Here is a 230,686-nt window from a genome sequence, read left to right on the forward strand (position 1 = left end):
CACGGGCGCAACGACGCGACACACGGGCGCAACGACGCGACACACGGGCGCAACGCCCTCGCAGCATCAGCGCGGTGATGGCGTTGCTGGTCGTCGTGTTCGTCACGCTCGGATCGCTCATCGGTGCAGACATGGCTCGAGCAGATCCCGCTCTCGACGAGGCGCTCAGCATCGTCGACGACGCGATCTTCGCGATCGACATGCAAGACGAGTTTGCGCTGCAGGACGCGATGACCCGGGCGACCACGACGCTGACCTGGTTGCCGACGATCACCGTCGAGTCGATCCAATCGGGCGATCGTGACGCACTCGTCCTCATCTGGCTCGGCATGTATCTGCCGAGCGGTGAAGCGTTCCTCGTGGCGTCCGACGTCGTCGAGATGGAACGAGGCGCGCGGCAGTGGGGGTTGCCCGGAGACCCGGAGAGCGACGCGGCGATCGACGAACTCGACCGCCATGCCTCGGCACTGTTGGAGATCTTCGATCATCGCGGTCTGCCCCTCACGGGAGCGTCGCGCACCGTGATGGCCCGAAACTCGACCACGCCGGAATTCGAGGCGTTCGACACCGCGATCGCGGACCTGCGGGCGCAGGCAGAACTCGACCTTCCCGACGACAACTGGGTGCCTCCGCCCCTGAGTGTCCCCGACGACAACCTCGCCACCCCGACGACCGTGCCGGCCACCGTCGTGCCGACAACCGTCGCGCCGACGACTGTCGCGGTCTCGACGCCGCCTGCCACTGCACCGCCCGCTACCGCGCCGCCCATCACTGCGCCGCCGCTCGCCGCGCCAGCACCTCCGCCCGCGACGGCCGTTGCTGCGCCGCCAGCGGCTACACCGGCGACCCCACCAGCCGACGCGAGCGTGGCGGATGTGAGCGCCACGGCATCAGACGACGGCGCCGATGCGGACATCACCGGGTCCGGCCGGCAGCAGCGCGTCGACGTGCCACCCGAGAACTTCGACGACGTCGCTGAGATCCGACGAGCGGACACCGTTTCGAACGACGCATCCGACGAGACCGGTCGTCCAGCCGACGCCGTCGTCGTGGCGGACACGGCAAACGACGTTCGCGACGACCTGACGGAGACAGCCGACGCCGCACCGAATGACACGCCGAACGACACGCTGAACGAAGACGGGTCCGGCGGTTCTTCCGTGCCCGGTCCCGCGATGCTCGCCTTCGCCAGCATCGCGGTGCTGGCCGTGATCATGTCCTCGATCAGCATGGTGCGCAGCCGACGCCACGCCGACCTGTCCACGATCGCGTACAGCGACGCGCTGACCGGGCTGAACAATCGACGCCGCTTCGACGCCGACGTGAGCACGATGTCGGCACGAGGTTCGACGCCGACCGCGATGCTCATGCTCGACGTCGACCACTTCAAACAGTTCAACGACACCTTCGGCCACGCCGTCGGCGACGACGTGCTCCGCCAGGTCGGCGATGTCTTCTCGAGAACAGTGCGGGCGAACGACGTCGCGTACCGATACGGAGGCGAGGAGTTCTGCGCGCTCCTGCCGGACACGACGGAGGCGGACGCAATGGCGATCGCCGAACGAGTTCGACGAGCGATCGAAGCCATCGAGATGCACCTCGACGACGGCGCGACGGTGTCGGTCACCGCGTCGGTCGGCGTGTCGTGCGGCCCGGCCGAACAACTCGCGGGTCTCGTCCGACGAGCCGACGAAGCGGTCTATCGGGCTAAAGACGACGGGCGCAACCGCGTCGCTGCTGGCTGACCCACCGACAACGGTCAGCCGCGGTGGACCATGCCTCGGTAGCCGTCGGCGAAGCCTGCTGACCGAAGCAGTTCGACGAACCCACCCGGGGCACCGGTGATCGGACCGCCGTCGACCTTGCGGATCTCGATCGACGGTGCGCGACCTTGTGCGACGAGACCCATCAGCGCCGCGGTCCACGACGTGTCCACCAGCGTGTCGGGGAACGTGACCACATGGTGTCCTCGCCGGTCGAACCACGCAAGCAGCCGTCCCGCTCGCAGCACCACCAGCGACGTCGCGCTACGCGCCGGACGACCGCGGGTCTCGGGCCACGCGAGCGTCGCTCCGTAGGGGTTGGCCGGGTCGGTCGCCGCGAGGACGACCGGATCAGGGACGTCGTCGGGATGGAATCGTGGGTCGGGCGTCTCGCGAGCCGAGCGGAGTCGATCGACGGCGCCTGGCACCGCAAACTGCGCGGCGCCGAGTCCGTCGACGAAGTACCCGCGCCGAACCTGCCCGCGTTCTTCGAGCACCTTCAGCACGCCGTAGACGTTGCTGAATCCTCCGGTGATGCCCTCGGCGAGCACCCCCTCTCGTGTCACGATGCCGTACCGTTCGACCAGTTGCAGCGCCTGTGCGTGGGCCGCCTCGGTCGGATGCGGCACCGGTTCGAGCAGCGGGGCGACCAGGCTCCACCTGCCTTGACCGGCGGGCGGGCCGATGCGGTTGAGTCGACCGGGACGCGGTCGGCCCCCGACGCGGCCCGCTCGTGGGCGAGATCCGCTGGGCTTGGCACCTGCGACGACCGCCCGCAGCGGTGCCAACGAGTCGTTGGTGACCTCGCCGGCCCACACCAGATCCCAGAGCGCCGCGAGGAGTTCGTTGTCGAGGGCGCCGGGCGCCGCCGCGCGCAGTTGATTCCAGAAACTCGCGCCGCGCTCGGCGAGCAGCGTTCGGATCGCGTCGTGCAGGGCGCCGTCGGGACGCTCTCGCTCCTCCCACCCCGGAGCAAGTGAGGCGAGTTGATCGGCGAAGACGAGCCGGACACGACCGTCACGGGTACCGACACCGCCCGCGCCGACCCAGATCAGATCCCCCGACGTGCACAACTCGTCGAGCATCGAGGGCCGATACCCGAGGACGCGAACCGCCAGCAGGTCGGTCTCGATCGTGGACGCGACGAGCGCCGCGCCCGAGAGCACCGTCAGCGACTCGACGAGCGCTTCCATGCCGCGTCGCTGCGCCGGAATCTCGTGCCACGCCGGGAGGAACCGAGCCAGCGCCTCCTGCTCGACCGGTTCGACCTCGCGCCGCAACGCCGCGAGCGACCGACGACGGAGCTGCCGGAGCACGTCGACCTCGCAGAACTCTCGCGCGACGCCATCGGGACGGAACTCGCCGACGACGATGCGTTCCTCGGCCCCGAGTGCAGAGAGCGCGCCGGCGATCCGATCATGCGGGGCATCGAATCGGCCGGCGACATCGGCGGTGACGAACGGCCCATGCGTCCGAGCGAAGCGACCGACCAGCTCCTCGAGCGGGCGTGGCACCGGCTCGGTGAACGCCATCGGTAGCCCGACGGGAATCGCGCAGCCGAGCGCGTCGCGATAGCGGGCAGCGTCGTCCGCCGCGATGAAGCGGGTCTCACCGCCGATGCCGACCTCGATCGCTCGCTTCTCGGCCAGCAGGCGAGCGATGGCCTCAGCGGCGTCGAGCTCGTCGCCACAGCGCAGATCGAGCTCGACGGCGGTGAGGTCGCCGACCTTGCGGAGCACGTCGTGGAGTTCGTCGACCGAGCGAGCTCGACGATGCTGCGCCACACACTGCAACTCGAGCTCGACGTCGACGAGGACGTCGGGATCGAGCAGGTCTCGGAGCTCCTCGGCCCCGAGCAGGTCGCGGAGGAGATCACGGTCGAGCGCGAGTGCCGCGGCCCGGCGCTCGGCGAGCGGCGCATCACCTTCGTACATGTACGCCGCGATCCAGTTGAACAGCAGGCTCGACGCCATCGGGCTCGCCTTGCCGGTGTCGACGCTCACCACCCGGATCGAGCGCGACCGCAACTGGCTCAGCACCTCACGCAACGCCGGTACGTCGAACACGTCCTGGAGACACTCCCGCGACGCTTCGAGCAGGATCGGAAACGTCGGATACTTCGCCGCGACCGAGAGCAGATCGGCGGCGCGCTGGCGCTGCTGCCACAGCGGCGTGCGGCGATCGGGGCGACGGCGCGGCAACAGCAACGCACGGCCCGCGCACTCCCGGAACCGCGCCGAGAACAGCGCTGTCTGCGGCAGCGTCGCCACCACGAGTTCGTCGATGTCGTCCGGGTCGACCATCAGCGAGTCGACCGGCAACTCGTCGGCCGACTCCGGGAGGCGCACGACGATCCCGTCGTCACCCCACATCGTCTCGACGGGGATGTCGTAGCGATCCATGAGTTGCCGCTCGATCGCCATCGCCCACGGCGCGTGGACCGGCGTGCCGAACGGCGTGAGGATGCACACCCGCCAGTCACCGATCTCATCGCGGAAACGCTCGATGACCACCGTCCGGTCGTCGGGCACCGCGCCGGTCGCCTCCACCTGTTCGTCCAGGTACTGCACCAGGTTCGACGCCGCGAACGCATCGAGCGAGTAGTGACCCATCAACCGCTCGACCGCCGCGACGCTCACACCGCGACGAGGCGCGCGCGGCGCGTCGACGGTGGACTCGGTGGCGAGTACCGGGCCCGGCTCGGAGGTGCTCAGCTCACGGATCTCGCGCACGAACGTACCGAGCGCTCGCCCGAGCTCCAGCGGACGGCCCGGGCGGTCGCCATGCCAGAACGGCATCTTGCCCGGCTGGCCCGGCGCCGGCGTGACGGTGACGCGCTCGAAGGTGATGTCGTCGATCCGCCACGTCGACGCGCCCAGGACGAACGTTTCGCCCGGCCGCGACTCGTAGACCATCTCCTCGTCGAGCTCACCGACGCGGGTGCCGTCGGGCAGGAACACACCGAACAGTCCGCGATCGGGAATCGTGCCGCCGGAGGTGACCGCGAGGCGCTTCGACCCGTCACGAGCGCGCACCGTGTCGTTGATCCGATCCCACACGATGCGCGGCCGGAGCTCGGAGAACTCCTCGCTCGGATACCGGCCGGCGAGCAGGTCGAGCACGTTGTGGAGCAGCTCGTCGGAGATCTCCGCGTAACTCGCACAACGCCGAACCAGCTCCGCGATCTCGCTGATCGAGCACTCCTCCACGATCGCGACGTGTGCCACGATCTGCTGCGCGAGCACGTCGAGCGGGTTGCGCAGGAAACGACTCGACTCGATCTGACCGTCGATCATGCGACGGGTGACGATCGCTGCTTCGAGCAGATCGCCGCGATGCTTCGGAAAGATCGACCCGCGCGACGGCTCCCCGACCTGGTGTCCGGCTCGACCGATCCGCTGCATCCCACGGCTGACCGCGCCCGGCGACTCGACCTGGATGACGAGGTCGACGGCGCCCATGTCGATACCGAGCTCCAACGACGACGTGGCGACGATCGCACGCAACTCACCTCGCTTCAGTTGATCTTCGATCACGACGCGTTGCTCGCGGGCAAGCGAGCCGTGATGTGCCTTGACGAGTTCGTCGACCATCGCGCCGGTCTCCGGATCGACGATGCCCGGGACGCCTTCGTCGACGGCGAGTTCGTTGAGCTTCGCTGCCAGGCGTTCGGCGGCGCGGCGCGCGTTGCAGAAGATGATCGTCGTGCGGTTGGCGAGGATGCGCGACAGGATCTCGGGGTAGATGCTCGGCCAGATCGAGGTCCGACGCTCGGTGAGCGCTGCGGTGGCCGGACCCGAGACCAACTCGGTGCGGACCTGGCCGATCGTCGACATGTCCTCCATCGGCACGACGACCTCGACGTCGAGTTCCTTGCGGATGCCGGCGTCGACGATCTGCACCGAGCGTTTCGTGCCCGCCTGACCGTCGGCACCTGCTGTGGCATACCCGCCGAGGAACTCGGCGATCTCCTCGAGCGGCCGCTGCGTCGCCGACAACCCGATGCGCTGGAACGTCGTCGGGCGCAGCGGTGCGTCGCTCGCCACGACGTCACCGGTCCGAGCTCGAGCGTCGAGTTGGAGCTGCTCCAGGCGTTCGAGGCTCAGCGCGAGATGCGCACCGCGCTTGGTCGTCGCCATCGCGTGGATCTCGTCGATGATCACCGTCTCGACGCCCAGCAGCGTCTCACGCGCCTTCGAGGTCAGCATCAGATACAACGACTCGGGCGTCGTGATCAACAAGTCGGGTGGTCGGCGGACCAGCTTCTGGCGGTCGTTGGATGCGGTGTCGCCGGTCCGCATGCCGACCTCGGGAGCGACGAAGGACTCGCCCAGGCGTTCGGCGGCGAGCTCGATGCCTTTGAGCGGCGCCCGCAGGTTCTTCTCGATGTCGAAGGCGAGCGCTCGAAGCGGCGAGATGTAGAGCACACGAGTGCGGTGCGACCGATCCTCCGGTCGCGGCGTCGTCGTGAGCCGGTCGATCGACGCGAGAAACGAGGTGAGGGTCTTGCCGGAGCCGGTCGGCGCACAGATCAGCGTGTGCTCACCGGCGACGATGTGGGGCCACCCGAGTACCTGAGGCGGGGTGGGTTGCGGGAACGACGACGCGAACCAGGCTCGAACGGCCGGCGAGAACGCAGCGAGTACCGGATGATCAGCGATCCGGCCAGGCTATCCAACGACGGGAACGCCCGTTCGAGGCCAGCTCGAGATCAGACCGGCGCGAGCTCGAGATCGGCGACTGGCTCAGCGAGGCGGTGGGCCGACGAAGCGGAGGTGCGAGTCGTAGGTCGACGTACCGAACGCGATCCACGCATCGTCGTCGGAGGCATCGGTCACGGCGATGCGCACCTCGATGCGGTCACCGAAGTGCAGTGCCGTAGCCACGTCGTCGAAGTGCAGCGTCTTCTTCCTGAAGTCGTTCGCGTTGCGGAACTCGACCGTGTCGGAGTCGAGGAGCGCACACGGTTGCAGCACCCGGCAGCGGTACAGGCCGGCCTCGATCGTGATGTCCTTGCGCTCGAAGTCCTTCGCGGCGGCGTAGAGCTCGAGATGTGCGTGGCCGGTGATGTCGGCCGATCGCCACGCCGTGAACACGACGACCTTGTCGGGGTGCGATCCGCCGATGCCGGCGGCGTCCTTCTGGACCAAGCGACCTGGCGCATCGTCTTTGTCGATGTCGTAGTTGGGTAGGCCCACCGACGGCGGCGTGCCGCCCGAGAGCAGGAGCACCGCCTGCTGGACCGAGTTGATGCCCAGCAAGGCCCCGAGATACACCCGAGCGCTCTCGACGTAGGCGGGTTCCGTCGTCGTGGTCGTCTGTGGCACGGTCGTGGTCGTCTGTGGCACGGTCGTGGTCGTCTGTGGCACGGTCGTGGTCGTCTGTGGCACGGTCGTGGTCGTCTGTGGCACGGTCGTGGTCGTCTGTGGCACGGTCGTGGTCGTCGTCGTGGTCGTCGCCTCGGGGACCGTCGTGCTCGGGCTGGGTACCGTCGTCGACGGGGTGACGGTCGTGGTGACCGGTGCGACCGTGGTGCCCGGAGTCGACGGCGCAGTGCTCGGCGGAACCGACGACTCGTCGTTCACCGGTTCTGTCGATGGCGTCGAGGTGTCATCGCCTCCTCCAGCCTGGTCCGCGGTCCCCGCCGTCGTGTCATCGGAGGCATCGCCGGAGGAACCATCGATGCCCGCAGCGTCATCGGGAGCGTCATCGGTTTCGGCCTCTGACGAGCCGTCTGGATCGGCGACCTCATCGGTCGAGAGCGACAAGCTCTTCGACAGCAACTCACCATCGGTGGTCGAGTCGATCGTCGCGCCCGTCGAGCCGTCGTCGGCCGCCGCGTTCGGAGTTCCCTCGGCGTTGGACGCCAGTACGCGGCGGAGCATGCCCGTGGCCGGATCGATCTCCATCGACGAGGGGTCATCGAGGTCGACCACGTTCACGACCTCATCGGCCGCGATCTCGGTCTCGGCGAACTCGACCGGAGCCGGAGGTTCGGCGACGGCGAACCCGGCCGCACCGGCCGCGACACCGACGGCAACCGCTGCGGTCGATGCAGCGAACCCGGAAGCGCCGACGGCACCCGCGGTCGCAGCACCGGACGACGCCGTCGCGCCCACGGCGATGCCGCTCTTCGCCGCCACTGCGGACACGCCCGTGGAGGCACTCGTCGCTGCGACGCTGGAGCCGGCACTCCCCGCAACACTGGCGCCACCGGAGGTCGTGCTCGTCGTCACCTGACCAGCGTGCACGACACCGGTCGGCTCGAAGAGCGCCAACTGCGCGACCCAAGCGACGGGTCCGGTCATCAGACGGAGCCGGCCGAGCGAGATGTTGAGAAACGCCCGAACCACGATCGGGTCGAACTGCGACCCGGAGTTCGCGGCCAGTTCGGCGCGAGCGGCCGTCGCCGACATCGCCTTCTTGTACGAACGCGCCGATGTCATGACGTCATAGGCGTCGGCGACCGACACGATGCGCGCAGCGATCGAGATCTCGGTGCCCGCCAGGCCTTGCGGGTAGCCACGCCCATCGAAGCGCTCGTGATGTTCCCACACGGCACGAAGCGACTCGCCCAGCCAGTCGGCGAGCGGAGCCACCAGTTCACGGCCGGCCATCGGGTGCTGCTTGATCTGCTCGAACTCGTCGTCGGTCAGCCGGCCCGGTTTGTTGAGGATCTCGGTCGCGACCGCCGTCTTGCCGACATCGTGCAGCAATCCAGCCCAGCGAATCTTGTCGAGTTCGGTCTCGGTGAGACCCATCTCTTCTCCCACGAGGTGGGTGTACGCGCGCACTCGCTCCGAATGGCCGCGGGTGAGCCGATCGTGCTGGCTGAGTAGACCGACGAGTTCGAGCAGACGCTCTGCTGCCTGTGACGGCGTCTCGTCGAGCGCCGACGTCTGCGCGGCTTCGAGCTTCTGGCGCAACTGCTTGGTCGTGCCCGTGCGCATCGCGACGCGAAATCGAGAGGGCGCCTGATCCGGAAAGAGCAAGGTCAAGTTGAGCAGCGTGGACAGCGGCAGCAGGCGTCGGCCGAGCCGGTCGACGATCGTCATCGCAATGGTCGACAACGCGATGATGACGATCCACCGAGCTGCGCCCATCGGCGTCGAGCCCGCCAACGGCAATCGGGATGACAGCACGAACGCCACGCTCATCGCCGTGACGAACGGGATGACGACCACCGCCACTCGCACGAGCCGCGACAGCACGGGGTGCGCCTGCCACTTGTTGTCGATCGTGTCCGCCATGATGTGGTGCGCTTTCTGCTGTCCGGGACCTTCCCGGAGCGAGTGGGCTCGTCGGGCCCGCGTGTGACCTGCTGTGAGGTTGACCTCCAGCAAGGTACTGACGCTGGATTCTCACGTACAGTGAAAGACCGAACTCTTGAGGTGAAATTGCGAGTCGGCAGATGCCATGTCAGAAGTTCGCCGCCCCCGGTGACGAACCGCTGCGTTCGGTGACCGACGCCGAACCTGCTCAGCGCTCGCGCAGCACGCCCGCATCGAGCTCCCAGGTCCGCGTCAGGCGGACCCGTTCGAGCATCGATCGGTCGTGCGTGACGAGCAGCACCGTGCCCGAGAACGCCTCCAGCGCGATCTCGAGTTGTTCGATCGCCTCCAGATCGAGGTGGTTCGTCGGCTCGTCGAGCACGAGCAGGTTGGCCCCGTTCGCCATGAGCACCGCCATCGACGCTCGGGTGCGCTCGCCGGGCGACAGCGTGCGACCCGGTCGGTCGAGCTGTTCGGGTCCGAGACGGAACTTGGCCAGCAATCGACGAGCGTCGGCGACCAGGAGTCCGGTGGTCGCCGTGAACGCGTCGAGCAGCCCGGCCTCACCGACGAGTTGGGTGCGTGCCTGCTCCACCTCGCCGACCACCACGCTCGGTCCCAACCCCGCGACGCCCTCGCTCGGCGCGATCCGACCGAGCAGCAACCCGACGAGGGTCGACTTGCCCGCGCCATTGGGCCCGAGCAGCGCGATCCGGTCACCCCACCCGATCTCGACGTCGACCGGACCGAGTACGAAGCCGCCGCGCGTGACCCGTGCGCCGCAGGCCGACGCCACGGTGTCACCGCTGCGGTCCGTCGTGGGGATCGAGTAGCGCAGTTGCCACGGGGTGCGCGGCTCCTCGACCGCCTCGTTGCGGTCGAGACGTTCGATGGCCCGATCGGTACGCGCGGCACGCCCGGCCAACTGCTCGGTCTGATTCAGCTGATGGTGACGGATGAACTTGTCGGCCTCGCCGGAGCGTTTCGCCCGTGCTCGCCCTTTCGTCGACCATTCTCGCTCTCGCTGACCGCGATCGAGCAGCGCTCGACGCTTCCCGGAGTACTCGTCGAAGCGATCCTGCGCACGCTGCGCCGCAAGCTCGCGTTCGGCGAGGAACGCTGCCCACCCGCCGTTGAACCGGGTCGCCCGGTGGCTGTGGTGATCGATCTCCACGACCCCGGTGATCGTCCGCTCGAGGAACGTCCGGTCGTGACTCACGAGCGCCACCGGCGCTTCGAGGTGCGTCACCCAGCGCTCCAGACGTTCCAGGCTCGCCAGGTCGAGATCGTTCGTCGGCTCGTCGAGCAGCACGACGTCGAAGCGAGACAGCAACAGCGACGCCAGCGACGCTCGTGCCGCCTCTCCGCCCGACAGCGAACGCATCGACTGTCCGAGCAGTCGCTCGTCGAGCCCGAGTTCGTCCCAGACTTCGCCGATCCGCGCCTCGACATCGGCGGCGCCGAGCGACAACCAGCGCTCGAGCGCATCGCTGTAGCGATCGGCGGCGTCGGGCGTCCCGGCGGCGAGCGCTGCGGTCGACGCATCGAGTTCGGCTTGTGCATCACCGACCCCCGTGCGGCGCCGCAGGAACTCGACCACGGACTCGGCCGGGTGTCGATCAGCCTCCTGGGGGAGGTAGCCGACGGTCGCCGTGGACGGGACCCGTTCGACCGTTCCGACCGTTCGACCGTCGTGACCGGGGGCGATCGCTCCCGCCAACGCCAGGAGCAGCGTCGACTTCCCGATGCCGTTGGGGCCGACGACGCCGACTCGATCGCCGGGCGCAAGCGTGAGGTCGACCTGGTCGAGGACGACGAGCGGCCCTCGGTGGATGGTGAGGTCGCGAGCGATGATGGTGGCAGGCATGGTGGACTCCAGGGGTCGAAGATCGCGGCGGATCCGGGACGAACGGTGGACGTCACTGCTGCTTCATCGTCTTCGACAGTAGTCTCGATCACCCTCCGACGCGCGCCGAGTTCGCAATGCGATCGCCCCCAAACGTCCCCGCAACGCAACACAACGCACGCCCTCTCCCGCCTCACCCTCACCTTCCACCTCTCCCCTCGTGTCGACGATCACCCTTCGCCCGTGGCAACGCGCCGCGTTCGATCTGTTCATGAACGGGGCCCGTTCTCCCGCCGACGCCGTGCGAGCCGATGGCAGCGCCGACGTCGCCCCCGACTTCTTGGCGGTCGCGACCCCGGGCGCCGGCAAGACCACGTTCGCGCTCACCTGTGCACGGGCGGTGCTGGCCGAGAGAAACCGGCCGTTGGTCATCGTCGCGCCGACGAGCCACCTCAAGATCCAGTGGGCGCAGGCAGCGCACCGGCTCGGGCTCGAAGTCGACCCCTTCTGGTCACCGAGCGACGGCATCGCTGCCGACGTCCACGGACTCGTGACGACGTACCAGCAGATCGCCACGGGTACGGCGGCCAAGAAGCTCGCCACGTTGGCGTCGGACGGGTTCGTCATCCTCGACGAGGTGCACCACGCCGGCACCGACAAAGCCTGGGGTGACAGCATCCGCGTCGCGTTCACGACGGCGTACCGCCGCCTGTCGTTGTCGGGCACGCCCTTCCGCAGCGACGCGGCGCAGATCCCGTTCGTGCGCTACGACGCGACGGGCGAAGGCGACCTCGCGCACGCCGACTTCACCTACGGCTACGCCGACGCGCTGCGCGACGGCGGGGTCGTCCGACCGGTCTACTTTCCCCGCGTCGACGGCGAGATGGAGTGGACCAACGCGTCGGGCGACGTGATGTCGGCGACGTTCCAGGACGAACTGACGAAGGATCAGGCCTCGATGCGGCTCCGAACGGCGCTCAGCCTCGAAGGCGAATGGATGCCCGCCGTGTTGTCCAAGGCCGTCGACCAGTTGCGAGCGATCCGCCGGGCCCCGGTCGCCGACGGGGGGCAACCCGATGCGGGCGGCCTCGTCATCGCCATGGATCAGGATCACGCACAGGGCATCGCACGACTGCTGCGCGACCGGTTCGGCGTTCCGGCCGACGTCGTGGTCTCCGACGACCCGGGCGCCTCGAAGAAGATCGAGCAGTTCGGCGGCAACGACCGCCCGTGGCTGGTGTCGGTGCGCATGGTGTCGGAGGGCGTCGACATCCCTCGTTTGCGCGTCGGCGTGTTCTCCAGCACGACGTCGACCGAGTTGTTCTTCCGCCAGGCGATCGGCCGCTTCGTGCGCTGGCAGGCCGGGCGCGCCAGCCAGAAGGCGTACGTCTACATTCCCGACGACCCTCGACTGCGAGCGCACGCGTTCTCGATCGCCGAAGCTCGCCGTCACGTGCTGCGACCGCCCGGCCACGACGACGACACCGACGACTTCCGCGAAGACGGCGGCCTCGACGAGCAGGTCCACCCCGACGACGAGCACGAACAACTCGCGCTGTTCACCGTCGTCGGCGCCTACGCGACCGGCATCGAGATGCACACGGTCACCGCGGACGGCGGTGTGCTCGCCAGCGACGGCGATGCGACGTTCGTACCGACGTTCGAGCTCGACCCGCCCCGCTACGACGACGAGCCGGATCCACCCGCACCGTTCTTCTCCGACGACGCGACGCTCGGCGTCGACCTGCCGGAGATCCCGACCGCGGCGGGCCTCGTGCCGTCCGGCTCGATGAGCGTCGGCGAGCGCAAGGACGAACTCCGCACCCGCAACGCCCTCGTCGCGAAACGCCTCGTCGACGTGACCGGATGGAGCCACGCTCGCGTGCAGGCAGAGATGAACCGCCTCGTCGGCGTGTCACGCGTCGCGACCGCGACGAACGAACAACTCGCTCGCCGACTCCGCTACAGCGAGTCGTGGCTGCGACGGCTGCAACGCTGAGCCAGCGATGCAGCGACGCGAGCGGGTCCTTGCCCGACCGCGGCGCTGCGCTTCCCACCTCTGCGCCGCCCACGTAGAATGAGGCCATGCCGGCCGCTGGAGAGCACCATCCCGCCTTCGAGGAGTACTGCGAGTGCATCTTCGAACTGCGTGAAGACGATCTCGACGTGATCCAAGCTCGTATCGCCGAACGACTCCAGGTGAGCCGACCCGCGGTGAGCGAGATGATGAAGCGCCTCGAGGCCGAAGGGCTCATCACGTCCGACGACGGCATCCAGCTCACCGAGGCCGGCCGACGGCTCGGCGAGTCGGTGGTGAGGCGGCATCGTCTCGCAGAGGTGTTCCTCACCGATGTCCTCAAGCTGTCGTGGGCCGAGGCCCACCACGAAGCCGGCAAGTGGGAGCACATCATCAGCGACAGCGTCGAAAAGGCGATGGTCGACTTGCTCGGTGATCCCACGACGTGTCCCCACGGCAACCCGATCCCCGGGAGCGCCTATGTCGCTCCCGACTCGGCGCCGCTCGCCGAGGTACCCGTCGGCCAGTCGTTCACCGTGCGGCGCATCACCGAAGAGCTCGAGTTCGCACCGGGCCTGCTCGACTTCCTCGAAGCTTCCTCGATTCAGCCGGGTGAACGCGGCACGGTCACGGCGGCCTCCCCCGACGGCACCTTGACGATCGCGATCGACGGACGACACGTCGGCGTCGGATCCTTCGCCAGCGAGCGGATCCTCGTCACAGCCTGATCGTCACAGCCTGATCGCCCGCACGCCTCGTGACGCCTTCGAGACCACCGAACCGGGCAGAATCAACTCGATGACTTCGTTCGCCACCCTCGGTCCGCTTCGCATCGCCGCGGTGGTCGCCGCCTGTGCCGTCTCGTTCGGCGCCTGTGCGACCACCGTCAACGACGACTCGGGTCTGAGCGAAGCCGACCTGACCGGCGGCGAGGGTCGCGAGTTGGCCGACGACGACGTCACACCGCTCGACCCTGATGTGATCGTCGATCCCACCTCGCCCACCACCACGATGCCGATCGAAGGCACAGCGGGAGAACTGCTTCCCGAGATCGGGATCGACATGAGCCGCCTGAGTGCCGAGATCGGCGGTGACGGCGACGAGGACGCAACGATCGCGCGGATCGAGGGCGCCTGGGATGCCATCCGCGACGAGGTCGCCGCGACTCGTCCGGAACTCGTCAATTCCATCGGTGTGGCGATCGAGCTCGCACGCAACGCGGTCGACACCAACCGGCCCGCCGACGCCAACAAAGCGTTCTCGCTGATCAACGACCTCGTCGACGCCTTCACTGGCGACTCCTGACCCGGCAGCGACACGGCGCCGGGTGGGTGCCGCCACCCGACGCCGGTGATGCGCCAGACTCAGTCGATGCCAGGCCGACGACTCATCGCTGCCCTGGCCGGCTGTCTCGCACTCTCGGTCATGACCGCGACCCCACCCGGCGTCGGCGCCGAGACGCCAGAGACGTCGGGGACACCAGAAACCCCAGGAATCGCGGCGATCGCAGGCAGCCACGAGGTCCCGCTCACCCGAGATCGTCCGTACGGCATCGAAGGCATCGAAGTGGCCGAGGCACCGCTGCTGGCGGGAAGCATCTGCCTGCCCGATGCGTCGCCCGCATCGCTCGCCACGCTCTTCGACACCGAACCGGCTCGCATCATCGGGGCCGACTACCCGCGAACCCTTGCCCTCCCGACCGGCGAGGTGCTGTGGACGTTCCAGGACGCCAAGATGCGTCTTGCTGACGGCTCGATCCGCATCTTGCACAACATCGGCATGGTGCAGCGTGACAACTGCTTCGACCTGCTGCGCAGCGGCACCGTCTCGGAGCCGGGTCCGTGGTTGTTCCCCGACGACACCGCCGAGCGATTCCGTTGGTTCTGGCCGCTCGACGCGGAGATCGGCAGCGACGGCGACATCTATGTGTTCGCCGCCGACATGCGCGAGCTCGGCGAGGAGTACCTGAGCCACACGGTCCCGGTCGCCACGTTCGTCGCACGAGTCGATCCGACGACCTGGAACGTCGAGTGGTACGGATCACCCCCGGACGCGAGCGGCGACCTGTACGGCTGGTCGATCGCGTCCGACCGCGAGTGGACCTACCTCTTCGCACAGTGCCACCGCCAGTTCGGATTCGACCCGTACATCTTCGTCCTCGCCCACGACCGCTCGTGCACCGACCGCGTGACCGTCGCACGCGTGCCGAAGGGTCGGCTGTTCGACCGCCCCCACTATTGGCACGGGAGCGGCTGGACGACGCAGTCGACGCGGGCGGTTCCGATCATCGACCAGTCGGATCGCTTCGCGAGCCCGACGCAGGTCCTGTTCCGCAACAACCACTGGGTCGCGGTGACCAAACTCGACGACTGGTGGGGCGACGAGGTGGTGGTGGAACGCGCCCTTCGACCGACCGGTCCGTACCTCGAGATCAACCGGTTCGTGGTCACGCCCAAGTGCGCACTCGACTGCAATACCTACTTCTCGTCGTTCGTCGAACCGGCGGCCGGCTCCTCGCCCGACGAGCCGCTGATGCTCTCGCTGTCGCACAATCGATGGGACGGCGTGGTGTCGTCGTTCTACCGCCCGACGTTCTTCACCATCGACGCACCGCCGAACGTGCCCGCCGCGGCGGCGCGCTGCAGCCTCGATCACTGCACCTGACGAACACTCGCGAGCACGTCCGTCATGGCGGGCCGGCCGCGTCGACGGACTCGCCTCGCGTCAACGCATCGCGTCGGGCAGTTCGGCCGCGTGGACGACCGTGAGGCGCTGCGTCGAGCGTGTGAGAGCGACGTACAACGCCCGCAGCCCTTGCTCGGTGTCGGACACGATCCGCGCCGGCTCGACCACGACGACGCCGTCCAGTTCGAGCCCCTTCACCACGCTGACCGGCACCAGCGTGACACCCGAGTCGAGCCCGGTCCGAGTCGCCGTGCCGTGATTGACCCCCGCCGCGGTCAGCGCTTCGGAAATCTCGGGCAGCATCGAATCCGGCGCGACGATGCCGAGCGAGGCGCCCGGGATCGCGTCGCGCATCGACACGACCTCTTCACACACCGTCGTCGGCAGTGCATCATGCGACGGCGCCCGCACGATCGAGGGGCCGACCTCACCGACGCGTACCGACTCCGGTGCGCGCAGCCCCGGCGTGGCGACCGCCATGACCTTGTTCGCCAACTCCATGATCTGGCCGGGGATGCGGTAGCCGACCGACAACCCGATCACGCGGGCCGGACGACGGTCGGGCAAGTGAGCGAGCACGTCGTCCCAGCCCGTCGGAGCGAGTGGGCCGGTGGCCTGTGCGATGTCGCCGACGATCGTCATCGAGCCGTTCAAAGATCGCCGAGCGGCCATCTTCAATTGCATCGGCGTGAGGTCCTGGACCTCGTCGATCACGATGTGCCCGTAGGTTCGGATCTCGTCGGATTCCTCCAGCTTGCCGCCCTTACCCGGTTTGGGACCGAGCACGTCGAAGGCATCGTCGAGGAGGGCCACGTCGGCGGCCGTCCAGCGCACATCGTGCACCGATTCCGATCGCGGGCGGAACAGTGCCAGCGCATCGGGCTCGTCCATCACGCCACGCGCCGCCAGCTTGAGCAGGGCCTTCGAGCCGAAGAGGTCGTGGAGGAGTTGCGCCGGGGTGAGCACCGGCCACATGCGGTCGAGGATCTCGCGCATCTGGATGGTGCCACGGAACGCGTCCTTCACCTGACGCGGTCCGATCTCTTCGTCTCGCGAGGTCGCCGCCAGCGCCGCATAGACCTCGTTCTCGACGAATCGGCGACCGGCATTGTGGCGCTTGAAGCGGCGACGGGCGTTCTTGACGATGCGCGCCGACTCCGCAGCACGGAGTCGGAGGTACTCGGTGCCGAGCGGCAAGACGACGTCGTCGTTGAGCGGCCGCTTGCGATCGGCGACCGCGTGGTCGATCAGGTCGGACATGCGGTCTTCGCCCTTGATCCGAGCAGCCGTGGGCGTGTCGTCGCCCGGCTCTCCCGGGCGCAGATACGTCACGCCGCGCACGAGGTCGGCGAGCACGACCTGTTGCACACCGGCCTCACCCAGCGATGGCAGCACCCGCTCGATGTAGCGAAGAAAGACCCGGTTCGGTCCGATCACCAAGACGCCCTGGTCTTCGAGCGGGAAACGGTGCGTGTAGAGGAGGTAGGCGGCTCGGTGCAGCGCAACCACCGTCTTGCCGGTGCCGGGACCACCCTGCACCACGAGCACGCCCTGCTGCGGCGAGCGGATGATCTCGTCCTGTTCGGCCTGGATCGTGGCGACGATGTCGCCGAGCGTTCCCGTGCGCCCTCGCTCGAGCGAAGCCAGCAGCGTGGAGTAGCCGCGAAGTCCGGTCTCGGCGGCGACCACGCCACCCAGGCCGTCGTCTTGCCCGACGCCGAGATGCCCTGCCCCGAACAATTCGTCTTCGATCCCGAGCAGGGTGCGGCCTTCGATCGAGAAGTGCCGACGGCGGGCGATCCCCATCGGGTCGCGGCCGGTCGCGCGGTAGAACGGCTCGGCGACCGGCGCCCGCCAGTCGATGACGACGGGTTCGCGCTCGTCGTCGGCGACGGCGAGTCGACCGATGTGGAAGGTCTCGAACTCGTCAGGCGACTCGGCAACTCGATCGATTCGGCCGAAGACGAGCGACGCGTCGCCGAGGTGCAGATCTTCGAGTCGCTTGACGAGGGCCCCGTCGAAGGCGTTTCGTTCGAATCGAGCCTGGAACGTGCCTCCCATGTCGGCTTCGTTCATGTCGCGAATCCGGAACGCGGCGACGCGACTGCTCTCGAGACAGTCGTACGCATGGTCGATGTACGACTGTTCGTCGTCGAAGTCGGGATGTCGCTGTGTCATACGGGGCGCGTCAAGGCTATCGGGACACGCCACCGAGATGGTTTCGAGCCGGTATCAGGCCGGTATCGAGCGGGCAACACGACGGATGGTGAATGTCAATAGCTATTGCTACGGCGGTTTCGTGTCGATAGGGTCGAGCGGCATGATCGACGAGCGCGACATGCCCGCGATGAGCGGCCTCCAACTCCTCGACGAGGACTGGGAACGCCAGCGACGCCGTGGCGCCCGACGTGGCGTCGACGGTTCGCACCGTGACCCGTCGATCGATCCGACGGCCACGTCCACTTCGCAACTCCTGGCGTCCATCGTTGCACCCGGCGCCGCCGCTCTGCGGCGGGTTCCCTTCGTCGCCGTGGCATTGCTGCTCTTCGGCGTGGTGTTGCCATGTGCGATCGCCGCGATCGTCGTCCTCAACCGCGACGAGATCATCGGGTTGGCGCTCGACCCGACGTTCCTGCTGGCGGCGATCGCCATCGGTGGTCTCGCCGTGGTCGCTCGCTTCGCCGCCATCGCCGAAGTCGCCCTCGCCTTTCGACACAGCGCCGGCAATGCCATGCGGACCACGATCGCCGTGGCCGCCGTCGTCGTCCTGGCATCTCCCGTGGTGTGGGGCGTCACACAGGCCGCCGGTGCCCGCAGTGCCGTGAGCGACGTGTTCGCCTCCGGCGGCAGCGATCCGCTCTTCGACCCGGCGAACGACGGCACGCTCGATCCGTCGACGGTGACGACGCCAGACGGCGTCACGAACATCTTGATCTTCGGCGGCGACGCCGGCCCCGGACGTTGGGGCATGCGAACCGACACGATGATGCTCGTCACGATCGACCAAGCGTCGGGACGCACCGGACTGATCTCGATCCCCCGCAATCTCATGCGACTGCAGTTCCCACCCGGCACGCCGCTCGCCGATGAGTTCCCGAACGGGTTCGACGACCTCGCGAACGCCGTCTTCACGCACGTGAACACCAACCCCGAACTCGCCGCTCACTACGGCAGCGACGGGCTCCAGCCCGAAGCCGTGGCCCTGTCTGAGGCGCTCGGGTACTCGCTCGGCGTGCGAGTCGACGATTTCGCGCTCGTCAACATGCAGGGATTCACCGAGGTGATCGACGCCGTCGGCGGCGTCACGCTCGAACTCGGGCAGAGCGTGCCGCTCCCGCCGAGCCTTCCGGGCGAACGCCCGCTTCCCCCGTCGATCGGACCAGGCCTCGTCGACATGGACGGAGCGCTCGCCATCGCCTACGCACGTTCTCGGTCGGCCGACTCCGACTACCAGCGGATGGGACGCCAGCGACAGTTGTTGTCGGCGCTCGGCTCGCAGGTGTCGACCAGCGAGGCGTTGCGAGCGTTCACCACGGTCACCGGCGTGCTCGACGACTCGATGCGCACCTCGCTGTCCGCGGGCGAGTTCAGCGACCTGCTCGACCGACTCGGCGACAACTCTGCGATTCGCGAGTCGGTCGGGCTCGCTCCGCCCCTCATCACCCCCGGCTCACCGGACTACACCCAGATCCGCTCGATCGTCGCCGCCGTCCAGACGGCCATCGTCACCGACCAGCCATCCGGCTACGCGAGCTGACCCGGCCGTCACGCTCCCGCCGACCGACGACCATCCCGACGACGGCAGCACGGCACGACGACGACGGCTCGGTCACCGCTCAGATCCCGGGCAAGGCCCAGCGTCCGGAGCTGAGCCCAGCCACCGCCGACGAGAGCCCGGTCACGAGGCGGCGCAGATAGGTTCGACGGAGATGGACGATGCCCCGCCCGACACCCGGCCCGACGCGGCGACCCCGGTCGTCGCCGCGTCCGGCGACGACGACCTCAGCGTCGCGTTCCTCGATGCTGCGCAAGGACGCCGCGGGAGCCACACGCCCGTCTGGTTCATGCGCCAAGCCGGACGCTCGTTGCCCGAATACCAGGCCGTTCGCGGCGAGGGCTCGATCCTCCACGCGATCAAGCAACCCGACGTCGCCGCCGAGATCACCCTCCAGCCGGTTCGCCGCTACGGGGTCGACGCGGCCGTCCTCTACAGCGACATCGTCGTGCCGCCGCACGCAGTCGGGTTCGGCATCGACGTCGCTCCCGGTACTGGCCCGGTCGCCGAGGTGCCGTTGCGCAGCCGTGACGACCTCGCTCGGCTCCGTCCGCTCGAGGTCGACGATGTCGGCTACGTCGTCGACACGGTGCGGATCTTGGTCGACGAGTTGCCTCCTCAGGTCCCGTTGCTCGCGTTCGCCGGCGCGCCGTTCACTGTCGGGAGCTACCTGATCGAGGGGCGGCCGAGCAAGGACTACCGCTTCACCAAGTCGATGATGTACGCCGACGAAGCGCTCTTCCACGACGTGATGGACCGCCTCGCCACCTCGGCGATCACGTTCATCAGCGCGCAGTTGTCGGCGGGTGCGAGAGCATTCCAGCTGTTCGACTCCTGGGCTGGCTCCCTCACCCGACGCGACTACGACCGCTTCGTCGGTCCTCATTCGGCGCGCGTGTTCGCCGAGTTGCATGACCGCCATCCGGACGCAGCTTTCATCCACTTCGGGATCGGCTGCGACCATCTCCTCGAATCGATGCACGCGGCGATGCCCACATCTGGCGATCGCGTGCTCGGCCTCGACTGGCGCACGCCGATCAACGACGCGCGCACCCGTCTCGGCGACGATCTCGTCGTGCAGGGCAACCTCGATCCGGCGTTGGTACTCGCTGGTCACGACGCCGCGCTCGTCGGCACCGAGCGGGTGCTCGCCGACAACCGACTCGCCGACGGCACCCCGCACCCGGGCCACATCTTCAACCTCGGCCACGGAGTCAACCCCGACACCGATCCCGACGTCCTCCACGCGATCGTCGACCACGTCCAGACCACCACCCGAACCTGACGTTCTCGGGTCCGTAGCGATGAGCATCATCCGCTCGCTACCGGATCATCCTCATCGGTCCGGCAATAGCCTGGGGGCATGTCGGTAGCGGTGATCGGGGCGGGAGCAACCGGAGCAGCAGCAGCGTTGTATGCCGGACGCACCGACACCGGACCGGTCTCCTTGTACGAAGCAGCGGATCGTGTGGGCGGCAAGCTGCTCGATACGCCCTTCGCTGGCCTCGACACCGTCGAAGCGGGTGCCGATGCCTTCCTCGCCCGTGTGCCTGATGCGATGACGTTGGCGAGCGACGTCGGGCTCGGCGACGACCTCGTCCACCCCGAATCGATCGGCGCCGCCGTCTGGCACGACGGCCTCCACGACATCCCGGCCGGGCTCGTCCTCGGCGTCCCGGGCAACCCGTTCGCCCTGGCACGCACCGGACTCCTCAGCTGGCGGGGCAAAGCACGTGCAGCGCTCGAACCGTTGCTGCCGCGCACCTCGACCGAGTCCGACAGCATCGGTGAGTTCATCCGTCGACGGTTCGGCGACGAGGTCCACGAACGGCTCGTCGACTCGCTCGTCGGCAGCATCTATGCCACCGACACCGACCGCTTCAGCCTCGCCGAGATGCCACAACTCGCGTCGCTGACCACCGGACGCAGCGTCTTGCTGGCCGCGCGCTCCCTGCCGCGCCCGTCGACGTCGACGCCGATCTTCGCTGCGCCGGCGGGGGGCATCTCACGGCTCACCAGCGCCGCGGTCGGAGCATTCCGAGCCGAAGGCGGCGACGTCCACACGGGCGCTGCGGCGACGGTCGAAGCCGACGGCAGCCGCTGGCGGGTCAACGGCGACCCCACCGACGCCGTCGTATTCGCCACACCCGCCGCGGCGATCAGCGCCGCGATCGAGCTCGACGACGCACTCGCGACGGCATTCGATCGCCTCGAGACCGCCGACGTGGTGATGGTGACCCTGCACGTCGATGCCAACGAGTGGCCGGAACGGCTCCACGGTCGAAGCGGCTATCTGGTTCCCAAGCCGGTGCAGCGGTCGGTGACCGCCGCATCGTTCGCGAGCCAGAAGTGGAGACACTGGGCCCCTCCGGCGGGCGGTCAGATTCTCCGAGTGTCGCTGGGCCGCGACGGCGCGCCGGTCATGCACCTCGACGACGATGAGATCGTCGAGCGCACGCTCGCTGACCTGCGCCACCATCTCGGCGTGTCGTTCACCCCGATCGAGGTCCGCATCACGCGCTGGCCGGCCGCCTTCGCGCAATACCGGCCTCATCATCGAGCGTGGGTCGACTCCGTGCGATCGATGCTGCCGGCCGGGATCTTCGTCGCCGGTGCCTCCTTCGATGGCATGGGCGTGCCGGCCTGCGTGCGCAGCGGCAGAACAAACGGTGAACGCGCCGCCGAATTCGTGCGATCTCTGCCATCATGAACCCAACCAGCGAGCTCGTGCTCTCCGCACGGCATGATTCCGAGGTCCGCGTGCACCCCCGGGCACACGTCCTCGATCCCGGACCTCATGTCGGCGCCGCGAGCCGCCGATGCTGGAATGAGCCAGGAATGAAGCGCCGGAAATGATGCGACCGTGAGCAAATTGAGGACGAAGACCGAACCGACCGGATCCTCCGCTGCCTCCACTACTTCCACGCGTCTGCGAATCGGCCTCGCCGCTGCCGCCGGAGTGCTCGCACTCGGTGGAGTCGCTTGGAGCCTGCAGCCGTCTGGCGACCGCGTTGCCTCGACCGACGCTGCCGTCAGCGCCACGACGACCTCGACGCCCCCGACCACGGAACCGATCGACGACCCGACGCTGTTCAGCGAGGCGACCGTCACGTCCTCTGCGCTACCGACGACGACGGCTCCAGCGACGACGACGACGACGACCACGGCCCCAGCGCCGACGACCGCGCCGGCTACCGTTGCCGAGACCCTTCCGGCGCAACCTCCCGAGCCGATCGCCCCGCCGCCCGACCCTCGCGGGTTCGAAGAGCAGATTCGCCTCGGCGACATCGCGATTCCGAAACTGGGTGTTGCCGAGCCGCTGCTGTCGGGGATCCGCCTGACGACCCTCGACAACGGGCCCGGACACTGGCCGGGTACGGCGATGCCGGGCCAGATCGGCAACGTCGTCGTCGCTGCCCACCGAACGAGCCACGGCGGACCGTTCCGCAACATCGATCAACTCGTCGCCGGCGACGTGGTCGAGTTCACGATCGATGGCGACGTCATCGAGTACATCGTGACCGGCACAGAGATCGTCAACCCCGATGCCATCTGGATCGTGGATCAGACCGACACGCCCACAGCGACGCTCTTCGCCTGCCATCCGCCCGGATCGGTCGCACAGCGCATCGTGGTGCACCTCGAACTCTCCGTCTAGCCACGAGATCGTCACGACCTTGCCCCTCGCTCCCCTCGCGCGTCCGGCGCTCGCTCTCGGTGCCGGCGCCACCGTCGCTCTCGCCCTACCTCCTTGGGGGTTCTGGCCGCTGTCGATCGTCGGCGTGGTGCTGTTCGGGATCGCGCTCGGATCGGCCCCGTCACCGCGTGACTGCGCCAGGCTCGGTTGGCTGTTCGGTGCCGGGTGGATGTATCTCGGCATGGGTTGGATGGTCCAACTGACCGTCCCCGGCTACCTCATCGCCGCCGCGATTTTTGCCGGATTCCACGCCGCGGCGGCCGCCGTGTCACCGTCGGGGCCATGGAGCGCGATCGGCCGGCCGGCCGCGCACGCCGCTGTCGAGGCAGTGCGGTTCTCGTTTCCGTTCGGCGGTGTGCCGCTTGCGTCGATGGGGATCGCGCAGGTGTCCGGTCCGCTCGCTGGTGTTGCCCGAGTCGGTGGCGTGATCGTGTTGACCTGGCTCGTGTTCCAACTCGGCTTCGCGATCGCCGCACTCGTCGACCGCCGAGCAGCACCGGCGCCGTGGCAGCGCGAGGCCCCAGCCGTGGCCGGTCTGGTCGCCGTCGCGTTCGTGATCGGCGTGTCGACGGTGGCGCCGACGGGAACTCCGACTGGCGACACGCTGCGCATCGCCGCTGTGCAAGGTGGCGGTCAGCAGGGAACGTCCGCGCTCGACGTCCCCTCGTCGGTGGTGACCGAACGTCATCTGGAGGCAACGGCAACGATCGCTGCCGACCCCGATCTCGATCTGGTCTTCTGGCCGGAGAACACCATGGATGTCGACCGGTTCGAAGGCTCCCAGCCCGCCGCACTCATCACGGAGCAAGCCGCTCGCCTCGGTGTCCCGATCTCCGTCGGCCTCACCGAAGACGTCATCACCGACGACGGGAGCCGACGCTTCACCAACGCGCAGGTCGTCGTCACGCCCGACGGCGAGATCACCAGCCGCTACGACAAGGTGCGTCGGGTCCCGTTCGGCGAGTACGTGCCGTTTCGCGGCGTCATCGAGCGAATCACCTCGGCCGTCGACCGGGTGGGCGAGGCGGTCGCCGGCACCGACCCGGCGGTCATCGAATTGCCGACCGGCGAGCGCCTGGCGACGGTCATCTCGTGGGAGGTCTTCTTCGGTGGACGCGCGCGGGAAGGGGTGAAGCTCGGTGCTGAAGCGATCATCAACCCGACCAACGGAGCGAGCTACACCGGCACGATCGTGCAGACGCAGCAGGTCGCGTCGAGCCGATTGCGAGCGATCGAGACCGGTCGTTGGCTGGTGCAGGCAGCGCCAACCGGCTTCACCGCGTTCGTGTCACCGGACGGAGAGGTCGCGCAACGCTCCAGCCAACGCGACCAGATCGTGATCACCCGCACCATCGAGTTACGCACCGGCAACACCTGGTACACGAGCCTCGGCGACGGTCCGTTCATCGTTGCCTTGCTGGCGCTGCTCGCGATCGCGATCTGGCGCGGTCGCCCGCCGGGCGACGTCAGGTTTCGACGAGGACCGTGACCGGCCCGTCGTTGACCAGTTCGACCTGCATCTCGGTGCGAAAACGCCCGGTGCCGACCGTGGCACCGAGTTCGCGGAGCCCCTCCACGACCCGATCGACGAGCGGTTCGGCGACCTCGGGCGGCGCCGCATCGACCCAACTCGGTCGTCGCCCTTTCGACGTGTTGCCGTACAGCGTGAACTGACTCACGACGAGCACCTCGGCGCCGGCGTCGGACGACGACACGTTCATCACGCCGGCGTCGTCGTCGAAGACGCGCAGTCCCCACAGCTTCGACGCCATCTTGTCGGCGGACGCTCCGTCGTCGGTATGGGTGACGCCGAGCAACACCACGAGTCCTGCGGCGATCGACCCGACCTCGACGAACTCGCCGTCGGTCGATGCCCGGCTCGTGACTCGGGCACCGGTGACTCGTTGGACCAGCGCGCGCATCGCCTCAGTGTGCCGCCGCCAACCGTGGACGGCGACCCGGCGCCGACCCCGGACCCCGTCAGGCGGATTCGGGAATCGTCAGGCGGATTCGGACAACGGCATCGCAGCGGTGTCGGCTCGAGCCTGACGGGCACGGATCCCGATCGGTGCACTCACGTGGAAACCGAGCAGATGTCGATCCTCCTCGGACTCGCCAGCCCAGAACCCGTACTCGCGATTGCTCCGAGCGAACTCGCGGCACTCGGACGTGACCTCGCACGACGAGCACAACTTGTTCGCCTTCGCTTCTCGTCGCGCTCGCGCTTGCGGGCGTTCGGCCTTCTTGGCAAAGAACAAGTGGAGTTGCCCTTTGCACGCTGCATCGTCACGCCAATCTGGTCGGGAGAGAGCCATGGATGAGATATTAGCGTGCTTTAACATCAATTAGCACGCTTACGCATTATTTCTCGGTGTGGGTAGTATCGCCGCTCATGTCGGGAACCACTGATGCGGCACTCGACCTGCAGCACGTCGCCGACGAGCTCGGCGTGCACTACCAAACCGCGTACCGCTGGGTGCGCACTGGCAAGTTGCCGGCGCGGCTCGTCAACGGCAAGTACCAGGTCAGACTGGACGACATCGACCGGTTCCGAACCAGTCGGGTCGTCGAGCATCCTCCTGCGCCCCCGAGCCCGCAACGTCTCCATCGTCACGCCGACTCGATGCACACGGCACTCGTGAACGGCGACGAAGCCGACGTCCGCCACATCGCTCGATCGCTCGTCGGCGAGGGCACCCCCGTCATCGAACTCATCCAGACGGTGCTCGTGCCACCGCTGCGACGCATCGGCCAGTCATGGCACGACGGCGAGATCAGCATCTGGGTCGAGCATCGAGCGTCGGCGATCGTCGAACGCCTGCTCGGCGAGATCGCGACGAACCCGCGAGGACGACGGAAGGGCTCGGTGCTGGTCGCCGCTGTCGCCGGTGACCGACATTCCCTTCCGACGGCGATGGCCGCCCTCACCCTGCGCGACGCGAACTGGGATGTTCACCACCTCGGCGCGGACATGCCCCCCGAGGAGCTCTACTCGTTCTGCGACGCAAACGACGTCGACGTGGCAGTCATCTCCTCGACCAACAGCGACGCCGCCGAGCTCGCGGCCGAGACCGCGGCGGCGTTGACGGCGCGAGGAACACCGGCGATCCTCGGAGGGCCCGGCTCGACGCTGGAGAGCCTGCTCGAACGGTGCGAAGCTGCTCGCAGCTGATGAGCCTCGACCCGCTTCCGCCCACCATCACCCTCTCCCACGGCGCACCACGTGGCCAGACACGACGTGACGGTGCTCCCTCCACCGTCGCCGGAGTCGAGGTGGATGTCTCCCTCGCCGCCGGAGGGCGCATCCGCCAGATCCGCCTCCACGACGACAGCGGATCGGATCCGGTGGAGGTCTTTGCCGAAGCGCCACTCGACGCGCCGGCGTGGTCCACGGGGTGGGGGTCGTTTCCGATGGCGCCGTGGGCCGGCCGCGTGCGACAGGGTCGACTGCACGTGTTCGACCGAACGACGCAACTCCATCTGAATCACGAAGACGGCGACGGCGACGGTGGCGGCCCGCTGCACCCGCCCGTGCCGGGACCCGACGACTCGCCTCGGAGGCACGCCATCCACGGCACCGTGTTCGACCGAGCCTGGTCGGTCGACCTCCTCGAGACCTCAGCCGTCGAGATGCACTGCCGCATCGACACGGCGCTGGGCTGGCCATTCCCAGGCATCGCTCGCCAGCGCATCGAGGTGACAGCGACACAGGTCGCGCTCGCACTCGTGGTCGAGTCGGTCGACGGCGCCGTGTTCCCCGCCTCGATCGGTTGGCATCCATGGTTCGCCAAACCCACGCAACTCCACCTCGATGCGCTCGCAATGTACGAACTCGACGAGACCGGGCTCCCCACCGGCGCGCTCGTCGAGCCGTCGAGCGGCCCCTGGGACGATTGTTTCGTCGCCCGCTGGCCGATCGAGCTCGACTACGACCGGGCGATCGCATCGACGATCACCGTGTCGTCCGACTGTGATCACGTCGTGATCTTCGACAAGCCGCCCCATGCCACGTGCGTCGAGCCGCAGTCGGGTCCTCCCGACGCGCTCGCCCGCCGACCTCAACTCGTCGCCCCCGGGATGCCACTTGTGCGTACGATGGCGATCGGGTGGTCACCGCGACGCGGTCGGCCCACCTCGGACTGAACATCGCTGGACGATTCGCACCCATGAGACGAGTGGTGCGACACGATTGGGGGCTGCGCACTGTTCGTTCCGCAATCGACCCGCCCGATCACCGTGATCACGTCTCGGATCACGCTTCGGTGATCAAAGTGCAACACAAAGTGTAAGGCGGCCGCATCTCCCTGCTCTGGACAGGCAAGGAGGCGGCCGATGGCTCATGACGATCGACAGCGATGCACAACTGGTAGCGAGCCATCTTGCTGGCGACTCAGCCGCGCTCGCCGCCATCTACGACCGATACGGGAACTCGCTGCACGACACCGCTGCGGCGATGCTCAACGACCGCGTCGAGTCGGCGGACGTGTTGCAAGACGTCATTCTCATCGCCGCCGAACGGCTCGGGCAGCTGCGCGATCCCGAGCGCCTCAAGCCCTGGTTGTTCGCGATCTTGCGCAACGAGGTCTACCGACGGACCAAGAAACGACGGCGAACCATCGCTACCGACTTCTCGGGCGCGGACGACGGGTACGACATGGCTGACGATCGCGACCTCGATCCCGGTGATGCGACGGTCGACGACATGGCTGGCGAGGAGATGGCCTCGCTGGTGCGCCACGCCGCCCGCGGCCTCGACGAGCGCGACCAGCTCGTCCTCGAGCTGTCGGTGCGCCAAGGACTCGAAGGCCAGGACCTCGCCGACGCACTCGGCGTGAGCGCCAACCAGAGCTACACGCTCGTCCACCGAATGCGCGAACGCATCGAACGCAGCCTGGCCGCGTTCGTCGTCGCCAGGGCCGGCCGTCAGGATTGCGGCGACCTCGACAAGCTGTTGGGCGCGTGGGACGGCGAGTTCACCGTGCTCATCCGCAAGCGCGTCGCACGGCACATCGACAACTGCGAGGTCTGCGAGCAGCGCCGAGTGCGGGCAGCGCCGCTCGTGCTCTTCGGTGCCGCCCCGGTGCTGGCTGCGCCGCCGGCGCTACGCGACCGGATTCTGGGCGCCGCCGCGACCAAGGCCGCTGCGCCGTCGACACCGTACGGCTTCACCGCGGACGGCGGATTCCCGCAGGTGGTTCGCGCCGCGCGACGCGTCGCCGCGTGGGTCGCGCCGACCGCGGCGGCCTCGCTCATCCTGGTCGTGTCGACGATCGGGTTCTTGTGGCTCGACCGCACGAACTCCGACGACGCCCTGCGCGGTGCGACCGTCGCCATCACCAGCGGTGCCGAGTCGACGACGACCACGGAGCCGGCGACCACCGCCAGCGAGCCGGACTCGACCACCACCACGAGCACCACGACGCCGACGACCACCACGACGAGCACCACGGCGCCGAGTACCACCGCGCCGAGCACCACCGTGCCGAGCACCACGACGGCTCCGGTCGTCGCTGCTCCCACGACCGCCCCTGCGCCGGCCTCGACCTCGGCCACCCCACCGGCGCCACCCGTGCCGCCACCGGCGCCCACGTCACCACCGACCACGGCGGCCGCCACGACGACGACCACGACCACCACCACGACCACGACGACCACCACCACGACCGTGGCGCCGAGTCCGGGGCGGCTCAGCGTGTCCGGTGGGCTGATCGATCTCGGATCGAGCGCCTCGAGCGGGTCGATCACCGTGACGAACACCGGCGACCTGCCGGTCACGTTCACGATCACCGGCTCGGCCGCCCCGTTCAGCGTTTCACCGACGTCGGGCACCCTGGCCGCCGGCCAGTCGCAGCAGGTCACCGCGACCATCGACCGGGGCGGTGTCCCCGAAGGCCAGACGCAGACTCGCTCGCTCCAGATCTCCGGAGGGGGTGACACCTTCTCGCTCGAACTCCGTGGCTCCGCCGAGCGCCCACCGGTGATCTCCGGGCCGAGCGGGACCTTCCAGTGCGTGCGCTTCACCTTCGGCGCCACGTTCCAGGACGGGCTGCAGGCCGATGGCTACGCGATCATCACCGACGAGTCGCCTCCGATCTCGGCGACGTTCTCGATCAGCGGACCCGCGGGCTCGAGCGGCTCGACGTCGATGAGCGGCTCGAGCGCATTCATCGGGCAGGTGCCGCTCGCCGGGCCCGCTGGCGTCTCGTTGTCGGGAACCTGGAACTGGACGATCAGCGCCACCGATGCCCGTGGAAACGCCGCGTCGACGTCGGGCTCGGTCAACGTCACCTGCAGTTGAGTCCGGCCCGAACACCGTCCCCGACACGCCATCGCAGTGCTACCGGTTGGTAACCCCGGGCGATAGCCTCCCTCGAATGGCATCGCAAGGGTCGGGGAACATGCTGGATCCGGATGCGCCACTCAAGATCGCGTACCTCACGTATCGCGGCAAGCCACACGTCGGCGGCCAGGGTGTGTACACCCGGCACCTCACCAAAGCGCTCGCCGACCTCGGCCACACGATCGAAGTGTTCGGAGGCCAGCCGTACCCCGTCCTCGACGACCGAATCACGCTGCACGAACTCCCGAGCCTCGACACGTTCAACGACCACTTTCCCGGCCGTCTGCCCGGCTATTGGGAGATCAAGAACCGTTACGACCTGCTCGAGATGGCCCAGTTCCTCACCGGCACCTTCCCGGAACCGCTGGCGTTCTCGGCCCGCGCCGCCAACGAACTCAAGCAGCGGACCCGCGACTTCGATCTCGTCCACGACAACCAGTGCCTCGGCTACGGCATCTTGAAGATCGAGGAGCAGATCCCGACGATCGTCACGCTGCACCACCCGATCACCAAGGATCGCGAGCTCGAGATGAGCCACGCGAAGAGCCGGTACAAGCGGTGGTCGGTCGGACGCTGGTACTCGTTCGTGAAGATGCAGGGCAAGGTCGCGTCGAAGATGCCGCGGATCGTCGTGGTCAGCCAGAACTCGATCGACGACATCCACACCGACATGGGGGTCAGCAAGGATCGGATGCGCCTCGTCCCCGTGGGCGTCGACCCCGAGCTGTTCAAGCCCCTCGACCACGTCGAGCGCACCCCGGGCCGTCTGATCACGACCGCGTCGGCCGACGTCGCCCTGAAGGGCCTGTCGTATCTGCTCGAAGCCATGGCGAAGCTGCGAACCGAACGCGACGTCACGCTCACGATCATCGGCAAGCCCAAGCCGGGCAAGTCGATGCGTCTGATCGAAGAGCTCGGTCTGCGACCCCATATCGACTTCGTGTCGGGCGTGACCGACGAGCGCATCGTCGAGCTGTACTCCGAAGCCGAACTCGCCGTCGTCCCGAGCCTCTACGAGGGATTCAGCCTCCCCGCCATCGAGGCGATGTGCTCCGGCACGCCGCTCGTCGCCACCGACGGTGGCGCCCTTCCCGAGGTCACCGGTACCGACGGCGAGACGGTGCTGCAGTGCCCGGCCGGCGACGCCAACGCGCTCGCCGCGGCGATCGCCCGGGGGCTCGACAGCAAGGAACTGCGCGACAAGATCGGAGCGGCCGGTCGCCAGCGCGTGCTCGAGCGGTGGACCTGGAAGCGGTGCGCTGAGCTCACCGTCGAGCAGTATCGAGAGGTGTTGGCGATGCCGGCCAACGTCGAGAAGCTCCGCCGCAACGGCCGCATCTGAACTGACGAGGAAACCGTTCCATGTTGACCATCCGCTTCGACCGCCTCGGCTTGCGCCCCGGTGATCGCGTCCTCGACGTCGGTGCCGGATTCGGCCGCCACGTCTTCGAGTGCGCACGGCGCGGCGCCGACGTCGTGGCACTCGACTACGCCGAGAACGAGGTCGTGGAGACCCGAGCGACGCTGGGCGCGATGGTCGCAGCCGGCGAGATCGAACTCGACCGCTTCAAGGGGGTGCTACGCGGCGACGCCACCTGCCTGCCATTCGCCGACGACTCCTTCGACATCGTCATCACCTCAGAGGTCCTCGAACACATCCAGCACGACGTCGCCGCGATCGACGAGATGGTGCGGGTGCTCAAGCCGGGCGGGATGTTCGCTGCGACCGTCCCGGCGTGGATGCCCGAGAAGATCAACTGGATGCTGTCCGACGAGTATCACGCCCCCAAGGCAGACGGCGGCCACGTGCGGATCTACTCCAAGACCGAACTCGCCGCGAAGCTGCGCTCGGCCGGGCTCGATCTGCGCGGCACCCATCGAGCCCACGCGCTCCATTCGCCGTATTGGTGGCTCAAGTGTGCGGTCGGCCCGCGCAACGACGACCACGCCCTCGTCGCGAAGTACCGGTCGTTCCTCGAATGGGACATCGTCGAGCAGCCGACGTCGACGCGACTCGCCGAGCGCGTGTTGTCACCGGCGCTCGGCAAGAGCATCGTCTTCTATGGCCACAAGCCGGTTACTCAACCGGCTGTTCGGCCCGCTGGTGAACCGGCTGTCGAGGCACCTTCGGTCGCATGAGCTCGGTCCCCGAACTCGACGGCGTGATGTCGGCCGGTGAGTTGCAGCTCACCGCCGACCACCTCGCGTCGCTCCAGCTCGACTCGGGGATGATCCCCTGGTTCCCGGGCGGCCACTGCGATCCGTGGAACCACGTCGAGACGGCGATGGCACTCGACATCGCCGGGCTGCACCTCGAAGCCGAGCGCGCCTACGAGTGGCTCGCCGACATCCAGCGGCCCGATGGCAGCTGGCACAACTACTACGCCAACGACGGCTCGGTCGAGGATCCGAAGCTCGACACCAACGTCTGCGCGTACGTCGCGACCGGCGTGTGGCATCACTGGCGTAGCACGTGGGATCGTGGGTTCGCCGAGAATCTCTGGCCGACGGTGGTCAAGGCGCTCGACTTCGTGTTGGCGCTGCGCCGCGACGACGGATTGGCCCTCTGGGCGATCGAGCCCGACGACCGACCATGGTCGTACGCATTGATGACCGGCACGTCGAGCATCGCGCACGCCCTGCGCTGCGGCGCGCATCTCGCCGACGCACTCAACGATCCGCGGCCCGCATGGCGTCGAGCCGCCGACGAGATGATGCTCGCCGTACGCACCAAGCCCGAGGCGTTCGAGCCCAAGACGCGCTGGGCGATGGACTGGTACTACCCGGTCCTCACCGGGGCGATGGTCGGCGAGGAGGCCAAGGCCCGCATGGCCGACGGCTGGGACACGTTCGTGATGGACGGCCTCGGAATCCGGTGCGTCAGCGACGAACCGTGGGTCACGGCATCGGAAACCGCGGAGTGTGCAATCGCCTTCGCAGCGATGGGCGACACGTCGACGGCGTGCGATCTCCTGCGTTGGACCCGAACGCACCGACGCGACGACGGTTCGTACTGGACGGGCGTCGTGTATCCCGAACAGGTGCTGTTCCCCTTCGACGAACACACGAGCTACACCGCCGCCGCCGTGATCCTCGCCGTCGACGCCATCACCGGGACCACCCCGGCCAGCAACCTCTTCGTCCACTGACGCTCGCCCTGCCTCCGGCTCGTGCCGGCTGGTCGGGCACGAACCCGACCGAAACGGGAAATGGGGGGTCGCCGTACACTCGATCCGATGCAGTCGAACATGGTGCGGAAAGTGTTGTCGGTCTGGAGTTGGTTCGTCCTCGGGCTGTCCGTTCTGCTCTGGTTGCCGATGGTCGCGGTCGTCCGGCTGGTCACCTACCCGTTCGACAAGGGCGCGTACGCCGCCGGGTACCTGTTCCGCAAGGTGGTGATGCCGAACAGTTGGCTCAACCCACTCTGGAAGTTCACGACGTCTGGCGAGCTCCCCGACGACATGCGCAAGCCCTACGTCGTCGTCGCCAACCACGAGAGCTTCGTCGACATGCTCTTGCTGTCGCACTTGCCGACCGAGATGAAGTATCTGTCGAAGATCGAGATCATGAAGATCCCGGTTCTCGGTCAGTTGATGCGACTCGCGCGTGACATCCCACTCGTTCGCGGTGACGCGAAGTCGGGCGTCGCCGCCTTGGCGGTCGCTCGTGAACGCCTCGAGCAGCGGACCTCGGTGCTGGTCTTCCCTGAAGGAACCCGCTCCAAGACCGACGACCTCCGCGAGTTCAGTGCCGGCGCGTTCAAGCTCGCCATCGAAGGCGGCTACGACATCTTGCCGCTCGCGATCCACGGCACGCGCAGCTGTTTGCAGAAGGACTCGTGGGTCCAGGGGAGGGCGGCAGCTGAGGTGCGGGTGCTGGCACCGATCTCGACCGAGGGCTTGACCAAGTCCGATCTCTCGGAGTTGCGCGATCGCGTCCGCAACACGATCGTGGACGCGCGCGAGCAACTGCGTGCCGAGTACGGCTACGTCGCGTCGCCGTCAGCGTCGCCTGTCGACAACTGATGCTGCAGGTCCCTGCCCGTCTGTTCCTGTCGTGGCGCGTCTCCGTTGCGCCAGCCCTGCTGGTGGCGCTCGGTGCGAGCACGTTCGTGTTCGCAGCGACACCGTTGATGCTCAGCCCGCTCGCAGCGGAGTTCGGTGTCACCGTCGGCGCCGTCGGTCTCATGTCGACGGCGCAACTGGGTGGCTTCGTGCTCTCGTCATGGTTCGCCGGCAGGTTCCTGCGCCCGCTGCGCAAGCTCTTCGTGATCATGTGTCTGCTCGGCGTCGCGGGAAACCTGATGTCGGTGATCGCACCGAATCTCGCAGTGCTGTGCGTCTCGAGGGCCGTGAGCGGCGTTTCGCTGGGACTGGCGGCGTGGTTCGGCTGGCAGGCGGCGTTCGGCGACCCCGACAAGACCGGCGACGTCGCGGTGGTCGGCCCGCTCGTCGGCGCAGCGGGGTCACCGATCATCGCGATCGTGGTCGACTCGCTCGGCGTCGACGCCGTCTTCATCATGCTCGCGGCGATGATGTCCATCCCGCTCGTCCTCGTCCACCAAGTCGACATCGGCGACGGTCGCCGACGGCGACCGACCCGACGTCATCCGTCGACACGAGCAGCGCAGGCGATCCTGGTCGCGCTCGGCATGATCACCTTGAGCGGGTCGGCCGTGTTCGTCTTCGCGGCGTCGATCGGCATCGAACGCAACGGCTTGTCGCCGTTCGTCGTGTCACTGCTGTATGCCGGCAACGCGCTCGCCGGCATTCCGACGGCGCGGCACAAAGGCCGCCGCGGGCCGGCCGGGCTCTGGTTCGGCATCATCTCGGTCCTTGCGTTCCTCATCGCTGGCGTCGACTCGGTGTTCGTGTTCTCGTTTGCGCTCATCGCCTGGGGACTGCTCTTCTTCATGGGGCTTCCCGCCGCGTTCAACCTGTTGGCGTCGCGATCGAACTATCCCGAGGAACGTGCCGGCGACGCGCAGGCGATCATGGCGTTCGGGCGCGTGTTCGGACCCCTGCTCGGTGGGGCGATCGTCGCGAACGGCGACTTGCTCACCCTGGGCATCGTCGCCGGCGGCATCATGCTCGCCGGCTCGATCTTGTTGAGCTACGTCGACCGGCAACGCTTCGTCGTCAACGGCACCGCCGCGCTCAACTACTTCCGTCACTGACCGCGACACTGACCGCGTCACTGACCGCGACCCTGCAGACGGTCAGGGTTCGCGACGCAGGACGCGGAGGCTGCCGGTCACCGAGACCTCGACGAACTGGCCGGACTCGATCGCCGGGCGGTAGATCTGTTCGTAAGGAGGTCGCCCTCCGTCGGCAGGATCGGCAAACACGTCGTGGATGGCGAGGATGCCACCCGCAGCGACGTGCGGGGTCCAGCGTTCGTAGTCGAGGCGAGCCGGCTCCTCGCCGTGCCCGCCGTCGATGAAGAGCAACGACAACGGCGTGGTCCATGCGGCACCCATCTCCGCCGAGCGCCCGACCATCGCGACCACGGTGGCTTCGAGTTCGGCGTCGTGGATGGTCGCCCGGAAGAACGGCAACGTGTCCATCTTTCCCACACGGGGATCGACCACCTCGGGATCGTGGTACTCCCAACCCGCCTGATTCTCCTCCGAACCACGATGGTGGTCGACGGCGAACAGCAAGCGTCCCGACCGTTCGGCAGCATCGCCGAGCCAGACCGTCGAACGTCCGCAGTACGAACCGACCTCCACCATCGGTGCGTCGGCGACGCGAGACGCCCCGTCGACGGCCGCGGCCCAGAGCGCTTCCCCCTCGTCGGCGGGCATGAACCCCTTCGCAGCGAGCGCCACCGACAACCGTGACGGCGCGACGTGGCTCACGAGGTTGCTCCGCTACAGGAGCGGACGTCGGATCGGGTCACCAGCCGTTCCAGTGGATGATCGATTCGGGATCCGGGCGCATCGCCGGCTTGAAGTCGGTACCGATCGTGTACGCCAGCGGGCTGAGGCAGGCCTGCTGCACCTCGTCGAACGGGATGTCGAGGATCTCGGCGACCTGCTGCTCCATCATCATGTGCACGGTGGTCCACGCGGTGCCGAGGCCGTGCGAACGCGCGGCGAGCATGAAGCTCCACATCGCTGGCAGCACGTTGGCCATCATCGACGCCGCCATCATCCCGGGCACCCCGTCGACGCGCCCGGCCGACGAGCACGCAAGGATCAACGCCGGCGCCTTGCCCATGTGCTCGCCGAGATAGTCGGCCGAGGTCGCCACTCGATCCTGCTGCGCTTGCTCTTCGGCGGTCTCTTTCTTGATCGACCCGGCGTAGACACCGTCCATACCCTTGTACATCTCGTAGCACTGGCGATACACCTCACCGACCGCGGCACGCTTCTCGGCGTCGGTCACCACGACGAACTGCATCGTCATCGCGTTCGATCCCGACGGCGACTGCATCGCCACGCGGACGCACTCGCGGATGAGATCGTCGTCGACGGGCCGATCGAAGTCGAGCCGCTTGCGTACCGCCCGCGTCGTGGTGAGGAGTTGCTCGTTGGTCAGATCCAGTTGGCCCATGCCGAGACCATAGATGGGGATCGGAGACCGGGACGACGCCGAGACCGTCGAGCGTGGCAACATAGCCACGACATGGATGCTCCGATACCAGCCCCCACGACACCCGCCAGCACGACACCCGCGATCCCGACGGCCGAACAGAACCAACAGGCACTCGACGACCTCGTCAACCTCCTCGACCTCGAAGCGATCGAGGTCAACCTCTTCCGAGGCGCGTCGACCGACGAGGAGCGAGTTCGCGTGTTCGGCGGCCAGGTCGCCGGACAGGCGCTGATCGCAGCGAGTCGCACCGTCGACGAACCAGGGCGCCACGTCCACTCGCTGCACGCCTACTTCCTGCGACCGGGCGACCCGAAGCGGCCCATCCTGTATGAAGTCGATCGCATCCGTGACGGCCGAAGCTTCTCCACGCGCCGAGTCGTCGCCGTCCAGCACGGCAAGGCCATCTTCAACCTCCAAGCGAGCTTTCACGACGAAGAGGCGGGCGGACCGAATCACCAACTCGAGATGGACGACGGGATGACTCCGCCGGAGGAACTCCCCGATTTCCACACTCGGATGGCTCCGCACGCGGAACGCATCGGCGCGTGGTACCACCGACCGCGGCCGATCGATCTGCGCTACGTCGATGGCGACCCGATGAGCCGACAGGGCGAGTCGAACACCGGACAACACGTGTGGTTACGTGCCAACGGCGTGCTGCCTGACGATCCGGTGCTACAGGCGTGCGTCCTCACGTATGCGAGTGACATGACCCTGCTCGACACCACGCTGTTGCCGTTCGGTCTCGCCTTCGACCACCCCGGTCTCCAGATGGCGAGCCTCGACCATGCGATGTGGTTCCATCGCCCGTTCCAGGTCGACGAATGGCTGCTCTATCAGCAGCAGGCGATCTCGACCGGTGGCGCCCGGGGCCTCGCTGGCGGCGCGATCTTCACCGCCGACGGGCAACTCGCGGTCAGCGTCGTCCAAGAAGGTCTGGCGAGGTTCACGCAGTGACCCGGCGCGCTGTGATCAGCTCCGTGCTCGTCGCCGGCACGATCGTGCTCGCGGCATGCGCATCCGACGACTCCGCAGGCCCGCCGTCGGCCGACACCGCGGCCGATGTCGAGCAAGGCGCTCCCGATGCGAGTACCACGACCAGCCCGCTCGACGACCTCACGGCCGAACCATCGACCGAACCGACGACCGCCGGTGGCCCGACCACCACCCTGGTGCCGGCCGCCGACGCCGACCTCCCGACCGCGCGCCCCGGCGACGAATCCGGTCCGCCGACCACTGCGCCCGGCCCGCTCGCTCGGCCCGAGGTCTCCTTCGTCGAGCTCGGCTCGTACGACGAACCGGTCGACGCGGCCACACGCGAGCTCGACACGCGACTGTTCGTCGTCCAACAAGGCGGCCAGATCGTCGCGTTCGACGACGAGTCCGACACCGTCGTGCTCGACATGACCGACGTCGACGCCGTCGATCTGCGCAGCGGTGGTGAGCAAGGGTTGCTCGGCCTCGCGTTCCATCCGATGGAGGACCTCGCCTACGTCAACTTCACCAACGACGCCGGCACGACCGTCGTCGCCGAGTTCGCCGTCGACGAGCTGAGCGGCCGATTCGATCCGGCGTCGTATCGCGAGGTGCTCACGATCGAGCAGCCATTCCCCAACCACAACGGCGGCGACCTCGAGTTCGGCCCCGACGGCTACCTCTACATCGCCACCGGTGACGGCGGATCGGGCGGCGACCCGGAACGCTTCGCGCTCGACCTCACCAGTCGACTCGGCAAGCTCTTGCGCATCGACCCGCGTGCGACCGACGACGCCGCGTTCCGTGTCCCCTCCGACAACCCGTACCTCGGTGCCGACGATGCAGATCCGACGATCTGGTCATCCGGGCTCCGCAACCCGTGGAAGTTCTCGTTCGATCCCGTGACCAACGACCTGTGGGTCGCCGACGTCGGCCAGAACCAACTCGAAGAAGTCAGCGTCGCGCCGGCCGTCGACGGGGTCGACGCGGGCCGCGCCGTGAGCTTCGGTTGGAGTGCGTTCGAAGGCGATCAGGTGTTCAACGCCGACGAACCCGCCGATGGACATCTTCCGCCCGTCCACGTGTACCCACATGACAACGGTGACTGCTCGATCAGTGGCGGTGTCGTGGCCCGCAACTCGTCGTATCGCGACCTGAACGGCTGGTACGTCTTCGGCGACTTCTGTTCCGGTCGTCTGTGGGCACTCGACACCACGTCGGTCGGGATCAGCGACAGCACGGTCGTCGGCGAGGCGAGGGTCGTGGAAATCGGCACCGTTCCGGCGCTCGCAGCCGTCGTCGAAGGGGCCGACGACGACATCTACGCGCTCAGCCGCAACGGGCAACTCGTGCGCATCGCTCCCGCCTGACACCCCGTACGGATCGGGGCCCCGATCGCCGACGCTGCGGTCAGCCAGGCCGAGGCGCGGACGAACCTCGTTCGGGTCAGCCCACTCGTTCGAACTCGACGCGGCGCTCGACGACGTCGACCGCTCGGAGCTTCACGATGATCTCGTCGCCGGGATCGACACGCCGCGCGACCGTTCGGGCGACCACGGCCGGTTCGCAGATCTGGATCCGGACGCCTCGGTCATCCTCGTCGGTGACCACCGCGTCGAACACTTCGCCCTCACGCCCCTGCAACAAGATCGCCTCGGCGAGATCGAGCGCTGCTCGATCCACCTGGTTCGCCCGAGCGTCACCACGGCGCATCGCCGCCGGCAGCTCGGCGAACGCCGACTCGATCTCGTCGGGCACGTCGCGTCCGTTGCCGATCGCCAGTGCTGCTTCGATCACGTAGCGATCGACGAGTCTGCGCAGCGGCGCCGTCGCATGGGTGTAGGTGGCGGCGAGCGCAGCGTGCCAGGGCCGCCCCTCGTGGATCCCGCCGTCACCCGGGCCGTCTTCGGTCTCGAACTCGGAATAGGGCGTGTACGAGGCTCCACCTGCGGCTCGTCGGACGGCGAGTTGGAACGCCGAGGTTCGCGGATCATCCACCGGCAACGACGTCGCGAACGCTCCGAGGGCGACGTCGTTGCCCCAGTCGAGCCCGAACGCTCTCGCCGTGTGCCGCAGCCGGGCGGTGTGGCGTTCGTCGAGCGGCGGCATCGTCCTGAACACACCGGTGCCGGCATCGAAGAGCGCATCAGCAACGGCCATGTTGGTCGCCAGCGACATCGCCGCGTTCTGGCGCTCGGCTTCGACCCGTGGGCGGAAGCGCAGATCGAACGCATGCCCGGCATCGGCCGGCGCGCGAACGACCTCCTGCTCGGGCCATTGGATCCGATCGGCACCGCGGGCGCGCTCGGACGCTTCGAAGCGGCGAGAGAGCTCCGCGAACGCGTCGGGGAGATCCGGGGCAGTCACCGTCGAGTAGGCCAGCTTCGCCCGGTTGCGCACCATCGCCCGCTCGACCCCGTCGAGTCGGACGTCGCCGTCGTGGCCGACGCGCACGAGGAAGACGATGGCGGGCTTCGGCGATCCCGGGAGCAGACTCCCCGCGTCCTCCGCGATCCGCTCAGGGTGCAGCCCGCTGCGACTGTCGGGCATGTACACCGTCACGCCGCGGCGCCACGCTTCCCGATCGATCGGGTCGCCCGGACGCACGAACCAGCCGACATCAGCGATGGCATAGCGCAGCAGCACGTCATCGCCCGCCATCTCGACCGCGAACGCTTGATCGAGATCGGTGCTGGTCGCCGGGTCGAGCGTCAAGAACTCGACGTCGGTGCGGTCGACGTGCTGCCATCTTCCCGGTGCCCCGGTGCCAGGCACGATGACCTCGAAGGGGCGAGCGGCGGCTTCTTGCGCTGCTGCGAGCACCTCGGGTGGATGCGGGCCCGGTACGTCGAAGTCCGCACGCAACCGCTCGAAGCCCCGGCGGAACTCGTCGGCGATGCCGGACTCCCCGGAGTCGGCGACGTTCGATGCGTCGGTGAGGTCAACCGGCAACCGCATGCTTCCGGTCCTCAGCGCCGCGCTCCCATGAACATGCCCTTGAGCGCCTCATAGTGCTCGATCACGTGACCCGCACCGAGCACGACCGCTTCGAGCGGCACGTTGGACATGCGCACGGGCACCTGCGTTTCACGTTCGATGCGCTCGGCAAGACCCCGAAGGAGTCCGCCGCCGCCGACGAGGTACATGCCGCGCACGAGGAAGTCCTGCGAGAGCTCCGGGGGCGCCTTCGAGAGACACCGAATGACCGACGCGACGATCGACGACACCACGTCTTCGATCGCGAAGCGAACCTCTTCAGGGGTCAACAGCACGGTCTTGGGAAGCCCCGTCATGAGGTCGCGACCGCGCACCTCGGCCTGGTTCTCGTCATGGGTCGGATCGGCCGAGCCGATCGCCACCTTGATCTCCTCTGCCGTGCGCTCTCCGATCGCGATGCCGTGCTCACGGCGCACGTGATTCTGGATCGCCGCGTCGATGTCGAACGAGCCGACGCGCACCGCTTCGAGCGACACGATTCCGCCGAGCGAGATCACCGCTGTCTCGCTGGTGCCGCCGCCGATGTCGATCACCATGTTGCCGACCGGTTCGTCGATCGGCAGGTCGGCGCCGATCGCTGCCGCCATCGGCTGTTCGATCAGGTTGGCGTCGGCGGCGCCCGCTCGACGCGCTGCATCGGTCACCGCACGCCGCTCGACCTCGGTGATCGCCGACGGCACGCAGATGACGACCTTGGGCCTCGTGAACCGGCTCACGCCCACTCGCTGGAGCAGCAGTCGGATCATTCGCTCGGTGATCTCGAAGTCGGTGATCGCCCCACCGCGCAGCGGTCGGACCGCGACGATGTAGCCAGGCGTCCGGCCGATCATCTGCCACGCTTCTCGTCCGGTCGCGAGCACCTCGCCGGTCTGGCGGTTCAAGGCGATGACCGACGGCTCGTTGAGGACGATGCCGCGGCCCTTCATGTAGACGAGCGTGTTGGCGGTACCCAGGTCGATGGCGAGGTCACGCGCCATGATCCGCCTCGACACCGACAGGAACGCAGAATCCGATCAGCGCGGGTTGCGCGCCCATCGGTGGTGGAGAATTCAGGTCACGACCCATTGTCCTCAGTCTCGCCGGAATCTTCCTCGACGCGGCGGACCTGATCGATCGTGGGCCGACGAGCTTCGGGCCCGAGAGCGTCGATCTGACGGCGGAACGAGTCGACCGGGTCTTGTCGTCCGCGCACGCGAATGGCCAACGCGGTGACCAACACCAAGGCCACGATGATGATCGCGATGACGACGATCGACACTCAGCCGCTCCCGACGGACCGAGGGTCGACGGCGTCGTGGGCATCGGTGCCCCAGTCTTCGCCGTCGGCCCAGACTTCGTGTTTCCAGATCGGCGCCGACTCCTTGAGCGCGTCGATCGCGTACCGCGCTGCCTCGAACGCCTCGGGGCGATGGGGCGCCGACACCACGGCCAGCACCGACGATTCGCCGAGCCCGAGCCGCCCGGTTCGATGCAGGAGGGCGACACGGCCGGTCTCGGGCCAGCGCCGGCGCACTTCGGCACCGATGCGCTCGAAGACCGGCACCACGTGCTCGTCGTAGGCCTCGTACGTCAGATGCTGGACGTCGTCACGGTCGGCAGCGTGATCACGAACGGTTCCGCTGAACAACACGACCGCTCCGCATCGGGGCAGCACGGCCCACTCGTAGGCGCCGCCGATCGGCAGTTCCTGATCGGTGAGAGCGAACCAGTCGTCGCTGTTCTCGGGGCCACGCACGATCGGGAGGTTAGTCGTCGGCTCTCTTCGCCATGGCCGCGCGCATCGAACTCGGCAGGAAATTCGTCAGACCGCAACGAACGCCGGATGCAAACGCCCCCGATCCGATCGCGAACCGGCTGCGAACTGTCGCGAACATGGCGACGGCGTGGACAAAGCAGCCCCGCGCGGGCATCGCCGATATCGCCGTGGCTACGATCGGCAGCCGTGGATGACGCCGTGGTTCCCCCTCACGAACGAACGTGGCGCCATCCGTCCGAACTCGGCCCGACAGCACTCGACGTGCCGGCCGGCGGTGGGCGTCTTCTCGCGTTCTCGACCGGTGCGGTCACCGCAGTGCTCGTCGCGGTGCTCGTCGTCTCGTTCAGTCCGAAGCGCAGCGCTGCGCCGAGTGCGATCAGCGCCACCACCGTGCCGGCAGCGTCGGTGCAGTTGCGGGCCAACACGGCACCCATCGGGGTCAGCACGAATGCCGATGGTCTCGTCCGCTTCGAGGCGAGTTCGGTGTCGCGCGATCAGGCGCTCACGATGGTCGGCGCACCGAACGCGATCTCGTCCGCGCCGCTCGTCCCCGGCCGAGACCTCGACCGTTCGGCCAGCGGTTCGGTCCACGACGACATCCCGGACGACATCTCCGACGGCATCCACGACGGCATCCGCGTTGCGTCGGCCCTTCCGGATCCGGACGAGCGCGTCCTGCTGCTGACCATCTCGCACACCTACGACGTGGCGTGGGGCGATCTCGATCGTCTCGACGCTCCCGACGGTTCGATCGTGATCACCCGCGACGGGCGTCTGCTCGCGACCTTCGTCGATGGCGACGTCCGGTCGCTGATCGAGTGACGAGACTGACCAGCACCGCGGCGTTCAACGGCTGAACGTTCGACGGCGACGACGCCACCAACGGCGGCCGACCACCGCGGCGACGGCGACGACGACGAGGGTCGCCAGCGCCCCGAGCCCGAGCGTCAGTTCCTGTCGACGCTTCGGCGACACCATCGTCCACCATGGGGCGTCGGTCGCCTCGACATAGGCCTGCTCGTTCGTGATGGTCGGTTCCCAACCGGCGCTGCGCAGGCGACCGTTGGAGACGATCCACGGCTCGCGTGTGTACGGGCCGAGACCGGGGGGAATCGGCCCGCGCAGCAGACGCCAGCGCAGCGACCCCGTCACCTCTGCGAGACGCTCCGGCATCGGGAACCGAGGTCGCTCCCCCGACAACGCACGCACGCGCTCACCAGCGATCCACCCATCGGGCGCCACGTTGAACACCCCGTCGAGGCGGGAACGGATCGCCAGTGCCACCGCGTCTGCGAGGTCGTCGAGGTGGAGGAACTGGCTCGGCGGGTCCGCCTGTGCGACGCGTCGGCCGAGGCCCGAGACGAGCGCTGCGGCAAGCCGGGAGTTGTCACCGGCTGCCAGCGCCACCGCCGGCCGCAACACCGACGTGACACGTCCGCTGCGAGCAAGTCGCCACTGTTCGACGAGTTCTTCAGCTGACGCCAATTGCCTGGCGAACACGAACTCGACGTCGGGGCGCACCACGGCGTCCTCGGTCAGCGGCTTCGGATTGTTCGGCGCCGCGCCATAGACGAGCGCGGACGAGACGAACACGACGTGGTCGGCCGACAGTTGGTCCGCCGCGCTCAGTGTCTCGGCGACGAACTCCGTCGAGCTCTCGCGTCGCTCCGCTCGGCGGTCATAGTCGCTCGTTCCGAGATCGACCACGACATCGGCGACGGCGAGATCGGCGAGCGTCGGAACGCCACCGGAAGGGTGGGCGACGCCGTCGAGCAAGACGACGTCGATACCAGGATCGTCGGCGAGCAGCCGGGCGACACGCCGACCGAGCGCGCCGCGCCCTCCCGTCAGCACTGCCGTCGTCATCGCCGCGACGCTACCCCCACGCAACTGCTCCCCCGACGACACAGGCGTGCGACGACACGGGGTCGCCGATCGCCCGGCGCGGTTTCGGGACGCATCGGGCGTGCCGCGGCTCGGGTCCGCGCCGCGCTCGATAGCGTGGGTTCATGGCAGACGACGGTGAGTCCAACGTCAATCCGTTCGAGGGCATGCCGATGTTCGGGGACATCTCACGGATGCTTGCCGGTCAGGGTCCGCTCAACTGGGAAGCAGCTCGCCAGTTCGCCATCATGTCGGCGACCGGTGGCGACGGTGCGAATCCCCTGATGGGAATGATGGGCGGCGCAGCACCGACGGCCTCGGCCAACATCGAGCCATCGGTGCGCATCAAGTACGGCCAACTGGCCGACATCGCTCGCCTGCACGTCGCCGATGTGATGGGGCTCGACGTTCCGGTCGTCGAGCCGTCTGTCGCCACGCCAGAGCAGTGGGCGGCACAAACGCTCGAGGCCTACCGTCCGCTGTTCACCGACCTGGCGACGTCGCTCGGCGGCAGCGACGATCTCCCCGACGACCTGGCGAGCGACCCGATGGCCCAGATGATGGCCGGGCTCTCGAAGATGATGGCGCCTGCGATGATGGGCATGGCCGTCGGATCGATGGTCGGGACGCTCGCTCGGTCGGCGTTCGGCGTGTACGACCTCCCGATTCCGCGAGCCACACCGACACTCGTCCTCGTGCCGCCGACGATCGACACGTTCGCTGCCGACTGGGAAATCGACGAAGACGAGATGCGGCTGTGGGTGCTCGCCCACGAGCTCGCCGGTCTCACGCTCTTGTCCATCCCCCACATCGCCGACCATCTCCGCACGCTCGTTCAACGTCACGTCGGTGCGTTTCGTCCCGACCCGACGGCAATCACCGACAAGCTCGGTGGCCTCGACGATGCAGCCGCTGGTGATCCGATGGCAGCGATCCAGCAGGCGTTCGGTGACCCGGAGATCTTGCTCGGCGCCGTGCGATCCGACGAGCAGTTGGCGATGGAGCCGATGCTCGACGCAGCCGTCGCCACCACCATCGGCGTCATCGATTGGGTGGTCGACGCGGTCGCCGTCCGCATCGTCGGCGGTTCGGCGTTGCAGATCGCCGAGGCGGTTCGGCGCCGTCGCGCTGAGACCAGTCCTGACGATCGCTTCGTCGAGCGTCTCCTCGGCATCAGGTTGGGCGCCGAGCAGACCGCTCGCGGCAAGGCGTTCGTGCAAGGTGTCGTCGACCGCGCCGGCGAGAACGGTCTGGCACCGTTGTTCACCGATCCGGAGGCCGTTCCGACGCCGAACGAGATCGAGGCGCCCGGCCTCTGGCTGGCCCGGGTTTCCCCCGACGCTTCGTAGCACTCGTTCGCGTACCTGAGCGACCGGACGCCGGACGCCGACGCTTCGACGCCGAGCGTCGACGACCCGACCTCGTCGCCGTCATGCCGGCGCCGAATCGGAGGTTGACCATCGTGCCGGCCGCCACGATGCCGACGATGAGGAACCCGATCGGTCCGGGCACCCGGATGGCGACGGCGACGAACGCGGCGGCCGCCCAGGCGAACTGGAACCGGGTCTCGAACTGCGCGAACGCCCGGCCCTGGTTGGCCCCGGGAGCGTCGCGCTGCACGATGCTCTCGAAGCTGAGCCGACCGATCGACGCGACGAAGTTGACCACACCGGCGATCGCGACGCCAGCGACCGGCCCGCCGACGACTGCCAAGCCGACACCGGCCACTGCGCTCACGATGAGCGCCGTGGTGAGCATCGTCTCTTCAGCCATCCGCTGTCGCACTCGTGACGCGATCGCGTTGCCGAGCATCGCGGCCACTGCCGAGGCGCCGACTGCCGCGCCGAACCACAGTGTGCCCTGGTCCTGCGACCGCAGCCAGAACGCCAGGTGGAAGAACGTGAAGCCGACGTTGGCTCGCAGCACGGTCATCGCGACCGCTCCCGATTGCAACGCTGACGAATGGAGTTGTTCCCGCTCCGCTGGGTCGACTCGGTCTTCGGCGATGACCTCTTTGGGAAGTCGGGTCGCCGAGAAGAACGCGCCACCGAAGAGCAGTGCGCCGTAGACGAGCGCTCCGCCCGGACCGATCGTCTTCAGCAAGATGCCGGCGGGAACGACGGCGACGGCGCCCGTGAGCCCCGAGAGCAGACCGAGTTTGGAGTTCGCCTCCACGAGTTCGGTCTCGGATCGGACCGTCGACGGGACGAGCGCGGACTTCGAGACGACGTAGGTCTTCTGGAGAACGAGCGACGCGAACACGAGCGGGAACAGCGCGAGGCCGTCGATGTAGCGCGCCATCAGCAGCAAGAGCACCACACGGGTGAGCGCGACGATCTGCACCACCAGGCGTCGGCCACCGGCGATGCGGTCGATGAGCGGACCGATCAGCGGCGCGATGAACAGGAACGGCGCGAAACTGATCGCGAGGAACAGCAACACCTGGGTTCGCGCTGCGTCGAGCTCGACGCTGAAGAAGAAGGAGTCGGCCAGCGCGACGACCATCGCCGCGTCGCCCGCCATCATCAATGCGTGGGTGACCGCCAGTCGGGTGAACCGCGACATCGGCGGTTTCGTCCCCTGCAACTGACTCACTTCTCCGATACTACGCCCGACCACTCGGCGGCGACGGTGCGCCGGCCCTAACCTCGACAACATGAGCTCGACCAACGCAGGATCCACCTGGACGTCTGATCGCATCCTGTCCGATCGCATCCTGATGGGCCCTGGTCCGTGCAACCCGTACCCCGAGGCGGTGCAAGCGCTCGGACGCCCGATGCTCGGACATCTCGACCCCGAGTTCATTTCACTGCTCGACGAGACGAACGAGCGACTGCGGACGGTGTTCGGCACCTCCAATCGGCTCACGTTCCCGGTGTCGGGAACCGGTTCGGCCGGGATGGAGGCGGCGATCGTCAACTTCGTCGGTCCCGGCGACACCGTCGTCGTCGGCGTCAACGGCGTGTTCGGCGGACGGATGGTCGACGTCGTGCAACGAACCGGTGCGACCGCGATCGCCGTCGCACACGAGTGGGGCCAACCGGTCGACGTCGAGCGCATGCTCGCGGCGCACCCGTCGCCGACGATGTTCGCGATGGTGCACGCCGAGACCTCCACCGGCGCCCAGAGCGACGTCGCTGCACTCGGCGCGGCAAAGGGCGACGCGTTGCTCTTGGTCGACTGCGTCACCTCCCTGGGCGGCGTCGAGTTGGAGATCGATGCGTGGGGCGTCGACATCGCCTACAGCGGCACGCAGAAGTGCCTCGGCGTCGCGCCCGGACTCGCGCCGCTCACCGTGTCCGACCGCGCGATCGAGCGGCTCAAGCCGACGCCGCAGTCGTGGTACCTCGACCTCAACATGATCGCCGCCTACGTCACCGGCGACGGCGCGCGGGCCTACCACCACACGGCGCCGATCTCGATGATCATGTCGCTGCACGCCGGTCTCGGCGTCGTCCTCGACGAGGGACTCGACGCGGTGCGTGCTCGACATCAGGCAGCCGGCGACGCGGTGAAGGACGGGATGCGCGAGCTCGGGTTCGATCTGTTCGCAGCCGAGGGTCACCGGCTGGCGCCGCTCAGCTCGATCTCGATCCCCGAGGGGCGCCTCCCGGCCGGCGTCACCGAGGCAGACGTGCGCAGCCGCCTGCTCGCAGAGTACGGCGTCGAGATCGGTGGCGGGCTCGGCCCCGTCGCCGGGAAGGTCTGGCGCATCGGCACCATGGGCCACACCGCCCGCCAGCGCAACGTCACCACCCTCCTCGCGGCCCTCGCCGACATCATCGCCTGACGCCACCGGAGCGAGTGGGGCTGGTGTCGGCGACCACGTTGTGCGTCGCCGGGGGCGTCAGCGAACGTACTTGTAGCCGAGACCCCGGATGGTGGTGATGCGGGCAGGGTGCGCCGGATCGGTCTCGATCTTGCCGCGCAGACGTTTGATGTGAACGTCGAGCGTCTTGGTGTCGCCGACGTAGTCGTGCCCCCACACCCGGTCGATCAGTGTTTCGCGCGGCAGCACCCGACCGGCGTTGGCGAGCAGGAGGTGGAGCAACTCGAACTCCTTGAGCGGCAGCGTGATCTCCTGACCGTCGACTTCGACCCGGTGCTGATCAGGATCGAGTTGTACCCCGTCGACCACGATGGCGTCGGACGTCATCAGCTCGACGCCGTCGGCCCGAGGCGCCCGTCGCAACACAGCGCGCATGCGTGCGACGAGCTCGCGGAGCCGGTACGGCTTGGTCACGTAGTCGTCGGCACCGACCTCGAGTCCGACCACCGTGTCGATCTCGGCGCTCTTCGCCGTGACCATGATGATCGGGATCTGCGTCTTCTTGCGAAGCTGGCGACACACGTCGATACCGCTGACCTTGGGCAGCATCACGTCGAGCAGCACGAGGTCCGGGTTGACCTCGTCGAACATCGCCAAGGCCTCGGCGCCGTCGGTGGCGACCGCGACCTCGAAGCCTTCCCGGCGTAGCCCGATCATCAGCGCATCGACGAAGCTCGCTTCGTCCTCGACGACGAGAATCGTTGCCTCGCTCATGATCTGGTCTCCTTCAGCGAAGATGGTGTGGACAGCCCACCCGTCGAACCCGGGTGCGACGGAATCTCTGCAACAACGTCGGGATCCGGGCCCGGATCGACCAGCAGCGACGCCGGGAGGCGCAAGACGAACGTCGAGCCCTCCCCTTCCTGCGACGACACGAGCACCTCACCCCCGTGGTTGTTGGCGACGTGTCGCACGATCGACAGCCCGAGCCCACTTCCACCAGTGGTGCGGCTGCGCGCTCGATCGACTCGATAGAAGCGCTCGAAGATCCGATCGAGGTCTCGCGCCGGGATGCCTGGACCGTGGTCGGCGACCATCACCTCGACCCAGCGTTCGTCGACGCGAGTACGAACCTGGACGACTCCACCGGGGTCGCTGTATTTGACCGCGTTCTCGACGAGATTCCCGATCGCCGACGCCAGCTGGGTACGGTCTCCGCGAACGTACACCGCCACGCCGCCGTCATGGGCCGACACCGTGATGTCCTTGTCCGGGTCGACGCCGGCGCTGCGCGAGATCGCCAGGCTGACGACGTCGCCGACGTCGATGACCTCGTCGTCGAGCCGGGCCGACTCGATGCGAGACAACTCGAGGAGGTCGTCGATGGTGGTCACGGCGCGATGCGACTCGTCGACGAGCCGGCCACTCAGCCGCTCGATGACCGCAGGATCGGACTCGTCGGCCAACGCCTCTGCCAAGACCGCGATCGCCCCGACCGGCGTCTTCAGTTCGTGCGAGATGTTGGCGACGAAGTCGGTGCGCATCGCGTCGATGCGACTACGTTCGCTGACGTCTTCGATGGTGGCGACAGCACAACCGTTCGCCATCGCCGACGCCGTGATCTCGAACGACACCCGCGGTGGCCCATGGAGCTCGAGACGACGATCAGCACTTCCGTGAGCCAGCGCCGCAGACATCAACGCCTCGAGTTGGTCCTCGAGCAGCACACCTGCGTGCGTGCCACCCAAGGCGAGTGCGGCACGATTTCGATAGACGATCGTCGCATCGGCGTCGCAGATCACAACGCCGCGGACGAACAGGTCGGCCGCCTGACGGAGCACGCCGTTCACGGGGTCGAGGGAGTCGCCAGCGGCCTCGGTGGCGGCGAGCACCTCCGAGACACTCGACGCCTCTGCGACCTCGCGGCCAGGACGACGGCGCCGCGCCAACCCGGTCGCAAGCGCAGCGCCAATGGCGATTCCCACGCACAGGGCGACGATCGTCAGGAACACATCACCTCAGGAGGCATCGGGTTCGCGCGGCGTGATGTCGGCGACCGCCGGCACGTCGTTGCCGCTCTCCGGATACGGGTGATCGGGAAGCCATCCGTCGACGATGTACCGAGTTCGATCGCTCACGTTGACGGCGTGATCCCCGATGCGCTCGTAGAAGCGGGCCACCACGGCAAGCTGGACGGCGACCTGGAGGTCGATGCGTCCGGCAGCGTGGCTCTCGAAGATCACCTGGATGAACTGCCGCTGGAGATCGTCGAGGTAGGTGTCCATGTCGTGCAACGCCGCTGCACGGGCGCCGTCACGGTTGAGGTACGACTCCGTTGCCTCCTTGAACAGCACGGTCGCCTGCTGACCACACTTGTGGATCATTCCGCGCAACGGCGCGTCCAGTTCGTGGCTGTAGATCCGTCGCGCCGCTTTGCAGATGTTGACGCAGAGGTCGGCCGAACGCTCGACGTCGGCGAGGATCTTGATCGCCGACACCAGCTCGCGCAGATCGGCGGCGACCGGAGCCTGCAACGCGATGAGGCTGAAGCAACGCTCCTCGAGTTCGAGCGAGTCACGGTCGTACGCGTCGTCGCCGAGAATCACGTATTCGGCGCCTTCGAGATCACCGTCGAGCAGGATCTCGGTGGCGCGAGGGACGAGTTCGGTCACGCCGGCGCTCAGCCGAGCGATGCCCGTACGGATGTTGCCGAGCTGCTCGTGGAAGTTCGTGCGCAGGTCCTGCGTCATCAGCCGAACCGTCCCGTCACGTAGTCCTGGGTCTCCTGCTGCGCCGGGTTCGAGAAGATCTTCTCGGTGTCGTCCATCTCGATCAACTTGCCCGGCTTGCCGGTTCCGGCAATGCTGAAGAAGCCCGTGCGGTTCGAAACGCGAGCTGCCTGCTGCATGTTGTGCGTCACGATCACGATCGTGTAGTCGTCCTTCAACGTCAGCATCAGTTCCTCGATCGCGAGCGTCGAGATCGGGTCGAGCGCCGAACACGGCTCGTCCATCAGCAGCACGTCCGGCGACACCGCGATGGCCCGGGCGATGCACAGACGCTGCTGCTGGCCGCCGGAGAGTCCGGAGCCCGGTCGATCGAGACGGTCCTTGACTTCCTCCCACAGGTTCGCGCTGCGCAGCGACTTCTCGACCAGATCGTCGGTGACGCTGCGCTTCGTGCGCTTGGAGTTGAGTTTGTGACCGGCGATGACGTTGTCGTAGATCGACATCGTGGGGAACGGATTCGGGCGCTGGAACACCATCCCGATCTTGCGTCGGACCGCGACGGGATCGACGCCCGGACCGTAGAGGTTCTGGCCGTTGATCACGACCTCGCCGTCGACGCGGGCGCCGCTGATCACCTCGTGCATTCGGTTGAGCGAACGCAGGAACGTCGACTTGCCGCACCCGGACGGCCCGATCAGCGCCGTGATCGACCGAGCGTGAATCGTCATCGACACACCCTCGACCGCGAGGAAATCGCCGTAGTAGATGTCGAGATCGGTCACGTCGATCTGGAACCCGGCAGGCTCGGCGGTTCGAATCGGTGTGGCGGTCGCCGGGCTCTGGGTGGTGTCGACGGATTCGGTCATCTGCGCTCCGGAGTTGGGGTCGGCGGTACCCGTGAGGGTAGCGGGGGTGTCGTACGGGGGATGCTTGCGGACGCTCACTTGAGTCCCTTCGGCTTGAGCACCGAGGACAGCACCCGGGCGATGGTGAACAGGATCCCGACGATCACCACGAGCGTGAGCGCTGCCGCCCAGGCCCGGTCTTGACTCGCTTCGACCGGCAACGTCGGGAACTTGTAGGAGTTGTAGGCGAAGACGGGCAAGGTGGCCATGCGGCCCTCGAACGGGTTCCAGTTCACGTTGGCGGTGATGCCGACCGTGATCAGGAGCGGCGCAGTCTCGCCGATCACGCGGGCCACGGCGAGGACGATGCCGGTCAAGATGCCGGCGATCGCCGTCGGCAACACCACCTTCACCACGGTTCGCCACTTCGGCACGCCCAGCGCGTAGGACGCCTCGCGGAGCTCGTTGGGAACCAGGCGGAGCATCTCCTCCGTCGTACGCACCACCACCGGGGTCATCAACAGGGTGAGCGCGACTGCGCCGGCCAGACCCGAGGTGTGACCGGGCCCATCGAGCCAGACGAACAAGGCGTAGGCGAACAGACCGGCGACGATCGACGGGATACCGGTCATCACGTCGACCAGGCCGGTCACCATCTTGGAGAAGCGACTGCCGTCGGCGTACTCGACGAGATAGATCGCGGTGAACAAGCCGAAGGGAATCGCGAACACCGCCGTGAGCCCCGTGATCACCAACGTGCCCACGATCGCGTGGTAGCCGCCGCCGCCCTCGCCCGCGACACCGCGCATCGTCGTGGTGAAGAAGTCGAGATCGAAGCGGTTCGAGCCACGATCGACGACGGTCCAGATGACCGAGGCGAGCGGCACGAGCACGATGACGAAGGCCACCGTCATGATGGACCCGGCGAGACGGTCGGTGGCCTGTCGGCGCGACTCCACGGACCGAGAGATCACGGCCACGCCGAGGAGATAGACCACGATCGACACCACGGCCCAACGGGCCCAGTTGACCGAGCCGGAGGGCAGCCACGTGAGCGCAGCGATCGCAATCGAGCCGAGCGCGATGCCGCGCATCGGCCAACCGTCGAGGCTGCCTCGCTTCATGGAGTCGTCGGCAGCGACGAACGGGTCGCCGTCGATTCGTTCGTCGGTGAGGGTCATCCGTCTGCTCCCGAGAATCCGGCACTCGCGATTCGGCGGGCGAGCGCGTTGACGAAGAAGGTGATGACGAACAGCACCAGACCCGTCGCGATGAGTCGGTCGACCGACACGCCGGCCGCTTCGGGGAACTGGAGTGCGATGTTGGCAGCGATCGTGTTCGAGTTCGAGTTGGTCAGCACGTCCCAGAAGTACCCGAACGACGGCGACAGGATGATGGCCACGGCCATCGTCTCGCCGAGCGCCCGACCCAGTCCGAGCATGGCGCCCGAGATGACCCCCGAACGGCCGTACGGGATGACCGCCTGACGGATCATCTCCCAACGCGTCGCGCCGAGGGCGAGCGACGCCTCTTCGTGCAGCCGCGGAGTCTGGAGGAACACCTCGCGAGACACCGCGGTGATGATCGGCAGGATCATCACGGCGAGTACGACACCGACCGTCAGGGTGGAGCGTCCGCTGGTCGACACCGCCACGTCCGAACCGAAGAATGGGAGGAAGCCGAGGTTGTCACGGAGCCAGGGCATCATGCTGTCCGACAGGATCGGTGCGAGCACGAGGATGCCCCAGAGTCCGTAGACGACGCTGGGGATCGCTGCGAGCAGGTCGATGAAGTAGCCGAGCGTGCGACCGAGCCGCTTCGAGGCGTAGTGGCTGATGTACAGCGCAACGGCGATCGCCACCGGCGTGGCGAGCAGCAACGCGATGCACGACACGTAGATCGTGCCGAACAGGAACGGGCCGACGTATTCGAAGAACCCTTGCTCGCCGTCGAAGTTCGACGGATCGGCGGTGATGCCTTGCCGTCCCTGCAGGAAGAGGAACAGCGCGACGGCGGCGAGCGTGACGAGGATCAACGCGGCGGCACCGAACGACAGACCGAAGAAGATCCTGTCGCCGGCCTTGCCGATCGGTTGATGAATCGAATCGTCGTCGGTGGGGGCGTTGTCGGGAGGCGACGTCTCGGTGGTCGTCACGTGCGCGGGCTCCGAACTGTGAAGGGGGAGGTCAACGTGTGCCGGTGATCCGTCGGCTGAACGGAGTGGGCAGAGCTGAGTGGTGGTGGCTGCATGGCGGGGACTGCATGGCGGTGCATCTTTCGTGGTGGGCCGACCATCGAGGGGGCAGCACCACCGGGGCGAATGCTAGGCGACAACACAACGGTCGACGGCCGACGCAGCGATTGCTCGCTGCGTCGGCCGTCACCGTGTCATGACGGTTCGGTCAGCTGGCGACCGAGATCGCGTCGATCGACGCCAGGATGTCGGCGCGGACCTCGGGCGAGATCGGAGCCGAGCCGGCCGATGCAGCCGAAGCGGCCTGACCTTCCTCGGATCCGACGTAGGTCATGAACGCCTTGACGAGGTCGACCTCTTCCTGGCTCGAGTACTCGAGGCAGACGATGTGGTACGACACGAGCGCGATTGGGTAGGTGTCGGCCGTCTCGGGGTTGCGGTTGACCTCGATGCCGAAGTCGAACTCGTTGCGGCCGTCGAGGCGCTCCGAGGAGTCGACGATGCGGCCGGCGGCCTCGGGCGAGAACTCGACGAACTCGCCGGCGACGCCGACAGCAGCGGCCGGAAGGTCGCCGATCTGGCTGGCGTCGGCGTAGCCGATCGAACCTTCACCCGCAGCAACCGCAGCCACGACACCCGAGGTGCCCTGGCCGCCTTCGCCGCCACCCGGGCCGTCGATGTCCCACGGCTCGATCGCACCGAAGGTCCACACGTCGGGAGCCGTCTGGCTCATGTAGTCGGTGAAGTTCTCGGTCGTGCCCGAATCGTCGGAGCGGTGCACCGGGTTGATCGCCAGGTCGGGGAACTCGACACCGGGGTTCGCCTCGGCGATGGCCGGATCGTTCCAGTTGGTGATCTGGTTGGCGAAGATGCCGGCGATGAGCTCAGCCGTCAGGTTGAGGGTCGTGCCCTCGATCGACGGGAGGTTGTACGGGAGCGCGATCGGCGAGATGTAGTGCGGAAGGTTGATCGCACCCTGGTCGCCTGCGCACCGCTCGATCGACGCTGCGAACTCGTCGTCCTTGAGCGCTGCGTCGGAGCCAGCGAACGTCGTCGCCCCTTCGAGGAAGCGCTCGCGTCCGCCACCGGATCCGATGGGGTCGTACTCGACGGTCACGTCGGGGTTCAGCTCCTGGAAGCCGACCTGCCAGCCCTGCATCGCCGCGGCCTGCGACGACGCGCCGGCACCGACGAGCGTTCCCGACAATTCGGCCGGAGCCTCAGCGGGCTCTTCCGCCGGCTCGGCGGGCTCTTCCGCCGGCTCGGCGGGCTCTTCCGCCGGCTCGGCGGGGGCCTCGGTCTCGGCGGGCTCGGCGGCTGGCTCGTCGTCACTGCCGCAGGCTGCGGCAGTGAGGGAAAGGGCGAGGATGCCGGCGAAAATGCGACGTTTGCTGTTCACGCTGTCGAACTCCATGTTGGTTCAGTGTCTTGCAGGATGTTGATCCCGCCGACCCGAATCGGGCCGACGAGCGGGACGCAGCGACGAGTCGTCGCTCCGTGCCGTGCGGCAAGCTACGTACCCGAGGTGAACCGCAAGCGTGTGCAGGTGAACGCCAGGTGAACGACAGCGGGCGGGTGAGCGAACAGCGCGCGGATCGCCGTCGTGCACGGTCTCGAACCGGCGCGAACCGACTGAATCCGGCGCGATCGGGCGGCGAGCGAAACGATCCACCAGCGCGACACCACCGCGGCACCGTTGCGAGAGAGCGCGCCGGGCGGCCACACGACCGCCACACCACCGCTGCGAGACCCTCGTGGTGCTGCGGCTGGCGCGAACCGGCGTCCGATGGCTCGCCGCCCGAGGTGGGTCGCGACGACCGCTGTCTACTCGGGACGGCGACCGATCGACTGACGCTCGACGGTCCAGGCGTACATCCGGTCTTGCGGGTGTGGCTCGAAGCGATCCCGCGGGCCACGCCGAACCCACTCGTCGTCAGGCTGGAGTTCCCATGCAACCACGTCGTCGGCGAGCGCGAACTCCAGCGCCTGATCGAGCCAGGCCGTGTGTCGAGGGTGCTCGATCGGAACGAGCACTTCGACGCGGCGGTTGAGGTTGCGTGGCATGAGGTCGGCCGATCCGATCAGATAGAGCGCGTCCTGCACTGCACCGTCGATGCGCTCACGCCGCTGCGGCTCGATGACGTTGCCGTGGGCGAAGCGGAAGATCCGGCTGTGCTCGAGATAGCGGCCCAACACGCTGCGTACCCGAATGTTGTCGGACATGCCCGGCACGCCAGCTCGCAGGCAGCACAGCCCTCGCACCAGCAGGTCGATGGTCACTCCGGCGCGACTCGCCGCGTACAACACCTCGACCATCTCCGGATCCGCGATCGAGTTGCACTTGATCGTGAGGTGCCCGTCGGACCCGAACGAGGCCTCGTGTTCGATCAGATCGACGAGCTGGCGGCGCAGGTCTCGCGGCGCCACGAGCAGGGTTCGATAGTTGATCGATCGGCTGTAACCCGTGAGGTGATTGAAGAGTTGGAGCACGTCGGCACCGATGTCTTCGTCGCACGTGAGCACGCCGATGTCTTCGTAGATCTTGGCGGTCTTCGCGTTGTAGTTGCCGGTGCCGATGTGACAGTAACGGCGCAGCGAGTCACCGTCGTCGCGGACGACCAGCACCACCTTCGAGTGCGTCTTCAAGCCGACCATGCCGTACACGACGTGGACGCCGGCGCGTTCGAGTTGCTTGGCCCACTGCACGTTGGTCGCTTCGTCGAAGCGCGCTTTCAACTCCACGAGCACCGCCACCTGCTTGCCGCTCTCCGCCGCCCGGATCAGACTGCGGATCACTGCGCTGTCGCCGCCGGCGCGATACAGCGTCATCTTGATCGACTGCACCTTCGGATCGGCCGCTGCCTGAGCGATGAACGCCTCGACGCTGCTCGCGAAGCTCTCGTACGGATGATGGACCAGGATCGAGCGGTGCCGGATGACGTCGAAGATCGGGCGATCGGAGTCATCGGCGTTCGCGATGCGCCCCGCCGTGATCGGAGGCCACGGCTCGTCTTTGAGATCGGGGCGATCGAGGCTCATCAGCCCCCACAGACAACTGAGGTCGAGCGGCGATCGGTGGTACGTGACGTCGTCGTGGGTGAGTTCGAGTTCGCGCACGAGCAACTCGAGGATCTCGGCGCCGATGTCGTGGGCGACCTCGAGGCGAACCGCCTTGTTGAACCGGCGTCGTCGCAGCTCCATCTCGACCGCTTCGAGGAGGTCTTCGGCTTCTTCTTCCTCCAGCGTCAAGTCGGCGTTACGGCTGACGCGGAACGGGGCCCATTCCTCGACGATCATGCCGATGAACAGCCGATCGAGTTTCGCGGCGATCAGTTGCTCGACCGGCAAGAACTTGCCGACGGCGACCTCGACGAGACGGGGGAAGACGTTGGGCACCTTGAGACGGGCGAATCGCCGGTCGCCGGTCTCGGGGTCGGCGACGCTCGCCGCGATCGACAGTGCCAGATCGGAGATGTAGGGAAACGGATGTCCGGGGTCGACAGCGAGCGGCGTGAGCACCGGGAACACCCGCTCCTCGAACCACGTGTCGAGCGCGACGATCTCGTCGTCGCTCAGATCCTCGTAGCCGACGATCTCGACACCGGTTGCTGCGAGTTCGGGAACGAGCACGTCGAGGAAGGCGTGGTCGAGACGGTCGATGAACTCGGGGATGGCGCTGCGGACGTCAGCGAGTTGATGGTTGGGCGTTCGCCCGTCGGGGGTGGGGCGATCGACGCCGGCGACGATCGCGTCGTGCAGCGCAGCGACTCGGACCTGGAAGAACTCGTCGAGATTGGTTGATGCGATCGCGATGAACTTGGCTCGCTCGAGGAGCGGAATGCCCGGCTCGAGCGCGAGTTCCAACACCCGGTCGTTGAACTGGAGCCAGCTCAGCTCGCGGTTGAGGAACCACGAGTCGACACCATCGTTCGGGAGCCCCTCCGGTCGCGGGAGCGGAAGCACCGCTGGACTGTCGACGTCGATGCTCGACTCGGCGTCGTCGCGAGGTTCGCGGCCGGACAGCTCGCTCGCAGCGTTTGGCGCGAACCCGTGACCGATCGAGGCGGCGTCGGCGGCGGGTGGCGCCAGCGGCAACGCCGACGGGGCATCGTCGTCAGCCACCGCAGCGCCCGTTCAGTCCGACGAGTTCTCGGCTGGTTCGCCGTGACTCGCGTCGGTCGCAACCGTTGCGGCGACGGCCTCATCCGGAGCCTCCACTGACGCTGCGTCAGCTGTCGCTTCGACCGTCTCGGCCGCTGTCGCAGAGACAGCGCTCGGCGCGGCGGCGACGGGAAGTCCGAGATCCCATTCGATCGAGATCATCTCGCGCTCGGCGTCGCGCACGATTCGTTCGCGGTTGCGGCGGAACTGCGGATCTTCGCGCGGCAGCAACACGAGGCGAGCGAGCACTCGAGCGCGGAATTCGTCGAGCGTCTGGCGGTCACCCCAGTCTCCGTAGACCTCCCAGTGCGGGGACACCGGGCCCAGGTACACGATTCGGGCGTGCGCCCTCGGGGCCGTGGATTCGGCTGCATCAGACATTGTCACAACCCTAGCGACTCCCGAGGGCAACGCCGGAGGCCGTCTCGGGATCCGTCGCCGGACGCCAGCCGAACGCCCCACGCGAGCGCGGGTCAGAGCCCGCCGGAGCCACCGACCGTCGTCGGCCCGACGGCGGCGAGACGGAAATCACAGGGGTGGTGTTCAGATTACGGATGTGTTACAGTTCAGCGTCACTCGAACGACGAGGTCACCAATCGACGTCCGAACGTCCCGCCAGCACGAAGAACGATCACACCCGGCACAACCGCCCGTCCAGACACGAGACGAACGACCACGAAACGAACGCGAAATCGGGAACCGTCCGACGTTCCAAAACGTCAAAATGGGGTACAGCTCACGACGTGCCCGCCACGTCGAGCACCCTCCGTCACGAAGGATCCGCCATGATCAAACGAACCAAGCGCACACCGAGCACCCCCGACTCCCCCTCGGCCCGCGGCCTCAGCGATGCCGCACTCGCCGAACTCAACGGTCGGCCCGCCGAACTCGACACGGCCCCGCCCGACCCCGACAGCCCGTCGGCGTGGATGGCCGACGGCAACTGCCGCTTGCACCCACCAGCCACGTTCTTCCCGAGTGACGGCGTCGGCGTCGACAAGGCCCGGAAGATCTGCCGTGACTGCCCCGTCAAAGCCCAGTGCCTCGAATACGCCCTCGAGGAGCGCATCGATCATGGCGTGTGGGGCGGCTGCAGCGAACGCGAGCGGCGCCGCATCCTCAAGCGTCGGCGCGACGACTTCGGTATCTCCGAGCAGGAGTCGTCAGAGTCGGTACACGCGACGAGCGGTGCCGGCGAAGAGCAGTTCTCGCTCTGACTCGCTGTACTGCGACGCAAGCCGCTTGAACGCGTTCCACAACACGCCGTAGGAGATCGCGAGCCGGTCGACGGGGAAGTTGCTCTCGAACATGCATCGCTCAGGCCCGAAACACTCGATCGTGTGCTCGTACCATCGGCGCTGGACCTCGAGAAACTGATCCGACGTCGGCGGCACGGGCGCCGTATCGAACCCGAATCCGTTGTCGGGCATGATCAAGCCGCCGAGCTTGGCCACGGTGTTGCCGCACGCCGCGATGTCGGCGATGTCGAGCTTCCACTGCTCGAAGTAATCGTCATGGCATCCGGCGAACCGTCCGACCCCGACCGGCGTGCCGAAGTGATCGAGGATCATCGTCGTGCCGGGAACCGCCTGCGCGAGCGCGAGGAACTCTCGGTTCTGATAGTGGAAGTGCCACGAGTCGTAGGTGAGTCCCCGCTCCCCCAACCGGGCGACGCCAGCTCGGAACGCCGCATCTTCGAACTTGCCCGCCGCATACGACGCCGGAATACGGTGCGCTTCCGGTTCGATCGAACGTGCCAGCGCATCGCGGATCCCGCGGAAGCGGCCGCCGGCGGCCTCCTCATGAGCGTCGAGCACCTCGTCGAGGTGCGCTGCGTCGGCGAGGTCGGCATGCGCCACGATGCCGGCGATCGGCGGCGCATCAGGATGGCCGCTCGCAAGTGCGTCGGCACTCGCTGCGACGAACTCTGTTTCGCCGACCGGCCGAAGATGCTCGGGACCCTCGCGTCGATAGGCCGCGCGACATTCCACGAAGACCGTTGCAACGACACGGTGGCCCGCCGTCGTGTCACCGGCGAGTTCGTCGTTGCCGTAGCGAAGACCGGTGCCCGGCGGCCAGAGATGGTGGTGTGGGTCGATGATCTCGCGATCGGGGTCGACGATCGGTTCGACGACCTGATCGAGCCACTCCTGGGTGCCGGGTTCCATGTCCGCACGCTAGTGAGGCGGGCGTGGGACGCTCGTGTCGGCGCCAAGACGCGACAACACCCCGCCGACGTCGCGACGGGGTGCGTGACCATGAGTTGCGGTTGCGGTTGCGGTTGGAGTTACCGCGAGACAGCGAACGACTCGCCGTCGACGACGCTCAGGACTCGGCGGACGACTTCTCGTCGTCGGAGCCGGCTCGAGCCTCGTCGAGCCCGTCCTTGAACTCCTTTTGCGCCTTGCCGAGGTTCTTCGCCAGCTTCGGGACCTGAGAACTGCCGAACAACAGCAGGATCACCACGACCACGATGATGGCTTCGTTTCCTCCGAGAAATCCGATCATGTCGTCAGGCTACCCCACCGCCGTCTCGCCGCCGCGTCGACCGATGAGGTCCCGTGCGAGGTCGACGGGCTCAGGCACCCACGCTGCTGCGTGCGACCTGCGCGCGCTGGCGGCGGATGCGACGGCGCTCGCGCTCGGACAGTCCGCCCCAGATGCCGAACTTCTCGCCGTTCTGCAACGCGAACTCGAGACAGTCGTGACGGACCTCGCAGCCCCGACACACTTCTTTGGCTTCGCGAGTGGACGCGCCGCGCTCGGGGAAGAACAGATCGGGGTCGACGCCGAGGCAGTTCGCTCGGTCGTGCCAGTCGGGGTCGGGCTCGACGGGAGTCGCACTGATCGTGATACTCGAGGTGGTGATGAACTGCATGGTGGACCTCCTGCCGGGATGAGCGGTCCGATTGATACGCGCGAAAATGAATGTGTCGCCTCGGCGGTCGGGGTGGATCCCCATCGTCCACAGGTGGTGCTTGACCTGGCCTCGACAACGTTGTAACTACAGGTGTGTCATTCTGCCAGAGACCCGTACGGTTTCGCAAGTGCGAGAGCCCAAGAATCGCGCGAAGCGCGCGATTCCTCTCTCCAAGAGCGCGAAGCATGGAGGACCGTCCCATCGTCCGATGCGACCGCCCTCGGGGCCTGCGGTAACGTCGGCCCATGGGGTCACCGATGCAGCGACGCACGCAACGCTTCCGCTACTCACGGTGGGACGGCACCCAGACCGGCTTCGAGTTCGACGCCGACGCGGCCTTCGACGAACTGACCGACGAACTGCTGTACCACGGTGACGTCAACGCCGCCTTGCGCCGCATGATGCAAGACGGAATGCAGGACCCCGACGGCAACCAGCTCCAGGGGCTACGAGAACTGCTCGAACAGCTCCGCCGAGAGCGTGAGGAACGCCTGGCCAACCACGACCTCGGTGGCGTGTACGACGAGATCAAGCAGCAACTCGACGACATCATCGACGAAGAACGCCATGCGATCGACAACGCGTTGCGTGACGCTCAGAACTCGGGCGACCAACGTCGCGCCGACAATGCCGAGTCGGCGGCGATGGAGCGCAACATGCGCCTCGATCTCATGCCCGACGACCTCGCGGGCAAGGTGCGAGAACTCGACTCGTACCACTTCGAGTCGGCGGAGGCGAAGCAGCGCTTCGAACAGCTCATGGAGAAGCTCAAGGAGCAACTCATGCAGCAGATGGTCGATCAGATGTCGGGCGCGATGGAGAACATGACGCCCGAGGACATGGCGCGCATGAAGGACATGATGGCGTCACTCAACGAGCTGCTCGAGAAGCACCAGCGGGGCGACGACACCACCGCCGACTTCGCCGACTTCATGAACGAGTTCGGCGATTTCTTCCCCGAAAACCCGCAGAACGTCGAGGAACTCCTCGAGCAGATGGCGCAGCGCATGGCCGCGATGCAGGCAATGATGAACTCGATGACGCCCGAGCAGCGGGCGCAAATCCAGCAGCTCAGCGATCAGTTGATGGACGACATGGACCTGCAGTGGCAGATGCAGCAGCTGTCCGGAAACCTGCAGCAGATGTTCCCGCAGATGCAGTGGAACCGCAGCTACGACTTCGAAGGCCAGGACCCGATGGGGTTCGCGCAGGCAATGCAGCAGATGCAAGAGCTCGGCGACCTCGACCAACTCGAGAACCTCCTCCGCAACGCATCGAGTCCCAGCGCCCTCGCCGAGGCCGACATGGACAAGGTCCGCAACCTGCTCGGCGACGACGCCGCACGATCACTCGAACGGCTCGCCGAACTCACCAAGCAACTCGAACAAGCCGGGCTGATCGCCAACAAGGAAGGCAAGCTCGAACTGACGCCGAAGGGGCTCCGCAAGATCGGCTCCAACGCGCTGAAAGAACTGTTCTCGAAGATGTCCAAGGACATGGCCGGGCAACACGAGATGAACCAGCACGGCATCGGCCACGAACGGACCTACGACACGAAGGCGTACGAGTACGGCGACTCGTTCCAGCTCGACCTGAACCGCACCATCCGCAACGCGGTGCGCCGCAACGCCGGCCAAGGCCGAGGCGGCACTCCCGTGCAGTTGTCGCCCGACGACTTCGAGATCGAGCGGACCGAACACCTCACACGCTCAGCCACCGTGTTGATGCTCGACCTGTCGCTGTCGATGCCGATGCGCGACAACTTCTTGCCCGCCAAGAAGGTCGCGATGGCCTTACACCACCTGATCTCGACGCAGTTCCCGCGCGACTATCTCGGCATCGTGGGGTTCTCCGAGACGGCCCGCATCCTCACCGCGGAGCAGCTCCCCGAGGTGTCATGGGACTTCGTCTACGGCACCAACATGCACCACGGCTTCACGCTCGCCCGACAACTCCTGGCGCGCGAGTCGGGCAACAAGCAGATCATCATGATCACCGACGGCGAGCCGACCGCCCACATCACGCCCGACGGGTATCCGTTCTTCAACTACCCGCCAGTGCGCGAAACGGTCGAGGCCACGCTGCGCGAGGTCGTACGCGCGACCAAAGAACAGATCCGGATCAACACATTCGGCCTCGGCGCCGACGGGTCGCTGCGAGCGTTCATCGAACGGATGACCCAGATCAATCAGGGTCGCGCCTTCTTCACGACGCCGGAAAATCTCGGCGACTACGTGCTCGTCGACTTCCTCGACGGCAAGCGGGCGATGGCACGGGCCGGGCGACGCGCCGGCTGACGCGCTGGCTGACTCGCCAGAACAGAATTCATCTTCCTGTGACCGCACGGTCAAGTCTTGCCAAGTTACTGCCGAGTAGATTGGTGTGACCATGCGAGTCCCGCGCACCTTTGTCTTCGTCGATCTCTCCGGGTTCACGAACTACACCGCTGCCTTCGGTGACGATGCGGCAGGCCGTGTGCTGAGCGCGTTCCGCTCGATCGTTCGATCGGCAGCGTCGGAACGTGGTGTTCGTATCGCCAAATGGCTCGGTGACGGCTGCATGTGCGTCGCGGTCAACCAGCGTGACGCGATCGAGTTCGTCCTCGACCTCGAACAGCGTGCTGCCGACGTCTGCAATCCGTTGACGGTCCGTGCTGGCCTCGCCACCGGCCATGCGCTGCTGTTCGAAGGCGACGACTACATCGGCTCGGCGGTCAACATGGCCGCGCGCCTGTGCGATCACGCCAAGGGCATCGAGGTGCTCATGCCTTCGATGCAGATCGAGCGGCTGCCCGAAGGCGTCACCGCCGAGCCCTTTGGCGAGGTCGAACTCCGCGGCTTCCCCGGCCCCCTCAGCGTGGTCGAACTCCGCGGCGTCCCGCTCCCCGTCGATGCCGACGCCGGCGAACTCTGGACCCGCACCCCCTTCATCTGACGCACCGCATCAACCTGGTGTCAGACACCACGTTGACGTCACTGTCGGTGGTGAGGGAGAGCGGTCGCATAACGTCGGAGGATGGACTTCGATCTGATGACGGGCGGAGGCTCGTGGGCCGAGACGGCCGAGTTCGCGCGCCTCGTCGAGACCCACGGTTTTTCGGGCATGGTGTTCACCGAGACCTCCGAGGCTCCGTGGATGAAGATCGCCGCGGCGGCGACAGCCGCTCCGACACTTCACTTCAGCACGGGAATCGCGGTGGCATTCGCTCGCAGCCCGATGGTGTCAGCGGCCGTTGCGTGGGAACTCGCCCGCAACACCGGCGGACGATTCCGGCTCGGGCTCGGCAGCCAGGTCAAGGCCCACGTCGAGCGTCGCTACTCCGCCGAGTTCGCGCCGCCGGCCGCGCGGATGCGCGACTACGTGGGTGCGGTGAAGGCGAGCCTGCGAGCATTCCGCCGCGACGAGCGCCTCGACCACGACGGCCCCTACTACCGGATGAACCTGCTCCCGGAAGCCTGGGCGCCCCCGAAGCACGACTTCGGCGACGTAGCGGTCGACATCAGCGCCGTCGGCCCGGTGATGTGCCGGGTCGCTGGCGAGGTCGCCGACGGCATTCACGTTCACCCGCTGCACTCGATGCACTACCTGACCACGCGGCTGTTGCCGAGCGTCGCCGACGGCGCAGCCGCAGCGGTCCGCGATCCGTCAGAGATCGACCTGATCATCCCCGTGTTCGCTGCTCCGGGTGACACCCCGGAGGCTCGCGCCCCGCTCGTACGGCGCGTGCGGAGCCAGATCGCGTTCTACGGCTCCACGCCGAACTACGCCTATCAGTTCGACGACCTCGGCTTCGAGGGGGTCACTCCCCGACTCAGCGGACTGATCCGCGCCGGCGACCTGGAGGCGATGTCGGCCACGATCACCGATGAAATGCTCGAGCACTTCGCGATCATCTGCCCGTGGGACGATCTCGCCGACCGACTCATCGAGCGATACCAGGGCACGGCTGCCCGACTGGTGATGTACCTCGCGGAGGAGTCGATCCGCCGCGATCCCACAGCGGCCGGCAGATGGGGCGAAGTCGCGAGCGCGGTTCGCAACGCATGAGCATCTCACCGACCAGCAGCGTCAGCGTGGCGACAGAGTGGGTCTGACCCACACTGTCGCTCAGAGGGTCTTCGGGTAGTAGCCGCCGAGGTCGGTCGCGAGCACGTCGGACGTGAAGTCGGACGCGAACGGCCACTCGGCCTCTTCGCCCGCCAACGGCGCCTGGACGAACTGCCCGTAGGTACCGCCAACGCGTTCGCGGCCGAGCAGCGACCACGCCTGGCGTTTGTAGGTCCAGTTGTCGGGCTGCAGGCGATGGCACTCGTTGAACTGAGCGATCGCTGCGTCCCGCTCACCCGCGCGCCACAGATGATTGGCCAACTCGAAATGTGCAGCCCCCTGCGACATCGACGGTGACCGCGGCTGCGACGCTGCGATCACCTGCGCCGGGGCCATGACGAACTCGCTGTCGGCGCCCTTGGCGACCCAGTCGCGGATCGCATCCGCGTAACCCGCCCGAGCCTGGCCAGAACCGAGCACGTCCCACTGACCCGGCCCATCGGTCGGTGGCGCCGGAGCGTTGGGGGCGGAGCCGAGCGCCGGGATCGCCGCCATCATGTCGGCGGGGAGTTCCATGCGGCCGTCGGGCCAGCCCGGCTCGGGAGGCCGAACGATGGTGCCAGCCTCGTCGATCCAGACGACGTTGGGAATGTTGACGACGCCGAACAGCGCATCCATCCGGTGGGTCGGATCGAGCAGCGACGGATGCTCCGGCGACGCGGCGGCGATCAGCTCGCGGGAGGCGTCAGGGCCGCTCAGTTCGAGCGAGACCGTGACGATCTCGAGGCCGGCGGGATGGAGTTCGGAGCGCAGTGCCTGCCACCCGGGCAGGTCGAACGAACAGCCTCAATAGGGCGCCCACGACACGATCACGACCTTGCGGCCGCGCAGCGATGAGAGTCGGAACTCGTTGCCGTCGATGTCGTCGAGCACCAGTTCGGGCGCTTGCGCCGTGGCGAGCGCCCGATCGCCGAGTGACTCCGGGCCCAGCGCCCACAGCCCCGTGGCGTCGTCGTGCACGAGCGCCATGCCGAGTCGGTCGGCCACCGCAAGCAACTCGAACGAGCCACCGAGCGGCACGCAGACCTCGCCCTTGCACGCGCCCTGAGGCTTGATCTCCCAGCCGGTGCCGGCGGCGAACGCGTCCGCGCTGATGTCGAGCGATTCGAGCAGCATCAGACACGCCCTCGGTAGGTCGCCGACGAACCCGACGAATCCTTGTTCAGACGTTTGCTCAGGTGCAGGCCTTCGAGCACGAACTCCACGGCCGCGGCGACGGCACCGACGGACTCGTCGCCGCCGGTGAGCGCGAGCACCGGCTCACGCAAGGCGTCGACCTCGCCGATCAGCGCAGCGAGTTCCTCGCTCGTCACGTCTTCGCCGGTGTGTGCCACGACGCCCTCTTCGAACACGTCGACGACCGCACGCGTGAGCGCTGGGTCGACGGTGTCTTTGAAGACCGTGAGGATCGCCCCCTTGATGAGGGTCTCGAGGATGAGCCCCTCGCGGCCCTCTTCCAACGACTCGATCTCGATCTTGCCCTGCGAACTCGCGGGCAGCGCGTCGAGGTCGTCGACGCGAGCGACGACCGACTTCTCGCCGGCGCGCAGTCCTCGTCGCAGCGCATTGGCCGACAGCGCCTCGTAATTGCTGACGCTGAGGCGCACACTGACGCCGCTGCGCTGATTCACCTGGTGGCTGGCACGCGCGAGATGGCTGAACGTGGCGACGACGTCGGCGAGGTAGTCGGGCACCGACACCGTGATCGGGCCGCCTGGAGTCTCGACGTCGAGCGATGCCGCCTCCTGCTGCATGATCGCGACTTCGGTCGACACCTCCAACGGGTAGTGCGTGCGAATCTGCGAACCGAACCGGTCTTTCAGCGGGGTGATCAGCCGCCCGCGATTCGTGTAGTCCTCCGGGTTCGCCGAGGCCAGGAGCATGACGTCGAGCGGCAGGCGGATCTTGTAGCCGCGGATCTGGATGTCACGCTCTTCGAGCACGTTGAGCAGACCCACCTGGATGCGCTCGGCGAGGTCGGGGAGTTCGTTGATCGCGAAGATGCCGCGGTTGGTTCGCGGCACGAGGCCGTAGTGCAGCGTCAGTTCGTCGGAGAGGTAGCGCCCCTCGGCCACCTTGATCGGGTCGACTTCCCCGATGAGGTCGGCGATCGACGTGTCGGGTGTCGCCAGCTTCTCGCCGTAACGACTGTCGCGATGCACCCACGAGATCGGTGTGTCGTCGCCGAGCTCGTCGACCAGGTCGCGTGCATGCCTGGAAATCGGGTTGTACGGGTCGTCCAGGATTTCGCTGCCGGCGACGATCGGCGTCCACTCGTCGAGCAGCCCGGTGAGCGAGCGGATCATGCGGGTCTTGGCCTGGCCGCGCTCGCCCAGGAAGATCACGTCGTGGCCGGCGAGCAGCGCGTTCTCGAGCTGGGGCATCACGGTGTCTTCGTAGCCGGACACGCCATCGAACAACGGCTCGCCCGCCGCGACCTTCTCGATCGCGTGTTCACGGACCTCCTGCTTGATCGGGCGAGACACCCATCCGGAGGCGCGAAGCGCTCCGAGCGTCGTCGGGCGGTCGCCGGCGTTGGTCGTGTGCAGGTCTGCCATGAGTCGAACCTAGTGCACCTCTGCGGAAGCCTCACATCGGAGGTCGATAGCCTCGCTCGCATGGAGCTCGCCGGCCGATGGGTCGCCACCGAGGCCGACGACGATGTCCGTCGCTTCGGCATCGGCCTCGACGCCGACGATTCGTCGTGGCTCCGGGTCGACGTGCCGGGTCATTGGCAGCACACACCGGCGTTCGCCGCCAGCAACGGGCCGCTGATGTACCGACATCGCTTCGCGTGCGATCCTCCTCCGGCCGGACGTCGGCGATGGATCACGTTCGACGGCGTCTTCTACCAGGCCGACGCGTGGCTCGACGGCGCGTACCTCGGCGATCCGGAGGGCTACTTCTTCCCGCACAGCTTCGACGTTACGCAACTCGCACGGATCGGCGACGAACACGTCCTCGCCGTCGAGGTCGCGTGTGCACCGCAGTCGACCAACGGCCGCACGAACATCACCGGAATCCTGCAGAGTTGGCGCGGCCTTCCCAGCGGCTGGAACCCCGGCGGGCTGTGGCGATCGGTGCGAATGTACGACACCGGTCCGGTGCGCATCGAGCGTCTGCGAGCGCTGTGCCGCGACGCTGACGTGCGGCGAGCGCACGTCCGCTTCACCGCGATTCTCGACAGTGCCGACCCTCGCGAAATCGTCGTGCGTACGTTGCGCGACGGCGAGCTGGTCGACGAACACCCGGCGGCCGTCGCCAGCGGCGAGAACGAACTCGAATGGACGATCGACATCCGCGACCCCGACCTGTGGTGGCCGTTCGAGCTCGGCGAGCAGGCGCTCACGACCCTGACGGTCGAGATCGTCGCCGACGGTGAGCTCAGCGACCAACGGTTCCGACGGACCGGGCTCCGACAGATCGTCTGGAATGATTGGGTCTGTTCGGTCAACGGCGAGCCGTTGTTTCTCCGGGGAACCAACCTGATGCCGATCACCGCCGGCCTCGGTGACACGACCGACGAACTGATCGAACGGGACCTCCAGCACGTCCTCGACCTCGGACTGAACTGCATTCGAGTGCACGGCCACATCGGGCGGCGCTGCCTCTACGACCGCGCCGACGAACTCGGCATCGTGATCCTGCAGGACTTCCCGCTCGTGCGGACCCACGCTCGCTCGACGCGCGGGCGCGCCGTGAGCCAAGCGACCGCCACGGTCGACACTCTCGGTCATCACCCGTCGATCGCGCTCTGGAGCGCGCACAGCGAACCCACCAGCACCTCGACCGAGATGCACCCCGGTTGGCGGCGCCGACTTCGTGACGTCGCCGCGCAGCAGCTGCCGTCCTGGAACAAGTCGGTACTCGACCGCTGGGTGAAGCGAGCGTTCGAACGCGCCGACACGACGCGCACGACGATCGCCCACTCCGGTGTGGCACCACACTTTCCCCAGCTCGATGGCACCGACCGTCACCTCTCCTACGGGTGGCGCCACGGCGACGCAGAAGACCTGGCTCGCCGAGCCAAGCTGCTGCCGCGCTCGGTCCGCTTCGTCAGCGAGTTCGGTTCGGAGTCCGTACCCGACCACACGCCCTTCGTCGACGACCTCGACGTCACCCGACGCTGGCCCGACCTCGACTGGCAACGCCTGGTCGACGACGTCGGCTACCAGCATGACGTGTTCGACGAGTTGCTCCCACCCGACACGTTCCCGTCGTTCGACGAGTGGCGCGAAACGACCCAGCTCTATCAGTCGCACGTGTTGAAAGTGCAGATCGAAGCGCTTCGCCGTCTGAAGTACCGGCCGACTGGCGGATTCTGCTTCTCGTCGCTGGCCGACCCGGCGCCGGCGATCTCGTCGAGCGTGCTCGACCACCTGCGCTCTCCGAAAGACGCCTACGCCGTCGTCCGAGCCGCGTGCGCCCCGGTCATCGTGGTCGCCGATCCCCTGCCCGACTGGGTCAACCCCGGTGATCGTCTCGATGTCGACGTGCACCTCGTCAACGACCGCCGCACACCGATCGATCACGCGATCGTCGACGCGACGATCGCGTGGGCCGGCGGCTCCGAGCTCCGCCGCTTCGGTGGACCGGTGCAACCGGACGATGTCGTCAAGGTCGCCACGGTGACGCTCACCGTGCCCGACACGCTCGGCGAACTCGCCATCGAGCTGCGGGCGACCGACGGCGACGACGAACTCGCCACCAATCGCTACTCCACCGCCGTCGTCCTCCCCACGCAGTAGCGATCGTCCTCCCCACGCAGCAACGATGGGGCGGGTCCATTCGAGAGCGTTCCCGAAGCTCGTCGAAGGGGTTCCGGATGCGCAACCGGATCGACCCCACGACCAGCACGACCGGAGCGGTAGCGCCACCGGACCGCCCGAACCCGCTCGGGCACCTTCGCTCACCACTACCGGGAGAAACTCATCATGGCGATCGTCGTCATTCTGTACATCGCATTCATCGCGGTCGCCATCGCAGGGATGTGAAAGGCCTTCGCGAAGGCCGGCCAGCCCGGCTGGGCGGCGATCGTCCCCATCGACAACCTCTACATGCTCACCAAGATCGGCGAGAAGCCATGGTGGTGGATGCTGCTCGTGCTGATCCCAATCGTCGACATCGTGATCCTGATCGTCCTGAGTCGGTCGATCGCCGAGCGGTTCGGCAAGGGCCCCGGCTTCGGCGTCGGCCACGCACTGCTGACACCGATCTTCTGGATGATCCTCGGACTCGGCGACGCGCAGTATCGCGGCTCGAACCCGGCCGCACCGGCGACCTGCTGACGGCCGACTCGATCGGTTTCGTCAACCTCGGGTGAGCAGTTGTCGTCCGCGAGCGATCGCGGGCGGCAACCGCTCGAGGTCGTACAGCGGAGCGAAGGCGACCAGGAAGAGCGGGTAGGGGAACCCGACGAGCATCAGGGCGAAGATCCCGAGGTGCATCGCCCACGTCGCCGCCACCCACACGTTGCGCAGGGTCGCTCCGAACAGGGCGAGCGGCGCGAGCAACTCGATCGCGACGGTCGCTGCCGCAGCGATGGGGAAGACCTCGTCGAAGCGCACCGCAGGCCGAGCCAGCGGCGACGGCGACGCGCCGAGCACATCGAGGCGGGCCGCCGAGTACGCGACGTGGTTGCGCAACGTGTCGCCGAGCACCCAGTCGAGGCCGCCGTAGCGCAACTTCGCGATACCGGCGATCACGTAAGTGATCACGAGAGTCAACGAGCACATGGCCAGCGGCCAGCCGTAGTCGGTGCTCGCCGCAGTCGGCCCGGCATCACCGCCCGAGGACGACCGACGACCTCGCGGCCCGATCGTGTACGCATCGGCCGACGGAGACACCGCGACGATGCAGAGATGGAGCACCACCAAGATCTCGAAATGCAAGAGTTGCCCCCATGACGACCGATACGAGACGAGCGTCAACATGCCGAGCGCGAACAATGGCCCCGTAGCGCGGAACCCGACGCCGGTCACGAACCCTGCCCCGCAGACGAGGGTGGCCCCGACGACACCGAAGAACACGGCATCGGGGAGCGGCTGCGACGACCACGCGAACACCCCGAGACCGTCAAAATCGTCGGCTCGTCGATCGGCCAAGGCGAGGAACACGGGAAGACGGATCAGCAGATAGATCAGCGCGAAACCGCCGGTCAGGATCCGAAACACCGCAAGGCGTTCAGGCGGGGCGACGGCATCGACCGCCTGGAGCGTGACGTCGAACTTCACGGCGCGCTCACCGCGAACCCACCCCGCACGTCGCATGCACGGTGCGCTCGATCAGACTCTCGCCACCCAGCGTGCGTTCGACCACGTCGTGACGCTCGGTCACCACCTCGACCGACACGATCTCGCGGTCCGCATCGACTCGCTCCGCGATCTCGGCACAGCGGGCATCCGCCCGACCGGCACGCACCGCCGCACGGAGTTCGCCCGCCACCACCAACGGGTCGTCGCTCGCCCCGATCACGGACAGGCCCAGCCGGATCCGATCGGTCTCGGCCGTCAACCCGTTCGCCGTCACCAGCGACACCGACTCGCCCCGCGCCCGCGAGTACATCGGATAGGTCGATAACGGAAGACCGTCTCGGTCGAGCACCACGGGCGCCACGAGCGCAGCCACGAGCAACGAGGTGAGGAATACCCGTCCTCGCCGCTGCATGGTCACCTCCTGGCCGACTCGACCCCACTCATGCTATGCGACCGGCGGAGTCGCCTCACGGCGTCGCAAGCACTACCGCTCAGGAGCGTGAGAGCGACTTGCGGTTCTTGATCTTCGACTTGCGGTAATCCGCGTTCATGATCGCGATCGAGTCGATCGAAATCTCCTTCGGACACGCCGAGCTGCACTCACCGTGGTTCGTGCAGGAACCGAAGTACTCCTCCATGGTCTCCACCATGGCCTCGGCCCGCTTGTAGCGCTCGGCCTGGCCCTGCGGCAACAGGTTGAGATGGGTGAGCTTCGCCGCCGTGAACAAGCTGGCAGCGCCGTTCGGGCACGCCGCCACGCAGGCGCCGCAGCCGATGCACGCCGCGTTGTCCATGGCCGAGTCGGCGACGGGCTTCGGGATCGGGATGAGGTTCGCGTCGGGCGCGCCACCGGTCGGTGCGGTGATGAAGCCACCCGCCTCGACGATGCGGTCGAACGGAGCCCGGTCGACCATGAGGTCCTTGATGATCGGGAACGCCGTGGCCCTCCACGGCTCGACGACGATCTCGTCACCCGAGCTGAACGTGCGCATGTGGAGCTGGCATGTCGCCGACGCCCGCTGTGGGCCGTGCGCCTGACCATCGATCATCAGCGAGCACGTCCCGCAGATGCCTTCGCGACAGTCGTGGTCGAAGACGATCGCCTCCTTGCCCTCCTCGATGAGACGCTCGTTCAAGATGTCGAGCATCTCGAGGAACGACGCCTCGTCGGAGATCTCCGGGATCTGGTGCGTCTCGAAACGTCCCTGCGCGTCGGGGCCGGACTGACGCCAGATCTTGAGGGTGATGTTGGTGAGTGACTTGCTCATCGAGCTTCCTTACTGCTTGCCGAACTACTTGCCGAACTGCTTGCCGAACTGCTTTCGAAACTGCCGGCGAATGTGTCGGCGAGTCTGCCGACGAACGACGGGTGGGACGAACGGTCGACGACCGTCACTTGTAGCTACGGGTCGCGAACTTGACGACCTCGTACTCGAGCTTCTCGCGGTTCTCGATCGGCTTGGTCGGATCGCCGCTCCACTCCCACGCGGTCACGTGGGCGAACTCGTCGTCGTTGCGAACCGCTTCGCCATCGTCGGTCTGATACTCCGAGCGGAAGTGGCCGCCGCAGCTCTCCTCGCGGGTCAGCGCGTCCTGACACATCAGCATGCCGAGCTCGAAGAAGTCGTCGACTCGCGCCGCCTTCTCGAGCGTCTGGTTCATGCTGGTGCCGTCGCCGGTGATCTTGAGATCCTTCTTGAACTCCTCGTGCAGCGCAGGAATCTCCGACAACGCCTTCTCGAGACCCACCTGGTTGCGATCCATGCCGCAGTAATCCCAGATGATCTTGCCGAGCTCGCGGTGGAAGTGATCGGGGCCCTTCGTGCCGTTGATCGACAGGTACATCTTGAATCGATCGGCGGCCTCGACTTCGGCAGCCTTGAACGCTTCGTGGTTCTCGTCGGGAATCGGCTTGTTGAGCAGATCGGACAGATACGGCGCGATCGTGTACGGCAAGACGAAGTAGCCGTCGGAGAGACCCTGCATCAGCGCCGACGCACCGAGGCGGTTGGCGCCATGATCGGAGAAGTTGGCCTCACCGGCAGCGAAGAGGCCGGGGATCGTGGTCTGCAACTCGTAGTCGACCCAGAGACCACCCATCGTGTAGTGGCTGGCCGGGTAGATACGCATCGGCATCTGGTAGGGGTTCTCACCGGTGATCCGCTCGTACATGTCGAACAGGTTCCCGTAACGCTCACGGATCGTGTCTTCGCCGAGTCGGCCGATCGCTTCGGCGAAGTCGAGGTACACACCGTTCTTGAGTGGGCCGACACCCTGTCCGGCGTCGACCGCACGCTTGGCGGCTCGCGAGGACACGTCGCGCGGGGCCAGGTTGCCGAAGCTCGGGTAGATCCGCTCCAGGTAGTAGTCACGATCCGCTTCGGGGACGTCGGCTGCAGGACGGCTCTCGTCGGGGTTCTTGGGCACCCAGATGCGACCGTCGTTGCGCAGCGACTCCGACATCAGCGTGAGCTTCGACTGGAAGTCGTCGGCCTGAGGGATGCACGTGGGGTGGATCTGCGTGTAGCACGGGTTGGCGAACCCGGCGCCGCGCCGGTGAGCACGCCACGCCGCGGTGACGTTGCAGGCCATGGCGTTGGTCGACAGGTAGAACGCGTTGCCGTAGCCGCCGGTGGCGAGCACCACGGCGTGCGCTGCATGCGAGGTCACCTCGCCGTTGAGCAAGTCGCGCGTGACGATGCCGGCACACCGACCGTCGATGTTGACGACATCGACCATCTCCATGCGGTTCCACAACTTGACGTTGCCGAGGCCGATCTGGCGAGCGAGTTGCTGATACGCACCGAGCAACAACTGCTGTCCGGTCTGGCCACGAGCGTAGAACGTACGGCTGACCTGTGCGCCGCCGAAGGAACGGTTGTCGAGCAGACCGCCGTACTCGCGAGCGAAAGGAACGCCCTGCGCGACCATCTGGTCGATGATGTTGACCGACACTTCGGCGAGACGATGCACGTTGGCCTCACGGGCACGGAAGTCGCCGCCCTTGACCGTGTCGTAGAAGAGGCGGTGGACGCTGTCACCATCACCCTGGTAGTTCTTCGCCGCGTTGATGCCACCCTGCGCAGCGATCGAGTGCGCTCGCCGCGGCGAGTCGTGGAACGTGAACGCTTCGACCTGATAGCCGAGCTCACCGAACGTCGCCGCTGCAGATGCGCCGGCGAGGCCGGTGCCCACCACGATGATCTTGAACTTGCGCTTGTTGGCTGGGTTGACCAACTTCTGGTTGGCGATGTAGTTCGACCACTTGTCGGCCATCGGGCCGTCAGGAATCTTGGAGTCGAGGTTGAGGGTCATTCCGATTCCTCTCCGAGGGCGGTAGCTGATTCGTTGTGCAGGTCGTGCACCGAGACCACGGTCGGGTCGTATTCGATGACACCGGCCATGACGGCGACGGGGAACGAGACGTTGCCGGCGACGATGAGAGCCGCCGTGCCGATGGCGACATTGCGGCGCCAGGCGTTGAAGCGCGGGTTGTTCCAACCCATCGACTGGAACAACGACCAGACACCGTGGAAGAGGTGGATGCCGAGCGCCACGTTGGCGACGATGTAGAAGATCGCGACCGGGATCCGACTCAGCGACTGATCGATGTTGTAGTACACGTCACCGCGCGACCAGTCGGCTCCCGTGGCCCCCCACGTGAGGTCGGCGATGTGCCAGATGATGAACAGCAACACGATCACGCCCGTGTAGCGCATCGTGCGGCTGGCGAAATTGGCGACTTGGTAGTCACGCGCCGACTGATACTTGACCGCCCGAGCCTTGCGGTTGAGCACGGTGAGCCCGTAGGCAGCGTGGATGTGGAGCAGCACGGCGCCGATCAACACCAGTCGCAGCCCCCACAACAGGTAGGTGCGCGGCAGCAGCGGAACGGCGAGGTCGCGCAGGAACTCGCCGTAGATGTCGATGTCGTAGACGCGCTGGCCGTCTTCGACCACCGGGCCGAGGTACATCTTCAAGTTGCCGATCATGTGACCGACGATGAAGCCGATGCCGATCAGGCCGGTGATCGCCATCACGTACTTCTTGCCGACTGCCGTCGAATAGAGGTCGATGATGAACGGTTTCTTCTTGCCCGGTGCCTTGATGGCAGTTCCCGTCACGGGACCCCGGCTCAACGTCTGTGCCATAGGACTCAGAACCTACTCTCCCGCCACCGGATGCAGCCGAATCGTCCTCGTTCCAATACGTGTGGGTTCGGTCACCCGCAGTCGAGCCCGGTAGTTCGAACGGCCGCTCTCGGTCACTCGCGGTCACTCGCGGTCACGCACGGTCGCTGCGATTTCTGCGTAGCATCCTCGACCGACCAATATGGTCCGGTCCCGTGGGGGGAAGCCCACGGAACGATCCACCTCGACTCGAACCACGCGTCGACCGAAACGCCCAGGAGGAACCACCCCGTGGACGTCATTCCCTATCTCGCCCTGATCTCAGCAGTCGCTGCGCTCGGTCTGGCGGGTTACTACTACAAGGCCGTCGAAGCCGCGCCGCCCGGAAACGAGCGCATGGTCTTCTTGATGACCGAGATCCAAAAGGGTGCTCGGGCGTTCCTCCAGAAGGAATACCAATGGGTCGGCGTCTTCGCCGTCATCATGGCCGTCCTGCTGGCGATCGTCATCGCGCCGCTCGCCGCCGTCACCTATGTGTTGGGCGCGGTGCTCTCCGCTGGAGCTGGGTACGCCGGCATGACCGTCGCCACGATGGCCAACGCTCGCACCACCGAAGCCGCCAAGCACGGCCCCGGCAAGGCGCTCCCGGTTGCGTTCCGCGGCGGTGCGGTCATGGGCTTCTGTGTCGCCGGCTTGGCGCTGCTCGGCCTGATGATCACCTACATCTTGTTCGTCACCGTTTTCGAAGTGGACGACGCGTTCGAGATCGTCACGGCCTACGGCCTCGGTGCCTCGACGATCGCACTGTTCTCCCGTGTCGGCGGCGGCATCTACACCAAGGCAGCCGACGTCGGCGCCGACCTCGTCGGCAAGGTCGAAGCCGGGATCCCCGAAGACGACCCGCGCAACCCCGCCACGATCGCGGACAACGTCGGCGACAACGTCGGCGACGTCGCCGGCATGGGCGCCGACCTCTTCGAGTCGTACGCCGGCTCGATCATCGCTCCGATCTCGCTCGTTGCGTTCGCTGGCGGCCTCGCTGCGACGGACGCCGGCGACGCGGGCACGATCGAACTGCTCGTGTTCCCGATGTTCGTTGCGTTCGTCGGCATGATCGCCTCGATCATCGGCTCATTCCTCGTCAAGGGCGGAGAGTCGACCGATTCGCGAGCCCTGAGCAAGGCCCTCCACATGGGCACCAACGTGGCCATGGTCATCACCGTCGTCGGCGTGGCCGCTGGTTCGTTCTGGATCTTCGGCGACTCCGACAAGCCGTGGGGCTTGGCCCTGTCGGTCATCGGCGGTCTCGTCGTCGGTTGGGCGCTCGGCAAGACCGCCGAGTACTACACCTCCGATCACTTCAACCCCGTGAAGAAGATCGCCAAGCAGTCCGAAACCGGGCCGGCGACCACCGTGCTCTCCGGCATCAGCATCGGCATGGTTTCGGTGTTCGCGTCGGTGGCACTGATCCTGGTCGGTGTCGGCGTCGCCTACTGGGGCGGTCTGCAGACGTTCGACGACGCTGAGTTCGGCGGTCTCTACGGCATCGCCGTAGCTGCCATCGGCATGTTGGCGACCACTGGCGTGGTCGTGTCGGTCGACGCCTACGGCCCGATCGCCGACAACGCTGGCGGCATCGCCGAGATGGCGGAGTTGGACCCCTCGGTGCGTGAGGTGACCGACGCACTCGATTCGCTCGGCAACACGACCGCTGCTGTCGCCAAGGGCTTCGCCGTCGGTTCGGCGGCGCTCACGGCGCTGGCGCTGTTCAAGAGCTTCGAGTTCGCCGTCGCCACGGCGTCGAACGGCGACAAGGTGCTCAACCTCGACATCGGTGAAGTCGACGTGTTCGTCGGCCTGTTCATCGGTGCGGGGCTGCCGTTCCTCTTCGCTGCGCTCACGATCGATGCTGTCGGCCGTGCAGCCAACCAGATGATCGAGGAAGTACGTCGACAGTTCCGGGAGATTCCGGGTCTGCGCGAAGGCAAGCCCGGCGTGATTCCCGACTCGGCTCGCTGCGTGGCGATCTCCACCGAAGCGTCGCTCAAGGAGATGATCATCCCCGGTTCGCTGGCCGTGGTCGTCCCGCTGGTCGTCGGCTTCATCGACGTCGACTCGCTCGGCGGTCTGCTGGCCGGCGCGCTGGTGACGGGCTTCGCACTCGCCATCTTCATGGCCAACGCCGGTGGCGCGTGGGACAACGCGAAGAAGTACATCGAAGCCGGCAACCACGGCGGTAAGGGTTCCGACCCGCACAAGGCAGCTGTGGTCGGCGACACCGTGGGTGACCCGTTCAAGGACACGTCCGGCCCGGCGATGAACATCCTCCTCAAGGTGATGACCATCGTCAGCCTGGTGTTCGCCAGCGCCTTCGTCTGATCCTCGTTCACGTCCGCCCCGCCGGAACTGTGAGTCCTCCGCGCCGATATCGGCGCGGTCCGCTCACACTTCGGCGGGGCGTTGGCGGGCGGCCACCACGTCGATGACCGCTTGCGTCACCGACTCGGGCGACTTCGCCTGGTGCCATCCGACGTAGAGCACCTCCCACCCCAGGCCGGCAAGGCGGACGTCTCGCTCCTCGTCGAGCCGTCCGGCGCGCGGGCCGAAGTGGAACCGCCGACTGTGCGCCTCGATCGCCAGCTTGACCGACGGGATCGCCAGGTCGACCCGTGCGACGACCCTTCCCGCGTCGTCGACGATGCGGTACTGGGGAATCACGTCGGGGATCGCCGGATGATCGAGGCACCGGCGAACGACCTCCTCGAACCAGCTCTCCGCCACCTCTCCCTCGAACGGGATGGCGTCCAGCAGCCGACGCAGGACGCGGGTTCCCGCTTGCCCGGGACGATGGAGACGCTCGTTGACCGCCTGCAGGTGGCTGATGCTCACGCCTCGACGGCGAGCGTCGGTGAGGGCGCGCTCGACCAGCTGTCGGTTCCGAACCACCGAGCCCAGATCGGCGAGGGTCCGAGCGATCGTGGTCGTGGCGACTCCATCGACGCACACGATGTCTGGATCGTCGACATCTCGTACGTGATGAGTGACCACCGGCGCCGGCAGTTGCCAGCGGTGCGACCGGTCGACGCTGACTTCGACGATCGATCCGCGCTCGAAACCGTCGAGGCGGTGCAACCGCGCCGCGCTGCGATGGGACGCCGCGGCGCCATCGACCGCGAGGACGGCTGCTGCCACCCGTTGTTCGAACGTCGAGCGGGATCCGGCGACGACGAGCACTCCTGGATACGGTTCGCGCAGCCAGCCCTGGCGAACGAACGTGGCGATTCGAGCCCGACTGAGCCCGAGTGCGGCAGCCTGAGAACGGGTGACGACGCTGTGTCGAGAGGCTGCGAGCTCGGTCACAGCGCGCACGGCGCTGTCCGACATGGCAGCGAACGTACCGCCGATCAGCGATTCGCCACCTCCTCCGCACCCCGCTCGCCGAACTGTGAGTTCTCCGCGCCGGTTTCGACGCGGAGGGCTCACAGATTCAGGGGCGCAGCATGGAGTTCACGGCGTTGACGCTGCGCGAAAAGCGGCGTGGCGGATCGTGCGATCGTGACAGGATTGGCCGACGTCGACACCGGCCAGCGGCGTCGACGAGCGTGGTCAAGGGAGAACGTGATGGGCGATCGATTCGGCCGGAACGGGGTGGCAGTCGGGCTCGTAGGCGCCGTCGTGGCAGCGCTGTGTGTCGCCGTTGCGACGACTGCGCCGATCGGCGTCGGCGCGGCGAGCGACGACGGGGCGACCTTCGTCCCGATCTCTCCCTGTCGTCTCGTCGACACTCGGCCGTCGCCGAATCGTGTCGGGCCGCTTGCCGCGTGGGGACCCGGCGAAACGAAGGTCGTCGAAGCCCACGGCTCCAACGGCCAATGCGTACTCCCGGCCGACGCGGTCGGCCTGTCGCTCAACGTCACCGCGCTCGCGGCGACGAGGCAGACCTTTCTCACGTTCTGGCCGGACGGCTCGATCCCACTGGCGGCCAGCCTCAACCCCGCCCTGGGCGAACCCCCGACGCCGAACGCCGTGACGACGCAGTTGTCGGCGACCGGCTCGTTCCGCATCTACAACGACGTCGGCAACGTCCAGGTCGTGATCGACGTGAACGGCTACCACACCACGACGCCGCTCGACTCGCTCGAGGCGCGCCTCGTCGCTGCAGAGAACAGAACGACCGCCTTGCAGGCGCGGGTCACGTCGGCGGAGGCCAAGCTGGCCACGCTCGAGTCTCAGCAACCGTTCGCGATCAGCACGAACATCAGCGCCGGACCCGGCATCGTAGGACCGACAAGGGTCGTGGCGACGTTGACCGGAACGGCGCCCGCAAATGGCCACTTCGTGGTGTCGTCGTCGCTGACGCTGTTCGACAATCATCCCACCGCAGGGAACAACTGCTCGATCACGACCGGAACGACGATCGACAACGACTACGACCAGGGGGTCCAGATGGCCGACGTCGGTGGTGACCTGGCCAGCCTGTCAGGCGTTCGGCGCTTTGCGGCCGCAGCAGGCCAGCAGCTCACGTTCAACCTCGTCTGTCAGCGGTTCATCTTCGGTCCGAGCTCCGGCGCGGCGAACCTGTCCGACATCGTGCTCGTCGCCGTCTACACCCCAGGCCCGTGACGACGGCGACGGCGACGGCGACGGCACCCACGACTCACGTCACCTTGACGGGCTGGCCACGGAGGCGCAACATGGAGACGACGAGTTCGACCTGGTCCTCGGACCTGCTCCCTCATCGCCCGCAGCGTCGTTGCGACGCGCCATAGCGTTGCCGACACGACAACGAAGTGGGGCTGACCGCCCCGTCGACGAAAGTGAGACATCATGCTCGGTGGACCCGAAGGAATCATTCTGATCGCGGTGATCGTGCTGCTGTTCGGCGGCTCCCAGATCCCCAAACTCGCCCGCAACCTCGGTCTGGCGCAGAAGGAGCTGAAAGACGCCCTCAAGGGCGACGACGAGGATGCACCGGCCGCACCGGCCGACCAGACCCGCGCCTGAGCCGACGGCCGGCGTCGACGAGACATCGCCCCGCCGCGACCTACGACCGCCAACCGGGACGGGAACCCGAGACCGGACGCCGAAACCGCAACGCGCGTCGAGCCGTCACGGCACGCCGACGCCCCCGAACATGACCCTGTACGCGGCCGAGTTCCCCACGACGTGTTCGTCGTGGGGAACTCGGCGTGACCGACCGGATCGGATCAGCAGGTGCCGAAGACACCCACCCGGTCGACGACGAGATCGACGGTCCCGCTGCGGTTGTACAGCACGATGTCACCGTCGGCGTCGGGTGTCACCACGACCAGGTCGTTGACCACCGATCCGGTGTACGGCGCCGTGCCGAACGTGTGCACCGCGGTGAACACGTCCACGGGCCCCGGGCTCGGGGCGACCGACAGCCACGAGAACGTCGCAGTCGGCTTCACCGAGGTGATGTTCAATGCCACCGCTTCACACCCGGGAGCAGCGACGTTCACCGTGCGTGTGCCAGCCATCCCCCACGGCGTGGCGAACGGACCGACCTGTGTCGCCGGCCTCGAGTCGAGGATCCGCTTCGGGCTCGTCGCGACGTACCCGCTGCCCGCGGCGACGTCGGTGGTGAAGTACCCGACGACCTCGACGACCAGATCGACCGAGCCGGCCTGGTTGAAGATGTTGATCTGTCCGTCGTCGCCGATCTTCGCGATGACGAGGTCGGTCACCACCTGCCGCGTCGCCGGACTCGTGCCGAAGAACATCGAGGCGGTCTGCCCTCTGGTTGCACCGGTCGGATAGATCGTCAGCCAGTTGTTCAGAGCCGTCGGGTTCACCGTCGTGATGCTCAGCGCAACGGCCTCGACGCCGGTCGCCGGGACGCCGACCTCGCCGGTGATCTGGAGTGACCGGTCACGGTCGCTCGCGACTCCCGCGTTCCATGCGGTGTCGTACTCACCGACGTTGGTGGCGGCACGGGAGTCGAGGAGACGGACCGGGGTGATGCCGACGAACTCCGATCCGCCGAGCTCCGAGTAGTAGCCGCTCACCTCGATCACGAGGTGCACGTCACCGTTCGCGTTTCGGATGTCGATGGTGCCGCCGTCGCCGACCTTTGCGACGACGACGTCGTTCACGACTGCGGTCGCCGACGGCGCGAGACCGAAGTTGAGCGCCGCGGTCGGTGTCGGCGTCGAGCCGGCCGGGGAGATCGTCAGCCACGACGCCGGAGCGGACGGGTTGACGGTGGTGATGTTGAGCACGACGGCACTGACGTCGGTCGACGGAACGCCGCCGACGCCGGTCACCGGCACGGCGCGTGTCTCGCCGGGACCCCATGGCGTGTCGAACGGCCCCACATTCGCCGCGACCCGACTGTCGAGAATTCGAGCCGGGTTGAGCGGGTTGAATCCCGCTTCGACGACCTGCTCGGTGTACAGCTGGATCGACACGTAGTCGACCGTGGAATCGTCTTGGACCACGACGTCGAGGAAGCCTTCCGCGTTGATCTGGTCGAGCAACGACGGAACGTTCGTGTTCACGAACCCGTCGGTGAGCGCGCCGAGTTCGAAGGTGAGCACCTTCTTGGTGTTGATGGGCGTCGGGCCGTACTTGGCGATGTCGGCGGCATAGACGACACCGTCGATCCGATCGGGCGGCGTCGTCTCACCGGTCAGCTGGAAGATCACGGCGTCGTTGGAGTGTCGGTAGTCGACGTTCACGGCGACGGTGGCACGGCAGATGCGCTCGCCGATCGGAGCCTCCAGCGCGGTGAAGGTGTGGGCGAAGAAGCGGTCGGACCCCGGATCGTCGAAGTCGCGGAAGCCGATCGCCCCGTTGGCCGAGTAGAAGTCCTTCACGGCCGCGCTCGGCGACGCGGGCTCGACGCCCTGGAACGAGTCCTTCGTGCCAGCGACGATCTCGGGCCCGAAGGCGCTGCACTTCTCGACGCCGCGGTAGCAGGAGCGGTCGGAGATGTCGAACTCTCCGTACCCTTCGATCACTCCTTGTGCCACCACGTCGTTGCAGTAGTCGAGGGAGTCGGCGATGCCGGTGAGCGTGCAGGTCAGGGACTCACCCGCCGGGATGACCCCGTCGCTCTCACAGTCGTTGAGCTCGATCACTCCTTCCTCGCTGTCGACGAGTGACGACAGGACTGCGGGTTGGTCGGCGTAGTTGGTGATGGTGTACGTCCACGTGATCGGCGAGCCGAGCACCACGTCGGGAGAGTCCTCGCCGTTCGTCGTCTTCTCGATCGTGATCAGCGCAGACGTGTAGAGATCCAGCTTCACGAAGTCCGTCTGGTTGTCGTCTTGCACGTAGAAGTCGACGTAGCCGTACTGCTGGATGAACGGGAGGAGATCGGTTTGGCCATTGGGGTCTGCCGGAGACGTCAGATCGCCCAGGTCGAAGGTGAAGTCCTGCGCTGTCATCGAGACGGAAAGAGGAATGATGTACCGCTCGTCATCGGCCGTGCGCTGCGTGTTGTCGTTCTGGTCGACGAAGAAGAGACCGAAGGAGTCGTTGGTGTCCCCGGTGCCCTTGATGCGGGTCGTCAACGTGGCGTCGCAGAGCTGCTCGGTCGGAGGGATGTTGAACCCCGAGAAGGTCTCGGCCATCCACTGGTTGTTGGTGGCGTCGTCATAGTCGTCGAATCCGAGGCCCGGCGAAATCGCGTTCTGCCAGAAGGCGACATGGTCGGCGCTCGGCGTGGCAGCCTCGATGCCGTTGGCCGTGGCGAAGTTGTCGTCGACGCCTTTCGTGATCGATGTGTGCAGCGTGCATGGCGCCGCGGCTGACACGATCCCATCGGCAACGGACATCACTGCCGTGGTCGCGACGACCGCTCCAGCGCACATCGCGAAGACGCTCAACGCACTCGTCGTGCGCTTGGCTCGACGGGCCCCGCGGCCCGGCTCTCGCCTCTTGGTTTCGAACATGGCGGATCCCTTCATCCACGAGCGCCCGATGCGCCCGATCGCTACCAGAGACGCTCAGCCCATCGAATCGGTTGACAGCTCGGACGCGAATGCGCCGGCGTCGGGTCGGCGAGGCGGTCAGCGACGGGTCAGCCGTCGAGCAACGAGAGCGCCGGACAGAATCGCAGCCGCCAGCGACCGTCGGCGAACGTGAACGGAACCGGCGCAACCGGTATGGCGCCGATGTCGAGGAACACGATTCCGACGCCACGCGCCGATGACGCGCCCGTGACCGTCACGTCGGCGCCGTCTGCCAGCGCTCGGATCCCATCCGGAATCCGACCCCAGCAGTCGTCGGCCACGAACTGTCGAGACGTCGGCACGTCGCCGCTGCGCAGCGCCGCCAACAGTGCCTCAGCGGAGTCCTGCAAACTGAGACACTCACCGCTCGACTCGGCGGCGAGCGCCGAGTTCGGGCCACACGGTTCGTCACTCATCACGATGACCACGCCGAGCGCGGCGACGGCGACGACCGCTCCCACCGCTGCGAGCATGGCGAGCCGTCGAAGGAGGCGGCCCCCCTCTCGCCCGACGACCTTCGCGGTCGCCGTTCCAGCACCGGTCGCGGGTGCCGCGGCGCCCGGTGTCGGTAGGGCAGCACCAGAGGTCGGCGGGTTCGGGGTCGCCGCTACCGGCGGGGTCGCCGTTACCGGCGGGGTCGCCGTTACCGGCGGGGTCGCCGTTGCCGGCGGGGTCGCCGTTGCCGTGGGGTTCGCCGTTGCCGTGGGGGTCGCGGGTGCCGCGGATGGCACCGCCGGTGCGGTGGCCGGGCCGAGGACTCCGGAGGGCAACGGGAGTGGTGGTGCCGACGGCGGCGTCGGTGGGCGTCCCTGCGCTCGTGCGAGGATCGCCTCGAACGGTGGCGGCGACACGACCACGCTCGCCCAGCGCTCGTCGACGGCGCGCTGCATGCGTTCCATGGTCGCCTGCAATGGATCCGTCCCGTTCACGGCGCGGGCTCCAACAGGCTCGTCAGCGTTCGCAGCGCACTCGCCACCTTCGTCTCGAGTTCCGGATCGCTCCGGAGCGATGCGGCCACCGCAGTGGCGTCGAGACGAGCGAGTCGTCCGAGCATCAACGCGTCGGCCTCGGCCGCTGGCAGCGCCTGGAGGGCACGCAGGGCCTTCGTCGCCTCGCCCGTCGCGTCGTCGATCGTCGGGAGACCTTGCACCGGCGTCGCCGCCAGCGCTTCGGCGCGGCGATGTCGGGCGATGTCGAGCACGAGCCTGCGCAGCGCGCCCAGCACGCCGTCGAGCGTTGCTGCGTGCGCTGGGATCGGCGTGGTGAGCATCTTCGTGAAGGCTTCCTGCACGATGCCTTCGCACACCGAGACGCTGTCGACGATCGTGCTCGCCAGCCGGACGAGCGGGAGATACTCCGACTCGTAGAGTTCGCGCACCAGCGGCTCGACACCGGCGGCGATCGTCGTCGTGACCTCCTTGTCGACGACGTGTCGACCGTCGAACACGAGCAGCGCCGCCCGTTCTCGTCCGAACAGCGCCGGCGTCTTCGCTTCGGGGATCCCCTCCAGGTCGATGTTGACGACGGCGAGGTCGAACGCGGTCGCCGCGTCGCGACCGCTCGCGAGATGTCGGTAGAACGTCGACGCGAACGAGTGCGCGGCGGCGTCGCTCACCCGATCGGACATGCCGATCACGCAGTCGACGTGATGCGCGATCACCTCGGCCTGCGTCGCGGAGTAGCACGCGTTCAACACCACGCAGCGCACGACGCCGGTGAACGCCGCGAACATCTGGCGCAACGTCTCCGCGTCGACGGCCACCGACTGACCGTCGGCGTCTTCGAAGTACAACTCGGCTCGTTCGTTGCCGTGACCGGAGAAGTGCACGACCGACGGATCGTCGTCGAGCATCTTCTGGACCAACTCGCTCGTCTCGGTGTCGTGGCTCAACACGATTCGTAGGCGGTCACGGTGACTCCCCAGTCGAACCGCACGCTCGATCAGGTCGAACTCGGCGTCGAGCGCGAGCTCGACCTTGTCGCGCGGCGACGCGCCCGCCAGCAGCACCGGCGCTGGGTCGGGAGGAGCCACTCCCCCGCCGGACCGTGGCGTCGGTTCTGTCATGTCGCAAGAAGATAGGTTGCCGAATGCAGCATCGTTGGACCAGACGCATCTGCCCCCGTTCGCGTTGACACGCATCGTGGACGACACCGCACCGATGGACGAGGTACGACGATGAGACTGCTGTTGTCGGGCGGAAGCCATCGAGCGACGCTCGGGGCGATGGGCGCTGTCGGGTACTTCCTCTGGTCAGAGGAGACGGCGCCGCCGGATGCCGGCGCGACCGATCGGTGGAGCGACGTGAACGAGGTCGTCTCCGTCAGCGGCGGCTCGATTCTCAACGGCACGCTCGCCGCCCACCCGAGCGCCACCAACGGGGAGACCCTCGGCGTCCTCGCTGATCTCCGGCGCCGGTTGGCCGGCGACGGGCTCCTCCCCCATCGCACACCGAGACGACTCGCGCTCACCACGGGACTGCTCACCGTCGCGGCGGTCGCCGTCTGGGCGGTCCTCGCCGCGGGTGGCGTGGTCGGTCCCGACCAGCTGGCGTCGAGCCCGTGGGCGCTGCTCGTCGGGGTGACGGTCGCGCCGGTGGTCATCGGCGTCGCGCGGCGTCTCGTCGCCCGCTACCAGCGCGACGTCCTCGAGGTCGTCACCGACGCAGCGCGACCGCTCGACACCGCGCCGGGCAAACGGCGCCACATCATGTGCGCGTCGGGACTCAGCTCGGGGGTGCCGTACTACTTCGTGGTCGGTGGCGAGACACCGTTCGAGCCGGCGTACGGAGCAGCACTGTCGTCCGGGTACCGGATCAGCGACGCCGTCGCGGCTTCGACGGCACTGCCCGGACTCGGTCAGGTGCGCGCTCCGGGCGAGTTCCGTCGCGAACTCCTCGTCGACGGGGGCGTGTCGGGCGGCTTCGGAGAACAGGTCGCCACGACACAGATCCGACGACGACCCAGCGACACCTGGCGCAACGACGGAGACTGGTTCGCGGTCGACGCCGTGCGCCACCTCCAGTCCGATTCACGCCTCGGCCAATTGGCACGTTCGCTCAGCACGACGCTCCTGATCTCGAGATGGCTGAAGGTGAGCCTCGAGGCCACGTACGTCAACGACCTGATCGACCTCGGACCTGGCCGCTACGCCCGCGTCTGGTCGCCGAACGAACTCCCCGCGTCGAGGCCGCCGAGCACCGCCGTCTTCCGCGACGGATCCGCGGCGTCGGATGCCGCGGGCGACGATCGGCTCGCCTCACCGGAGCGGGCGCGACTCGGCGAACTCCAACAGGACGTGTCGGTCATGGGCCTGTTCTCGTTGAACGAGCGAACGGTCGATCTCGGGATCGTCGTCGGGTTCGTGTCGACGCTGGAAGTGCGGCGGGGTCTCACGGTCGCTCGGGTGACCGAAGGACTCGACTGGCTCGACCAGCGACTGTCCACCGGCGGTCGCCTTCGCGAGATCTGGGAGGGCCCGGGCACGTCACGCCTGGGCACCCCACGCAACGACGACCCACGCGGCACCCCACGCGACGACGACCCGGTCAACGCCGGAAGCGACTGACGAGTTCGTCGGCAGCGCGCTGGAACGCCGCCGCGGCAGCGGCGTCACCGTCGACGGCCGCCAACTGCGCCAACGCCCCGTCGATGGGACCATTGCTCGACGCCCCGTTCCAACTCATCCGACCCGTGTACGGCAGCAGCAGGGCCTGCAGTTCGGAACGCTCCCCCGCTGTCCCGACCGTCGCCACGGCGGGCGCGAGCAGGGTGAGGATCGACGTGAAGTGCAGGTCACGCTCGACGCCATCGAAGCCTCGCCGCATCAACGCGTCGAGCTCTCGGCGAGCAGCATCGGCGTCGCCCTGCTCGGTGGCCAGCATCGACGAGACCGCTCGGTACGGCACGTAGTCGGGCGACCCGGCGACGAGGTCCTGCACGACGTCGTGCAACTCGGCGCTGCGTCCCTGCTGTTGGCGAGCGCTGAGCAGCAACAGACCGAACACGGTCGTCGCCCAGCTCGCGTCGAACCGCTCCATGCCGATCGCGAGCGCCTGCTCGGCCGCCGACTCTGCGTGCGCGATGTCGCCGGTGAGCGACCCCCACGCCGACTCGGAGAACGCCATCCCGAAGTCGCGAGGGCGGCGGCGCACCGCGTCGACCATGTCGCGCATCGTGTCGAGTGCGGCCGTCGCGCGATCGGGATCGCCCAGGACGCACGCTCGTTGGAAGCCGATGAACGCCGACTCCCAGATCAGGTCGGCGTCGCCATCGGCGAGCATGGCCATGCGTTCGCCTGCGAGGCCGAGCAGGTCGAAGTCGTCCGGGTGGGCGAAGCCCAGATGGGCGTTCTCGAGCACCGACCGTTCCAACTCGTCGTGACCCAGCACGAACGACAGGTCCCATCCCTCTCGATACAGCCGGCGACCGACGGCCGCGTCGCGAGTCGCGCTGAACAGCGGCGCGGCGCGCACGCACAGCTCGGCGCGCATGATGGGCGGGAGGTCGAGGGCCAACGCCTCCTCGACGAGCGCGACGATCCCGCCGTCGGCCGCTCCGGTTCCGGTGGTGGCACCGAAGCCACACAGCTCGGCTGCGGCGACCGCGAACAACTCGGCGCTGTCGGCCTCCCTGGCCCGTTCACAGCCGTCGATCAACAGCTCGACGTACCCGGGACTGCCGAGTGCACTCTCGACGACACCGCGCCGGACCGTGATCTCTGCCGTCAACGCATCGTCGCCGACGTCGTAGCGGTCGGCGAGGTCCTGAGCCGACGAGATCAGCTCGCGAGCGCTCTCCCAGTCGAACACGCCGATGACCTCACCCGCCGCGTCGAGCGTCGACCAGATCGCCCGGTCCGGGTCGAGATCGGCGGCCTCTCGGTAGTGCATCGACACCTCGATCGCCGACGCTCCTCCCGACTCGAGCGAGCGCCCGATCTCGTCGTGTAACGCGACTCGACGGCCAGAGGCGAGGAGTTGACGGCAGGCGTCGGCGATCAGCGCGTGGACGAATCGCCCGGTGTCGGCACCGCGGTCGAGCGACACGAGGCCGGCATCGGCGGCAGCGAACAGTTCGGCGTCGGCATTCGCGCGGAGCTGACGCAGCGGTTGCATGTCGAACTCCTGGCCGAGCAACGCCGCGACGTCGAGGGTCTCGAGCGTCGATCGACTCAGCGGATCGAGTCGATTCCGGACCGCGACCAGGATCGACGACGACAACTCGGACTGCAGGACGCCGGCTTCGGCCACGTCGGCGACGAGGAGCCGGACGAACAGGGCGTTGCCGGCCGTCTGCTCGAGGAGTCGCTCCGCCGCGCCCGGCGGGATCCGACCGAGCGAGGCCGACGACAGCACCTCGCTGATGTCGTCGAGCGCCAGACCCCCGAGCCGGATCGTCGACGTCTCCGCGACGTGGTCGACCAGCGCACGAAGCCGTGGTGAATCGCTGGGCCTCAGACCGAGCACGATGGTGGTGATGCCGTCGGTCGCCAGCCGTTCGACGATGTCGGCAGACCCGGCGTCGAGCCAATGAGCATCGTCGAGGATCATCACCGTGTCGGACGCCGCCTGCAGAAAGCCGGTCAGTCCGTCGATCAGTTCGTCGCGACCGAGTCGGCCTCCGGTCGGCACCCCGAGGCCTGGGCAGACGCGGGCCACCGCGGATGCCGCTCGCTCGTCGGGCGGCGCCCACTCGGCGACCGCCTCGCACAGCGCGGCGATCGCGTCGAGCGGTCGCGTGGGATGCGGCGAGACCTCGACTCTGACGACCCGCGCTCCGCTCGCCCGACGGGACTCCTCGAAACGCGCGAGCAGAGTCGACTTGCCGATGCCGCCTTCGCCGACGACGGCGATCGTCTCGCCAGGGCGGATCTGTTCGAGACGGGTCAGCTCCGCGCCCCGGCCGCCGAACGCGGACGCCTCACCTCCGACCGACGTGAGCGCGACCGGATCGAGATCGACGGCGCCGACCAGGATCGCGTGCTCGAGGTCGGCGAGCGCCGGTGACGGCGACAGACCGGAGGCACGAAGCGTGGAAGCGGCGGCGGCGAGCACACGTAGCGCTTCGGAGCGTCGGCCGCACGCTGCGAGGGCCGCAGCGTGCACCGCGACGAGGCGCTCTCGGACCACGTCGGCGTCGAGGAACGACGCCGACAGCTCGGCGGCATCCTCATGGCGGGCAGCGGCATTCCACAGCTCGCAGAGGCGGGTCGCTGCGAACCATCGCAGCTCGGACAGCGCCGATCGGCGGGCCGAGGACGCCGCGGCGTCGGCACAGTCGCCGAACGGTTCACCGACCCAGGAATCGAGGGCGTCCGACAGCAACGCCGCAGCCTCGGCGTCGGCGGCCTCGCGAGCCGCCACGATCGCCTCCTCGAAGCGGTCGACGTCGAGCCGATCCGCATCCAGCCGATACGCGTCGGTCTCGTGAACCAGCCGATCCGCCATCGGCCCCAACGAGGCGCGCAGCCGGGACAGCGCGACGTTCAACGCGCGGCGTGGGTTGGCCGGCAACTCGCCCGACCACAGCATCTCGATCAGCGCATCGACCGTGACCGAACGACCGGAGTGCAGCGCGAGCCCGGCGACCAGCTGCTTGACCTGCCGGCGGCCCAGATCGACCTCGTTGCCGTCGACGATGACCCGGCTCGATCCGAACACCCGCACGTCGAGCACCCCTGCGCCGGCATCAGCATCAGCGCCGGCATCAGCATCAGCATCAGCATCGGCATCACGGTCACCGCCGCTCGCACCTTCTGCGCCGGCGGTGCGCGCGGGTTGTGTCATCACCAGCGCCAAGGCTAACCATGTGGCATGGACGTGCCCGACATCGGACGCTTCTGGTCGGCCACGACGGCACCGCTGCTCATCAGTCACGGGGGCGACACCGCGTCGGGCGCGGTGTCGGGCACCTGGACCGCGTACCGCCGCGCCCACGAACTCGGCTTCCGAGCGTTCCAGGTCGACGTCGTCCCCGCCGCCGACGGGGCCCTGCTGTCGATGCACGCCGTGTTCGGCCGCACACCGCGACTCGAGTCGGGGACCCTCGAGGCGGTCCGAGCTCGCCTGGACGACGTCCCGACCCTGAGCGAATTGATCGCTGCGTATCCGGACGCTCGATGGAACATCGAACTGAAGAGCGCCCGCTGTGAACAGCGCCTTGTCGAGCTGATCGAACTCCACCCCGCCCGACACCTGCTGTGTATCAGCGCACCGTTCCACACGAGGGTGCTCCGACGTCTGCGACGCCGCTTTCCCGATCTCTCCACCAACGCGTCGCTGCTCGAAGGAGCCTTGATCGGGGTTGCGCTCCAGCCGTGGCGAACGTGCAGCGCCGACGGTGTCCAGGTGTTCTCCAAGCTCGCCAGCGGACGCGTGGTGAACCACCACGTCCGGCGGGGACGCGCCGTGCAGGTGTGGACCGTGAACGACGGCGCCGAGGCCAGCCGTCTGGTCGATCGAGGGGTCGTCGCCCTGATCGTCGACGACTACCTCGCCGTCGCCGGCGCGGTCGCGCAACGCACCATCTGACGCTCCGCTGCGCCCGAGCCGACGCTGCGCGGAGACTCCTGCGAGTCCCACACGCAGGCGCGCTCGGGCTGGAAGCTCCGTGGAAACCCGACTGCTCGATCGTGGTGCTCGTCACCTCGATCCAGCCGTCGATCCTCAGGAGCTCCACGATGTCCGCACTCGAAACCGAACCCGCCGACCTGGCGGCCTCACCGCGACGATCCGCCTGCGACGGGAGCCTCGTTGGCGGCGCGGCGATGGCGTGGCCCGACTTCGTCGAGTCGATCTACCGCGAACGATTCGGCGAGCTGTGCCACCTGGCTCGCCGCCTCGTCGACACCACCCACAGCGCCGAGGAAGTGGTACAGGAAGCGTTCAGCCGTTTCGTGGCACTGCAGCGGCCCCCGGCTCCGGGCAAGGAACTGTCGTATCTGCGCTCGATCGTGATCAACGAAGCCCGCTCCGTGCTGCGTCGACGGCAGCTCTCGGACCGGCATCGTCCCACCCGCCCGCCGGCGACGAGTCGCGACGCAGCCGACGAGGCGCTGCATCGGCTGGAGGCCCGGCGGCTCTGGGAGTCGATCACCGACCTGCCGCAGCGCCAACGCCAAGTCGTCGCGCTGCGCCACGTGTTCGACATGTCCGAACGCGAGACGGCGCGGCTGCTGTCGATCAGCGCCGGCTCGGTCAAGACCCATGCGAGTCGCGGCCTCTCGACGGTCCGACGACTCACGAACGACGGCGAGCGATGACCTCCATCATGGGCTTCGCCAGGCTCACCCGAACCACGTCGGCGGAGGGCCCGCCACCGGATCGCGTCGACGACCACTCGCCGTCTCCGCGCCCGAACGCCCGGGGTCAGGCACCAGCCGTGACGCGCCCGGAGTCAGTCGTGCTCGGCGGCCTCGGCGACGAAGTCGATGAGCTGCTCGACGGCGCCGATCAGTTCCGGACGGAGATCGGCGAACGTGGCGACCCGATTGCGCAGCGTCGGCCAGAAGCCATCGAAGCGGACGCCGAGCGCTGCACACATCCCCTCTTTCCAGGTGACGTTCGGATCGAACGGAACCTCCGGCCACTCGTCGAGTCCGAGCACCTTCGGGCGGATCCCGGCCCACACGTCGACGAACGGATGCCCGGTGATCAACACGTTCGGGTCGTTCACGGTCGCAGCGATGCGTGACTCCTTGCTGCCCGCGACGAGGTGGTCGAGGAGCACACCGAGACGCCGGTGAGCAGCAGGCTGGAACTCGGCGACCGCCGCGGCCAGATCGTCGGCACCGTGCAACGGCTCGACGACGATGCCGAGCTCGCGCAGGTCGTCACCCCAGACATGCTCGAGGAGTTCGGCATCGTGTTTGCCTTCCACCCAGATTCGGCTCGCACGAGCCACCTTGGCGCGTCCGTCACCGGCGATGGAGCCCGACGCGGTGATCCGCTGCGTGGCAATCGCGACCTTCGCCGGGCGCACCAGCGTCACCGGGGCGCCCTCGATGAGGAACCCGCCCGGCTTCCAACCGAAGTGGCGCACGTAGTCGTGGCGGTCCTGCAGCGTGACGCCCTCGGCACTCCAGCGCACGACGACGCCGGTGAAGTGGCTCGAGCGATCCTCGATGAGCATGCCCATCTCGACGACGACGTCGGGGTAGCGGGGGGCTCGCTTCTGCTGCTCGAAGTCGTCGAGTACGTCGGTGCTGTAACCCATGTCGATCGACCATCGAGCTTGCCACGCGCCCGACGCCGCGCCGCGGCACCCGCAGCACCGTCGAGCAGCGAGCCCAGAGCGCGGGCCCTGGGCGCCGGGGCCTGGGCGCCGGGGCCGGGCGCCGGGGCCGGGCGCCGGGGCCGGGCGCCGGGGCCGGAGCGCCGAGGCCGTGGCCACCGAGCGCGACGAGTGCGAACCCGCCAACTCGCTACGAGGACGGGCGTCGGTGCCAGCCGCTCGGGTCGAGGACCAGGTCGAGCACGGTCGCGTCCGGAAACCGGAACGGTGCGCGGACGCCCGTGTGTGCGCGAGCCACCGGCAACGCGAGCGGGTCGAGCAACAGCGGGTCGCTCACCGGTGACCAGCGATGCCAGCGGTGCGCCGGAACCTCTGCGAACTCGATCGTCTCCTCACCCAGCACCTCGATCGCCCCGTGGACGACCCCGACCTGCTGATAGCCGTCGTCGGCGCCGGCGAGATCGTCGACGCGGCTCGGGCCACTCGTCGCATACCACTCCAGATCGAAGGCGATAGGTGTGGGATCGCCGTAGGCCCGGCCGAGCGCTTCCGTCGGATCGTCGAGCGACGCGGCGTAGGTCTCGTTGCCGATCGTCCACTGCTCCATCGGCGCGTCGCAGAAGTGCTCCGCCCACATCGCCTCGCCCTTCATGATGAACGGATCGGCGCGCACCGGCACCTCGAAATCGGTGATGTGCAACAGCGGTCGACCGACGCGCCCGAGTGCCGCCCAGTACCACGCGACCGAGCCGATGATCCGGTGCCCGGAGATCACGCCGACCGACGCCTCGGGGGTCCAGGCGGCGAACACCCATTCCTCGACACGAGCATCGGGATGGCGACGGTCGGTCCAGGTCGGATCTGGCCCGGGGTTCGCCACGCCGTGCAGGTTAGGCGGCAGCGCGAGGGCGGCCTCCCTCGCGCTGCCGTCGACCGCTCGAGCGACGACGTGGCAGCCCCGGCCGGCTGACGGCCGGTCGGCAACCGACACGGGGGCTGGGTGGGGGTTGGCACGGCGGCCGGCGTGACGGTGCATCGCCGCGAGTTCCGAACGTCGAACGATCCGGCAGACTGTGGTGCGTGTCGAACGAATTGCGCTATCTCAGCCTCGAGTGGATCAACGCCCTGTCGGCCGAGGTCGCGGCGAGCGAACACATCCGAGACATCGCGAACCAGCACTCGATCGGGGTGACGCAGATCGTCAGCGACGGACCCGAAGGTGATGTGACGTATCACCTCGTCGTCGGCGATGGACACGCCACGTTCGGAGCCGGACCCGCCGACCCAGAGCACGTCAAGATGGAGCAGTCGTGGTCGACCGCGGTCGCCGTCGCCACCGGCGAACTCAATGCCCAGGAAGCCTTCATCAACGGCCACATTCGTCTGTTCGGCGACCAACAGAAGCTCCTCGACTCCCAGCCGGTGTTCGGTGCGCTCGACGCAGTGTTCGGCGCCGTTCGCGACCGCACCCGCTACGAGTAACTGCCCCGAATCCCAGCTGCGAACCGCCGCTGCGAGGAGTAGCCACTCACCGCAGCGACGAACCGCTGCTGCGAGGAGCGGCCACGAACCGCCGCGGGTGACTCGACGAGTAGCGTCGGTGACATGCCGGAGATGCCGGAGATCCAAGCGCACGCCGAACGACTCTCCGATCAGTTCGTCGGGCGGACGCTCGCCCGGTTCCAGCCGCTGAACTTCACGGCGCTCAAGACCGCAGTCCCGCCGCCGGACGCCGCCTACGGGGCCACCCTCCAGTCGATCGGACGTCGCGGCAAGTATCTCCTGTTGCACTTCGAACCGCTCACGATGGTGGTCCACCTGATGCAAGGGGGACGACTCCTTCCCGACACGAAGCGCTCGAAGAAGCCGCGAGGTGGTCAGGCCCGTATCGAATGGGAGCCGCTTGAGTTGCCCGACGGCAGCATCGACGAGACGGCGCTCTTGCTCACCGAGCAGGGAACCGAGCGCCGTGCCGGAATCTGGTGCGTCGCACCTGGCGACATCGACACCCAGCCGCCGCTCGCACCACTCGGTCCCGAAGCGTGCGACGCCTCGGCTGCGGAACTGGCGGACCGGTTCGCCGATCGGTCGATGCGCATCCACGGGTTCCTGCGCGACCAGCGCTGCGTCGCAGGGATCGGCCGACGCCTCGCCAACGAAGTGTGCTGGCAAGCCCGGATCTCTCCGTTCGCGACGACCAAGTCGCTCGGCGCCGACGGAGCAGCCCGCGTGGTCGATGCGATCGCCGTGTGCGTCGAGGATGGCCTGGCCTACGAGCGCAGCCGTTCCGACATGAGCGCATCCAAAGACCGGCTCAGCAACGTGCACGGTCGAACCGGTGATCCGTGCCCACGTGGCGAGGCGGGCGAACACGAACCCGACACGATCCGCTCGGTCGAATACTCGGGGTACACCGTCAACTACTGCCCTCGCTGCCAGACCGGCGGCAAGATCCTCGCCGACAACACCACCAGCAAGTTCCTCAAGTAGGCCGTCGATCCGCCCCACCCCCATGAGAACCCCGAAGGCACCGATCCTCATCGCCAGCCACCCCCACCCCCGGGCGATGAGAACCCACGCGACCCGTCCACGTCGATCCTCATCGCCTATCGACCGGGTGGCGGGCTGCTCGGCGGCGTCGGTACTCGCCCAGAAGACGGGTGCCGAGCGCACCATCGGTGACATCGAGATCAGCGGTGCCGAGGCGCGTGACCGACCAGCCCACTGTCGCGGCGCAGCGATCCCGGTGCTCGTCGGCACGCCGCCCGATCGTCTCGCGATGGGTCGGGAAGAGGTCGATCTCGATGGCCCAGCACAGGCTCGGTACGGCCAGGTCGAAGCGCGCCGGCCCATAGCCGGGAAGGTCGATCGAATACTGCCGCTCGAGCCCGGAGATGCTCCGGCGTCGCATCAGGTCCCCCACTCGGACTTCGGCATGCGACTCGGCCGGGCCTCCGGGCAGACGACGGTTGACCAACTCGAGATAGCGGCGGAGCCACGGCCTCTGTGGCGAAAGCCAGTCCACCGCGACAGCTCGGAGTTCCTGACGCGTGAGCCCGCCGTCGGCTGCGGCCTGTTCGATGACCGACAGCAGACTCGGCCCGTCGAGTACCCGGGCGAGATCGAGCGCGGTTCGCGCTCGCGAGGTGACCACGATCCCGTCCGGTCGGAACACCCGGTCGTGCTCGTGGATGGCCGCCGTTCGGTATTGACGCACCCATGACTCGACGCAGTGTTGGCTCGCCGGAGAGACGATCAGATGAATCCGCTGGTCGCTGGGCAGACGGCGGAACCCCCACAGACGCCCCGCCGTCGGACCGGAGATGGTCGCGTCTTGATGCCGGACCGACATCGCGACACATCGGGCGTACTCGTCCAGGGGAATCGCCGGGAGCCGATACACCCCCTCGACGACACGCTCGAGGTTGCCGGCCTCGCGCATCGAGCGGATGAGATGGTCGCTCATTCCCAGGTCACGGAGCTGCTGCGTACCGGCGATGCCGTGACATCGGGCGAAATGGGCGAGGACGGCGGGTGGGAAGTGCGCCATGACGAAACCTCCAGAGGCGGCGACGTCGCTGGCCCTGTCGGGCCGCTCCAATCGCATGGAATCTGCAGGTGACGAAGGCGTCACGAACGAAGGAAGTCGGTGACGACGAACCTACCCACGACCGCGAGATCCCGGACACGCCGCACCCCACCCCAGCCGAGCCCAGCCCCACCCAGGAGCGATGAGAACCGACGCGACCCCGTCCCGCCGATTCTCATCGCGACCGACAACCTGCGTCCGCGATGAGAGCTGGCGCGACCGCTCCACGCCGAATCTCATCGCGGGCGGGGTGGGGACGTAGCCTCACGGTATGCCGATTCATCTTCGCGCCGAGCCCGGCGACTATGCACCGAACGTTCTCTGCCCTGGTGATCCCGTACGGGCGACCTACATCGCCGAGACCTTCTTCGATCCCGGATTCCGCCAGGTGAACGAGGTGCGCGGCATGCTCGGCTACACCGGCACCTTCGAAGGCAAGCCGATCAGCGTGCAGACGACCGGCATGGGCGCACCGTCCGCAGGCATCGTGTTCGACGAACTCGCACAGCTCGGCGCGAAGCGTCTGATCCGCGTCGGCACCAGCGGCGGACTCGCCGACGGGATGGCCATGGGCGACACCGTCATCGCGCTCAGCGCTGCGGCCGACGATCATGCGCCGCGCCAGCTCAGCCAGATGGATTGCCATGCTCCCACAGCCACGTTCGGCTTGGTCGAGGTCGCGGCGCGCCTCTCCCGCGAGAACCCGATGGGTAAGGTCCACATCGGACCGATCGTCACGTCCGGGCTGTTCTACGAGCCGAGCTGGGACAAGTTCAAGATGTGGAAGTCGCTCGGCTACATCGCCGTCGAGATGGAAGCAGCGATGATGTACACCGTCGCCGCCATGAAGGGGATGGAAGCGTTGGCCCTCATGACGGTGAGCGACATGATCGGCGACGACGACGGTGACACCGTCCGCATCTCCGACGACGACATGAAGCGCGGCGTCGATCAGATGATGGAGATCGGCTGTCGCGTCGCCGTGTCGGATTGAGTACCGACACCGCGCCGACCCACGTGGGCGGCCGCGGCGGTGAACAACGCATCGGTCAGCGCGAACTCCTGACCCTCATCTCGGCGCTGATGGCGCTGATGGCGCTCGGCATCGACCTGATGCTGCCGGCGTTCGACGACATCCGTGTCGCGTTCGACCTCGGCGAGGCATCACCGCGGACCGGGCAGGTCATCACGGTGTTCTTCCTCGGGCTCGCCGTGTCACAACTCGTCTACGGACCGCTCGCCGATCGCTTCGGCCGCAAACCGATCCTCTACGTCGGCATCGGGATCTACCTCGTCGGCGCGGTCGGATCGGCGCTCGCGCCGACGTTCGAACTCCTCTTGCTGAGTCGCTTCGTGTGGGGCGTCGGCGCCGCCGGGGCACGAGTTGTCGCCACGGCGATCGTCCGCGACCGGTTCGAGGGCGGAGCGATGGCGAAAGCGATGTCGCAGATCATGGCCGTGTTCATGTTGGTGCCGGTGCTCGCGCCGACGCTCGGAACCGGCATCATCGCGATCTTGCCATGGCGCGGCGTGTTCTGGTTCTGCGTCGTCTGGGCGATCGTCATCGGCCTGTGGAGCCTGCGGCTGCGCGAGACCCTCGATCCCGCCCACCGCCGCCCATTGCGTTTCGGACCGATGTGGAACGGCTACGCCGAGGTGACCCGGACACCGGTGACCTTCGGCTACACGATCGCAACGGTGTTCCTCCAGGGCGTATTCACGACGTATCTGGCGAGCAGTGAACTGCTGATCTCCGACGTCTTCGGTCGCCGGGCGCAGTTTCCGTTCATCTTCGGACTGGTCGCCGTGCTGTTCGGCCTCGGCGCCTTGATCAACGGGCGGATCGTCGTGCGACTCGGCGTGCATCGTCTCGTCAATCGCGTGTACGCGATCCTGATCCCGCTGGTGACGTTGTCGGTCGTCGTCTCGGTCAGCGCCGGCGGCACGCCGAACTTCTGGCTGTTCATGCCGCTGCTCGGGCTCACTTTGGCCTCGTTCATGTTCCTGATGCCGAACCTCAACACTGCGGCGCTCGAGCCGGTGGGGCACCTCGCGGGAACCGCATCGGCACTGTCGGGCGCTGCCCGGATGGGCGGCGGGGCCGTGCTCGGAACGATCGTCAGCGCACAAGTGAGCGACTCGACGACACCGTTCTCGATCGGCGTCGCCGTGCTCTGCCTCGGCTCGTGGCTGTCGGTGCTCGTCGTGCGGCGACGCTCTCCACGGCTCGCCGTCGATCACCTGACGAGCGCCACGCCGACGAGCCCGACCGGCGCCGTCATCGGCTGATCCGACCCTCCCGCCGACGAGGAGCGTGGCGTCGATCGCCGGAGCCCCGTCGCCGTGGGTGCCCGTACGTTCCGGGGCCTCGGCGCCCCGCCGCATCACGAGTCGGCCGAGAGGGAGGCGCGGCGGACCTTGCCGGTGAGCGTGCGCGGGATCTCGGCGACGAAGGTGACGTCGCGCGGCACCTTGTGCCGGGCCAGGTGCTCGGCGACCAGACGCCGGACCTGCGCCGCGCTGATCTTCGCTCCGGGCGCTCGCACGACGTGCGCCACGAGCCGCTGACCGAACTCCTCGTCGTCTACCCCGACGACCGCGACGTCGACGATCGCCGGATGGGCCAACAGCAGGTCCTCGACTTCCTGAGGGAACACGTTCTCGGCGCCGCTCACGATCATGTCGTCGGCGCGGCCGGTGACGTACAGCAGACCATGCGCATCGAAGTACCCGACGTCACCGGTCGACATCAACCCGTCGACGACCTCCTTGCCGCCACCGCCGGTGTACCCGTCGAACTGCGCGCCACCGCCGACGAAGATGCGCCCCACTCCCCCCGCCGCGACGCGCTCGCCGGCGTCGTCGAGGATCTCGACGACGGCTCCAGGCAACACGTGACCCGCGGTGCGGGGCTCGGCCACCAGTTCGGCTGGCACGGCGAGCGTTGCCTGGCCGACCTCGGTCGATCCGTACAGGTTGTAGAGGTTCGGGCCGACGCGTGTCAGCCAATCGACGACGACCGGTTCGGGCAGCGCCGAGCCGCTCGACGCAACGATCCGCAGCGACGACAGATCGGTCGAGCCGAGGCTCGGCTCGGCGAGGAGGCGCTGCAGGATGACCGGTACGACTGCGAGCACCGTCGCCCCGACACGCTCGACCTGTTCGAGCGTCGCTGCCGCGTCGAACGACGACGACACCACGACCGTGGCACCGAGCGACAAGGCGATCCCGAGTTGTGCCAATCCCCAGGCGTGGAACAGCGGCGAGGTGATCGCGATGACGTCGTCGCTTCGATACGGGATCTCCTGCACGATGCCGAGCGCGGCGCTGGCAGCGAATCCGCCGTTGCGGCGCGCCCCCTTGGGCGTCCCCGTGGTGCCCGACGTCAGCAGGATCGGTGCGAGAGGTCGAGAAGGGGTCAGCGCGAAGCGCTGCGTCGACGCTCGGACCTCGTCGAGCCGTCGTGCGGCGCGCGGGATCGCTGCATCGACCGGCACCAGATCGACGGGTACGACGACGACGGGGACCGACAGCGAATCCACGTCACGGTCGAACTCCATCGACGCCAGGAGGTCGGCATCGATCACGAGCGCGTCGATGCCTTCGCGACGAGCGACGTCGAGCAGTTGCGGACCGGAAAATCCCGTGTTGAGGTAGACGACGGCGAGACCGGCCTTTGCCGCGGCGAGCGTGACCTCGACGAACTCGCGATGGTTGCGACAGGCGACACCGAGTTGGTCGCCCCGCTCGAGACCGAGCGACCGGAGTCCTTCGGCGAGCTTGGACGACGACCGGTCGAGTTCGGCAAACGAGGTCGATCCTCGATCGTCGACCACTGCGGTTCGTGACGGTGTGGTGGTGGCCGCTGCGGCGACCGAGGCGGCGAGCGTCGGCCCCCACCTGGTGAGCGCGAGCGTCAACGCGACGCCGCGGCGCGGATCGAACAATCCGGTGCGCCGAACCGTGTCGACGAGGGACGAGATCGAAGGGAGGTCGGCCATGACGAGGCGGGTCAGCGCAGGTCGCGCTCGGGCACGGTCGCACCGAGACGGTCGGCCAACGCCTGCGCCACGAACCGGCGCACCGACGACTCGATCGGGAACGACAGATGGCTGCCCTCGTACCAACAGATCTCCGGCTCATCCCAGTGCTTCCACAGCGCTCGGACGTTGCCCGGGCGCACCCAGCGATCGACGAGTCCGCCGTAGATGTAGCGGGCCTCGTGGGGAATCAGCGGCTCCATCGCCAAGGGTGACACCGGCCGATTCACCCGCTCCAGCGAACGCCAACTCAGGCCCCACTGCTCGTAGAACGGCGGGAGGAACGCCTCGACGTTGCGGCGCATCCCGCGGACGAGGTCGGCTTCAGGGACGCCGGCTATTGCAACGGCGAGATCATCCTCGAAGCAGGCCAGCAGCGACGTGAAGTAGCCACCGAGGGAGATCCCCGACGCGCCGATCGCCACCGGAGACTGGGTGTCGGCGATCCACGACTTCAGTCGCCGGATGTCCCAGATCGCCTGCGCCGCGGTGTGGACGGTGTTCATCGCCCCGCCGAACAGCACGCGGTCGCCGGACGCACCGACGGCACGAGGTCCGTGCAGCGGCGACACCGGGAACGCGAGGTTGAGGCCGTACTCGTGGTGCAGCCGCTTGCCCCCGAACGCCATGAAATCGATCTGCGGGGTACCGGTGCGGTACCCGTTGATGCAGATCAGCCAGGGCCGTGGCTCCCCGTCGTGGCGGAGGATCCAGGCGTGCGCCGTCCGGTTCTTCTCGTAGCCGAGCCACCGCTCACGCCCCGGCTCGGCGTCGTGGGGCTCGTACTCACTCGCCATCGACATGTGCTCGTACGCGACCCCCGAGGCCGACCGCCGAACGAACGCCGGCGACGTCAACTCCGTCGGCTCGCGATGGTACGAGCGAGGGTCGTCGACCCATCCCATGTCGTTGAACAACTCGACGCCGTCGCCGAGTTCGTCACGCAAACGCCGACGAAAGTCGATCGAAGGTGACCGCAGCCGGCTGTTGGCCGATTCGACCTGCAGCGCCCACTCGTCGATCCACCACTTGGCGGCGAGCGCTGGCGTGAGTCGTGGGCGCGGCAGGTCGTGTTCGCGGTGGCCGACGATCCACGCTGTGGTCTGTCCGAAGAACTCGTCGACGATCGTCATGACGCGGTGACCGTGCCGGCCATCGCGGTCAGATCAGACCGAGTTCGGCAACGGCGTCGCGCTCGCTCACGAGTTCGGCGGCGGTTGCGTCGATCATCTCGCGGCTGAAGTCGTCGATGTCGAGACCTTGCACGATCTCGTACTCGCCGTCCTTGCAGACACACGGGAACGAGCTGATGATGCCTTCGGGCACGCCGTAGCTGCCGTCGGACGGAATCGACATCGAGACCCAATCGCCGTCGGGCGTACCAAGCGTCCAGTTGCGGATGTGATCGACGGCTGCCGACGCCGCCGACGCCGCCGATGAGGCGCCCCGAGCGTCGATGATGGCCGCGCCACGCTTGGCCACGGTCGGGATGTACTCGTTGGCGTACCAGTCGTGGTCACCGACGAGTTCGTACGCGTTCTGTCCGCCGACCTTCGCGTGGAACAGGTCGGGGTACTGCGTGGTCGAGTGGTTTCCCCAGATCGTCATGTTGGTGATGTCGTTCACCGACGCGTCGAGGCGGGTGGCGAGTTGGCTGATCGCACGGTTGTGGTCGAGGCGGGTCATCGCCGTGAACCTGCCCGGATCGAGGTCGGCAGCGTTGCTCATGGCGATGAGCGCGTTGGTGTTGGCCGGGTTGCCGACCACGAGCACCTTGACGTCCTTCTTGGCCGAGCGGCTCAGCGCCTGGCCCTGCGGCTTGAAGATGCCGCCGTTCGCCGACAACAAGTCGGCGCGCTCCATGCCCGCCTTGCGCGGCATCGAACCAACGAGGATCGCCACGTCGGCATCACCGAACGCGACATCGGGGTCGTCGGTGCACGTGATCGAGTCGAGCAGAGGGAACGCACAGTCGTCGAGTTCCATCTTGACGCCGTTGAGCGCGCCGAGCGCTGGCGTGATCTCGAGCAGCTGCAGCGACACCGGGGTATCGGGCCCGAGCATCGTGCCCGAAGCAATGCGGAAGAGGAGGCTGTAGCCGATCTGGCCAGCAGCACCGGTGACGGCAACACGAACGGGAGTAGTCATGTGACTGAGGTTACGCCGCCTCTCGCACTGCCCACAATCGTGCGCCCGCCCCACGCCCCACAGGTCATCGTGCCAGGCACCATGACCTTTCGAGCATGACCTCTCGCGGTGCCCCGCTGAGCGATCTGGCTGGGTCAGATGCCGATGACGCGACCGACGATGTCGGCGTAGTAGTTCTGCCCGTTCTGATTGAGGTGGATGTTGTCGTCGTAGAAACAGTCGCCCGGGCACTGCCGCCCGAGCACCTCCCAGTCGATGACGGTCACGTTGGGGTACACGCTCGGCAGCGCTCGGATCATCTCGTTGTTGCCGCCGACCCAACTCCGATCGGCTTTGCCCGTCACGAAGATCACGACCGGCACGTCGGCGAGGATGGCCATCATCGAGTCGAGCGACGACTGCGAGAAGCTGCCGTTCGTGCCGAGGTGGACCACGACCACCGACCCGAGTCGCCCGAGATCCTTGATCGCCTGGACCTCGGGCAGGTAGGCGGTGAACTGGCGGCTCGTCGCGGCGTCGACGAACACGCCCTTGGCCGCCAATTCTCCAGCGGCGCCCAGCATCACGGAGTCGCCGAGCGCGATGATCGGCACCGCGTTCGGCCCACCGGCCGGCGGAATCCCGAGCGGCGTGACCGTCGACAGGTCGCTCACCACGCCCAACTGCGTGGGTGCCGGTGGTGGAGGCGGCGGCGGTGCGGTCGTCGCTGGCACGACGGGCACCGTCGTGCCCGGCACCACCGGCACCACCGGCACCGTCGTCGCTGGGGGCGTCGTGCCGGGCTCGGTGGTGGCCGGCAGGGTCGTGGCCGAGCTCACCACGGTGGTCTCCGTCATCGCCGAGGTGGTGACGGGCGCGGCCTCCGTCGTGGCCGGCACGAGATCGTCGACGCGCCCGTCGGGTGGGTCGAGCGGCACAGCGACGGTGATCGGTACCGGGACGTCCGCATCGAACCCCACATCGGACAGGCTGACCGTGTCGTCTTGCGCGGCAGCGAGGTCGTCGGCGATCTCGTTCTGCTTCACCTCGGCGGTCGCCAGCGTGGCCCCGGCGAACACGGTCAGCGCGCCGACCGCGGCGAAACCCACCACGGTCGCGTTGCGTCGACCGGGGTGCGTACTGCGACGCAGCGAACGCACACCGGCGAGGAACGTACCTTTGCGGATCGGGGTCTCGACGAGCCGAAACGACGCTTCGGTGATCACCGCCGTGATCGCCATCGCCACGACGAACTCCATCACCGTCAGCTTGTTCCCGGCCAGCCCGCGGATCGCCTGGTACACCGGCCAGTGGAACAGGTACAAGCCGTACGATCGCACGCCGATCCAGACCAGCACCCGGTTGCCGAGCACTCGATTGGTTCGTGCTCGTGGATGGCTCACGGCAGCGATGACGAACACGGTCAGCACCGACGACAGGAACAGACCGCCTTGGAACAGCCGCCCGTCGGCGGTGCCTTCGGGGGTGACGAGGTACAGGTTCCAGCACATCCAGGCGAAACCCGCCAGTGACACCAGCGCCACCACGTCGAACACGGGTCCTCGCCGTCCGAGCGGACCGCGAGCCACGGCGAACGGACGCCACACCATCGCGAACGCGGCACCGAGCAGGATGCCCGACGCTCGCGAGAACGAGCCTATGTAGAGGAAGTCGAGCTTCGAGATCGGTCGATCGCCGATCCACCAGTACGCCTCCGGGGTCTGCTCGGGTTCGCCGATGAACCCCGGGTGATACGCGAGTGCCGTGAAGATCGCGATCGCCACAGCGGCGACGAAGAGCCACCGGCTGACGTTCGCGATCCGGCGGGTACCGCGGCGGCCGAGTAGCGCGATCATCACCAGCGGCCACACCAGATAGAACTGTTCCTCGACCGCAAGGCTCCACAGGTGCCGCAGCGGCGCGAAGTCGAACGCAGCGGTGTAGCCGAGCCCGACGAAGAGCTGGTACCAGTTCGCTCCGTACAGCGCGCTGGCGATGACGTCGCCGCGGAGTTGACCGACGGCATCGGGTTCGAACACAACGGTGTAGATCGTGACGCCAGCCAGCAGCACGAACAGCGCTGGCAGGAGGCGTCGCGCTCGACGCTTCCAGAAGGCCGTTAGCGACACGGTGTAGGTGCGTTCGCGTTCCGCGATGATCAACAACGTGATCAGGTAGCCGGAGATCACGAAAAACATCTCGACGCCGAGGAATCCACCCGGCAGCCACGTCGAGTTCGCGTGATAGATCATCACCGCGACGACGGCGAGCGCCCGCATGCCGTCGAGGCCCGGGAGGTACGGGACGCGGCTGATGTTCGCGTGGTACTCGCGCGGGTCGACCCGTGGAGACGCAGGCGCGGCGAACGTCGTCATGTTCGCTCCAGTATCACCGCCGAGGGGCACGTTCGGCGGTCACCCCATCCGACCCGGTGTGCGACAGAGTGGGTCAGACCCACTCTGTCGTCGGGGTGGGTCAGGTGGTTGGCAGGCTGCCGAGGAACTCGTCGATCAGCGCGGCGTAGTAGGTCTGACCCTCGGGCCGGAGGTGGAATCCGTCGTCGTACAGGCACTCACCCGGGCACGCCGTGACCAGCCCCTGCCAGTCGAGCACGTGCACGTTGGGCAGGCGAGCCGCGGCGTCGTAGATCAATGCGTTGTTGTCGGCGGTGTAGTCGCGGTCGACGTCGTTGGTCAGCATCACGACCTTGGGCACGTCGGACACGGCGACGAGCATGCGATCCATGTTCGCCTGACTGATCGGTCCGTTGGTGCCGAGGTGGATGACGAGTTCGTCGGGAAGGTTGCCGTTGCGCTCGAGCGTTTCGACGACGTCGAGTCCGTTGATCCAGGCACGGGACTTGATCGCGTCGACCTTGAAATCGACCTGCTGGAGCGGCTGCAGCGCCCCCAACATCACCGAGTCGCCGATCGCGAACCGGGTGGCCGCGACCGGCGCGGGCACCGTGGTCGTCGAATCGGGCACGACCACTCCACCGGAGCCTTCACCCGGATCGGCCGCAGGGTCACCTGCAGGATCGACACCACCTTCCGCACCGGGAAGCGGCTGTTCGCCACCCTGCTCTTGCTCGACGAAGCCCGGATCGGTCGCCGTTTGTTCGTCGCCGACGGATGCGCCGTCGCAGTTCTCGCCGGTCACGAGGTCGCAGCGCAACGCCGCGTTCTCGTCGAGGATCTCCGCGACGTCGTTCTGGCGCAACTCGGCCGTTGCCATGCTGGCACCGGCGAACACCGTGAGGCCGAGCGCCGCCACGATGCCGAACGTCGCCGCCTTGCGTTGCCCGTCGCTGATCGTCGACGCGCTCCCCCGACGACGCCACAACTCGCCGAGCTTGCCTTTGCGGATCGGGGTCTCGATGTAGCGATACGAGATCTCGGTCAGGATGCACGTGGCCACCATCGCCAAGACGAACTCGTGGAAGGCGAGCTTGTTCGCCGCGATGTTGCGGATGATCTGGAAGATCGGCCAGTGGTAGAGGTAGAGACCGTAGGAGCGCGTGCCGATCCAGTTGAGCACGGGATGTGCGAGCAGGCGGCCGGTCATCGACGCTCGATGCGTCACGGCGGCGATGATCGCCAGGGTGGCGATCCCGGTCAGGAAGAGCCCGCCCTTGAACAGGAAGCCGTGGACGCCTTCGCTCGGCTTGAAGCTGATCAACACCGACATCACGGCGAGCCCGAAGAAGCCGAGCAGTGCAGCACCGTCCAGGATTCGAGCCTTGTTGCGCAGCGGCCCGCGCATGACCGCCGTCGGACGCCACACCATCGCGAACGCTGCACCGAGCATCAACCCACCGGCACGGGTGATGGTCGACAGATACAGCGCGTCGGGCTTCGAGATCGCTCGGTCACCGATCATCCAGTACGCGTCGGGCGTGAACTCCGGTGTCTGCTGCGGGGCGTTGTAGTCGAGCAGCGCCGTCATCACGGTGATCGCGATCGCACCGAGGAACAGCCAGCGCGCGACCCCCGCGATACGTCGCGGCCCCGAGCGGACGAAGGCCAGCATGACCAGCGGCCAGATGATGTAGAACTGCTCTTCGACCGCGAGGCTCCACAGGTGGCGAAGCGGAGCGAAGTCGTTACCGGCGCTGTAGCCCGCGCCGATCCAGATCTGGTACCAGTTGGTGATGTAGGTCGCGCCAGCGATCACGTCACCGCGCAGCTTGCCCAACTCGTCGCGCTCGAACAGCGCCACCCAGACCGACAGCAGCAGCATCATCACGAACACCGCGGGGAGGAGCCGCCGGAATCGACGAATCCAGAATCCCTTGAGGTCGACCTCGCCGGTGCGTTCGTGCTCCGCGATCAGCAGCAACGTGATCAGGTATCCCGAGATCACGAAGAACACCTCGACGCCGAGGTAGCCACCTTCCAGCCACGACGAGTTCGCGTGGTACACCATCACCGCCACGACAGCGAGGGCGCGCATGCCGTCGAGGCCCGGCAGGTACGGCACCTGACTGATCTGCTGGGCGGTGGCGCCAGACGCCCCCGCAGTCGTGCGCGGCGCTGGTCGCTGGCGACCACGAGGCGCGGTTGGGTCTCCGACGTCGTCCGAGTCGCCAAAGCCGTCGCCGTGACGGCCGTTGGCGCCGATCAGCGCAAGGCCCGGATCGACCGCAGCGCCGGGTGCGCCCGCGTCGACCGTTCCACTCATCGCGACATCACTCGCCGTGGAACGCTCGACAGAAAGGTCATGGTGCGAAAGGTCATGGTGCCTGGCACGATGACCTTTCGCCACGCACCTCGCCTGGTCACACCGCTCGCCACTCGCAACACCACCGGACCAGTATCGCTCAGACCGTGCTGAGATGGAGGTTGGCAACCACTTCTTTCGCGGTCGACGCTCGGTTGAGCGTGTAGAGATGCAAGCCAGGCGCCCCGGCCTCGAGCAGATCGTTGCCGAGTTGCGTGGCCACCTCGATGCCGAGACGGCGGACGTGCTCGGGATCCTCGACTCGATCGAGCCGCTCGATCAGCCAGGCCGGCAGCTCCGCCCCCGACATCTGGGCCATACGACCGATCTGCGCCTTGTTGGTGACCGGCATGATGCCGGGCAGGATCGGCTTGTCGATGCCCAGCGCCGACAACTCGTCGACGAGGCGCAGATAGTGCTCGACGTCGAAGAAGAACTGCGTGATCGCGAAGTCGGCGAGGCGGAGCTTGGCAGCGAGATGGCGGCGGTCGTCGTCACGACTCGGGCTGCGCGGGTGGACCTCGGGGTGGGCGGCGACGCCGATCGAGAAGCTCGACGAGGCGGCGACGTCGTGGATCAAATCGAGCGCGTAGTGATAGTCGCTCTTGCCGATGGTGCCGTCGAGCGGCGCATCGCCGCCGAGCGCCAGCAGGTTCTTGACGCCCCGCCGCCGATAGTCGACGAGCAACCTGGCGACCTCGTCGCGCGTGTGCCCCTGGCAGGTGAGGTGCGGCATCGCCTCGATCGACGTCTCCGAACGCATCCAGCCGACGACATCCGCGGTGCGCTGGCGGTCGGAGCCGCCCGCGCCGTAGGTGATCGACACGAAATCGGGGCTGAGCGCTTCGAGTTCGCCGACAGCCTTGCCGAGCGAGAGACGCGCCGAATCGGTCTTGGGTGGGAAGAACTCGAACGACAGCGTCCGCTTCGTCTTGAGCAACTCACCGATTCGCATGCGTCGAAGATACGGCACAGAACGACCGAACGCAGCGGTCAGCCGCGCACCGTGGCGTTGGACGCGGCGTTCGACCGTCGCGTTCGACCGTCGTACTCAGTGGCGGAAGTGCCGTTGCGACGTGAAGACCATCGCGATGCCGTGCTCGTTCGCTGCGGCGATCACTTCGTCGTCGCGCACCGACCCGCCGGGTTGGATGACGGCTGAGATCCCGGCGGCTGCGGCCGCGTCGAGGCCGTCACGGAACGGGAAGAACGCATCGCTCGCGCAGGCGCCTCCGACCGCTCGGCCCGCGCTGCGCTCGGCCGCGATCCGTGCCGAGTCGAGCCGGTTCTGCTGACCGGCACCGATCCCGAACGCCTGCAGATCCTTCGCGTAGACGATGGCGTTGCTGCTGACGGCCGCGCACACCTGCCAGGCGAACTCGAGGTCCGCCCACTGTGCGTCGGTCGGCTGCACCTCGGTCACGACGCGCCAGGTGTCGCTCCGGCCCTCGATCAGATCGGGGTGTTGGACGAGCAGACCGCCATCGACCGGCCGCATGTCGAACGGCAACGGCGACGGCGCGTTGGCGCTCATCACGCGCAGGTTCTTCTTGGCCGTGAGGATCTCGAGAGCGTCGTCGTCGAAGCCCGGCGCGATGACGACCTCGGTGAACACGTTCGCGAGCGGGTCGGCCATCTCCTTGGTCACGGTGCGGTTGGCGGCCACGATGCCGCCGAAGGCACTGACCGGATCGCAGGCGTTCGCGGCGACGTACGCGGCGGCGATCTCGTCGGCGACGGCGACCCCGCACGGGTTGGCGTGCTTGACCACGACGACCGCCGGGTCGTCGAAGCGATGGACGAGTCGCCACGCCGCCTCGGTGTCGAAGACGTTGAGGTAGCTCAGCTCCTTGCCGCCGTGCTGCGTCATCGAATCCCACCAACTCGTCGCCCCGATCTGGCGGTAGCGGGCGCCGTCTTGATGTGGGTTCTCGCCGTAGCGAAGCGACTGCACGAGATCGAGCGAGAGGTGGATCGACGACGGCAGCGGCGGATGCCCGGCCCCCGGCTCGCCAGCGGCGATCGGAGTCACCTCCGGGTCGGTCTCGTCGAACCACGTGACGATCGCTGCGTCGTAGGACGCCGTGTGCGCGAACGCCGCCCGAGCGAGTCGACGGCGCGTCGCAGCGCCGAGCGCGCCGTCGCTGCGCAACTCGTCGACGACGGCGTCGTAGTCGACAGGGTCGACAACGACGCCGACGAAGGCGTGGTTCTTCGCGGCGGCTCGGACCATCGCCGGGCCACCGATGTCGATCAGTTCGATGCCCGGCGACGCTGAGAACGGATAGAGGTTCCCGACGACGAGATCGATCGACGAGATGTCGTAGGCCGCCATGTCGGCTCGATGCTCGGCATCGGTCGGGTCCGCGAGGATTCCGCCGTGCACCTTCGGGTGCAGCGTGACCACTCGATGGCCGAGAATCGCGGGAACTCCGGTCCATTCGACGACGTCGGTGACGTCGAGACCTGCGTCCGCGATCGCCTTGGCGGTGCCGCCCGACGACACGAGCGACCAGCCGAGTTCGGTGAGCGATCGGGCCAGGTCGGCGATCCCGGTCTTGTCGTACACGGAGAGCAGAGCGGTAGGCACCCGACCGACGCTAGCGAGTCCGGCGACGTCGCTCGCGATGCACTCCAGGCGCCGCGCATCGAACCAGCTCTGGGCGTCATCCAACCGCAACACTGACGAGAATTCGCGCGCTCGGGTAACGCGCATCGTCTACGGTCGACACCGTCGCAATGACGAAAGCAGCCTCAGGAGGGCACCCATGGACTTCAGTAAATTCAAGACATCCGATTGGCTCATGGTCGGGGGTGGCGTCGCGATGCTCATCCTCGGTTTCCTGCTGCCCTGGTCGACCGTCAGCGCATTCGGCGCGTCGAGCTCCGGAGACAGCCCATTCAACTACTTCTTCACCGGCGGCATCGCCTGGTTGCTCGTCGTCGCCGTCGGCGTGCTCGCACTGCTCAAGGCCATCGGCAAGCTTCCGGAGACCCAGCCGTGGGGCCTGATCTTCCTCGGCGGCGCCGGCCTCGCCACGCTGCTGATGTTGCTGCGCGTCATCCTCGGCGGCCGAGATCTCGGGTTCGGCGTCGAAGCCGATCGCGGCATCGGCATGTACGGCGGTCTCGTCTGGGCCGCCGTTGCGCTCGCCGGAGCGTTCATGAACTTCCAGGCTGGTGGCGGACAGCTGTCCGACCTGACCGACATGGACAAGCTCAAGGACGCCTTCGACGGCGACGACTCGACGCCGCCTCCCCCGCCGCCTCCCGCACAGTAGAGCACTCTGCGACAGGCGTGAGCGCCGACCCGCCGCTGACGCGATTCGGTCGCTCACGTGCTCTCGATCAGCACTCCAGAAAAGCACAACGGCCCGGCTGATGCATCAGCCGGGCCGTTTGCGGTCGCGGCGTGACGGTTGAGTCGCTCACGTCGCGCCGATGTCGATCAGAGCGTGGCGACGATGTCGGCCATCAACTCGCCGGCTTCGGTCGGGTTCAGCCCGACCTTGACGCCAGCGGCAGCGAGCGCATCCATCTTGCCCTGCGCGGTTCCCTTGCCGCCCGACACGATGGCGCCGGCATGGCCCATCTTCTTGCCGGCCGGTGCGGTCACCCCGGCGATGTAGGCGCTCATCGGCTTGGAGACGTTGGCACGGATGAACTCCGCAGCCTCCTCCTCCGCTGAGCCACCGATCTCGCCGATCATCATGATCGCGTGGGTCTCCGGGTCGGCCTCGAACTCGGCCAGGCAGTCGATGAAGTTGGTGCCCGGCACCGGGTCGCCGCCGATGCCGACACACGTCGACACGCCGATCCCCTTCTGCTTCAACTCGTACAGCGCCTGATAGGTGAGCGTGCCCGAACGCGACACGATGCCCACGTTGGGGCCGTCAGCCGTCGGTGCCGGAGCGATCTCGCCGGCGGTGATGCCGATGTTGCACTTGCCCGGGCTGATGATGCCCGGACAGTTCGGGCCGAGCAGCCGCGTGTTCGGAAACTCGCGGATCAGGCGGTTGTAGGTGAGCGCCTCATCCTGAGCCGGGATGCCCTCGGTGATGCACACGACGAACCCGATGCCCGCTTCGGCGGCCTCCAGGATCGCTGCCGGAGCGAACTTCGGCGGCACGGCGGCGAACGACGCGTTCGCGCCGGTTGCCGCGACCGCGTCGGCGACCGAGTCGAAGATCGGGATGCCGTCGACATCCTGGCCGCCCTTGCCGGGGGTCACGCCGCCGACGATCTGGGTGCCGTAGTCGCGGTTACGTAGGCCGTGGTACTTGCCCTGCCCGCCGGTGAGTCCCTGAACGAGGACCTTGGTGGTTTCGTTGACGAAAATTGCCATCTGAATCGATTCTCTCTCTACGTTCGTTCTGCGTGCGTCGGTGGTGCGGTCGGGTCAGCCGTTCGCCAGCGCGACGACGGTGTTGGCGGCGGCGAGCATGGTCGACTCGGAGCGCAGTTTCGATTCCGGAATGCCCGCATCGAGCAGGATCTGTCGTCCCTCTTCGGCGTTGGTGCCGTCGAGGCGGATGACGATCGGCGCCTTGAGGTCGACGCGGCCCATCGCTTCGACGATGCCCTTGGCGACCTCTTCGCCGCGGGTGATGCCACCGAAGATGTTGATGAAGATCGACTTGACGTTGTCGTCGAAGTTGATCACTTCGAGTGCACCCGCCATCACGTCGGCGTTGGCGCCGCCGCCGATGTCGAGGAAGTTGGCGGCCGACCCGCCGACCTGGTTGACCACGTCGAGCGTCGACATGGCGAGGCCGGCGCCGTTGGCGATGATGCCGACGGTGCCGTCGAGGCCGATGTACTGGAGATCCTTCTCCGCCGCCATCTTCTCGCGTTCGTCCATCTCGGTGAGCCCCTTGAAGGCTTCCCACTCGGGATGGCGGAACTCGGCATTGCCGTCGAGCGTGACCTTGGCGTCGAGGGCGTGCACTTCACCGGTCGGCTTGAGGATGAGCGGGTTGATCTCTGCGAGATCGCAGTCGCCCTCGGTGTAGCAGCGGTACAGCTTGACGATGATGTCGGTCGCGCCGTCGAGGGCACGCTCCGGCAACTTCGCGTCGACGCACGCCTGGCGAGCCGTCGCCGCGTCGAGGCCGTCGACCGGATCGATGTGCAGCTTCACGATCGCATCGGGGTTCTCCTCCGCGACCGTCTCGATCTCGACGCCCCCCTCGGCCGACAGCATCATCAGATGCTTCTTCGCCGCACGGTCGAGCGTGAAGCTGACGTAGTACTCCTCGTCGATGTCGGAGGCCCGCTCGACCCAGAGTCGACGCACGACGTGGCCCTTGATGTCCATCCCGAGGATGTTGCCAGCATGCTCGCGAACGGCCGCTTCGTCGTCGGCCAACTGGATGCCGCCGGCCTTGCCGCGGCCACCGACCTGCACCTGCGCCTTGACGACGACGGGATACCCGGCCGCGTTCGCCGCGGCGACGGCCTCGTCGACGGTGTCGGCCGGCCCGCCTGGGCTCACGGGAATGTCGTAGCGGGCAAAGTACTGCTTGCCCTGGTATTCGAAGAGATCCACGTCAGGTCACTGCTTTCTGCCGGGAACGCCGGCGTGTCGGAACGGCGCTCGGCGCGCGCCGAGGGTCGGGCTGAGGTTAGGCGCGCAGGCCCACGAGACCCCAACCCGCCGAAGCGTGAGCGAGATGGGTCAGGCGTTCTCGCGCGCGTCGAGCGTGGCTTCGAGCCACTCGCCGATCTCACGCAGCGAGGAGCCCGGGCCGAACACCTCGGCGACGCCTTGCTCTTTGAGGATGCGCACGTCATTGTCGGGGATGACCCCACCGCCGAACACCATCACGTCGTCGAGGTCTCGTTTGCGCAGTTCCTCCATCACCCGCGGGAACAACGTGAGGTGTGCGCCGGACAGCAACGAGAGGCCGACGCCGTCGGCGTCTTCTTGCAGCACGGTCTCGGCGATCTGCTCGGGGGTCTGGTGCAGCCCCGTGTAGATGACCTCGAAACCGTGATCCCGCAGCGCACGCGTGATGGTCTTGGCTCCGCGATCGTGCCCGTCGAGACCGGGCTTTGCGACGACGATGCGATAGGGGCGCTCCACGAGCGCCAACCCTACGCAACGGAGCGACGCCGACTCCAACTCCGTGCTGCCCGACGCCGTATCCGACACTACGCCGGGTGCTGTGCTGGCAGCGATGCGCGAGCGGCCGAGAATGTCGCCAGACTGGCGTCGTGGTCCAACGACGAGATTCCGGCCCGCGTCTTCGAACGCCCTTCGCTCGAGCGGTGGTCCCCGTCGCGGCGGGACTCGCGTTCTTCGTCGTGCTCGGGCTCTTCACGTGGGGCATCGCCGCGTACCTGGCGTCCGGCGACAACGAGCCGTCGGACCGACTGGCGCCGTCTCGCCTCGATCTCGGTTCGGTGACCGGTCGGGCGAGCAACGTCGCCGAAGACGGACCCTTGCTGTTCCCCGAGTTGTCGACGATCAGCGGCGAGCGCTCCCTCGTCGTCGATCACGAGGGCGATGACCCGACGACCGGCTGGCGGTTGTACTACGCGTTCCCTCCGGACCGACCGGACTGCCCGGTCACCCAAGTTCGTGGCACCGCGACGTTCATCGACTGCGACGGCAACGAACTCGACGTGACCGAGCTGTCACCGCCGACCGAGGACGTGCGCCCGGTCGTGCAAGATCGACGCCTGCTCTACCTCGATCTCAGCGCCTTCAGCCAGAACTGACCCAAGGTCGAGCGAGACGAGCGACAGAGTGGGTCAGACCCACTCTGTCGTCTTGGCAGGCGTCAGGCGGCCGACATCGAGTCGACGAGCCGGGACGCGAAGATCTCGCTGTGCTCGTCGAGCTTGCTGCGGCTCATCGCCAGACCCCCGACCACGTACGCCCCGGTGTCACCCACGGCCATGGTCAGACGATCGAGTGCTTTTCCGGGATGCAGCGCAAACGTGCAGAAGGCGGCCGCCTTCTTGCCACGCATCGCCGGCAGGTTGGCGATGTTGTTGATCGCCCACGGCGCTTGACCGAACACGAACGCGCCGTGCACCCAGGTGCCGACGAGAATCAGGTCGGCCGCCTGGATCGCGGCGAGGTCGGGCTGCTTCACCTTCGACAGACCGGTGATGGTCCACCGCTCCTGCTGCAAGAGGTCAGCGGTCTGCTCGGCCGCCTTCCACGTGTTGCCCGTCAAACTCTCGACCAGAATCGCTGCCTTCACGTCGCACAGTCTGCCACGTCGCGTCACCCCAACCGCATGTCGTCGCCGCTCCCGCGATTGCAACCGGAAGTTCCTACCAGCGGCTGACGACGAGCGCCCGGCGATCGACGACTGGTTCGGCCTCAGCGGATCGAGGCGACGCCGCGTAGGGTGCCCAGCAATGTCGAGCACTCTGCAGGAGGATCAGCCGATCGCGTGGAGCGTCCTGGGACCGGACACGGTACGGATCGGCGGCGTACCCGTCGACTTGCGCGCCCGCCCCCGCCTCGTGCTGATTCGCCTCTTGCTCGAGCCGAATCGGACGGTGACCACGTCGACGCTGGCGGACTTCATCTGGGACGACGACCAACCGAAGAACGCCGCGAACTCGATCGCTCGATTCATCGCAGATCTACGGGCGGCGCTCGGCGTCCACCGAGGACGAATCACGACGGCACACGCCGGCTATCGGATCCATGTCGACGACGGTGAACTCGATGTCGACGTCGTGCGCGACATCCTCGAACTCGCGTATCGCAGCGGCGACATCGACGACGAGACCGACGACGACATCGACGACGAGACCGACCCGCTCGACGACCGGCTCGCGGTCGGTCTCGCCATCGCCGAAGTGGGCCCGAATCCCCATCTCGCCGACGTGCGCACCGCTCGTCCCCAGACGACGGTGCACGACGAACTCCGCTCCGCCGTGGTCCACGCTGTCAGCGACCATTGGATCCGCGCTGGCCGGTACGACGAACTCACCTCCGTGCTCGAATCGGTCCTGTCGGAACGTCCGCTCGACGAACGGCTGTGGGCGGCGCTCATGACAGCACTGCACCGAACGGGCCGTTCGGCCGACGCATTGCGCGCTGGTCGCCGCGCTCGACGCTCCCACCGCGAAGCCGGGCTCGACGTCGGCGAGCGGATCTCCGACCTCGAGTCCGAGATCTTGGGAGTGCTCGACACCGGGGCGCAGCTCACTGCCAACGGGGATGCCGCGCACGATGGCATCCCAGCGGCGAGGAATCGACTCATCGGACGCGCCGACGTCCTCGCCGACCTCGATCGGCTGTTGGAGACGAACCGCGTCGTCTCGATCATCGGGCTCGGTGGCGTCGGCAAGACCCGCGTCGCTCTGCAGGTGGCTCGGACCATCGAGACGTCGGGACACGACGTCCACCGCGTCGGCCTGCAGAGCATCACCGATCCGACGCTCGTCGCATCGGCCGTCGCGACGACCATCGGGGTCCCGTCGTCGGTCGCTCGCATCGACGCAGCGGCCCTGGCCCGATCGGTTCGTGCTCAGACCTTCCTCCTCGTCCTCGACAACTGCGAGCATCTGCTCGAAGCGTGCCGCGAACTCGTCGATGCGATCGTCGCGGCCGCGCCCGGCGCGACGATTCTCACGACGAGTCGGTTGCCGCTCGACTGCGCCCACGAACACGTGGCCCGACTCGCGACCCTGGCGTCGTCCGATGACCCGACGATCACCACGCCGGCGGCGGCGCTGTTCATCGACCGGGCGAGCCCGCACCTCACCGCCCGACCCACCGCCGACGATCTCGCCGACATGGCGGCGATCGCCCGGCTGCTCGGGGGACACCCGCTGGCGATCGAACTCGCTGCGGCCCAACTCGGCGACGTCACACTTCCCGGGCTCCTGCAGCGCTTGACCGGTGTCGCGGCGTTCGCGTCCAACACGACCACCCAGGGTCGACGATCCGACGACGCGATGCACACGCTCGAAACGCTGATGTTCTGGTCGTGGGATCGACTGAGCCCGCACCAGCAGGAATTGCTGGCGCGCTTGTCGACATTTCGTGGCGGATGCACGATCGATGCCGCTGAGACGGTCTGCGAGAGCGACCGGCCCCTTGCAGCCGACCTGGCCGTTCTGGTCGGGCACGGCCTCGTCACGATGACAGGATCCGGCCCTGGCGCCCGCTACACGATGCCTGAGCCCGTCCATGGATTCGCGCACGACCGGCTCGCGGAGCGCAGCGCCGTGGAGGCGTTCGAGGATCGACTCGTTCGATGGATGATCGACTACACCGAACGCTGGCCGATCGCCGACACCCACGTCTGGGCCGACGCCAGCGCCGGGCTCCTGCTCGAACGCCACAATCTGGCCGTCGCGTTGCGCCGACTCGACGAGAGCGGACGCACCGAGCAACTGGCGTGGTTGGCGGTGCGAGCGACCGGCATGTGGATCAACCACGGATTCGCGCAGGAAGTCGTGCGGTGGTTGCGCCCGCTGGTCGACGACACCGACGTGTCTCGATCAGCGCGCAGCGCAGCCGCCGCGATGCTCTTGTCTGCGTCACACGCACTCGGCTTGCTCGACGACCTGACCGACCTCGCGATGCAGTCGATCGAGCTCGCCGACGACCGACCGCACGACTGGATCCCCGCCGTTGCGTCGTTCATGGGCATGTGGAGCGCGCTGTCGCCGGCCCCACTGACCGCGGCCGAGTTCAACGCGATCGCCCAATCGGTTGCAGAACGATCGGCGTCGCGCGAGGCCAATCTCGCGATCTGCGCGCTGTACCCCGCCCACCTCGAGTTCAACCTCCGACGCTACGAGTCGGCCGCGGCACGCTTCGGCGAGGCGCTCGGTCGAGCCGAGCGGCCCGGTCGACTGCGTCTGGTCGCAGAGTCCGGTCACGGACTCGCACTCCTCATGGCGGGCCGGATCGACGAAGCGCGAGACGCAACCGACGCCTGGGTCAGCCGCGCCAGCACCGACGAGTGGCACTACATCGTCGACCTGTACCGGGCGATCATCCGGGCTGACACCGGCGACGCTGCAAGCGCCACCGGCGAACTGGCGACGTGCATGCGCGGGCTGCGGCCCGCCGCCGTCTGGGGTCGAGCCGACGAGATCCGAGCCACGTTCGGTCTGCTTGCCTCCAGTCGCGGCGAATCGAGCCTGGCCGAAGAACTCCTCGGCGCGGTCGTCGTGCGCGACGTGCTGTTGCTGGGCGTGATCGCCGAACGGCTGTCGGCACAACGCGGCACCACCGACGACGCCGGTTGGTTCGGCGTGCTCCAGGATTTCTGGACGCGAGTCCTTCCGGAGGACGATGCCGCCGCCCTGCCCGCTCATCACGCCCTCGACTACTGGACGTCCGGAGCGCACCAGGCTTCATGACCGTCGTGAGGAACGGGCCCAGGCCACGTTCCACCAGTCACCGGGTCAGACCTTCTTGAGCGGAGCCCACGCGAGCGACAGGTGCTTGAGGCCGACCCCGCGGAAGTTGATGACCGCCTCGGCTTTCTCGCCTTCGCCGTCGACCGCGATGATCGTGCCCGAGCCGAATGCCGGGTGCTCGACCGTGTCGCCCACGCTGAGTCCGAGCTCTTGGCTGTTCGACGGCTCCACGGCCCTCCGGCCGGCGCGAAGTGCGGCGTCGACCACCCGCTCCTTGTGCCGCTCCTGCTCGGCTGCGGAGTCGTGCGCTGCGTCGCCGTTGATGTCGGCGTTGATGTCGATCCCGCCCATCTCGTCGTCGGGGCGCGCCCGCTTGTACGCCGGCACGTTGTACCCCGAGTCGTACCCGGCGCTGTATCCCGAGTCACGACTGCGATAGCTCTGACGGCCGTACGACGAGCGCCCCGAGACGTTGCCGGTCGACTCGATCAGTTCGCCGGGAATCTCGTCGAAGAAGCGCGACGGCGGGTTGTACTGCGTCGATCCGAACAACTGGCGACTCCATGCGTGCGACATGTAGAGGCGACGCATCGCCCGGGTGATGCCGACGTACGCGAGCCGTCGTTCCTCTTCCATCTCGGCCGGCTCGGTGAGCGATCGGATGTGCGGGAACACTCCTTCTTCGACACCGACCAGGAACACCGTCGGGAACTCGAGACCCTTCGCGGAGTGCAAGGTCATCAGCACGACCTGATCGTCGTCGTCGAGTTGATCGGTGTCGGCGACGAGGGCGACCTGCTCCATGAACTCGTCGATCACCGTGAATTCTCGCGCCGAGCCGACGAGCTCACCGAGGTTCTCGATGCGCGTGTGCGCCTCGATCGTGTCTTCGGCCTCCAACTCGGCCAAGTATCCCGAGCCTTCCAGTGCGGCCTGCAGGACGTCGCCCGGGCCGAGATCGTCGTCGTCGGCGACGAGCGCGAGATGGTCGAGCAATTCGACGAACGATGCGATCCCTCGCACGGCCTTGCCGGTGATGCCGGCCTCGTCGCTGCGCCGGAGCGCGTCGACGAACGCGACTCCTTCGGTTGCGGCGAACGCGTCGAGCTTGTCGACACTGGCGTCACCGACGCCGCGTTTGGGCACGTTGAGCACCCGCTTCACCGAGACCTCGTCAGCAGGGTTGACGACCGCTCGTAGGTACGCCATCGCGTCCTTCACCTCGCGGCGGTCGTAGAAGCGTGTGCCGCCGACGACCTTGTAGGGCACGCCGACGCGCATGAAGGCCTCTTCCATCACACGGCTCTGCGCGTTGGTGCGATACAGCACCGCGATGTCACGCCAGTCGGCGCCGTCGTCGAGATGGAGTTGCTGCGCCGTCGTGGCGACGAAGGTGGCCTCGTCGCCTTCGTCTTCGGCGTGATGGCGAACGATCCGATCACCGGCGCCGGCGTCGGTCCACAGCGACTTCGGTTTGCGCTCCTGGTTGTGATCGATGACGGCGTTGGCCGCGTCGAGGATCGTCTGCGTGCTCCGATAGTTCTGATCGAGCACGACGGTCGTGACGTCGGGGAACGCGTCCTCGAACTGCATGATGTTGCGAAAGTCGGCCCCGCGGAACTTGTACACCGACTGATCGGTGTCACCGACGACGCACACGTTCTGATGGCCACCGGCGAGCAGCAGCACGATCTCGTTCTGCGCCTGGTTCGTGTCTTGGAACTCGTCGACGAGGATGTGCGCAAATCGTTCCCGATAGTGCTCGAGGATGTTGCCGTGCTCGTTGAACAGGCGCACCACGTTGGTGAGCAGGTCGTCGAAGTCCATCGCTCCGGCCTTGAGCAGTCGAGCCTGGTATTCGGCGTAGACCTCCGCGTGCTTGCGATCGAAGATGTTGGCCGCTTCGGCCGCCATCGTCTCCGGGCTCACCAGTTCGTTCTTCTTCAGGGAGATGATCGCGTGCACGCCGCGCGGGGTGAACCGCTTCGAATCGAGGCCGAGGTCGCGGATCACGTACGACGTCAAACGGTTCGCATCGGCGGCGTCATAGATGGAGAACTGGCGCGGATAGCCGATCGCTTCGGCGTTGGCGCGAAGGATGCGGACGCACGCCGAGTGAAACGTCGAGACCCACATCGTCTTGACCACCGGCCCGACCAACTCGCGCACTCGGTCGCGCATCTCCGACGCTGCCTTGTTCGTGAACGTGATCGCCAGGATCTTGGACGGGTGCACGCCCTGATGAATCAAGTGCGCGATGCGATGCGTCAGGACCCTCGTCTTGCCCGAACCCGCCCCGGCCACGACGAGCAACGGCCCGGACTCGTGTACGACGGCGTCGAGTTGATCGGGATTGAGCCCCTGCGCGAAAGGCGACGGCCCCGCGCCGCCCGGAACCTGGCGATCCCCGAACGGACCATCAGCCGGATGCTCACCGGGATGATCATCACCGTGATCGTCGCTGGCGGGTGGAGGCTCGATACCGACCTCCGCCGGGTGCGGCACGTCGGCGAACAACTGCTCATCACTCATGTGAGCCCCACTCTAGAGATCCGGTGTCACGACCCGTCCGCTGTCTGGCTTCCGGCTCGCTTCGGGCTCGCGAAAACCCCACTGCGCCAGCGCGTCGCTGGCCGCTACGTTTCCGGAATGCCCGCCGCCCACGCTCCCTCTCCTCGCACGACCGTTCGGCGCGGTGCGGCGCGCGCCGCCTACGACGCCGACACGGTTCGTTCGGTGCTGTCGGCCGGCGTGATCGCGCACGTCGGGGTGACGACCGACGACGGGCCGATCGTGTTGCCGATGGCCTATGGCGTCCGCGACGGCGCCGCCGGCGCCGAGGTGCTGATCCACGGGGCGCTCGCCAACGCGATGATGCGCGTCGGTGAGTCACTCGACGTCTGTCTCACCGTCACGATCGTCGACGGCCTGGTCGTCGCACGGACGCCGTTCCACAACTCGATGAACTACCGCAGCGTCGTCGTCCGCGGCATGGCCAGTGCGATCCGCGAACCGGATGCGAAACTCGCCGCGCTGCGGGTGATCAACGACCACGTGACGCCGACCTGGGCCGACGCCCGCCCCCCGAGCAACAGCGATCTACGAGCGACGCTCGTCCTCTCGATTCCGCTCGCGGAATCGTCGGCGAAGGTCCGCTCCGGCGACCCCATCGACGAAGACATCGACCTGGACGGACCGCACTGGGCCGGTGTCGTCCCGTTGGAGACCCGATGGGGTCGGCCCGACGCAGCCCGCGACCTGCGCGGGAACCCGCCGGTGCCACCCGGGGTCGCGGCCCTCGCCGGAACCGACGCGCACCCGTCGCGCTGAGCGGCTCAGCCGTCCTGCAACTCGGCCAACTCCAGCCAACGAGCTTCGAGCTCGTCGAGTTCGCCTTGCGCCACGGCCAACGCCTCACCTCGCTGCGCGAGCACCACGTGATCGGCGGTCGATGCCAACTCGGCATGCAGGTCGTCGACACGCTTCTGCGCTTTCACCATCGCCTGCTCGGTCTCACGGAGGCGTCGACCGATCGTCGACGGGCTCGGGCCGGACGATGCCTGCTTCTGCTTGCCGCGCGAACCCGCCGCGACGCCCCCACCTGAAGCACCTGCCCCGGCCGAACTCGACGTCGCTGCATCCGCCACCTTCGTCGTGCGCACCGGCGAGGCGGATCGACGGGTCGATCGTTCCTCGAGCCAACCCGTGACGCCGCCCGGCACCCGGCGCATCGTCCCGCCGGGCTCGATGGCCAGCACGTGATCGGCCACACGATCGAGGAACGCACGATCGTGACTCGCCAAGACCACCGCACCGGGCCAGTCGTCGAGAAACTCCTCCAGCGACCGCAGCGTGTCCAGATCGAGATCGTTGGTCGGCTCGTCGAGGATCAGGAGATTCGGTTTGCGCGCCAAGACCATCACCAGTTGCAGACGGCGCTTCTCCCCGCCCGAGAGCATCCGTGTCGGCGCATACTGCGCCGTCGAATCGAACCAGAACCGCTCGAGCAACGCCTTGTCCTCGTGGTCGGGTTCACGTAGCGGCCCAGCGACCATCTGACGCACCGTGATGTCCGGGTCGAGCGATGCAGCATGCTGATCGGCGTAGCCGACGACCACCGTGCTGCCGACCTTCATTTGTCCGAGCGCGGGCGCACGACGCCCGGCGATGATGTCGAGCAGCGTCGTCTTTCCCGATCCGTTCGGGCCGACCACGGCCAGCCGCGCCCCCGGTTCGATCACCAGATCGACATCGCGAAACACGGTGACCGCATCGCTCCCATCGACGGCGAAGCGTTGACCGACGCCGACGAGTTCGACCACCTGATTGCCGAGTCGAGTCGAGCCAGCACCGAGTTCGAGATCGTTGCCTCGCACGCCGAGATCGCGTGGACCTCCCGAAACGATCTCGTTGGCGGAGCGAAGTCGAGCCTTGGGTTTCGTCGAACGAGCCGGAGCGCCACGGCGAAGCCAGGCCAACTCCTTGCGAGCGAGGATCTTGCGCGTCGACTCCTCTTTCGCCTCTCGATCGACACGCTCCGCTCGAGCGTCGAGATAGGTCGCATACGCGCTCGACCCTTTCGCTGCCTGGTGCACGAACGCCCGCCCAGCATCGAGCTCGACGACCTTGCTGGGACCGACCTGCGTCGTCAGCCGATCGAGCGCGTGGCGGTCGTGCGTCACGAGGACGAGTGCCGCAGACATCGACACCAGCCGCGCCTCGAGCCACTCGATCGCCTCGAGATCGAGATGGTTCGTGGGCTCGTCGAGCACGATCATGTCGTGCTCGGCCGCCGCGCCGACACCGTTCTCCGCGAGCATCTTCGCGAGCGCCACTCGCTTCGCCTGACCGCCCGACAACTGATCGGTGGGCCGGTCGAACAGTGGGAGCACCCCGAGCGACGTCGCGACCGCAGCAACTTCCCAACCGTCGCCCAAGTAGTCGGCGACGGTGCCCGGAGGCAGTAGAGGGTCCTGCTCCAGCATCGCGATCCGCACGCCGCGTCCGAAACGAACCTCGCCGGAATCGGGCCGCAGCGCTCCGGTGAGGATGCGCAGCAAGGTCGTCTTGCCCGACCCGTTGACACCGACGACGGCGACGCGATCACCGCGCGAGATGGTGACATCGAGTCCGTCGAAGAGCACCTTGTCGGGTTGCGCCAAACGGACCCCGGACGCGTCGACGCAGATCACGCTCCGATGCTAGGAGCGTGATCTGCGTGTGACGACGAGGGTGCTGATTCAGTCGGCGTTGCTCTGCTCGATGCGTTCCGTGACGCGCTCGGTGATCTCGGCGAGCTTCTCGGCGGCATCGTCGGCATCGAGGCGACCGGCCTCGACGGCAGCGTCGACCCGCTCGGTCGACTCGGCCACCAGGGCATCGACCAACTCCTGGGACGTCACGCCGTTCGCCTCGGCGATCTCGGCGAGCGTGGAACCGTCACGGAGCTGCTCGGCGATCTCACTGCGTTCGAGGCCGAGCAGTTCGGTCAGGACGCCGCTCCCGAGCATCCCGCCGCCGCGACCGGGTCGTCCCTCGCCCGGGCCGCCGTGGCCTCCCGAACCACCGTGGCCGCCCGGGCCACCGCGATCGGGCGCCTGCGCTGCGAGGTGGGCGGCGACGGCGTCGGCCTGGCTTGCGTCGATCGTGCCGTCGTCGACGAGGGTGTCCAGCGATTCGCGGATCCGCTCGGTCATCCGTGCCGTGCGGTCGACGTCTGTCGCTGCGTCGTCGGTCGTCTCGTCGGCTTGCGCGACCACGGCCGGCACGGCGAGGTCCGCCGCCGACGCCGCGTCGGGCGATGCCGCCGAGGTCATCCCCGGAATGCCGAGGGTGAGACCGACGGCAGCGCCGCCGATCAGGCCGGCCGACACGCCGAGGGCGAGGCTCGCCCGGCGGCCGAGGGGTGTGCGTCGGTTGCCGAGGGTGGGGCCTTGCGACGGATTGGTGATGTGCTGCTCGTTCATGATCTGCTCCAGGTTGCGAGTTGGTAGTTGGTGGAAGCGGTTGTGTTCCGCAGTCATCACGATCTCCGACTCGGGTGAGAGGGGAGCAGGACGCAGGTAAGAGCTCGGTCAGAGTTCGCTCGGCGCCGCGTCGGGCAGCGTGTCGGGCGACACATCGAGCGGCACGACCGCCAGCGGCAGGTCGAAGCCGATGATCGCTCCTCCGCCCTCCCGATTGGTCGCCGACACCTCACCGCCGTGCGCCGTCACCACGTCACGGACGATCGCCAGGCCGAGACCCGAGCCGGGCATCGACCGAGTCGCCTCGGTCCGGTGGAAGCGGTCGAAGATGCGACTGAGATCGTCGACGGGGATGCCCGGGCCGCGGTCCGCGACCCGCACGAACGCTCGACCCGCTGATCCGGCCGAGCCTGCAACGCCTGGATCCGTCCCGACGCTGACCTCGATCGGCTGGCCGCTGCCGTCGAACTTGCAGGAGTTCTCGAGCAGGTTCGCGATGGCGCGATCGATGCCCGCACGCGGCGCCGAGACGAAGACCAGCCCCGAGGCCTCGACGCGGATCTCGCGCTGGCGTCGATGGCCGACACGCTCAGCCACGCGCGTCGCGAGGTCGACGAGATCGAGATCCTCTGCCGGCTGTGCCGACAGCTCCCCCGACGCGACCGTCACCAGTTCGTTGACCAGGTCGGTCAGCTCGGTCACCTCGCCGTCGAGGTCGCTGACGATCCGGTCACGCATCGCGACGTCCATGTCGGGGTGGCGTCGCAGCACCGCCAGGTTCGTGCGCAAGCTCGTGAGCGGTGTGCGCAGCTCGTGGCCTGCGTCCTGCACCAGCCGTTCCTGCTCCGCGCGGGACCGCCCGAGTGCGCCGAGCATCGACGAGAACGCCCGCGCCAGTTGCCCGACTTCGTCGGTTCCGCGTTCGGCGCCCTTCGGCATCGGGACGTCGAGGCGGCCGGTGGCGCCGACCTCGTCCGCCGACGCGGCGAGCCGACGCAGTGGGCGGGCCACGCGATTGGCGATGAGCCAGCCCGCCAGCGCAGCGAAGATGGCCGATGCTGCGACCAGCCCGATCGTTCGGCGTCCGAGATCGCGCAGGACGGCGTCGGTTTCCGCCAGCGACCGACCCACTTGCACCGCACCGCCGACCGCGCTGAACGTGTGAAGCCGAAATCGTTCGTCCGTTGCCGCCTCGACCGTCGAGACGACGACCCCGCGTCGGTCGACGACGGACGCCACGACCCGACGATCGACAGCAACGTCCTCGTCGAACGTCGACGAGACCACGCGACCATCCCGATCGAGTCGACGGACCGCATAGAGGTCGAACGTGCCGCGGCGGGGCGGCAGCCGCTCGTTCGCCACGACGAGGATCTGCGCGGCTTGCGAGATCGACTGATCGATCTCGTCGATCAGTCGCTGCTCGGTCGATCGGTACGTGACGAGTCCGAGTGCGGCGGTCATCACCACGCCGACCGACGCCAACGCAATGGCGATCTTCCACCGCAGACTCACCGCAACCCTCCGATCCCCGACTCGGCGTATCGGTTTGTCTCTGAGCAAACCGGATACGCCGGGTCGGGGCGGATGGCGATCACGACGCCGCTCGCAGGGTGTAGCCGACGCCGCGAACGGTGTGGATGATCCGAGGCTCACCGTCAGCCTCGGTCTTGCGGCGCAGGTAGCCGATGTAGACGGCCAGATTCTTCGAGTCCGGCCCGAAGTCGTAGTTCCAGATCCGCTCGTAGATCAGCGTGTGATCGAGCACGATGCCGACGTTGACCGCCAAGAGTTCGAGCAGGTCGAACTCGGTTTTCGAGAGCTCGATCTCCCTGGCTCCCCGCACCGCCCGTCTCCCGCGCACGTCGAGGCGAAGGTCACCGATGACGATGTCGATGTGGTCGGCCTGGTCGGGCTGGTGATACGACGACCGACGTAGCAACGCCCGCAACCGCGCCAACAACTCGTCGAGGTCGTAGGGCTTGGGCAGGTAGTCGTCGGCGCCGGCATCGAGGCCAGCGACTCGGTCACTCGTCTCCGTGCGGGCGGTGAGCATCAGGATCGGCACCCGGTTGTCCTCGGAACGCACGACACGACACACGGTCAGCCCGTCGACGATCGGCATCGACACGTCGAGCAGCACGGCATCAGGGGTCAGGGCGGCGACCGCCTCGAGCGCTTCGGCTCCGTTCTTGACCGAGTGCACGATGTAGCCCTCGAGTTCGAGCGCTCGATGCAACGACTCGCGAACCGCGCGGTCATCCTCCGCGATCAGTACCGATCCCACACCGCTCATCTCAGCAGTCTTGCCCGCCGAGGTGAGAGTTCCGTGTGAATCCGCAACGCGCCCGTCGGAGGCACGCAGTGGCTGCTCACGGTTGGCCGGGCCAGCGAAGCACGGTGTGGGTCGACGCCCACAACGGCTCAGCCGACTCGAGGTACTCGGCGATCTCGTCGTCGCGGTCCTCGCTCAGACACAGCCGCCGGCGAAGCGTCGGAACTCGCGTCGCCGGATCTGCCGTCGCGCTCGCCAGCGGTGGGCGGGGCATCGACCAACGTTCGACCTCGATACCCAACTCGGCGAGGACTGCGACGAGATCGTCGTCGGTCGGGGAGGTCGGGCGATCCAGGTCCCAGAAGTGCTTCCACGCTGCGTTGAACGCGGTCTGCGGATGGCGGGTCGGCAGCACCATGACGACGGCGAGCCTCGCATGCGCTGTGAGCGCCATCAGGAAGGGCTCGATGTCGGCGACGTTGTACGCGACGTGATGGCACGTCACGACGTCGGCGACGGGCGTGTCGACGGCCACGTCCGGCCAGCGACCCTCGATCGTCATCGAACGTGCGCCGACGCTCGCCGCCGCCGACGTGAACTCGGCGAGCATCCTCGGGTCCGCGTCGACGCCGATGACGCGTTCGGCCGGAGGGACGAGCGACATCGCAGCTCGGCCCCCTCCGCAGCCGACATCGAGCACCGTTCCACTCGCCGCTGGAAGCACCTCGCGCGCCACACGCGCCGACTGCACCTCACGATCGAGCGTCTCGTCGACGACGAACGTGGCCGTTTCGTGACGCCACGGCGACTGCGGCGCCTGGTCGAGGATCGATGCTGGAATCGTCCACGCCGCGAGCGCATCCGACCAACGCTGGGCGGCTGCACTCACGGTGTGGATCGGGACACTCGGAATCGATCGATGCGGTTCGTCGTTCCCGTGCGGCTCAGGACGCCAGGATGCGGACCGGCAGTTCGCGGGGCCCGCGAATCTGACCGACCGACCATCGGGTGTCGCCGGCGAGTTCGAAGTTCGGGAACCGAGCGACGAACTCCTCGATCGCCACCTTCAACTCCAGGCGGGCCAGGTTCGAGCCGAGGCATCGGTGGATGCCGAGCCCGAATGCGGCGTGGCGGTTGGCTTCACGATCGATGATGAACGTGTCGGCATCCTCGAACTGCTTCGGGTCACGGTTCGCTGCAGGGAAGGGCAGCAACACCCAGTCGTCCTTCTTCATCGGACAACCGTGGAAGTCGTGATCCTTGGCGACCATTCGAGCCATCGTCACCGGCGCATAGGCGCGAAGGAACTCCTCGATCGCGAACGTCATCACCTCGGGATCGTCGACCAGGCGCTGACGATCCTCGGGATGTTGCGCGAGGTGCCACAGCGACGAACCGATCGCCGACCACGTCGTATCGATCCCGGCGATCAGCAGGAGGACGATCGAGCCACCGACGTGGTCGTCGCTCAGCTTGTTGCCGTCGAGTTCGACGTTGAGCAAGTAGTTCGTCAAGTCGTCGCGAGGGTTCTCACGGTGATCGGCGATCTGCTCACCGATGTACTTGCCGAGTTCGTCGAGTCCCGTACGTGTGCCGGGCTCCTGGTTGATGGTCTCGAGCGCGGCGTGAACGAACTCGCGGAAGAGGTCCTCGTCCTCCTCGGGGAACCCGAGCATGCGCCCGATGACGTTGACGGGAATGTGCTGTGCGTACTGGACGGCAGCGTCGACGATCGTCTCGCCGGGGGTGATCTCTCCCATCCGGTCGAGGAGGCGGCGGCACAGCACGCGCACCTCGTCCTCCCACGGTTCGATCTGCTTCGGCGCGAATGGCGGCAGCAGCAGGCGGCGAGCCACGCCGTGGAACGGTGGATCGCTGGAGATCGGAGGCACCGCCCCGATCGGCGCCGGCATCGCGAGATCGCCAGGGCGGCCGACCGCGACGACCACCGAGCGGCTGGTGAAGTGATCGGTGTCGTAGGCGACCTCGTGCACGGTGTCGTGCGTGATCGGCACCCACATGCCCCCGTAGCGATCGGAGTGCGCCACCGGGCATCCCGACTCGCGCAGCTCTTTCCACACCTGTGGGGCGTTCGGGTTGTAGCCCGGGTCGGCGTGATCGAAGTCGCCGGCGAAGTCGGTCACCGGCCCGTAGTCGTCGGGGTCGTACGGCACTCGCTGCCAGACGTCGGTGCCTTCGGGGGAGTCGCCGAAGATCGGCAGGCGTTCGCCGTAGCCGACGGCGTCACCCGACTCGTTTGCCGACGTCGGGTCGGCGGGATCGGTGGTCGCAGGGCTCGCAGTGTCGGTCATGTCAGATCGTCTCCGTCAGCGTGATGGCGTACTCAGGGCAGTTGGCAGCCGCCAGGCGGGCCTTGTCATGCAGATCGGCAGGAATCTCTCCGTCCTGAAGCAGAACGGCCTGCCCGTAGTCGTCGACGTCGAACAACTCGGGCGCCAGGGCGTAGCACCGGTTGTGGCCCTGACACTTCTCGGCATCGAGATGGATCTGCATCATTCTCCTGACTCGTCCGACAATTCGCCGGCGAGGGTCGGTCGGGCCAGAATCAACGACGTGTCGATGCTTCCCCGAACTTTTTCGAACACTGTTCCAATCTTGCTGCTTCCGCCATCGGAAGGCAAGGCCTTGGGAGGAAATGGCGTCAGGTGGTCAGAAGATTCGGGATCGTTCGACGCGCTGGCACCACGGCGACGGGCCGTCGTCGACGCGCTGGCAGCGTGCGGCGGCGGCGACCCGAAGTTGCTCGGCGTCGGTGGCGACCACCTGACCCGGGCGCAATCGGCGAACGCCACGCTGCTCGGCGCCGCGACCCTGCCGGCTTGGCAGCGCTACACCGGTGTCGTCTGGGATCACCTCGACCCGGCGTCGCTCGACGCTGCGCAACGGCGACGCATCCTGGTCGTCTCGGGCCTGCTCGGCGTCGTCCGCGGCGACGATCCGGTGCCCGACTATCGCCTGAAGATGGGCGCCAACCTCTCTCCGCTGGGGAAGCTGTCGACCTGGTGGCGCGACGACGTTTCGGCGTCGCTCAACCGCTACGCGGCAGGGCGCACAGCGAAGCGCCCTCGGGTGATCGTCGACCTGCTGCCCAAGGAGCACCGCGCCGCCTGGATCCCAGATACCGGCTTGCGGGGCGTCTCGATCGAGTTCGTCGATCCGACCGGCAAGCCGGGCGGGCACTTCGCGAAGGCGGCGAAGGGATCGCTCGCCGCCATGATCTTGCGCAACGGACTCGACGTGATCGACAGCTGGAACGACGACCGCTTCGAACTCTCCGTCACCCTGCTGAACTGACGACGCCAACCCGCTGCTCGGCGTATCGGTTTGTCTCAGAGACAAACCGATACGCCCGGGGAGACAGGGTCAGCGGGCGGCGGCGCGGGACACGACGACGAAGATCGCGGCGGCGGGGATGGTGACGAACGCCGTGGCGGCGCCGACGGACAAACTGGTGGCTGCGAGACCGCCGACCACCGCTGGCGTCACCAGCAGGGCGATGCGAGACCCGGCGGTCAACGCACCGAGGCCAGCACCGGGTCGCCCCGGGAACTTCGCTGCGTCGTCGTAGATCTTGGGGAACTGGGTGGCGACACCGAGTCCGGCGACGACGTACGCGACGATCACCATCCACTCGGCCGGCGCAAACGACGCGACCACCAGCGCGACGACCGTCACCGCGATCGCCACGTCGAACACGCGCTGCGCGCCGAAACGGCCAACGGCCCAGTCGCCTCCGAAACGACCGGAAGTCATGCCCACGGTGAATGCGACGTACGCCAGCCCGGCGGCCCCCGCCGTGGCGCCGAAGTCGTCGCTCAACCGAAACGCCGCCCAATCGCTCGACGTCATCTCCATCGCGATCGAGCAGCCGCTCGCGAGGCCGAGCAGCACCAGCAGCGCCCGCTTCCCGGGGCGCCTCGACGTACTGGTCGCGGCAACACGCTCCGGGTCGAGGTCGGAACCGTCGTCTCCCACGTGTTCGTCGACGGTCAGGAGCCCACGTCCGACGAACACCACCACGAGCAGGAGGAGTCCGGCCGCCACCAGCAGATGCGTCTGCAACGACACGCCCGCCGCTGCGGCTCGGGACGCGACCACCCCGCCGACGACGGTGCCGAGACTCCAGAGTCCATGGAGCCGGTTCATGACCGGAACCGACCGGCGCCCACTGATCCACGATCCCTGCAGATTCATCGCGGAGTCGACGAGCACGTCCATCCACGACAACGTGGCGAGGCCGAGCAACAGCAGCCACGGTGTCGTCGCGAGGCCGATCATCGCCAGCGACCCGACGAGCACGATCGCTCCGGCGATGAGGACGAGGCGGGTTCCGAATCGTTCGATCAACCGACCGACGCTCGCGCTTCCTCCCAGCCCGGCGATGCTGCCGAGTGCGAGGAGTGCACCGAGCGTGCCGGTCGAGATGTCGATGCGATCGCGGATCTCGGGCAGACGCGGGACGAACGACGCCACGATGAGGCCGTTGACGAAGAACTGTGTCGCGACCGAGAGCAGCGCCCGATTGTCGCCAGGACCCGGGCTGACCACCGGCCCATTCACCGGACCATTCACCGGACCATTCACCGGACCATTCACCGGACCGTCACCGGACCGTGCGCCCCGGACGGGGAGTCCATCACCCGACGCCGGATGCGCCGGATCGATCGCGATACTCGTGCGCGTCGGCGACCGCTCGGTTCAGTCGGTCGAACGCGTCATCCAGCGTCATGTCGATCACCGCGGCGATCGGCTTGCCCGGCCCGGTGACCGTGGCGAGCGCACCACCTCGGACCGTCCCCGAAGTCACCACGACGAGCGACGCCGACGGATCGCTTTCGCGCAAGATCGACGCTTTCGCGATCGTCTTCCACACGTTCTCGATGCGCGCCATACCCGGGCGAGCGGGCGTGTGCACGCCGCCGAACTCGACGAGTTGCTCCACGCCGTCGTCTCGGCGTGCACGCACGCTGACGGTCACGCCGGGGGCGATGCGCGCGTTGTCCTCGAGCGTCGTGAAGCCGCACTCGGTCAGCAGCGTCCGCGCCATCTCCTTGACCGTGCGTCGGTCGGGCAGATCGGTCGGCGCGAGCGAGTCGACGCGCGCCTGGGCCTGGCGCACGTACGCGCCGTCGGTGTCGTAGCCGACGTAACGACGCCCGGTCCGCTTGGCGGCCACCGCGGTGGTGCCCGAACCCATGAACGGATCGAGCACGACGTCGCCTTCGTAGGTGAACAGGTGCAGGCAGCGCTCGACGAGCGCGACCGGGAACGGGGCGGGGTGCCCGACACGCGTCGCGCTCTCGGCGGGCAGTTCCCACACGTCGAGCGTCGCTTCCATGAACTCGTCGCCGGGGATCGTCGCCCGGCCGTCGCCGCCGCGGCCGTCGTCGCCGCGGCCGACGCGATCGAAACGTCCCTTGCTCGCGATGATCAATCGCTCGGTGGTGTCGCGCAGCACTGGATTGGCCGGCGACTGGTACGAGCCCCATGCGCACGAACCACTCGCGCCGCGCTGCTTCTGCCACACGACCTCGCCGCGCAGGAGCATGCGCAGGTCGTCCTGCAGGATCGTGGTGACGTCGGCTGCCAGACTCCGATACGGCTTGCGTCCGAGGTTCGCGACGTTCACGACGAGGCGACCGCCCGGCTCCAGCGTCCGAAGACACTCGCGCAAGACGTCGCGGAGCATGTCGAGGTACTCGATGTAGTCGGCGGGCACGTGGCCTTCGCCCAGCGCGGTCTCGTACTCCTTGCCGGCGAAGTACGGCGGTGACGTGACGACGAGCGCGACGGACGCGTCCGGCACCTGTGACATATCACGCGCGTCACCCACGTGGATCGTGTCGACACGACCCGGGTTGCCGAGCGTGTCGTCGTCGCTGATCACGGGCGGCGCGAACCGCGCGTAGAAATCGGTGGCGTCGTGCGATTCGCGCTTGCCAACGCCGAAGGCCGAAGTCGAGGTACCCATCGGTCAGCCTTCGCCCAGCAGTGGAGGATTGACCTGATCGGCTGCGCGTTGCATCCGTTCGACGGGCAGCGACCGCATCTCCTCGTGGGTGAGGATCCAGAACCGGCCATCGGCGACCGCTCCCACGACTGCAGCCGCGACGTCACTTGCCGGAATCCCGGTCTCGACGCCGGCCGTCAGCACCTCACCGATGAGTTCGCCGATCGGGCTGTCGACGTGATCGGGTTCTTTCGACATGAGGTCGGTCTTGACGAATCCAGGGCACAGCACGCTGACCCCGACCGCGGAACCCGTCGACGCGAGCTCGAGATACAGCCCTTCGCTGATCGCCACCACCGCGTGTTTGGTCGCGTTGTAGGGAGCGGCTCCCGCAAGTGCGACGAGCCCCGCCATCGACGCCGTGTTGACGATGTGGCCGAGGCCCTGTTCAGACATGATCGGCAGGAACGAGCGGATGCCGTGGACGACGCCGTAGAGGTTGATGCCGACGACGCGCTCCCACAGGGCGAAATCACCGGACCAGGCGTCGCCGATGCCGGCGATGCCCGCGTTGTTGAACAACAGGTGCGCTCCACCGAAACGGTCGAGGGTGGCCTCGGCGAGTTCGGTGACCGAGGATTCGCTCGCGGTGTCGCAGATGACCCCGGCGACCTCGCCACCGGCTTCGGTCAGGCGCGCTTCGACATCTCGCAGCTTCGGTTCGTCGATGTCGGCCAACACGAGCCGCATCCCTCGCTCGAGGAGCGCCTCCGCCACCGCGAGCCCGATGCCACTCGCTCCTCCCGTGATCACCGCAACGTTGCCGCGATCGACCACCCCAACAGTCTCAGCCATCGAACCAATCTAGAGAATGCCGCGCGATCAGTGGTCGATAGGGCGCAGTCCGCGCGAGGACGTCACCAAGGCGAGCACATCACGGTCGTCGCCGCTGCACTGTCGAGCCCGCCACGTGCGATGGCACAGTCAGGCGCCGTCGTGGGCCCAGCGGGCCCGGCCGGCGTCCTTGGCTCGATACAACGACTGATCAGCGGCGCGCACCGTATCCACCAGCGACCGATCACCGATCGCGGCGATCCCCACCGTGGCGCCGATACTCACCCGAAGATCGCCGATGTCATAGGGCGCCGAGAGCTGTTCGATGATCCGTTCGGCGAGCCAGATCCTCGCCGCTGGATCGGCGCCGGTCTCCTCGCACAACACGACGAACTCGTCGCCGCCGGTCCGGTACACGACGTCGTTGCGACGCACGGTGGAACCGAGCCGCTTGGCGGCCAGAGCGATGACCTTGTCGCCGACGTCGTGACCGTGGGTGTCGTTGACCGCCTTGAACCGATCGAGGTCGACGAACAAGACGTCAGCGGGTCGACGCTCGACGCGAACGCGCTCGTTGAACGCCGCACGGTTGGCAACACCTGTCAGTGCGTCGCGGTGCGCTGCATGTTCGAGTTCGAGGCGGCGGCGACGTTGGGCGAAGGCCAAGCCGGCCAGGCGCAATGCGTCGTCGAGGTGGTCGTTCTGGTTGGCGGTGGCAGGCCCGACCTCACGGCGGAACACCACGAACACGCCCGCGATCTCGTTGGAGGCGTCACGAATCGGACGCACGAACATCGCTGCGACACCAGCGCTGCGCAACAACTCCCGCGCTCCAGGAGCGAGGCTGGAGATCGAGACGTCGTCGATGTCGACGTCGGTTCCGTCGACGGTCGCTTGGCGCCACGGCGTGCCGAAGGCGTTGATCGCCGCCTCGTCCAGCGGCCAGTCGCCGATCATGCGGAAGCGCTGCGCGTCGTCCGCGCCACCGGAGTCGAGCGCGAGGATCGCACCGCGACCGTCGAACGGGAGTGCCCGCGCAGCGAGCGCTACCGCCGCCAACGTGCGGTCGAGCGGGTCCTCCATCGCCACCGAGGTCACCGCCGTTGCCAACACGTCTCGTACCGACTCGCTCGTCAGCGTCACGACGAACCCGTTCAGACCGAGTTCGGGTGGCGTGGCGTGCGCCCAGACCTGGGTCCAGTGCTCGTTGCCGACCACGTCGAGGTAGCGCACCCGACTCGGACCCATGAGGACCTGCGAGAAGCGCGTGCCAGCATCGAGGAGATCGGCGACGAAGTCGATGTCAGCGACGCTCACGAAATCGAGCACGTTGCGCCCGAGCAGTTGGTCGCGAGGAATCCCGATCATTTCCGCGATGCGGTCGTTGGCAAAGTGCACGTTGGCGTGGTGATCGATCACGAAGATCGCGACGGGCATCGAGTCGAGCAGCGCCAATCGCGCAGCATCGGAGAGCGCTCCTGCTCGATGATCCGTCGCAGTGCGATCGGGTCGGGGATCCGCCGCCGTGTCGCCAGGAACGAGCCGATCGAGCGGAACCGTCGGGTCGGCTGGCTCCGATGGAGCAGCGTCTGGCCCTGCGGGCACCGCTGGCGCGACCTCGGAGGCGTCACCGACGACCGCACCTGGCGGAGGCGGAACCGCTGAGCCTGCAGCAGCCGGCACCGCTGGCGCCGGCGAGCCAGGAGCACGCGGCGCCGACGGACGTAGCACGATCGGCGCGGGAGGCGCCGAAACCGGCGAGGTGATCGGAGCCAGAGGAGTTGTCGATGCGATCGGCGCAGGAGGCACAGGAGTTGCCGGAGTTGTCGATGCGATCGGCGCAGGAGGCGGAGAAGTGACCGGGATTGTCGATGCGATCGGCGCAGGAGGCACAGGAGTTGCCGGGGTTGTCGATGCGATCGGCGCAGGAGGCACAGGAGTTGCCGGAGTTGTCGATGCGATCGGCGCAGGAGGCGGAGAAGTGACCGGGGTCGTCGGCGCCGGGGTCGGGGAGACCCTGGGTCGAGTCGACTGAGGCGGGATCATCTCGTCGTCGGCACCGATGAGCGCGGCGAGCGCTTCGATCTCGGCCAATCGTGCGGCAGCCGCCCGAATCTCGGGATCGTCTGCCATCGCGGTCGAGCGTCCAGCGGCCCGCAAGTCGCGTTCGATATCCATCGACGTCATGACGATCTTTCGGTCGATGCTGACAACAACTTGAGACGGGCACGAGACAGCTTTCAGCACCGCTCGCCCGGCACGGCCCACCCTGCAACATCAGCGACGATGACGTTGTCGCCCGACATCGCGTTCCTCGTGGCACGATGGCGAGCGTGATCGACATCGATGCTGCCCTCGACGCACTGACCCTCGACCAGAAGTGTCGCCTCGTCGCTGGTGAGACGAACTGGAGGACGATGGCCTTTCCCGAGGCCGGCATCCCGCAACTCAAGATGAGCGACGGGCCGACCGGCTTGCGCGGCGAGGGACACGGATCGTCCGGCACGCCCGGCGTCGCGGTTCCTGCCGGCATCACGCTGGGCGCCACCTGGGATCCCGACCTCCTCGGCGAGATCGGCGATCTCCTCGGCAAGGAAGCGATCCGCAAGCGAGCGCACGTCGTGCTCGGGCCGACCGTCAACCTGCATCGCACGCCCGTCGGTGGGCGCACCTTCGAGTGCTACAGCGAAGACCCCGAGTTGTCCGGGGCGCTGGCCGCGACGTACGTGCGTGCCGTGCAGGCGCACGACGTCGCGGTGACCGTGAAGCACTTCGTCTGCAACGACACCGAGATCGACCGACTGACCGTCGACGTCGACGTCGACGAGCGGACGCTGCGCGAGTTGTATCTGCGTCCGTTCGAACGAGCCGTCAAGGAAGGTGGCGCCTGGGGGATCATGAGCGCCTACAACCGTGTCGCCGGTGAGCACGCGGCAGAGAACCGCCGGCTCCTGACCGACATCCTTCGCACCGAATGGGGCTTCGACGGCTACGTCGTGTCCGACTGGTTCGGCGTGCACGAGCCGGTCGGCGCCGCGAACGCCGGGCTCACCCTCGAGATGCCGGCGCCCGTCCGCGTCTACGGCCAACGGCTCGTCGACGCGGTCGAACGAGGCGACGTGACCGAAGCGACCGTCGACGGCCTCGTTCGCGATCTGCTCACCGTGATGAACCGCACCAAGGCCGACGAGCGCAGCTGCGACGAAGCCGAGGAGTCGCTCGACGATCCTGCCGAGCGAGCGCTCACCCGCCGAGCTGCGATCTCGGGCACCGTGCTGCTCCGCAACGCACCGGTGCCCTCGACCGGACAGCCGGTGCTGCCGATCTTGGCAACGGGTCTGACCCGCGTCGCGGTGATCGGCCCCAACGCGACGATCGACCGCTCGATGGGCGGCGGCTCCGCGAGCCTCACCCCGTTCGCGCATCGAACGCTGCTCGACGCGCTGACCGACCGGCTCGCCGCTGACGCGCCCGACGTGGAGGTCACCTACGAGCCCGGCGTCCGCATCGACCGCTTGACCCCGATCGTGCGACGCAGCCAGTTGCGAACGCCGGCGGGCGAGCCCGGGCTCCGACTCGAGTACGTGAACGGCATCGACTGGGACGCCCCGACGGCGGTCGAGACGGTCGCGGCGACTTCGATGCTGCGCTTCTTCGGCACCACGCCAGGCGAGATCGATGCGTCAGCGTTCGGCGCGCGGGTGACAGGATCGTTCGTCCCCGAGATCGATGGTCCACACGAGATCGGCGTGGTCTCGACCGGGCCCGTCACGATGACAGCGACGAGCGACGGCGAGACGATCACGGTGGTCGACGACCCGGACATGCTGTTGCCGCGTACCCGTGAGTTCTTCGGGTACGGAAGCGAAGAAACCGTGGCAGTGGTCGACGCGGTCGCCGGGCAGCCGATCGAGATCGCCGTGAAGTGGCGCACGGGGGCCGCCAACGGCTTCGCTGCCCTACGCGTCGGCGTCCGCCCGCCCGATCCGACCGACCTCATCGAGCACGCAATAGCGTCAGCCGCCGACGCCGACATCGCGATCGTCGTGGTCGGCACCAACGACGAATGGGAGACGGAAGGCTTCGACCGCGAGACGATGGACCTCCCCGGCCGCCAGGACGAGTTGGTCGAGCGTGTCGTCGCCGCGAACCCGAACACGGTCGTGGTCGTCAACGCCGGCTCCCCGGTCACCGCCGACTGGGCCGCCGAGGATCACCCGCAGCCGGCTCCGGCGGTCGTCACGTCGTTCTTCGCCGGCCAGGAGCAGGCGGAGGCGATGGTCGACGTCCTGCTCGGTGTCGCCGATCCCGGTGGACGCCTCCCGACGACGTATCCGAAGCGGCTCGACGACATGCCGGCGACGGGGAACCACATCCCGACCGTCGGCGACGATGGCCTACCACTCCAGCGCTACGAAGAAGGGCTCTTCGTCGGATACCGGCACTACGAAGCAACAGGTGTCGCGCCTCGGTTCTGGTTCGGCCACGGGCTGAGCTACGGATCGTGCACCTGGGGTGACGTGTCCGTGGATCGTGTGTCGTCGGCGGCGACCGATCTCGACACGACACCCATCGAGGTCGTGGTACCGCTGGTCAACGACGGGGGGCGAGCCGCAACCGTGGTCGTGCAGGCCTATGTCGCGCCGATCGCTGCGTCGGTGGTCAGGCCGCTGCGCGAGTTGAAGGCCTGGGCAAAACTGACCGTCGAGGCGGCGACGGCGACCGATGCGACGATGCAGTTCGGCACCGACGCGTTCCACCACTGGGACCTCGACGCCAACGCGTGGGTCGTCGAACCCGGCGAATACGACATCGTGATCGCCCACAGCGCCTCCCCCGACGCCGAGCACTCCCGCACCCGCATCACCGTCACCTGAACCGCGATCACCTGAACCACGATCACCTGAACCACGATCCCCATCGACGAATGCGGAGCGTGGCGTCAACGTGGTGTCAGACACGACGTTGACGTGGTGTCGGGAGCGTCAGCGGATAGGGCGGTAGTTGGTGTTGCGGTGGTCGATGAGTCGTGCGGTGATGAGGAACACGGTTGCGAGGCAGAGGGCGGCGTGGCGGTGTGTTGCTCGGCGGTCGGTGTTGCGTTGGATTTGGCCGTAGTTGGTGAACCAGGAGTGGGTGCGTTCAGCGACCCAGCGGCGCCCGAATCCGACGAGTTGGATGCGGCCCTGACCTGGCTGGTTTCGTGGGATCACGTTCACGTCGCCGATCGTGTAGTCGGCGAGTCTGTCGGGGAGTGATTTGTAGCCGAATCCTCGGTCGAGGTGCAGGGTGCCGATCCGTGCGGTGACGGGATGTGCGGTGATCGCGTTGAGGGTGGGTTGCAACAGTCGGTAGTCCTGGCGGTTTGCGCCGTCGATGACCCAGCCGATCGGGATGCCGTCGGCGTCGACGCCGGCGCACCACTTCCAGCCCAGACGACCGTGGGTTTTCGGGCCTGCAGCGGTTCCTTCACCCCCGCACGGGGCAAAGTGTTCGCTGCCGTCGATGGTGACATGGGTCGGGTCCAGACCGATGATTCGGTCGTACGCGGCCAGTGCTTGCTCGAGCAGTTGATCGAACACCCCGGCGTCGATCCACTCGTCGCGACGGGACCGCAGGGTGGTGTCGGACACGGTGTAGCCCATCAAGAACTCGACGGTCTCCCACGATGCGCCCGTCACGAGACGAATCAACAGACCCCGCAAACAGACCAGGTCGTCGATACGGGGCCGATGACAACCCAACGGATGTTCGGGCCGGTCCGGGAGCAAGCCTCGGATCGTTTCGAACACCGCATCGTGGACTTCAGAATCGAGCGCGCGCATCATATGGGTGACCTCCCCGGTCGGTTAGTTGGGTCGCACTCGGTATGAAAACCGAGCCAACCCACCGACCGGTGGATGGTCACCTATCCGCGCGACCTCCGGACACCACGTTGACGTCGACATCGACGTGATGTCCGACGGGTGGGGTCGGGCGTGTGAGATCGTGATGAAAGCGCTTACATTGTGCCGATGACGACGCCCGAGCATCACTGGTGGGCCAACGCGCTCGTGTACCAGGTCTATGTCCGATCCTTTGCCGACGCGAACGGCGACGGGGTCGGCGATCTCGAGGGACTCCGACAGCGGCTCGATCACCTCGACTCGCTCGGCGTCGACGCGATCTGGCTGAACCCCTGCTACCCGTCACCGCAGCACGACCACGGCTATGACGTCGCCAACTACTTCGACATCCACGACGAGTACGGCAACCTCGACACCTTCGACGCCTTCCTCGCCGATGCTCGAGCACACGGCATGAAGGTGCTGATGGACCTCGTCCCCAACCACTGCTCGAGCGACCACGCCTGGTTCCGTGCCGCGTTGGCCGCGGCGCCCGGCAGCGCCGAGCGAGCCCGCTTCTACTTCCGCGACGGGACGATGAGCGACTGCGGCTCCGATCCGCACGGCAACCCGCCCAACAACTGGATGGCGGCGTTCGGCGGGTCGGCGTGGAACCGGGTCGGCGGCACCGACCCCCAGTGGTATCTCGCCACGTTCACACCGCACCAACCTGACTTCGATCACACCAACGACGACGTCCAGGCGATGTTCGCCGAGGTGTTCGAGTTCTGGTTCGACCGCGGCGTCGAGGGATTCCGTGTCGACGCGATCGCGCCGGTCGGCAAACATCCCGACCTGCCCGATCAGCCTCCGGTGCCGGAGGGCACGGGCATGCTGCAGATCACCTGGGAAAACGAGTACACGGTCTTCCGCCCCGAAGGCCACGACGTCTGGCGCCGCTTCCGGTCGACGATCGACGCCTACCAGCAACGCCATCCGGGGCGCGACCTGATGATGGTCGCCGAGGCGTACATGAACGGACGACCCGAGTTGCTCGCCGATTTCGTCAACGACGAACAGTTCCATCAGGCGTTCGCGTTCGACCTGATGCTGTCGCCGTGGGTCGAGAGCGAACTCGAAAAGGCCATCGGCGACACGCTCGACATCTTGCGACGTGGCTTCGTGCCGACGTGGACGCTCAACAACCACGACGTCCAGCGCGTCGTCACGCGGCTCGGCCGTGAGGCCGCAGCCGATCCGAGCAGCGCGACGACCAATGCACTCGAGGTCGACACGAGTGCGGTCACCCTCGACATCGGCCTGCGTCGAGCGAGAGCGCTGATCAGCCTGGCGATGGCGATGCCCGGCTCGCTCTATCTCTACCAAGGCGAGGAACTCGGGCTGCCGGAAGTCCTCGACATCCCCGACGATCGCCGACAAGACCCGGTGTTCCACCGCACCCACGGGGCGCGCATCGGCCGCGACGGTTGTCGAGTTCCGATCCCATGGACATCCGACCCGACCTCCGCGTTCGGGTTCTCGAAGGTCGGCCCCGGCGAGCACGCTCCCGATCCGTGGCTGCCGCAGCCGTCCTGGTGGGGCGATCTGGCCATCACCGCGGTCGACGGCGACGACACGTCGACACTGGAGCTGTACCGGGCGGTCATCGCCGCTCGGCGAGAGCACGCAACACCGCAGGGGATGCACGGTGCCGTCATCGACCTCGGCCCCGGCCTCGTCGCGGTCCGCCGAGCCGACCTGGTCGCCATCGTGAACGTGACGAACGCACCGATCGCGCTCGACCTCTCCGATCCGCACCTCGAGATCGCGATGCCCGTGTTCGCGTCCGAGCCGACGGAGATGCACACCCCGGGCGTGATCCCCCCGAACTCCACGATCTGGATGCTCAGCTGAGTGATCCTCGCCGGTCGACCTGCAACGCGTTCGGCCAGCAACGCGTTCCGGTCAGCCGATGCGTGGTGATCGGCGCCGGATTGCGACAATCGTGAGGTGACCGACTCGCTGCTCGACAACCAGATCCAACCGATCACGGCCACCGACGTCGAGATCCGCCGTGCACTCGACGACGCCGACCTCCCCAGCTTTCTGCCGGCGCTGCTTCCCGCACTCGCCCACGCCACCGGTGACGACTCCCTCCTCGACGAGACGCTGCGCCCCGACGGCACGATGATCCGCGACGAGAGCGCTGGCCTGCAACCGGATCAGCAACAGCGGATCCGCGAGGTCGCAGCCGACGTGCTGATCCGCATTCGCGACGGCGAGGTCGCGCTGGTCGCGCTCGACGACACCGCGAGCGGCACCGGCCGCCAGGCCGTCGACGACACGGAGCGGCTGCGCACGCTGATGTCGTTCGCAATCGGCGAGTCGATCGACGCGGAGTACGTCCCGTTGATGCGAGAGGAGTTGTCGGTCACCGGCGACGACCTGCGAGCACCGCAGTGGCACGCCGACGAGATCGCACCGGGACGCCAGTTCCCGGTCGCGATCATCGGCGCCGGCATGTCGGGGATCCTCGCCGCGCATCGGCTCCAGCAAGCCGGCATCCCGTTCTGCATCTACGAGAAGAACGACGACGTCGGCGGCACCTGGCTCGAGAACACCTATCCCGGGTGTCGCGTCGACGTCACCAATCACGTGTACAGCTACTCGTTCGCACAGCGCAACGACTGGCCGTACTACTTCTCACCGCAGCCTGAGTTGCTCGACTACTTCCGCACGTGCGCCGACGAGTTCGGGATTCGTGAACACATCCGATTCGGCCACGAGGTGACGGCGATGACGTGGTCGGACGACGATCAGGTCTGGACCCTCGAGATCGACGGCCCGGACGGCACAGTCACCGACGGTGTGTGCGCCGTCATCAGTGCCGTCGGCCAACTGAATCGCCCGAACATGCCGGCGATCGACGGGATGGATTCCTTCGCCGGGCCGTCGTTCCACTCGGCGCAGTGGCGTCACGACGTCGACCTCACCGGACAGCGAGTCGTCGTGATCGGTGCCGGAGCGAGCGCCGTGCAGTTCGTTCCTCACGTGGCGGAGCAGGCCGAGCACCTCACGGTGCTGCAACGAACGCCGAACTGGTTCGTCCCGGTTCCCAACTATCACCACGAGGTCGCCGACGGACTGCAATGGTTGTGCCGCCACGTACCCGGCTACGCCCAGTGGTACCGGTTCTGGCTGTTCTGGCGGTCGTCTGAGGGTTTGCTGCCGGCGTGCGCGGTCGACGACGACCGCGACGACCTCTCGCTGGCGACCGGCGCGGCGAACCAGGAACTGCGCGGACTGCTCGAACAGTGGCTGTTCCTGCAGTACCACGATCGCCCCGACCTGCAACCGAAGGTGCACCCCATGTACCCACCGGCGTCGAAGCGCATCGTGCTCGACAACGGCTCGTGGGCGACGACGCTGAAACGCGACGACGTCACCCTCGACGTCGACCCGATCACCCGCATCGAACCCGACGCCGTGATCACCGTCGACGACGCCGGCGTCGAGACACGGCACCGCGCCGACGTGATCATCTACGCGACCGGATTCCAGGCGTCGAAGTTCCTCACGCCGATGCGGGTCGTCGGCTCGGGTGGACGCGACCTGCACGACGTGTGGGACGGCGACGCCCGCGCCTACCTCGGCGTCGTCCATCCCGGCTTCCCGAACTTCTTCCTCACCTACGGGCCGAACACGAACATCGTCGTGAACGGATCGATCATCTACTTCTCCGAGTGCGAGGTGCACTACGTGCTCGGCGTGATCGAGATGCTGCTTCGCGGGCCGCACTCGTCGGCCGACTGTCGCCTCGACGTCCACGACGAGTACAACGCTCGCGTCGACGCCGGCAACCTGAAGATGGCCTGGGGCGTGTCCAGCGTGAACAGTTGGTACAAGGCCGAGTCGGGGCGAGTCGCGCAGAACTGGCCGTTCAGCTTGCTCGAGTTCTGGCAACGGACCCGGCGCCCCGATCCGAACGACTACGTTCTGCGCTGAGCATGCGGCGGCCCGCCGCGTGCCATCGACGCGAGGGGGACTGCACGTGACCGACATTCTCGAAACGCTCGCCGGGCTCGAACTCTTCTCCGACCTGTCGAAGAAAGAACTCAAATCGGTGCAATCACTGATGTCGACCGCGCACGTGCGGGCCGGCAAGGAGTTCATCACGGAGGGCGCGGTCGGACGCGAAGCGTTCATCATCGTCGAAGGCGAAGCATCGGTGTGGCGGCGCGGCAAGCTCGTCACCACCGTCGGGCCCGGCACCGTGATGGGCGAGATGGCGGTGCTGACGGGCATCGGGCGCACCGCGACGGTCAAGGCCGAGACCGACATGACGCTCGAGGTGCTGGTGCGCCGCGAGTTCCTCGGACTCCTCGATCGTTCCCCGTCGATGACGCGCAAACTGCTGGTGTCGACGATCAACCGGCTCCAAGAACTCGAACCGGGCCTCCTCGGGTGAACTCGTGCGACAGAGTGGGTCAGACCCACTCTGTCGCCCTACCCTTGCCACGTGTTCAATCCCTGGTTCAACCCCTGGTTCGAGTCGATCGCCGTCGCGCAGAAGCGAGCGAAGCGCCGGCTGCCGAAATCGGTGTACGGGGCACTCATCGCCGGGGCGGAGAAGGGCCTGACCCGCGACGACAACTGTGCGGCCTTCGACGAACTCGGCCTGCGTCCGTTGACCGCCGGGCAACCCGCGAGCCGCGACATGGCGACCGAGGTGATGGGGCAGCCGATGTCGATGCCGGTGATGATCTCACCGACAGGCGTGCAGGCGGTCCATCCCGACGGGGAGGTCGCCGTCGCTCGCGCTGCGGCCGCTCGCGGCGTCGTGATGGGTCTCAGCTCGTTCTCGAGCAAGCCGATGGATCAGGTGATCGCCGAGAACCCGCAGACGCTGTTCCAGATCTATTGGGCCGGCGACCGAGACTCGATGGTCGGGCGAATGGAACGGGCCCGGGCAGCCGGTGCCGTCGGCATGATCCTCACCCTCGACTGGTCGTTCGTCCACAGCCGTGACTGGGGGAGCCCCAAGATCCCCGAACGGATCGACATCGAGACCGCGCTGCGTCACGCTCCCGAGGTCGCGTTGCGTCCCCGGTGGCTCTACGACTGGGTGAAGTCCGGCGCGCTGCCCCAACTCGGCGTCCCCAACTTCCCGGTGTCGGCCAGCGATCCGGTGCCCGGCTTCTTCGACGCCTACGGCACCTGGATGGGAACCCCGCCGCCGACGTGGGACGACATCGCCTGGCTGAGGTCGCAGTGGGACGGCCCGTTCATGGTCAAAGGGATCAACCGCGCCGACGAGGCACGCCGGGCCGCCGACGCCGGTGCCACGGCGATCTCGGTGTCGACGCATGGCGGCAACAACATCGACGGCACGCCGGCACCGATCCGAGTGCTCGGCGAGGTCGTCGATGCCGTCGGCGATCGCATCGAGGTCGTCATGGACAGCGGGATTCGCCGCGGGAGCGATGTGGTGAAGGCCGTCGCGATGGGAGCCAAGGCCGTGATGATCGGCCGCGCCTACCTGTGGGGACTCGCCGCCAACGGCCAAGCCGGGGTCGAGAACGTGCTCGACGTGCTGCGCATGGGCATCGATTCGAACCTGCTGGGCCTCGGCAAGTCGTCGCTCCACGACCTGTCGCGTGACGACCTCGTGATCCCCGCCGACTTCTCGCCGCCACCCGCCGGCTGACACTGCGACGACACGATGCGACTGGGCGAAGCCACCTCCCACGAGGTTCGAACAGCCGCCACGATGATGGCGGGTGACGACGGCACGTTGTCCCCGATCGTCTTGATCCCGGTCGGCTCCACCGAGCAGCACGGCCCGCACCTGCCGCTCAACACCGACACCTTGGTCGCCGAGGAGATCGCCGGTCGGGCACTGCACCGCACCGACGGGTTGATGCTCGGCCCGACGATCTCGGTGTCGGCGTCGGGCGAGCACGCAGGCTTCCCGGGCACGTTGTCGATCGGACTCGAGGTGATGACCCAGGTCGCCGTCGAACTCGGACGCAGCGCCGATTGGGCAGCCGGTGTCGTGTTCGTCAACGGACACGGAGGGAATCGTGCGGCGATCGACGCAGCGATCGAGACGCTTCGCTACGAACGTCGCAACGTGATGTCGTGGTGGCCGCGGTGGCCCCGTCGAAGCGATGGCGGGCCGCCCGACCTGCACGCGGGTCGAATCGAGACCTCGCTCATGCTGGCGATCGACCCCGGGCTGGTGCGGCTCGAACTCGCCGTCGCTGGCCCCGACACGCCACTCGAGAGACTCCTCCCCGATCTGCGCGCGCACGGCGTGAAGTACGTGAGCACGTCGGGAGTGCTCGGCGACCCCGAGGGCGCATCTGGCGCCGAAGGCGAACGGTTCGTCAACGACTTCGTCGCCGATCTGATCCACGAGATCGAACGCTGGCGGCCGATCGATCCGACGCCGTCCGGCTGACGCGATGCGGTTCCGGATCGACCTCACCTGGAACCGGCTCGGGGACGATCGCCGCCTCCTCCTCGCCGGATCGCCGTTCCGAGCATTCCGACTCACCGATGCTGGCGCTCGCATCGTCGATGCCATCGAACGCGGCGACGACGTCGCCGACTCTGCGCTGATCGATCGGCTGCTCGACGGCGGGGCCATCCACCCGCAGCCGTCGAGCGACGGGACGCACACGTTCGACGTCGACGACGTCACCGTGATCACCCCTCAACTCGGCGGCGAGGCGCATCCCGGTCGGCTGACGATCGACGACGGATCGACGCCGCCGATCGTCGGCGCGACCCACCGCCTCGATCGCAATCTCGGACCCGCAGGGGCTCGCAACGCCGGACGCTCGCTCGCGACCACGCCAGTGCTCGCGTTCGTCGACGCCGACGTCTTCGTCGGCGCCGACGTCGACCCGCACCGCACGGCGAGCGCCAAGCACACCTCGCCGTCGTTCGCGACACGGTCCGAGACCGCCTGGCTCGAACCGCTGCTCGCGCACTTCGACGATCCGCGTGTCGGTCTCGTCGCCCCGCGGGTGATCGGAGACGACGGTACCTCGCTCGACCTCGGCGCTCACCCCGGTCGGATTCGAGCCGGATCCCGGGTCAGCTATGTCCCCGCGGCGGCCATCGTCGTGCGTGCCGAAGCGTTCGACGACATCGGCGGCTTCGACGAACGACTCCGATTCGGCGAGGACGTCGATCTCGTCTGGCGACTCGACGACGCCGGTTGGCGATGTCGCTACGAGCCGCAGTCAGCCGTGTGGCATCGACCCCGACCCACCCTCGTCGAGCGACTTCGCCAGCAGGTCGGGTACGGCAGTTCGTCGGCACCGCTGGCGCTCCGCCATCCACGAGCGTTGGCCCCGTTTCGGTCGACGCCACGAACGGCCGCCGCGATCGTCGCCGCACTCGCCGGCTCCCCCTCGGTCGCGATGCTGCTGCTCTCGTCGACGGTCCTCCAGGTCCGGCGCCGCCTGACCGACATCACCCTGCTCGACGCCGCTCGCATCGCCATGACCGGCAACCGCATGGTGCTCGAACAGTTCATCTCCGCACTTCGACGTACGTGGTGGCCGGTCGTCGCGGTCGGAGCAGTGGCCTCCCGGCGCCTGCGATGGCTTGCGGTGATCGCCTTGGCGATCCGTTCCCGGCGAGCCCCGACCGACATCGCCTTCGGATGGGGGCTGTGGAGCGGCATGCTCCGCCACCGAACTCTGCGCCCGATCATTCCCGACATCGTTCACTGATCACCACACCGGCCCGCCGCGACGCCATCCCCAGGCCGACCCATCGCCCCCGTTCGAGCCTCCGGTGGTCTCAGCCGCCGAGGTGTCGGTAGACGCGTTCGAGGGGCCCACGACCGAAGCGGCGGTGCCATGAGGTCGCGGCGATGATCGCCACGACCCAGAACCCGAACGCGAACCCGAGGGACGTACCGACACCGGAGGGCTCGATCCAGCCGAGCCAGTCGACGACCAGGTTGAACACGAGGATGTGGGCCACGTAGATCGTCAACGACATCTGACCGGCCCGGCGAAGCGGATCGACCGTGGCGGGCCGCCGCACAGCGAGTCGATCGGCCGTCTCCGAGATGATCGCCGTCGCGAGCAGCGCCGTACCGAGCGCGCTCGCTGTGTACAGCAGCCCGCGATCGAACGGATGCACCGACAGCACGACCTCCTGCAGTTCCGTCGACGCGAACGTCGAGAGCACCCCGGCAGCCATCACGAGCGCGGATCCGGTCGACGCTGCGACGACCCGCCAGCGTGGACGGTCGAGGCAGCGACCGAGCACGATGCCCGCACAGAAGAACGCCATCCACGGAGCCAGCGGATGCGTGCCGTTGACGAACAGGTCGAACGCGTAGCGCCGAATCGAGTCGCCACCCGGCGCGACGAGCCAACCGACATCGCCGCCGTCGAGCACGCGCTGCGACGACCACACCGAGATCGCCCAGCCCGCCAGCGCCGCGGACGAGCCGGCGGCGACGAGCCAACCAGTCCGCAACGTGAACAGCCCCGCAGCGAGCACGAACATCGCTCCGTAGTACACGATGATCGTTCCCGGCCAGATGACGTCGAGGAACTGGCCGAGCACGTACAAGGTGAGACCTCGCCGAACCAGACGCCAGCGCATCTCGACCACCGCGGCATCGGCACCGGAGCGGCCTGCCGCCCGATCAGCGACCACGCGGCGGGTCAGCAGCGTGACCGCGATGCCGGCCGTGAGCACGAACGTCGCCGCGAACCGCGTCGACAACGGCCCCTCCCACGGGTCGAACAACTGGTCGAGCCAACCGTCACCGCGTGGTGCCCCGCGGAGGATCAGATAGCCGTGGTAGTTCATCACCACGACGCCGATGAGTGCAACCGCCCGCACGACGTCGGGCCCGACCAACCGCGTCACGCGTTCCGAGCCCGAGTCGCCCGCCGTCGGCGAGACAGCGTCGGCCTCGGGCACCGTCACCTCAGAGCCACCGGTAGTCGTCGACTGCGGTCATGTGCAGTGGACGCTGCACGTCGACCCAGTCGCCGACGCTCGGGAGTGGCGACCCGTCGGGCACGAAACCCATCGACGTGTGCATGTGCGGCGACTCGTGCAGCGCGAGCCGTGTCCGACCGAAGTGGAAGGGGCTGCGACCGTCGGCGAGCGGTGTCACCCCGTTCGCCGTGCCGGCGCCGATCATCACGAGATGCCCGTCACCGCCGACGAGCCCGAGGCGATAGCCGGCCGGCTCACCAGCGCGCACCCGACGAACGTCGAGGACATCAGCATCGAGTTGCAGCGCCGATTTGTCACCGTGCCACAGCGACGTGCCGAGCCGCAGCCGGTAGACGTGCGAGTCAGGAAGGTCGCGCATCCGACCCGGGTCGAGATGGCTGAGCCACACCGCAAGGTCGGCGGGTACCCGTTCGATCGTGGGCACGAGCTGGGCGATTCGTTCGTCGTCGGTCCCGGCGATGGGCGGATGGATCGCCACCCCGACGACGTCGAGACCGGCCGCCGACGCCGCATCGACGAGTCCCGGGTCACCGCCGTAGCGCCGCAGATCGCTCACGAGCTTCACGATCACGCGACCGCTCCATCCGGAGAGTGCGTCGATGTGCTCACGGCGACCGACGGTCAGGATCGGAGCCGCCGTCGCCGGGGCCTGGAGCGTCGGCGTCAACACCACGACGTCGATGTCGTCGGGGAGACCATCGAGTTCGTGCACGGTTCCCACCGCAACCGTGTCTGCGAACTCCGCGGCGAGCGCGGCGATTCGCAGCCGGCCGAAGCCGTACCCATTGCCCTTGACGACCGGCACGAGCCCATCGACCGACATGGCCGTCTGCGCGATGTGGCTGCGCCACACGGCGGTGCGCACACTCAGACGAACGGTCACGGAGCGAACGGTAGCGGTCGAGCGCCGCGCTGCGCCGCCGCGGCAGCGCTGCAGCGTCGAGGGGTCACCGCGAGCGAGCGGCCAGCGTCACAGGTCGAACGGATCGGAGAACGTGTCGCACCGGTTCGGATCCCCGCTCGTGAACCCGAGGTTGAACCAACGGACTCGCTGCTCGGACGATCCGTGCGTCCAGCTCTCCGGGTCGACACGGCCCTGCGTCGTCTGCTGGATCGTGTCGTCGCCGACGGCAGCAGCCGCGTTCAACGCTTCTTCGATCTCGGCGTCGGAGTCGAACTGGCCGCGAGCGTTGGCGTCGTTCGCCCACGCTCCGGCGAGGCAGTCCGCTTGCAGCTCGAGCGCGATCGAATACGCGTTGCGGTTCCTCGGATCCTGCTGCTGGCGTCGATGCATCTCGGCGTTGATCCCCAGCGCGTTCTGGATGTGATGGCCGTACTCGTGGGCGACGATGTACTGCGCAGCGAGGTCACCTTCGGCGTTGAACCTGCTCTGGAGTTGAGCCAGGAAGTCGAGATCGAAGTAGATCAAGTTGTCGGCCGGGCAGTAGAACGGCCCCGTCGAGGACGACGCCTGGCCGCAACCGGTGTTGGTGAAACCCGAGAAGAACACCGTCTGGGTGATCGGGTACTCGAGCCCGTTGAACGACAGCGGGAACTGTTCGATCCAGTACTCCTGGACGTCGATCGTCGCGCCGCAGATGATCTGCTCGGCTTCCTCGTCACAGGTGTCGTCGTCGCCGCCAGCCGATGCGTTCGACGCTGCAGACGTCGCACCCAGCCCAGCCGTGGAGCCACCACCGCCGCCAAGTAGCTGTGGCAGCAACAAGGTCGCGAGGAGCACGACCACACCGATCACTCCGCCGCCGAGCTTGAGCCCGCCACCACCTGCACCGCCACCTGCACCACCACCACCACGGCCACCGCCGAGCGCACCGCCCAAGATGTCACCGAGGCCACCGCCACCCGCACCGCCACCACGGCCACCTGACAGCAGATCGCCGAGTCCGCCGCCGCCGCCTCGTCCGCGACGGTCCTGAATCATCCGGGCGTCGCGAGACCTGATCTTCGTCATGGTCCCATCATTCCAAACTGCACGGCAAATCGCCGCCACGACACGCACAACCTGCCGCGCTGCGCACCGACGACACGCACCACACGATGCGTGCCCGGCTCCCGAGCATGGCTGGCCTCAAGAGCGGCGCCGGCTTCAGATGCGCCGGCCGCTGCCTTCCCAGTAGGGCGTGCGCAGCTGACGCTTCAGGAGCTTGCCGGCATCGCTGCGCGGCATCTCGTCGACCACATCGAAGCTGCGCGGTTGTTTGTAGCCGGCAAGCTGTGCACGGGCGAGCCCGATCAACTCGGACTCGAGCTCCGGGCTCCACGCCGCACCATCCACGAGTTGGACGGCGGCCTTGACCTCTTCGCCGAACTCGACGTTGGGCACCCCGAACACCGCGACGTCGATCACCTGCGGATGGTTCACGAGCACCGCTTCGATCTCGGCGGGATAGATGTTGACGCCGCCGGAGATGATCATGTCGATCTTGCGGTCGGAGAGGAACAGGTACCCGTCGGCGTCCATGAACCCGATGTCGCCCATCGTGATGTAGCCCGGCTCGCTGTGCGCTTCGGCCGTCTTGTCCGGCGCGTTGAGGTACTCGAAATCCTGCCCGACGAGGCTCTTGACGTGGATCGTTCCCTCCTCGCCCGGCGCTGCGGTCTTCCCGTCGACGTCGACGATCTTGATCTCGACGATCGGCGCCGCCGTGCCCACCGAGCCGGGCCGCTCGAGCCATTCCTGCGCCGTGATCATCGACACGATGCCCCCTTCGGTCGCCCCGTAGTACTCGGTGATCTTCGGCCCCCACCAGTCGATCATCTGGCGCTTCACCTCGGGAGCACACGGCGCGGCGCCGTGGATGGCGACCGACAGCGACGAGCCGTGGAACGCTTCCTTCGCTGCATCGTCGACCCGCAACAACCGCACGAACTGAGTGGGGACGAGGTGCACGTTGGTGATCTGGTGCTCGTCGATCATCGCCAGCGTCTGCTCGGGCACGAACTTCGCCTGCATCACGACCGCAACGCCGGCGATGAGCGGCAGATAGCTGAACGCCCACTGCGCCGAGTGGTACTGCGGGCCGCACAGCAGCGTGCGGCCGTGGGTCGGGATTCCGATGCCGTCCATCGAAGCTGCCATCAGCTGGAGCACCTCGACCGGCGTGTTGAGCTGGAAGCTGGTGCTGCGCACGCCCTTCGGTCGTCCGGTCGTGCCGGAGGTGTAGAACATGACGCCGCCCAGCATCTGCCCCTCGGGGTCGCTCGCGTCGGCCGCGGCCAACGCGTCCTCGTACGAGGTCAGCCCGTGCACCGAGCGGTCGACCGCGGACGCGGTGCCATCGTGGGAATCCATCACCAGGCGACTGCGCTGGACCGTGTCGGCCTCGATGTCGAGCGCCTCGTGTGCGAGCTGCTCGAACTCGCTCGCTGCGATGAGTGCACTCGCACCGGAGTCGGCCAGCACGTACGCCACCTCGTCGGCGGCGAAATGCCAATTGACCGGGACGCAGTGCCAGCCGGCATGCGAACACGCGAGATAGACCTCTTCGATCTCCCGACGATTGCCCGCGAGCAAGGCGACCCGATCGTTCGGCTCCACCCCGGCGTCTCGAAGATGATGGATGAGGCGATTGACCCGCTCGTCGAGCTGTCCCCAGGTGGTGGAGCCCCACTCGTCGATCACCGCCGCCTCGTTCGCCCGATCCGAGTGTGAAGCTGTGACCAACGCCATAGGTCGAGAATCTAGTAGCCCGGCGCCTGCCCGCTTCGACCGCAGGCGAGGGATCACTCCCGATCAGGCGTTGCGGCGTTCGCGACGCAGACCGCGCCAGCCGACAGCGCCCGCGCCGATCAGCGGGCCCGAATCGGCGAGACGCGACGGCGTGATGCGGGCGCCGCTGCTGTATGGCAGCCGGACGTGTTCATCGAGCGACACCTGCGCGGCGTGGAAGAAGGTCGCCGCGAAACCGAGCGCCACCGAACCGCCGACGACGACCAGCGAGAGGTCGAGCGTGTTGCAGACCGACGCCGCCGCGCGTCCGACGAGCGTGCCCGTCCGCTGCATGATCTCATAGGTCGGCTCCGTCGGCGGCCGACCGGTGATCGCCTCGATCGCCAAACCCGATGCTTCGGCTTCGAGACATCCTTGCGCACCGCAGCCGCATCGCCGGCCTCCCGGAACGACGATCACGTGCCCGATGTGGCCGGCGTTCGCCGTCATGCCATCGAGCAACTCTCCGTCGAGCACGACCCCACCGCCGACGCCGGTCGACACCGTCAGCGCACAGAAGTTCGGATGCCCTTGTGCCGCGCCGAGCCAGCCTTCGGCGAGTGCCAACGCCTTCGCATCGAGGTCGCCGTAGACCGGGTAGCCGAGGAGTTGGCGAAGTCGCGCGCGCAACGGGAAGTCTCGCCACGCCGCGATGTTGACCGGCGACACGGTCTCGAGATTGCGGGTGATCGGACCAGCCGAGCCGACGCCGACCGCCACGATCCGCGCGCGGTGCTGCTCCCTTGCTCGATCGGTGAGTTGCTTGACGATGCCGGCGAGTCCGTCGAAGTGTGCTTCCGGCAGCGCGTTTCGGTCCACCTCGACACGAGCCCGGTCGATCAACTCGCCACGAGCCGTCACCAATCCTGCTGCGAACTTGGTTCCACCGATGTCGATCGCGAGCACGACGTCGATCTTGGACTTGGGAGGCTCCGGATGATCGATGGCTTCCGCGTGCCCCGGCACCGGCACCGGCACCGGCACCGGCACCGGCACCGAATCTGACACCGAATCGGAATCGTCGACGCAAGCGCTCAGCCGAGCAGCGATTGGATCATCGGACGGAGCGGACATCGAATCGAACGGTACTCGGCTCGGCCTCGACGCGTGTGCCCGCGCTCCGCGCGGCAAACCGATCTACGATCCTCGGGTCGCCTTCGAGAATTCGCTCTACTCGTCGCTCGAACGTGCCGATACCACAACGATCCGCCATGCAGGCCCGACCCGACGCTTCTTCCGCACTCCGACGCCGCCCCCGTGTCGGAGCCATCGCTGCCGTGAGCCTCGCGCTCGCTGTCTCATTCGGCGCGCTCCCGGCGTTCGCCGCCGAGGACACACCGCCCGACTCTGCGCCCGACTCTGCGAGCGACTCCGCGACCGAACCGACTGTGCCGACGACCACCGCCCCGCCGCCGGCCAGCACCACGACCAGCACGACGACCACGACCAGCAGCACGACCAGCACGACGCTGCCGAGCGCCCCGGCGACGACGACGCCGGTCACCGCCACCACGACCACCAGCACCACGACCACCACACCGACGACCACCACACCGACCACCACCACGACCACCGCACCGACCACCACGACGACCACCGCACCGACGACCACACCGACGACCACCGTGCCTGCGGTGGTGCCAGCCGAGCCCACGGCCCGCAACATCACGGTGTACCCGGAGCAGATCCAGCACATCCTCGCCACGATCCGCTACCTCGAGTCGCGCGGCATCTACACCCTGCCGCCCAACAAGGGCAACGCGTCCGGCGCCTATCAGTTCATCGGCTCGACGTGGAACAACTACGCCGGGTACCCGCACGCCTACCTCGCCCCACCGCACATCCAAGACGAGCGAGCCGCCGCCGACGTCAACAAGTTCCTCGCCCAGTTCGACAACGACGTCTCGATGATCCCGGTGATGTGGTATCTCCCCGCAGCGTCGCGCAATCCCGCGTTGATGGACATCGTGCCGCTCCCGTCCGCCGGCAACGTGCTCACCATCCGCGAATATCAGACGCGTTGGCTCGGCGTGTTCGCGTTCATCTCCGGCCAGCCCCTCGAAAACGTGGTCGCCGGCACCTCGAACGCCTCGCAAGACGGCTCGCCGCCGATCGTGCCGATCCCGACCGACGACGTGCCCACGATGGCGTTCCCCGTCCTCGGACCATCTCGAGTTGCCGTACCCGAGTGCGACGACGCCGAGGGTGTCGAGACCGCCGATCTCGGCGCCGAGTCGACCGGACCGAGCCGCGCCGACATCGAAGCAGCCGGGCTCTGCACCGAGCAGGCACCGAGCATCGTGTTCGGGGTCAAGCTGCAACCGATCATGGCCGTCGCTGACGGCGTCGTCACCGACGTCGTCAACGAACGCGGCGGAGCGACGCCCGTGTCCGTCACGATCACCAGCGAGGCGGGCATGAGCTACGTCTACGCCGGCTTCAACGACGACAACCCCGGCACGAACGACGGCGACGCGCCCGATCACCTCCGTCTGAGCGCGCTCGCCGAGGTGGGTACCACGGTTCGGGCCGGTCAGATCATCGGCTTCATGGGTGACAGCGAGCCGCTGCCCCTCGGCGTCCGAGCCGACGTCCCGACCGACTCGACGATCGTGCTCGACCCCGATGCCGTCGCGCCGCACCTCCGACTGTCGATGATCGACCGCCAGGGCAACCCGGTCGACGCGTTCGGCCCGGTGATCGACGCGTTGTTCCGTCAGACCTGCTCGGTGACGATCGGCCCGTGGTCGATGCCGCCGAACGGATCAGGCCACGAGCCCGTCACGATCGAGACGACCGACGACGACAATTCCATCGACTCCGAGTGGATCATCACCTCGACCGGCCAGGTCACCGCGGCTGGCTGGGCGGCGATGGTCAACCCGAGCGAGGGCTGCTCGTTCACGCCGGCGTCGGCACACGGCCCTGGCGCCGACGGCAGCGAACGAGGACTCGTCCACTGGCTCGAACCGCTCGACCTGCCGACCCAAGTCTGGGTCGAACTCGCCCTCCAGGACGGGTTCACTGCACCCGGCGGGCTCCTTCGACGAGGTTGATCTCGTAGAGCACTTCGTCGAGCGCGTCGGCAGCGCTGATCGCCGCGAAACGCTGCGGGGTGTCAGGAGTGCAACACGACGGGACCGGTGACAGGATCGTCCACGGCCGAGGATGGCAGAACTGCACGACGCTGTAGCGCTCACCCTCGAAGCCGGGAGCGGCGACCACGCGATGCCATCCGATCGGAATCCGCCCGTTGGTCAGACGCTCGAGCATGATCCCGGTGTTGACGATCACGCCGTCGTCCGGCGGCACCGCATCGACCCAGTCGTCACCGACCTTGACCTGCAGCCCCGGAGCTGTCGCTCGTGGGAGCGCCGTGATCAGGTTGATGTCGCCATGTTCGGCCGCCCACACGTGGCCCGGCTCGCCATCGACGCCGAGCGCGGTGTCGAGTTCGTTCATCGCCGGATACCGGATCGCCCGGGTCAGCGTCGGCCCGTCCTTCACCATGTCGTCGAAGAACGTCTCGTGACAACCGATGCCCTAGGCGATGACCCGAAGGAACCGTCGCTGCAGATCGGCCACCGTGTCGTGGAAACGATAGAGCACGTCGGAGATGCCCGGCACGAGAGCGTCGGGCAGGACCTGGTCGGGATACGCGGTGGGATAGTTGCGCTTCAGCGGGTGACCGGTCGGGATCGGAGTCGCCCAGTTGAGCATTTCCTTCCAGTCGGGCTTGTCGCTCGACGCAGCGGTCTCGACGAGGAGGCCCGTGTAGCCGGTCTGGCCGTTGGCCCCGGGAGCGATGGCCGTCTGCTTCTCCTCGGGCGATTTCTCGAAGAACTCGCGCAGCATCCCATACGCGGTGTCGAGCAGATCGTCGGGGACGTCATGACTCGTGTAGACGAAGCCGGTCTCGAGACTGCGGGTCGCACCGTCGACGACGGCGCGGCGCGCCGCACCGCTCCCCTGCTCGAAGGCCAGCAGATCAACGTCGAGGATCCCGTCGCTCATGACCTCACGCTAACGCCAGACCGAACGTCGTCGCAGGCCCGTGCCTTGCCGCCGTGCTCGTCACGTCGGGCGCGTCACGTCGGGCGCGCCGTCGGCGGCGAACAGCGCCGGCCAGCCGCCCGTGTGGACGAACACGACGTCGTCGCCATCACCCCAACGTCCCGCCGCCGCGTGTCCGAGCAGGCCGGACAATCCCTTGCCGGAGTACGTGCGATCGGTGAGCAAGCCGTTGTGGATGGCACCCCACCGGATGGCCTCGTCGCCGGCGTCGGTCGGGACGGCATAGTCGTCGCCCATCCACCTGCCGTCGATCTCGACGTCGGCAGCAGCGACGGCGCCGCCAACGCCCCAGTGGGCGAGCGTTCGATTGGCCAGGTCGGCCACGTCGACGACATCGAGCACGACCCCTTTGGCCACGCCCACCGCGACGATGTCAGGGGCGCTCGCCGCATCGAGGTGTCCGGCAGCGATCATGGCGGCACGCCCTGCGAGCAGGCCGGCGTGCGTTCCCCCACTCGATGATGTGACCACCACGGCACGTGGCGCACACCGTGCCGCCTCGCACTGCAGCGACAGCTCGACGAACGCGGCCGCGTAGCCGAGTGCGCCGACCGGCGTGCTGCCACCGATCGGAATCGAGTACGGAGCGAGCCCGAGTTCGACGAGGCTCGCGGTGAGCGCCTCGCGTGCGATCTCCAACTCGCCCCAGTGACTGTGATGCGCTCCGGTGTAATGGATCTGCGCACCGAAAAGCCGCGACAGCAGTTGGTTCCCCGTGAGCGGATCATCGCCGCTCGGGGCGTCACCGGACACCACGAGGTGGACCTCGAGGCCGAGCCGCGCTCCCGCCGCCGCCGTCATCCGGCAGTGATTCGACTGCGCGGCACCGACCGTCACGAGGGCTTTCGCCCCGCGAGCGAGCGCATCGCCGCAGAGAAAATCGAGCTTGCGAGCCTTGTTGCCACCACCGCCGAGCCCGGTCAGATCGTCGCGTTTGACCCACAGGCGTGCTGCCGATCCCGGCATCGCCGCCGCAGCCTCGAGTGGTGTCGGCAACGTCGCGAGCGCCGATTTCGGCAGGTGATCGAACACCCGGCCATCCTACGCACGCACTCCGAAGCGGCTGGTCGCGCGCGGCTCACCGACTCCGTGCCAGGATGAACATTCGATGTCGACGACCGATTGGAACCCGTTGCTGCGAGGCGAATTCGACCAGCCGTACTGGATCGAGTTGCAGCGTTTCGTCGCCCGCGAGCGAGCCGAGCACAGCGTGTATCCCCCGCACGACGAGGTCTTCGCGGCCATCCGCCTCACCTCGTTCGCCGAGACGAAGGTCGTCATCCTCGGCCAGGATCCGTACCACGGCCCGCGCCAGGCACACGGCCTCGCCTTCTCGGTGCGCCACGGCACCCGCGTCCCGCCGTCGCTACAGAACATCCACCGCGAACTCCGCGACGACCTCGCACTCGTCACTCCCGACCACGGCAACCTCGAGGCGTGGGCGCGCCGCGGGGTCCTGTTGCTGAACACCTCCTTGACGGTGCGCGCCGGCCAAGCGGGATCGCACGCCGGCAAGGGGTGGGAGACCTTCACCGACCGTGTCATCGACGTCGTGGCAGCAAAGCCGGAACCCGTGGTGTTCGTCCTGTGGGGCAACCACGCGCGAGCGAAGAAGGGGCGCATCGACACGACGCGACATCGAGTCATCGAGTCGCCGCATCCATCACCGTTCTCGGCTCGCAACGGCTTCTTCGGCAGCCGACCGTTCAGTCGGACGAACGCGGCGCTGGAGGAACTCGGGAGCACCCCGATCGACTGGAATCTCGACGAGCAGGGTGGCGAACACCCGTCGGAATCGGATACGAACTAGATCATGCCCTGGACGACGAGCGACAAGGTGATGACGATCCGAGAGCGGTCACACGCGTTCGACGTGTTCGCCGAGACGATGGACGGCTGGCGGCGACACCTCTCCGGTCGCAACGCGTCGCTCCTGTCGTTCTTCGCGTTCTTGTCCGTGTTTCCGCTGATGCTCGCGGCGACGACGATCCTCGGTTTCGTACTCGCCGACAACGACGAGTTGCGCCAGCGGCTCATCGACGGGGCGCTGTCCGACATCCCCGGGCTGTCGACCGACCTCGCTGCCGGTGAGATCGACGGCAACTACATCGCGCTGATCGTCGGTGTGCTCGGTGCGCTGTGGTCGTCGACGAAGGCCTTCGTCGGACTCCAAGGAGCGCTCGACGACACGTGGGAGATCCACGTCGACGATCGGGCCGCCATGCCCAAGCAGCGGGGCAAGGCGCTCGTCGGAATCTTGATCCTCGGTGGTGCGCAGCTCGGCAGCATCGTGTTGGCGACGATCGTCAGCGCTGCCGGACTCCCCACACTCGGCGCGATCGGGATCATCGTCGGGCAGGTCGCCATCAACATCGTCGTCATGGCGGCGATGTACCGATACCTGACCTCGGCGACCACGACGTGGGCGAGTGTGTTCCCGGGCGCAGTGATCGCCGGGTCGATCTTCACCCTGCTCCAGCACACCGGGACCCTGATCGTCAGGCGGATCACCGAGAACGCCGGTGACACCTACGGGCAGTTCGCCCTCGTGCTCGGCATCGTCACCTGGCTCGGCCTCGTCGCAATCACGATGCTGATGTGCGCCGAGTTCAACGCTGCCCGCGAGCGTCTGGCACAAGGACCAACGGCGCAACTCGGCGCCGACTTCGATCTCCCGATCCGCCTCTGAACCCCACCGCCAACACCTAGGGTCAGACCCCAGCCGTTCAACACGTAGGGTCAGACCCCAGCCGTTCAACACGTAGGGTCAGACCCTGGGTGTTGGTCAGGGGGCGAGGTGGGTGACGATCGCACTGGCGGCTTCGAGCGTGCGGTGAACGGGGCACTTGTCGGCGATCGCCAGCAGCTTGGCCCGATCATCGTCGGTGAGGTCGGGGCCGTCGAGCGTGATCGAGCGTTCGAACCGGTCGATCATCCCGGACCGACCGGTCAAGTGCTCGTTCTCCGCACACTCGATGCAGTCCTCGGCGTGGACCTTGCTGTGGCTGACCTCGACCGTGACCCGGTCGAGCGGGATCTTCTTGCGGTCGGCGTACATCCGCAAGGTCATCGACGTACACGAACCGAGTGCCGCTCCGAGAAAATCGTAGGGTGCCGGGCCGGCGTCGAATCCCCCCACCGACTCGGGTTCGTCCGCGAGCATCCGGTGCCGCCCGATCACCACGTGATTCAAGAACGCGCCCTGTGTCGTCTCCGCCACCACCACCGACTCGGTCGGCGACGGAGCCGGCCGTTGACCGCTCTCGTCGAGGATGTAGCGACTCGCGAACACCGCGATCGCCTGCGCTGCGTACTCCGCGTTGCCCGGCTGGAAGAGCAGATGGTCGGAACCGTCGAGCGACATGAAGCTCTTCGGATGGCGCGCCGCCTGGAAGATCTCGGCGGCGTTGTCGACGCCGACGATGTTGTCGATCGGCGAGTGCATCACGAGCAGCGCCTTGCGCATCGTCGCGACACGCTCGGTCACCACGTGCGCCTGGAGATCGTCGAGGAACTGCTGGCGGATCGTGAAGTGCCGCCCGGCGAGCTCGACCTCCGCTTCGCCCTCCCGGGTGATCGTCTCGACCGCGTCGCCGAAATGCGCCGTGACATGATCGGTACTCGCCGGTGCGCCGATCGTGACGACCGCACGCACTTCTGGGATCTGGCCTGCCACGTGCAACACCGCGGCGCCACCGAGCGAATGACCGACCAGCACCTGCGGTGCCGAACGGTTGGCTCGCAACCACTCGACCGCGGCCAGCAGATCGTCCGCATTGGAAGAGAAATTCGTGTTGGCGAACTCGCCGTCGCTGTGACCGAGACCGGTGAAGTCGAAGCGCAACACGGCAAACCCCGCCTCGGTGAGCGCCGCCGCCAATTGGCTCGCGGGCCGAAGGTCTTTGCCACAGGTGAAACAATGCGCGAACAGGGCGTAGGCCTTCGGCGGCCCGGCCGGGAGGTCGAGCCGCGCTGCCAGCTCGTCGCCTTGGCTGCCGGTGAACGTGATCCGATCGAACGATGCGCTCATGTCGGGAAAGGTACAGCGAGGCCCGCGGATGCGTTGCCGACGAAGTGGGCATGTTCTCGAAGTGCAAGATTCACCGAACCGGATGCCCACGCCGCCGACCGGGCCGACGCATCACGGTGACCGCGTCGGAGGGCAGGCGGTAACGTCGCGTCAGATGACGGAGTTGTCGCCATGAACTCCTTCCTCGCGAGTTCACACCTCGAGACCTCAGTGCTCGCCGCGGGCGAATCGTCGGTCGGCCCGTCACTCGCGATCATCGTCGGCGTCGGGATGATCGCCCAATGGCTGGCGTGGCGCACGCAACTGCCGTCCATCATCGCACTACTCCTCGCAGGCCTCGTCCTCGGCCCGGTCACCGGCGTGCTCGATCCCGACGACCTCCTCGGCGACACGCTCTTCCCGATCGTTTCGCTGTCGGTGGCGCTCATCCTCTTCGAAGGCGGCCTGGACCTTCCGCCGCGCCAGATGCGCAACACCGGACCGACGGTGCGTCGATTGATCTCGATCGGCGCGGTCGTGTCGTTCCTGGTCGCGTGGTACACCGCCCGAACGATCTTCGAGATCTCCAACGACGCGGCGATCGTGCTCGGCGCGATCCTGGTGGTCACCGGGCCGACCGTCGTCGGGCCTCTCCTACGGTTAGTCAAGCCGGCCGGACGATCCGGACCCATCTTGCGCGCCGAAGGTGTTCTCATCGACCCGATCGGCGCGACCGGGGCGCTGGTGGCGTTCGAACTCGTCCTCGCCGATCAGACCAACGAAGCGTTGCTGAGCCTCGCGGGAATCCTCGGGCTGACGCTGCTCGGCGGGATCGGCATCGGCCTCGCTGCCGCCTGGGTGCTCGATCAGGCACTCCAACGCTTCTTGATTCCCGACCAGCTCGCGGTCCCCGTCACCTTCGCGTTCGTCGTCGCCAGTTTCGTCGCCGCCAACGAGATCCAGGAAGAATCGGGCTTGCTCGCCGTGACGGTGCTCGGGATCTACCTGGCGAGACGTGACAGCTCGACGATCCGACAGGTCGCCGAATTCAACGAGAGTCTGCGGACGCTGCTGATCTCGGCGCTGTTCATACTTCTCGCCGCACGGATCGAAGCCGACGCGCTGCGCGACGTTCTCCTCCCTGCGTTGCTCTTCTTGGCGGTGCTCGTGCTCGTCGCCCGGCCGCTGAGCGTGATCGTGTCGACCGTCGGGTCGTCGCTCACCTGGCGGGAGCGGGCCTTCCTCATGTCGATGGCGCCGCGCGGCATCGTCGCCGCCGCGGTGTCGGCGATCTTCGCGTTGCGTCTCGAAGAGCGCGGCATCCCGGACGCAGACAAGATCGTGCCGATCGTGTTTCTCGTCATCATCGGCACGATCGTCGTCTACGGCTTCCTCGCGGGTCCCGCCGCCCGGGTGCTCGGGCTCGCAGAGGGCCAAGCCGATGGCGTCGTCATCGCCGGTTCGCATGCGATCGCGCGCGGCATCGCCACACAGCTGAAAGCTCGAAACGTCAAGACGCTGCTCGTCGACACCGACCCGTACAACGTGACGCGGGCGACCGCACTCGGGCTGACGGCTCGACGGATGAGCGTGCTCGCTGAGGAAGCGACGACCGACCTCGATCTGCGTGGGATCGGACGGATGGTCGCGTTGACCTCGAACGACGAGGTCAACGCGCTCGCCACCGGGCGCTTCGCTCGCGTGTTCGGCCGGCGCGAAGTGTTCCAGCTCGCGCCGGGAACGCATCGCAGCGGCCGAACAGCGATGCCCGAGGAGTATCTGGGGCGCATCGTCGGCATCGACGGGCTGACCTACGCCACGCTCGACGAACGCTCGCGACAGGGATGGACCGCCATCGGCGTCGCTGCGGGCCCAGCAACCCAGACTGCGCTCGAACAGGGTGAGTTCCTCCCGGTGATTCGCGTCGCCGAGGGGCGCATCGCCTTCATCTGCCGCAACGATCCGCTCCCGATGGAGGGCGATGTGATCGGGCTCGCCTCGCCGGAGTTCCGTCGACGCGTCGACGACGCGCTCGACCCGAGCGATGGCGATGCCACTGGCGGCACCAGCACAGAGACCGGCACTGAACGAACCGGCGACTGACACTGCCCGGCGGTCGCCGGGCAGTGTCCCGTCATCGCCGACCCATCACCTGGCGAGCCGCGAGCCGTGAGACGTGATGGAGCGCGGCGCCCCGACGCCTCACACCACGACGGCGCTCTCGGGATGGAACGCGATCCAGGCGAACCAGAAGGTGTCGATGTGCGTGAGCTGCTCCAGCGTGCTGCCGGCGAGTTCACCCTCGATCGCCTCGCCGAACACCGTCCACGTCGACGCAGTCTGATCGTCGACGAACACACCGGTGCCGTCATCGGTGAGCACTGGGCGGAAGGAGAGTTCCCGACCGTCGACCATCGGGACGAAGACACCGGTCGTTCCGACGTCGACGCCGCCTGACACCTGTCCACCGTCGAGCGCCGAGGTCGCTCCCGGCGCCCAGAACGCCACGATGTCACGATCACCGAGCGTCGACTCCTGCACCCCGTCATCGCGGAGCGCCAGCAGCGGGAACGCCGCCGCCGTCCCGGTCTCGGCGTCGTCCACGCCGACCACCCTCGTCATCGCGGTGTAGCGCCCGTCGACCTCGCCTTCGAACAGGAACGGATCGGAGTCGACATCGTCGTAGCCCGGATACGGGTTGCGGCCGTAGTCGCGACTCGCACCGGTGTCGCGGCTGAGCACGAGGCCGTCAGGATGCTCCGCGACCCAGCTCCCGAACCCGGTGACCGTCGCCGGACGGGCGACCAGTTCGACCTCTGACAACGCCCCGTAGAGCCCTTCGCCGGTGAAGTGACTCCACAGCGTCTCGGTCTGTCGATCGAACATCACGAGGCTCGAGTTGTAGAGCAGACCAGACACGCCGAAGTCGACGATGCGTCCGTCGAGCTCGCGGTCGTAGACCGTGACCGAGTTGCACAGCGGGCAGTACGCGACCGACACCGGTACGCCACCCACCGTGTCGTTGACGAGCTCGTGCCAGATCATGATGTCGAGCGGGTACGCCCGTGCGTCGCCGTTGACCTCGAGCGCGATGACCGGATCGGTCGCGCCGAGATAGTCGACCGTCGAGGCATCGTGGAAGACGGGGTCGTCGATCGACGGGATGCCGTCAGGGGGCGGGCCTCCCGATCGCAGGATGCTCAGGTCGATCGACGGTTCGGGGAGTTCGTCGACCGGATCGGTGTACGTTCGTAGCCCGGAGGGTCCATCTTCACGTGCGCTCGATGCCACCTGGTCGGTGTCGATCACCACGGCGGCCGACTCGCTGTACGGCACGGCCTGCGCGGTCGGATCGTCGGCGCGGACCTCGTCGAACGCACCGCGCACGATCGCTCGATCGTCGCCCGCTGCCGCGGCCGTCGGCTCGGCCGAGGGAGCGGGGACTGCGTCGTCGTCGCTGCCACACGCGGCGACGACCAACGCGGCAGAGAGCGCCAGTCCGGCGAGGGAACGGTTCGTCATTCGTCAAGTGAAGACCGTCAAATCGGTCCGGGTCGTTACCCGCAACGAACGGTTTACGAAACCACTCGCACGGCCAGACGATCACGGCCTCACGGCACTGGCCTGCTACGCCAGCCTGCTGCACCGGCCTGCTGCGCCGGCGAACCGTGTCGTCGCCACTCGACCGTGCGAAGCTGACCTTCGTGGACGCGTTGTTCGTGTACGGCACCCTGCGACCCGGCGACGTCCGCTGGCATCACCTCGAGCCGTTCGTCGTCGACGAAGGCTGGGACGACGCCGCGCCCGGCCAGGTGTTCGACACCGGCCTCGACTATCCCGCCGCCGTCTTCGACGATCGAGCCGAGCCGGGCCGCCTCGTGATCGGACGCACCTACCTGCTGCTGTCCGCGGCGGTCGACGAGTGCTTGGCCCACCTCGACGAGGTGGAAGACGTCGTCAGCGGCGAGTACCGGCGCGTCGTCGTCCGCACCCGACGCGGGATCGATGCGTGGGCCTACGAATACGGCTCCGGGCTCGACCTGGTGTCGATCGAATCAGGCGACTGGTTCCGTCGCTGAGCCTCCCGCCGTCTACGTTCGTCGCATGAGCATTCGCGACGATCTGACGACGACCGGAGTCTGGTACTTCACCGACGGAATGGCAGCGGGCGAAGCCGCCGAGTTCGCAGGGCGGGTCGAGTCGCTGGGCTACTCCACGCTGTGGCTCCCCGACACGGTCGGACGCGATCCATTCGCCCACATCGCCTGGCTCGGATCCCAGACCACGACCCTGAACTTCGCCACCGGCATCGCCAACATCTTCCACCGTCACCCCGGCCCCATGAAGCAGGTGGCCAACACCCTGGGCGAACAGACCGGAGGCCGGTTCATGCTCGGACTCGGCGTGAGCCACGGCCCGATGGTCGCCGGCCTTCGCGGTCTCGACTACTCCAAGCCGCTGACGAAGATGCGCGAGTACCTCGCCGCGATGGAAGCGCAACCGTTCGCCGGTCAGCAGCCGGCTGAGCCCGTGCCGGTCGTCTTGGCAGCGCTCGGGCCGAAGATGCTGGAGCTGTCGGTGAGCGATGCCGACGGCGCACACCCGTACTGGACGGCGCCCGAGCACACGCACATGGCCCGCGAGACCATCGGACCCGACGGCCTGCTGTGCGTGGAGCAGAAGGTGTGTCTCACCACCGACGCCGAAGCTGCCCGCGCCGCAGCGCTGGCCCAACTGTCGATCTACGCCAACCTGCCGAACTATCGGAACAACTGGAAGCGGATGGGCTTCACCGAGGACGAAATCGAGCAGCGCGACCAGCGCTTCGTCGACGCCGTCTTCGTATGGGGCGACGAAGATCGCATCCGCGCGGGCGTGCAGGCGCACTACGACGCCGGCGCGACCCACGTCTGCGTCCAGCCGGTGATGCCGGGCGGCGAGCGCGCCCTCGACATGCGGGTGCTGGAACTCCTCGCTCCCAACGCGTGACCCGTACCGGGTCCCCAGACGCCGAAAGCCGGGAATGTCGGGCCCCGCGCCCTGGTTGCAGGACTGTTACGGCAAAATGGCCGTTGTCCGCACCGACCAGCGTGCGAAAGGACCCCCATGAACCAGTTTCCCGCACCTCCCTCCGACGAACGATCGTCGTTCGATCCGCGCCCGACCGGGCCCATCATCACGCCGACTCGCCGGTCTCGGCGGTCGACGTACACGATCGCCGGCGTTGCCGTCGTCGGTGCGCTGGGTGCTGCCGCCGTCACGACGCAGGTGATCGGTGCCGACGAGCCGATCGAAGCACGAACCAGTCAGGCGATCACGGCCGACCCTGCCTCGGCCACGGCCGCCGACGGTGAAGCGATCCTCGACAGCATCGCCAGCCTGATCGGTGGTGACGTCGACCCGTCCGCGTCTGCTGGGTCGTCTGCCGGCCTCGGTGGCGAGTTCGATGGGATGTACGCCGAGTTCGAGGCATCGTTCGCGGCGTTCAGCGAGTGCGCACTCGAGCAACTCGGCGACATCGACGACTTCCTGGCCGAACTCGGCTTGGAGGGCGTCGACTTCGACGACTTCGACCTCGAGTCGTTCGATTTCTCGTCGATCGACATCGATCGATTGATCGAGGTCGGGGCGGCTCGATTCGAGCAGATCGACGCCGCCTGCAGCGCCGTGCTGCCGTCGCTCGACGAGTTGCCGACCATCGATCCCGGCGTCTTCGAGAACCTCGACCTGGAGAACCTGGACCTCGGCGACTTCGACCTCGAGAACTTCGACCTGGGCGACTTCGACCTCGAGAACCTCGACCTGGGCGACTTCGACCTCGAGAACCTCGACCTGGGCGACTTCGACCTCGAGAACCTGGACCTGGGCGACTTCGATCTCGAGAACCTGGACCTGGGCGACTTCGATCTCGAGAACCTCGACCTGGGCGACTTCGACCTCGAGAACCTCGACCTGGGCGAGTTCGACCTGGGCGAGTTCGACCTGGGCGAGTTCGATCTGGAAAACCTCGACCTCGAGAACCTCGACCTCGAGAACTTCGATCTGGAGAACTTCGACCTGGACGAGTTCCTTCCCGCCGACGTCGTGAACCAACTCGACGAACTCCTCGACGGGATGTTCCAACAGAACTGAGCCGCTCCCGCTGTCACGAAGTTTCGGGAACGGCGAAGATTCAGGAACGACGGACCAGTACGAGAGCGAAGTCGTCGGCGTCGTCGGTGAAGACGTGCGCATCGACGCGGTCGAAGCCACTGTCGACGAGTTCGTCCAGCAACTCGTGCGGTCGGAACTTCGAGGAGATCTCCACACGGATCTCCTCGCCCTCGAAGAACTCGAGGTCCAGGTCGAGGTCGTCGATGCGGGCCGTCATCGGTTCCTCGGCACGCAGCCGCATGTCGACCCGTTCCTGACGGCCGTCCCAGAACGGAACGTACCCGAACCCGCCGACGTCGAGATCGCCGCCATAGGTCGCGTTGATGTTGACCAGCGCGTTGCGGATGAACGCCTCGGTGATGCCCTGACTGTCGTCGTAGGCGTCGATCAGACGGCCGATGTCTTTGACCTGATCCATGCCGATCAGCATCCAGTCGCCGGGCGACAGGACGTCGGCGAGCGCTCCCAGAAACGCTCGACGCTCCTCCACGTAGAAGTTGCCGATCGTGCCACCCAAGAACGCGATCAGACGTGGACCAGCGATCCGGTCACCAGCTGCGTTGAGCCGCCCGAGATGCCGCGTGAAGTCACCGACGACGGGCGCGACCTCGATCTCGGGATGACGTTCGGCCAGCATGTCGGCCGCTTCGAGCAGCGTCTGCTCGCTCACGTCGAGTGGTACGAAGCGCCGGATCAACCCGTGGGCGACGAACGCGTCGAGCAACGTGCGGGTCTTGTCGCTCGTTCCCGAGCCCAGTTCCACCACGGTGACCGCCTCGGTGATCTCGGCGATCGACGACGCATGCGCGGCGAGAATCGAGCGCTCGGCTTCGGTCTGGTAGTACTCGGGCACGCGGGTGATCCGCGAGAAGAGTTCACTGCCTCGATCGTCGTAGAGCCAGCGCGGGGGAATGGTCCGCGGGCGTCGAGTCAGTGCGTCGCTCAACTCGGCGGCCGCCAGGTCGAGCCCGGCGCTCCCACCGGGTCGCGTGCCGTCAGGGGTCGTCTGTGTGCTCATCTCGTCCTCGTGTTCTCGTCGTCTCGTGCGTTCAGCGTGCGGGTTCGGCAGGTCGTTCGGGCGGCGAACACCGATCGCACTGCGTGGTCTCGTGGCTGCATGTGTCAGCGGCGATGTGCCGCCGGGTGTTCCCGATCCGCAGCGAGTCGAACCCCACCCAGATGCCAGCGTGTGTGCGGGTGGAAGAAGTTGCGGTAGGTCAGTCGGGTGTGGCCCGCCGGGGTCAGAGCTCCGCCGCCACGCAGCACCTGCTGGCCCGACATGAACTTTCCGTTGTACTCACCGATCGCACCGGGGGCGACGGTGAAGCCGGGATACGGCTCGTAGGCCGACGACGTCCACTCCCAACAGCCACCGAACAGTTGACGCAGCCCACCGGTCGGCGTGCCGGCCGACCGAGGATGAAACGTCGACGTCGACGACTCGTCGAGCGCACCGTCACCGTGGACCGCTCGGTCGGGTCGCACGTCAACGTGTGACGAGCCACCGTGGAACGAGTCGCCATGCTCAGCAAGGTGTCGGGCGGCGGCGCACTCCCACTCGAATTCGGTCGGCAGGCGCGCTCCTGCCCACGACGCGTAGGCGTCGGCCTCGTAGTGCGAGACGTGACCGACCGGTTCGTGCGGATCGACCGTGCGGAGCCCGGTGAGCGTATGAATCCACCACGTCGACGGATCGTCGGGATGACGACGCCAATACAGCGGCGCACTCCATCCCTCGCTCTGAGCTCGGTACCAGCCATCGGATTTCCAGAACTCGGGGCGCTGATAGCCGCCGTCGTCGATGAACGCCTGCCACTCGCCGGTCGTGACGAGCCGATCGGCGAGCGCGAAGTCGTAGAGCCGGACCTCGTGACGCGGACCCTCGTTGTCGAACGTGAATCCCGATCCCGGGTCGCGTCCGATCTCCATGATGCCGCCGGTGAACTCGATGAACGCGGCCGGCCCCGGATCCGCTGCCGCCGGTACGTCGACGTCGTGGTACGCCGGGCCGACAGCCGGATTCATCGAGAGCACGTGCTTGATGTCGATGAGCAACAACTCCTGGTGCTGCTCTTCGTGGTGGGTTCCCAACTCGATCGTGTCGAGCAGCGTTGCATCGAGCGGTCGGCCCTTCAGCGAGTCGAACAGCGCCTCGATCTCCGCGTCGACGCTGGCGCGGTACGCCGCGATCTCCGACAACGACGGGCGGGTCACCAGCCCACGATTCGGGCGTGGATGCCGAGCGCCGACCGCTTCGTAGTAGCTGTTGTAGAGAAAGCGGTACTCCGGAAGATCCCAGGCCCGATCGGAGGATCCGTCGGCACCCAGGACGAACTCGGCGAAGAACCACGTGGTGTGCGCCCGATGCCACTTGGTCGGGCTGACGTCGTCCATCGATTGGACCATCTGGTCCTCCGGCGAGAGCGGAGCCGCAAGTCGCTCGGTCCGATCACGGACCTGGCGATATCGCTCGGCGAGAGCCCGGGATCGGCTCTCGACATCGACGCCGTTCGACTCTGTCGTCCGCGGCTCGGCCGTGGTCTGATCGGTGATGACCATGCCTCCATCCAACACGCTGGCGCGGTGTCATGTTCCTCAACAACAGATGAACACTCGTGACCAGGTGTGACGCACCGATCCTCGCCGCCACCCCTGCGATGAGAACACACGCGACCTGTCCGCAGCGATCCTCATCGCACTCGCCAGCGATGAGAATCCGCGCGACCTGCGCACGCCGATTCTCATGGCATGGGAGGTGCGGTCACGGATGGGGCGCGACGGTCCTGCGAGACTGGCGCCGATGAGCGTGCCGTCCGACCTGGAGATCGCGAGCGGAGCGAACCTCGTTCCGCTCACCGACATCGCTGCCGACGCGGGCATCCCGCTCGACTGCGTCGAGCCGTACGGTTCGGGTGCAGCGAAGATCGACCTCGCGGCGATCGAGCGGATGTCCGATCGGCCGAAGGCGAAGTACGTGGTGGTCTCGGCGATCACGCCGACGCCGTTCGGTGAAGGCAAGACCACCGTCGCGGTCGGGCTCGGGATGGCGTTCCGCCACATCGGCAAGCGCGGCGTGCTCGCGCTGCGTCAGCCGTCGATGGGCCCGACCTTCGGGATCAAGGGCGGTGCTGCAGGTGGCGGGTACAGCCAGGTCGTGCCGATGGAGTTGCTCAACCTGCACCTCACCGGAGACATGCACGCGGTCACGGCTGCGCACAACATGTGCTCGGCGGCGCTCGACGCACACCTCTTCCACGGCAACGAACTCGGGCTGAACACCCACGACATCACCTGGCGGCGCGTCCTCGACGTCAACGACCGATCGCTTCGCAACGCCGTGATCGGCCTCGGCGGCCGTCTCGACGGCGTCCCGCGCGAGAGCGGCTTCGACATCACCGCCGCGTCGGAGGTGATGGCCACCCTCGCGTTGTGCACGTCGCTGCAGGACCTGCGAACTCGACTCGGCCGCATCGTCGTCGGATACCGGACGTCGGGCACCCCGGTCACGGCGGAGGATCTGCAAGTCGCCGGCGCGATGACCGTGATCCTGCGCGAAGCGATCAAGCCGAACCTCATGCAGACGATCGAGAACACACCGGCACTGATCCACACCGGTCCGTTCGGCAACATCGCCACCGGCAACTCGTCGATCGTCGCCGACCAGATCGGTGTCCACATGGGCGACTACCTCGTGACCGAGGCCGGTTTCGGCGCCGACATGGGTGCCGAGCGGTTCTTCAACATCAAGTGCCGGGCGTCGGGCCTCACCCCCGACGCAGCCGTGCTCGTCGCCACGGTCCGCGGGCTCAAGTCACACAGCGGCAAGCACCACATCGTCGCCGGACGGCCACTTCCCGAAGCGATGCTGCAATCCAACCCCGACGAGGTGCACGCCGGCGGCGCCAACCTCCGCAAGCAACTCGACAACATGCGGATCCACGGCTGCACCCCGGTGGTCGCGATCAACGTGTTCCCCGACGATCACCCCGACGACATCGCGGCGATCGCGGAGATCGCCGAGGAGTTCGGCGCCCGCGCCGCGGTTTCGACGCATTTCACCGACGGCGGCGCCGGCGCCGCCGAACTCGCACGAGCGGTTGCCGATGCAGCTGACGAGCCCAGCGAGTTCCGGCTGCTCTACCCGGACGAGATGTCACTGCGCGACAAGATCACGACCGTCGCGCAGCGGGTCTACGGCGCGGACGGAGCGACGTTCTCACCAGCCGCCAACAAGCAGATCGACACCTACGAGGCGAACGGTTTCGGGCAGCTCCCGGTCTGCATCGCCAAGTCACACCTCTCCCTCTCCCACGACCCGGCCCTGAAGGGCGCTCCGACCGGCTGGACCTTGCCGGTGCGCGAGGTCAGGGCCTCGGTCGGGGCCGGCTTCGTGTATCCGATCTGCGGCGACATGCGCACGATGCCGGGCCTGGGCACGGCACCCGCGCTGCAGTCGATCGACATCGACAACGACGGCAACATCGTCGGCCTGAGCTGATACTGCCCCGAAGTCCGCGCAAGGATCGGGGCCAGCCGGTCACCGACCGCTGCGGGTCCCCTCATCGGATGAAGGATCGCGGTTCGGATGGTGAGGGTCGCGTCCGGTGACGTTCGGACGGCCCGAGAACACCTTCGATGATCGTGGAGTCGGCCGACGGACGATGGCGATGGCCATCGTGGTCGCGCGAGCCGGGAAGGGAAGGAACTCACCCTGGCGCTCGACAGGCATCGCCTCTTTCACCAGCACTCGCCACAGCGTGTACAGCACGACGGTGGAAAAGGCGACGACGAGCACCCCGAAGAACCACTTCGCACCGAACTGCGACATGATCGGCGCGGTGATCAACGGCCCGGCGAGCGCACCTGATCCGTTGATGCGGATGAGGGTGCCCGAGGCGCCGACGATCTTGCCCTCCGGCGTCCAGTCGAGCGTGAAGGAGATGATCAGCGAGTAGAGGGGATACAGCGTTCCCCCGACGCCGACCATCAGCAACGGAGCGAACGGGCTCTGAGCGGGGAGCACGAGTAGAGCACAGCAGATCGCCGCGGCGGCGGAGGCGACGCCGAGGATGACGAGTCGACGAGACACCCGATCGGACAGTCGGCCGATCGGCCACTGGAACAGCAGCGCACCGATCGACGGGGCGATGAGGAACAGCGCGGTTCGCTGGACCGAGAGCCCGATCGCAGTGGCGTACACCGCGCCGAGCCCGAGCACGACGCCCGCCCCGACACCGCTCATGAACGACGCGATCACGCCGGTCGGGACGAAACCGAACAGCGATCGGATCGAGATCGGATCGGGGAGCTCGACGACCGGCGCCTTGGTAGTGGCGACCAGGACGACCGGCACCAGCGACATCGAGACCAGCACCGAGGACACGACGAACAATCGGAAGCTGTTCGGGTCGGCGAGGGCGATGAGGTACTGACCGACGCCCAGGCTGCCCATCGACACGATCATGTAGACGGCGAGGGTGCGACCGCGATTCGACACGTCGGACATCTCCGTGAGCCACGACTCGATCACGATGTACAACCCCGCCATGCAGAACCCGAAGACGAATCGCATCAGCGCCCACGAGATCGGCTCGACGGCGATCGAATGGACGAGCACCGCGCTCGACGCTGTCGAGGCCAATCCGGCGAACACTCGAATGTGCCCGACCGACGGGATCATGCGCACCACGAGGCTGGGAGCGAGCAGGAACCCCGCGAAGTATCCGGCCATGATCACTCCGGTGACGATGACGTCGAAGCCCTCGTTCCCGGATCGCACCCCGATGACGGCGCCGTTGAGTCCGTTGCCGACCATCAGCAGACCGAGGCCGAGGAACAACGCCCACATACTGCCGATCGACGAACGCGGGGTATCGATGCCTGACTCGGCCTGCGGTTCTGCGGCAGACGGGGGCGGTGCATCGAGCGACTTCAGAGGCCCGCGACCCTACCGTTGCTCCGGCAGCGACATCCTGACGCGCACTTGACTCACCTCGCGGGCGAGACGGGCCGATACCCCATCGTGACGAGCCTCGCACTCGCTCCATCCACGCTCACTCGTCCGCTCGCCACGCGGTTTCTCCAGCGCGCCACCTTCGGTGCGCGTCCCGGCGATGTCGACACGCTGATCGATGTCGGCATCGACGCCTGGATCGACCAACAGATGGCGATGCCTGTCGGCGAGACCCATCACCAGCGTCGAGTCGGCGGGACGCGTTTCGCGTCGTCGATCTGGCAGAGCTACCTGTCGGGTCCCGACCAACTCCGCTCGCGAGTCGCCTACGCCCTCTCGCAGATCTTCGTCGTGTCCGACGTCGAACTCAGCGACCGGGATGTGGCCGTCTTCGCCGACGTTCTCGATGCCCACTGCTTCGGCGACTATCGCACGCTCCTCGAAGCAATCAGCCGGTCGGCGGCCATGGGGCGGTACCTCACCTACGACCGCAACCGTCGCGCCGATGAGCGCCGTGGCACCGTGCCCGACGAGAACTACGCCCGAGAGATCCTCCAGTTGTTCTCGATCGGGTTGTGGGAACTCCACCCCGATGGGACCCGCCGCACGGATGGCCGCGGCGCCCCCATTCCGACCTACGACACCGACGACATCATCGGTCTCGCTCGCGTCTTCACCGGTTTCGACCCGCCGCGGATCGACGGCGACAACGAGCGCTACGCCCTCCCGATGATCTCCGATGGTCTGTTCGCCGAGCGCTACCACGAGCGAGAGGAGAAGCGCTTTCTCGGAACGACGATCCCCCGCAGCGACACCCGCACGCTCGACGAGAGTCTCCGGATCGCGCTCGACACGATCGCTGCCCACCCGAACGTCGGACCGTTCCTGGGCCGACAACTGATCCAGCGCCTCGTGACGTCCAATCCCTCACCCGCCTACGTCGGACGCATCGCCGGCGTCTGGGCGAACGACGGAGCCGGCCAGCGCGGCAACCTCGGCGCAGTCATCCGAGCGATCCTGACCGACGACGAGGCATGGCCGACGACACCGGGCGCCTCGTTCGGGAAGCTGCGCGAACCGACGCTTCGCTTCACGACGGTCGCCCGAGCCCTCGGCGCGACCACCACAGCGCTGCCATGGCCGATCGACTCGTTGAGCGATCAGCCGACCGAGCTGTCCCAGCAACCGTTCGAGTCGCCGTCGGTGTTCAACTTCTATCGGCCCGGCTATGTCCCGCCGCAATCGGTGCTCGGCGATGCGGGTCTCGTTTCGCCCGAGATGCAACTCGCCAACGAGACGACGGCGATCGGCTGGGTCAACTATCTCGCTCGATTCCTGCGGCGCCCGCCGGGTCGGATCTACCTGCGAGGCGAGCCCGGCGAGTACGCCGCTCAGGTCGCGCTCGACCTCGACGAGCTGATCGAGATGATCGCGTCGCGGACGGTCACGATCGCTCAGGCTCGAGCGCTCGTCGACGAACTCGCGGCTCGGCTCTGTCCGGCGGGGGTCTCGAGCGCCGTTCGCAACATCGCCGTCCGCGTCGTCGTCGACACGTTCGACGAGCGCTACACCGACGGAGCGACCGAGGAGCACCAGGTCCGCCGACGCAACGAGGTCGACCTCGACCGGGTCGCCGGCGCCGCGACGGTGATCGCTGCATCCACCGACTTCTTGTGGGAGCGCTGACATGGACCTTCGGCGCGTGAGCGAGACGAACCTCGGCACCGGCACGCACAGTCGACGCGAGTTCCTTCGGCGTGCCGGGCTCCTCGCAGGAGCCGGGTTCGCGGCGCCGTGGGCGATGGACCTGGCTGGCCTGGCTTCGGCTGCGCCATCCGCTGCGACGGACTACCGGGCGATCGTCTGCCTCTTCATGTACGGCGGCAACGATCACTACAACACGTTCATCCCCGACGACGACGAGGGCTACCGCGTCTACGCAGCGGCACGTGCCGGAATCGCCCGTCCCCGCTCGTCGATCCTGCCGATCAGCCCGGCACGCGGGTTCGACGGTGCTGGGACGTTCGGATTCGCACCCGAACTGCCGCAGCTGCGCGACATCTTCGACGGCGGTGATGCGGCGGTCGTCGCCAACCTGGGAACGCTGGTCCGCCCGATCGACAAGGCCGGCTACGCCGTAGCTTCGAATCGCCCGCCGCAACTCTTCTCGCACAACGATCAGCAGTCGTACTGGCAGTCGTCGTCACCGGAAGGCGCGACCACGGGGTGGGGTGGCCGCATCGCCGATCTGATCCTCGACGGAGCGTCGACATCGTCGACGTTCACGTGCATCTCGGTCGCCGGCAACGCAGTGATGATGACCGGACGCGATGCCATTCAGTACCAGGTGTCGACCAACGGGGTGACCCGTCTGCGCGACAACACGTTCCGACACGACGCTGCCCTCGCCGGTATCCGCGACGTGATGGAGTTGCAGCAGCCCGGCCTGTTCCCGTCGTCGTACTCCACGGTCTCGAAGCGAGCCCTCGACGCTGCCGACGGGCTCGGCGACGCGATCGCTGCCGCGGAAGATCGCTACGACGTCGACAGCGCGTTCGACACCGCCACCGACAACATCGACCTCAATCGGATCAACGCGCAATTGCGAATGGTCGCCAAACTGATCGCGGCCGGTCGAGACACCCTCGGCATCAAGCGCCAGGTGTTCTTCGTCGCGATGGGCGGGTTCGACAACCACAACGGCCTCACCACCCGTCACCCGCTGCTCCTGGCCGGACTCGACGGCGGCGTGGCGAGCTTCTACCGAGCGACACAGCTGCTCGGCGCCGCAGATTCGGTCACCACGTTCACCGCATCGGACTTCGGGCGCACGCTCGTCAGCAACGGCGACGGCTCCGACCACGGTTGGGGTGGCCACCACCTGGTCGTCGGCGGCTCGGTCAGAGGTCGGCGCGTGTTCGGATCGGTCCCGACGATCGCCGACGATGGTCCCGATGACGTCGGCCGCGGGCGACTGCTGCCGACTACCTCGGTCGACCAGTACGCGGCGACCCTGGCGTCGTGGATGGGTGCGGGCACGAGCGAACTGCGCGCGGTCGTGCCGAACATCACCAACTACGCCGTCACCGACCTCGGCTTTCTCGGCGAGCCAGGGGCCCGGGTGACCGACGGCATCGGCAACGGCGGCAACGGCGGCCTTCGACGAGCGACGCGCATCGCCGGGTCGTAGTGCTCGGTCGGCTGCTCATCCGTCGGCTCCGACGCTGCGTCGGGCGACTCGATCACGAACGTCCGCGCAGTTTGTCGATCTGCCGGCGATCGCGTTTCGTGGGCCGCCCCGCTCCGCGATCGCGTTGCCCGAAGGCGACACCGTCGTCGAGCGATTCGGGCGGCGGAGGAGAGTGATCGACGAAGCATTCGATGGCCACGCTCGCGCCCACCCGCTTCACGATGACCCGCTGCACCTCGACGATGCGAGTTCGCTGGCCGAGGCGAGCCTCGACGCGGTCGCCGACCTTGACCGCCGTGGCGGGCTTGGCAGCCTTGCCGTTGACCTCCACGTGTCCGCCTCGACACGCTGCCGCGGCATCGCTGCGCGTCTTGGTGAGCCGAATCGCCCACAACCACTGATCGATGCGTGCTGTCTCGATGTACCCCAGTGTGCCAGTCCCGGCCACCGAACGGTGCGTACTTTTTCAAGCAGTCTCTTGCATTCCATGCAATGCCTGCTATAGTACGCAACATGAGCACGATTCAAGAGACCATCACAACCCAGGTGCAGATTGCCACCACGGCGGTCAACACCGCCAACGCCCGCCTGCTCGACACGCTCGTCGAGGCGAACCGCACCGCCGTCGACTTCGCGGTCAAGACCGCCGAGCGCCTCCCCCGCGTCGAACTTCCGGCGCAGCTTCCGTTCTCGCTGACGGTGCCGACGGCGACCGAGACCGGTGAGCGCTACCTCGACTTCGTCGAGCGGGCCGTCTCGGTCAACCGCGACTTCGGCGACCGCGTCGCCAAGATGCTGCCGGCCGACATTGCTCCGAAGGCTGCCGAGAAGCGCAGCACGAAGACCACCGCCAAGAAGTGACCCGACCGACGGCGGGGCGACAGAGTGGGTCTGACCCACTCTGTCGCCCGCCGTCGTCGCGTATCCTGGCGACCATGGCGTCCTCGACCGACCAACCTGGCTCTCGTGCCGGCGCCTTCGGGGAGTTCATCCGGAGCCAACGCAAGCTCGCCGAGATGAGCCAGCGTGAGCTCGCCAAACTCGCCGATCTCTCCGACGCCTACCTCAGCCAACTCGAGCGAGGCCTGCACGAACCATCGGTGCGAGTGCTCAACGGACTCTCCGAAGCGCTCAACGTGCCGACCGAACGCCTGATGCGGTTCCTCGGTCGAGACCAGCAACCACCTCCCGACGCGGTCACCACCGAATCGGCGATCCTTCTCGACGACGCGTTGACCGACGTCCAGAAGCAGTCGCTCCTCGACGTCTACCGATCCTTCATCGCCGCCAACAACCTCTGACCTCCCCATCGACCACGCAGCGTGGCGTGAGGGGGGTCAGGTGATGGCGGCGGTGACGTCGATCGTGAGGTCGGTGGGCGTGCTGGTCACGACGCACAGGTCGCCATCGGGGTCGAGTCCGGCGATCAGATCGTTGCCGCCGTTGACGCCTGCTTCGACGTTGAGGCTCGAGGCGTTCGGTACCGCGGCACCGCACGGGTAGACCGTGACGAAGCCCCTCGCCTGTGGTCGCACCGCAGTGATGTTGATCGACACCGCGGTGGCGTCGACGGGAACGCCGGCGCGTCCCGCGATTCGCACCACGATCTCCTCGCCCGACGCGACGCGGCCGGTCGCCTCGGCGACGCCGTCGATCGTCGTGCCCGTCGCTCGGGTATCGAGGAGCCGAGCCGGTGCGAGCGCCGTGAGCTCGCTGCCAGGCGGGAGGGCGCCGACGATGTCGATCGTGATGTGCGTCTCGGTCGATGCGAGGAGGCACAGCTTGCCGTCGTCGTCGAGTCGAGTCACGATCTCGTTGCCGCGCGTGACCCCGGCGACGACGTTGAGACTCGAGGTGGTGGGGACCTCGATCAGACATGGATGCACGGTGACGAAACCCGTGCCGGACGGCCTGACCGCGGTGACGTTCACGACGACCGCCTCGGTGCCACTCGCCACGCCGAAGCGACCGACGACCGGCACCTCGATCTGCTCCATCGCACCGACAGCAGCGTCGGGACGGGTGTCGAGCAGTCGAGCCGGACCGATCGGCTCCAGGACGCTCACCGCCGGGAGATAGCCCACGGCATCGACGACGAGATCCATCCCCGTGCTGGCGAACACGCACAACGTTCCTTCGCCCGACAGCGTGGCCACGACCTCGTTACCGAGATTGACCCCGGCGGTCACGTTGAGCGTCGATGTCACCGGTCGTGGCGTGCGACACGGATGCACGGTGACGAAACCGTTGCTCTGCGGACCGACCGCCGTCACGTTCACGATGACGCCGACGGCATCAGCCGGGATGCCGGATCGTCCGGCGATCGCGACCTCGATCTGGGAATCCCCCGTCAGGCGACCCTCACCCTGTTCCTCGCCGTCGATCGTCACGCCATTCGCCCTCGTATCGACGAGCCGCGTTGGCACGATCGAGTCGAACGCCTCGCCGAGAGACACCGGCGGTGGTGTCGTCGGTGGCGGCGTCGACGGGGTACTCGTCGGTGGTGTCGTGGGCGGGGTGCTGGTCGAGGTGGGTGGGGTGCTGGTCGAGGGCGTCATCGCAGCAGAGCCCTGGACGCGAGTCGACGCCTCGGCCGCAAAGCTCCCACCTGCATACGTGAGGGTGGTGTTCATCGACACCCTGACCTCGGCGTCGGTGATCAGCACTCGGTAGACATCCCAGTACCCCCCAGCAGCTCCGGTTGCATCGCTGGCGAGTCGGAATCGGACCCTGACGCTGTCGCCCGCGAACGGCGAGAGGTCGATGTCGGTCCCGATCAACAACGAACTGGCCTCGCTCCCGCTGTACGCCGGGCGGCCCGCGATCGGACTTCCCTGATCGGAAGCGACCATGCGGTTGTACGCGTTGCGTGTCATCTGCGGTCCGAGATCGACCCAGGGGCCGTCGTCGACCGAGATCTCGATGACCCCGCCATCGGCGCCGAGTTGGTTGGTGAACCGGTCCAGGTCGAAGGAGTGCTGCACCGTCAACACCGTGCGATCTCCCGGAACGATCGGCCCGCTCATCTCCAGGTACTGATCGCTGACCGCAGCGGTCACCGAGGCGCTCGCGACCTGGAACCCGTCGTCGAACGTGAAGATCCCCCAATCAGCGTCCACACCGAGCGCATCATCACGCCGTGGCACCCAATTGCCGAGAGTCCCCGGGAAGACGTCGTCGAGCAGCCGTCGGCCGAACGTGGCGGTCGAGGCCGTCACCTCGAACCCGCAGACTCGCGACGTGCCCGCAGACAGGGTGCCGAGCGAGAACTGGATCGCACCGCCGGACTCCACGCCGATCCCTCCCCCGTCGCAGGTCGCGGAATCCGAGACGTAGGTCGTGTCGGCCGGGATCGGCGCCACGATGACGGCGTCGGAGACGTCCGAGCCCGTGTCGTTGCGAGCAGTGAGTTCGTACACGATCACGTCGCCGGGCCCGACCTCGTCCGGCGCGGCGACCGCCAGCGTGATGTCACACGACGCGGGCACCGAGAAGTCCTCGACGCCGTCCGTACGACTGTTCGACGAGCCCTGTGAGGCGCCGACGCCGAGTCCACGCTTGGCGAAGGCTTCCCAGATCAGGCACGTGTTGGCACCGGCGTTGTTGATCGCGTCGGCCTGCAGGATCGCGTTGCGGCTGTCGACGAAGCCGGGCCGACACGGTTGCAGCTTCAGCCCGTCGACGATGAGCTGCGTCGCGACGTTGTTGCCCCCCGAGCCGCGAGCCAGATCGGGATCGAAGCCGTACCGATCGATCAGGAGCCACGTCATCTCCCAGAGCATCTGCGCCCACACGGCGCCGAGTCGGTGCGGTGACGATCCGGTGCCCACAATCGTGTCGTAGGTCCAGGTGTTGGTCAACATGTCGGTGGCATAGCGCTGGTCGCGAATGCCGAGTCCATCAATCGGGTCGCCGAGCACATATGTACCGATCCCTCGCACCCGGTCGGCCGCGTCGTCACCCTGCATCGTCATCAGCAGGGCGATGATGTCGCTCCAGCCCTCGCCTTGCTGCTCGTCGTTCGACAGACACTCGTCGTAGGCCGGACCGCCCGTGAGGCGCGTCGACAAGCCGTGCGCGTATTCGTGAGCGACGACCCCGGCATCGAAACTGCTGGCCCGTTCCGGATCGGTTTCGTCGAAGGCGTACATCTGCATCCGGGGCACGCGACCATCGGGCGGCGTGGCGAAATTCGCGTTGTTCCGAGTGCCCTCGTTGTAGCCATCGAGGGCCTGCGCTTCGACCGGGTCACCACCGAGCCCACCGCGCCCGTAGTTGTTCATCTGGAAATTGCCAGCTGCTTCGTCGAAGCCGTAGGCGTACAGGAAGTCGTGGGTGACGTTGTTCCAGTAGAAGAGGTTGACGACGGCCGCATCCTGGTACGGCTTCTGCAGCGGAGTGAGCACTGGATCGAACGGAGTAACGAAATCGAGGCTCGCCCCACCATCGACGCGGCTGCCCACGTCGATCACGTTGTCGTTGTCGAGGTCGGTGCCGGCGTCGACGTTGTTGCCGACGGTCAGCGTCGACTCCGGGCCGGACACGCCGTCGGTGTCGTGCCACCCGAACGGCGACGCGATGTCGTCAGCGGGTTCGGTGACGAGCGTCTGCGGTCCGTGGATCGGCGACTCGACCGGGCTCGCGAACACGAGATAGGACGAATCGTCGTCGACGAACCCGGGCGGCGCCGCCAGCGGCGCAGCGCCCGGCCGCGCCACCCGCTCGCCGAGCGCGACGTGGGCGTCCTGCGATTCCGCGACACCGTCGACCGCGACACCGTCGATTGCCACATCATCGACGCGGAGATCGTCGGATGTCGCCGTGGGCGTGCCGGTGCGGTCGTTGTGATGGGCGAACAGGCTGAAGCGGCTGAGTTCGTCGCCGGTCTCGGCGTCGATGCGGATCCGCCACCACTCGCCGATCGACGCGGCGTCGAAGGTCAGCTCCCATGCGAGACGCAGCTCGTCGGTGCGTTCGTAGACCAGTCGAGCCGGGATCGGCGCCGCCGACACGCCGCCGCCTGACAGCGTGCTCGATCGGTCGGTTCCGGATGGGCCGGACAGCACGCTGAACGGGGCAGCGGGGGTCCACCCGAGTGCTTCGGCAGCGAGCGCCGCTGCACCCAGCACGCCGATCGCCGGTGTCGAGTCGGCCGACTCGATCAACTGCTCGGCCTCCGCCGCCCCGTCCACACCACCGGTGCGGGTGGTGGCTGCGGATCCGACGACGACCTCGGATTCGGCAGCCGCGACCACGTCACCGTCGGAGCTGACGGCGACGTTGACGATCGCGCCGATCACGTCGATGCCGTCGACCTGCTGCTGGAGGTAGAGCGTCGTCGCGCCGTTGTGGCTCGACGGCACCACCGAGCTCAGCCGGAAGTCGCCAGGCGGAGGGGGCGAGGCGGGACGAGCGTTGCGCGCAGCGGGGCCCGCTCGTCGACCGAGGTCGGGGCCGAGCACATCGTCCGCACCGGCCGCGTCGACGTCGAACGCGGGCGGCGCCGCGAGACCGATGTCGGACGGGTCGCCGGCGGGGACGTCGTCGGTGACCACCGAGCCGCGCTCGACCACGATGCCGCCAGCGTCGCGGGGTGCGGCCATCAGCTCGCGATCGACGAAGCCTCGAGCGATCCCGATCGCGGTCTGCGCGTCGATCGGCGCGACCCCTCCGGGAACGGAGAGGGGAGCGGAGAGCACACGCCCCTGGGAACCCGTGGTGGACTCCGCGAAGACGACACCGGTCGCCGACCACACCATGGCCGCTGCGAACAGCAACGAGCCTCCCCGTTTCACCGCTCGATGCATCGCCCTGCCATCCCGTTTCGGCACGCTCCAGGTGCGGCCTCCCGAGTCGAGACTGTACTCACTTCGTGATCAGGATCGCCTCGAATTCGATGCTCCGATCCCGCCGGGTCAGACGGTCTGGAGTTCGGCGGCCTTGGCCTGCGCGGCGGCACGCTTGGACGCGTAGCGCTGCGCGACTCGTTCGCTCTGGGCCATGCGCTTCATCAGCCGCTCCTGCGCCTCGGCTCCCTCGCCGGTGAGGCCACCGATGTTGCCGGCGTCCCACTGGCGGAGCACGACCGGAGCGAGGATCTGCTCGTGGTGGATCTGCAGGTCGTAGATCCCGGCCTGCGCGATCAACGCGGCGTGGTGATCGAAGTCGGGGATCCCGGTGCCGGGCATCGCGAACGATCGAACCTGCTTCTCCATCGCGATCATCATCGAGTTCGGATCGGCCTCGACCGCTGCGGTGGCGAGGTCGCGGTAGAAGAGCTGATGCAGGTTCTCGTCGCTCGCGACGCGCTTCATCACGTCGTAGCCGACCGGATCGCCCATCTGGAGGCCGGTGTTGCGATGCGAGATCCGAGTTGCGAGTTCCTGCAGCGCGAGGTACACGAAACCCTCCTGGATCGATGCCGGGGCCGGGGTCTCACCGCGTGACACCTGCGCCATTCGCCCCCGCTCGAGGTGGACGAGGTCGACTGCCTGCGTCGCTGCGAGATAGCCGTACAGCACCATCGAGTGGCGTCCTTCCTCGGCGGTCCAGCGGCGCACCCATTCGCCCCAGGGGCCTTCCTTGCCGAACATCGCCTCGACCGTGCGGAAGTAGTACGGCAGGTTGTCTTCGGTGAGCAGGTTGACGTACAGGGCGGAGCGCACCGACGGCGACAACGCGTGGCCGTCGAGTTCGGCGTCGGACTCCGACCAGACGTGGCCTGGCTCGATGTCGCGCCCGCGCGAGTGCGGGATGTGTTCGTGCGGAAACCACTCCTTCGAGGCGGCGATGTGGCGCTCGAGGAGGGTTTCGATGACCGGGGTCAATTCGGCGATGAGCTGCTCGTCGTTCACGAGGGTCAGCCTACCGTCCAGTAGGTAGGGCGTCGAGGCGCGCCGTCACCTTTTGCCGAAAAGTGGCCGCACTCAGGAGCTCGACGGGTCGGAGCGGAAGCCGACGACGTCGACGGTGAGGTCGGTCACCCGGTTGGTGAACACGCAGAACTCGCCGTCGGCGTTGAGGTCGATGACCAACTCGTTGCCGACGATCTCGCCCGGCGCGAAGTTCAGCGACGCCGCCAACGGCATGGTCCCCGTGCAGTCCCACACCGTGATGAAGCCACGCGCCTCGGGGCGGATCGCCGTGATGTTGGCGATCACACCGCTGGCATCGGCGGGAACTCCGGCGCGACCCGCTGCCTCGACGCGCAGCACCTCACGGGCGTCGAGCCGACCCAGCGCCTGTTGTGCGCCGTCGATCGAGACGTTGGGCGCCGACCGGGTCTCGACCAGGCGAGCGGGAGCTACCGGCTGGTAGATCAACTCGTCGGTCAACTCCCCGACGACGTCGACGACCAACTGGGTCGCGCCGAACGTGTAGAGGCACAGTCGGCCGTTCTCGTCGAGTTGCGCCACGATCTCGTTGCCGCGGTTGATTCCCTCGGCGAAGTTGAGCGAGGCAGCCGTCGGCTCCGTCGGCAGGCACGGGTGCACCGTGACGTAGCCGACTCGGGTCGGCTTCACCGTCGTGACGTTGATGACGACGGCCCGAGCGTTGGCCGAGATGCCGCCGCGACCGGCGACGTCGAGCGTCAGTTGGCTGTCGGACGGGCGCTGGCCCGTCTGCTGAAAGAGACCGTCGATCGTCACACCATTGTCGCGGGTGTCGAGCAAACGAGCCGGAGCGACCGGCCGGTACAGCGACTCGGCGGGCACGTAGCCGACGACGTCGACGACGAGATCAGTGCTCGTCCTGTTGAACAGACAGATCTCGCCGTCCGCGTTCAGTTCGGCGACGATCTCGTTGCCGGCCTCCGCGTCGAGGCGGAAGTTGAGCGACGAGGCCAGCGGCGGGTTGACCAGGCACGGATGTGCCGTGACGAAGCCGACACCGTCGGGCGCGACGGCGGTGATGTTGATGATGACCGCCTTCGCGTCGGCGGGCACCCCGGCGCGACCGACGATGGGCAACGTGAGCTGCGCCCCGTCGGCGCGACGTCCGATCCCTTCGAACTGGCCGTCGATCGTCCGGAACGTCGGGCCGGCCCGCGTCTCGAGCACACGAGCAGGCGGCAGGCTGACGACGAACGGCGACTGCTGGCGCTCGACCGCGCCCATGTCGACGCGACCGCCGACGATGCGATCGAAACCGCGTTGGTCGGGTGCGGTCGACGCTTCCGCCGGGTCGCCTGCGTCGACAGCGGGCGACGCCGGTGACGGCAGCATGGTGAGCGTCGGACCACCGTTGTCGGCGAGCGCAGCGAGTTGCGGCTCGTCGGTGGCGACGTTGCCCGTGCCGCCCGCAGGCGTACCGACGGGAACGAGTGAGTAGTTGACCGACGGTGCCGGCCCGGTGCTACCGGGAGCGGTGAGCGGCATCGAGTTGTCGGTCAGGATCGACCCGGTCGCCAGCATCTGTCCAGTGGCGCCGCTTCGGTGGAACACTCCGACGCTCGCCCCGACCGGAGCGTTCCCGGTAACGGTCGACCGATCGGCGAAGGCGTACGCACCATCGACGTCGAACAGCGCCTGCGACACCGTGTTCTCCGTCAGCGTCGAGTCGTTGAAGCCGATGCCCCCGCTGGACGCTCCGTTCGCTTCGGCCCGAGCGAGCACGATGCTGTCGTTGCCCGTGACCGTCGAGCGATTGATGGCCACGGCCGCGCCTCCGGATCCGATCGTCGCGCTCGAGCCACCGATGTTGTCGCGGATCACCGACTCGGTGATCGTGAGGGTGTTGGTCGACGGCGAGGACGCTCCCACGGCGTCGGCGAGCACGCCGAAGTTGCCCGAGATCGTCGAGTTCGAGACCACGAAGTCACCCTGCGCGTCGAGGAAGTTGAAGCCACCGGCGTAGGTCGCGGCTTCGTTGTCGCTGATCGTGGCGCGAGTCATCGACCCGGACGAATCGACCTCCGAGTCGCTGATCACGATGCCGCCGATCGCGGTCGGAGAATCGACGCCGTTGCCCGACGCGGTCACGTCGCTCAGTTCGAGGTCGCCGCTGGTGGAGATCGAGATGCCGCCGTCGACGTTGAAGGACGCGTCGACCTCACCGAGTTCCGCTTGGTCCATGTCGACCGCCAGCATCCCGATGCGATTGCCGGTGAGTTCCATGTCGTTGCCCGTGACGTCGCCGATCCGTGCCATGATCAACCCGGCGGCGTCGGCGCCGATCGCGCCCGACACGGTGATCTCGGAGAGGTCGACGCTGCCCAGATCGGCGAGCGCCACCGAACCGGCGATGACTCCGACGCGAGGCAGCGCGCTGCTCACCCGGTTCATCACCACGTCGGTCGAGTCGTCGACTCGGACCGCTTCGAGGGCGGTCTCGCTCACCTCGACGTCGGCCATGTCGGCGGTGACCGCCTGGCCGATCTCGACCCCACGATCATCAGCTCGGCCGACGGTGACATCGGTGAGGTCGACGTCGTCGATACCACCGGTCGACACCGCCGGGTTCGAGCCGATCGTGTCGATCACGACCAGCGTGCCGAACGTGGCGGCGTCGCCGACCTGCAGACCACCGTCGGTCACCGCGATGCCGCCCGTGCCCGAGATGACGCTGTCGGCGATGGCGACCATGTCGCCGTTCTCGACCTCGATCGCCAGGCCCGGCACGGTGCTGATCTGCGAGCCCGAGATCGACACGGTGCTCGCTGTGGCCGGCTCTGCGTCGATCGTGACGCCGGCGGCCACGCCGCCGATCGTCGCGGCGCTGACCGTCACCGTGTCGACGTCGTAGGTCTCGATGCCCGCGCCCTCGGCGTCGGAGATCGTCACCCCGCTCACGTTCAGCGAGTCGTCGACGGCCGACATCGCGTCGCGCATGACGATGCCCTTGTCGACGTCGGAGATCGCCACATCGGTCACCGAGACCGCTCCGGCGTCTTGCGCTTCGACCCCGGAGGCTCGAATCGGAGGAGCACCGGAGCGGACCGGGCCGTCGATCGTGACACCCGAGAGCGTGAGATCGGCACCGTTGCCGACGGCGAGGCCCGGGCCGTCGGTGCTGGTCAGGGTGAGCAGCTCCTGGCCGGGTCCCTCGACGACGAGGTCCTCGGTGATCTCCGGTACCTCCAGCGTGTCGATCGACGTGACGCCGTCGGCGAAGGTGATCGTGTCGAGATCCGCGGTCAGGTTGGCCGCGAACACGGCATCGGCCAACGACAACTCGCCGTCGGGTCCATCCGGGTCGACCGGCGTCCCGTCGAGCGTGGCGCTGTCGGTGGTCACCACGAACGACGCTGCTGCCACCGGCTGCGCCCCGAACAGAACAACACCGGCTCCGACCGCGAGCGCCAGGGCCGTGCCGATGTGAGCGCTTGAACGCTGCTGACGAGTGGTGTGCATCACGTCTCCTGAGTTGTCGGTCAACGGTTTGACCACTGATGCAAACCGTAGACGCGATGAGGCACCCGGGTTCCGCAGTTTCTGCCATTCCCTCGATGGTGGATGCGGGAGAGTCGAGCGAGTCGACGGACCTCGCCGGTGGCGGGATCAGCCTCCGAACACGGCCGGATCGAGTCCGCACTCGTCGACGGCCGCCACGAGTGCCTGGCCGGCTGGTTCGATGAATTCGTCGGACAGGCCGTCGAGGTCGACGAGGCTGCCATCGACCACGATCACGTCAGCACCCAATGCGTCGACGAGCAGTTCGGCGGTACAGCGAGCGGTGGCATCGTCGAGACCGAACTCGCCGGCGACCTCGTCGGTCATCAGGTCGACCGCGACCGCGACCGAAGGCACATCGTCAGCGGTGTCGACTGCCGCGCCATCAGCGGTGTCGTCCGTGATGTCGGCGACAGGCGGGGCCGCCGGGTCGTCGAGCATCGGCAGGATCACTGCGTCCATCGAACCGGGTTCACCGGTGAGGAACACGTGAAGTCGCTCGCCGGGGCCGGCATCGACCTCGAAGGGCCCGCCGACCGGATCGCCGCTGCAGTCCCGATCGGGCTGATCGTGCAGCGTGATGGTCGTCGCTGCGCCGACGTCGAATGCCGGCGTCTGGTTGCCGCCGATCAGGATGCCCTCGACATTCACCGGCTCGAGGCAGCCCTCGGCGGCATCGGTCGCCAGGCGCACGCCGAAGTCGATGCCGGTCGCTGCCACTGCGGTCACCACGGCGAGCCCGGTGGTCGGGTCGGCGGGGACCATTGCGTTGGCTGCGACCATCGTGTCCGGCGTGGGCAACTCCCAGAGATCGAACGCACGGGGGCTGTCGAATTCGTCGTCGTAGAGCACGACGGTGTGGAACGGGCCCTCGGTCTGAAAGGCCGTGGTCTCGGAGATGAAGTGATCGCATCCCACCACGCACGTCGGGTCGCCAGCGCCGGCCAGCGTCACGAGGAACACGCCGTCGGCTGGCGGTGCCGCCACGTTGCTCACCTCGCCGGGAGCAAGATCTTCCTGGATCGAGAACGCCTCGACGAAGCCGCTCGTCCGGACGTAGACGTCGACAGGCTCGTCGAGCAGGTTCACTGCACGAAACTCGACCGGACCCGGCTCGTAGCCGCTGCTGGCGTCATCGCTGCTGGCGTCATCGCTGCCGGTGTCGTCGGCGCTGGGGGACGGGGCGTCGGTGACGGCCGGCGGGGAGGTGTCGGCCGAGGTCCCCGGCGTCGCGTCCGACGAGTCGTCGGACCCTCCCCCTCACGCGGCGAGGAGCAACCCCGTCACGGTGACCACGACGGCTCCACGAGATCGACGATGCTGCATTGCGATTCCCTCCCGGACCACATCGGCACGAACGGTTCCTGCTCGATGGCGATCCGACACCGAAACTAGGCAACGCGAGTGCGGCGGAGTCGAGAATCGCCGATCGGTGAACGCGCATCGAGCGCACGGATCAGGCAGCACGGATCAGGCAGCACGGATCAGGCAGCACGGATCAGGCAGCACGAATCAGGCGGCACGGATCAGGCGGCACGGATCAAAGGTGCCGCCGTGCTGCGTCGAGGACGTCGTGTGGGGATCGATCGAGCACGGCGGCCGCCGCGACGACGTCGTCCCACTCCACGCTCGTGGTGGCGACCTCACCGTCGAGCATCGAGCGCTTCACCCGGATCGGTTGGCCGTCGACCTCGATCGTGGCCGACGACCGCTCGAGAGCGTGGCGCTCCACTGCATGCTCGCGCACGCCGATCGTCGAGGTCTGCACGAACACCGCTCGACGTACATCGTCGAGACGAGCCCGATCCGTCAGTGCGCTGAACGTGTGCGCCGGGCGGCCCTTCTTCATCACGATCGGCACGACCCAAGCGTCGAGAGCACCCGCTGCGAGCACTGCGTCGATCGCCACCGGCCACACGCGCGGATCCATGTCGTCGACGTTCGCGTCGAGTTGCACCAACTCGCGAACCTCCGTCGTCTCGCCGTCACGTCGCTCGGCGAGTTCGCGACCGACGACGATGCGCACGGCGTTGGCCACCTCATCGGCATCCTTCGATCCGGCACCGATGCCGACGCGGTCGATCGTCATCGGCGGCATCGGGCCCCATGTCGACACGAACTCGGCGAGCAGCGCCGCCCCGGTCGGGGTGGTCGCCTCGAACCGGGCAGGGCCAGCCTGCACCGGCACCCGCGGCAACAGATGGAGGACGGCTGGCGCTGGCACGGGGATCGGACCGTGCGCGCCCCGTGTCGTGCCGCTGCCGAGGCTCAACGTCGAGCAGCAGATCGCGGACACCCCGACGACCGAGCGCAGATGGTCGACGCCAGCGCACACCCCGACCACGTCGGCGATCGAATCGAGCGCCCCGACCTCGTGGAAGTGAACGTCGGCGAGCGAGGTCCGATGCACCGCAGCCTCCGCGTGCGCCAGTCGCCGAAACACCGCGATCGCCATCGAACGCACCGGGTCGTCGAGCACCTCGAACAGCCGCTCGATGTCGTCGAGGTGACGCATCGTCCGCGTCACCGGCACGTCGACGTGCACCCGCAGCGCACCGAGGCTCGCACGGGTGACCGGTTCGACGCGCAGCACGATGCCGAGGTCGAGCCGATCGATCGGAGCCTGCACCACCTCGAGCGGCACGCCGGCATCGACGAGCGCGCCGAGCAGCATGTCGCCGCTGGCACCCGCCATCCCGTCGAGCCAGACGATCATTCGCTACGCGGACTCCGCCCGAACAGCGACAGCATCCGCACCACTGCGCACGCCGCGCCGAAGCCGTTGTCGATGTTGACGACGGCCACGCCCTGCGCACAGCTTGCGAGGGCACTGTGCAGCGCGGCGTTTCCGCCCGTTGCGACGCCGTAGCCGACCGACGTCGGCACGCCGATGATCGGCGCCCCGACGTGGCCGCCGAGCACCGACACGAGGGCTGCATCCATCCCGGCGACGGCGATCACGATGTCGGCGGCGCGGATCTCGTCGAGACGCGCATCCAACCGCCAGATACCGGCCACGCCGACATCGACGATCAACTGGGCTTCGACACCGCTGAACTCCAGCGTCCGGACCGCCTCGACGGCCACCGATGCGTCGGACGTACCGGCGGCGACGACTGCGACGCGACCGGGACGCGGTGGTTGCACCCCGTTGAGGAACGCGGTGGCCGACAGTTCGTCGACGTCGAGACGCGACCTGATGGCAGGGTCGAGCGCGGCGAGCTGTTCGGGTAGCACTCTCGTCAGCAGCCGGGGTTCGGTGACCGTGTCCGCGAGTTCGGTGACGATCGCCACGAACTGGTCGACCGACTTCGTCCCGCACAGGACCGCTTCGGGCATGCCGATGCGCTCGTGTCGCAGGTGGTCGTGCTGGTGCATCAGGTCGCCTCGCTTCGCAGTGTGGTGTCGGATCCGATGAACGCTCGGCCAGGCTCGTAGTCACGCTCGTCGAGACGAACGTCGGTGATCGTCGGCTCGATCGCCGACATGGTGGCAGCGACCCGGGCGATGACGGCATCGTCGATCATCGCACGATCAGCGGGACCCACCTCGATGAGCACCGAACGATCACGAACTCGGCAGCGGACGACCTCGACGCCGGTGACCGCGCGGACCAGAGCTTCTCCGGCCTCGATCGCCCGAAGCCGCGACGCCGTCACACGGGTGCCGGTGTACAGGCGACTGGCGAGACACGGCGACGCCGGGAGGTCGGCATCGGCGACGCCGAGCTCGCGAGCCATCGCCCGGATCTCGGCCTTGGTGATCCCGGCCTCGACATACGGATGACGCACGGCTCGCTCGGCGGCGGCGGTCAGGCCCGGTCGATACTCGCCGAGGTCGTCGACGTTCGCGCCGCTCAGCAGCGCAACGTCGGAACCGGCGCTGGCACCGGCGGCGTCGCGCAGCTCGGCGATCGCGTCGTACAGATTGCTCTTGCAGTAGTAACAGCGATCGGTCGGGTTGCTGAGATACCGCTCGTCGTCGAACTCGCGGGAACGGACGATCCGCAGCTCCCACCCCGCGCGCTCCGCGTAGTCGACCACCCGCGCCGTGCCCTCACCGGGCACCGCCGGGGTCACGGTGTGGGCGACGATGGTCGCGGTGGGATCGCTGCGATGGGCAACGGTGGCGAGTACCAGCGAATCGATGCCACCCGAGCACGCCACGATCCGGGAAGGGATGGAGCGGAGCACCTCGTCGAGGCGGTCGAGTGCCGCGGCAGCATCGGGTCGGCGGCCGATCGACACGTTCACGGGCACCAGTGTGACGGACGGAGCCACCGGTTCCTCAACCGACCAGCGGAGTCACGACGCGCAGCGCACCACCCGGTGGTCGGTCGCGTCGACGCGGGCCAGACTACGAAGCACATGAGTCGCCTCTTCGTCGCCCTCTGGCCACCCGACAGCGTGATCGCCACCCTCGAAGCACTCCACCGCAAAGACCAGGTCGGTGCGCGGTTCGTCCCGCCCGAGAACTGGCACGTGACGCTCCGCTTCCTCGGCAACGCCGACCCGAACGACACGGCGGCGGCCCTCGATCGTGCCGACCTGCGCGACACGATCGTCCGACTGGGACCTGCCGTCGACGTCGGAAACGGTCGCACGCTGTTCGTCCCAGCCGCCGGTGCCGACGATCTGGCCGCGGAGGTCGTCCGCGTCACCCGCCAACTGGGCGACGAACCCGTCCGGCAACGGTTCCTCGGCCACGTCACCATCGCTCGCCTGAAGCGGGGCGCCAACATGCCACGCGCACTCGGCGAGCTGATCGAGACCGCATGGTCTCCGACCGAGATCGCCCTCGTCGAGAGCACCCTGCGCCCCGACGGCCCGCGCTACGACACGCTTCGCACCTGGCCGATCCCGACCGCCTGACACACGCCCGCGAACCCGACAGCGAGCACGTCTCAGATCGCTCGATACGTTGCGTCGAGGCGTGGTCGGCCGCCGCCGTCGGCCTCGACGCGACCGTCGGCCACGAGCTTGACGAGGTGGCCGAGCACGCTGTGCCCGGCGGGGCGATGGAGTTCGGTACGCACGGCCGCATAGAGGTCGGTGACCATCGCCGGGATCGAGTGAAGCCCGGAGCGGACCGCCTCGAGCACCTGGCGCTCGCGATCGAGTCGGTGCTCGACGAGCTGTCGCACGAAATCGGACGGATCGGGAACCGGAGCCCCGTGGGTCGGCAGCGCGACATGATCGTTGCGACCCGCGACCAAGCGGAGCGACTCGATGTAGGCGTTCATGTCGCCGTCCGGTGGAGACACGACGGTGGTGCTCCACCCCATCACGTGGTCGCCGGTGAAGATCGAGCGGGTCTCACCGTCGTCGAGGGTGAAACAGGTGTGGTTCGAGGTGTGACCTGGCGTGTGGATCGCCCGCATCCGCAAGCGCCCGAACGAGAACACCTCGTCGCCGGTCACCACGACCTCGTCGGGCACGAAGTCGACGTCGGTGCTCTCCTCCATCTTCGGTTCGTCGGCGTCGGTACCGCCCTGCTCGGCGTCGCGTTCGCGCCCTCCGTCGGCCTCCTGTCGCTGCTCCTCGTCATCGGGATCCGGTCGGCCGAAGTCCTCGGGTAAGGACCCGATGTCCCACTCCTCGGTCGCCGCGCCGTGTGGCCCGAACGCGATCGTCGGCGCGCCGGTCTGTTCTTTCAGCCACGCCGCCAAGGGTGAGTGGTCGGCATGGCAGTGCGTCACGAGAATGGCTCGGACGCGTTGGCCTTCGAGCGCGTCGAGCAACGCGTCGCGGTGCGCATCGAGCAACGGACCCGGGTCGATCACCGCGACGTCGCCGGAACCGATGATGTAGGTGCCGGTCCCGCGGTACGTGAACTTCGAGGGGTTCTCGGCAATGACCCGGCGGACCCCGTCGACGACGACGTCGGCCGCCCCGTAGGTGAAGTCGTCGTCGTCCAGTGTCACGAAGTCCATGCGCCGAGTTGACCACGTCCACGGCATCCGTGTGAAGACCGAGCGGTCGCTACTTCCAGGGGGCCGCACGGTGCGTGCCGACCGGTGCGCCATGGCCGAGCACCGGCGCGGCCATCTGCTCCGTCGTCGCTCGATGCTCGCCGTCGACGTCGACACCGAGGTGACGCAGCGCTTCGACCGTCGCGACCCGCCGAGCGAGATCGGAGCCATCGGCGACTTTCAGCACCGCAGCGCGACCGTCGGTCCGGACGAGCGCCATCACGCCGTTCGCCCCGCGCTTCGCCGCCAGGCCAGGAACGGCCTGCATCCACATCGTGTCGTCCAGCGTGCGGCCGGCGACCATCTCCGGATACGCCGACATCGCCGCCAACACCGGCGAGTCGTCGAGCGCCAAACGTCGCAGCGCCTGGGCCATCTCGCCCAACTCCAGCGCATGCGTCGGCGCTCCGCAGCCGTCGATACCGATGTGGCGAACGCTGGCGCCGAGCCCGTCGATGGTCGTGACGATCGCCCGCTGGAGCGGGTGCTCGACGTCGAGATAGTCGTCGAGCGGCCACCCGTTGATCCGGCACGTCACGAGCATCGCGGCATGCTTGCCCGAACAGTTCTGCTGCAGCGACGACGGTGACCGACCGGCGACGATCGAGGCCTCTCGTTCGGTCGGGTCGAGTGGGCGATCGGGCGTGTTGCCGAGCGCCTCGAGGCCGAGGCCGACACTCGACAAGATCTCGACGACGCCATCGAGGTGGAGTCGAGCTCCAGCGTGACTGGCCGTTGCCAACGCCACCAGACGATCCGGCAGGTCGAGCCCCAACGACAGCATCGCAGCCGTCTGGAACGGCTTGAGCGCCGACCGCGGATAGATCGTCACCGACGGATCTCCGAGCGACGCGACGACCTCGCCATCGACGCCGAGCGCGATCGCGACACCGTGGTGCATCGTCTCGACCACGCCGTTGCGGTCAGCGGTCGCGAGCAACTGCACCGCGGACGGGTCGATCTCGACGACGGCCGCGTCGGTGCCGTGTCGCTCGACGCCCGAGTCGTCACTCACGAGTCGTCGGTTCGTCACCGTCGGAGCGGTCAGCCGCGTCGCCGGGTTCGCCGTCGACACTCGACTCGTGGGCAGCGCTCGTCTCGCCTCGTCGACGCGTCGAACGACCGAACGGTACCCCGCGCTTGGCTCCCGGCGGCGCCGTCGCTGCTGCCAGTTCGTCGTCGACGATGTCGTAGCGGCGCCCCCAGTTGCCCGCCAGCGCCTGCGCCATCGCCGCGCCGGGCAACGCCAGGATCGCACCGATCGCACCGAGCATCGCGGCACCGCCCAACGCCGCACCGAACGCGACCGCCGGATGCAATTCCATCGTGCGGGCCGTGATGCGCGGCGCGAAGAGGTAGTTCTCGATCTGCTGGTACACGACGATGAAGCCGAGCACGATCGCGGCGTTGACCGGCGAGTCGATCACCGTGATGAGGATCGGCAAGATGCCAGCGAGATAGGTGCCGACCACGGGAAGGAACTGACTGACCAGTCCGACCCAGAGTGCGAGCGCGATCGGCGCCTGCGTGCCCAATGCCTGGAACACGATCCAGTGCGACAGCGCCGACAGCAACGCGAGCAGCGCCCTGGAGTAGAGGTAGCCGCCGGTCTTGGTGATGGCGAGATCCCAGGCCTGAAGCACCTGACGCTGGCGAGCCGGACGAAGGCGCGAGCAGATCACGCGTCGAAGCCGTGGCCCGTCGGCGACCAGGTAGTAGGTGAACAAGATGATCGACAGCCCCTGGAAGATCACCCCGATCACGGTGAACGACAGCCGTACCGCCTCGTCGCCCTGTGACTGGATGAACTGCTGCACCCGCCCGTCGGGATCGTTGAAGTCGTCGATCACGTTTTGCGGGTCGATCGACGTACCGAACGTCGAGTTGATCCAATCGACCGTGTCGGTGATGTAGCGGTCGGACTGCGAGAGCAGTTCAGCGACCTGCGTACCGACCAACGTGCCGATCGCCACCACGAACAAGAGCACGACCCCCAGCACGCCGAACAGGATCAGCGAGGTCGCGGTGCCTCTGCGCCACCCTCGCGCCGCCAGCTTGTTGACACCGGGCTCGAGCGCCAACGCGACGAACACCGACACGAGCAGCAGCACGAAGAGGCCCGACAGCCGGTCGAAGACGTGGCGGGCGACGAACGTGAGGAGGAACCCCACCCAGAACACGACGATCGCCGGCAACGCCCACCTGGGCAAGACTCGATCCGTGGTTCGTCGGTCGTAGGGCCGACCCGTTTCGGGGTCGATCGGAGCCCGCGTCCCCCACCGTGAATCGGCGGCCTCGTCGGCCTCGTCGGCCTCGTCGAACACGTCGTCGTGCAGCTCGTGGCTCCGGGGTCGCGCGGTGGCGTTGGCGGTGTCACGTGCCGGATCGGATGGCGGATTCGATGTCATGCTCAGGCCGACCTTCTCACAGAAAACGACGGTACATCGTCGAGCATGAGACGATGACGACATGTCGTCGTCGAGTGTGCGCGATTCCGCTGCCGAGATGCCCGACACCGACGGCGCCATCGGCAACCTCCGATCCTGGCTGGGCGCACAGATCCGTGATCGCGTCGTCGGGCCCGATGCAGATCGACGCCACGCGGAGCTCTTCGACACCGACGAAGCCGGGTGGTTCGACGACGATGCGCCGATCCGCCGTGTCCACGCCGACACCTCGATGTTCATCGGCGGGCTCCGCGCGATCCTCCTCCAGTCGTTGCACCCGCGGGCGATGGCGGGGGTCGCACAGCACTCCGACTACCGAAGCGATCCATGGGGACGCCTGCAACGCACGGCCGACTTCCTCGCGGCGACAACGTTCGGACCCGCCGCGCAAGCGCAGGCAGCCGTCGACGTGGTTCGCCGCGTCCATCGACACGTCGTGGGCACCACGCGTGACGGCCAGCGCTATGCAGCGAACGACCCGCACCTGCTGCGGTGGGTGCACCTCGCCGAGATCGACAGCTTTCTCGCCGCGCACGACCGATTCGGCGAACGGCGATTGGTTGGCGGCGAACGCGACGAGTACGTGGCCAACACCGCCGTGATCGCCCGGGCGTTGGGGGTCATCGCGCCGCCGCAGTCCGAGCAGGGGTTGCGCGATCAGTTGCGGGCGTACCGACCCGAACTGCGAGGCACACCAGAGGCCCGCGACGCCGCTCGCTATCTGCTCGTCCAACCGCCGTTGCCGCTGGCCGGACGCTCCGCCTACGGCCTCATCGCTGCATCGGCGGTGTCACTCATGCCGGTGTGGACGCGCTGGCCGTTGCGACTCCCGTGGCTTCCTCTCGCCGAGGCGACGGCAGGCCGAGCGATCGGTGACGCAGTGACCAAGACCCTGCGCTGGGCGATCGCTCCTGGCGACACGCACACCGCCTGACCCCGCCGGCGACTCGAGGGGTCGAGCGAGCGGTCGAGCGAGGGGTCGAGCGAGGCGTCAGCCGAGCGACTGGTCGACGGTGCCGACCCAACGCTGCAAGCGCTTCTTGTTCACCCCGAGATCGCTCTTGCCGTATCGAGAACGCGAGAACGCAGCGAACGTCGACGTGCCATCGCCGCGGTCGATGAAGCGCACCGACACGTAGTCGGGAAACGAGAAGAGCGCGCTGCGTTGGATGTAGGTCACGTGCCCGTCGAGCGCGGCGCCGGCCAACACGTCCACACGTGCGTCGGATCGAGCAACGGTGTCGAAGGTTCGGGCCAGATCGTCGACCGATGCCGAGTAGACCGGCGACTCCTCGTCGGCTCGAGCATCGGCGTCGAGCGGCGCGTACCGGTAGGAGTTGGGCGTGGCCGGCCTCGCCGCCGTCATCGGATCAGCATGCCATCGCTCGATCAAGTCATCCGCGCGCCGGATCGCGATCGCTGCGCCGACCACCAACGCCAGGGTGACGACGGCCGTGATGACGAGGGCGTTCATGGCGTCACACTACTGCCACGACGTCGACGCCCCGCCGCACGACGCCCCGCCCAGCGCCGCCATGCCCAGCCCCGCCAGCGACATCACGACCGCTCCAAGCGTTGGAGCGCGCTGGAGAGAGCCGGAGCGAGATCACCGTTCACTGCGACGTCGACACCTGCATCGAGCCCGAGCCACGACGCCATGTCGCACAACTCGACCGCGAGTTCCCCTGCGACGACGTCCACCGCGATCCCTGGCTCGCCGAACGAGCCGTGCACGAGCAGCCGAGAGGCAGATCGATCCGCTTGCAGATCGACACGTGCGACGAGTTCGTCGCCGAGGAGGAACGGCAACACGTAGTAGCCGTAGCGTCGCTTCGGGCGGGGGACGTAGATCTCGATGCGGTACCGAAAGCCGAAGAGCCGCTCTGCGCGGTCGCGCTCCCACACGACCGGATCGAACGGGCTGAGCAAGGCTCGGGCCCGGACCCAGCGCGGGAGGTGCGCCTCCGGGTGCAGCAACGCCGGCTGGCTCCAGCCCTCCACCTGCGCCTCGACGAGTCGACCTTCCTCGATCAACTCCGCAACCAGCGGCCGCGTCGCGGGGCGATTGAGCCGGTGGTAGTCGAGCAGGTCGGTCACCGTGCCGATGCCGTGAAAGCGAGCGGCGAGCACGACGAGTTCCTTGCGCGCCTCGGTTTCGCTCGGCGTCGGGAGATCGAGAATCTCGGCGGGGATGACCCGTTCGGTCAGGTCGTAGAGGCGAGCGAAGTCATTGGCCCGTCGAGTCGCGGTGACCTGGCCGGAGTGGAACAGGTACTCGAGTGCCAGCTTGCCGTCGTCCCAGTCCCACCACGGCCCCTTCGGGCCCTCGCGCTGGCGGAGATCACTGGCGACGAGCGGACCGTCGTCGCGCACTCGAGCGAGTACGGATTCGACGAAGCGCGGCCGCCGCTCCTGCAGGTCGGTGAACGCCTTCCAACCGCTGCGCCCCATCTGCCAGCGAAACAGCGGGTGCTGCTCCACCGGCACATGCGAGGCCTCGTGGACCCAGTACTCGAACAGTTCGCCGGCTGCGGTGGCATCGGCGATGAGCGTGCGCGGATGTGCTCCGAGTCGAGCGAACAGCGGCAACTCTTGGCTGCGCACCAACACGTTGACCGAGTCGATCTGGATCAGTCCGATGCGACCGAGCACGCGACGCAGATGCCGCCGATCGACGCGTCCGGTCGGTCGGCCGTCATTGAAACCTTGCGCGTGCAGCGCAAGGCGCCGCGCCTGTGACTTCGAGATCTGCGTCGTCGCCACGGAGGGGCCGAGGTGCCGTTCGTCGTCGGAGACGGTGATCTGCACCGAGTTGATCACGACGTCGTCGTGCGGACGGTCACTGCGGTCGGTCGCGACGCTCTGCATCGTGTCGACGATGTCGAGGCCCTTCACGACCTGCCCGAAGAGGCTGTAGGCCGGCGGCAGGCCGACGCCCGACGAGCCGGACACGATGAAGAACTGACTGCCGTTGGTGTTGGGCCCTGCGTTGGCCATCGCCACCGAGCCGATCTGGTACTGGCCGGGCTTCGGGAGTTCGTCGTCGAAGCGGTAGCCGGGGCCACCGCGGCCGGTTCCGGTCGGGTCGCCGCCCTGACACATGAAGCCGTTGATGATCCGATGGAAGATCACGCCGTCGTAGTAGTGGTTGAGCGCCAGGAACACGAAGTTGTTGACCGTGGACGGTGCGTTGACGGCATCGAGCGCGATGACGATCTCGCCGAGGGTGGTGTCCATCTTGGCCGTGTACCGCTTCGACGGGTCGATCCCCATCTCCGGCGGCGCAGAGAACTCCTGCGTCTTGGGGGCGGATCCGTCGAGGGGCGGGAATGCAGTTGCCATGGGGCCGCACCCTACCGACCGACGCGGGTGGTCGGGCCCGAGCGATCGTCACTCCCTCGCTCGTTCGGCGATCAGTTGCGGGCGTTGTAGCTCTCGATGAGGGCGTTGGCCGCTGCGGCGGTCGCGGCGAGCGTCTCGACCACGTCGGCACCGGCGTACACGGCCGCGATCGCATTTGCCGTCTCGGCGCGCACCTCGCGCTGTGGGCCGAGCGCCGGAACGGCGGCCGCGGCGCCGTCGCCCGAGGCGAGCAACTGGTCGTAGGCGACCCGGTACCGGGGGTCGTCGTCGTAGCGGGCAGCGATCGGGTCGAGTTCGAGCGCGTCGGTGCGCACGGGGATGTACCCCGTGCCCGCCGACCACGTCGACTGTGTCTGCGGGTCGACCAGATACTGCAGGAAGTCCCACGCCGCAGCGGTCTCCTCATCGCCTTGCCCCGCCGGCAGCCAGATCGATGCTCCCCCGACCTGTGCGGCTGGCGTTTCGCTCGGACCCGGCATCGAGCCGATGCCGATGTCGGCTTCGGTCAGGTCGCCACCGAGACCCGAGCCGAGCGCTGCGATGACGCTGGAGATCGCGGCGGACGTGGCAATCGTCATGGCCGCCGGCGAGGTCTGATCGATCATCCGCAAGAAGGTGTCTTGTCCGCCGGCGTTGTCGCCGACCGTCGCAGCGAGCCCGTCGTCGATCAGGTCTTGGAGGAACGTCAGCAGTTCGACACCCAACTCGCTGTCGAACAGCACCTGCGTCGCCGGCGCCGTCCGGCCATTGTCGTTGTCGGCATACAACTCCCCGGCGCGAGCGAACCACTGCTCGAAGAACCATCCGCCGCCCGAGTCGCGTCCCGAGTCGAGCGCGATCCCCACGCCCGCGACGCCACTGTCGACGAGTTGCTGCGATGCGGCGCGCAGTTCCTCGAGCGTGACCGGCGGATCGTCGGGGTCGAGCCCCGCCTCCTCGAACATGAGGCGGTTGTAGAACAGCACCGGATTCGAGACGTTGAAGGGCAGTCCCCATTGGATCCCCTCGAAGGTGTAGGCGCTCAGCGTGCCCGGAACGAACGCGGAGAGATCGAACCCGCTCGCCTCGATGCACGCTTCGACCGGCACGAATGTGTCGGACTGCGCGAACGACTGCACGACGTATTCGGGCAACTGCACCACCTCGGGGCGAGCGCCTTCGCCGGACTGGATGTACTTGTCGATGGTCGATTCGTAACTGATCTGGTTCTGGAGGTCGACGATCACGCGATCCTGGCTCGCGTTGTAGTCGTCGACGGTCTGGATCAGTGCCGTCTCGAGTTCGTTCGCCATGCCGTGCCAGAAGGTGATCTCGACCGGCCCGTCCGCCGCGTCGAGCGCCTCGACGGGGCACGGCGCCAGATCGGCGAGCGGAGCGACCGTCGTGGTCGGGCCGGGCTCGGTCGTGGTCGGCTCGGTCGTGGTCGGCTCGTCGTCCGTCGGGCCGGGGTCCGTCCCGCTGTCGGGGTCGGGGGTCGACGGCTGCGTCGAGGCGCCGGTGTCATTGCCGGTGTCATTGCCGGTGTCATTGCCGGCATCGAGCGCCGAGTCTCCCGAACTGCAGGCGGCAGCGAGCAGCGCAGCGACGCTCAAGATGGCGAGAGATTTCATCGAGGACTCCTATGGGGCTTGACAGAGGTGACGGGCACCGAGATCATCCTTTCACCGCACCGGCGGTGAGGCCGCGGACCAACTGGCGTTGGAAGACGACGAGCACGATCAGGATCGGGACGGCAGCGATGATCGTGCCCGCCATCACGAGGTTGGGTGCATCGAGATTCGACTTGCTGAGCAGTCGCAGACCGCTCTGTACGGTGTGGCGATCCTGGTCGCTGATGACCAGGCTGGGCCACAGGTACTGATTCCAGGTCGACAAGAAGCTGAACAGCGCCAACGCTGCCAACGTCGGACGGACGAGCGGAATGCCCACGTGTCGGATGAAGCCGAGGTGCCCGATGCCATCGATGCGCGCCGCGTCGCGCAGGTCGCTCGGCAACGACAGCAACGCCTGGCGCATCAAGAACGTGCCGAACGCCGTCGCCAGGAACGGCACGGTGAGGCCCTGCAAGGTGTTGAGGCCCCCGAGCCACGTCGGCAGCGTCCAACCGAGGATCGGCAAAGTGACGCCGTCGCCGAGGGACTGCATCGTGTCGAAGTTGACCACCACCGTCGCTTCCAAGGGCACGAGCAGCGTGGCGAGGAACGCGAGGAACACGAGCTTGCGACCGGGGAACCGAAGGTAGGCGAACGCGTAGCCAGAGAGTAAAGAGGTCGCCACCTGCGCGAAGGTGACGATGGTCGCGACGAGCAGCGAGTTCCACAGGTAGGTGCCCAGTCGACCCGACGTCCACGCCTCGCGGATCAGATCGAGGGTGAATCCGTCGGGCAGCAACGGGTTGTCGAACAGGCGGTTGCTCGGCTTGAACGCAGCGATCACGGTCGTGTACACGGGAAAGAGCACGACGATCGACACGCCGATCAGCAGGGCGTAGCGACCGATGCGTCGCCACCCTCGCGGATCGTCCCACGCGTTTCGCTTCGGCGTCTTCCACGCCGTCGAGTCCGGCGTCGATTTCCGTTTCGATTTCCGTTTCGATGTCAGGTCCGATGTCAGCATCGAGTCCGGTTTCGGCGTCGGTCTCGGCGTGGATTCCGACGCCGGGTTCGTGACGGCGCTCATGCGAAGTCCACCCGGCGTCCGAGACCGCGCAGCTGCAACGCCGACAGGACGAGCAGGATCACGAACAACAGCACGGCGCCGCCAGCCTGCAGGCCCGCATCGCTCGACAACACCGACGACTCGCCGTACACGAAGTACGTCACCGTCGTGGTCGAGTTCTGCGGTCGGGGGCCGCCGTTGGTCAAGAGGTCGACTTCGCCGAACGTCTGGAAGGCGCGGGTGGTCAAGACGATGATCACGAACAGCAGCGTGGGAGCGAGCATCGGCACGGTGATGCGCCAGAAGCGGATCGTTCCCGTCGCACCGTCGACCGCCGCTGCCTCGTGCAACTCTCTGGGCACCGACTGCAACGACGCCGTCACCAAGATGAAGGTGAAGCCGAGCCCCGCCCACACGCTCGACAACGCGACCGACGTGAGCGCGGTGCCGGAGTCGCGCAGCCATCCCGGATCGCGCACCGACGGGAACAGCGAGTTGAACCATTCGACGTTCGCCAGCGCACCCACCGACGGCTGCAGCAGGAACAGCCACATCAGGCTCGCCACCGCGACCGACGTGGCGATCGTCGACGAGAAGACCGTGCGGAAGATGCCGAGCCCGGAGAGGTACTTGTCGGCCAGCACGGCGAGTCCGACCCCGAGGACGAGGCCGAGCGGCACCGAGATCAGCGCGAACTTGACGGTGACCCACAGCGCACCTTGGAACTCCGTGGACCAGAACAGGTCGAGATACTGGTCGAATCCGTTCGACGTGCAGCGGTTGCCGAACGCATCGCAACGTTGCTGGCCAAGCCACACGGCACGTGCGAGCGGGTACACGATGAACACGCTCAGGATCAGCGCTGACGGCGCCAGCATCGCAGCAGCGAGAGAGAGCTCGCGCCACTTCCACGAGCGTCGCGTCCCGGACATGCCACGACTGTACGACTTCGGGCCTGAACGTTCGGCGACTTCGAGATGAACGACCAGCGCTGAGGCTGGCCCAGGTGTCACACCGTGGCGCCGCTCCGGTGTGACACCGGGACATCCCTCCGGTGCAGCCCGCTCACATCGGATCGGGGAGACTCGACGCCACGATCCGCCGCACGCCAGCAGGAGACGCACATGGACCAGCACGAACCGCAGTACGAACAGATCACCGTGCACGACGACGGCGACGTCCGCGTGATCACCCTCCACCGCCCCGACAAGCTCAACGCCTGGACGCCGCGGATGAGCGCCGAACTCACCGACGCGTTTCGGTCGGGCAACGTCGACCCGTCGGTCGGCGCGTTCGTCGTCACCGGCGCGGGCCGGGGTTTTTGCGCTGGCGCCGACGTCGGCGAAGTGTTCGCCTCCCAGCTCGACGAGTCCGACGGACCTGGTGATCCGACCGACGAAGGGAGCCGCGAGACAGCCGACGAGACGGCGGGCGAGGCAGGGCGCGGCGAGGATTGGGTCGCGCTCATGCGGGCGTCGAAGCCGGTCGTCGGCGCGATCAACGGCGCAGCGATCGGTGTCGGGCTCACCTTGGTGTTGTCGATGGACTTCCTCGTCGCGCATCCCGATGCGAAGCTCTCGGCACGATTCGTGAAGATGGGCGTGGTGCCGGAGCTGGCATCGTCGTACTTCCTCGTGCAGCGATGCGGCTGGGGCCACGCGTCCGACCTCGCACTGTCGGGCCGAACCGTGCTCGGCACCGAGGCGCTGCAACTGGGCCTCGTCGACGAACTCGCCGACGACGTGGTCGCAGCGGCCACGGCCCGAGCGCGCAGCTACGCCGAGAACGCCCCGCCGTCGCTGCGGTTCGTCAAGCAGTTGCTGACCGAAAACGGCAGTGAGCCCGACCTCGATCTCGTGCAGCGGCGAGAACTGCGAGCGCTCGGCGCGGCCTATCGCACGCCCGAGCATCGAGAGGCCGTCCAGGCGTTCTTGGAACGACGCCCACCGTCATTCCGGTGAAGGAGCGCCAGCACGCCGGCGCGGTGCCGGCGCGGTGCCGGCGCGGTGCCAGCGCGGTGCCGGTCCGCGACGGATCGCCCCTCGAGATATTCCCGACTGGGCGGTGAAACTTGACCGTCGCTGAACGCGAGCACGACCGGCCGTTGTCGCACTGCCCCGATAGGGTTTGATCACCAACTTCCTCTGGGGAAAGGGCACGCCAATGTTCGAACGATTTACCGACCGGGCTCGCCGAGTCGTGGTGCTCGCACAAGAGGAGGCGCGCCTCCTCAACCACAGCTACATCGGAACCGAGCACATCCTGCTCGGCCTCATCCACGAAGGCGAAGGCGTCGCCGCCAAAGCCCTCGAATCGCTGGGCATCTCGCTCGAGGCGGTGCGCAGCCAGGTCGAGGAGATCATCGGCCAGGGCGGCTCGTCGCCGTCGGGCCACATCCCCTTCACGCCCCGAGCCAAGAAGGTGCTCGAACTGTCGCTGCGCGAAGCCCTGCAGCTCGGCCACAACTACATCGGCACCGAGCACATCCTGCTCGGCCTGATCCGCGAAGGCGAAGGCGTCGCGGCCCAGGTGCTCGTCAAGCTCGGCGCCGATCTGAGCCGTGTGCGCCAGCAGGTCATCCAGCTGCTGTCCGGCTATCAGGGGCCCGCGGGCAGCGCCGGTGCGAGCGGCGCCGGCTCCAGCGGCCGCGAAGGCGCCACCGCCGGTGTCGGCCCCGGCTCCAAAGAGGGCGACGAGAAGGGCGGCAACTCCCAGATCCTCGACCAGTTCGGCCGCAACCTCACCCAGGCAGCTCGTGAAGGTCAGCTCGATCCGGTCATCGGTCGGAGCAACGAACTCGAGCGGGTCATGCAGATCCTGTCTCGCCGCACGAAGAACAACCCGGTGCTGATCGGCGAACCCGGCGTCGGCAAGACGGCGATCGTCGAAGGTCTCGCACAGAAGATCGTCAACAACGACGTGCCCGACACGCTGACCAACAAGCAGCTCTACACCCTCGATCTCGGCGCCCTCGTCGCCGGTTCTCGCTACCGCGGCGACTTCGAAGAGCGCTTGAAGAAGGTGCTCAAGGAGATCAAGTCGCGTGGCGACATCTTGTTGTTCATCGACGAGATCCACACGCTCGTCGGGGCCGGCGCAGCCGAAGGTGCCATCGACGCCGCCTCGATCCTCAAGCCGATGCTCGCTCGCGGTGAACTCCAGACCATCGGCGCCACCACGACCGACGAGTACCGCAAGCACGTCGAAAAAGACGCGGCGCTCGAGCGGCGCTTCCAGCCCGTCAAGGTCGACGAGCCGACGCTCGCGCACACGATCGAGATCCTGAAGGGGATCCGCGATCAGTACGAGTCGCACCACCGGGTGACGATCACCGATCAGGCACTCGTCGCCGCAGCGAATCTCGCCGACCGCTACATCTCCGATCGCCATCTCCCCGACAAGGCGATCGACCTCATCGACGAGGCCGGTTCTCGCTTGCGCATCAAGCGGATGGCCACGCCGCCCGACCTGCGCGAAGTCGAGGCCAAGCTCCTCGAAGTCCAAGAGGCGAAGAAGACCGCCGTCGAAGACCAGCAGTTCGAAGAAGCCGGTCGCCTCCGCGACGAGGAGAAGAAGCTCCTCGAAGAAAAGGCCGCCAAAGAAGCCGAGGTCAAGGCCGAAGGTGTCGACCTGTTCGACGAGGTCGACGAAGAAGCCGTCGCCGAGGTGCTGTCGCTGTGGACGGGCATCCCCGTGTACAAGCTGACCGAGGAAGAGACCGAGCGCCTGCTCAACATGGAGGCCGAACTCCACAAGCGCATCATCGGTCAGGAAGACGCCATCAAGGCGGTCAGCCAGTCGATCCGCCGTACCCGCGCCGGCCTGAAGGACCCGAAGCGTCCGTCCGGTTCGTTCATCTTCCTCGGCCCCACCGGCGTGGGCAAGACCGAGCTGGCCAAGACGCTCACCGAGTTCCTGTTCGGTGACGACAACTCGATGATCACCCTCGACATGTCGGAGTACATGGAGCCACACGCGGTGAGTCGCCTCGTCGGTTCGCCTCCCGGCTACGTCGGCTACGACGACGGTGGCCAGCTCACCGAGGCCGTCCGCCGTAAGCCGTTCTCCGTGGTCCTCTTCGACGAGATCGAAAAGGCGCATCCCGACGTGTTCAACACGCTGTTGCAGATCCTCGAAGAGGGTCGCCTGACCGACAGCCAAGGGCGCTCGGTCGACTTCCGCAACACGGTGCTGATCATGACCTCCAACCTGGGAACCCAGGACTTGCGCAAGGCCAACGTCGGCTTCAACACCGGTGACACGGCCATGAGCTACGAGCGGATGAAGGAGAAGGTCAACGAGTCGCTGAAGGGCCACTTCCGACCGGAGTTCCTCAACCGCATCGACGAGACCATCGTCTTCCACGAGCTCGCCCACCACGAGGTGCTGCAGATGGTCGACATGCAGATGGAGCGTCTGGTCAAGCAGTTGGAAGGCCAGGGCCTGGGCATCGAGCTCAAGCAGGCGGCGAAGGATCTGCTGGCCGACGTCGGCTACGACCCGACGCTGGGCGGTCGCCCGCTCCGTCGTGCGATCCAGCGTCACATCGAGGATCCGTTATCGGAGAAGCTCCTGTACAAGGACTTCTCGGCGGGCGAGATCATCGTCGTCGACGTCGAGGACGACCCGGAAGCACCGGGCAAGCGCCGGTTCACGTTCGAGGCGGTCGAGGGCTTCGTGCCGCCGTCGTCGGTCGAACTCGAGCTGACGGCGACGGCGGACCCGACGCCTCCCGCCGAGTCGTCGGGTGGCGAACTTCCTCCACCCGACGCCGACTGACCCGAACTCCCAGCCCGACATTGCGATGAGGACCGGTGCGGCACGTCCGCACCGGTCCTCATCGCTTGTGGGCTCGATGTGTGCCGTGGCGGCGCGACTCGATGCGGTCATACTGTCGAGGTGCAGGTGACGAGGTGCGGGTGACGAGGTGCAGGTGACGAGGTGCAGGTGACGAGGTGCAGTTGACGACGGCGACATCGAGATGGTCGCGGATCGTGCTGGCGATCGTGGGCATCGTCGTGCTGAGTTCGTGTCGGGTCGACATCGTCCTCGACGTCTCCGTCGACCCCGATGGCACCGGCACGATGTCGATCACTGCGACGGCCGATGCCGACGTGATCCAGCGAGTACCGACGATCGCCGACGACCTCGTCCTCGACGACATCGTCGACGCGGGCTGGGTCGTCGACGGGCCCACGCCGACACCCGACGGTGGCCTCGTCATCACGTTCACCCACCCGTTCGAAGGCGCTGACGAGGCGACCAACCTGCTACGCAGCCTCGGGCCACCGTTCGCCGACCCCGAACTCGGGCGCGGCGAATCGGGCGACGTGACGACCAACACGTTCACCGGCAAGTTCGGGTTGCCCGGGGGCTTCGCTGCGTTCGCCGACGAGGAACTGATCAGCGCCGTCGGCGGTGTGCCCTTCGACGAGGAATTCGCTGCCGCCAACGCGACACCGGCCGATTCGATCACGGCGGCCGTGCGAGCCACCCTTCCCGGCGAGATCCTCGACGACGGCACCAACGGCACCGTCACCCCGGACGGCCGACTGGAATGGTCCGTGCCGATGGACGGCTCGATCCTCGAGCTCAGCGCACGCGCCGAGCAGGCGCCGTCCGCGGGCGGTTCGTGGGCGCGACCGCTGTCGATCGTCGCGCTGATCGCGCTGGTGGCGTGGGTGGCGTTCATGACCGTCTTCATCGGCTACGTCACGATCGCGAGATGGCGCCGCAGTCGCCGGTACCACCGTCGCGCCGCCTGAGCAGCACCAACACAACGCCCGGAGCACGCCATCGCGGCTCTGTTGCCGCCGCGCTGGCGCCGATGTGGCATCGTTGGCGATCAATGGGGGATTCAACACACAGCGGCGCCACCACCGACGATGTCGCGTCGGCGATCGGCACGCTCTCTCGCGTCGACTTCCACTTCGACGTCATGTGCCCGTTCGCCTACCAGACGGCGAAATGGATACGTGAGGTCCGTCGGGAACTCGCCGCCGACTCGACGCGGCCCGACCTCTCGATCGACTGGAAGTTCTTCAGCCTCGAGGAGATCAACCGCCAAGAGGGCAAGAAGCACCCGTGGGAGCGGGAGTGGTCGTACGGCTGGTCGATGATGCGGATCGGGGCCGTGCTGCGACGCCGCTCGATGGACGACCTCGATCGCTGGTACGAGCGAGCCGGACGCGCGCTGCACGAAGACGGCCACAAGCCCCACGAACCCGCTGTCGCTCGGCACCTCCTCGCGGAGATCGGGCTCGACCCGGCGATCGTCGACGAGGCGATCGCCGATCCGAGCACGCACGACGAAGTCCGCTCCGACCACGACCGCGTCGTCGCCGCAGGCGGCTACGGCGTACCGACGCTGTTCTTCCCCGAGTTCTTCAACGACGACGGCGACCCGGAGTGCATGTTCGGACCCGTCGTCCTCGATCCCCCGACGGGCGACGCTGCGCTGCGGCTCTGGCACGCGACGACGGCGTGGCTCGAGTTCCCGTACCTGTTCGAACTCCAGCGACCGAAGAACCCGACCTACAACGGCGTGATCGTCGACCGTCTGCGCCCGTACCTCGACGCGCGGGATTGGGTGTCGATCGACCGAGGCAAGGTCGTCACGATCGGCCGCGCCGACTGACCATGTCGACCGAATCCGACCACCTCGAGATCGTCGGAGAGAGCAACGGCGAGCACGACGCCGAGCGCGACGAGGTTCGCCAGCCGCTCGTCGACGCGTTGCGAGCCGTGGCGTCCACGCGACAACTCGCCAGAGGCGACGAACTGTGTCGAGAAGGTGACGACAGCGACGTCGCGTACCTGGTGCTCGGCGGATCACTCGCAGCGATGGTCCGTGGCCATGCTGGCGACGTCTGCGTCGCGATCCACGGTCCGGGGGCGCTCGTCGGGGAGGTGACCGCCATGATCGGCGGACACCGCACCGCGACGCTGGTGGCACTCGACGACTGCGAGGTCGCAACCATCGAGCGAGCGCCGCTCGTCGATGCCTTCGCAGCGCACCCCGACGCCGCCGACCACGTGCTGCGATCGGCTCGCGAGCGCACCGATCGCTCGCGTGTCGCGGCGCTGTTGTCACACGAGTTGCAGGCACCCGACGGCGCGGCGGTCGCAGCGATCGCCGAGCGCGTCACCTGGGTGCAGCTGACCGCGGGCGACACGCTGTTCGAGGCCGGCGATGCGGCCGACGCTGCCTACCTCGTCGTCAGCGGTCGGCTCGGCGTCGTCGATCCACCAGGAAGTGCACCTGCACTCGTCGAGATCGGCCGCGGCGGCATCGTCGGCGAGTTCGGGCTCCTCGAAGGACGCTCACGCAGCGCCACCGTGATCGCACTGCGCGACTCGTCGCTGGCACGACTCTCGGCCGCTGACTTTCGGTCGATCTCCGCCGACCACACAGCGCTCGCGATGGGTCTCGTTCGTCGCATCCTCGATCGATCGGGACAGGACCACTCGACGGTGACGACGACACGGACGTTCACCATCGTCACGACCGGCGCCGACCAACGCGAACGGATCCGGACGATCACCAACGGGATCGTCGACTCGCTCCGACCGTTCGGGGCGACGACCGTGCTCGATGCCGAGCGCGTTGATCGGCTGCTCGGGCAACCCGGCATCGCCGACACGCCGTCCGGCTCGTTCGGCGAGGTCCGACTCGCCGAGCTGCTGCATCAGGTCGAGAACGATGCCGAGCACGTGGTGCTCGTGGCCGACGGTGACCGGATCGACGGCGGCTGGACCCAGCGAGCGCTGCACCACACCGACCAGGTCGTCATCGTCACGTCGGCGGATCCCGACCGTGACGAGGAGCGTCGCATCGAGAGCGTGCTCGCGTCCGTCCACGAACACATTCCGGTGTGGCTCGCGCTCAAGCACGTCGACCGTCCGATCCGGGCGGGCTCGACGCGACGTCTGCGCGAACGTTTCGACGTCACCGAGGTCCATCACCTCCGTCGAGGCGACGCGTCCGATCTTGCTCGCCTCGGCCGGTTGGCCGGAGGCCGCGGCGTCGCGCTGGTGCTCAGCGGTGGCGGAGCTCGTGGGCACGCTCACATCGGTGTGTTCCGGGCGCTGACCGAACGAGGGGTCCCGATCGATCGGGTGGTCGGTGCCTCGATGGGTTCGATCGTGGCCGGCTGCATCGCGCAGCAACTGCGACCCCACCAACTGCTGGCCGACATGTGCAACGGCGCCGAGCGACTCCTCGACTACACCGTGCCGATCGTGTCGCTGATCAAGGGCGAGCGCATCGTGGGCGTTCTCGCCGACCAGTTCGGCGACACCGAGATCGACGATCTCCCGATTCCGTTCGCCTGCGTGAGCACCGACCTCACGACGGCGCAGGTGATCGTGCATCGAACGGGCCCCGTCGCCACGATGATCCGCACCTCGGTGTCGATTCCCGGTGTGTTGCCACCGGTCGTCCACGGCACGCATCTCCTCGCCGACGGCGGCATCCTCGACAATCTGCCGGTCGGTGTCGTGGCGTCGGACCCGTCGATCGCCACCATCATCGCGAGCGACGTCGCACCGCCGGTCGGACCGTCGGCCAAGAGTGACTACGGGCTCTCGGTGTCGGGCTGGAAGGCGCTGCGTGACAAGGCCACGCCGTCGAAGCTGCGACGCCGACAGCCGGTGACAGCGTTGCCGGGCATCGCCACCACGCTGATGCGATCGCTGCTGATCGGATCGTCGAAGAGCCGCGACGAGCATCTCGCGTCGGGGGCGGTCGACCTGTATCTCGACCTCGACCTCCGTGGCGTCGCCCTCCTCGACTTCGCCCAGGTCGTCCCGGCCGCCGACCGGGGGTACGAGTCCGCCCTGCCGATGATCGACGAGTGGCTCGCAGCTCACCCGGCATTCGCCACCCGCCCTGACCTCGGGGGGCGCTGATGCTGCTCATGACCTTGCGCGACCTGCAGTACCGCGCTCGGCGGGTCGGGCTCGTCACCGTGCTCGTCGCGCTCGTGCTCACCTTGCTGTACCTGATGACCGGGCTCGCCCATCATCTCAACAACGAGCCCTACGACGCCCTCGACAACGTGGGGGCCTCGAGCTGGATCCTCGTCGAGGGCGTCGGCGGCCCGTTCACGGCAGCGTCCGCCCTCCCGCTGTCGGTCGAGGCGACACTCGAGGAGCGAACCGACGGCGTCGTCGAGCCGGTGGTCGTGACGAGGGGCGCGCTCGCTGCGCCCCCCGACAACGACGAGACGCTCGAAGTCCAGGTGATCGGCCACCGCATCGGTGCCCTCGGCCAACCGACCGTCGTATCGGGCACCGGCATCTCCGGCCCGGGCCAGATCGTCCTCGACCGTTCGCTCGACGTCGATGTCGGCAGCGAGGTCGCGATCGGCGTCGAGCGTTTCGAGGTGGTCGGACTCACCTCCGACAGCACGGTGCTCGCCGGTCAGGCGTTCGGGTTCGTCGAACTCGCCACGGCGCAGCAGATGGCGTTCCAGACCGACACCGTCGTCACCGGCTTCGTCTCCGACGGCGGGTTCACGACGGGCGACGGGTTCTCGATCCTCACCCCCGACGATGTCGCCGAGGAGACGCTCGGGCCGATCGAGTCCGCCGTCGCGTCGATCGACCTGATCCGGATCCTGCTGTGGTTCGTCGCTGCGATCGTGATGGGCGCCGTGATCTACCTCACGGCGCTGGAGCGCCAACGAGACTTCGCCGTCCTCAAGGCCGTCGGCGCGAGCGGACGATCGCTCGGCGCCGGTCTCGCCGTGCAGGCGGTGGTCATCGCGCTGATCGCGTCGATCACGGCGGCCGTTGCAGCGACCCTCATCGAGCCGGTCTTTCCGCTTCCGGTGACGATCCCGGCCAGTGCGCTCGTCACGGTCCCGGCGATCGCCGTCGTCGTCGGGTTGTTGTCGGCCATGCTCGGCGTGCGCAAGGTCAACCGAACCGATCCAGCGGAGGCGTTCTCGTGACTGAGCCCGTGCCCGGACGCATCACGGCTCCGGCGAGCGGACTCGTCGTCACCGACCTGGTCAAGGAGTACGCAGGCGACGGCTACGTCGTGCGGCCGCTCGATCACCTCTCGTTCCACGCCGAACCCGGCGAACTCGTGGTGCTGCTGGGCCCGTCCGGGTCGGGCAAGTCGACGCTGCTGTCGTGCCTCGGCGGCATGCTGTCACCGACGTCGGGATCGATCTCGCTCAACGGCCTCGACGTGACCGGAGCGTTCAAGAAGCACCTCGACGCCTACCGACGCAAGCATGTCGGCTTCGTGTTCCAGGGCTTCAACCTGATCCCGTCGCTGTCGGCTCGGGAGAATGTCGCCGTCCCGTTGATCGTGTCGAAGGCCTGCTCGCGCTCGGAAGCACTCGCTCGCGCCGACGCGCTGCTCGAGCGCGTCGGGTTGGGCGATCGCACGCGTCACAGGCCGTCGCAACTGTCGGGTGGCCAACAGCAGCGCGTCGCGGTGGCGCGCGGCCTCGTGACCGATCCCGACCTCCTCATCGCCGACGAACCCACGGCGAACCTCGATCACATCCAGGCCGAGGCGGTGATCGGCCTGTTCCGCGAGCTGCGCTCCCAAGGGCGCGTCATCGTCGTGTCGACCCATGATGCCCGCCTGGTTCCGGTGGCCGACCGGGTCGTGCGGATGACGCCCGACGGCGTCGAACCCGAGCGCGGTGCCCACGAGGTCCGGTTCGACGCGGGCGAGACGGTCTTCTCCCAGGAGGACCCTGCGGACTACGTGTACTCGATCGTGTCGGGGCAGGTTCGGATCGTTCGTGAACTCGTCGACGGAGACCGCGACGTGCTGGCCGAGCTCGGTCCGGGCCAGTACTTCGGCGAACTCGGAGCGCTCCTCGGCTTCCCTCGGTCGGCGACGGCGGTCGCGCAGACCGACGTCGTCGCCACGGCGCTGCCCCCGCACGAGTTCCGCGCCCAGCTCGAGTCGCCGGCCTGAATCCACCGGTATCGCCGCGAGCGACACCCACGCGGGACCGCTCGAATCGAACGTATGTTCAACTCTGAGGCAGGGCGCTGTCATGATGAGGGCATGGGCTCGAAGACCACCAAGATCCGAACCACGTTCGCGTGCACCGAGTGCGGGGCGCAGAGCCCGAAGTGGGCGGGGCGCTGCACCGAATGCGGCGACTGGAACACACTCGTCGAAGAACTGGTCGGCGGCGACGACCCGGCGGCCAACGTGCCGCTCGCTCCGACCAAGCGTTCGGGTCCGATGCGCATCGGCGACGTCCCGACCGACATCGCCCGTCCGATCTCCACCGGCATCGACGAACTCGATGCCGTGCTCGGCGGTGGCCTCGTCGCCGGTTCGGTCACGCTGCTCGGTGGCGAACCCGGGATCGGCAAGAGCACCCTGCTGTTGCAGCTCTTGGCGGCCCGTCAGGGCGCGACGCTGTACGTCAGCGCGGAAGAGAGCGCCCAACAGGTCCGGCTCCGCGCCGAGCGCCTCGATGCGATCCGCCCCGACCTGTGGTTGCAGTCCGAGACGTCGCTCCCCCACATCCTCCAGGCGATCGACGACACGGCACCCGAGTTGGTCGTGATCGACTCGATCCAGACCGTGGCCGACCCGGCGCTCAGCTCCCCGCCCGGCAGCGTCGGACAGGTTCGCGGGTGCGCCCACCGGCTCGTCAACGAAGCCAAGGAGCGCAACATCGCCGTGGTACTGGTCGGCCACGTCACCAAGGAAGGCAGCCTCGCGGGCCCTCGCGTCCTCGAACACGTCGTCGACACGGTCTTGCAGTTCGAAGGCGACCGTCACCACGCGCTGCGTCTGCTGCGAGCGACGAAGCACCGGTTCGGGCCGACCAACGAACTCGGGCTGTTCGAGATGGTCGGCGCCGGGCTCGTCGCGGTGCCCGACCCGTCGACGCTGTTCCTCGCCGACCGGCGCACCGGCATCCCCGGATCCGCGGTCGTGCCGACGATGGAGGGCCGGCGCCCGATCGTGATCGAGTTGCAATCGCTCACCACCGAAGCGATCCCCAACGTCCCATGCCGTCGCAGCGCGCAAGGTATCGATGGTGGCCGACTCTCGATGCTGATGGCCGTCCTCGGTCGCCGGGGCCGACTCAAGGTGGGCGATCACGACGTGTACGCATCGGCGGCGGGCGGCGCCAAGATCACCGAGCCGGGCCTCGACCTCGGTATCTGTCTCGCCGTGGCGAGCGCCATGTCCGACACGCCGCTTCCACCCGACCTGGCCGTCTTCGGCGAGGTCGGTCTCGGCGGCGAGATCCGTCAGGTGAGCCATGCGCCACGCCGAATCACCGAAGCCGTCCGACTCGGGTTCAGCCGAGTGATCCTCCCGGCGAAGTCGCCCGAACCCGACGAAGACGTTCGTGACCACGTCCGACTCATCCGGGTCGATACCATCGCTGCCGCTCTCCGGGCTGCCGGACTCGACGGATCGAGCGGCTCGGGGCTGCGCGCCGTCTGAGTCGTACGGCACCGATCGTCGACCTCGAGCCTGGCGTACACTCTCGACATGGAGACACGTTTCGGGAGCGCGAACGAGCAGATGCGCAGCGCACTCGCTCGTATCGCCCCCGGCACGCCACTACGTGACGGCATCGACCGCGTCGTTCGGGCCAAGGCCGGCGCGCTGATCGTGCTCGAGGACGGTCCCGAAGTGCTTTCGATCTGCTCGGGTGGCTTCCTCGTCGACGCGCCATACAGCCCACAGCGACTCTCGGAGCTGGCGAAGATGGATGGCGCCATCATCATCTCGGCCGACGGCGGCCGGATCGCTCGCGCCAACGTGCACCTCGTGCCCGATCCGACCGTCCCCACGAGCGAGACCGGCACCCGGCACCGTACGGCCGAACGCGTCGCGCGGTCGCTCGATGTCCCGGTCATCTCGGCCAGCGAAGAGATGGGGGTCATCAACGTCTACGCCGGTGGCGGCAAGCGACAGCTGCAAGAGATCGGCCGCCTCCTCGAGCGCGCCAACCAGGCACTGCAAACGCTGGAGCGCTACAAGAAGCGCCTCGACGACTCGATCGCCCGGCTCACGGCCGTCGAGGTCGAAGACGTCGCCAGCTTGCGCGACGTCGCAGCCGTGGTGCAGCGCGGTGAACTCGTCCACCGGATCGCCGACGAGATCGAGACGATGATCGTCGAACTCGGTGTCGATGCCCGCTTGCTGCGGCTCCAACTCGATGAGCTGTACGGCGAGATCGACAACGAACTCGAACACGTCGTCGCCGACTACGTCGCCGACGGCCACTCGGTACGCGACACGCTCGCTGAGATGTCACGGCTCAGCGACGACGAGGTCCACGACCTGCGCCTCGCTGCCAAGGCACTACATCTCGAAGGCGGGGTCGACGACCTCGGGCAGGAGGTCTCACCTCGGGGCTTGCGTCTGCTCCACCGCACCAACCGTCTTTCTTCCGACTCGGCGTCGGCCATCGCCGGGCATTTCAACGGCCTCGCCAAGCTGCAGCGAGCGACCGTCGACGACCTCGCACAGGTCGAAGGCGTCGATGCGGCGACCGCCGCCGACGTGCGAGAGACGATCGCCCGCGTGACCGAGTCGGCGATTCTCGACCAGTACCACTGAGCCGCGACCGTCGACCACGGCGCTCGACGCGCGGACACGGGTTCGCTCCCACCGATTCGCTAGAACGGACGAAGATGATGACGATGATGACCACTGCGTTCGACTCGATTCCCGTCGTCAGTCTCCACGGCGCCCACGCCGGCCGCGACGATCACGGCGGCCAGACCACACGCGAGCTCGCCGAGCAGCTCGCGACCATCTGCCACGAGGTCGGCTTCTTCCTCGTCACCGATCACGGGATCGCCGCCGACGTCGTCGACGACGTGTTCGATCTCATGGCTCGCTTCTTCGCGCTCCCCGACGACGATCGGGCGCTCATCGACAAGATGGCCTCTCCCCATTTCCGGGGGTGGGAGGCGGTCGGTTCGGAGTACACGAACAATCGCGTCGACGTACGCGAGCAGATCGACGTGTGGTCGGAGTACGAACCACGCGCCGATCGACCCAGCGGTCGACACGGCGCCGACGCTGCGTTCTGGCGCCTGCTGGGCCCCAACCAGTGGATGTCCGACGATGTCCTCCCCGGGCATCGGGCCATCACGCTGCGATGGATGGACGAGCTGGGCCGTCTGGCCGATCGGATCCTGTCCCTCCTCGCGCTCGGCCTCGATCTCGCCCCTGACGTGTTCACCCGGATGTTCGGCGATCAACCGATGTCGCTGACGAAGATGATCCACTACCCGCCCACGCCGGCTGGCGGGGCGGGTGTCAACGCGCACCATGACGCGGGCTTCCTGACGCTGCTCGCTCCCGGACCGACACCCGGCCTCCAGGTGCTGAACCCTGCTGGCGACTGGATCGACGTGCCGAGCGTGCCGGGCGCGTTCGTGGTCAACCTCGGCGAGATGCTGCAGGGCATGACCGGCAACTACTTCGTCGCGACGCCCCATCGCGTCATCACCGCCACCGAGCGCTTCTCGGCGGCGTACTTCCAGGGGCCGTCGCTCGACACGCCCCTCGAGCCGCTGCACCTCGACCGCCGCTTCGTCGACGCCGTGGCGAACAGCGAACGACACCGCGGCGCGGGCTACATGGCCAGCGCCAACGAGACCGACGCTGGCGTCGGCGACATGGCGAGCACCACTCGGGCCGCGACGTACGGCGAGCAACTCTGGAACTACTTCTCCCGCAGCTACCCCGCCAACGTCGCCGCCCACCACAGCGACCTCGCGCTGCGCTGACGGCCCTGCGTTCAGATCGCAGCGAGGTCGGCGAGGGTGACGCCGTCGAGCGTGGTCCACATCGTGAGGCCGGGCTGCGGGCCGACCGTGACGACGTGGGGGACCGCGATCGTTCGACAGCCGGCCGCCAGCGCCGAGGCGACACCCGTCGGCGAGTCCTCGATCGCGACGCAGCGAGTCGGTTCGACGCCCAACAACTCCGCTGCGGCGAGGTACGGGTCGGGCGCCGGCTTGCCCGCCGCGACCTCGTCGCCGGTGACCGATCCGACGAACACGCCCTCGGGAGCGGCGTCGATCACGGCGTCGGCGAAGCGTCGCCACGACATCGTGACGAGCACGGTCGGCACCCCGGCGTCACGCGCCTCCACCAGCAACTCGCGCGCGCCGGGTCGCCACGGCAGTTCGACGCGACACATCTCGATCACACCGTCGAGGAGTCGCTCGACGATCTCGTCGAGTTCGAGTGGCACACCGCCGCGATCGCGCAACACCTTCGCAGCATCGAGCAGGTCGTAGCCGACGAGCGCGTGCGCGTCGTCCTCGGTCCAGGTGCCCCCGAACTCGGCGACGAGCAGCCCTTCGTTCTCGATCCAGTACGGCTCGGTGTCGACGACCGTGCCGTCCATGTCGATGAGCAGGGCGTCGAAGCCGAGTTCGGTCATGGACCCGAGTCTGCCGCGACTCACTGCGTCGTCAACCCGATTCGAGCGCACGCGGTGGCGTTCACCCTCGGGGGCAGACGGTCGAGCACGCCGCCGATCAGGCGACCGGCGAGCGGAACATCGTGATCTTGTCCTCGCCGATGCGCTCGCGCTTCTCCGGGTCGCTGATGCCGAGGCCTTCGCTCGGTGCGAGACACAGCACGCCGAGCTTGCCCTCGGCTTCGTTGTGGTGCACCGCCAGCGACGCCTCGCCGACGTGCTCGAGGTCGTAGGTGGCCGAGAGCAGCGGCTGGATGCGACCCTGGTCGATGAGCCGGTTGGCCTGGTACGACTCGGCGTAGTTCGCGAAGTGCGAACCGATGAGACGCTTGAGCTTCATCCAGAAGTGGCGGTTGTCGAACTCGACCATGTAGCCCGACGTGGCGGCGCAGGTGACGACCGTGCCGGCTCGCTTCACGGCGAAGATCGACGCTCCCAGCGTCGAGCGGCCAGGATGCTCGAACACGATGTCGACGTCGTCACCGCCGTTGACGGCGCGGATGTCCTTGCCGAAGCGACGCCATTCGCTCTCGTCTTGCGTGTGCTCGTCCGACCAGAACTCGTACGCCTTCGCCCGCCGATCGATCACGGCCTCGCACCCCATGCGGTTGAGCAGCGCCGCACGCTCGGGCGACGAGACGACGCCGATCGGCGTGCCGCCCCCGTTGAGCACGTACTGCACCGCGTAGCCGCCGATGCCGCCCGTGGCGCCCCAGATCAGGACGCTGTCGCCCTGCTTCATCCGGGCGCCGTTGTCGCTGACGAGCATGCGGTACGACGTCGAGTTGCACAGCGCGTTGACCGCCGACTCCTCCCACGTCAGGTGCGACGGCTTGGGCATCAACTGGTTCGCCTTGACGATCGACAGATCGGCGAGCGCACCGAAGTTGGTCTCGAAACCCCAGATGCGCTGGTTGGCGGCGAGCATCGAGTCGTTGTGGGCGCTCTGGTCTTGGTCGTCGACGTGGTTGCAGTGGACGGTGACGTGGTCGCCCGGCTTCCAGTTCCGGACGGCTGCGCCGACCCGCAGCACGACGCCCGACGCGTCGGAGCCGACGATGTGCTCGTCGCGTTGATGGCGGGCTCCGTACTCGCTCTCCTTGGCCAGACGATCGAGGAAACCGAACGTCGGCAGCGGCTCGAAGATCGACGTCCACACCGTGTTGAAGTTGATGCTCGACGCCATCACCGCGAGGTACACCTCGTCGGGGGCGAGTTCGGGCGTGGCGACCTGGTCGATGTGCAACGACTTGCGGGGGTCCTTGTCCCACGAGTCGACACCTTCGAACATCGCCGTCTCGTCGCGCTTGACGAACGCGGCCCGGTAGCTCTCGGGAATCGGCAGATTGGCGAGTTCGTCGCCACTGGCCCCGGACTGGATGGCTTCGAGGATCTGTTCCATGGCGGGAGGTTACTGATCGGTAACCCAGCGCTCCAAAGTGCGAACGAGCCGAAACAGCCCTCGCCAGTTCAGCGATGGAGAACGACGAGGTCGCCGAGCAGCAGCGTGCTCATCGCGGCCCGGGTGCTCCATCGGTCACCGACATCGCCGATCATCGTGACGGTGCTACCGACCGGCTCGACACGCACGTTCGAGATCACCTCGGTCAACGACTCCCGCCCGACCAGTGAGTCGCCGGCCCATGCAGCCGCCACGTTGTCGACCTCGCCGGCGGCAGCGTCGGCGTCTGCGAAGTGGTACACCGCGGTGAACGTCGCCTGGCCGTCGACGCGTGACGAGCCAACGCCGACGAGTTCGAACGGCGCGGAGATCTGGACGGCGGCTTCGAGGAGAGCGATGCGGCCAGGGTCCTCGATCTGCGAGGTGAGCGATCCGACACTGAACTCACCGGAGACGATCAGCGCGGCTGCAACCGCACTCGCGTCGAGTTGTCGGGCGACTGCGAGCCACGCAGCGTCGTCCGCGAGCGTCTCGCCGCCGGCGACCCAATCCACCGCGACGGGTAGTTGGCGCGTCACGGCGACCAGACCGTTTCGTTCGACGAGATGGAGCGGGCGACCCAGCGGACGGGCGGTGGTTCGGCCCTCGAGGTCGACTTCGTCGTCGGCTCCCGACCCCACCGTCACCACTCCGTCGGCGGACTCGACGAGGTCGTCGGCCACCTGCAGGTCACCGGACACCACGCTGAAGCTGACCGGTGGAGCGGAGAGCTCCGCGACGGCCCGCACGTCGAACGGCGAGAAGCCGAACTCCCCTTCGAACCCGTCCGGGTCGGTCACACCGAAGTCGCCGGGAAAGAACCCGGGCTGGACGACCCCGTAGCCCGTTCCACCGTTCTCGACGGTCGCGGGCTGCGTGAGTTCGATGAAGCCGTCGATGATCTCCGCCTCGTCGCCGAGGTCGATCGGGTCGGTGAGATCCGCCTGTCGAAAGGCCGCCTCGACGTCGACGAGCGTGACCGTGACCGAGTTCTCGGCGCTGTCGACCAACGGCTTCGGAAGGAGTCGGAGCTGGGTCTCGATGAAACCACTCGCGTCGAGAACCGTCTCGACCGGCACGTCCGTCTCGACCGGCACGTCCGTCTCCACCGGCACGTCCGTCTCCACCGGCACGTCCGTCTCCACCGGCACGTCCGTCTCGACCGGGGTGGGGTCGCTGGCGGGGGCGGTCGAGCCGTTCTCGTCGCTCGACGAGTCGCTCCCCGCGCACGAAGCGACGAGCAGCGCTGCCATCACCATGGATGCCCCGCGAGTAGTCCGGCGCGAATTCGTCGAGTGCCCCATGACCAAATCCAACCAGGCCGGCGTCACCTGACTGTGAACTTCGCCGGATCATCGTCGGCCCTGTCGCCCCGTACAGCCGTGTCGGCCTTGTTACCGATGCGTACGCCGCGAGTACCCTCTCGACATGGCTACCAACGGTTCGTACATCATCGCCGGCGCTCGTACGCCCATCGGGAAGATGAGCGGTGCGCTCGCGTCGTTCTCGGCTGCCGATCTCGGTGGCTTTGCGATCGCGGCGGCACTCGAACGCTCCGGCGTCGCGCCCGACGAAGTCGACCACGTCATCATGGGCCAGGTGCTCATGGCGGGTCAGGGTCAGGTCCCGAGCCGTCAGGCCGCCTCGAAGGCCGGCATCCCGATGAACGTGCCCGCCGTCAACATCAACAAGGTCTGCCTGTCAGGGTTGAACTCCATCTACCTCGCGCACCAGATGATCGCGATGGGCGACGCCGACATCGTCGTCGCCGGCGGCATGGAGTCGATGACCAACGCTCCCTACATCGCCGACGGCGCACGAGGAGGCTTCCGTTACGGCAACACGGAGTTGCGTGACGCGATCATCGCCGACGGCCTCTGGTGTGCGTTCGACTCGTGCCTGATGGGCTTGGGCACCGACCGCTACACCGGCGATTCGATCAGCCGCGAACAGCAGGACCAACTGGCCGCCGACTCCAACGAGCGCGCCGCCAACGCGATCAAGGACGGCCGCTTCGACGACGAGATCATCGCCGTCTCGGTTCCGCAGCGCAAGGGTGACCCGATCCTCGTCGAGCACGACGAGGGCGTCCGGCCCGGCACGACGGTCGACACCCTCGCCGCCATGCGCCCCGCGTTCGATCCGAACGGATCGATCACTGCGGCCAACGCGTCGCAGCTGTCCGATGGCGGCTCGGCCGTGGTCGTGATGTCGAAGGCCGAGGCCGAACGGCGCGGCGTGACTCCGCTCGGCGAGTTCGTCTCCTACGGCATGGTCGCCGGACCCGACAACGCGTCGCTGCTCCACCAGCCGAGCCGGGCGATCATGCAGGCCGCCGAGAAGGCCGGCGTCGCCGTGGCCGACATCGACCTGTTCGAGATCAACGAGGCGTTCGCGGCCGTTGGGATCGCGTCGATCGCCGAACTGGGCATCTCCGACGAGATCGTCAACGTCAACGGTGGAGCGATCGCGCTCGGGCATCCGATCGGCATGAGCGGCAACCGTCTCGCCCTGACGTTGCTGCACGAGTTGCAGCGCCGCGGTGGCGGCATCGGCGCGGCCGGACTCTGCGGCGGTGGCGGCCAAGGCGATGCGATCGTCCTCAAGACGGTCTGAATCCTGCGATCTGCACCCGGTTGACGCCCGTTCGGATCGACGCATCGAGCCAACGCGCACCATCACGCAGCGTGCTGAAACGATCTCACCGCGCGTCGGCTTATGTCACTCCATGTGGCTGATTGCTGACTTCGAGTGTGATTATGGCGGTAAAACTGTCTTTTGTTGTGGTCTCTTGACAAGGAGCTTGGGATTTCGTAATCTAACCGCAACAACTTGATCGCTCGATCGCAACGACGGTGTCGTACCGTGATCGACAGCATCTGAGGCACCATCGACACGAACCGGCCCGTCCGCCCGCTACCGGTTCGTGGAGATGGTGCCTCAGTTCATTTTCGGCGGCATGTGCGCCCGCGACCGTTGCCCGGCGACCAGCACCGGTCAGAGCACGCAGCGAGCGTCGATGTCGACGACGTGTTCGAGCAGGCGAGTGCAGTAGGCGTGCGTCATCGCAGCGCCACGCTCGTTGCCGGTGTCGAACGAACCGATGAGCGACATCGCCCCGGAGAGGTAGTACATCGTCGCCTCCCGGTAGTGGTGCAGACAATCGTCCCACGAATAGTCGATGCCGGCTGCGACGATCGCAGCATGCCAGCGACGCAGGAGCGATTCCCAGTGCTCGCTGGCGACCTCGGTCGGCACGCTCGTCCCGATCAGATACGAGATGTCGGCAACGCCACGTCCTCGCAACGCGAGTTGGAAGTCGATGATCGCGATCTTGGACGGGTCGTCCTTGGCGAAGAACAGGTTGTCGAGCCGCGTGTCGGTGTGGATGATCGTCGACGGCCCGGTCGCCGTGCGCTGCAGCAGGTCGTCGAAGATCGGCTCGACGTCGATCGCGACCTGCACCGCTTCGGGAGAGACACGATCGCTCCAGTGCTCGAGCAGCACGGGAAGCCCGGCTCGGTAGATGCCCGGCACGGCCGCCGCGTACGCCGGTGCGTTCGGCGTCGGCAACCAGTCCATCGCGTCCAGCTCCGGATGTTCCCACCAGTACGCGTGGAACGCAGCGAGTTCGTCGACGATCGCCGCCGCCTGGTCGGCCGTTGCGCCGACCACCTGATCACCGACGTCCCATCGATCCGAGAGGTCTTCCATCACGAGCACGAAGCGTCCGTCGTCGTCACGGCGCGCCACGTGCACGATCGGCACGGTGAGCGACGTGGTCGGCACGATGTGCTCGAAGAAGTTCAGTTCGCGCTCGTAGATCCCGAGCATCCGAGCCACCTCCAGGTTCGCCGGCTCGGTACACGGCATCTTGGCGATCAGCGTCGCCGGTGCCGAACCGTCACCACCGGTGACCGCCAGCCCGAGCCGGACGATCTCACCGAAGATCCCGGTTCCCTCGCCGATGTTGGTCGCCGTCACGGCGTCGATCGTGCCGCCACCGAGGACCGACGATGGCAGCGCCTCGTGCAACCACTCAGGAGTGATCGAGAACGGGTCGGCCGGAATCGTCGTCATGGCCGACATGGTCGCAAGGTCGAGGTCGCAGCGACGAGCCGAACGACCTCTCCGGCTCTCGTCCCCAGCGACAGCTCGAGCTGCCGCATCGCTCAGCGCTGCGAACTGCCGGATCAGTCGTCGATCGCGGAGCGTCGACCCTCGAGGGCTCGCCCGAGTGTGAGCTCGTCGGCGTACTCCAGGTCGCCGCCCACCGGCAGCCCGCTGGCGATCCTCGTGACGGCCAGCCCGATCGGCTTGAGCAACCGGGCGAGATACATCGCGGTGACCTCGCCCTCGGTGTTCGGATTCATGCAGAGGATCACCTCGTCGACGCCCTCGGGTCCGATGCGTGCGACGAGCTCGCGGATCTTGAGCTGCTCGGGTCCGATCCCGTCGAGCGGGCTCATCGCACCGAGCAACACGTGATAGCGACCACGGAACTCGCCGGTGCGCTCGATCGCCACGATGTCGCGCGATTCCTCCACGACGCAGAGGACGCTCGAATCACGACCGTCGTCGTTGCAGATCGGACACAGCACGTCGTCGGCGACGTTGAAGCAGCGTTCGCAGAATCGGACGCGAGCCTTCGCGTCGGTGATCGCGTCGGCGAGCCGAGCGACGTCGTCGGCGGGAATCTTGAGCAGGTGGAACGCGATGCGCTGCGCCGACTTCGGCCCGACGCCGGGCAGACGCCCGAGCTCGTCGATCAATACCTGAACGGGGACGGTGTAGTTGGACGCCATGCTCAACTCGTCGGTCGGGACATCACTCGACGCATCAGTAGATGTCGTCGATCAGTTCGGAACCGGGGAACGCCTCGGCGAGACGATCGATCGGGGACTTGACCGCCTCGGGCGGGGCGTCGACCAGATCGTCGAGGTCGATCTCGTCGTCGTCGGGCAAGGCGTCGATCGATCCGGCGACCAGTTCGTCGAGGTCTGGCGCTGGTCCGGCGCGCCGAGCCTCCTCGGCGATCTGGCGACCGGATGCAGCATCGGGGACCACGCGCAACGCCGGTTCGGCGACCGCAGCATCGTCGGGGTCGGTCGATCTCGCCGCGGCCGCCATCGCTGCGCCATGACCCCCGCCATGACTGCTGCCATAGCCGTCGGGGCGACCGTCAGCGGGCGCTGAGGCGTTGCCACCCGAACGGGCGGCGGTGACGCCTGCCCCGCCCATCGGGCCGCCAGAATCGCCACGTTCGCCGAGCTGGCGAGCCCGATCGTCTCCACCGCCGGCGCCATCACTGCCATCGCTCCCACCGGGGCCGTCGACCACCAGTTCGAGGGTGATGGCACGCTGGAGTCCGGCGACGAGCGCCTTTTCGACGGCGACACGGTGCTGTTCGCACTTGTCACGGTGCGACGCGTTGGGCAGCCCGAGCGTGACCGTCGACGACGTCGAGGTGACGAACCTGGCCGGGGCGAACAGCGCTCGACCGATACCGCGCAGCGATCCTTTGGCCTGTTCCCATTCCGTCTCGGTGACCACACCTCCCGCCGCCGCAGTCGCAGATGCGTCGCCAGATCCTGCAGCTCGCGCTGGCTCGTCGGCTCGAACCGTCGGAATCGGCTCGGTGATGTCGTCGGCGTCGCGCTCGGCCAAGCCGGCGACGTCACCCACATCGGCGCGACCCACATCGACGCCACCCGCATCGGCGTCACCGGCATCGCCTGCCTCGGAGACATCGCCGGTGTCAGGTTGCGAGACGGTCGGCTGCGCCGCAGGTTGCGAGACGGTCGGCTCCGCCGCAGGTTGCGAGACGGTCGGCTCCGCCGCAGGTTGCGACGCGGCGGCCCGCTTGGCACGTCCGCCGAGCGGGGCACGCCCGGTCGTCGGGTCGGCCGGCGGGGCCGTGGCCGCCGCCTGCTGCGCGGCGGTGACGGAAGCCGTCGGCGCTCCTGGCGCAACCGACCCAGGCGCGGTAGCGCTGACTCCCTCGGCGACGCGTCGTTCGAGCTGCTGCAAGCGCGCCAACACGCCAGCGAGATCCGTCGAGGCCTGCTCGGAGGTGAGTTGGACGATCGCGACATCGAGGATCACCCGCGGGTCTGGCGCGTGACGCATCTCGGTGAGTGCGCTGCCGAGGTGTTCGATTCCGCGGACCAACCCGGCGGGACCCACCCGACGCGCCAGGTCGGTGACGACCTCGAGACGCTGCGAGGGCAGTTGCACCAGCTCCGGTGCCATCAACGACAAGAACCCGTTGCGCAGGAAGCCGATCAGTTCCTCGGTCAACGTGCGCGGATCACGACCTCGACTGATGGCGTGCGCGGCCATGGTGAGGGCTCGCCCCGGCTCGTGCTCGATCATCGCTTCGGCGAACTCGTCGAGCGAGATGATCTCGGCAGCTGCTCCGCCCGAGTTGGCGACGAGTTCGAGGGCCGACAACGTGTCACGAGCGGATCCGGCGCCTTGGGCGAGCACCTGCTCGATCGCCTCGTCGGTCACGGCGAGTCCGGCATCAGCGGCGACCCAACGCACGTGATCGTCGAGTGTGTCGGCCGGCAGGAGGTGGAACTGCAGATGCTGGGTCCGGCTGCGGATCGTGTCGGACATCTTCTGCGGATCAGTCGTCGCCAGGACGAACACCACGTGGGGTGGCGGCTCTTCGAGCGTCTTGAGCAGAGCCGCTTCCGCGCCACGCGACAACATGTGCACCTCGTCGAGGATGTACACCTTGTGACGCCCCGGCGTACCGAGTGATGCCTTCTCGATCAGGTCGCGCATCGCGTCGACACCGTTGTTCGAGGCGGCGTCGAGTTCGTGGACGTCGTAGCTCGTTCCCTGCTCGACCGACAGGCACGACGGGCACTCGCAGCAGGGTTCCCCGCCCTGCGGGTTCTCGCAGTTGAGGACCTTGGCGAGGATGCGGGCCGACGTCGTTTTCCCCGTCCCGCGCGGCCCGGAGAACAGATACGCCTGGCCTTCACGTCCTTCGGCCACCGAGGTACGCAACGCTCGCACGACGTGGTCTTGCCCCTTGAGCTCCGAGAACCGTCGAGGTCGATAGCGGCGGTAGAGCGACTGAGTGGCCATCGCCGCTCACCCTACCGATGCCGTGTGACCGCACCAGACGCTCACCGAGTCCGCGATCGGGTCCAGCTCGCGTCGTGCGTCCTGGCGTGACCCGCCGGCGAGGAGGTCGTACAGTCACCGCCGTGATCCGTCACCGCGCTGCCACCGAGAGTTTCCGGCACACCGGTCGGCGCCATTCGAACGCTCGGCGACGCGTGACGGCGCTGTTCGCGGTGCTCGGCGCCGTCGCCGCGGCATGTGCGACAGAGGAGCCCGAACCGACCGTTGCCGACTACGTCTCGGCAATGCACGACATCTGTCGCTCGACCGACGCGCGCCTCGACGCACTGGGAACCCCACCCGACGACATCAACCCTGGCGACTGGGCCCGCGAGGTCGGACTCGCGCTACGCGCCGAGTTCGAGTCGGCTGGCGCCTTGATCGTCGTGAGCAGCGTCGGTGAACAGCACCGCCGTCTGATTCGCACGACGACGGATCTCTCGCAGGCCTACAGCGACCTCGGCGACGCCATCGACACCGGCGCCGAGATCTCGGTGCTCAACACCGAGATCACCCAACTCTCGCTCGGCCGAGACGATCTGGCCGTCGAGCTCGGTCTGCCCGAATGTGCCCGGAGCCGCGGATGAACGCCATGTCGACCGAGCGCTCCGGTTCCGTGACCAGCACCGTCGCCAGGACTGGCGCTGCGCGCGCCACCGGCACCGATCACTCGTCCCGTCGACCCCTCCGCAGTAGCCTCGGCGCATCGTGATCTCCGCGCCGTCCGACCTCGAATCCACCGCTGCGTGGCGCGGCGCGTCTCGTGACTCGACGCGTCGCCTCGACCACGTCCGTACGGCATCCGATCGCAACCCGACACGCCGGACCGGTCTCGCCGCTCGCATCGGCGTCGTGGTCTTGGCGGTGTTCGCACTCACGTCGTTCGGCTCCGGCACCGTGCACGCCGAGAACACCGTGGTCACCTCGTCTCCGGCCGCTGGGGACGTTCGAGGCACGTCGCCGACCGAGATCGTCATCACGTTCTCCGAAGAGATCGGCGACACCAACTTGCTGGCCTTGTCGTGTGAAGCGGAGCAGATCGCGCTCGACACCCCTGAAGTGGGCGACGATCGACTCCTGCTGACGGCTGCGCTTCCAGCCCCGGTTCCGGCCGGTACCTGCGTGATCCGCTGGCAGGTGACCAACACCGACGACGAGCCCAACGGTGAGGGCACGATTCCGTTCAGCGTCCAGAACGACACCGTCGTCACGACGGTGCCCGCTGACGATGCCGCCGGCGACGCTGCCGCCCCGACGCCCACCGCGATCCCCGCCACGACGGACTCCGGCACCGGCTCCGATGCCGGCACGGAGACCGCAGCACCGACCGTCGTGGTCGACCTGTCGATCGCATCGCAAGGTGACGGCCCGCTCTGGCTCGGTCGCCTCATCTCGACGCTGGCGATCGCTGCGCTCTTCGGCGCGCTGGTCCTGCTCGCGGCATCGTGGCCCGAAGGGGTCGAGTACCTGATCACCATCAAGTTCATCCGAGTGCTCTGGGTCGTTGCACTCCTCGGCACGCTCCTGTTCGTCGCAGCGGCGAGCGCTGCCGCAACCGGCCGCGGGCTCGGGTCGGGTTTCAGCCCGACTGCGTGGATCGACCTCCTCGAGGCGGGGTGGGCGGGACGCGCTGCAGTGCTGCGCCTCGTCTTCGTGGCGATGGCCGCCTGGGTAGCGTTCCGTCCCGACCGCGCGATCGACCCGACGACGCAGATCGGTGGGCTCGGCATCCCGGCGCTCGCCGTGGCGATGACCGGCATCACCCGCACCATCGGCGACCTCGCCGCCGTCGGCGTGCTGATCAGCATCATCCACGCCCTCGCCGTCGCCGTGTGGCTCGGCGGCGTCGTCCTGCTCGCCCGAGTCGTCCTGTCCGGCCCCGGCGAGGAAGATCTCGTCCACGCCGTTCGCGGTTTCGGTCGCATCTCGACCATCGCCATCGTGGTCACGGTCGTCACCGGCATCGCCCAACTCGTTCGCCTCGACGGTGGGGCGTTGTTCGACAGCGGACACGGTCGGGTCCTGTTGTTCAAGTCGGTGGTCGTGGCCGTGATGATCTTCCTGGCGATCTCGGCGCGACAGTTCGTCGCCCAGCGTTTGGCCCGGGCGCAGGAGATGAGCGCGCCGCTGGCCGACCGACTCCGACGTGCCTTCGGCGCCGAAGCAGGCATCGGCGTGGTCACGTTCGCTCTGAGCGCGTGGCTGCTGGCGCTGTCTCCACCGAACATCGACACGACACCAACGATCCCCTACGACGTGAGCACCACGTTCCAGGTCCCCGAGGCCGACTTCGACGTGCGACTGCGCATCACCGACGACGTGGTCGGCCTCGTCGGCATCGAAGTCGACGTCCGGAGCCCGAGCGAAGGGCTGTCGGCGTTGAACATCGTCTTCACCGCCCCGCCGAACGACCAGAACATCGGCTCGATCACCCAGCCGATCCCGTTGACCGGCCCGGGCCGTGCAGTGCGCTTGGAGTCGGAGGGCATCCCGCTGACCGTTCCGGGCGTCTGGCAGGTGCAGGTCACCGCCATCGTCAACGGCGCGCAGGTCGTCGACACCAAGGAACTCAACGTCTTGAACGCCGACGGCACGCGTGCGGCCACCGAGGTCACGTTCCCGCCGGCGACGATCGTCACGGTGCCGTCGGTGACGATCGTGACGATCCCGCCCGACAACTGACTCGCTGACTCGCGAGCACCCTGGCTGGCGCGGAGCCGGGCTGGCGCGGAGCCGGGCTGGCGCGGAGCCGGCGGTGGGCCGTTCAGATGAAGAGTTCGGCGACGTCGATCGGATCGGCCACGTCGAGCTGGTCGTAGGTACACGACTCCGGATCGCGGTCGGGGCGCCACCGCTGGAACGAGACCCCGTGGCGGAAACGGCCGTCCTCGAGTTGGCCGAACGTCACCTCGGCGACGAGACCCATCCGGATCGGCACGAACGACAGGTCCTTGTCGGCGTTCCACCGGCTGGCACCGCCGGGCCCATCGACGATCCAGTCGGCCCACGGGTGATCGATCAGCGCATCGTGCGTTCTCGGCTCGAGTTCGGCGAGCAACTCGGCTCGACGCGCTGCGGTGAACGAGGCCGCCACGCCGACCTGACGGAGGTGACCGTGCTCGTCGAACAGACCGAGCAGGAGCGACCCCACGCCGTTGCCGTCCTTGTGCACCCGGTAGCCGGCGACGGCACACTCGGCGCTGCGCTCGTGCTTCACCTTGACCAACGCCCGCTTCCCCGGCTCGTAGATCCCGAGCATCGGCTTGGCGATCACCCCGTCGAGACCGGCGCCCTCGAAGCGACCGAACCATGCCGCTGCCTGCGACGGGTCGGTCGACGCCGGCGTCACCCGGACCGCGTCGTTCTCGACCACGACGTCGAGTAGTCGCGCCCGACGATCACCCATCGGCGCCCGCATCAGCGACTCGTCGCCCACGGCGAGGACGTCGAACGCGATGAACATCGATGGCGTCTCGCCGGCGAGCCGATCGACGCGTGACGCCGCCGGATGGAGCCGCTGCTGGAGCGCCCCGAAGTCGAGCCCACGGCCGTCGGCATCGGGGACCACGATCTCGCCGTCGACGACGACACGATCCGGCAATGCGTGACAGAGCGGAGCGAGCAACTCGGGGAAGTACCGCGCCAGCGGCTTGCGATTGCGAGAGAACAGTTCGATGCGGTCGCCGCTGCGGGCGACGATGCACCGGAACCCATCCCACTTGGGTTCGAACAACCATCCTCCGTCTGGTGCCGAGGTCGGTATCGAGCGGGCGAGCTTCGCCAGCATCGGCTCGATCGGCAACTCGACGGGAAGACCCCACGAGGGCAGGTCCGCGCCCCCGTCGCCCGCGTCGGTCGATGGTCGTGTCGTCATGCCTTCAGTCTGGTCGACCCGCGGGCTCGACCGCCGACGGTCGACGCCCCGACACTGCGGAATCAGGTCCGACGGGACCTCTCGGGTACTCTCTGCGGCGTGACCGAGAGCATGCAGGACAAGATCGACGACCTCGCCGCACGACGCGAACAGGCGCTCAACGCCGGGTCGCCGCGATCGGTCGAGCGTCAGCACGAGAAAGGCAAGATGCTCGCTCGCGAGCGCATCGACTACTTCCTCGACGACGAATCGTTCCACGAACTCGACATGCTCGCTCGCCACCGCGCACATGCGTCGGGGCTGGAAGATCGGCCCTACACCGACGGCGTCATCACCGGCTGGGGCACCGTCGACGGCCGCAAGGTGTTCGTGTTCTCGCAGGACTTCACCGTGTTCGGCGGCGCGCTCGGCGAAGTGTTCGCCGAGAAGATCCACAAGCTGATGGATCTCGCCGCCAAGGTCGGCGCGCCGGTCGTCGGACTCAACGACGGCGCCGGCGCCCGCATCCAGGAAGGCGTGGTCAGCCTCGCGTCCTACGGTGGCATCTTCCGCCGCAACGTCCAGGCATCCGGCGTCGTGCCGCAGATCTCGGTGATCCTCGGCCCGTGCGCCGGCGGCGCCGTGTACTCCCCCGCGATGACCGACTTCATCTTCATGGTCCGCGAAACCAGCCACATGTTCATCACCGGCCCCGACGTGGTGAAGACCGTGACGGGTGAGGACGTGACGCTCGAAGAACTCGGCGGAGCGATGAGCCACGCGTCGAAGTCGGGTGTCGCCACGTTCGTGTCGGCCGACGAGAAGGCGTGCCTCGACGACGTGCGCTACCTGCTCGGCTTCCTGCCGTCCAACAACCTCGAGACGGCGCCGATCGAAGACCTCGGCGACGACCCCGACCGCCTGTGCCCCGAGCTGTCGACGATCCTGCCGGACTCACCGAACCTGCCCTACGACATGATCGAGGTCATCTCGCACTGCGTCGACGACGGCGAGTTCTTCGAGTACTTCCCGCACTGGGCGAAGTCGATCGTGTGCGGATTCGCCCGCATCGACGGCCAGGCCGTCGGCGTCGTCGGCAACCAGCCCAAGGTCCTCGCTGGCGTGCTCGACATCGAGTCGGCCGAGAAGGCCGCTCGCTTCGTGCGCACCTGCGACTCGTTCAACATCCCGCTGATCACCTTCGTCGACGTCCCCGGCTTCCTCCCCGGCGTCGACCAGGAGTACGGCGGCATCATCCGCCACGGCGCCAAGCTGCTGTACGCCTACTGCGAAGCGACGGTGCCGCGCATCTCGATCATCACCCGCAAGGCCTACGGCGGCGCCTACGTCGTCATGGACTCCAAGTCGATCGGCTCCGATCTCGCCTTTGCGTGGCCGTCGGCCGAACTCGCCGTGATGGGCCCGCAGGGAGCCGTCGAGATCGTGTACCGACGAGAGCTGCAGCAGGCGGCCGATCCGGTCGCGCGTCGCGCCGAACTCGTCGCCGAGTACACCGAGAAGTACGCCAACCCGTACGCCGCCGCCGAACGCGGCTACGTCGACGACGTGATCGACCCGGCCGAGACACGGCGCAAACTCGTCGCCGGTCTGCGGATGCTGGCAAGCAAGCGCGAGGAACTCCCGCGCCGCAAACACGGCAACGTCCCGCTCTGATCCGGGGCTGACCTGGGTGGCGTCGATGCCGGAGGGGGTAGGCACGTTCCAGTGTGTCCAGTCACCATGGGTACTCACGACGCGATCACCGTGCGATGATGGTCCGATGACGTCGCCTGACCCCACTGCCGCGCCCACCGCGGCGAGGGACACCGCGCCGGTACCGCCTCCTCCACCGACGATCCCACCGCCGCCACCATCACCATCACCATCACCCGTGCCGCCATCGGTGCCCGCCTCAGCACCACGGCCACCGGCTCCGGCCCCGCACCTGACGTCTGCGACCTCCTCGATCCCACCTCCGCCACCCGCCTCTGTCCCGCCGCCCCCTGCACCAACCCCGCCCGCTTCGCCTGTCCCGACGCTCCCAGCATCCGTCCCGCCATCGCCAGCACCCGGGCCGACCCCACCCGGGCCGACCCCACCCGCGCCACCGGTGCCCGCACCGCCTGCGCCCGAGCCGCCCACACCCGTCCCGCCGGCGCCACCGATTCCCCCCGTGCCGAATGCAGTGGGCTCGACGAGCAATTCGTCTGCTGCCGTCGACATCGCTGCGACGCCGGCCGCAGCGCGGCACGATCTCAGCGAGCTGCTCGAACAACTCCACGACGACATGAATCTCGGCGAGTTCGAGGATCCGGTTGCAGCGAACGCACCGCTGACCGATCCACGAGATCTCGAACGTCCCAAGCTGGCACCGGCCGCCGTCTTCGAGTCGGGTGCCGGGCTCGCATTCCGACCTGCGTTCGCATCGTTCGCGGCTCGTTTCGTCGGGGCTGCCGTCGACGGCATCGCTCTCACGATCGCGATGCTGCCGGGTTTCTACGTCGCCCTCTCCGGATCGGGCGCCACGCCGATCCTCGGCGGCGTCGGGATCATGATCGTCGGCTTCGTCCTCATGACTGCGTGGTACGCCCGATCGGTCGCATCGTCGGGAAAGTGGCTCGGCAACCGCGTCGCTGGGAGTCGGGTCGTCGACGGCATCAACGGATCCAACATCGACGCCAGCCGCGCCGCGGCACGCTTCGTCATCCGACACCTCGTCTCGGCGATCTTCCTCTTCGGGTTTCTGGCTGCGCTCGGCGACGGGCAGCGGCGCACGTTCCACGATCGGGTCGCCAGTACCGTCGTGGTCGGCCGCACACGTGCGACCTGGTCGGCCGACGACCCCGACTGACCGTCCATGACAACCCCAAAGGTCGTCGTCCCTGGCACCATGACCTACAGGTCGTCGTGCCTGGCACCATGGCCTGCGGCGGCTCTGGGTCGGGCGGGTACAGACCAGTAGGATCTCGCTCGTGAGCCAGTCCTTCGATCCGTTCGGCCCTCCAACGGGCGTCGCGATGTCGCCGACACCCACCGAGGAGGAGGCTGCGGTCATCATGGCTGCGACCGAAGCACTGTGGCCCAAGCCGGTGATGCTCTCGGCAGAGCCCACACCGGCCAGGTCGACGACGTGGCGCTTCTCGGGACGATGGTGGAGCAAGCCCATCGCCTCGCGCCGCGAACGTCCGTGACCCGTCGCTCCGAATCCCAACCACGCATCACCATCGATCTGGCATGATCGTCTCGTGAGCGACACACCCGGATCCCCGCCACCGGGCGGCGACGTGCCGCCCTCACCCGGCCACCCTCAGCAACCACCGCCCGGCTACCCGCCACCAGGCCAGCCTGGCTACCCGCCCCCTGGCTACCCGCCCCCAGGCCAGCCCGGCTCCCCGCCCCCTGGCTCGGTGCCACCCGGCTATCAGCCCTACGGAGCGCCGGGCTACGCCCCCTACCAGCCGCCGATGGGCAACCCGGCGACGCAGTTCGGCCAACTCGCCGGCTTCGGCATGCGGCTCGGCGCCTACCTGCTCGACAGCCTCCTGTACGGGCTGCTGTATGCCATCGTCCTCATCCCCGGCATCATCGCGCTCGTCGCGGCGTTCGACGACTGCAGCGCCATCGACGGCGAGGTGTTCTGCACGGACGACGACATCGATATCGGCGCGCTCGCTCTCGGCGTCGCCGTCGTCGTCTTGTGGTTCTTCGCCGTCGTGTTCATCTATCTCCGAGCGCTGGCGAAGTCCGGCCAGACCTGGGGACGCCGCATCGTCGGGATCAAGGTGATCAACGAACACACCGGTACACCACCCGGTTGGGGCAAGGCGATCGGACGATCCGTATTCGCGGCGTTCATCTCTGCGCAGATCCTCTACATCGGCTATCTGTGGATGCTCTGGGACGACAAGAAGCAGACGTTGCACGACAAGGTCGCCGGTACCCACGTCATCTCCGTGCAGCGCTGACGACGCCCGATCGACGAACCCCGCAACTCCCACCCTCGACTCTCACCCGCACTCATGGACGCCAACGCCGCCACCACCACCGCTGCCACCGGTTCACCGCAGCGGATCGATGTCACGACGGTCAGCGACCGCGAAGCGGCGCTCCACGTCACCCTGCCCGATGGCACCGTCGACGTCCACCGCTTCGACGACCTTGCGCCGGGCCGGTCCACGACGGTGCGCATCGACGTCGATGGCACGACGCATCAGGTCGACATCGCCACGTTGCCGACG

General features: G+C 67.6%; 185 protein-coding genes and 1 pseudogene (1 of these 186 cut by a window edge). 84 read left to right on the top strand and 102 right to left on the bottom strand.

Annotated features, from left to right (window positions below; genetic code table 11):
• The coding region (locus ACE37B_RS08600) for a diguanylate cyclase (RefSeq protein ID WP_409922913.1) at positions 1-1,745 on the top strand (1,745 nt) is incomplete at its 5' end.
• 14 nt (positions 1,746-1,759) lie between these two features.
• Here the strand turns inward: ACE37B_RS08600 and ACE37B_RS08605 are convergent.
• The 3 genes from ACE37B_RS08605 to ACE37B_RS08615 all read right to left on the bottom strand — a co-directional run bounded on the left by ACE37B_RS08605 (position 1,760) and on the right by ACE37B_RS08615 (position 10,901).
• Positions 1,760-6,424, bottom strand: a complete 4,665-nt coding sequence (locus ACE37B_RS08605) for a DEAD/DEAH box helicase (RefSeq protein ID WP_409923657.1) — start codon at positions 6,422-6,424, stop codon at positions 1,760-1,762.
• A gap of 84 nt (positions 6,425-6,508) precedes the next feature.
• Positions 6,509-9,013 (bottom strand): HD-GYP domain-containing protein, encoded by a 2,505-nt coding sequence (locus tag ACE37B_RS08610; protein WP_409922914.1) that lies wholly within the window; start codon positions 9,011-9,013, stop codon positions 6,509-6,511.
• Positions 9,014-9,242: 229 nt separating this feature from the next.
• On the bottom strand, positions 9,243-10,901 hold the full coding sequence (locus ACE37B_RS08615) for an ABC-F family ATP-binding cassette domain-containing protein (protein ID WP_409922915.1): 1,659 nt from the start codon (positions 10,899-10,901) through the stop codon (positions 9,243-9,245).
• A 199-nt stretch (positions 10,902-11,100) separates the two neighbouring features.
• Here ACE37B_RS08615 and ACE37B_RS08620 point away from each other — a divergent pair, with 199 nt between their 5' ends.
• From ACE37B_RS08620 to ACE37B_RS08635, 4 genes are all read left to right on the top strand, one after another.
• Positions 11,101-12,879 (top strand): DEAD/DEAH box helicase, encoded by a 1,779-nt coding sequence (locus ACE37B_RS08620; RefSeq protein WP_409922916.1) that lies wholly within the window; start codon positions 11,101-11,103, stop codon positions 12,877-12,879.
• Positions 12,880-12,965: 86 nt separating this feature from the next.
• Positions 12,966-13,625 carry a metal-dependent transcriptional regulator gene (locus tag ACE37B_RS08625; RefSeq protein WP_409922917.1) on the top strand — a complete coding sequence of 220 codons (660 nt, stop codon included), beginning with the start codon at positions 12,966-12,968 and terminating at the stop codon, positions 13,623-13,625.
• A 70-nt stretch (positions 13,626-13,695) separates the two neighbouring features.
• A complete protein-coding gene (locus tag ACE37B_RS08630) occupies positions 13,696-14,202 on the top strand; it encodes a hypothetical protein (RefSeq protein ID WP_409922918.1) in 507 nt (168 codons plus the stop codon).
• Between the two features lie 66 nt (positions 14,203-14,268).
• Positions 14,269-15,561 carry a hypothetical protein gene (locus tag ACE37B_RS08635; protein WP_409922919.1) on the top strand — a complete coding sequence of 431 codons (1,293 nt, stop codon included), beginning with the start codon at positions 14,269-14,271 and terminating at the stop codon, positions 15,559-15,561.
• 60 nt (positions 15,562-15,621) lie between these two features.
• Here ACE37B_RS08635 and ACE37B_RS08640 read toward each other — a convergent pair whose 3' ends face one another.
• Entirely contained in the window at positions 15,622-17,760 is a 2,139-nt protein-coding gene (locus ACE37B_RS08640; protein WP_409922920.1) for a HelD family protein, read from the bottom strand.
• A gap of 142 nt (positions 17,761-17,902) precedes the next feature.
• On the opposite strand from ACE37B_RS08640, the gene ACE37B_RS08645 reads away from it, so the two are divergent.
• The 5 genes from ACE37B_RS08645 (at position 17,903) to lnt (ending at position 24,543) form a co-directional block, all read left to right on the top strand.
• Complete coding sequence (locus ACE37B_RS08645) at positions 17,903-19,339, top strand: LCP family protein (protein WP_409922921.1); 1,437 nt, start codon at positions 17,903-17,905, stop codon at positions 19,337-19,339.
• A 172-nt stretch (positions 19,340-19,511) separates the two neighbouring features.
• Positions 19,512-20,642 carry a uroporphyrinogen decarboxylase gene (gene hemE / locus ACE37B_RS08650; RefSeq protein WP_409922922.1) on the top strand — a complete coding sequence of 377 codons (1,131 nt, stop codon included), beginning with the start codon at positions 19,512-19,514 and terminating at the stop codon, positions 20,640-20,642.
• A gap of 78 nt (positions 20,643-20,720) precedes the next feature.
• A complete protein-coding gene (locus tag ACE37B_RS08655; RefSeq protein WP_409922923.1) occupies positions 20,721-22,067 on the top strand; it encodes a protoporphyrinogen/coproporphyrinogen oxidase in 1,347 nt (448 codons plus the stop codon).
• A 153-nt stretch (positions 22,068-22,220) separates the two neighbouring features.
• Positions 22,221-23,015 (top strand): class E sortase, encoded by a 795-nt coding sequence (locus tag ACE37B_RS08660; RefSeq protein ID WP_409922924.1) that lies wholly within the window; start codon positions 22,221-22,223, stop codon positions 23,013-23,015.
• A gap of 19 nt (positions 23,016-23,034) precedes the next feature.
• Entirely contained in the window at positions 23,035-24,543 is a 1,509-nt protein-coding gene (gene lnt, locus ACE37B_RS08665) for an apolipoprotein N-acyltransferase (protein WP_409922925.1), read from the top strand.
• Here lnt and dtd read toward each other — a convergent pair.
• Entirely contained in the window at positions 24,521-24,976 is a 456-nt protein-coding gene (gene dtd, locus ACE37B_RS08670) for a D-aminoacyl-tRNA deacylase (protein ID WP_409922926.1), read from the bottom strand. The two genes, lnt and dtd, sit on opposite strands and share 23 nt — an antisense overlap.
• Positions 24,977-25,054: 78 nt before the next feature.
• Entirely contained in the window at positions 25,055-25,369 is a 315-nt protein-coding gene (locus tag ACE37B_RS08675) for a WhiB family transcriptional regulator (protein ID WP_409922927.1), read from the bottom strand.
• A 77-nt stretch (positions 25,370-25,446) separates the two neighbouring features.
• On the opposite strand from ACE37B_RS08675, the gene ACE37B_RS08680 reads away from it, so the two are divergent.
• From ACE37B_RS08680 to ACE37B_RS08715, 8 genes are all read left to right on the top strand, one after another.
• On the top strand, positions 25,447-26,226 hold the full coding sequence (locus ACE37B_RS08680; RefSeq protein WP_409922928.1) for a B12-binding domain-containing protein: 780 nt from the start codon (positions 25,447-25,449) through the stop codon (positions 26,224-26,226).
• Complete coding sequence (locus tag ACE37B_RS08685; RefSeq protein WP_409922929.1) at positions 26,226-27,197, top strand: hypothetical protein; 972 nt, start codon at positions 26,226-26,228, stop codon at positions 27,195-27,197. Before ACE37B_RS08680 ends, ACE37B_RS08685 begins: the two co-directional genes overlap by 1 nt.
• Positions 27,198-27,393: 196 nt before the next feature.
• Positions 27,394-29,352, top strand: coding sequence for a sigma-70 family RNA polymerase sigma factor (locus ACE37B_RS08690; protein ID WP_409922930.1), 1,959 nt, complete (start codon positions 27,394-27,396; stop codon positions 29,350-29,352).
• A 76-nt stretch (positions 29,353-29,428) separates the two neighbouring features.
• The gene (locus ACE37B_RS08695; RefSeq protein ID WP_409922931.1) at positions 29,429-30,736 is read left to right on the top strand and encodes a glycosyltransferase family 4 protein; all 1,308 of its coding nucleotides are present in this window, start codon (positions 29,429-29,431) and stop codon (positions 30,734-30,736) included.
• 20 nt (positions 30,737-30,756) lie between these two features.
• Complete coding sequence (locus ACE37B_RS08700; protein WP_409922932.1) at positions 30,757-31,533, top strand: class I SAM-dependent methyltransferase; 777 nt, start codon at positions 30,757-30,759, stop codon at positions 31,531-31,533.
• On the top strand, positions 31,530-32,543 hold the full coding sequence (locus tag ACE37B_RS08705; RefSeq protein WP_409922933.1) for a prenyltransferase: 1,014 nt from the start codon (positions 31,530-31,532) through the stop codon (positions 32,541-32,543). The genes ACE37B_RS08700 and ACE37B_RS08705 overlap by 4 nt, the downstream gene beginning before the upstream one ends.
• 87 nt (positions 32,544-32,630) lie before the next feature.
• Positions 32,631-33,419: a lysophospholipid acyltransferase family protein gene (locus tag ACE37B_RS08710; RefSeq protein WP_409922934.1), complete on the top strand. Its 789-nt coding sequence runs from the start codon at positions 32,631-32,633 to the stop codon at positions 33,417-33,419.
• Positions 33,419-34,570, top strand: coding sequence for an MFS transporter (locus ACE37B_RS08715; protein ID WP_409922935.1), 1,152 nt, complete (start codon positions 33,419-33,421; stop codon positions 34,568-34,570). The genes ACE37B_RS08710 and ACE37B_RS08715 overlap by 1 nt, the downstream gene beginning before the upstream one ends.
• Before the next feature lie 42 nt (positions 34,571-34,612).
• Here the strand turns inward: ACE37B_RS08715 and ACE37B_RS08720 are convergent, their stop codons facing one another.
• Positions 34,613-35,200, bottom strand: coding sequence for a class I SAM-dependent methyltransferase (locus ACE37B_RS08720; protein WP_409923658.1), 588 nt, complete (start codon positions 35,198-35,200; stop codon positions 34,613-34,615).
• A gap of 91 nt (positions 35,201-35,291) precedes the next feature.
• Positions 35,292-35,951 (bottom strand): nitroreductase family protein, encoded by a 660-nt coding sequence (locus tag ACE37B_RS08725; RefSeq protein WP_409922936.1) that lies wholly within the window; start codon positions 35,949-35,951, stop codon positions 35,292-35,294.
• 72 nt (positions 35,952-36,023) lie between these two features.
• Here ACE37B_RS08725 and ACE37B_RS08730 point away from each other — a divergent pair, with 72 nt between their 5' ends.
• Both ACE37B_RS08730 and ACE37B_RS08735 read left to right on the top strand, forming a co-directional pair.
• The gene (locus tag ACE37B_RS08730; protein WP_409922937.1) at positions 36,024-36,950 is read left to right on the top strand and encodes an acyl-CoA thioesterase; all 927 of its coding nucleotides are present in this window, start codon (positions 36,024-36,026) and stop codon (positions 36,948-36,950) included.
• Positions 36,947-38,338, top strand: a complete 1,392-nt coding sequence (locus tag ACE37B_RS08735) for a PQQ-dependent sugar dehydrogenase (protein WP_409922938.1) — start codon at positions 36,947-36,949, stop codon at positions 38,336-38,338. Before ACE37B_RS08730 ends, ACE37B_RS08735 begins: the two co-directional genes overlap by 4 nt.
• A 76-nt stretch (positions 38,339-38,414) precedes the next feature.
• Here the strand turns inward: ACE37B_RS08735 and ACE37B_RS08740 are convergent, their stop codons facing one another.
• The 4 genes from ACE37B_RS08740 to ACE37B_RS08755 form a co-directional block, all read right to left on the bottom strand.
• On the bottom strand, positions 38,415-39,926 hold the full coding sequence (locus ACE37B_RS08740; RefSeq protein ID WP_409922939.1) for an RNB domain-containing ribonuclease: 1,512 nt from the start codon (positions 39,924-39,926) through the stop codon (positions 38,415-38,417).
• Positions 39,927-39,937: 11 nt separating this feature from the next.
• The gene (locus tag ACE37B_RS08745; protein WP_409923659.1) at positions 39,938-40,942 is read right to left on the bottom strand and encodes a rod shape-determining protein; all 1,005 of its coding nucleotides are present in this window, start codon (positions 40,940-40,942) and stop codon (positions 39,938-39,940) included.
• 77 nt (positions 40,943-41,019) lie between these two features.
• A complete protein-coding gene (locus ACE37B_RS08750) occupies positions 41,020-41,223 on the bottom strand; it encodes a hypothetical protein (protein ID WP_409922940.1) in 204 nt (67 codons plus the stop codon).
• Positions 41,224-41,700, bottom strand: coding sequence for a molybdenum cofactor biosynthesis protein MoaE (locus ACE37B_RS08755; RefSeq protein ID WP_409922941.1), 477 nt, complete (start codon positions 41,698-41,700; stop codon positions 41,224-41,226).
• Between the two features lie 32 nt (positions 41,701-41,732).
• On the opposite strand from ACE37B_RS08755, the gene ACE37B_RS08760 reads away from it, so the two are divergent.
• Both ACE37B_RS08760 and ACE37B_RS08765 read left to right on the top strand, forming a co-directional pair.
• Positions 41,733-41,915 carry a hypothetical protein gene (locus tag ACE37B_RS08760; RefSeq protein WP_409922942.1) on the top strand — a complete coding sequence of 61 codons (183 nt, stop codon included), beginning with the start codon at positions 41,733-41,735 and terminating at the stop codon, positions 41,913-41,915.
• Complete coding sequence (locus tag ACE37B_RS08765) at positions 41,908-42,543, top strand: hypothetical protein (protein WP_409922943.1); 636 nt, start codon at positions 41,908-41,910, stop codon at positions 42,541-42,543. The genes ACE37B_RS08760 and ACE37B_RS08765 overlap by 8 nt, the downstream gene beginning before the upstream one ends.
• A 24-nt stretch (positions 42,544-42,567) precedes the next feature.
• On the opposite strand, the gene ACE37B_RS08770 is transcribed toward ACE37B_RS08765, so the two are convergent.
• On the bottom strand, positions 42,568-43,587 hold the full coding sequence (locus tag ACE37B_RS08770; protein WP_409922944.1) for an NAD-dependent epimerase/dehydratase family protein: 1,020 nt from the start codon (positions 43,585-43,587) through the stop codon (positions 42,568-42,570).
• A gap of 143 nt (positions 43,588-43,730) precedes the next feature.
• Here ACE37B_RS08770 and ACE37B_RS08775 point away from each other — a divergent pair, with 143 nt between their 5' ends.
• Positions 43,731-44,954: a zinc-dependent metalloprotease gene (locus ACE37B_RS08775; RefSeq protein ID WP_409922945.1), complete on the top strand. Its 1,224-nt coding sequence runs from the start codon at positions 43,731-43,733 to the stop codon at positions 44,952-44,954.
• Here the strand turns inward: ACE37B_RS08775 and ACE37B_RS08780 are convergent.
• A complete protein-coding gene (locus tag ACE37B_RS08780; protein ID WP_409922946.1) occupies positions 44,869-46,200 on the bottom strand; it encodes an MFS transporter in 1,332 nt (443 codons plus the stop codon). The genes ACE37B_RS08775 and ACE37B_RS08780 overlap by 86 nt on opposite strands.
• A 61-nt stretch (positions 46,201-46,261) precedes the next feature.
• On the opposite strand from ACE37B_RS08780, the gene ACE37B_RS08785 reads away from it, so the two are divergent.
• Positions 46,262-47,395, top strand: a complete 1,134-nt coding sequence (locus tag ACE37B_RS08785; protein ID WP_409922947.1) for a pyridoxal-phosphate-dependent aminotransferase family protein — start codon at positions 46,262-46,264, stop codon at positions 47,393-47,395.
• Positions 47,396-47,452: 57 nt separating this feature from the next.
• Here the strand turns inward: ACE37B_RS08785 and ACE37B_RS08790 are convergent, their stop codons facing one another.
• The 9 genes from ACE37B_RS08790 to ACE37B_RS08830 form a co-directional block, all read right to left on the bottom strand.
• Positions 47,453-48,148 carry a response regulator gene (locus ACE37B_RS08790; RefSeq protein WP_409922948.1) on the bottom strand — a complete coding sequence of 232 codons (696 nt, stop codon included), beginning with the start codon at positions 48,146-48,148 and terminating at the stop codon, positions 47,453-47,455.
• Positions 48,145-49,359, bottom strand: a complete 1,215-nt coding sequence (locus ACE37B_RS08795; protein ID WP_409922949.1) for a sensor histidine kinase — start codon at positions 49,357-49,359, stop codon at positions 48,145-48,147. Before ACE37B_RS08795 ends, ACE37B_RS08790 begins: the two co-directional genes overlap by 4 nt.
• Before the next feature lie 33 nt (positions 49,360-49,392).
• Complete coding sequence (phoU, locus tag ACE37B_RS08800; protein ID WP_409922950.1) at positions 49,393-50,124, bottom strand: phosphate signaling complex protein PhoU; 732 nt, start codon at positions 50,122-50,124, stop codon at positions 49,393-49,395.
• Positions 50,124-51,047: a phosphate ABC transporter ATP-binding protein PstB gene (pstB, locus tag ACE37B_RS08805; RefSeq protein ID WP_409922951.1), complete on the bottom strand. Its 924-nt coding sequence runs from the start codon at positions 51,045-51,047 to the stop codon at positions 50,124-50,126. Before pstB ends, phoU begins: the two co-directional genes overlap by 1 nt.
• A complete protein-coding gene (pstA, locus tag ACE37B_RS08810) occupies positions 51,044-52,129 on the bottom strand; it encodes a phosphate ABC transporter permease PstA (RefSeq protein ID WP_409922952.1) in 1,086 nt (361 codons plus the stop codon). Before pstA ends, pstB begins: the two co-directional genes overlap by 4 nt.
• On the bottom strand, positions 52,126-53,103 hold the full coding sequence (pstC, locus tag ACE37B_RS08815) for a phosphate ABC transporter permease subunit PstC (RefSeq protein WP_409922953.1): 978 nt from the start codon (positions 53,101-53,103) through the stop codon (positions 52,126-52,128). Before pstC ends, pstA begins: the two co-directional genes overlap by 4 nt.
• Positions 53,104-53,350: 247 nt before the next feature.
• On the bottom strand, positions 53,351-54,556 hold the full coding sequence (pstS, locus tag ACE37B_RS08820; RefSeq protein ID WP_409922954.1) for a phosphate ABC transporter substrate-binding protein PstS: 1,206 nt from the start codon (positions 54,554-54,556) through the stop codon (positions 53,351-53,353).
• Between the two features lie 410 nt (positions 54,557-54,966).
• Positions 54,967-57,264 carry a polyphosphate kinase 1 gene (gene ppk1 / locus ACE37B_RS08825; protein WP_409922955.1) on the bottom strand — a complete coding sequence of 766 codons (2,298 nt, stop codon included), beginning with the start codon at positions 57,262-57,264 and terminating at the stop codon, positions 54,967-54,969.
• 12 nt (positions 57,265-57,276) lie between these two features.
• Positions 57,277-57,684, bottom strand: a complete 408-nt coding sequence (locus ACE37B_RS08830) for a hypothetical protein (protein ID WP_409922956.1) — start codon at positions 57,682-57,684, stop codon at positions 57,277-57,279.
• A 404-nt stretch (positions 57,685-58,088) separates the two neighbouring features.
• Between ACE37B_RS08830 and ACE37B_RS08835 the strand changes: the two genes are divergently transcribed.
• Complete coding sequence (locus ACE37B_RS08835) at positions 58,089-58,520, top strand: WhiB family transcriptional regulator (RefSeq protein WP_409922957.1); 432 nt, start codon at positions 58,089-58,091, stop codon at positions 58,518-58,520.
• Here the strand turns inward: ACE37B_RS08835 and ACE37B_RS08840 are convergent.
• The 3 genes from ACE37B_RS08840 to ACE37B_RS08850 all read right to left on the bottom strand — a co-directional run bounded on the left by ACE37B_RS08840 (position 58,467) and on the right by ACE37B_RS08850 (position 60,181).
• Positions 58,467-59,471 carry an amidohydrolase family protein gene (locus ACE37B_RS08840; protein WP_409922958.1) on the bottom strand — a complete coding sequence of 335 codons (1,005 nt, stop codon included), beginning with the start codon at positions 59,469-59,471 and terminating at the stop codon, positions 58,467-58,469. The genes ACE37B_RS08835 and ACE37B_RS08840 overlap by 54 nt on opposite strands.
• A gap of 157 nt (positions 59,472-59,628) precedes the next feature.
• Positions 59,629-59,811: a twin-arginine translocase TatA/TatE family subunit gene (gene tatA / locus ACE37B_RS08845; RefSeq protein ID WP_409922959.1), complete on the bottom strand. Its 183-nt coding sequence runs from the start codon at positions 59,809-59,811 to the stop codon at positions 59,629-59,631.
• Positions 59,812-59,881: 70 nt separating this feature from the next.
• Positions 59,882-60,181 (bottom strand): WhiB family transcriptional regulator, encoded by a 300-nt coding sequence (locus tag ACE37B_RS08850; protein WP_409922960.1) that lies wholly within the window; start codon positions 60,179-60,181, stop codon positions 59,882-59,884.
• Positions 60,182-60,468: 287 nt separating this feature from the next.
• Here ACE37B_RS08850 and ACE37B_RS08855 point away from each other — a divergent pair, with 287 nt between their 5' ends.
• The 3 genes from ACE37B_RS08855 to ACE37B_RS08865 all read left to right on the top strand — a co-directional run bounded on the left by ACE37B_RS08855 (position 60,469) and on the right by ACE37B_RS08865 (position 64,270).
• Complete coding sequence (locus tag ACE37B_RS08855) at positions 60,469-62,520, top strand: hypothetical protein (protein ID WP_409922961.1); 2,052 nt, start codon at positions 60,469-60,471, stop codon at positions 62,518-62,520.
• Positions 62,521-62,611: 91 nt separating this feature from the next.
• The gene (locus tag ACE37B_RS08860; RefSeq protein ID WP_409922962.1) at positions 62,612-63,157 is read left to right on the top strand and encodes an adenylate/guanylate cyclase domain-containing protein; all 546 of its coding nucleotides are present in this window, start codon (positions 62,612-62,614) and stop codon (positions 63,155-63,157) included.
• Between the two features lie 81 nt (positions 63,158-63,238).
• Entirely contained in the window at positions 63,239-64,270 is a 1,032-nt protein-coding gene (locus tag ACE37B_RS08865; RefSeq protein WP_409922963.1) for a TIGR03617 family F420-dependent LLM class oxidoreductase, read from the top strand.
• A gap of 60 nt (positions 64,271-64,330) precedes the next feature.
• Here the strand turns inward: ACE37B_RS08865 and ACE37B_RS08870 are convergent, their stop codons facing one another.
• Positions 64,331-65,446, bottom strand: coding sequence for a ResA-like WAxxUGC motif-containing protein (locus ACE37B_RS08870; RefSeq protein ID WP_409922964.1), 1,116 nt, complete (start codon positions 65,444-65,446; stop codon positions 64,331-64,333).
• A complete protein-coding gene (locus ACE37B_RS08875) occupies positions 65,446-66,888 on the bottom strand; it encodes a sigma 54-interacting transcriptional regulator (RefSeq protein WP_409922965.1) in 1,443 nt (480 codons plus the stop codon). Before ACE37B_RS08875 ends, ACE37B_RS08870 begins: the two co-directional genes overlap by 1 nt.
• A 60-nt stretch (positions 66,889-66,948) precedes the next feature.
• On the opposite strand from ACE37B_RS08875, the gene ACE37B_RS08880 reads away from it, so the two are divergent.
• Both ACE37B_RS08880 and ACE37B_RS08885 read left to right on the top strand, forming a co-directional pair.
• Positions 66,949-69,078: a glycoside hydrolase family 2 protein gene (locus ACE37B_RS08880; RefSeq protein WP_409922966.1), complete on the top strand. Its 2,130-nt coding sequence runs from the start codon at positions 66,949-66,951 to the stop codon at positions 69,076-69,078.
• A gap of 285 nt (positions 69,079-69,363) precedes the next feature.
• Positions 69,364-69,618, top strand: a complete 255-nt coding sequence (locus ACE37B_RS08885; RefSeq protein ID WP_409923660.1) for a DUF5684 domain-containing protein — start codon at positions 69,364-69,366, stop codon at positions 69,616-69,618.
• A gap of 21 nt (positions 69,619-69,639) precedes the next feature.
• Here ACE37B_RS08885 and ACE37B_RS08890 read toward each other — a convergent pair whose 3' ends face one another.
• The 5 genes from ACE37B_RS08890 to ACE37B_RS08910 all read right to left on the bottom strand — a co-directional run bounded on the left by ACE37B_RS08890 (position 69,640) and on the right by ACE37B_RS08910 (position 74,708).
• Positions 69,640-70,563 carry a hypothetical protein gene (locus tag ACE37B_RS08890; protein WP_409922967.1) on the bottom strand — a complete coding sequence of 308 codons (924 nt, stop codon included), beginning with the start codon at positions 70,561-70,563 and terminating at the stop codon, positions 69,640-69,642.
• 7 nt (positions 70,564-70,570) lie between these two features.
• The gene (locus ACE37B_RS08895; protein ID WP_409922968.1) at positions 70,571-70,996 is read right to left on the bottom strand and encodes a hypothetical protein; all 426 of its coding nucleotides are present in this window, start codon (positions 70,994-70,996) and stop codon (positions 70,571-70,573) included.
• 79 nt (positions 70,997-71,075) lie between these two features.
• Positions 71,076-71,852, bottom strand: a complete 777-nt coding sequence (locus ACE37B_RS08900) for a succinate dehydrogenase/fumarate reductase iron-sulfur subunit (RefSeq protein ID WP_409922969.1) — start codon at positions 71,850-71,852, stop codon at positions 71,076-71,078.
• A 124-nt stretch (positions 71,853-71,976) separates the two neighbouring features.
• The gene (locus ACE37B_RS08905) at positions 71,977-73,899 is read right to left on the bottom strand and encodes a fumarate reductase/succinate dehydrogenase flavoprotein subunit (RefSeq protein WP_409922970.1); all 1,923 of its coding nucleotides are present in this window, start codon (positions 73,897-73,899) and stop codon (positions 71,977-71,979) included.
• The gene (locus tag ACE37B_RS08910) at positions 73,896-74,708 is read right to left on the bottom strand and encodes a succinate dehydrogenase cytochrome b subunit (RefSeq protein ID WP_409922971.1); all 813 of its coding nucleotides are present in this window, start codon (positions 74,706-74,708) and stop codon (positions 73,896-73,898) included. Before ACE37B_RS08910 ends, ACE37B_RS08905 begins: the two co-directional genes overlap by 4 nt.
• A gap of 297 nt (positions 74,709-75,005) precedes the next feature.
• On the opposite strand from ACE37B_RS08910, the gene ACE37B_RS08915 reads away from it, so the two are divergent.
• Entirely contained in the window at positions 75,006-77,093 is a 2,088-nt protein-coding gene (locus ACE37B_RS08915) for a sodium-translocating pyrophosphatase (RefSeq protein ID WP_409922972.1), read from the top strand.
• A 63-nt stretch (positions 77,094-77,156) separates the two neighbouring features.
• Here the strand turns inward: ACE37B_RS08915 and ACE37B_RS08920 are convergent, their stop codons facing one another.
• Complete coding sequence (locus ACE37B_RS08920) at positions 77,157-78,098, bottom strand: type IV toxin-antitoxin system AbiEi family antitoxin domain-containing protein (protein WP_409922973.1); 942 nt, start codon at positions 78,096-78,098, stop codon at positions 77,157-77,159.
• Between the two features lie 237 nt (positions 78,099-78,335).
• On the opposite strand from ACE37B_RS08920, the gene ACE37B_RS08925 reads away from it, so the two are divergent.
• Both ACE37B_RS08925 and ACE37B_RS08930 read left to right on the top strand, forming a co-directional pair.
• Positions 78,336-79,337, top strand: coding sequence for a hypothetical protein (locus tag ACE37B_RS08925; protein WP_409922974.1), 1,002 nt, complete (start codon positions 78,336-78,338; stop codon positions 79,335-79,337).
• A gap of 204 nt (positions 79,338-79,541) precedes the next feature.
• A complete protein-coding gene (locus ACE37B_RS08930) occupies positions 79,542-79,718 on the top strand; it encodes a twin-arginine translocase TatA/TatE family subunit (protein WP_409922975.1) in 177 nt (58 codons plus the stop codon).
• A gap of 203 nt (positions 79,719-79,921) precedes the next feature.
• On the opposite strand, the gene ACE37B_RS08935 is transcribed toward ACE37B_RS08930, so the two are convergent.
• The 3 genes from ACE37B_RS08935 to ACE37B_RS08945 form a co-directional block, all read right to left on the bottom strand.
• A complete protein-coding gene (locus ACE37B_RS08935) occupies positions 79,922-82,633 on the bottom strand; it encodes a hypothetical protein (RefSeq protein WP_409922976.1) in 2,712 nt (903 codons plus the stop codon).
• Between the two features lie 128 nt (positions 82,634-82,761).
• Entirely contained in the window at positions 82,762-83,583 is an 822-nt protein-coding gene (locus ACE37B_RS08940) for a hypothetical protein (RefSeq protein WP_409922977.1), read from the bottom strand.
• 35 nt (positions 83,584-83,618) lie between these two features.
• The gene (locus ACE37B_RS08945) at positions 83,619-84,758 is read right to left on the bottom strand and encodes a CHAT domain-containing protein (protein WP_409922978.1); all 1,140 of its coding nucleotides are present in this window, start codon (positions 84,756-84,758) and stop codon (positions 83,619-83,621) included.
• A 111-nt stretch (positions 84,759-84,869) separates the two neighbouring features.
• Between ACE37B_RS08945 and ACE37B_RS08950 the strand changes: the two genes are divergently transcribed.
• Complete coding sequence (locus ACE37B_RS08950) at positions 84,870-86,258, top strand: hypothetical protein (protein ID WP_409922979.1); 1,389 nt, start codon at positions 84,870-84,872, stop codon at positions 86,256-86,258.
• Here ACE37B_RS08950 and ACE37B_RS08955 read toward each other — a convergent pair.
• Positions 86,239-89,478, bottom strand: coding sequence for a BTAD domain-containing putative transcriptional regulator (locus tag ACE37B_RS08955; protein WP_409923661.1), 3,240 nt, complete (start codon positions 89,476-89,478; stop codon positions 86,239-86,241). The two genes, ACE37B_RS08950 and ACE37B_RS08955, sit on opposite strands and share 20 nt — an antisense overlap.
• A gap of 27 nt (positions 89,479-89,505) precedes the next feature.
• Between ACE37B_RS08955 and ACE37B_RS08960 the strand changes: the two genes are divergently transcribed.
• Both ACE37B_RS08960 and ACE37B_RS08965 read left to right on the top strand, forming a co-directional pair.
• Complete coding sequence (locus ACE37B_RS08960) at positions 89,506-90,222, top strand: glycerophosphodiester phosphodiesterase (RefSeq protein WP_409922980.1); 717 nt, start codon at positions 89,506-89,508, stop codon at positions 90,220-90,222.
• A gap of 149 nt (positions 90,223-90,371) precedes the next feature.
• Complete coding sequence (locus tag ACE37B_RS08965) at positions 90,372-90,953, top strand: sigma-70 family RNA polymerase sigma factor (RefSeq protein ID WP_409922981.1); 582 nt, start codon at positions 90,372-90,374, stop codon at positions 90,951-90,953.
• Positions 90,954-91,087: 134 nt separating this feature from the next.
• Here the strand turns inward: ACE37B_RS08965 and ACE37B_RS08970 are convergent, their stop codons facing one another.
• Both ACE37B_RS08970 and ACE37B_RS08975 read right to left on the bottom strand, forming a co-directional pair.
• Complete coding sequence (locus tag ACE37B_RS08970; protein WP_409922982.1) at positions 91,088-91,906, bottom strand: DUF3097 family protein; 819 nt, start codon at positions 91,904-91,906, stop codon at positions 91,088-91,090.
• A 208-nt stretch (positions 91,907-92,114) separates the two neighbouring features.
• On the bottom strand, positions 92,115-92,804 hold the full coding sequence (locus ACE37B_RS08975; RefSeq protein ID WP_409922983.1) for a hypothetical protein: 690 nt from the start codon (positions 92,802-92,804) through the stop codon (positions 92,115-92,117).
• Positions 92,805-93,004: 200 nt separating this feature from the next.
• Here ACE37B_RS08975 and ACE37B_RS08980 point away from each other — a divergent pair, with 200 nt between their 5' ends.
• Both ACE37B_RS08980 and ACE37B_RS08985 read left to right on the top strand, forming a co-directional pair.
• Positions 93,005-93,406: an SCP2 sterol-binding domain-containing protein gene (locus tag ACE37B_RS08980; protein WP_409922984.1), complete on the top strand. Its 402-nt coding sequence runs from the start codon at positions 93,005-93,007 to the stop codon at positions 93,404-93,406.
• Between the two features lie 123 nt (positions 93,407-93,529).
• Positions 93,530-94,414: a DNA-formamidopyrimidine glycosylase family protein gene (locus ACE37B_RS08985; protein WP_409922985.1), complete on the top strand. Its 885-nt coding sequence runs from the start codon at positions 93,530-93,532 to the stop codon at positions 94,412-94,414.
• Positions 94,415-94,523: 109 nt separating this feature from the next.
• Here ACE37B_RS08985 and ACE37B_RS08990 read toward each other — a convergent pair whose 3' ends face one another.
• Positions 94,524-95,474, bottom strand: coding sequence for a type IV toxin-antitoxin system AbiEi family antitoxin domain-containing protein (locus ACE37B_RS08990; RefSeq protein ID WP_409922986.1), 951 nt, complete (start codon positions 95,472-95,474; stop codon positions 94,524-94,526).
• Positions 95,475-95,784: 310 nt separating this feature from the next.
• Here ACE37B_RS08990 and ACE37B_RS08995 point away from each other — a divergent pair, with 310 nt between their 5' ends.
• Both ACE37B_RS08995 and ACE37B_RS09000 read left to right on the top strand, forming a co-directional pair.
• Positions 95,785-96,507, top strand: coding sequence for a purine-nucleoside phosphorylase (locus tag ACE37B_RS08995; RefSeq protein WP_409922987.1), 723 nt, complete (start codon positions 95,785-95,787; stop codon positions 96,505-96,507).
• Positions 96,504-97,802 (top strand): multidrug effflux MFS transporter, encoded by a 1,299-nt coding sequence (locus ACE37B_RS09000; protein WP_409922988.1) that lies wholly within the window; start codon positions 96,504-96,506, stop codon positions 97,800-97,802. The genes ACE37B_RS08995 and ACE37B_RS09000 overlap by 4 nt, the downstream gene beginning before the upstream one ends.
• 95 nt (positions 97,803-97,897) lie before the next feature.
• Here ACE37B_RS09000 and ACE37B_RS09005 read toward each other — a convergent pair whose 3' ends face one another.
• From ACE37B_RS09005 to purH, 7 genes are all read right to left on the bottom strand, one after another.
• A complete protein-coding gene (locus ACE37B_RS09005) occupies positions 97,898-99,514 on the bottom strand; it encodes an AMP-binding protein (RefSeq protein ID WP_409922989.1) in 1,617 nt (538 codons plus the stop codon).
• Positions 99,515-99,525: 11 nt separating this feature from the next.
• Complete coding sequence (locus tag ACE37B_RS09010) at positions 99,526-100,686, bottom strand: alpha/beta hydrolase (protein ID WP_409922990.1); 1,161 nt, start codon at positions 100,684-100,686, stop codon at positions 99,526-99,528.
• 28 nt (positions 100,687-100,714) lie between these two features.
• Complete coding sequence (locus ACE37B_RS09015; RefSeq protein ID WP_409922991.1) at positions 100,715-101,701, bottom strand: malate dehydrogenase; 987 nt, start codon at positions 101,699-101,701, stop codon at positions 100,715-100,717.
• 134 nt (positions 101,702-101,835) lie between these two features.
• Complete coding sequence (locus tag ACE37B_RS09020) at positions 101,836-104,055, bottom strand: acyltransferase family protein (protein ID WP_409922992.1); 2,220 nt, start codon at positions 104,053-104,055, stop codon at positions 101,836-101,838.
• Positions 104,056-104,155: 100 nt separating this feature from the next.
• Positions 104,156-106,360, bottom strand: coding sequence for an acyltransferase family protein (locus ACE37B_RS09025; RefSeq protein ID WP_409922993.1), 2,205 nt, complete (start codon positions 106,358-106,360; stop codon positions 104,156-104,158).
• Positions 106,361-106,499: 139 nt separating this feature from the next.
• Positions 106,500-107,354: a methylenetetrahydrofolate reductase gene (locus ACE37B_RS09030; protein ID WP_409922994.1), complete on the bottom strand. Its 855-nt coding sequence runs from the start codon at positions 107,352-107,354 to the stop codon at positions 106,500-106,502.
• 96 nt (positions 107,355-107,450) lie between these two features.
• Positions 107,451-108,989 carry a bifunctional phosphoribosylaminoimidazolecarboxamide formyltransferase/IMP cyclohydrolase gene (purH, locus tag ACE37B_RS09035; RefSeq protein ID WP_409922995.1) on the bottom strand — a complete coding sequence of 513 codons (1,539 nt, stop codon included), beginning with the start codon at positions 108,987-108,989 and terminating at the stop codon, positions 107,451-107,453.
• Between the two features lie 178 nt (positions 108,990-109,167).
• Between purH and ACE37B_RS09040 the strand changes: the two genes are divergently transcribed.
• Positions 109,168-109,680, top strand: a complete 513-nt coding sequence (locus ACE37B_RS09040; protein WP_409922996.1) for a hypothetical protein — start codon at positions 109,168-109,170, stop codon at positions 109,678-109,680.
• Between the two features lie 167 nt (positions 109,681-109,847).
• Here the strand turns inward: ACE37B_RS09040 and sucD are convergent, their stop codons facing one another.
• From sucD to ACE37B_RS09055, 3 genes are all read right to left on the bottom strand, one after another.
• Positions 109,848-110,744 (bottom strand): succinate--CoA ligase subunit alpha, encoded by an 897-nt coding sequence (sucD, locus tag ACE37B_RS09045; RefSeq protein ID WP_409922997.1) that lies wholly within the window; start codon positions 110,742-110,744, stop codon positions 109,848-109,850.
• Between the two features lie 54 nt (positions 110,745-110,798).
• Positions 110,799-111,947 carry an ADP-forming succinate--CoA ligase subunit beta gene (gene sucC, locus ACE37B_RS09050; RefSeq protein ID WP_409922998.1) on the bottom strand — a complete coding sequence of 383 codons (1,149 nt, stop codon included), beginning with the start codon at positions 111,945-111,947 and terminating at the stop codon, positions 110,799-110,801.
• A 129-nt stretch (positions 111,948-112,076) separates the two neighbouring features.
• Positions 112,077-112,484 (bottom strand): cobalamin B12-binding domain-containing protein, encoded by a 408-nt coding sequence (locus ACE37B_RS09055; protein WP_409922999.1) that lies wholly within the window; start codon positions 112,482-112,484, stop codon positions 112,077-112,079.
• A gap of 131 nt (positions 112,485-112,615) precedes the next feature.
• Between ACE37B_RS09055 and ACE37B_RS09060 the strand changes: the two genes are divergently transcribed.
• Complete coding sequence (locus ACE37B_RS09060; RefSeq protein ID WP_409923000.1) at positions 112,616-113,122, top strand: hypothetical protein; 507 nt, start codon at positions 112,616-112,618, stop codon at positions 113,120-113,122.
• Positions 113,123-113,184: 62 nt separating this feature from the next.
• On the opposite strand, the gene ACE37B_RS09065 is transcribed toward ACE37B_RS09060, so the two are convergent.
• On the bottom strand, positions 113,185-113,613 hold the full coding sequence (locus ACE37B_RS09065; RefSeq protein WP_409923001.1) for a flavodoxin family protein: 429 nt from the start codon (positions 113,611-113,613) through the stop codon (positions 113,185-113,187).
• Between the two features lie 160 nt (positions 113,614-113,773).
• Here ACE37B_RS09065 and ACE37B_RS09070 point away from each other — a divergent pair, with 160 nt between their 5' ends.
• Positions 113,774-116,746 (top strand): AfsR/SARP family transcriptional regulator, encoded by a 2,973-nt coding sequence (locus ACE37B_RS09070; RefSeq protein WP_409923002.1) that lies wholly within the window; start codon positions 113,774-113,776, stop codon positions 116,744-116,746.
• A gap of 45 nt (positions 116,747-116,791) precedes the next feature.
• Here ACE37B_RS09070 and pcrA read toward each other — a convergent pair whose 3' ends face one another.
• Positions 116,792-119,278, bottom strand: coding sequence for a DNA helicase PcrA (pcrA, locus tag ACE37B_RS09075; RefSeq protein ID WP_409923003.1), 2,487 nt, complete (start codon positions 119,276-119,278; stop codon positions 116,792-116,794).
• Positions 119,279-119,395: 117 nt separating this feature from the next.
• Between pcrA and ACE37B_RS09080 the strand changes: the two genes are divergently transcribed.
• Positions 119,396-120,076, top strand: coding sequence for a pyridoxamine 5'-phosphate oxidase family protein (locus ACE37B_RS09080; protein ID WP_409923004.1), 681 nt, complete (start codon positions 119,396-119,398; stop codon positions 120,074-120,076).
• A gap of 5 nt (positions 120,077-120,081) precedes the next feature.
• On the opposite strand, the gene ACE37B_RS09085 is transcribed toward ACE37B_RS09080, so the two are convergent.
• The 7 genes from ACE37B_RS09085 to ACE37B_RS09115 form a co-directional block, all read right to left on the bottom strand.
• On the bottom strand, positions 120,082-121,938 hold the full coding sequence (locus tag ACE37B_RS09085) for an ABC-F family ATP-binding cassette domain-containing protein (RefSeq protein ID WP_409923005.1): 1,857 nt from the start codon (positions 121,936-121,938) through the stop codon (positions 120,082-120,084).
• A 48-nt stretch (positions 121,939-121,986) separates the two neighbouring features.
• Entirely contained in the window at positions 121,987-122,769 is a 783-nt protein-coding gene (locus tag ACE37B_RS09090; protein ID WP_409923006.1) for a hypothetical protein, read from the bottom strand.
• A 51-nt stretch (positions 122,770-122,820) separates the two neighbouring features.
• Positions 122,821-124,227, bottom strand: coding sequence for an ATP-binding protein (locus ACE37B_RS09095; RefSeq protein WP_409923007.1), 1,407 nt, complete (start codon positions 124,225-124,227; stop codon positions 122,821-122,823).
• A gap of 79 nt (positions 124,228-124,306) precedes the next feature.
• A complete protein-coding gene (locus tag ACE37B_RS09100) occupies positions 124,307-125,008 on the bottom strand; it encodes a response regulator transcription factor (RefSeq protein ID WP_409923008.1) in 702 nt (233 codons plus the stop codon).
• A gap of 76 nt (positions 125,009-125,084) precedes the next feature.
• Positions 125,085-125,876, bottom strand: a complete 792-nt coding sequence (locus ACE37B_RS09105; RefSeq protein WP_409923009.1) for a class I SAM-dependent methyltransferase — start codon at positions 125,874-125,876, stop codon at positions 125,085-125,087.
• Between the two features lie 55 nt (positions 125,877-125,931).
• A complete protein-coding gene (locus tag ACE37B_RS09110) occupies positions 125,932-127,299 on the bottom strand; it encodes a cytochrome P450 (RefSeq protein ID WP_409923010.1) in 1,368 nt (455 codons plus the stop codon).
• A 1-nt stretch (position 127,300) separates the two neighbouring features.
• Positions 127,301-127,501 carry a ferredoxin gene (locus ACE37B_RS09115; protein WP_409923011.1) on the bottom strand — a complete coding sequence of 67 codons (201 nt, stop codon included), beginning with the start codon at positions 127,499-127,501 and terminating at the stop codon, positions 127,301-127,303.
• Between the two features lie 102 nt (positions 127,502-127,603).
• Here ACE37B_RS09115 and ACE37B_RS09120 point away from each other — a divergent pair, with 102 nt between their 5' ends.
• Entirely contained in the window at positions 127,604-128,302 is a 699-nt protein-coding gene (locus ACE37B_RS09120) for a YaaA family protein (protein WP_409923012.1), read from the top strand.
• A 69-nt stretch (positions 128,303-128,371) separates the two neighbouring features.
• On the opposite strand, the gene ACE37B_RS09125 is transcribed toward ACE37B_RS09120, so the two are convergent.
• From ACE37B_RS09125 to ACE37B_RS09140, 4 genes are all read right to left on the bottom strand, one after another.
• A complete protein-coding gene (locus ACE37B_RS09125) occupies positions 128,372-129,568 on the bottom strand; it encodes an MFS transporter (protein WP_409923013.1) in 1,197 nt (398 codons plus the stop codon).
• Between the two features lie 76 nt (positions 129,569-129,644).
• Positions 129,645-130,979, bottom strand: coding sequence for a DNA-methyltransferase (locus tag ACE37B_RS09130; RefSeq protein ID WP_409923014.1), 1,335 nt, complete (start codon positions 130,977-130,979; stop codon positions 129,645-129,647).
• Positions 130,980-130,982: 3 nt separating this feature from the next.
• A complete protein-coding gene (locus ACE37B_RS09135) occupies positions 130,983-131,813 on the bottom strand; it encodes an SDR family NAD(P)-dependent oxidoreductase (RefSeq protein WP_409923015.1) in 831 nt (276 codons plus the stop codon).
• A 129-nt stretch (positions 131,814-131,942) separates the two neighbouring features.
• Complete coding sequence (locus ACE37B_RS09140) at positions 131,943-133,397, bottom strand: diguanylate cyclase domain-containing protein (RefSeq protein ID WP_409923016.1); 1,455 nt, start codon at positions 133,395-133,397, stop codon at positions 131,943-131,945.
• Between the two features lie 728 nt (positions 133,398-134,125).
• Here ACE37B_RS09140 and ACE37B_RS09145 point away from each other — a divergent pair.
• Entirely contained in the window at positions 134,126-136,669 is a 2,544-nt protein-coding gene (locus ACE37B_RS09145; RefSeq protein ID WP_409923017.1) for a beta-glucosidase, read from the top strand.
• Between the two features lie 108 nt (positions 136,670-136,777).
• On the opposite strand, the gene ACE37B_RS09150 is transcribed toward ACE37B_RS09145, so the two are convergent.
• A complete protein-coding gene (locus tag ACE37B_RS09150) occupies positions 136,778-137,620 on the bottom strand; it encodes an IS5 family transposase (protein WP_409921328.1) in 843 nt (280 codons plus the stop codon).
• Positions 137,621-137,806: 186 nt separating this feature from the next.
• Between ACE37B_RS09150 and ACE37B_RS09155 the strand changes: the two genes are divergently transcribed.
• The 6 genes from ACE37B_RS09155 (at position 137,807) to ACE37B_RS09180 (ending at position 145,365) form a co-directional block, all read left to right on the top strand.
• On the top strand, positions 137,807-139,531 hold the full coding sequence (locus ACE37B_RS09155) for an alpha-amylase family glycosyl hydrolase (protein WP_409923018.1): 1,725 nt from the start codon (positions 137,807-137,809) through the stop codon (positions 139,529-139,531).
• A gap of 96 nt (positions 139,532-139,627) precedes the next feature.
• On the top strand, positions 139,628-141,622 hold the full coding sequence (locus ACE37B_RS09160; RefSeq protein ID WP_409923019.1) for a flavin-containing monooxygenase: 1,995 nt from the start codon (positions 139,628-139,630) through the stop codon (positions 141,620-141,622).
• A 46-nt stretch (positions 141,623-141,668) separates the two neighbouring features.
• Positions 141,669-142,085, top strand: coding sequence for a Crp/Fnr family transcriptional regulator (locus tag ACE37B_RS09165; RefSeq protein ID WP_409923020.1), 417 nt, complete (start codon positions 141,669-141,671; stop codon positions 142,083-142,085).
• A 51-nt stretch (positions 142,086-142,136) separates the two neighbouring features.
• A complete protein-coding gene (mftD, locus tag ACE37B_RS09170; protein ID WP_409923021.1) occupies positions 142,137-143,324 on the top strand; it encodes a pre-mycofactocin synthase MftD in 1,188 nt (395 codons plus the stop codon).
• 15 nt (positions 143,325-143,339) lie between these two features.
• Positions 143,340-144,080, top strand: a complete 741-nt coding sequence (gene mftE / locus ACE37B_RS09175) for a mycofactocin biosynthesis peptidyl-dipeptidase MftE (protein WP_409923022.1) — start codon at positions 143,340-143,342, stop codon at positions 144,078-144,080.
• A gap of 4 nt (positions 144,081-144,084) precedes the next feature.
• Positions 144,085-145,365, top strand: coding sequence for a glycosyltransferase family 2 protein (locus ACE37B_RS09180; RefSeq protein ID WP_409923023.1), 1,281 nt, complete (start codon positions 144,085-144,087; stop codon positions 145,363-145,365).
• Between the two features lie 70 nt (positions 145,366-145,435).
• Here ACE37B_RS09180 and ACE37B_RS09185 read toward each other — a convergent pair whose 3' ends face one another.
• The 5 genes from ACE37B_RS09185 to ACE37B_RS09205 all read right to left on the bottom strand — a co-directional run bounded on the left by ACE37B_RS09185 (position 145,436) and on the right by ACE37B_RS09205 (position 151,424).
• On the bottom strand, positions 145,436-146,584 hold the full coding sequence (locus ACE37B_RS09185; RefSeq protein ID WP_409923024.1) for a DUF418 domain-containing protein: 1,149 nt from the start codon (positions 146,582-146,584) through the stop codon (positions 145,436-145,438).
• Position 146,585: 1 nt separating this feature from the next.
• Positions 146,586-147,503 (bottom strand): alanine racemase, encoded by a 918-nt coding sequence (locus tag ACE37B_RS09190; RefSeq protein WP_409923025.1) that lies wholly within the window; start codon positions 147,501-147,503, stop codon positions 146,586-146,588.
• A gap of 87 nt (positions 147,504-147,590) precedes the next feature.
• Positions 147,591-148,592 (bottom strand): neutral zinc metallopeptidase, encoded by a 1,002-nt coding sequence (locus ACE37B_RS09195; protein WP_409923026.1) that lies wholly within the window; start codon positions 148,590-148,592, stop codon positions 147,591-147,593.
• A gap of 135 nt (positions 148,593-148,727) precedes the next feature.
• Entirely contained in the window at positions 148,728-150,311 is a 1,584-nt protein-coding gene (locus ACE37B_RS09200; protein ID WP_409923027.1) for an AMP-binding protein, read from the bottom strand.
• A 63-nt stretch (positions 150,312-150,374) separates the two neighbouring features.
• Positions 150,375-151,424 carry an ROK family protein gene (locus ACE37B_RS09205; protein ID WP_409923028.1) on the bottom strand — a complete coding sequence of 350 codons (1,050 nt, stop codon included), beginning with the start codon at positions 151,422-151,424 and terminating at the stop codon, positions 150,375-150,377.
• A 137-nt stretch (positions 151,425-151,561) separates the two neighbouring features.
• Between ACE37B_RS09205 and ACE37B_RS09210 the strand changes: the two genes are divergently transcribed.
• A complete protein-coding gene (locus ACE37B_RS09210) occupies positions 151,562-153,406 on the top strand; it encodes a hypothetical protein (protein WP_409923029.1) in 1,845 nt (614 codons plus the stop codon).
• Here ACE37B_RS09210 and ACE37B_RS09215 read toward each other — a convergent pair.
• The 3 genes from ACE37B_RS09215 to ACE37B_RS09225 are packed head-to-tail and all read right to left on the bottom strand — an operon-like array spanning position 153,372 to position 155,456.
• Complete coding sequence (locus ACE37B_RS09215; protein WP_409923030.1) at positions 153,372-153,860, bottom strand: 2OG-Fe(II) oxygenase family protein; 489 nt, start codon at positions 153,858-153,860, stop codon at positions 153,372-153,374. The two genes, ACE37B_RS09210 and ACE37B_RS09215, sit on opposite strands and share 35 nt — an antisense overlap.
• 33 nt (positions 153,861-153,893) lie before the next feature.
• Complete coding sequence (locus ACE37B_RS09220; protein ID WP_409923031.1) at positions 153,894-154,364, bottom strand: 2-oxoglutarate and iron-dependent oxygenase domain-containing protein; 471 nt, start codon at positions 154,362-154,364, stop codon at positions 153,894-153,896.
• 60 nt (positions 154,365-154,424) lie between these two features.
• On the bottom strand, positions 154,425-155,456 hold the full coding sequence (locus tag ACE37B_RS09225) for a 1-aminocyclopropane-1-carboxylate deaminase/D-cysteine desulfhydrase (protein ID WP_409923032.1): 1,032 nt from the start codon (positions 155,454-155,456) through the stop codon (positions 154,425-154,427).
• Between the two features lie 76 nt (positions 155,457-155,532).
• Here ACE37B_RS09225 and ACE37B_RS09230 point away from each other — a divergent pair, with 76 nt between their 5' ends.
• Together ACE37B_RS09230 and ACE37B_RS09235 are read left to right on the top strand one after the other, a co-directional pair.
• Entirely contained in the window at positions 155,533-156,234 is a 702-nt protein-coding gene (locus tag ACE37B_RS09230; protein ID WP_409923033.1) for a uracil-DNA glycosylase, read from the top strand.
• A gap of 3 nt (positions 156,235-156,237) precedes the next feature.
• Positions 156,238-157,113, top strand: coding sequence for a YihY/virulence factor BrkB family protein (locus tag ACE37B_RS09235; RefSeq protein ID WP_409923034.1), 876 nt, complete (start codon positions 156,238-156,240; stop codon positions 157,111-157,113).
• 96 nt (positions 157,114-157,209) lie between these two features.
• On the opposite strand, the gene ACE37B_RS09240 is transcribed toward ACE37B_RS09235, so the two are convergent.
• Positions 157,210-158,454, bottom strand: a complete 1,245-nt coding sequence (locus ACE37B_RS09240; protein WP_409923035.1) for an alpha/beta fold hydrolase — start codon at positions 158,452-158,454, stop codon at positions 157,210-157,212.
• Between the two features lie 171 nt (positions 158,455-158,625).
• On the opposite strand from ACE37B_RS09240, the gene ACE37B_RS09245 reads away from it, so the two are divergent.
• Entirely contained in the window at positions 158,626-160,536 is a 1,911-nt protein-coding gene (locus ACE37B_RS09245; protein WP_409923036.1) for a cation:proton antiporter, read from the top strand.
• 99 nt (positions 160,537-160,635) lie between these two features.
• Here ACE37B_RS09245 and ACE37B_RS09250 read toward each other — a convergent pair whose 3' ends face one another.
• Entirely contained in the window at positions 160,636-161,955 is a 1,320-nt protein-coding gene (locus tag ACE37B_RS09250; protein ID WP_409923037.1) for a DUF3179 domain-containing protein, read from the bottom strand.
• Positions 161,956-162,137: 182 nt separating this feature from the next.
• Here ACE37B_RS09250 and ACE37B_RS09255 point away from each other — a divergent pair, with 182 nt between their 5' ends.
• The 3 genes from ACE37B_RS09255 to ACE37B_RS09265 all read left to right on the top strand — a co-directional run bounded on the left by ACE37B_RS09255 (position 162,138) and on the right by ACE37B_RS09265 (position 164,565).
• On the top strand, positions 162,138-162,512 hold the full coding sequence (locus ACE37B_RS09255) for a gamma-glutamylcyclotransferase (RefSeq protein ID WP_409923038.1): 375 nt from the start codon (positions 162,138-162,140) through the stop codon (positions 162,510-162,512).
• A gap of 25 nt (positions 162,513-162,537) precedes the next feature.
• Positions 162,538-163,422, top strand: coding sequence for a TIGR03620 family F420-dependent LLM class oxidoreductase (locus ACE37B_RS09260; RefSeq protein ID WP_409923039.1), 885 nt, complete (start codon positions 162,538-162,540; stop codon positions 163,420-163,422).
• A gap of 117 nt (positions 163,423-163,539) precedes the next feature.
• Positions 163,540-164,565 (top strand): pentapeptide repeat-containing protein, encoded by a 1,026-nt coding sequence (locus ACE37B_RS09265; protein WP_409923040.1) that lies wholly within the window; start codon positions 163,540-163,542, stop codon positions 164,563-164,565.
• 40 nt (positions 164,566-164,605) lie between these two features.
• Here the strand turns inward: ACE37B_RS09265 and egtD are convergent, their stop codons facing one another.
• Together egtD and egtB are read right to left on the bottom strand one after the other, a co-directional pair.
• A complete protein-coding gene (gene egtD, locus ACE37B_RS09270) occupies positions 164,606-165,604 on the bottom strand; it encodes an L-histidine N(alpha)-methyltransferase (protein WP_409923041.1) in 999 nt (332 codons plus the stop codon).
• A gap of 104 nt (positions 165,605-165,708) precedes the next feature.
• Positions 165,709-167,145 carry an ergothioneine biosynthesis protein EgtB gene (egtB, locus tag ACE37B_RS09275; protein WP_409923042.1) on the bottom strand — a complete coding sequence of 479 codons (1,437 nt, stop codon included), beginning with the start codon at positions 167,143-167,145 and terminating at the stop codon, positions 165,709-165,711.
• Positions 167,146-167,386: 241 nt separating this feature from the next.
• On the opposite strand from egtB, the gene ACE37B_RS09280 reads away from it, so the two are divergent.
• Positions 167,387-169,084 carry a formate--tetrahydrofolate ligase gene (locus ACE37B_RS09280; RefSeq protein ID WP_409923043.1) on the top strand — a complete coding sequence of 566 codons (1,698 nt, stop codon included), beginning with the start codon at positions 167,387-167,389 and terminating at the stop codon, positions 169,082-169,084.
• 39 nt (positions 169,085-169,123) lie between these two features.
• Here ACE37B_RS09280 and ACE37B_RS09285 read toward each other — a convergent pair whose 3' ends face one another.
• On the bottom strand, positions 169,124-170,434 hold the full coding sequence (locus ACE37B_RS09285; protein WP_409923044.1) for an MFS transporter: 1,311 nt from the start codon (positions 170,432-170,434) through the stop codon (positions 169,124-169,126).
• 174 nt (positions 170,435-170,608) lie between these two features.
• Between ACE37B_RS09285 and ACE37B_RS09290 the strand changes: the two genes are divergently transcribed.
• Positions 170,609-172,225: a DUF1800 family protein gene (locus ACE37B_RS09290; RefSeq protein ID WP_409923045.1), complete on the top strand. Its 1,617-nt coding sequence runs from the start codon at positions 170,609-170,611 to the stop codon at positions 172,223-172,225.
• Positions 172,226-172,241: 16 nt separating this feature from the next.
• On the top strand, positions 172,242-173,729 hold the full coding sequence (locus tag ACE37B_RS09295; RefSeq protein WP_409923046.1) for a DUF1501 domain-containing protein: 1,488 nt from the start codon (positions 172,242-172,244) through the stop codon (positions 173,727-173,729).
• Between the two features lie 52 nt (positions 173,730-173,781).
• Here ACE37B_RS09295 and ACE37B_RS09300 read toward each other — a convergent pair whose 3' ends face one another.
• Positions 173,782-174,177: an RNA-binding S4 domain-containing protein gene (locus ACE37B_RS09300; protein WP_409923047.1), complete on the bottom strand. Its 396-nt coding sequence runs from the start codon at positions 174,175-174,177 to the stop codon at positions 173,782-173,784.
• Between the two features lie 65 nt (positions 174,178-174,242).
• Here ACE37B_RS09300 and ACE37B_RS09305 point away from each other — a divergent pair, with 65 nt between their 5' ends.
• Both ACE37B_RS09305 and ACE37B_RS09310 read left to right on the top strand, forming a co-directional pair.
• Positions 174,243-174,590 carry a hypothetical protein gene (locus ACE37B_RS09305; RefSeq protein ID WP_409923048.1) on the top strand — a complete coding sequence of 116 codons (348 nt, stop codon included), beginning with the start codon at positions 174,243-174,245 and terminating at the stop codon, positions 174,588-174,590.
• Between the two features lie 74 nt (positions 174,591-174,664).
• Positions 174,665-175,030, top strand: a complete 366-nt coding sequence (locus ACE37B_RS09310) for a helix-turn-helix domain-containing protein (protein WP_409923049.1) — start codon at positions 174,665-174,667, stop codon at positions 175,028-175,030.
• Positions 175,031-175,066: 36 nt separating this feature from the next.
• Here the strand turns inward: ACE37B_RS09310 and ACE37B_RS09315 are convergent, their stop codons facing one another.
• From ACE37B_RS09315 to ACE37B_RS09345, 7 genes are all read right to left on the bottom strand, one after another.
• Positions 175,067-179,524, bottom strand: a complete 4,458-nt coding sequence (locus ACE37B_RS09315) for a M36 family metallopeptidase (protein WP_409923050.1) — start codon at positions 179,522-179,524, stop codon at positions 175,067-175,069.
• Positions 179,525-179,644: 120 nt separating this feature from the next.
• Positions 179,645-180,583 (bottom strand): acyl-ACP desaturase, encoded by a 939-nt coding sequence (locus ACE37B_RS09320; protein ID WP_409923051.1) that lies wholly within the window; start codon positions 180,581-180,583, stop codon positions 179,645-179,647.
• Between the two features lie 72 nt (positions 180,584-180,655).
• Entirely contained in the window at positions 180,656-184,117 is a 3,462-nt protein-coding gene (locus tag ACE37B_RS09325; protein WP_409923052.1) for a choice-of-anchor Q domain-containing protein, read from the bottom strand.
• Between the two features lie 111 nt (positions 184,118-184,228).
• On the bottom strand, positions 184,229-185,209 hold the full coding sequence (locus ACE37B_RS09330; protein ID WP_409923053.1) for a hypothetical protein: 981 nt from the start codon (positions 185,207-185,209) through the stop codon (positions 184,229-184,231).
• A 451-nt stretch (positions 185,210-185,660) separates the two neighbouring features.
• Entirely contained in the window at positions 185,661-186,836 is a 1,176-nt protein-coding gene (gene larC, locus ACE37B_RS09335) for a nickel pincer cofactor biosynthesis protein LarC (protein WP_409923054.1), read from the bottom strand.
• The gene (gene larB / locus ACE37B_RS09340) at positions 186,833-187,498 is read right to left on the bottom strand and encodes a nickel pincer cofactor biosynthesis protein LarB (RefSeq protein WP_409923055.1); all 666 of its coding nucleotides are present in this window, start codon (positions 187,496-187,498) and stop codon (positions 186,833-186,835) included. Before larB ends, larC begins: the two co-directional genes overlap by 4 nt.
• Positions 187,498-188,373 (bottom strand): ATPase, encoded by an 876-nt coding sequence (locus tag ACE37B_RS09345; RefSeq protein WP_409923056.1) that lies wholly within the window; start codon positions 188,371-188,373, stop codon positions 187,498-187,500. The genes larB and ACE37B_RS09345 overlap by 1 nt, the downstream gene beginning before the upstream one ends.
• Before the next feature lie 114 nt (positions 188,374-188,487).
• Here ACE37B_RS09345 and thpR point away from each other — a divergent pair, with 114 nt between their 5' ends.
• A complete protein-coding gene (gene thpR, locus ACE37B_RS09350; RefSeq protein ID WP_409923057.1) occupies positions 188,488-188,991 on the top strand; it encodes an RNA 2',3'-cyclic phosphodiesterase in 504 nt (167 codons plus the stop codon).
• Between the two features lie 32 nt (positions 188,992-189,023).
• Here thpR and ACE37B_RS09355 read toward each other — a convergent pair whose 3' ends face one another.
• The 3 genes from ACE37B_RS09355 to ACE37B_RS09365 are packed head-to-tail and all read right to left on the bottom strand — an operon-like array spanning position 189,024 to position 192,499.
• Positions 189,024-190,052, bottom strand: coding sequence for an MBL fold metallo-hydrolase (locus ACE37B_RS09355; RefSeq protein WP_409923058.1), 1,029 nt, complete (start codon positions 190,050-190,052; stop codon positions 189,024-189,026).
• A gap of 49 nt (positions 190,053-190,101) precedes the next feature.
• Positions 190,102-191,106 (bottom strand): asparaginase, encoded by a 1,005-nt coding sequence (locus ACE37B_RS09360; RefSeq protein ID WP_409923059.1) that lies wholly within the window; start codon positions 191,104-191,106, stop codon positions 190,102-190,104.
• On the bottom strand, positions 191,099-192,499 hold the full coding sequence (locus ACE37B_RS09365) for an AI-2E family transporter (RefSeq protein WP_409923060.1): 1,401 nt from the start codon (positions 192,497-192,499) through the stop codon (positions 191,099-191,101). The genes ACE37B_RS09360 and ACE37B_RS09365 overlap by 8 nt, the downstream gene beginning before the upstream one ends.
• Before the next feature lie 97 nt (positions 192,500-192,596).
• Here ACE37B_RS09365 and ACE37B_RS09370 point away from each other — a divergent pair, with 97 nt between their 5' ends.
• Entirely contained in the window at positions 192,597-193,472 is an 876-nt protein-coding gene (locus ACE37B_RS09370; protein WP_409923662.1) for an oxygenase MpaB family protein, read from the top strand.
• Positions 193,473-193,529: 57 nt separating this feature from the next.
• On the opposite strand, the gene ACE37B_RS09375 is transcribed toward ACE37B_RS09370, so the two are convergent.
• From ACE37B_RS09375 to ACE37B_RS09400, 6 genes and pseudogenes are all read right to left on the bottom strand, one after another.
• The gene (locus tag ACE37B_RS09375; protein ID WP_409923061.1) at positions 193,530-194,012 is read right to left on the bottom strand and encodes a DUF1499 domain-containing protein; all 483 of its coding nucleotides are present in this window, start codon (positions 194,010-194,012) and stop codon (positions 193,530-193,532) included.
• 83 nt (positions 194,013-194,095) lie between these two features.
• Positions 194,096-195,301 (bottom strand): winged helix-turn-helix domain-containing protein, encoded by a 1,206-nt coding sequence (locus ACE37B_RS09380; protein ID WP_409923663.1) that lies wholly within the window; start codon positions 195,299-195,301, stop codon positions 194,096-194,098.
• Between the two features lie 51 nt (positions 195,302-195,352).
• A pseudogene (locus ACE37B_RS09385) lies at positions 195,353-195,880 on the bottom strand (peptidylprolyl isomerase); the annotation flags it as partial.
• Between the two features lie 71 nt (positions 195,881-195,951).
• Positions 195,952-197,511 (bottom strand): ABC transporter substrate-binding protein, encoded by a 1,560-nt coding sequence (locus ACE37B_RS09390; RefSeq protein ID WP_409923062.1) that lies wholly within the window; start codon positions 197,509-197,511, stop codon positions 195,952-195,954.
• A 43-nt stretch (positions 197,512-197,554) separates the two neighbouring features.
• Positions 197,555-198,580 carry a carbohydrate ABC transporter permease gene (locus ACE37B_RS09395; protein ID WP_409923063.1) on the bottom strand — a complete coding sequence of 342 codons (1,026 nt, stop codon included), beginning with the start codon at positions 198,578-198,580 and terminating at the stop codon, positions 197,555-197,557.
• Entirely contained in the window at positions 198,577-199,491 is a 915-nt protein-coding gene (locus ACE37B_RS09400) for a carbohydrate ABC transporter permease (protein WP_409923064.1), read from the bottom strand. The genes ACE37B_RS09395 and ACE37B_RS09400 overlap by 4 nt, the downstream gene beginning before the upstream one ends.
• A gap of 192 nt (positions 199,492-199,683) precedes the next feature.
• Between ACE37B_RS09400 and ACE37B_RS09405 the strand changes: the two genes are divergently transcribed.
• The 10 genes from ACE37B_RS09405 (at position 199,684) to ACE37B_RS09450 (ending at position 213,313) form a co-directional block, all read left to right on the top strand.
• Entirely contained in the window at positions 199,684-200,520 is an 837-nt protein-coding gene (locus ACE37B_RS09405; protein WP_409923065.1) for an enoyl-CoA hydratase/isomerase family protein, read from the top strand.
• Between the two features lie 202 nt (positions 200,521-200,722).
• Positions 200,723-203,338 (top strand): ATP-dependent Clp protease ATP-binding subunit, encoded by a 2,616-nt coding sequence (locus ACE37B_RS09410; protein ID WP_409923066.1) that lies wholly within the window; start codon positions 200,723-200,725, stop codon positions 203,336-203,338.
• A 215-nt stretch (positions 203,339-203,553) separates the two neighbouring features.
• Positions 203,554-204,324 (top strand): hypothetical protein, encoded by a 771-nt coding sequence (locus tag ACE37B_RS09415; RefSeq protein WP_409923067.1) that lies wholly within the window; start codon positions 203,554-203,556, stop codon positions 204,322-204,324.
• 83 nt (positions 204,325-204,407) lie between these two features.
• Positions 204,408-205,196, top strand: a complete 789-nt coding sequence (locus ACE37B_RS09420; RefSeq protein ID WP_409923068.1) for a DsbA family protein — start codon at positions 204,408-204,410, stop codon at positions 205,194-205,196.
• 2 nt (positions 205,197-205,198) lie between these two features.
• Entirely contained in the window at positions 205,199-207,469 is a 2,271-nt protein-coding gene (locus ACE37B_RS09425) for a cyclic nucleotide-binding domain-containing protein (RefSeq protein ID WP_409923069.1), read from the top strand.
• A complete protein-coding gene (locus ACE37B_RS09430) occupies positions 207,469-208,515 on the top strand; it encodes an ABC transporter permease (RefSeq protein WP_409923070.1) in 1,047 nt (348 codons plus the stop codon). The genes ACE37B_RS09425 and ACE37B_RS09430 overlap by 1 nt, the downstream gene beginning before the upstream one ends.
• Complete coding sequence (locus ACE37B_RS09435) at positions 208,512-209,504, top strand: ATP-binding cassette domain-containing protein (RefSeq protein ID WP_409923071.1); 993 nt, start codon at positions 208,512-208,514, stop codon at positions 209,502-209,504. Before ACE37B_RS09430 ends, ACE37B_RS09435 begins: the two co-directional genes overlap by 4 nt.
• Positions 209,505-209,597: 93 nt before the next feature.
• Positions 209,598-211,007 carry a DNA repair protein RadA gene (gene radA, locus ACE37B_RS09440; protein ID WP_409923072.1) on the top strand — a complete coding sequence of 470 codons (1,410 nt, stop codon included), beginning with the start codon at positions 209,598-209,600 and terminating at the stop codon, positions 211,005-211,007.
• A gap of 48 nt (positions 211,008-211,055) precedes the next feature.
• Positions 211,056-212,132, top strand: a complete 1,077-nt coding sequence (gene disA / locus ACE37B_RS09445) for a DNA integrity scanning diadenylate cyclase DisA (protein ID WP_409923073.1) — start codon at positions 211,056-211,058, stop codon at positions 212,130-212,132.
• Between the two features lie 83 nt (positions 212,133-212,215).
• Positions 212,216-213,313 carry an isopenicillin N synthase family dioxygenase gene (locus tag ACE37B_RS09450; protein WP_409923074.1) on the top strand — a complete coding sequence of 366 codons (1,098 nt, stop codon included), beginning with the start codon at positions 212,216-212,218 and terminating at the stop codon, positions 213,311-213,313.
• A gap of 11 nt (positions 213,314-213,324) precedes the next feature.
• On the opposite strand, the gene ACE37B_RS09455 is transcribed toward ACE37B_RS09450, so the two are convergent.
• The 3 genes from ACE37B_RS09455 to ACE37B_RS09465 form a co-directional block, all read right to left on the bottom strand.
• A complete protein-coding gene (locus ACE37B_RS09455) occupies positions 213,325-213,975 on the bottom strand; it encodes an HAD family hydrolase (protein ID WP_409923075.1) in 651 nt (216 codons plus the stop codon).
• 97 nt (positions 213,976-214,072) lie between these two features.
• Positions 214,073-215,416, bottom strand: coding sequence for a crotonyl-CoA carboxylase/reductase (gene ccrA, locus ACE37B_RS09460; RefSeq protein WP_409923076.1), 1,344 nt, complete (start codon positions 215,414-215,416; stop codon positions 214,073-214,075).
• Positions 215,417-215,484: 68 nt separating this feature from the next.
• Positions 215,485-216,708, bottom strand: coding sequence for a hypothetical protein (locus ACE37B_RS09465; protein WP_409923077.1), 1,224 nt, complete (start codon positions 216,706-216,708; stop codon positions 215,485-215,487).
• Between the two features lie 175 nt (positions 216,709-216,883).
• Between ACE37B_RS09465 and ACE37B_RS09470 the strand changes: the two genes are divergently transcribed.
• Complete coding sequence (locus ACE37B_RS09470; RefSeq protein ID WP_409923078.1) at positions 216,884-218,071, top strand: acetyl-CoA C-acetyltransferase; 1,188 nt, start codon at positions 216,884-216,886, stop codon at positions 218,069-218,071.
• A 381-nt stretch (positions 218,072-218,452) separates the two neighbouring features.
• Here ACE37B_RS09470 and ACE37B_RS09475 read toward each other — a convergent pair whose 3' ends face one another.
• The 3 genes from ACE37B_RS09475 to dnaX form a co-directional block, all read right to left on the bottom strand.
• Entirely contained in the window at positions 218,453-219,535 is a 1,083-nt protein-coding gene (locus ACE37B_RS09475) for a phosphotransferase (protein WP_409923079.1), read from the bottom strand.
• Between the two features lie 113 nt (positions 219,536-219,648).
• Positions 219,649-220,260, bottom strand: a complete 612-nt coding sequence (recR, locus tag ACE37B_RS09480) for a recombination mediator RecR (RefSeq protein ID WP_409923080.1) — start codon at positions 220,258-220,260, stop codon at positions 219,649-219,651.
• Between the two features lie 34 nt (positions 220,261-220,294).
• Positions 220,295-222,556 (bottom strand): DNA polymerase III subunit gamma/tau, encoded by a 2,262-nt coding sequence (dnaX, locus tag ACE37B_RS09485; RefSeq protein WP_409923081.1) that lies wholly within the window; start codon positions 222,554-222,556, stop codon positions 220,295-220,297.
• Positions 222,557-222,678: 122 nt separating this feature from the next.
• Here dnaX and ACE37B_RS09490 point away from each other — a divergent pair, with 122 nt between their 5' ends.
• Complete coding sequence (locus tag ACE37B_RS09490; RefSeq protein WP_409923082.1) at positions 222,679-223,182, top strand: hypothetical protein; 504 nt, start codon at positions 222,679-222,681, stop codon at positions 223,180-223,182.
• Between the two features lie 121 nt (positions 223,183-223,303).
• Complete coding sequence (locus ACE37B_RS09495) at positions 223,304-225,277, top strand: copper resistance CopC/CopD family protein (RefSeq protein ID WP_409923083.1); 1,974 nt, start codon at positions 223,304-223,306, stop codon at positions 225,275-225,277.
• Positions 225,278-225,359: 82 nt separating this feature from the next.
• Here ACE37B_RS09495 and ACE37B_RS09500 read toward each other — a convergent pair whose 3' ends face one another.
• Complete coding sequence (locus tag ACE37B_RS09500; protein ID WP_409923084.1) at positions 225,360-226,469, bottom strand: ATP-dependent DNA ligase; 1,110 nt, start codon at positions 226,467-226,469, stop codon at positions 225,360-225,362.
• Positions 226,470-226,580: 111 nt separating this feature from the next.
• On the opposite strand from ACE37B_RS09500, the gene ACE37B_RS09505 reads away from it, so the two are divergent.
• The 5 genes from ACE37B_RS09505 to ACE37B_RS09525 form a co-directional block, all read left to right on the top strand.
• On the top strand, positions 226,581-228,122 hold the full coding sequence (locus ACE37B_RS09505) for an acyl-CoA carboxylase subunit beta (protein WP_409923664.1): 1,542 nt from the start codon (positions 226,581-226,583) through the stop codon (positions 228,120-228,122).
• A 499-nt stretch (positions 228,123-228,621) separates the two neighbouring features.
• Positions 228,622-229,299 carry an RDD family protein gene (locus tag ACE37B_RS09510; RefSeq protein ID WP_409923085.1) on the top strand — a complete coding sequence of 226 codons (678 nt, stop codon included), beginning with the start codon at positions 228,622-228,624 and terminating at the stop codon, positions 229,297-229,299.
• A gap of 121 nt (positions 229,300-229,420) precedes the next feature.
• Positions 229,421-229,639, top strand: coding sequence for a hypothetical protein (locus ACE37B_RS09515; protein WP_409923086.1), 219 nt, complete (start codon positions 229,421-229,423; stop codon positions 229,637-229,639).
• 54 nt (positions 229,640-229,693) lie between these two features.
• Entirely contained in the window at positions 229,694-230,413 is a 720-nt protein-coding gene (locus tag ACE37B_RS09520) for an RDD family protein (RefSeq protein ID WP_409923087.1), read from the top strand.
• 54 nt (positions 230,414-230,467) lie between these two features.
• On the top strand, positions 230,468-230,686 hold the start of the coding sequence (locus ACE37B_RS09525; protein WP_409923088.1) for a metallophosphoesterase family protein. Its footprint extends 888 nt past the window's final position; only the first 219 of its 1,107 coding nucleotides appear in the window; its start codon is at positions 230,468-230,470; the stop codon falls past the right edge of the window.

Source organism: Ilumatobacter sp., assembly GCF_046290335.1.
GTDB lineage: Bacteria > Actinomycetota > Acidimicrobiia > Acidimicrobiales > Ilumatobacteraceae > Ilumatobacter_A.

Excerpts from the sequence above, each read along its gene's own strand:
- ACE37B_RS08610 (WP_409922914.1), bottom strand. The coding sequence starts at position 9,013 with ATGGCGGACACGATCGACAACAAGTGGCAGGCGCACCCCGTGCTGTCG.
- ACE37B_RS08615 (WP_409922915.1), bottom strand. The coding sequence starts at position 10,901 with ATGCCTGCCACCATCATCGCTCGCGACCTCACCATCCACCGAGGGCCG.
- ACE37B_RS08625 (WP_409922917.1), top strand. The coding sequence starts at position 12,966 with ATGCCGGCCGCTGGAGAGCACCATCCCGCCTTCGAGGAGTACTGCGAG.
- ACE37B_RS08630 (WP_409922918.1), top strand. The coding sequence starts at position 13,696 with ATGACTTCGTTCGCCACCCTCGGTCCGCTTCGCATCGCCGCGGTGGTC.
- ACE37B_RS08635 (WP_409922919.1), top strand. The coding sequence starts at position 14,269 with ATGCCAGGCCGACGACTCATCGCTGCCCTGGCCGGCTGTCTCGCACTC.
- ACE37B_RS08640 (WP_409922920.1), bottom strand. The coding sequence starts at position 17,760 with ATGACACAGCGACATCCCGACTTCGACGACGAACAGTCGTACATCGAC.
- ACE37B_RS08645 (WP_409922921.1), top strand. The coding sequence starts at position 17,903 with ATGATCGACGAGCGCGACATGCCCGCGATGAGCGGCCTCCAACTCCTC.
- hemE (WP_409922922.1), top strand. The coding sequence starts at position 19,512 with ATGGACGATGCCCCGCCCGACACCCGGCCCGACGCGGCGACCCCGGTC.
- ACE37B_RS08655 (WP_409922923.1), top strand. The coding sequence starts at position 20,721 with ATGTCGGTAGCGGTGATCGGGGCGGGAGCAACCGGAGCAGCAGCAGCG.
- dtd (WP_409922926.1), bottom strand. The coding sequence starts at position 24,976 with ATGCGCGCGCTGGTCCAACGAGTCACCGGTGCCCGAGTCACGAGCCGG.
- ACE37B_RS08675 (WP_409922927.1), bottom strand. The coding sequence starts at position 25,369 with ATGGCTCTCTCCCGACCAGATTGGCGTGACGATGCAGCGTGCAAAGGG.
- ACE37B_RS08680 (WP_409922928.1), top strand. The coding sequence starts at position 25,447 with ATGTCGGGAACCACTGATGCGGCACTCGACCTGCAGCACGTCGCCGAC.
- ACE37B_RS08685 (WP_409922929.1), top strand. The coding sequence starts at position 26,226 with ATGAGCCTCGACCCGCTTCCGCCCACCATCACCCTCTCCCACGGCGCA.
- ACE37B_RS08690 (WP_409922930.1), top strand. The coding sequence starts at position 27,394 with ATGACGATCGACAGCGATGCACAACTGGTAGCGAGCCATCTTGCTGGC.
- ACE37B_RS08695 (WP_409922931.1), top strand. The coding sequence starts at position 29,429 with ATGGCATCGCAAGGGTCGGGGAACATGCTGGATCCGGATGCGCCACTC.
- ACE37B_RS08700 (WP_409922932.1), top strand. The coding sequence starts at position 30,757 with ATGTTGACCATCCGCTTCGACCGCCTCGGCTTGCGCCCCGGTGATCGC.
- ACE37B_RS08705 (WP_409922933.1), top strand. The coding sequence starts at position 31,530 with ATGAGCTCGGTCCCCGAACTCGACGGCGTGATGTCGGCCGGTGAGTTG.
- ACE37B_RS08710 (WP_409922934.1), top strand. The coding sequence starts at position 32,631 with ATGCAGTCGAACATGGTGCGGAAAGTGTTGTCGGTCTGGAGTTGGTTC.
- ACE37B_RS08715 (WP_409922935.1), top strand. The coding sequence starts at position 33,419 with ATGCTGCAGGTCCCTGCCCGTCTGTTCCTGTCGTGGCGCGTCTCCGTT.
- ACE37B_RS08720 (WP_409923658.1), bottom strand. The coding sequence starts at position 35,200 with ATGCCCGCCGACGAGGGGGAAGCGCTCTGGGCCGCGGCCGTCGACGGG.
- ACE37B_RS08725 (WP_409922936.1), bottom strand. The coding sequence starts at position 35,951 with ATGGGCCAACTGGATCTGACCAACGAGCAACTCCTCACCACGACGCGG.
- ACE37B_RS08730 (WP_409922937.1), top strand. The coding sequence starts at position 36,024 with ATGGATGCTCCGATACCAGCCCCCACGACACCCGCCAGCACGACACCC.
- ACE37B_RS08740 (WP_409922939.1), bottom strand. The coding sequence starts at position 39,926 with ATGCGGTTGCCGGTTGACCTCACCGACGCATCGAACGTCGCCGACTCC.
- ACE37B_RS08745 (WP_409923659.1), bottom strand. The coding sequence starts at position 40,942 with ATGGCGCGTGACCTCGCCATCGACCTGGGTACCGCCAACACGCTCGTC.
- ACE37B_RS08760 (WP_409922942.1), top strand. The coding sequence starts at position 41,733 with ATGGCCGCGCGCATCGAACTCGGCAGGAAATTCGTCAGACCGCAACGA.
- ACE37B_RS08770 (WP_409922944.1), bottom strand. The coding sequence starts at position 43,587 with ATGACGACGGCAGTGCTGACGGGAGGGCGCGGCGCGCTCGGTCGGCGT.
- ACE37B_RS08775 (WP_409922945.1), top strand. The coding sequence starts at position 43,731 with ATGGCAGACGACGGTGAGTCCAACGTCAATCCGTTCGAGGGCATGCCG.
- ACE37B_RS08785 (WP_409922947.1), top strand. The coding sequence starts at position 46,262 with ATGAGCTCGACCAACGCAGGATCCACCTGGACGTCTGATCGCATCCTG.
- ACE37B_RS08790 (WP_409922948.1), bottom strand. The coding sequence starts at position 48,148 with ATGAGCGAGGCAACGATTCTCGTCGTCGAGGACGAAGCGAGCTTCGTC.
- phoU (WP_409922950.1), bottom strand. The coding sequence starts at position 50,124 with ATGACGCAGGACCTGCGCACGAACTTCCACGAGCAGCTCGGCAACATC.
- pstA (WP_409922952.1), bottom strand. The coding sequence starts at position 52,129 with ATGACCCTCACCGACGAACGAATCGACGGCGACCCGTTCGTCGCTGCC.
- pstS (WP_409922954.1), bottom strand. The coding sequence starts at position 54,556 with ATGGAGTTCGACAGCGTGAACAGCAAACGTCGCATTTTCGCCGGCATC.
- ACE37B_RS08830 (WP_409922956.1), bottom strand. The coding sequence starts at position 57,684 with ATGTCTGATGCAGCCGAATCCACGGCCCCGAGGGCGCACGCCCGAATC.
- ACE37B_RS08835 (WP_409922957.1), top strand. The coding sequence starts at position 58,089 with ATGATCAAACGAACCAAGCGCACACCGAGCACCCCCGACTCCCCCTCG.
- ACE37B_RS08840 (WP_409922958.1), bottom strand. The coding sequence starts at position 59,471 with ATGGAACCCGGCACCCAGGAGTGGCTCGATCAGGTCGTCGAACCGATC.
- tatA (WP_409922959.1), bottom strand. The coding sequence starts at position 59,811 with ATGATCGGATTTCTCGGAGGAAACGAAGCCATCATCGTGGTCGTGGTG.
- ACE37B_RS08850 (WP_409922960.1), bottom strand. The coding sequence starts at position 60,181 with ATGCAGTTCATCACCACCTCGAGTATCACGATCAGTGCGACTCCCGTC.
- ACE37B_RS08855 (WP_409922961.1), top strand. The coding sequence starts at position 60,469 with ATGGGGTCACCGATGCAGCGACGCACGCAACGCTTCCGCTACTCACGG.
- ACE37B_RS08860 (WP_409922962.1), top strand. The coding sequence starts at position 62,612 with ATGCGAGTCCCGCGCACCTTTGTCTTCGTCGATCTCTCCGGGTTCACG.
- ACE37B_RS08865 (WP_409922963.1), top strand. The coding sequence starts at position 63,239 with ATGGACTTCGATCTGATGACGGGCGGAGGCTCGTGGGCCGAGACGGCC.
- ACE37B_RS08875 (WP_409922965.1), bottom strand. The coding sequence starts at position 66,888 with ATGGCAGACCTGCACACGACCAACGCCGGCGACCGCCCGACGACGCTC.
- ACE37B_RS08880 (WP_409922966.1), top strand. The coding sequence starts at position 66,949 with ATGGAGCTCGCCGGCCGATGGGTCGCCACCGAGGCCGACGACGATGTC.
- ACE37B_RS08895 (WP_409922968.1), bottom strand. The coding sequence starts at position 70,996 with ATGCAGCGGCGAGGACGGGTATTCCTCACCTCGTTGCTCGTGGCTGCG.
- ACE37B_RS08900 (WP_409922969.1), bottom strand. The coding sequence starts at position 71,852 with ATGAGCAAGTCACTCACCAACATCACCCTCAAGATCTGGCGTCAGTCC.
- ACE37B_RS08905 (WP_409922970.1), bottom strand. The coding sequence starts at position 73,899 with ATGACCCTCAACCTCGACTCCAAGATTCCTGACGGCCCGATGGCCGAC.
- ACE37B_RS08920 (WP_409922973.1), bottom strand. The coding sequence starts at position 78,098 with ATGTCGGACAGCGCCGTGCGCGCTGTGACCGAGCTCGCAGCCTCTCGA.
- ACE37B_RS08925 (WP_409922974.1), top strand. The coding sequence starts at position 78,336 with ATGGGCGATCGATTCGGCCGGAACGGGGTGGCAGTCGGGCTCGTAGGC.
- ACE37B_RS08930 (WP_409922975.1), top strand. The coding sequence starts at position 79,542 with ATGCTCGGTGGACCCGAAGGAATCATTCTGATCGCGGTGATCGTGCTG.
- ACE37B_RS08935 (WP_409922976.1), bottom strand. The coding sequence starts at position 82,633 with ATGTTCGAAACCAAGAGGCGAGAGCCGGGCCGCGGGGCCCGTCGAGCC.
- ACE37B_RS08940 (WP_409922977.1), bottom strand. The coding sequence starts at position 83,583 with ATGCAGCGCGCCGTCGACGAGCGCTGGGCGAGCGTGGTCGTGTCGCCG.
- ACE37B_RS08945 (WP_409922978.1), bottom strand. The coding sequence starts at position 84,758 with ATGACAGAACCGACGCCACGGTCCGGCGGGGGAGTGGCTCCTCCCGAC.
- ACE37B_RS08950 (WP_409922979.1), top strand. The coding sequence starts at position 84,870 with ATGAGACTGCTGTTGTCGGGCGGAAGCCATCGAGCGACGCTCGGGGCG.
- ACE37B_RS08955 (WP_409923661.1), bottom strand. The coding sequence starts at position 89,478 with ATGACACAACCCGCGCGCACCGCCGGCGCAGAAGGTGCGAGCGGCGGT.
- ACE37B_RS08960 (WP_409922980.1), top strand. The coding sequence starts at position 89,506 with ATGGACGTGCCCGACATCGGACGCTTCTGGTCGGCCACGACGGCACCG.
- ACE37B_RS08965 (WP_409922981.1), top strand. The coding sequence starts at position 90,372 with ATGTCCGCACTCGAAACCGAACCCGCCGACCTGGCGGCCTCACCGCGA.
- ACE37B_RS08970 (WP_409922982.1), bottom strand. The coding sequence starts at position 91,906 with ATGGGTTACAGCACCGACGTACTCGACGACTTCGAGCAGCAGAAGCGA.
- ACE37B_RS08985 (WP_409922985.1), top strand. The coding sequence starts at position 93,530 with ATGCCGGAGATGCCGGAGATCCAAGCGCACGCCGAACGACTCTCCGAT.
- ACE37B_RS08990 (WP_409922986.1), bottom strand. The coding sequence starts at position 95,474 with ATGGCGCACTTCCCACCCGCCGTCCTCGCCCATTTCGCCCGATGTCAC.
- ACE37B_RS08995 (WP_409922987.1), top strand. The coding sequence starts at position 95,785 with ATGCCGATTCATCTTCGCGCCGAGCCCGGCGACTATGCACCGAACGTT.
- ACE37B_RS09005 (WP_409922989.1), bottom strand. The coding sequence starts at position 99,514 with ATGGCCGACCTCCCTTCGATCTCGTCCCTCGTCGACACGGTTCGGCGC.
- ACE37B_RS09010 (WP_409922990.1), bottom strand. The coding sequence starts at position 100,686 with ATGACGATCGTCGACGAGTTCTTCGGACAGACCACAGCGTGGATCGTC.
- ACE37B_RS09015 (WP_409922991.1), bottom strand. The coding sequence starts at position 101,701 with ATGACTACTCCCGTTCGTGTTGCCGTCACCGGTGCTGCTGGCCAGATC.
- ACE37B_RS09020 (WP_409922992.1), bottom strand. The coding sequence starts at position 104,055 with ATGACGACGTTCGCCGCGCCTGCGTCTCCACGGGTCGACCCGCGCGAG.
- ACE37B_RS09025 (WP_409922993.1), bottom strand. The coding sequence starts at position 106,360 with ATGAGTGGAACGGTCGACGCGGGCGCACCCGGCGCTGCGGTCGATCCG.
- ACE37B_RS09030 (WP_409922994.1), bottom strand. The coding sequence starts at position 107,354 with ATGCGAATCGGTGAGTTGCTCAAGACGAAGCGGACGCTGTCGTTCGAG.
- ACE37B_RS09040 (WP_409922996.1), top strand. The coding sequence starts at position 109,168 with ATGGACTTCAGTAAATTCAAGACATCCGATTGGCTCATGGTCGGGGGT.
- sucD (WP_409922997.1), bottom strand. The coding sequence starts at position 110,744 with ATGGCAATTTTCGTCAACGAAACCACCAAGGTCCTCGTTCAGGGACTC.
- ACE37B_RS09070 (WP_409923002.1), top strand. The coding sequence starts at position 113,774 with ATGTCGAGCACTCTGCAGGAGGATCAGCCGATCGCGTGGAGCGTCCTG.
- pcrA (WP_409923003.1), bottom strand. The coding sequence starts at position 119,278 with ATGAGTGATGAGCAGTTGTTCGCCGACGTGCCGCACCCGGCGGAGGTC.
- ACE37B_RS09080 (WP_409923004.1), top strand. The coding sequence starts at position 119,396 with ATGCCCGCCGCCCACGCTCCCTCTCCTCGCACGACCGTTCGGCGCGGT.
- ACE37B_RS09090 (WP_409923006.1), bottom strand. The coding sequence starts at position 122,769 with ATGACTGCGGAACACAACCGCTTCCACCAACTACCAACTCGCAACCTG.
- ACE37B_RS09100 (WP_409923008.1), bottom strand. The coding sequence starts at position 125,008 with ATGAGCGGTGTGGGATCGGTACTGATCGCGGAGGATGACCGCGCGGTT.
- ACE37B_RS09110 (WP_409923010.1), bottom strand. The coding sequence starts at position 127,299 with ATGACCGACACTGCGAGCCCTGCGACCACCGATCCCGCCGACCCGACG.
- ACE37B_RS09115 (WP_409923011.1), bottom strand. The coding sequence starts at position 127,501 with ATGCAGATCCATCTCGATGCCGAGAAGTGTCAGGGCCACAACCGGTGC.
- ACE37B_RS09130 (WP_409923014.1), bottom strand. The coding sequence starts at position 130,979 with ATGGGTACCTCGACTTCGGCCTTCGGCGTTGGCAAGCGCGAATCGCAC.
- ACE37B_RS09135 (WP_409923015.1), bottom strand. The coding sequence starts at position 131,813 with ATGGCTGAGACTGTTGGGGTGGTCGATCGCGGCAACGTTGCGGTGATC.
- ACE37B_RS09150 (WP_409921328.1), bottom strand. The coding sequence starts at position 137,620 with ATGATGCGCGCGCTCGATTCTGAAGTCCACGATGCGGTGTTCGAAACG.
- ACE37B_RS09155 (WP_409923018.1), top strand. The coding sequence starts at position 137,807 with ATGACGACGCCCGAGCATCACTGGTGGGCCAACGCGCTCGTGTACCAG.
- mftE (WP_409923022.1), top strand. The coding sequence starts at position 143,340 with ATGCGACTGGGCGAAGCCACCTCCCACGAGGTTCGAACAGCCGCCACG.
- ACE37B_RS09180 (WP_409923023.1), top strand. The coding sequence starts at position 144,085 with ATGCGGTTCCGGATCGACCTCACCTGGAACCGGCTCGGGGACGATCGC.
- ACE37B_RS09195 (WP_409923026.1), bottom strand. The coding sequence starts at position 148,592 with ATGACGAAGATCAGGTCTCGCGACGCCCGGATGATTCAGGACCGTCGC.
- ACE37B_RS09200 (WP_409923027.1), bottom strand. The coding sequence starts at position 150,311 with ATGGCGTTGGTCACAGCTTCACACTCGGATCGGGCGAACGAGGCGGCG.
- ACE37B_RS09205 (WP_409923028.1), bottom strand. The coding sequence starts at position 151,424 with ATGTCCGCTCCGTCCGATGATCCAATCGCTGCTCGGCTGAGCGCTTGC.
- ACE37B_RS09210 (WP_409923029.1), top strand. The coding sequence starts at position 151,562 with ATGCAGGCCCGACCCGACGCTTCTTCCGCACTCCGACGCCGCCCCCGT.
- ACE37B_RS09215 (WP_409923030.1), bottom strand. The coding sequence starts at position 153,860 with ATGGTGAAGGACGGGCCGACGCTGACCCGGGCGATCCGGTATCCGGCG.
- ACE37B_RS09220 (WP_409923031.1), bottom strand. The coding sequence starts at position 154,364 with ATGAGCGACGGGATCCTCGACGTTGATCTGCTGGCCTTCGAGCAGGGG.
- ACE37B_RS09230 (WP_409923033.1), top strand. The coding sequence starts at position 155,533 with ATGTCGACGACCGATTGGAACCCGTTGCTGCGAGGCGAATTCGACCAG.
- ACE37B_RS09235 (WP_409923034.1), top strand. The coding sequence starts at position 156,238 with ATGCCCTGGACGACGAGCGACAAGGTGATGACGATCCGAGAGCGGTCA.
- ACE37B_RS09240 (WP_409923035.1), bottom strand. The coding sequence starts at position 158,454 with ATGAGCGCATCGTTCGATCGGATCACGTTCACCGGCAGCCAAGGCGAC.
- ACE37B_RS09245 (WP_409923036.1), top strand. The coding sequence starts at position 158,626 with ATGAACTCCTTCCTCGCGAGTTCACACCTCGAGACCTCAGTGCTCGCC.
- ACE37B_RS09250 (WP_409923037.1), bottom strand. The coding sequence starts at position 161,955 with ATGACGAACCGTTCCCTCGCCGGACTGGCGCTCTCTGCCGCGTTGGTC.
- ACE37B_RS09260 (WP_409923039.1), top strand. The coding sequence starts at position 162,538 with ATGAGCATTCGCGACGATCTGACGACGACCGGAGTCTGGTACTTCACC.
- ACE37B_RS09265 (WP_409923040.1), top strand. The coding sequence starts at position 163,540 with ATGAACCAGTTTCCCGCACCTCCCTCCGACGAACGATCGTCGTTCGAT.
- egtD (WP_409923041.1), bottom strand. The coding sequence starts at position 165,604 with ATGAGCACACAGACGACCCCTGACGGCACGCGACCCGGTGGGAGCGCC.
- egtB (WP_409923042.1), bottom strand. The coding sequence starts at position 167,145 with ATGGTCATCACCGATCAGACCACGGCCGAGCCGCGGACGACAGAGTCG.
- ACE37B_RS09280 (WP_409923043.1), top strand. The coding sequence starts at position 167,387 with ATGAGCGTGCCGTCCGACCTGGAGATCGCGAGCGGAGCGAACCTCGTT.
- ACE37B_RS09285 (WP_409923044.1), bottom strand. The coding sequence starts at position 170,434 with ATGTGGGCGTTGTTCCTCGGCCTCGGTCTGCTGATGGTCGGCAACGGA.
- ACE37B_RS09305 (WP_409923048.1), top strand. The coding sequence starts at position 174,243 with ATGAGCACGATTCAAGAGACCATCACAACCCAGGTGCAGATTGCCACC.
- ACE37B_RS09310 (WP_409923049.1), top strand. The coding sequence starts at position 174,665 with ATGGCGTCCTCGACCGACCAACCTGGCTCTCGTGCCGGCGCCTTCGGG.
- larC (WP_409923054.1), bottom strand. The coding sequence starts at position 186,836 with ATGATCGTCTGGCTCGACGGGATGGCGGGTGCCAGCGGCGACATGCTG.
- larB (WP_409923055.1), bottom strand. The coding sequence starts at position 187,498 with ATGCACCAGCACGACCACCTGCGACACGAGCGCATCGGCATGCCCGAA.
- thpR (WP_409923057.1), top strand. The coding sequence starts at position 188,488 with ATGAGTCGCCTCTTCGTCGCCCTCTGGCCACCCGACAGCGTGATCGCC.
- ACE37B_RS09355 (WP_409923058.1), bottom strand. The coding sequence starts at position 190,052 with ATGGACTTCGTGACACTGGACGACGACGACTTCACCTACGGGGCGGCC.
- ACE37B_RS09365 (WP_409923060.1), bottom strand. The coding sequence starts at position 192,499 with ATGACATCGAATCCGCCATCCGATCCGGCACGTGACACCGCCAACGCC.
- ACE37B_RS09370 (WP_409923662.1), top strand. The coding sequence starts at position 192,597 with ATGCCCGACACCGACGGCGCCATCGGCAACCTCCGATCCTGGCTGGGC.
- ACE37B_RS09375 (WP_409923061.1), bottom strand. The coding sequence starts at position 194,012 with ATGAACGCCCTCGTCATCACGGCCGTCGTCACCCTGGCGTTGGTGGTC.
- ACE37B_RS09390 (WP_409923062.1), bottom strand. The coding sequence starts at position 197,511 with ATGAAATCTCTCGCCATCTTGAGCGTCGCTGCGCTGCTCGCTGCCGCC.
- ACE37B_RS09395 (WP_409923063.1), bottom strand. The coding sequence starts at position 198,580 with ATGAGCGCCGTCACGAACCCGGCGTCGGAATCCACGCCGAGACCGACG.
- ACE37B_RS09400 (WP_409923064.1), bottom strand. The coding sequence starts at position 199,491 with ATGTCCGGGACGCGACGCTCGTGGAAGTGGCGCGAGCTCTCTCTCGCT.
- ACE37B_RS09405 (WP_409923065.1), top strand. The coding sequence starts at position 199,684 with ATGGACCAGCACGAACCGCAGTACGAACAGATCACCGTGCACGACGAC.
- ACE37B_RS09410 (WP_409923066.1), top strand. The coding sequence starts at position 200,723 with ATGTTCGAACGATTTACCGACCGGGCTCGCCGAGTCGTGGTGCTCGCA.
- ACE37B_RS09420 (WP_409923068.1), top strand. The coding sequence starts at position 204,408 with ATGGGGGATTCAACACACAGCGGCGCCACCACCGACGATGTCGCGTCG.
- ACE37B_RS09425 (WP_409923069.1), top strand. The coding sequence starts at position 205,199 with ATGTCGACCGAATCCGACCACCTCGAGATCGTCGGAGAGAGCAACGGC.
- ACE37B_RS09430 (WP_409923070.1), top strand. The coding sequence starts at position 207,469 with ATGCTGCTCATGACCTTGCGCGACCTGCAGTACCGCGCTCGGCGGGTC.
- radA (WP_409923072.1), top strand. The coding sequence starts at position 209,598 with ATGGGCTCGAAGACCACCAAGATCCGAACCACGTTCGCGTGCACCGAG.
- disA (WP_409923073.1), top strand. The coding sequence starts at position 211,056 with ATGGAGACACGTTTCGGGAGCGCGAACGAGCAGATGCGCAGCGCACTC.
- ACE37B_RS09450 (WP_409923074.1), top strand. The coding sequence starts at position 212,216 with ATGATGACCACTGCGTTCGACTCGATTCCCGTCGTCAGTCTCCACGGC.
- ACE37B_RS09455 (WP_409923075.1), bottom strand. The coding sequence starts at position 213,975 with ATGACCGAACTCGGCTTCGACGCCCTGCTCATCGACATGGACGGCACG.
- ccrA (WP_409923076.1), bottom strand. The coding sequence starts at position 215,416 with ATGGAACAGATCCTCGAAGCCATCCAGTCCGGGGCCAGTGGCGACGAA.
- ACE37B_RS09465 (WP_409923077.1), bottom strand. The coding sequence starts at position 216,708 with ATGGCAGCGCTGCTCGTCGCTTCGTGCGCGGGGAGCGACTCGTCGAGC.
- ACE37B_RS09470 (WP_409923078.1), top strand. The coding sequence starts at position 216,884 with ATGGCTACCAACGGTTCGTACATCATCGCCGGCGCTCGTACGCCCATC.
- ACE37B_RS09475 (WP_409923079.1), bottom strand. The coding sequence starts at position 219,535 with ATGACGACGATTCCGGCCGACCCGTTCTCGATCACTCCTGAGTGGTTG.
- recR (WP_409923080.1), bottom strand. The coding sequence starts at position 220,260 with ATGGCGTCCAACTACACCGTCCCCGTTCAGGTATTGATCGACGAGCTC.
- dnaX (WP_409923081.1), bottom strand. The coding sequence starts at position 222,556 with ATGGCCACTCAGTCGCTCTACCGCCGCTATCGACCTCGACGGTTCTCG.
- ACE37B_RS09500 (WP_409923084.1), bottom strand. The coding sequence starts at position 226,469 with ATGACGACACGACCATCGACCGACGCGGGCGACGGGGGCGCGGACCTG.
- ACE37B_RS09505 (WP_409923664.1), top strand. The coding sequence starts at position 226,581 with ATGCAGGACAAGATCGACGACCTCGCCGCACGACGCGAACAGGCGCTC.